The sequence below is a fragment of the Polynucleobacter sp. AP-Jannik-300A-C4 genome, from assembly GCF_018688335.1.
Lineage (GTDB): Bacteria > Pseudomonadota > Gammaproteobacteria > Burkholderiales > Burkholderiaceae > Polynucleobacter.
On record NZ_CP061316.1, the window covers coordinates 1025579 to 1256264 of the forward strand.

247 protein-coding genes, 1 tRNA gene, 1 other RNA gene and 1 pseudogene (2 of these 250 cut by a window edge) are annotated in these 230686 nt (G+C 45.5%); 85 read left to right on the forward strand and 165 right to left on the reverse strand.

Going from position 1 to position 230686, the window contains the following annotated elements; genetic code table 11:
- From FD975_RS05385 to FD975_RS05405, 5 genes are all read right to left on the reverse strand, one after another.
- On the reverse strand, positions 1 to 477 hold the 5' portion of the coding sequence (locus FD975_RS05385; RefSeq protein ID WP_215300819.1) for a hypothetical protein. 147 nt of this gene lie to the left of the window's left edge; the window shows 477 of its 624 coding nt (coding positions 1–477); its start codon is at positions 475 to 477; its stop codon lies off the left edge, out of view.
- A gap of 9 nt (positions 478 to 486) precedes the next feature.
- Positions 487 to 720, reverse strand: a complete 234-nt coding sequence (locus tag FD975_RS05390) for a hypothetical protein (protein WP_215300820.1) — start codon at positions 718 to 720, stop codon at positions 487 to 489.
- Positions 721 to 740: 20 nt separating this feature from the next.
- The gene (locus FD975_RS05395) at positions 741 to 1310 is read right to left on the reverse strand and encodes a YeeE/YedE thiosulfate transporter family protein (protein ID WP_215300823.1); all 570 of its coding nucleotides are present in this window, start codon (positions 1308 to 1310) and stop codon (positions 741 to 743) included.
- Position 1311: 1 nt separating this feature from the next.
- Positions 1312 to 1836 carry a YeeE/YedE thiosulfate transporter family protein gene (locus tag FD975_RS05400; RefSeq protein WP_215300824.1) on the reverse strand — a complete coding sequence of 175 codons (525 nt, stop codon included), beginning with the start codon at positions 1834 to 1836 and terminating at the stop codon, positions 1312 to 1314.
- Positions 1837 to 1993: 157 nt separating this feature from the next.
- Positions 1994 to 2578 carry a rhodanese-like domain-containing protein gene (locus tag FD975_RS05405; protein ID WP_215300826.1) on the reverse strand — a complete coding sequence of 195 codons (585 nt, stop codon included), beginning with the start codon at positions 2576 to 2578 and terminating at the stop codon, positions 1994 to 1996.
- 201 nt (positions 2579 to 2779) lie between these two features.
- On the opposite strand from FD975_RS05405, the gene FD975_RS05410 reads away from it, so the two are divergent.
- Positions 2780 to 3088 carry a high-potential iron-sulfur protein gene (locus FD975_RS05410; protein ID WP_215300828.1) on the forward strand — a complete coding sequence of 103 codons (309 nt, stop codon included), beginning with the start codon at positions 2780 to 2782 and terminating at the stop codon, positions 3086 to 3088.
- A gap of 59 nt (positions 3089 to 3147) precedes the next feature.
- On the opposite strand, the gene FD975_RS05415 is transcribed toward FD975_RS05410, so the two are convergent.
- From FD975_RS05415 to FD975_RS05535, 25 genes are all read right to left on the reverse strand, one after another.
- Entirely contained in the window at positions 3148 to 3864 is a 717-nt protein-coding gene (locus tag FD975_RS05415; protein WP_215300830.1) for a Crp/Fnr family transcriptional regulator, read from the reverse strand.
- Complete coding sequence (locus FD975_RS05420) at positions 3861 to 4484, reverse strand: class I SAM-dependent methyltransferase (RefSeq protein WP_215300832.1); 624 nt, start codon at positions 4482 to 4484, stop codon at positions 3861 to 3863. The genes FD975_RS05415 and FD975_RS05420 overlap by 4 nt, the downstream gene beginning before the upstream one ends.
- 34 nt (positions 4485 to 4518) lie before the next feature.
- Positions 4519 to 5727 (reverse strand): O-succinylhomoserine sulfhydrylase, encoded by a 1209-nt coding sequence (locus FD975_RS05425; RefSeq protein WP_215300834.1) that lies wholly within the window; start codon positions 5725 to 5727, stop codon positions 4519 to 4521.
- Between the two features lie 69 nt (positions 5728 to 5796).
- Entirely contained in the window at positions 5797 to 7335 is a 1539-nt protein-coding gene (purF, locus tag FD975_RS05430) for an amidophosphoribosyltransferase (protein ID WP_215300836.1), read from the reverse strand.
- 4 nt (positions 7336 to 7339) lie between these two features.
- Positions 7340 to 7906 (reverse strand): CvpA family protein, encoded by a 567-nt coding sequence (locus tag FD975_RS05435; protein ID WP_215300838.1) that lies wholly within the window; start codon positions 7904 to 7906, stop codon positions 7340 to 7342.
- Positions 7906 to 8700 (reverse strand): SPOR domain-containing protein, encoded by a 795-nt coding sequence (locus tag FD975_RS05440; protein ID WP_215300840.1) that lies wholly within the window; start codon positions 8698 to 8700, stop codon positions 7906 to 7908. The genes FD975_RS05435 and FD975_RS05440 overlap by 1 nt, the downstream gene beginning before the upstream one ends.
- A gap of 3 nt (positions 8701 to 8703) precedes the next feature.
- Positions 8704 to 10029: a bifunctional tetrahydrofolate synthase/dihydrofolate synthase gene (folC, locus tag FD975_RS05445; protein WP_215300842.1), complete on the reverse strand. Its 1326-nt coding sequence runs from the start codon at positions 10027 to 10029 to the stop codon at positions 8704 to 8706.
- Positions 10030 to 10034: 5 nt separating this feature from the next.
- Entirely contained in the window at positions 10035 to 10922 is an 888-nt protein-coding gene (accD, locus tag FD975_RS05450; RefSeq protein WP_215300844.1) for an acetyl-CoA carboxylase, carboxyltransferase subunit beta, read from the reverse strand.
- Positions 10923 to 10944: 22 nt separating this feature from the next.
- Positions 10945 to 11742, reverse strand: a complete 798-nt coding sequence (gene trpA / locus FD975_RS05455; RefSeq protein WP_215300846.1) for a tryptophan synthase subunit alpha — start codon at positions 11740 to 11742, stop codon at positions 10945 to 10947.
- Positions 11743 to 11789: 47 nt separating this feature from the next.
- A complete protein-coding gene (gene trpB, locus FD975_RS05460; protein WP_215300847.1) occupies positions 11790 to 12983 on the reverse strand; it encodes a tryptophan synthase subunit beta in 1194 nt (397 codons plus the stop codon).
- A gap of 32 nt (positions 12984 to 13015) precedes the next feature.
- Complete coding sequence (locus FD975_RS05465) at positions 13016 to 13690, reverse strand: phosphoribosylanthranilate isomerase (protein WP_215300849.1); 675 nt, start codon at positions 13688 to 13690, stop codon at positions 13016 to 13018.
- Positions 13691 to 13728: 38 nt separating this feature from the next.
- On the reverse strand, positions 13729 to 14559 hold the full coding sequence (gene truA / locus FD975_RS05470) for a tRNA pseudouridine(38-40) synthase TruA (RefSeq protein ID WP_215300851.1): 831 nt from the start codon (positions 14557 to 14559) through the stop codon (positions 13729 to 13731).
- 5 nt (positions 14560 to 14564) lie between these two features.
- On the reverse strand, positions 14565 to 15935 hold the full coding sequence (locus tag FD975_RS05475; protein ID WP_251371135.1) for a FimV/HubP family polar landmark protein: 1371 nt from the start codon (positions 15933 to 15935) through the stop codon (positions 14565 to 14567).
- Positions 15936 to 15942: 7 nt separating this feature from the next.
- The gene (gene asd / locus FD975_RS05480; protein ID WP_215300857.1) at positions 15943 to 17106 is read right to left on the reverse strand and encodes an aspartate-semialdehyde dehydrogenase; all 1164 of its coding nucleotides are present in this window, start codon (positions 17104 to 17106) and stop codon (positions 15943 to 15945) included.
- Positions 17107 to 17146: 40 nt separating this feature from the next.
- Positions 17147 to 18217: a 3-isopropylmalate dehydrogenase gene (leuB, locus tag FD975_RS05485; protein WP_215300859.1), complete on the reverse strand. Its 1071-nt coding sequence runs from the start codon at positions 18215 to 18217 to the stop codon at positions 17147 to 17149.
- Between the two features lie 24 nt (positions 18218 to 18241).
- Positions 18242 to 18889, reverse strand: a complete 648-nt coding sequence (gene leuD / locus FD975_RS05490) for a 3-isopropylmalate dehydratase small subunit (protein ID WP_215300861.1) — start codon at positions 18887 to 18889, stop codon at positions 18242 to 18244.
- 31 nt (positions 18890 to 18920) lie between these two features.
- On the reverse strand, positions 18921 to 19130 hold the full coding sequence (locus FD975_RS05495) for a hypothetical protein (RefSeq protein ID WP_215300863.1): 210 nt from the start codon (positions 19128 to 19130) through the stop codon (positions 18921 to 18923).
- Positions 19131 to 19139: 9 nt separating this feature from the next.
- On the reverse strand, positions 19140 to 20549 hold the full coding sequence (leuC, locus tag FD975_RS05500; RefSeq protein WP_215300865.1) for a 3-isopropylmalate dehydratase large subunit: 1410 nt from the start codon (positions 20547 to 20549) through the stop codon (positions 19140 to 19142).
- Positions 20550 to 20567: 18 nt separating this feature from the next.
- Positions 20568 to 21881 (reverse strand): citrate synthase, encoded by a 1314-nt coding sequence (gene gltA, locus FD975_RS05505; RefSeq protein WP_215300867.1) that lies wholly within the window; start codon positions 21879 to 21881, stop codon positions 20568 to 20570.
- A gap of 83 nt (positions 21882 to 21964) precedes the next feature.
- Positions 21965 to 22234, reverse strand: coding sequence for a succinate dehydrogenase assembly factor 2 (locus FD975_RS05510; protein ID WP_215300868.1), 270 nt, complete (start codon positions 22232 to 22234; stop codon positions 21965 to 21967).
- Positions 22231 to 22935: a succinate dehydrogenase iron-sulfur subunit gene (locus FD975_RS05515; protein ID WP_215300870.1), complete on the reverse strand. Its 705-nt coding sequence runs from the start codon at positions 22933 to 22935 to the stop codon at positions 22231 to 22233. The genes FD975_RS05510 and FD975_RS05515 overlap by 4 nt, the downstream gene beginning before the upstream one ends.
- A 17-nt stretch (positions 22936 to 22952) precedes the next feature.
- Complete coding sequence (sdhA, locus tag FD975_RS05520) at positions 22953 to 24731, reverse strand: succinate dehydrogenase flavoprotein subunit (protein ID WP_215300872.1); 1779 nt, start codon at positions 24729 to 24731, stop codon at positions 22953 to 22955.
- Between the two features lie 4 nt (positions 24732 to 24735).
- Positions 24736 to 25101 (reverse strand): succinate dehydrogenase, hydrophobic membrane anchor protein, encoded by a 366-nt coding sequence (gene sdhD, locus FD975_RS05525; RefSeq protein ID WP_215300874.1) that lies wholly within the window; start codon positions 25099 to 25101, stop codon positions 24736 to 24738.
- A gap of 24 nt (positions 25102 to 25125) precedes the next feature.
- On the reverse strand, positions 25126 to 25545 hold the full coding sequence (gene sdhC, locus FD975_RS05530; protein WP_215300876.1) for a succinate dehydrogenase, cytochrome b556 subunit: 420 nt from the start codon (positions 25543 to 25545) through the stop codon (positions 25126 to 25128).
- Positions 25546 to 25688: 143 nt separating this feature from the next.
- The gene (locus FD975_RS05535) at positions 25689 to 26426 is read right to left on the reverse strand and encodes a GntR family transcriptional regulator (RefSeq protein ID WP_215300878.1); all 738 of its coding nucleotides are present in this window, start codon (positions 26424 to 26426) and stop codon (positions 25689 to 25691) included.
- 150 nt (positions 26427 to 26576) lie between these two features.
- On the opposite strand from FD975_RS05535, the gene FD975_RS05540 reads away from it, so the two are divergent.
- Both FD975_RS05540 and FD975_RS05545 read left to right on the forward strand, forming a co-directional pair.
- Positions 26577 to 27566, forward strand: coding sequence for a malate dehydrogenase (locus FD975_RS05540; RefSeq protein WP_215300881.1), 990 nt, complete (start codon positions 26577 to 26579; stop codon positions 27564 to 27566).
- A 12-nt stretch (positions 27567 to 27578) separates the two neighbouring features.
- Positions 27579 to 27947, forward strand: a complete 369-nt coding sequence (locus FD975_RS05545) for a hypothetical protein (protein WP_215300883.1) — start codon at positions 27579 to 27581, stop codon at positions 27945 to 27947.
- 81 nt (positions 27948 to 28028) lie between these two features.
- Here FD975_RS05545 and FD975_RS05550 read toward each other — a convergent pair whose 3' ends face one another.
- Complete coding sequence (locus FD975_RS05550) at positions 28029 to 29240, reverse strand: DUF2863 family protein (protein ID WP_215300888.1); 1212 nt, start codon at positions 29238 to 29240, stop codon at positions 28029 to 28031.
- Positions 29241 to 29251: 11 nt separating this feature from the next.
- Positions 29252 to 30028: a peroxide stress protein YaaA gene (gene yaaA / locus FD975_RS05555; protein ID WP_215300890.1), complete on the reverse strand. Its 777-nt coding sequence runs from the start codon at positions 30026 to 30028 to the stop codon at positions 29252 to 29254.
- 68 nt (positions 30029 to 30096) lie between these two features.
- Between yaaA and FD975_RS05560 the strand changes: the two genes are divergently transcribed.
- The 13 genes from FD975_RS05560 to FD975_RS05620 all read left to right on the forward strand — a co-directional run bounded on the left by FD975_RS05560 (position 30097) and on the right by FD975_RS05620 (position 41899).
- The gene (locus tag FD975_RS05560) at positions 30097 to 31299 is read left to right on the forward strand and encodes a methionine aminotransferase (RefSeq protein ID WP_215300892.1); all 1203 of its coding nucleotides are present in this window, start codon (positions 30097 to 30099) and stop codon (positions 31297 to 31299) included.
- Positions 31300 to 31340: 41 nt separating this feature from the next.
- Positions 31341 to 32048, forward strand: a complete 708-nt coding sequence (locus FD975_RS05565; RefSeq protein ID WP_215303882.1) for a glutathione binding-like protein — start codon at positions 31341 to 31343, stop codon at positions 32046 to 32048.
- Position 32049: 1 nt separating this feature from the next.
- Entirely contained in the window at positions 32050 to 32904 is an 855-nt protein-coding gene (locus tag FD975_RS05570) for a 3-hydroxybutyryl-CoA dehydrogenase (RefSeq protein WP_215300894.1), read from the forward strand.
- Positions 32905 to 32946: 42 nt separating this feature from the next.
- Positions 32947 to 33426 carry a DUF3429 domain-containing protein gene (locus FD975_RS05575; protein WP_215300895.1) on the forward strand — a complete coding sequence of 160 codons (480 nt, stop codon included), beginning with the start codon at positions 32947 to 32949 and terminating at the stop codon, positions 33424 to 33426.
- A gap of 10 nt (positions 33427 to 33436) precedes the next feature.
- Complete coding sequence (locus FD975_RS05580) at positions 33437 to 34750, forward strand: replication-associated recombination protein A (RefSeq protein ID WP_215300897.1); 1314 nt, start codon at positions 33437 to 33439, stop codon at positions 34748 to 34750.
- Positions 34747 to 35388 carry a 2-hydroxychromene-2-carboxylate isomerase gene (locus FD975_RS05585; RefSeq protein ID WP_215300899.1) on the forward strand — a complete coding sequence of 214 codons (642 nt, stop codon included), beginning with the start codon at positions 34747 to 34749 and terminating at the stop codon, positions 35386 to 35388. Before FD975_RS05580 ends, FD975_RS05585 begins: the two co-directional genes overlap by 4 nt.
- Positions 35389 to 35469: 81 nt before the next feature.
- The gene (locus FD975_RS05590) at positions 35470 to 36018 is read left to right on the forward strand and encodes a peptidylprolyl isomerase (protein WP_371743403.1); all 549 of its coding nucleotides are present in this window, start codon (positions 35470 to 35472) and stop codon (positions 36016 to 36018) included.
- 36 nt (positions 36019 to 36054) lie between these two features.
- Positions 36055 to 37881 carry a bifunctional chorismate-binding protein/class IV aminotransferase gene (locus tag FD975_RS05595; RefSeq protein WP_215300903.1) on the forward strand — a complete coding sequence of 609 codons (1827 nt, stop codon included), beginning with the start codon at positions 36055 to 36057 and terminating at the stop codon, positions 37879 to 37881.
- 9 nt (positions 37882 to 37890) lie between these two features.
- On the forward strand, positions 37891 to 38451 hold the full coding sequence (locus FD975_RS05600) for an NUDIX hydrolase (protein ID WP_215300905.1): 561 nt from the start codon (positions 37891 to 37893) through the stop codon (positions 38449 to 38451).
- A gap of 13 nt (positions 38452 to 38464) precedes the next feature.
- Positions 38465 to 39202: a leucyl/phenylalanyl-tRNA--protein transferase gene (aat, locus tag FD975_RS05605; protein WP_215300907.1), complete on the forward strand. Its 738-nt coding sequence runs from the start codon at positions 38465 to 38467 to the stop codon at positions 39200 to 39202.
- Positions 39199 to 39954, forward strand: coding sequence for an arginyltransferase (locus tag FD975_RS05610; RefSeq protein WP_215300909.1), 756 nt, complete (start codon positions 39199 to 39201; stop codon positions 39952 to 39954). The genes aat and FD975_RS05610 overlap by 4 nt, the downstream gene beginning before the upstream one ends.
- A gap of 9 nt (positions 39955 to 39963) precedes the next feature.
- A complete protein-coding gene (locus FD975_RS05615; RefSeq protein ID WP_215300914.1) occupies positions 39964 to 40995 on the forward strand; it encodes a quinone-dependent dihydroorotate dehydrogenase in 1032 nt (343 codons plus the stop codon).
- A gap of 85 nt (positions 40996 to 41080) precedes the next feature.
- A complete protein-coding gene (locus FD975_RS05620; RefSeq protein ID WP_371743367.1) occupies positions 41081 to 41899 on the forward strand; it encodes an IclR family transcriptional regulator in 819 nt (272 codons plus the stop codon).
- Between the two features lie 25 nt (positions 41900 to 41924).
- Here the strand turns inward: FD975_RS05620 and FD975_RS05625 are convergent, their stop codons facing one another.
- Entirely contained in the window at positions 41925 to 42953 is a 1029-nt protein-coding gene (locus tag FD975_RS05625; RefSeq protein ID WP_215300916.1) for a serine hydrolase, read from the reverse strand.
- 107 nt (positions 42954 to 43060) lie between these two features.
- Entirely contained in the window at positions 43061 to 43948 is an 888-nt protein-coding gene (locus FD975_RS05630) for a DMT family transporter (protein WP_215300918.1), read from the reverse strand.
- 206 nt (positions 43949 to 44154) lie between these two features.
- On the opposite strand from FD975_RS05630, the gene FD975_RS05635 reads away from it, so the two are divergent.
- The gene (locus FD975_RS05635; RefSeq protein WP_215300919.1) at positions 44155 to 44721 is read left to right on the forward strand and encodes a phasin family protein; all 567 of its coding nucleotides are present in this window, start codon (positions 44155 to 44157) and stop codon (positions 44719 to 44721) included.
- 95 nt (positions 44722 to 44816) lie between these two features.
- Here the strand turns inward: FD975_RS05635 and lpdA are convergent, their stop codons facing one another.
- The 3 genes from lpdA to aceE are packed head-to-tail and all read right to left on the reverse strand — an operon-like array spanning position 44817 to position 50637.
- Positions 44817 to 46607 carry a dihydrolipoyl dehydrogenase gene (gene lpdA, locus FD975_RS05640; protein WP_215300921.1) on the reverse strand — a complete coding sequence of 597 codons (1791 nt, stop codon included), beginning with the start codon at positions 46605 to 46607 and terminating at the stop codon, positions 44817 to 44819.
- Between the two features lie 9 nt (positions 46608 to 46616).
- Entirely contained in the window at positions 46617 to 47927 is a 1311-nt protein-coding gene (gene aceF, locus FD975_RS05645) for a dihydrolipoyllysine-residue acetyltransferase (protein ID WP_215300923.1), read from the reverse strand.
- A 13-nt stretch (positions 47928 to 47940) separates the two neighbouring features.
- Positions 47941 to 50637, reverse strand: coding sequence for a pyruvate dehydrogenase (acetyl-transferring), homodimeric type (gene aceE, locus FD975_RS05650; RefSeq protein ID WP_215300925.1), 2697 nt, complete (start codon positions 50635 to 50637; stop codon positions 47941 to 47943).
- 204 nt (positions 50638 to 50841) lie between these two features.
- On the opposite strand from aceE, the gene FD975_RS05655 reads away from it, so the two are divergent.
- Genes FD975_RS05655 through FD975_RS05670 form a run of 4 tightly spaced genes read left to right on the forward strand, consistent with a single transcriptional unit; the run spans position 50842 to position 57079 of the window.
- Positions 50842 to 53352 carry a PAS domain S-box protein gene (locus FD975_RS05655; RefSeq protein WP_215300927.1) on the forward strand — a complete coding sequence of 837 codons (2511 nt, stop codon included), beginning with the start codon at positions 50842 to 50844 and terminating at the stop codon, positions 53350 to 53352.
- A gap of 35 nt (positions 53353 to 53387) precedes the next feature.
- On the forward strand, positions 53388 to 54035 hold the full coding sequence (locus FD975_RS05660) for a response regulator transcription factor (RefSeq protein WP_215300928.1): 648 nt from the start codon (positions 53388 to 53390) through the stop codon (positions 54033 to 54035).
- A gap of 6 nt (positions 54036 to 54041) precedes the next feature.
- Positions 54042 to 54896, forward strand: a complete 855-nt coding sequence (gene folD, locus FD975_RS05665) for a bifunctional methylenetetrahydrofolate dehydrogenase/methenyltetrahydrofolate cyclohydrolase FolD (protein WP_215300931.1) — start codon at positions 54042 to 54044, stop codon at positions 54894 to 54896.
- 53 nt (positions 54897 to 54949) lie between these two features.
- A complete protein-coding gene (locus FD975_RS05670) occupies positions 54950 to 57079 on the forward strand; it encodes a M3 family metallopeptidase (RefSeq protein ID WP_215300933.1) in 2130 nt (709 codons plus the stop codon).
- An 11-nt stretch (positions 57080 to 57090) separates the two neighbouring features.
- Here FD975_RS05670 and xth read toward each other — a convergent pair whose 3' ends face one another.
- From xth to hrpA, 10 genes are all read right to left on the reverse strand, one after another.
- Positions 57091 to 57936: an exodeoxyribonuclease III gene (gene xth, locus FD975_RS05675; RefSeq protein WP_215300935.1), complete on the reverse strand. Its 846-nt coding sequence runs from the start codon at positions 57934 to 57936 to the stop codon at positions 57091 to 57093.
- On the reverse strand, positions 57929 to 59380 hold the full coding sequence (gene ntrC, locus FD975_RS05680; protein ID WP_215300937.1) for a nitrogen regulation protein NR(I): 1452 nt from the start codon (positions 59378 to 59380) through the stop codon (positions 57929 to 57931). The genes xth and ntrC overlap by 8 nt, the downstream gene beginning before the upstream one ends.
- Complete coding sequence (glnL, locus tag FD975_RS05685) at positions 59377 to 60513, reverse strand: nitrogen regulation protein NR(II) (protein WP_215300939.1); 1137 nt, start codon at positions 60511 to 60513, stop codon at positions 59377 to 59379. Before glnL ends, ntrC begins: the two co-directional genes overlap by 4 nt.
- An 11-nt stretch (positions 60514 to 60524) precedes the next feature.
- A complete protein-coding gene (gene glnA / locus FD975_RS05690) occupies positions 60525 to 61940 on the reverse strand; it encodes a type I glutamate--ammonia ligase (protein WP_215300941.1) in 1416 nt (471 codons plus the stop codon).
- Between the two features lie 197 nt (positions 61941 to 62137).
- Positions 62138 to 63001 carry a molybdopterin-binding protein gene (locus FD975_RS05695; protein ID WP_251371139.1) on the reverse strand — a complete coding sequence of 288 codons (864 nt, stop codon included), beginning with the start codon at positions 62999 to 63001 and terminating at the stop codon, positions 62138 to 62140.
- Positions 62994 to 63863, reverse strand: coding sequence for an EI24 domain-containing protein (locus FD975_RS05700; protein WP_215300943.1), 870 nt, complete (start codon positions 63861 to 63863; stop codon positions 62994 to 62996). Before FD975_RS05700 ends, FD975_RS05695 begins: the two co-directional genes overlap by 8 nt.
- A 30-nt stretch (positions 63864 to 63893) precedes the next feature.
- Positions 63894 to 64871: a sterol desaturase family protein gene (locus FD975_RS05705; RefSeq protein ID WP_215300945.1), complete on the reverse strand. Its 978-nt coding sequence runs from the start codon at positions 64869 to 64871 to the stop codon at positions 63894 to 63896.
- A gap of 15 nt (positions 64872 to 64886) precedes the next feature.
- Positions 64887 to 65657 (reverse strand): polysaccharide deacetylase family protein, encoded by a 771-nt coding sequence (locus FD975_RS05710; RefSeq protein WP_215300947.1) that lies wholly within the window; start codon positions 65655 to 65657, stop codon positions 64887 to 64889.
- 9 nt (positions 65658 to 65666) lie between these two features.
- Positions 65667 to 66695 (reverse strand): cytochrome D1 domain-containing protein, encoded by a 1029-nt coding sequence (locus FD975_RS05715; RefSeq protein ID WP_215300949.1) that lies wholly within the window; start codon positions 66693 to 66695, stop codon positions 65667 to 65669.
- A gap of 60 nt (positions 66696 to 66755) precedes the next feature.
- Positions 66756 to 70838: an ATP-dependent RNA helicase HrpA gene (hrpA, locus tag FD975_RS05720; RefSeq protein WP_371743368.1), complete on the reverse strand. Its 4083-nt coding sequence runs from the start codon at positions 70836 to 70838 to the stop codon at positions 66756 to 66758.
- Positions 70839 to 70855: 17 nt separating this feature from the next.
- Between hrpA and argA the strand changes: the two genes are divergently transcribed.
- Both argA and FD975_RS05730 read left to right on the forward strand, forming a co-directional pair.
- On the forward strand, positions 70856 to 72220 hold the full coding sequence (argA, locus tag FD975_RS05725) for an amino-acid N-acetyltransferase (protein ID WP_215300950.1): 1365 nt from the start codon (positions 70856 to 70858) through the stop codon (positions 72218 to 72220).
- A gap of 65 nt (positions 72221 to 72285) precedes the next feature.
- Positions 72286 to 72567, forward strand: coding sequence for an oxidative damage protection protein (locus FD975_RS05730; protein ID WP_215300952.1), 282 nt, complete (start codon positions 72286 to 72288; stop codon positions 72565 to 72567).
- Positions 72568 to 72577: 10 nt separating this feature from the next.
- Here the strand turns inward: FD975_RS05730 and rpiA are convergent, their stop codons facing one another.
- A complete protein-coding gene (gene rpiA, locus FD975_RS05735) occupies positions 72578 to 73288 on the reverse strand; it encodes a ribose-5-phosphate isomerase RpiA (RefSeq protein WP_215300953.1) in 711 nt (236 codons plus the stop codon).
- A gap of 109 nt (positions 73289 to 73397) precedes the next feature.
- Between rpiA and tal the strand changes: the two genes are divergently transcribed.
- Entirely contained in the window at positions 73398 to 74366 is a 969-nt protein-coding gene (gene tal, locus FD975_RS05740; RefSeq protein WP_215300955.1) for a transaldolase, read from the forward strand.
- A 30-nt stretch (positions 74367 to 74396) separates the two neighbouring features.
- The gene (gene trxC, locus FD975_RS05745) at positions 74397 to 74819 is read left to right on the forward strand and encodes a thioredoxin TrxC (protein ID WP_215300956.1); all 423 of its coding nucleotides are present in this window, start codon (positions 74397 to 74399) and stop codon (positions 74817 to 74819) included.
- 23 nt (positions 74820 to 74842) lie between these two features.
- Here the strand turns inward: trxC and FD975_RS05750 are convergent, their stop codons facing one another.
- From FD975_RS05750 to rnr, 3 genes are read right to left on the reverse strand one after another with little or no spacing between them, the layout of a single operon-like run.
- A complete protein-coding gene (locus FD975_RS05750; protein WP_114653186.1) occupies positions 74843 to 75028 on the reverse strand; it encodes a DUF2892 domain-containing protein in 186 nt (61 codons plus the stop codon).
- A 34-nt stretch (positions 75029 to 75062) separates the two neighbouring features.
- Positions 75063 to 75818 (reverse strand): 23S rRNA (guanosine(2251)-2'-O)-methyltransferase RlmB, encoded by a 756-nt coding sequence (gene rlmB / locus FD975_RS05755; protein ID WP_215300959.1) that lies wholly within the window; start codon positions 75816 to 75818, stop codon positions 75063 to 75065.
- A 28-nt stretch (positions 75819 to 75846) separates the two neighbouring features.
- Positions 75847 to 78258: a ribonuclease R gene (gene rnr, locus FD975_RS05760; protein WP_215300961.1), complete on the reverse strand. Its 2412-nt coding sequence runs from the start codon at positions 78256 to 78258 to the stop codon at positions 75847 to 75849.
- Between the two features lie 143 nt (positions 78259 to 78401).
- Between rnr and FD975_RS05765 the strand changes: the two genes are divergently transcribed.
- A tRNA-Leu gene (locus FD975_RS05765) sits at positions 78402 to 78488 on the forward strand.
- Between the two features lie 54 nt (positions 78489 to 78542).
- Here FD975_RS05765 and FD975_RS05770 read toward each other — a convergent pair.
- The 4 genes from FD975_RS05770 to FD975_RS10475 are packed head-to-tail and all read right to left on the reverse strand — an operon-like array spanning position 78543 to position 81037.
- Complete coding sequence (locus tag FD975_RS05770) at positions 78543 to 79040, reverse strand: hypothetical protein (protein ID WP_215300963.1); 498 nt, start codon at positions 79038 to 79040, stop codon at positions 78543 to 78545.
- A 48-nt stretch (positions 79041 to 79088) separates the two neighbouring features.
- On the reverse strand, positions 79089 to 79775 hold the full coding sequence (locus tag FD975_RS05775; protein WP_215300965.1) for a dienelactone hydrolase family protein: 687 nt from the start codon (positions 79773 to 79775) through the stop codon (positions 79089 to 79091).
- 37 nt (positions 79776 to 79812) lie between these two features.
- Positions 79813 to 80772 (reverse strand): MFS transporter, encoded by a 960-nt coding sequence (locus tag FD975_RS05780; RefSeq protein WP_251371450.1) that lies wholly within the window; start codon positions 80770 to 80772, stop codon positions 79813 to 79815.
- Positions 80654 to 81037 (reverse strand): hypothetical protein, encoded by a 384-nt coding sequence (locus FD975_RS10475; RefSeq protein WP_251371532.1) that lies wholly within the window; start codon positions 81035 to 81037, stop codon positions 80654 to 80656. The genes FD975_RS05780 and FD975_RS10475 overlap by 119 nt, the downstream gene beginning before the upstream one ends.
- Before the next feature lie 90 nt (positions 81038 to 81127).
- On the opposite strand from FD975_RS10475, the gene FD975_RS05785 reads away from it, so the two are divergent.
- Positions 81128 to 81613, forward strand: coding sequence for a hypothetical protein (locus FD975_RS05785; RefSeq protein WP_215300967.1), 486 nt, complete (start codon positions 81128 to 81130; stop codon positions 81611 to 81613).
- A gap of 69 nt (positions 81614 to 81682) precedes the next feature.
- Positions 81683 to 81838, forward strand: coding sequence for a hypothetical protein (locus FD975_RS05790; protein ID WP_215300969.1), 156 nt, complete (start codon positions 81683 to 81685; stop codon positions 81836 to 81838).
- A gap of 98 nt (positions 81839 to 81936) precedes the next feature.
- On the opposite strand, the gene FD975_RS05795 is transcribed toward FD975_RS05790, so the two are convergent.
- The 15 genes from FD975_RS05795 to ndk all read right to left on the reverse strand — a co-directional run bounded on the left by FD975_RS05795 (position 81937) and on the right by ndk (position 99069).
- Positions 81937 to 82440 (reverse strand): hypothetical protein, encoded by a 504-nt coding sequence (locus FD975_RS05795; RefSeq protein WP_215300971.1) that lies wholly within the window; start codon positions 82438 to 82440, stop codon positions 81937 to 81939.
- 95 nt (positions 82441 to 82535) lie between these two features.
- On the reverse strand, positions 82536 to 84749 hold the full coding sequence (locus FD975_RS05800; RefSeq protein ID WP_215300973.1) for a malate synthase G: 2214 nt from the start codon (positions 84747 to 84749) through the stop codon (positions 82536 to 82538).
- A gap of 59 nt (positions 84750 to 84808) precedes the next feature.
- Entirely contained in the window at positions 84809 to 86149 is a 1341-nt protein-coding gene (locus FD975_RS05805; RefSeq protein ID WP_215300975.1) for an adenylosuccinate synthase, read from the reverse strand.
- A 60-nt stretch (positions 86150 to 86209) separates the two neighbouring features.
- Positions 86210 to 87373: an ATP phosphoribosyltransferase regulatory subunit gene (locus FD975_RS05810; RefSeq protein ID WP_215300976.1), complete on the reverse strand. Its 1164-nt coding sequence runs from the start codon at positions 87371 to 87373 to the stop codon at positions 86210 to 86212.
- Between the two features lie 18 nt (positions 87374 to 87391).
- The gene (gene hflC, locus FD975_RS05815; protein ID WP_215300979.1) at positions 87392 to 88264 is read right to left on the reverse strand and encodes a protease modulator HflC; all 873 of its coding nucleotides are present in this window, start codon (positions 88262 to 88264) and stop codon (positions 87392 to 87394) included.
- The gene (hflK, locus tag FD975_RS05820) at positions 88264 to 89766 is read right to left on the reverse strand and encodes an FtsH protease activity modulator HflK (RefSeq protein ID WP_215300981.1); all 1503 of its coding nucleotides are present in this window, start codon (positions 89764 to 89766) and stop codon (positions 88264 to 88266) included. The genes hflC and hflK overlap by 1 nt, the downstream gene beginning before the upstream one ends.
- The gene (hflX, locus tag FD975_RS05825) at positions 89759 to 91033 is read right to left on the reverse strand and encodes a GTPase HflX (protein WP_256443810.1); all 1275 of its coding nucleotides are present in this window, start codon (positions 91031 to 91033) and stop codon (positions 89759 to 89761) included. The genes hflK and hflX overlap by 8 nt, the downstream gene beginning before the upstream one ends.
- A complete protein-coding gene (gene hfq / locus FD975_RS05830) occupies positions 90993 to 91235 on the reverse strand; it encodes an RNA chaperone Hfq (RefSeq protein WP_114653200.1) in 243 nt (80 codons plus the stop codon). The genes hflX and hfq overlap by 41 nt, the downstream gene beginning before the upstream one ends.
- 220 nt (positions 91236 to 91455) lie before the next feature.
- Positions 91456 to 92820, reverse strand: a complete 1365-nt coding sequence (der, locus tag FD975_RS05835) for a ribosome biogenesis GTPase Der (RefSeq protein WP_215300983.1) — start codon at positions 92818 to 92820, stop codon at positions 91456 to 91458.
- A complete protein-coding gene (gene bamB / locus FD975_RS05840; protein ID WP_215300985.1) occupies positions 92817 to 93971 on the reverse strand; it encodes an outer membrane protein assembly factor BamB in 1155 nt (384 codons plus the stop codon). Before bamB ends, der begins: the two co-directional genes overlap by 4 nt.
- Entirely contained in the window at positions 93971 to 94630 is a 660-nt protein-coding gene (locus FD975_RS05845; RefSeq protein ID WP_215300987.1) for a tetratricopeptide repeat protein, read from the reverse strand. Before FD975_RS05845 ends, bamB begins: the two co-directional genes overlap by 1 nt.
- A 47-nt stretch (positions 94631 to 94677) precedes the next feature.
- Positions 94678 to 96006: a histidine--tRNA ligase gene (gene hisS / locus FD975_RS05850; protein ID WP_215300989.1), complete on the reverse strand. Its 1329-nt coding sequence runs from the start codon at positions 96004 to 96006 to the stop codon at positions 94678 to 94680.
- 62 nt (positions 96007 to 96068) lie between these two features.
- Positions 96069 to 97337: a flavodoxin-dependent (E)-4-hydroxy-3-methylbut-2-enyl-diphosphate synthase gene (ispG, locus tag FD975_RS05855; protein ID WP_215300991.1), complete on the reverse strand. Its 1269-nt coding sequence runs from the start codon at positions 97335 to 97337 to the stop codon at positions 96069 to 96071.
- Between the two features lie 18 nt (positions 97338 to 97355).
- Positions 97356 to 98552, reverse strand: coding sequence for a 23S rRNA (adenine(2503)-C(2))-methyltransferase RlmN (rlmN, locus tag FD975_RS05860; protein ID WP_251371452.1), 1197 nt, complete (start codon positions 98550 to 98552; stop codon positions 97356 to 97358).
- 91 nt (positions 98553 to 98643) lie between these two features.
- Positions 98644 to 99069 carry a nucleoside-diphosphate kinase gene (gene ndk / locus FD975_RS05865; RefSeq protein ID WP_046330292.1) on the reverse strand — a complete coding sequence of 142 codons (426 nt, stop codon included), beginning with the start codon at positions 99067 to 99069 and terminating at the stop codon, positions 98644 to 98646.
- A 293-nt stretch (positions 99070 to 99362) separates the two neighbouring features.
- On the opposite strand from ndk, the gene FD975_RS05870 reads away from it, so the two are divergent.
- Complete coding sequence (locus tag FD975_RS05870; protein WP_215300994.1) at positions 99363 to 100064, forward strand: Bax inhibitor-1 family protein; 702 nt, start codon at positions 99363 to 99365, stop codon at positions 100062 to 100064.
- Between the two features lie 96 nt (positions 100065 to 100160).
- Here FD975_RS05870 and rlmD read toward each other — a convergent pair whose 3' ends face one another.
- From rlmD to dnaX, 14 genes and pseudogenes are all read right to left on the reverse strand, one after another.
- The gene (rlmD, locus tag FD975_RS05875; RefSeq protein WP_215300996.1) at positions 100161 to 101600 is read right to left on the reverse strand and encodes a 23S rRNA (uracil(1939)-C(5))-methyltransferase RlmD; all 1440 of its coding nucleotides are present in this window, start codon (positions 101598 to 101600) and stop codon (positions 100161 to 100163) included.
- Positions 101593 to 102414 carry a 3'-5' exonuclease gene (locus FD975_RS05880; RefSeq protein ID WP_215300998.1) on the reverse strand — a complete coding sequence of 274 codons (822 nt, stop codon included), beginning with the start codon at positions 102412 to 102414 and terminating at the stop codon, positions 101593 to 101595. Before FD975_RS05880 ends, rlmD begins: the two co-directional genes overlap by 8 nt.
- A 31-nt stretch (positions 102415 to 102445) precedes the next feature.
- Positions 102446 to 103216: a peptidoglycan DD-metalloendopeptidase family protein gene (locus tag FD975_RS05885; RefSeq protein ID WP_215301000.1), complete on the reverse strand. Its 771-nt coding sequence runs from the start codon at positions 103214 to 103216 to the stop codon at positions 102446 to 102448.
- Positions 103213 to 103836: pseudogene (locus FD975_RS05890) on the reverse strand (protein-L-isoaspartate(D-aspartate) O-methyltransferase); the annotation flags it as partial. The pseudogene FD975_RS05890 and the gene FD975_RS05885, both read right to left, overlap by 4 nt.
- A gap of 29 nt (positions 103837 to 103865) precedes the next feature.
- Positions 103866 to 104660 (reverse strand): 5'/3'-nucleotidase SurE, encoded by a 795-nt coding sequence (gene surE / locus FD975_RS05895; RefSeq protein WP_215301004.1) that lies wholly within the window; start codon positions 104658 to 104660, stop codon positions 103866 to 103868.
- Positions 104661 to 104685: 25 nt separating this feature from the next.
- Positions 104686 to 107763, reverse strand: coding sequence for an efflux RND transporter permease subunit (locus tag FD975_RS05900; RefSeq protein WP_215301006.1), 3078 nt, complete (start codon positions 107761 to 107763; stop codon positions 104686 to 104688).
- Between the two features lie 4 nt (positions 107764 to 107767).
- Complete coding sequence (locus FD975_RS05905) at positions 107768 to 109039, reverse strand: efflux RND transporter periplasmic adaptor subunit (RefSeq protein ID WP_215301007.1); 1272 nt, start codon at positions 109037 to 109039, stop codon at positions 107768 to 107770.
- A 9-nt stretch (positions 109040 to 109048) separates the two neighbouring features.
- The gene (locus tag FD975_RS05910; protein ID WP_251371145.1) at positions 109049 to 110605 is read right to left on the reverse strand and encodes a TolC family protein; all 1557 of its coding nucleotides are present in this window, start codon (positions 110603 to 110605) and stop codon (positions 109049 to 109051) included.
- A gap of 174 nt (positions 110606 to 110779) precedes the next feature.
- Positions 110780 to 112198: a carbohydrate porin gene (locus FD975_RS05915; protein ID WP_215301009.1), complete on the reverse strand. Its 1419-nt coding sequence runs from the start codon at positions 112196 to 112198 to the stop codon at positions 110780 to 110782.
- A 215-nt stretch (positions 112199 to 112413) separates the two neighbouring features.
- The gene (locus FD975_RS05920; protein ID WP_215301011.1) at positions 112414 to 112686 is read right to left on the reverse strand and encodes a type II toxin-antitoxin system RelE/ParE family toxin; all 273 of its coding nucleotides are present in this window, start codon (positions 112684 to 112686) and stop codon (positions 112414 to 112416) included.
- Entirely contained in the window at positions 112683 to 112901 is a 219-nt protein-coding gene (locus FD975_RS05925; RefSeq protein ID WP_215301013.1) for a ParD-like family protein, read from the reverse strand. Before FD975_RS05925 ends, FD975_RS05920 begins: the two co-directional genes overlap by 4 nt.
- Before the next feature lie 112 nt (positions 112902 to 113013).
- Complete coding sequence (gene recR / locus FD975_RS05930) at positions 113014 to 113628, reverse strand: recombination mediator RecR (RefSeq protein WP_215301015.1); 615 nt, start codon at positions 113626 to 113628, stop codon at positions 113014 to 113016.
- A gap of 25 nt (positions 113629 to 113653) precedes the next feature.
- Positions 113654 to 113977 carry a YbaB/EbfC family nucleoid-associated protein gene (locus tag FD975_RS05935; protein WP_215301017.1) on the reverse strand — a complete coding sequence of 108 codons (324 nt, stop codon included), beginning with the start codon at positions 113975 to 113977 and terminating at the stop codon, positions 113654 to 113656.
- A gap of 50 nt (positions 113978 to 114027) precedes the next feature.
- On the reverse strand, positions 114028 to 115695 hold the full coding sequence (gene dnaX, locus FD975_RS05940; RefSeq protein WP_215301019.1) for a DNA polymerase III subunit gamma/tau: 1668 nt from the start codon (positions 115693 to 115695) through the stop codon (positions 114028 to 114030).
- A gap of 32 nt (positions 115696 to 115727) precedes the next feature.
- On the opposite strand from dnaX, the gene ffs reads away from it, so the two are divergent.
- Together ffs and FD975_RS05950 are read left to right on the forward strand one after the other, a co-directional pair.
- Positions 115728 to 115825, forward strand: an RNA gene (ffs, locus tag FD975_RS05945) — signal recognition particle sRNA small type.
- Between the two features lie 72 nt (positions 115826 to 115897).
- Positions 115898 to 116107 (forward strand): hypothetical protein, encoded by a 210-nt coding sequence (locus tag FD975_RS05950; protein WP_215301021.1) that lies wholly within the window; start codon positions 115898 to 115900, stop codon positions 116105 to 116107.
- Here the strand turns inward: FD975_RS05950 and FD975_RS05955 are convergent, their stop codons facing one another.
- From FD975_RS05955 to FD975_RS05990, 8 genes are all read right to left on the reverse strand, one after another.
- Entirely contained in the window at positions 116108 to 116257 is a 150-nt protein-coding gene (locus FD975_RS05955; protein WP_215301022.1) for a hypothetical protein, read from the reverse strand. It abuts the gene before it with no gap.
- 42 nt (positions 116258 to 116299) lie between these two features.
- Positions 116300 to 116677: a hypothetical protein gene (locus FD975_RS05960; RefSeq protein ID WP_215301024.1), complete on the reverse strand. Its 378-nt coding sequence runs from the start codon at positions 116675 to 116677 to the stop codon at positions 116300 to 116302.
- A gap of 69 nt (positions 116678 to 116746) precedes the next feature.
- Positions 116747 to 117106, reverse strand: a complete 360-nt coding sequence (locus tag FD975_RS05965; RefSeq protein ID WP_215301026.1) for a hypothetical protein — start codon at positions 117104 to 117106, stop codon at positions 116747 to 116749.
- Between the two features lie 491 nt (positions 117107 to 117597).
- Positions 117598 to 117906, reverse strand: coding sequence for a hypothetical protein (locus FD975_RS05970; RefSeq protein ID WP_215301028.1), 309 nt, complete (start codon positions 117904 to 117906; stop codon positions 117598 to 117600).
- A 30-nt stretch (positions 117907 to 117936) separates the two neighbouring features.
- Positions 117937 to 118170 (reverse strand): hypothetical protein, encoded by a 234-nt coding sequence (locus FD975_RS05975; RefSeq protein ID WP_215301030.1) that lies wholly within the window; start codon positions 118168 to 118170, stop codon positions 117937 to 117939.
- A gap of 447 nt (positions 118171 to 118617) precedes the next feature.
- Entirely contained in the window at positions 118618 to 119103 is a 486-nt protein-coding gene (locus FD975_RS05980; RefSeq protein WP_215301031.1) for a hypothetical protein, read from the reverse strand.
- A 160-nt stretch (positions 119104 to 119263) separates the two neighbouring features.
- A complete protein-coding gene (locus FD975_RS05985) occupies positions 119264 to 120928 on the reverse strand; it encodes an ion transporter (protein ID WP_215301033.1) in 1665 nt (554 codons plus the stop codon).
- Positions 120925 to 121488 carry a hypothetical protein gene (locus FD975_RS05990; protein ID WP_215301035.1) on the reverse strand — a complete coding sequence of 188 codons (564 nt, stop codon included), beginning with the start codon at positions 121486 to 121488 and terminating at the stop codon, positions 120925 to 120927. Before FD975_RS05990 ends, FD975_RS05985 begins: the two co-directional genes overlap by 4 nt.
- A 349-nt stretch (positions 121489 to 121837) precedes the next feature.
- Between FD975_RS05990 and FD975_RS05995 the strand changes: the two genes are divergently transcribed.
- Positions 121838 to 122494 carry a putative quorum-sensing-regulated virulence factor gene (locus FD975_RS05995; protein WP_215301037.1) on the forward strand — a complete coding sequence of 219 codons (657 nt, stop codon included), beginning with the start codon at positions 121838 to 121840 and terminating at the stop codon, positions 122492 to 122494.
- 21 nt (positions 122495 to 122515) lie between these two features.
- On the opposite strand, the gene FD975_RS06000 is transcribed toward FD975_RS05995, so the two are convergent.
- From FD975_RS06000 to FD975_RS06030, 8 genes are all read right to left on the reverse strand, one after another.
- Positions 122516 to 123058 (reverse strand): TIGR00645 family protein, encoded by a 543-nt coding sequence (locus FD975_RS06000; RefSeq protein ID WP_215301039.1) that lies wholly within the window; start codon positions 123056 to 123058, stop codon positions 122516 to 122518.
- Between the two features lie 213 nt (positions 123059 to 123271).
- Entirely contained in the window at positions 123272 to 123403 is a 132-nt protein-coding gene (locus FD975_RS10500; protein ID WP_256443812.1) for a hypothetical protein, read from the reverse strand.
- Positions 123404 to 123589: 186 nt separating this feature from the next.
- Positions 123590 to 124900: a Y-family DNA polymerase gene (locus FD975_RS06005; RefSeq protein ID WP_215301041.1), complete on the reverse strand. Its 1311-nt coding sequence runs from the start codon at positions 124898 to 124900 to the stop codon at positions 123590 to 123592.
- A complete protein-coding gene (locus tag FD975_RS06010) occupies positions 124897 to 125394 on the reverse strand; it encodes a LexA family transcriptional regulator (protein WP_215301043.1) in 498 nt (165 codons plus the stop codon). Before FD975_RS06010 ends, FD975_RS06005 begins: the two co-directional genes overlap by 4 nt.
- 178 nt (positions 125395 to 125572) lie before the next feature.
- The gene (locus FD975_RS06015) at positions 125573 to 125890 is read right to left on the reverse strand and encodes a hypothetical protein (protein ID WP_215301045.1); all 318 of its coding nucleotides are present in this window, start codon (positions 125888 to 125890) and stop codon (positions 125573 to 125575) included.
- Positions 125891 to 126019: 129 nt separating this feature from the next.
- Entirely contained in the window at positions 126020 to 126556 is a 537-nt protein-coding gene (locus FD975_RS06020; protein WP_215301046.1) for a hypothetical protein, read from the reverse strand.
- A gap of 129 nt (positions 126557 to 126685) precedes the next feature.
- On the reverse strand, positions 126686 to 130210 hold the full coding sequence (locus tag FD975_RS06025; protein ID WP_251371146.1) for an exodeoxyribonuclease V subunit beta: 3525 nt from the start codon (positions 130208 to 130210) through the stop codon (positions 126686 to 126688).
- Positions 130207 to 133197 (reverse strand): PD-(D/E)XK nuclease family protein, encoded by a 2991-nt coding sequence (locus FD975_RS06030; RefSeq protein ID WP_215301048.1) that lies wholly within the window; start codon positions 133195 to 133197, stop codon positions 130207 to 130209. The genes FD975_RS06025 and FD975_RS06030 overlap by 4 nt, the downstream gene beginning before the upstream one ends.
- A gap of 150 nt (positions 133198 to 133347) precedes the next feature.
- Here FD975_RS06030 and trxA point away from each other — a divergent pair, with 150 nt between their 5' ends.
- From trxA to FD975_RS06055, 5 genes are all read left to right on the forward strand, one after another.
- A complete protein-coding gene (trxA, locus tag FD975_RS06035; protein ID WP_062309025.1) occupies positions 133348 to 133674 on the forward strand; it encodes a thioredoxin TrxA in 327 nt (108 codons plus the stop codon).
- A 235-nt stretch (positions 133675 to 133909) separates the two neighbouring features.
- Entirely contained in the window at positions 133910 to 135172 is a 1263-nt protein-coding gene (rho, locus tag FD975_RS06040) for a transcription termination factor Rho (RefSeq protein WP_015421283.1), read from the forward strand.
- 145 nt (positions 135173 to 135317) lie between these two features.
- The gene (locus tag FD975_RS06045; RefSeq protein WP_015421284.1) at positions 135318 to 135662 is read left to right on the forward strand and encodes a type B 50S ribosomal protein L31; all 345 of its coding nucleotides are present in this window, start codon (positions 135318 to 135320) and stop codon (positions 135660 to 135662) included.
- Positions 135663 to 135766: 104 nt separating this feature from the next.
- Positions 135767 to 137494: a glycosyltransferase family 39 protein gene (locus FD975_RS06050; protein ID WP_215301049.1), complete on the forward strand. Its 1728-nt coding sequence runs from the start codon at positions 135767 to 135769 to the stop codon at positions 137492 to 137494.
- A 3-nt stretch (positions 137495 to 137497) separates the two neighbouring features.
- Positions 137498 to 138889: an MATE family efflux transporter gene (locus tag FD975_RS06055; protein WP_215301051.1), complete on the forward strand. Its 1392-nt coding sequence runs from the start codon at positions 137498 to 137500 to the stop codon at positions 138887 to 138889.
- Positions 138890 to 138931: 42 nt separating this feature from the next.
- On the opposite strand, the gene FD975_RS06060 is transcribed toward FD975_RS06055, so the two are convergent.
- The 5 genes from FD975_RS06060 to FD975_RS06080 all read right to left on the reverse strand — a co-directional run bounded on the left by FD975_RS06060 (position 138932) and on the right by FD975_RS06080 (position 141838).
- Entirely contained in the window at positions 138932 to 139444 is a 513-nt protein-coding gene (locus FD975_RS06060) for a hypothetical protein (protein WP_215301053.1), read from the reverse strand.
- Between the two features lie 36 nt (positions 139445 to 139480).
- Entirely contained in the window at positions 139481 to 139972 is a 492-nt protein-coding gene (locus tag FD975_RS06065; protein ID WP_251371147.1) for a hypothetical protein, read from the reverse strand.
- Between the two features lie 109 nt (positions 139973 to 140081).
- Entirely contained in the window at positions 140082 to 141083 is a 1002-nt protein-coding gene (locus tag FD975_RS06070; protein WP_371743369.1) for a Bug family tripartite tricarboxylate transporter substrate binding protein, read from the reverse strand.
- Positions 141084 to 141101: 18 nt separating this feature from the next.
- A complete protein-coding gene (locus tag FD975_RS06075; RefSeq protein WP_215301054.1) occupies positions 141102 to 141674 on the reverse strand; it encodes a disulfide bond formation protein B in 573 nt (190 codons plus the stop codon).
- A 5-nt stretch (positions 141675 to 141679) separates the two neighbouring features.
- Positions 141680 to 141838 carry a DUF5993 family protein gene (locus FD975_RS06080; RefSeq protein ID WP_215301056.1) on the reverse strand — a complete coding sequence of 53 codons (159 nt, stop codon included), beginning with the start codon at positions 141836 to 141838 and terminating at the stop codon, positions 141680 to 141682.
- A gap of 75 nt (positions 141839 to 141913) precedes the next feature.
- On the opposite strand from FD975_RS06080, the gene FD975_RS06085 reads away from it, so the two are divergent.
- The gene (locus tag FD975_RS06085) at positions 141914 to 142687 is read left to right on the forward strand and encodes an enoyl-CoA hydratase/isomerase family protein (protein ID WP_215301058.1); all 774 of its coding nucleotides are present in this window, start codon (positions 141914 to 141916) and stop codon (positions 142685 to 142687) included.
- A gap of 23 nt (positions 142688 to 142710) precedes the next feature.
- Here the strand turns inward: FD975_RS06085 and FD975_RS06090 are convergent, their stop codons facing one another.
- The 4 genes from FD975_RS06090 to FD975_RS06105 form a co-directional block, all read right to left on the reverse strand.
- A complete protein-coding gene (locus FD975_RS06090) occupies positions 142711 to 143403 on the reverse strand; it encodes a fumarylacetoacetate hydrolase family protein (protein ID WP_215301060.1) in 693 nt (230 codons plus the stop codon).
- 74 nt (positions 143404 to 143477) lie between these two features.
- Positions 143478 to 143753: a SemiSWEET transporter gene (locus FD975_RS06095; protein WP_215301061.1), complete on the reverse strand. Its 276-nt coding sequence runs from the start codon at positions 143751 to 143753 to the stop codon at positions 143478 to 143480.
- A 16-nt stretch (positions 143754 to 143769) separates the two neighbouring features.
- On the reverse strand, positions 143770 to 144159 hold the full coding sequence (locus tag FD975_RS06100; protein WP_215301063.1) for a cytochrome c5 family protein: 390 nt from the start codon (positions 144157 to 144159) through the stop codon (positions 143770 to 143772).
- A 128-nt stretch (positions 144160 to 144287) separates the two neighbouring features.
- Entirely contained in the window at positions 144288 to 145313 is a 1026-nt protein-coding gene (locus tag FD975_RS06105; RefSeq protein WP_215301064.1) for a substrate-binding domain-containing protein, read from the reverse strand.
- A 75-nt stretch (positions 145314 to 145388) separates the two neighbouring features.
- Between FD975_RS06105 and FD975_RS06110 the strand changes: the two genes are divergently transcribed.
- Positions 145389 to 146210 (forward strand): substrate-binding domain-containing protein, encoded by an 822-nt coding sequence (locus FD975_RS06110; RefSeq protein ID WP_215301066.1) that lies wholly within the window; start codon positions 145389 to 145391, stop codon positions 146208 to 146210.
- Between the two features lie 19 nt (positions 146211 to 146229).
- Entirely contained in the window at positions 146230 to 146454 is a 225-nt protein-coding gene (locus tag FD975_RS06115; protein ID WP_114654363.1) for a molybdopterin-binding protein, read from the forward strand.
- Between the two features lie 99 nt (positions 146455 to 146553).
- Here FD975_RS06115 and FD975_RS06120 read toward each other — a convergent pair whose 3' ends face one another.
- The gene (locus FD975_RS06120; RefSeq protein ID WP_251371148.1) at positions 146554 to 147135 is read right to left on the reverse strand and encodes a hypothetical protein; all 582 of its coding nucleotides are present in this window, start codon (positions 147133 to 147135) and stop codon (positions 146554 to 146556) included.
- 183 nt (positions 147136 to 147318) lie between these two features.
- Here FD975_RS06120 and FD975_RS06125 point away from each other — a divergent pair, with 183 nt between their 5' ends.
- The 6 genes from FD975_RS06125 to FD975_RS06150 all read left to right on the forward strand — a co-directional run bounded on the left by FD975_RS06125 (position 147319) and on the right by FD975_RS06150 (position 151608).
- Entirely contained in the window at positions 147319 to 147741 is a 423-nt protein-coding gene (locus FD975_RS06125) for a GNAT family N-acetyltransferase (protein ID WP_251371151.1), read from the forward strand.
- Positions 147742 to 147757: 16 nt separating this feature from the next.
- Positions 147758 to 148186, forward strand: a complete 429-nt coding sequence (locus tag FD975_RS06130) for a YbgC/FadM family acyl-CoA thioesterase (RefSeq protein ID WP_215301070.1) — start codon at positions 147758 to 147760, stop codon at positions 148184 to 148186.
- A gap of 22 nt (positions 148187 to 148208) precedes the next feature.
- Positions 148209 to 148799: a hypothetical protein gene (locus FD975_RS06135; RefSeq protein ID WP_215301072.1), complete on the forward strand. Its 591-nt coding sequence runs from the start codon at positions 148209 to 148211 to the stop codon at positions 148797 to 148799.
- A 107-nt stretch (positions 148800 to 148906) separates the two neighbouring features.
- Complete coding sequence (locus FD975_RS06140; RefSeq protein ID WP_215301074.1) at positions 148907 to 150178, forward strand: DEAD/DEAH box helicase; 1272 nt, start codon at positions 148907 to 148909, stop codon at positions 150176 to 150178.
- Between the two features lie 44 nt (positions 150179 to 150222).
- The gene (selD, locus tag FD975_RS06145) at positions 150223 to 151284 is read left to right on the forward strand and encodes a selenide, water dikinase SelD (RefSeq protein WP_215301076.1); all 1062 of its coding nucleotides are present in this window, start codon (positions 150223 to 150225) and stop codon (positions 151282 to 151284) included.
- Positions 151285 to 151314: 30 nt separating this feature from the next.
- Complete coding sequence (locus FD975_RS06150; protein WP_215301078.1) at positions 151315 to 151608, forward strand: DUF1330 domain-containing protein; 294 nt, start codon at positions 151315 to 151317, stop codon at positions 151606 to 151608.
- Between the two features lie 57 nt (positions 151609 to 151665).
- Here FD975_RS06150 and FD975_RS06155 read toward each other — a convergent pair whose 3' ends face one another.
- On the reverse strand, positions 151666 to 151854 hold the full coding sequence (locus FD975_RS06155) for a hypothetical protein (protein ID WP_173942993.1): 189 nt from the start codon (positions 151852 to 151854) through the stop codon (positions 151666 to 151668).
- A 330-nt stretch (positions 151855 to 152184) separates the two neighbouring features.
- Between FD975_RS06155 and FD975_RS06160 the strand changes: the two genes are divergently transcribed.
- From FD975_RS06160 to FD975_RS06170, 3 genes are read left to right on the forward strand one after another with little or no spacing between them, the layout of a single operon-like run.
- On the forward strand, positions 152185 to 153768 hold the full coding sequence (locus FD975_RS06160) for a rhodanese homology domain-containing protein (protein WP_215301080.1): 1584 nt from the start codon (positions 152185 to 152187) through the stop codon (positions 153766 to 153768).
- Positions 153769 to 153814: 46 nt separating this feature from the next.
- Positions 153815 to 154108: a hypothetical protein gene (locus FD975_RS06165; RefSeq protein WP_215301082.1), complete on the forward strand. Its 294-nt coding sequence runs from the start codon at positions 153815 to 153817 to the stop codon at positions 154106 to 154108.
- Positions 154098 to 154334, forward strand: a complete 237-nt coding sequence (locus FD975_RS06170; RefSeq protein ID WP_215301084.1) for a TIGR02450 family Trp-rich protein — start codon at positions 154098 to 154100, stop codon at positions 154332 to 154334. Before FD975_RS06165 ends, FD975_RS06170 begins: the two co-directional genes overlap by 11 nt.
- A gap of 52 nt (positions 154335 to 154386) precedes the next feature.
- Here FD975_RS06170 and FD975_RS06175 read toward each other — a convergent pair whose 3' ends face one another.
- A complete protein-coding gene (locus tag FD975_RS06175; protein WP_215301086.1) occupies positions 154387 to 154911 on the reverse strand; it encodes a phasin family protein in 525 nt (174 codons plus the stop codon).
- Between the two features lie 127 nt (positions 154912 to 155038).
- Here FD975_RS06175 and FD975_RS06180 point away from each other — a divergent pair, with 127 nt between their 5' ends.
- Entirely contained in the window at positions 155039 to 155428 is a 390-nt protein-coding gene (locus tag FD975_RS06180) for a group II truncated hemoglobin (RefSeq protein ID WP_215301089.1), read from the forward strand.
- 21 nt (positions 155429 to 155449) lie between these two features.
- On the opposite strand, the gene FD975_RS06185 is transcribed toward FD975_RS06180, so the two are convergent.
- From FD975_RS06185 to FD975_RS06195, 3 genes are read right to left on the reverse strand one after another with little or no spacing between them, the layout of a single operon-like run.
- On the reverse strand, positions 155450 to 156667 hold the full coding sequence (locus FD975_RS06185) for an aminoacetone oxidase family FAD-binding enzyme (protein ID WP_215301092.1): 1218 nt from the start codon (positions 156665 to 156667) through the stop codon (positions 155450 to 155452).
- 3 nt (positions 156668 to 156670) lie between these two features.
- Positions 156671 to 157186 carry a hypothetical protein gene (locus tag FD975_RS06190; protein ID WP_215301094.1) on the reverse strand — a complete coding sequence of 172 codons (516 nt, stop codon included), beginning with the start codon at positions 157184 to 157186 and terminating at the stop codon, positions 156671 to 156673.
- Positions 157187 to 157224: 38 nt separating this feature from the next.
- Positions 157225 to 158082, reverse strand: a complete 858-nt coding sequence (locus tag FD975_RS06195; protein ID WP_215301096.1) for an LOG family protein — start codon at positions 158080 to 158082, stop codon at positions 157225 to 157227.
- Positions 158083 to 158251: 169 nt separating this feature from the next.
- Between FD975_RS06195 and FD975_RS06200 the strand changes: the two genes are divergently transcribed.
- On the forward strand, positions 158252 to 158989 hold the full coding sequence (locus FD975_RS06200; protein ID WP_215301098.1) for an ABC transporter substrate-binding protein: 738 nt from the start codon (positions 158252 to 158254) through the stop codon (positions 158987 to 158989).
- Between the two features lie 3 nt (positions 158990 to 158992).
- On the opposite strand, the gene FD975_RS06205 is transcribed toward FD975_RS06200, so the two are convergent.
- Complete coding sequence (locus tag FD975_RS06205) at positions 158993 to 160408, reverse strand: MBL fold metallo-hydrolase RNA specificity domain-containing protein (protein WP_215301100.1); 1416 nt, start codon at positions 160406 to 160408, stop codon at positions 158993 to 158995.
- Positions 160409 to 160470: 62 nt separating this feature from the next.
- Here FD975_RS06205 and FD975_RS06210 point away from each other — a divergent pair, with 62 nt between their 5' ends.
- Complete coding sequence (locus FD975_RS06210) at positions 160471 to 161352, forward strand: NAD(P)H-hydrate dehydratase (protein WP_215301101.1); 882 nt, start codon at positions 160471 to 160473, stop codon at positions 161350 to 161352.
- Between the two features lie 6 nt (positions 161353 to 161358).
- Positions 161359 to 162339 (forward strand): DMT family transporter, encoded by a 981-nt coding sequence (locus tag FD975_RS06215; RefSeq protein ID WP_215301103.1) that lies wholly within the window; start codon positions 161359 to 161361, stop codon positions 162337 to 162339.
- Between the two features lie 22 nt (positions 162340 to 162361).
- Here the strand turns inward: FD975_RS06215 and FD975_RS06220 are convergent, their stop codons facing one another.
- Positions 162362 to 162643, reverse strand: coding sequence for a protein tyrosine phosphatase (locus tag FD975_RS06220; protein WP_215301105.1), 282 nt, complete (start codon positions 162641 to 162643; stop codon positions 162362 to 162364).
- Between the two features lie 80 nt (positions 162644 to 162723).
- On the opposite strand from FD975_RS06220, the gene FD975_RS06225 reads away from it, so the two are divergent.
- Positions 162724 to 163374 carry an FABP family protein gene (locus FD975_RS06225; protein WP_215301107.1) on the forward strand — a complete coding sequence of 217 codons (651 nt, stop codon included), beginning with the start codon at positions 162724 to 162726 and terminating at the stop codon, positions 163372 to 163374.
- Positions 163375 to 163403: 29 nt separating this feature from the next.
- Here the strand turns inward: FD975_RS06225 and FD975_RS06230 are convergent, their stop codons facing one another.
- Together FD975_RS06230 and FD975_RS06235 are read right to left on the reverse strand one after the other, a co-directional pair.
- Positions 163404 to 164552 carry an aminotransferase class V-fold PLP-dependent enzyme gene (locus FD975_RS06230; RefSeq protein WP_215301109.1) on the reverse strand — a complete coding sequence of 383 codons (1149 nt, stop codon included), beginning with the start codon at positions 164550 to 164552 and terminating at the stop codon, positions 163404 to 163406.
- Positions 164553 to 164656: 104 nt separating this feature from the next.
- Positions 164657 to 165565 carry a DMT family transporter gene (locus FD975_RS06235; protein WP_215301111.1) on the reverse strand — a complete coding sequence of 303 codons (909 nt, stop codon included), beginning with the start codon at positions 165563 to 165565 and terminating at the stop codon, positions 164657 to 164659.
- 148 nt (positions 165566 to 165713) lie between these two features.
- Between FD975_RS06235 and FD975_RS06240 the strand changes: the two genes are divergently transcribed.
- The 3 genes from FD975_RS06240 (at position 165714) to FD975_RS06250 (ending at position 167344) form a co-directional block, all read left to right on the forward strand.
- Positions 165714 to 166859, forward strand: a complete 1146-nt coding sequence (locus FD975_RS06240; protein WP_215301113.1) for an alpha-hydroxy acid oxidase — start codon at positions 165714 to 165716, stop codon at positions 166857 to 166859.
- Positions 166860 to 166954: 95 nt separating this feature from the next.
- On the forward strand, positions 166955 to 167146 hold the full coding sequence (locus tag FD975_RS06245; RefSeq protein ID WP_215301115.1) for a hypothetical protein: 192 nt from the start codon (positions 166955 to 166957) through the stop codon (positions 167144 to 167146).
- 21 nt (positions 167147 to 167167) lie between these two features.
- The gene (locus FD975_RS06250; protein ID WP_215301116.1) at positions 167168 to 167344 is read left to right on the forward strand and encodes a hypothetical protein; all 177 of its coding nucleotides are present in this window, start codon (positions 167168 to 167170) and stop codon (positions 167342 to 167344) included.
- 43 nt (positions 167345 to 167387) lie between these two features.
- On the opposite strand, the gene FD975_RS06255 is transcribed toward FD975_RS06250, so the two are convergent.
- Both FD975_RS06255 and FD975_RS06260 read right to left on the reverse strand, forming a co-directional pair.
- Positions 167388 to 168488, reverse strand: a complete 1101-nt coding sequence (locus FD975_RS06255; RefSeq protein ID WP_215301118.1) for an alkene reductase — start codon at positions 168486 to 168488, stop codon at positions 167388 to 167390.
- Between the two features lie 79 nt (positions 168489 to 168567).
- On the reverse strand, positions 168568 to 169515 hold the full coding sequence (locus FD975_RS06260; protein WP_215301120.1) for a hydrogen peroxide-inducible genes activator: 948 nt from the start codon (positions 169513 to 169515) through the stop codon (positions 168568 to 168570).
- A 140-nt stretch (positions 169516 to 169655) separates the two neighbouring features.
- Here FD975_RS06260 and FD975_RS06265 point away from each other — a divergent pair, with 140 nt between their 5' ends.
- The 3 genes from FD975_RS06265 (at position 169656) to FD975_RS06275 (ending at position 171589) form a co-directional block, all read left to right on the forward strand.
- A complete protein-coding gene (locus FD975_RS06265; protein WP_215301121.1) occupies positions 169656 to 170141 on the forward strand; it encodes a rubrerythrin family protein in 486 nt (161 codons plus the stop codon).
- A gap of 62 nt (positions 170142 to 170203) precedes the next feature.
- A complete protein-coding gene (locus FD975_RS06270) occupies positions 170204 to 170371 on the forward strand; it encodes a rubredoxin (RefSeq protein WP_215301123.1) in 168 nt (55 codons plus the stop codon).
- 48 nt (positions 170372 to 170419) lie between these two features.
- Positions 170420 to 171589, forward strand: a complete 1170-nt coding sequence (locus tag FD975_RS06275) for an NAD(P)/FAD-dependent oxidoreductase (protein ID WP_215301125.1) — start codon at positions 170420 to 170422, stop codon at positions 171587 to 171589.
- 105 nt (positions 171590 to 171694) lie between these two features.
- Here the strand turns inward: FD975_RS06275 and FD975_RS06280 are convergent, their stop codons facing one another.
- The 7 genes from FD975_RS06280 to FD975_RS06310 all read right to left on the reverse strand — a co-directional run bounded on the left by FD975_RS06280 (position 171695) and on the right by FD975_RS06310 (position 178275).
- Positions 171695 to 172288 carry a urate hydroxylase PuuD gene (locus FD975_RS06280; RefSeq protein ID WP_215301127.1) on the reverse strand — a complete coding sequence of 198 codons (594 nt, stop codon included), beginning with the start codon at positions 172286 to 172288 and terminating at the stop codon, positions 171695 to 171697.
- A 33-nt stretch (positions 172289 to 172321) separates the two neighbouring features.
- Complete coding sequence (gene sodB / locus FD975_RS06285) at positions 172322 to 172900, reverse strand: superoxide dismutase (RefSeq protein WP_215303899.1); 579 nt, start codon at positions 172898 to 172900, stop codon at positions 172322 to 172324.
- A 127-nt stretch (positions 172901 to 173027) separates the two neighbouring features.
- Positions 173028 to 173804, reverse strand: coding sequence for a 3-hydroxybutyrate dehydrogenase (locus FD975_RS06290; RefSeq protein WP_215301129.1), 777 nt, complete (start codon positions 173802 to 173804; stop codon positions 173028 to 173030).
- Positions 173805 to 173934: 130 nt separating this feature from the next.
- Positions 173935 to 176331 (reverse strand): xanthine dehydrogenase family protein molybdopterin-binding subunit, encoded by a 2397-nt coding sequence (locus tag FD975_RS06295; RefSeq protein WP_215301131.1) that lies wholly within the window; start codon positions 176329 to 176331, stop codon positions 173935 to 173937.
- A 20-nt stretch (positions 176332 to 176351) separates the two neighbouring features.
- Positions 176352 to 176861, reverse strand: coding sequence for a (2Fe-2S)-binding protein (locus tag FD975_RS06300; protein ID WP_215301133.1), 510 nt, complete (start codon positions 176859 to 176861; stop codon positions 176352 to 176354).
- A gap of 42 nt (positions 176862 to 176903) precedes the next feature.
- A complete protein-coding gene (locus FD975_RS06305) occupies positions 176904 to 177758 on the reverse strand; it encodes a xanthine dehydrogenase family protein subunit M (protein ID WP_215301135.1) in 855 nt (284 codons plus the stop codon).
- Between the two features lie 40 nt (positions 177759 to 177798).
- Complete coding sequence (locus FD975_RS06310; RefSeq protein ID WP_215301136.1) at positions 177799 to 178275, reverse strand: CoxG family protein; 477 nt, start codon at positions 178273 to 178275, stop codon at positions 177799 to 177801.
- 111 nt (positions 178276 to 178386) lie between these two features.
- On the opposite strand from FD975_RS06310, the gene FD975_RS06315 reads away from it, so the two are divergent.
- The 8 genes from FD975_RS06315 (at position 178387) to FD975_RS06350 (ending at position 185564) form a co-directional block, all read left to right on the forward strand.
- Positions 178387 to 179091, forward strand: coding sequence for a TetR/AcrR family transcriptional regulator (locus FD975_RS06315; RefSeq protein WP_215301140.1), 705 nt, complete (start codon positions 178387 to 178389; stop codon positions 179089 to 179091).
- A gap of 1 nt (position 179092) precedes the next feature.
- Positions 179093 to 179551: a VOC family protein gene (locus tag FD975_RS06320; protein WP_215301141.1), complete on the forward strand. Its 459-nt coding sequence runs from the start codon at positions 179093 to 179095 to the stop codon at positions 179549 to 179551.
- Positions 179552 to 179557: 6 nt separating this feature from the next.
- The gene (locus FD975_RS06325) at positions 179558 to 180796 is read left to right on the forward strand and encodes an FAD binding domain-containing protein (protein WP_215301143.1); all 1239 of its coding nucleotides are present in this window, start codon (positions 179558 to 179560) and stop codon (positions 180794 to 180796) included.
- A gap of 102 nt (positions 180797 to 180898) precedes the next feature.
- The gene (locus tag FD975_RS06330) at positions 180899 to 182134 is read left to right on the forward strand and encodes an ABC transporter substrate-binding protein (RefSeq protein WP_251371153.1); all 1236 of its coding nucleotides are present in this window, start codon (positions 180899 to 180901) and stop codon (positions 182132 to 182134) included.
- A gap of 86 nt (positions 182135 to 182220) precedes the next feature.
- Positions 182221 to 183105 carry a branched-chain amino acid ABC transporter permease gene (locus FD975_RS06335; RefSeq protein ID WP_215301148.1) on the forward strand — a complete coding sequence of 295 codons (885 nt, stop codon included), beginning with the start codon at positions 182221 to 182223 and terminating at the stop codon, positions 183103 to 183105.
- Between the two features lie 15 nt (positions 183106 to 183120).
- Entirely contained in the window at positions 183121 to 184080 is a 960-nt protein-coding gene (locus tag FD975_RS06340; protein ID WP_215301150.1) for a branched-chain amino acid ABC transporter permease, read from the forward strand.
- Entirely contained in the window at positions 184080 to 184835 is a 756-nt protein-coding gene (locus FD975_RS06345; RefSeq protein WP_215301152.1) for an ABC transporter ATP-binding protein, read from the forward strand. Before FD975_RS06340 ends, FD975_RS06345 begins: the two co-directional genes overlap by 1 nt.
- Positions 184836 to 184859: 24 nt before the next feature.
- Positions 184860 to 185564, forward strand: a complete 705-nt coding sequence (locus FD975_RS06350; RefSeq protein WP_215301153.1) for an ABC transporter ATP-binding protein — start codon at positions 184860 to 184862, stop codon at positions 185562 to 185564.
- 15 nt (positions 185565 to 185579) lie between these two features.
- On the opposite strand, the gene FD975_RS06355 is transcribed toward FD975_RS06350, so the two are convergent.
- A complete protein-coding gene (locus FD975_RS06355) occupies positions 185580 to 186083 on the reverse strand; it encodes a YqaA family protein (RefSeq protein WP_215301155.1) in 504 nt (167 codons plus the stop codon).
- A 188-nt stretch (positions 186084 to 186271) separates the two neighbouring features.
- Here FD975_RS06355 and FD975_RS06360 point away from each other — a divergent pair, with 188 nt between their 5' ends.
- Positions 186272 to 187441, forward strand: coding sequence for an acyl-CoA dehydrogenase family protein (locus FD975_RS06360; RefSeq protein ID WP_215301157.1), 1170 nt, complete (start codon positions 186272 to 186274; stop codon positions 187439 to 187441).
- A 45-nt stretch (positions 187442 to 187486) separates the two neighbouring features.
- Positions 187487 to 188671 carry a CaiB/BaiF CoA-transferase family protein gene (locus tag FD975_RS06365; protein WP_215301159.1) on the forward strand — a complete coding sequence of 395 codons (1185 nt, stop codon included), beginning with the start codon at positions 187487 to 187489 and terminating at the stop codon, positions 188669 to 188671.
- On the opposite strand, the gene cls is transcribed toward FD975_RS06365, so the two are convergent.
- Genes cls through FD975_RS06380 form a run of 3 tightly spaced genes read right to left on the reverse strand, consistent with a single transcriptional unit; the run spans position 188668 to position 191092 of the window.
- Complete coding sequence (gene cls / locus FD975_RS06370) at positions 188668 to 190143, reverse strand: cardiolipin synthase (RefSeq protein ID WP_215301161.1); 1476 nt, start codon at positions 190141 to 190143, stop codon at positions 188668 to 188670. The genes FD975_RS06365 and cls overlap by 4 nt on opposite strands.
- Positions 190140 to 190892: an endonuclease/exonuclease/phosphatase family protein gene (locus FD975_RS06375; protein ID WP_215301162.1), complete on the reverse strand. Its 753-nt coding sequence runs from the start codon at positions 190890 to 190892 to the stop codon at positions 190140 to 190142. The genes cls and FD975_RS06375 overlap by 4 nt, the downstream gene beginning before the upstream one ends.
- Positions 190892 to 191092 carry a hypothetical protein gene (locus FD975_RS06380; RefSeq protein ID WP_215301164.1) on the reverse strand — a complete coding sequence of 67 codons (201 nt, stop codon included), beginning with the start codon at positions 191090 to 191092 and terminating at the stop codon, positions 190892 to 190894. The genes FD975_RS06375 and FD975_RS06380 overlap by 1 nt, the downstream gene beginning before the upstream one ends.
- Before the next feature lie 66 nt (positions 191093 to 191158).
- Here FD975_RS06380 and FD975_RS06385 point away from each other — a divergent pair, with 66 nt between their 5' ends.
- Entirely contained in the window at positions 191159 to 191854 is a 696-nt protein-coding gene (locus FD975_RS06385) for an ABC transporter permease (protein WP_215301166.1), read from the forward strand.
- Positions 191847 to 192557, forward strand: a complete 711-nt coding sequence (locus FD975_RS06390; RefSeq protein WP_215301168.1) for an ATP-binding cassette domain-containing protein — start codon at positions 191847 to 191849, stop codon at positions 192555 to 192557. Before FD975_RS06385 ends, FD975_RS06390 begins: the two co-directional genes overlap by 8 nt.
- Here FD975_RS06390 and FD975_RS06395 read toward each other — a convergent pair whose 3' ends face one another.
- The 14 genes from FD975_RS06395 to FD975_RS06460 all read right to left on the reverse strand — a co-directional run bounded on the left by FD975_RS06395 (position 192558) and on the right by FD975_RS06460 (position 205290).
- Positions 192558 to 192830 carry a hypothetical protein gene (locus tag FD975_RS06395; RefSeq protein WP_215301170.1) on the reverse strand — a complete coding sequence of 91 codons (273 nt, stop codon included), beginning with the start codon at positions 192828 to 192830 and terminating at the stop codon, positions 192558 to 192560. It lies immediately after the preceding gene.
- A 10-nt stretch (positions 192831 to 192840) separates the two neighbouring features.
- Positions 192841 to 193896, reverse strand: coding sequence for a formate dehydrogenase subunit gamma (locus FD975_RS06400; protein ID WP_215301171.1), 1056 nt, complete (start codon positions 193894 to 193896; stop codon positions 192841 to 192843).
- Positions 193897 to 193938: 42 nt separating this feature from the next.
- Positions 193939 to 194175, reverse strand: a complete 237-nt coding sequence (locus FD975_RS06405; RefSeq protein WP_215301173.1) for a hypothetical protein — start codon at positions 194173 to 194175, stop codon at positions 193939 to 193941.
- A complete protein-coding gene (gene fdh3B / locus FD975_RS06410) occupies positions 194175 to 194831 on the reverse strand; it encodes a formate dehydrogenase FDH3 subunit beta (protein ID WP_215301175.1) in 657 nt (218 codons plus the stop codon). The genes FD975_RS06405 and fdh3B overlap by 1 nt, the downstream gene beginning before the upstream one ends.
- A 33-nt stretch (positions 194832 to 194864) precedes the next feature.
- The gene (locus FD975_RS06415; protein WP_215301177.1) at positions 194865 to 197852 is read right to left on the reverse strand and encodes a formate dehydrogenase subunit alpha; all 2988 of its coding nucleotides are present in this window, start codon (positions 197850 to 197852) and stop codon (positions 194865 to 194867) included.
- Between the two features lie 59 nt (positions 197853 to 197911).
- Positions 197912 to 198133: a formate dehydrogenase gene (locus tag FD975_RS06420; protein ID WP_215301179.1), complete on the reverse strand. Its 222-nt coding sequence runs from the start codon at positions 198131 to 198133 to the stop codon at positions 197912 to 197914.
- Positions 198134 to 198258: 125 nt separating this feature from the next.
- Positions 198259 to 198900 carry a molecular chaperone gene (locus FD975_RS06425; protein ID WP_215301180.1) on the reverse strand — a complete coding sequence of 214 codons (642 nt, stop codon included), beginning with the start codon at positions 198898 to 198900 and terminating at the stop codon, positions 198259 to 198261.
- The gene (locus tag FD975_RS06430; RefSeq protein WP_215301182.1) at positions 198897 to 200987 is read right to left on the reverse strand and encodes a 4Fe-4S dicluster domain-containing protein; all 2091 of its coding nucleotides are present in this window, start codon (positions 200985 to 200987) and stop codon (positions 198897 to 198899) included. Before FD975_RS06430 ends, FD975_RS06425 begins: the two co-directional genes overlap by 4 nt.
- 11 nt (positions 200988 to 200998) lie before the next feature.
- The gene (locus FD975_RS06435) at positions 200999 to 201574 is read right to left on the reverse strand and encodes a DUF3306 domain-containing protein (protein WP_215301184.1); all 576 of its coding nucleotides are present in this window, start codon (positions 201572 to 201574) and stop codon (positions 200999 to 201001) included.
- Positions 201574 to 202092, reverse strand: a complete 519-nt coding sequence (locus tag FD975_RS06440; protein ID WP_251371156.1) for a DUF3305 domain-containing protein — start codon at positions 202090 to 202092, stop codon at positions 201574 to 201576. Before FD975_RS06440 ends, FD975_RS06435 begins: the two co-directional genes overlap by 1 nt.
- 24 nt (positions 202093 to 202116) lie before the next feature.
- Positions 202117 to 203205, reverse strand: coding sequence for an iron-sulfur cluster carrier protein ApbC (gene apbC, locus FD975_RS06445; RefSeq protein WP_215301188.1), 1089 nt, complete (start codon positions 203203 to 203205; stop codon positions 202117 to 202119).
- Positions 203206 to 203348: 143 nt separating this feature from the next.
- The gene (locus FD975_RS06450; protein WP_215301190.1) at positions 203349 to 204359 is read right to left on the reverse strand and encodes an inorganic phosphate transporter; all 1011 of its coding nucleotides are present in this window, start codon (positions 204357 to 204359) and stop codon (positions 203349 to 203351) included.
- 11 nt (positions 204360 to 204370) lie between these two features.
- Positions 204371 to 205018 (reverse strand): DUF47 domain-containing protein, encoded by a 648-nt coding sequence (locus FD975_RS06455; RefSeq protein ID WP_215301192.1) that lies wholly within the window; start codon positions 205016 to 205018, stop codon positions 204371 to 204373.
- A 77-nt stretch (positions 205019 to 205095) separates the two neighbouring features.
- Positions 205096 to 205290, reverse strand: coding sequence for a heavy-metal-associated domain-containing protein (locus FD975_RS06460; RefSeq protein ID WP_215301194.1), 195 nt, complete (start codon positions 205288 to 205290; stop codon positions 205096 to 205098).
- Positions 205291 to 205363: 73 nt separating this feature from the next.
- On the opposite strand from FD975_RS06460, the gene FD975_RS06465 reads away from it, so the two are divergent.
- Complete coding sequence (locus FD975_RS06465) at positions 205364 to 207661, forward strand: cation-translocating P-type ATPase (RefSeq protein ID WP_215301196.1); 2298 nt, start codon at positions 205364 to 205366, stop codon at positions 207659 to 207661.
- Here the strand turns inward: FD975_RS06465 and FD975_RS06470 are convergent.
- Positions 207654 to 208460 (reverse strand): DUF3047 domain-containing protein, encoded by an 807-nt coding sequence (locus tag FD975_RS06470; RefSeq protein ID WP_215301199.1) that lies wholly within the window; start codon positions 208458 to 208460, stop codon positions 207654 to 207656. The two genes, FD975_RS06465 and FD975_RS06470, sit on opposite strands and share 8 nt — an antisense overlap.
- A gap of 47 nt (positions 208461 to 208507) precedes the next feature.
- Between FD975_RS06470 and FD975_RS06475 the strand changes: the two genes are divergently transcribed.
- Genes FD975_RS06475 through FD975_RS06495 form a run of 5 tightly spaced genes read left to right on the forward strand, consistent with a single transcriptional unit; the run spans position 208508 to position 214045 of the window.
- Complete coding sequence (locus FD975_RS06475; protein WP_215301200.1) at positions 208508 to 210004, forward strand: glycosyltransferase family 39 protein; 1497 nt, start codon at positions 208508 to 208510, stop codon at positions 210002 to 210004.
- Positions 210005 to 210052: 48 nt separating this feature from the next.
- Entirely contained in the window at positions 210053 to 211096 is a 1044-nt protein-coding gene (locus tag FD975_RS06480; protein WP_215301202.1) for a lysylphosphatidylglycerol synthase transmembrane domain-containing protein, read from the forward strand.
- Between the two features lie 17 nt (positions 211097 to 211113).
- The gene (locus FD975_RS06485) at positions 211114 to 212373 is read left to right on the forward strand and encodes a glycosyltransferase family 9 protein (RefSeq protein ID WP_215301204.1); all 1260 of its coding nucleotides are present in this window, start codon (positions 211114 to 211116) and stop codon (positions 212371 to 212373) included.
- A gap of 5 nt (positions 212374 to 212378) precedes the next feature.
- Positions 212379 to 213176, forward strand: a complete 798-nt coding sequence (locus FD975_RS06490) for a phosphatase PAP2 family protein (protein ID WP_215301206.1) — start codon at positions 212379 to 212381, stop codon at positions 213174 to 213176.
- 2 nt (positions 213177 to 213178) lie between these two features.
- Positions 213179 to 214045, forward strand: a complete 867-nt coding sequence (locus FD975_RS06495; RefSeq protein ID WP_215301208.1) for a 23S rRNA (adenine(2030)-N(6))-methyltransferase RlmJ — start codon at positions 213179 to 213181, stop codon at positions 214043 to 214045.
- Between the two features lie 18 nt (positions 214046 to 214063).
- Here the strand turns inward: FD975_RS06495 and FD975_RS06500 are convergent, their stop codons facing one another.
- From FD975_RS06500 to FD975_RS06565, 14 genes are all read right to left on the reverse strand, one after another.
- Entirely contained in the window at positions 214064 to 214699 is a 636-nt protein-coding gene (locus FD975_RS06500) for a heme-binding protein (protein ID WP_251371161.1), read from the reverse strand.
- A 24-nt stretch (positions 214700 to 214723) separates the two neighbouring features.
- Positions 214724 to 215662, reverse strand: coding sequence for an LD-carboxypeptidase (locus tag FD975_RS06505; RefSeq protein WP_215301210.1), 939 nt, complete (start codon positions 215660 to 215662; stop codon positions 214724 to 214726).
- Positions 215659 to 216114 carry a tRNA adenosine(34) deaminase TadA gene (tadA, locus tag FD975_RS06510; RefSeq protein WP_215301211.1) on the reverse strand — a complete coding sequence of 152 codons (456 nt, stop codon included), beginning with the start codon at positions 216112 to 216114 and terminating at the stop codon, positions 215659 to 215661. Before tadA ends, FD975_RS06505 begins: the two co-directional genes overlap by 4 nt.
- Positions 216115 to 216122: 8 nt before the next feature.
- Complete coding sequence (gene queD, locus FD975_RS06515) at positions 216123 to 216587, reverse strand: 6-carboxytetrahydropterin synthase QueD (RefSeq protein WP_215301213.1); 465 nt, start codon at positions 216585 to 216587, stop codon at positions 216123 to 216125.
- Positions 216588 to 216628: 41 nt separating this feature from the next.
- On the reverse strand, positions 216629 to 217282 hold the full coding sequence (gene queE / locus FD975_RS06520; RefSeq protein WP_215301215.1) for a 7-carboxy-7-deazaguanine synthase: 654 nt from the start codon (positions 217280 to 217282) through the stop codon (positions 216629 to 216631).
- A gap of 28 nt (positions 217283 to 217310) precedes the next feature.
- Positions 217311 to 218039, reverse strand: a complete 729-nt coding sequence (locus FD975_RS06525; protein WP_215301217.1) for a hypothetical protein — start codon at positions 218037 to 218039, stop codon at positions 217311 to 217313.
- Positions 218015 to 218713, reverse strand: a complete 699-nt coding sequence (locus FD975_RS06530) for a hypothetical protein (RefSeq protein WP_215301219.1) — start codon at positions 218711 to 218713, stop codon at positions 218015 to 218017. Before FD975_RS06530 ends, FD975_RS06525 begins: the two co-directional genes overlap by 25 nt.
- A gap of 56 nt (positions 218714 to 218769) precedes the next feature.
- Positions 218770 to 220665 (reverse strand): radical SAM protein, encoded by a 1896-nt coding sequence (locus FD975_RS06535; protein ID WP_215301221.1) that lies wholly within the window; start codon positions 220663 to 220665, stop codon positions 218770 to 218772.
- Positions 220662 to 221486, reverse strand: a complete 825-nt coding sequence (locus tag FD975_RS06540; protein ID WP_215301223.1) for a ferritin-like domain-containing protein — start codon at positions 221484 to 221486, stop codon at positions 220662 to 220664. Before FD975_RS06540 ends, FD975_RS06535 begins: the two co-directional genes overlap by 4 nt.
- A gap of 21 nt (positions 221487 to 221507) precedes the next feature.
- The gene (locus FD975_RS06545) at positions 221508 to 221885 is read right to left on the reverse strand and encodes a hypothetical protein (protein WP_215301225.1); all 378 of its coding nucleotides are present in this window, start codon (positions 221883 to 221885) and stop codon (positions 221508 to 221510) included.
- A gap of 199 nt (positions 221886 to 222084) precedes the next feature.
- Entirely contained in the window at positions 222085 to 222474 is a 390-nt protein-coding gene (locus tag FD975_RS06550; RefSeq protein ID WP_112203611.1) for a hypothetical protein, read from the reverse strand.
- 21 nt (positions 222475 to 222495) lie between these two features.
- The gene (locus FD975_RS06555) at positions 222496 to 222978 is read right to left on the reverse strand and encodes a hypothetical protein (RefSeq protein ID WP_215301227.1); all 483 of its coding nucleotides are present in this window, start codon (positions 222976 to 222978) and stop codon (positions 222496 to 222498) included.
- Between the two features lie 248 nt (positions 222979 to 223226).
- Entirely contained in the window at positions 223227 to 223577 is a 351-nt protein-coding gene (locus FD975_RS06560) for an SHOCT domain-containing protein (protein ID WP_215301228.1), read from the reverse strand.
- Between the two features lie 24 nt (positions 223578 to 223601).
- Positions 223602 to 224075 (reverse strand): hypothetical protein, encoded by a 474-nt coding sequence (locus FD975_RS06565; protein ID WP_215301230.1) that lies wholly within the window; start codon positions 224073 to 224075, stop codon positions 223602 to 223604.
- A 135-nt stretch (positions 224076 to 224210) separates the two neighbouring features.
- Between FD975_RS06565 and FD975_RS06570 the strand changes: the two genes are divergently transcribed.
- The 3 genes from FD975_RS06570 to FD975_RS06580 are packed head-to-tail and all read left to right on the forward strand — an operon-like array spanning position 224211 to position 225428.
- Positions 224211 to 224495: a hypothetical protein gene (locus tag FD975_RS06570; protein WP_215301232.1), complete on the forward strand. Its 285-nt coding sequence runs from the start codon at positions 224211 to 224213 to the stop codon at positions 224493 to 224495.
- Between the two features lie 2 nt (positions 224496 to 224497).
- Positions 224498 to 224869, forward strand: coding sequence for a hypothetical protein (locus FD975_RS06575; RefSeq protein ID WP_215301234.1), 372 nt, complete (start codon positions 224498 to 224500; stop codon positions 224867 to 224869).
- Between the two features lies 1 nt (position 224870).
- Positions 224871 to 225428: a hypothetical protein gene (locus tag FD975_RS06580; RefSeq protein WP_215301236.1), complete on the forward strand. Its 558-nt coding sequence runs from the start codon at positions 224871 to 224873 to the stop codon at positions 225426 to 225428.
- Between the two features lie 2 nt (positions 225429 to 225430).
- On the opposite strand, the gene FD975_RS06585 is transcribed toward FD975_RS06580, so the two are convergent.
- Positions 225431 to 226099, reverse strand: a complete 669-nt coding sequence (locus FD975_RS06585) for a tyrosine-type recombinase/integrase (protein WP_371743370.1) — start codon at positions 226097 to 226099, stop codon at positions 225431 to 225433.
- Between the two features lie 239 nt (positions 226100 to 226338).
- Here FD975_RS06585 and FD975_RS10480 point away from each other — a divergent pair, with 239 nt between their 5' ends.
- The gene (locus tag FD975_RS10480; protein ID WP_251371162.1) at positions 226339 to 226542 is read left to right on the forward strand and encodes a GDCCVxC domain-containing (seleno)protein; all 204 of its coding nucleotides are present in this window, start codon (positions 226339 to 226341) and stop codon (positions 226540 to 226542) included.
- 75 nt (positions 226543 to 226617) lie between these two features.
- Here the strand turns inward: FD975_RS10480 and FD975_RS06590 are convergent, their stop codons facing one another.
- Positions 226618 to 227247 carry a hypothetical protein gene (locus FD975_RS06590; protein WP_215301238.1) on the reverse strand — a complete coding sequence of 210 codons (630 nt, stop codon included), beginning with the start codon at positions 227245 to 227247 and terminating at the stop codon, positions 226618 to 226620.
- A gap of 147 nt (positions 227248 to 227394) precedes the next feature.
- Between FD975_RS06590 and FD975_RS06595 the strand changes: the two genes are divergently transcribed.
- From FD975_RS06595 to FD975_RS06605, 3 genes are all read left to right on the forward strand, one after another.
- Positions 227395 to 227838 (forward strand): DUF6641 family protein, encoded by a 444-nt coding sequence (locus FD975_RS06595; RefSeq protein ID WP_215301240.1) that lies wholly within the window; start codon positions 227395 to 227397, stop codon positions 227836 to 227838.
- 67 nt (positions 227839 to 227905) lie between these two features.
- Positions 227906 to 228049 carry a hypothetical protein gene (locus tag FD975_RS06600; RefSeq protein ID WP_215301242.1) on the forward strand — a complete coding sequence of 48 codons (144 nt, stop codon included), beginning with the start codon at positions 227906 to 227908 and terminating at the stop codon, positions 228047 to 228049.
- Positions 228050 to 228053: 4 nt separating this feature from the next.
- Positions 228054 to 228215, forward strand: a complete 162-nt coding sequence (locus FD975_RS06605; protein WP_215301245.1) for a hypothetical protein — start codon at positions 228054 to 228056, stop codon at positions 228213 to 228215.
- Here the strand turns inward: FD975_RS06605 and FD975_RS06610 are convergent.
- Together FD975_RS06610 and guaA are read right to left on the reverse strand one after the other, a co-directional pair.
- A complete protein-coding gene (locus FD975_RS06610) occupies positions 228202 to 229485 on the reverse strand; it encodes an integrase (protein ID WP_215301246.1) in 1284 nt (427 codons plus the stop codon). The two genes, FD975_RS06605 and FD975_RS06610, sit on opposite strands and share 14 nt — an antisense overlap.
- A 161-nt stretch (positions 229486 to 229646) precedes the next feature.
- On the reverse strand, positions 229647 to 230686 hold the 3' portion of the coding sequence (guaA, locus tag FD975_RS06615; RefSeq protein ID WP_215301248.1) for a glutamine-hydrolyzing GMP synthase. It continues 568 nt past the right edge of the window; only the last 1040 of its 1608 coding nucleotides appear in the window; its start codon lies off the right edge, out of view; the stop codon is at positions 229647 to 229649.

Consider the following 230686-nt stretch of genomic DNA (forward strand, 5'->3'; position numbering starts at 1 on the left):
TATTAATACTTTCATGTCGGTAAAAAATAGTTTAGTAAGCGCACTAACCCAGCGGGATACTGGACCCAAGCGACCCTTAGTTGCCATATCAAAGTTGCGCAATTCATCAATCACCAGATCCGCAGAGATTAACTTCTCCCCCGTAACCCACTGATTTGTAGTAAATAAACGAACTGGCAAGCCTTGCTGATTTAATGCGATACCAATGAGGTGATGGAATTCCGCTTCATTGCGCTTGAATAAATGGAAGTGACCATGCTCACCATCTTGCATCTCATCGGCTGTATGTGCATGGTAGTAAAACTCATAGCCACTCTCGGGATCTGAGAGATCATTTTTGGGATAGTGACTCCACTCAATAAACTCTCGTGCGCCACACAGTGCTGCTTCGCTTAGGGTCAAGCCCTTTTTTGCGTAGCGCGTTTGGATGCTAGCAATTTCTTGAGCAGCTAAACAGAGAGTAGATTGAATTAGCACGATTTAAGATTAATCAGCAGATTTACGTTTTTTTGGACCACAAGGATTTGATGGGCCACAAGGGTTGGCTGCTTTTTTCTTAGCCGGGCCACACGGATTCCCTGACTCCTTTTTAGGTCCACATGGGTTCTTTTGTTCGGCACCAGCTGGAGTTGCTGGAGCATCTGCTGCATTAGCCATAGGGGCCGCTGCCAATCCAGCTAAAGCTAAAGCAAGCGCAGCTACTGTTGATTTTTTAGACATTGTTTTTTCCTTTTGAAGTATTAGATTTCTTGAGAACTAACAGGGCCTGTGGATTTCTTCTCCATCCATGCGCCCAAAATAAATACACCAATTGCAGCAAGCACCATGATGAGGTCTATGGCAATGCTTGAAACGTTAAATAGTTCTGGCAATGAATCTGCATTTGCAAGTTCACCTAAAGTCGTAAGAGATTCAATGCTTGGATAGATGCCTGCAAATAGGATGGTTCCCAGCAACAAACCAATTAAAAAGATTCCTGCATCAATCCGACCTGACATCAGACCAACTACTGATGTTCCAGGGCAATAGCCGCCGATAGCAAAACCGGCACCGACAAATGCACCGCCTAAAGCTGCCGCACCTAAGAATGATGGTGGAACAAAAAGGCTTCCGCTCTCTACAAATCCAGTCCTTTCTAGAATGAAGAGTCCGACTGCAGCAAACACGATTGCAGTAAACATCACTTTAAATACGGACCAATCTGTTAAGCGAAATTGACCCGTTAATTTATTGGGATTACCAAAACCAGCCCGCTCAAGCACAAAGCCGAAGGCACCACCAATCAATAAACCCGAAAGAATTGTTCCCATCTTATTTCTCCTCTTTCATTAGGCGGCTGGCAAGCAATCCAACCGCGAAGAATGTACCTAAAAATGTAAATCCAGCCAAACTCAGAACAGCCGCGCCAGATAAACCGAGACCACTGGTACAACCCGCAGCAATGCGAGCACCAAAGCCAGCTAAGATTCCACCAAATAATGCGGTTAAGGGTCGCTTGGAGCCCCCTAAGAATTTTTGGCCATCCAGCTTAATTGCAATTCTTCCAGCAAAAAATGCTGAAATGAGAGCGCCTAGAGCAACACCAATCACCTGCCATGTGATCCATGCATCCAAGGGCTTGCCCTCTTCAACCATTCCACCAAGATATTCATTGGCATTAGTAGCCGCTGGTAGTAGGTACATTCCAAACCATGCTGTTAGGCGGGTTGTAAATCCTGTAGCACCCAAGCCATGACCGGTAAAAGCAAATGTAGATAACAGAACAATCCCGAGCAGGATGCCCGCAAGCAAAGGATTCCAATACGGAGCTGGTTGACCCTGTTTTTCGTTTTTCATTTCTGATCGCCTCAATTACGGTATTAATAATATATTTATTTATATAATATTACCAAGAATAATCATAGTCAAGAAGATTCAAGCAAAATATTTGACATAGATCATAAAAAAAAAGGGGGCAAAAGCCCCCAGGAAAGGAAGGAACAAAAAGAAAATCTTAGAATTCATCCTTGACCGTAGTTAAACCTAAAGCATCCCAGTCCAGCATGCCGCCCCGGTAGTAATAAATTTTGGTAGCAGGAAAACCATCACGAGTCATTGCGGCCATAGCCATAGGGCTTTGCGGGCAAACTGGGCCATTGCAAAAAGCATAGACCTTTTTAGCCTTTGAGCAATCCCATTTGGTAGAGCCAGCGGCAGGCTTCTTGCAGCCCAATTCATCCATACGCATTGCTACTTCGGTATACGGTATACCAACGGAGCCAGGAATTGTCCCCTTTACGCGATCGTCAACTACACGCATATCAACAACAATCGAATCTTTGTCATTCAAGGCATTCAAGACATCAATCTCATCAACTGGTACAACACCTTTAATCGGAATTAATGGCTGTAACCAGCCTTTATTCTTAGCGCATGAGGTCATTACACGGGTAATTTCAACTGGCCCCTTGGGTGTATTAACAACAAACTTGGTGGATTTATCAATAATTTGAAGTAATTCTGGATTGGTAGATGGTGCGGACTGCGCAAAAACAAGGCCTGAAACAAATGTCAGGCAGCAAACTAGTACTTTCTTCATAAAGCCTCTTCTTAGTAAATTGATGCAAAAATAGCGTTCTTAATGCATATATACGCATTTATGCATAGATTCGTAGTTTCACCCTAAGGCGCGGGTAAATTAATACAGAGAAACCCCTATTGATGGGCGATTTATCAGTATTATCATGGCAGGAAGCTAGCGGTAATTGCTACCCAAAATCCCCTTAATAATGGAGTTTTAATGAAAAATAGTCGCCGTCAATTTATGATTTTGTCTGCAGCTGGTGCTTGTACATTGGCTTTGAACGGTAAAGTTCAAGCTCAAGCAATGGTTGCCGAAACTGATCCACAAGCTGCTGCTTTAGGCTACAAGGCTGATGCCTCTAAAGTGGATAAAGCAAAATATCCAAAGTATGCTGCTGGCCAAAAGTGTGACAGCTGCGCCCTGTATCAAGGTAAACCTGGTTCTGCTGCTGGTGGTTGCTCTTTGTTTGGTGCTAAGCAAGTAGCAGGTGCAGGCTGGTGCTCTGCTTACGCTAAAAAGGCTTAATGCTTAATTAGTTGAAGTTCTAAAAAGCTGCCTAGGCAGCTTTTTTCTTGCCTAAATATTTACATACTTGCCTGTGAGAACGCTTTTAGCTTCTCAAGACTAGGTATTTGAATGCTAAGACGAGTGACATTTGAAATAATCCCTTGATCAGCCATAGATGCAAGCGCCCTACTGATAGTCTCAAATTTCACATCCATCATTAAACCCATATCTTCCCTCTTAAATAATGGGGCGACTGCCATATCACCAGAAACTTTAGCGGTCCTGAGGAAGAAGCGCGCAAGACGTACTTCAATCCTACCCGTATTAATTTCAGAAAACCAAGATTCCGATTGGGCAAGTGCTTCTCCCCACTTCTTAACAATCTGACGATGCAAGCGTGGTGACTCTTCGCCCAAAGAAGAGATGATTTTTTTAGGGATACGGCAGAGATGGATATTGGATAGCGCGGCTGCTGAATGGGCATAACTGTCACCTAAGAGCGCCTCCATACCAAATAGATCTCCAGGAACTACTAAGCGGACAATTCTTCCAGATCCATCTGAATTAATATGAAGTAACTTGATATACCCATCCCTCAAGGTATAGAGGAAATCAGCAGCTTCGCCCTGGTTGTAAATTCCCGAATGCGCCTCAAATCGAAGGTCATCAATTGGCTCATGTATTTTGGAAAAATCATCTTCATTTAATTCAGCAAAGAGTGCAGAGCTTCTGATAGAGCAAGCATTACAGTCGCTGTTGCCTTGCCAAGCACTTTTGATCTCGATGGTTTTCATGCGATTTTTTTGGCAACCATGCCGAGTAAAGCTGACATGCCAGTATGTCTAGCACCTTCAGATAATTCTTTTTCGTAGCACTGAAGATCTAGGATTTCAAAGTCGTGGCTAAGTTCACGAATCATCTCTTCGGTATAGAGGTGCTCGATTAGAGATGGTCCACCAGTCTTGTATTCCAACTGCTTGGGCGTGTAGCCCTGAAGAATAAATATACCGCCGGGTTTCAAAGCCTGATGTACTTGCTTAAAAATCCTAACTCGCATTTCTGGATCAGCAAATTGTATAAAGATCGCAATGATTGCATCATAGGAATTAGTCTTCCATTCAAACCCATCTGTATCACAAAGACTGTATTCAATATTGACTTCACTATCTTTCGCAAACTGTTTCGCCTTGACAAGTGCAACATCAGAAACATCAAAACCAGTAACACGCATCCCTTGCTTAGCGAGCCAAACGCCATTACGCCCTTCTCCATCGGCAATGCAGAGCACAGAAGCATTCGGTTTTAGGTATTGAGATGTTTGCTCAACAAGATATTCATTTGGCTCTTTGCCAAAGATAAACTCTTCTTTATTGAAACGTTCATTCCAGAACTGGGTAGCGCCTGTAAAGCTCATGGATTTCCTGGTCTTAGATTAATTAAATCTTCAATTACTTTTTTAATCCGCCAATAAGATCATTCTTTAAATCAATCACATTCTCAAGACCAACGGCAATTCGGACGAGTCCATCGGTTATACCTGCTGCTTTGCGAGCTTCTGGACTAACGCGGCAATGTGTCGTTGTTGCAGGGTGCGTAATGGTTGTACGCGTATCACCCAGGTTTGCGGTAATGGAGCAAAGCTTGGTTTGATTAATTAATTTGAAGGCGGCCTTTTTGCCACCCTTAAGAGTGAAGGACAATATAGCGCCACCCGCTTTTTGTTGACGCTTAGCCAGTACATGTTGCGGATGAGATTTCAGACCAGGGTGATAAACACGCTCTACCCCAGGCTGCTTTTCTAGCCATTGAGCAATTTCCAAGGCATTTTGACTTTGCTGCTTCATACGCAACTCTAGCGTCTCAAGACCCTTTAAAAACACCCAGGCATTAAACGCAGAGAGCGTTGGGCCAGCAGTTCTAACATACGGAAATACTTTACCCATAATGAAATCATTGCTGCCAACAATGGCGCCGCCCACTACGCGACCCTGACCATCCAAATACTTCGTTGCTGAATGGATGACTATATCGGCACCCAATGAGAGAGGCTTTTGTAATGCAGGCGTGCAGAAACAGTTATCTACTGCAAAGAGAGCTTTTGCCTTCTTGGCAATCTTAGAAATTGCCTTAATGTCCGCAATCTCAGTTAAAGGATTGGAAGGTGTTTCCAAATAAAAAAGTTTGGTGTTTTCTTGGACGGCATTTTGCCAAGCCTTGGTATCTGACAAATCCACATAAGTAGTTGTAATACCAAAACGACCCAAAATATTGCTAAACAATTGAATGGTTGCACCAAATACCGAGCGAGAGCAAACCACATGGTCGCCCGCTTGCAGATGGGACATGGCCATTGTCAAAATAGCAGCCATGCCAGAGGAAGTTGCAATGCAAGCCTCACCACCCTCTAATGCAGCCAATCGATCCTGGAACATGCTGACGGTGGGATTGGTAAATCGGGAGTAAATAAAGCCTTGGTCTGCATGCGCAAAACCATCTGCAGCCAACTCTGCACTATCGAAGCAAAAGCTGGAAGTGAGAAACATCGCCTCTGAATGCTCTTGGTACTCAGCTGTGCGGCGAGTACCGGCGCGAACCGCAAGGGTCTCTAGCGCAAGTTTTGAGAAATCGGGTTTTTTGCGGGTAGTTTTGCTCTTCATACCGCTATTTTGACACCGAATTGCAGAATTGCCTCAGACAGTAGTATCTGAGGAATTCTGTCGTTGTTTTTAGTCTTCGGTAGCCAAATGCAGGTGAAGTTGTGATCGCGCAAAATCACTGGAGTCGCGTTGACGATCTGCCTTAGCCTCAGAGGTATTGCGAGCTGCCTCTAGGGCATCCAAATAAGATTCATTGATGTCGCCAGTAATATAGTGCCCATCAAAACAAGAGGCTTCAAAGTGTTGGATATTGGGATTGATATCTTTAACTGCCTGCTTCATATCCTCAACACTTTGGTAAATCAGTTGATCTGCGCCAATCATCTTATTAATCTCTTCGTCGGTGCGACCGTAGGCAACTAGCTCACTCCGAGTTGGCATATCAATTCCGTAGACATTCGGGAAGCGGACAGGAGGCGCGGCAGAAGCAAAGATCACTTTCTTGGCACCAGACTCGCGCGCCATCTGCACTATTTCAAAAGAGGTGGTGCCGCGAACGATTGAGTCATCCACAATCAACACGGTTTTATCTTTGAATTCAATTCGCATTGCGTTCAGTTTCTGGCGAACCGATTTCTTGCGAACCGCTTGACCTGGCATGATGAAGGTTCTACCAATATAACGATTCTTAAAGAATCCTTCGCGGTAATCAACGCCAAGGCGTTTAGCAACTTGCATTGCCGCCGGACGACTGGAGTCCGGAATCGGCATAACAACATCGATCTCACCTGGAATAGTTTCTTTGCGAATCTTTTCGGCAAGGTAGTCGCCCATCCGCATACGTACGTTATAAACAGTAACGCCATCAATCGTTGAGTCTGGACGAGCCATGTAGACATACTCGAAAATACAAGGCGTTAGAACTGCGTCAGCAACACATTGACGGGAATAGAAATTGCCATCTAAATCAATATAGATTGCTTCACCCGGATTGACGTCACGTACAAAAGTAAAGCCAAGTCCATCAAGCGCAACAGACTCAGAAGCAATCATCCACTCTGGACCCTTAGGTGTATCAATGCGACCAATACACAATGGACGAATGCCAAATGGATCCCGAAACGCTAATAAACCATAGCCAGCAATCAAAGAGACCACAGCATAAGAGCCCTTAACGCGCTTAGTTACCTCAGTAACTGCATTAAACATTGCACCCTCGTCCAGTGCTACGCTATTAGTCTCTTTTTGAAGTTCGTCAGCCAAAACGTTTAACAGCACCTCTGTATCAGAGCTGGTATTGATATGACGACGATCACGATAAGCCATCTCTACACGAAGACTAGCCGCATTGGTGAGATTGCCGTTGTGAGCCAAGATAATTCCATATGGGGCACTAACGTAAAAAGGCTGCGCCTCTTCTTCGCTACTAGCTGAGCCAGCGGTTGGATAGCGCACTTGGCCGATGCCAGCATTACCAACTAAGCTACGCATATTGCGGGTTCTAAATACATCTCGAACTAAACCGTTTGCTTTATGCATTGTGAATGAATTGCCATTCATCGTTGCCATACCTGCAGCATCTTGACCGCGATGTTGCAAAAGCAACAAAGCATCGTATATCAGCTGATTAACTGGGGAGTGGGAAACTGTTCCAACAACGCCGCACATAAGCCTAGATCCCTATGGTTAATGAAGGTGTAACGGTGGGTGTAATTTTAGGCATAGAACTGCCCAATTGCTTTGCCCAATCAGCTGGTAACCAGCCTTTTATTAAACTGGTAGCCATATCGATAGCTGGTCGTGTTATTGCTTTCTGCCAAGCTACGCTTTGAGGTATTGGTGTTAAAGCGGCTAAGGTAGCCATCACAACCACAACCACAGCGCCACGCGCTAAACCAAATACCAGCCCAAGAAAACGGTCCGTCATGCTTAATCCAGCAGACAAGATAATCTTTTGAATCACATTGCCGACTAAGCCACACGCAATCAAAGTCAGAATAAATAAAATAAGGAAACTCACGCCTAAACTCAGCAGTTCATCCATATGAAAAGTGGATAACCATTCAACAGAAAGATAATTGGTGTAGTGATAAGCAACCCAGGCAGCTATAAACCAAGATGCCAGAGCCAAAACCTCTTTAAATAGACCTCTTGAAATCCCCACCAATGCAGAGACTAGTAGCACAACCAGGGTGAAGTAATCCACCGTAGTTAACTTTAAGGTGGATAAATATTCCATTAAGGTGCTCCGACCTCAACTAGCCTTGGAGACAGGCCCATAGATTTAACTTTCTTCTCTGCAGCTTCAGCTACATCCTTATCAGTAAAAGGACCTGCTCTGAGAACATAAAGTTTCACGCCATCTGTACCGGTTTTATTAATGACGTAATTGGGGATCTTTTGATCTTTCATTTTAGTAATCCAGCCATTTGCACGCTCTTCAGAAGCAAAAGCGCCAATCTGAATAACGTATTTACCGGCCCCAGCTTTTTTTGGTAATTCTTCGGCTTTTGACTTGGTAGCGGGACTTGGTGCAACAACCACCTCTTCCCCAGCAGCCAAACCAATTGAGTTCGCCTTGCTCGGGGGTGGTGATTTGGCATCTGTCTTCACTTGAGGTGAAGTTGTTGCTACAGGCTCTTTAACTGGAATAACTTCTTTTTCTTTTACTGGTGCATCAATCGCTGGTACTAATGCCTTTGCCTTTTCATCGCTGGCAGGCATTACAGCATTTGGGGCAGGCAAACTAGTCACGATATTCACGGCAATATCGTTATTCACAGACTTGGGTTTGTTATCCAAGATGCGAGGCAGACCAACCACTGCGATCAGGACTAGAACGGTTGCACCAATCAGGCGATGGCGGGCACGCTGTTGTTCTGGATCTTCGGTGAGGGCAAGCTCTTCATTTTCTTGAGCACGCTGAAAACTACGGGGGGCTGATGTATTGATGGTGCGGCGACCCCTTGCTGAACCTCGATCAAGGTCTTCAGTCTCAGGGTTTCGCTTAAAAAGCTTCGGTAAACGAATCATGGATCAATGGGCCTGGTTATTTCGATATGCCATTACTCCGGCAACAGTATAGAAGGATCCGAAGATGACAATTCTATCACCCTCACCTGCCTTGGAAAGCGCTTTTTGATACGCTGCAGCAGGATCTGGGAAGCACTCAATTCCGCCATCTGCCCCATTTTTAACTGCTACACCCAGTTCAATCAGCTTCTCAGATAAGGCTGTAGCGCTAGCAGCACGAGGGGTCGGTAAATCCGTGCAGAACCAGAAGTCCACACTGCTGAGCAAAGGCTTGATCACGCCGGCAATATCTTTATCTGCCATAGCACCAAAAATGGCATAGGTGTAGGGGTGATAGCCCATCTTATCGAGGCCTTGCCCCAAAGTGGCTGCCGCATGAGGATTATGAGCGACATCCAAAACTACAGTTGGCTGGCCTGGAAGCACCTGGAAACGACCAGGCAGTTCTACTAAAGCAAATCCATTCCGGATATCTTGAGCGCTTACCGGTAAACGTAGATGTAAGGCCATCAAGGCGGCAATCACAGCAGAGGCATTGAGGATTTGATTAGCGCCTCGCAAAGCGGGATAGCCTAAACCGCTAAAGCGTTTTTGACGCCCTGCCCAACCCCACTGCTGCTTATCGCCCTGAAAATTGTAATCACGGCCTTGAAGCCATAAATCACAACCCAGTTTTTCAGCATGATCAATTAAGGATTGGGGGGGTACAGGATCGCCACAGACTGCAATTGCACCTGCGCGGAAAATACCAGCCTTCTCAAGACCAATTGCCTCACGTGTACCGCCTAAAAAATCAGCGTGATCAATATCAATACTAGTGACGATCGCGCAATCTGCATCAACAATATTTACGGCATCTAAACGACCACCCATGCCAACCTCAAGGACAACAGCATCTAAATTTGCCTTAGAAAATAAATGCATGATTGCCAAGGTAGTGAATTCAAAATACGTTAGCGTTGGAGCATCCACTATGCTGACGCGCGCTTTCTCAACGGCGGCAAAATGCTCTAGTAAGAGATCATCTTTTACTTCCTCACCATTGACTCGAGCACGCTCGTTAAAGACCAGTAAGTGAGGAGACATATGACAACCCACTCTATAGCCAGAGGCCAGCAAGATACTCTCAAGATAAGCGCAAGTTGAGCCCTTGCCGTTCGTCCCAGCAACAGTGATCACCGGGCAATCAAAGTGCAAGCCTAGAGCTGCTTTAACTCGATTAATCCGATCTAGACCCATGTCGATACCGACTGGGTGGGCTGTTTCGAGGTGACTAAGCCAAGCCGTTAGGCTAGAAAACAGAATGGGAGATTGGTGTGCGGAACTCAAGCGCTTTATACAGCTGCGCTACCCGCAATCGCAGGCTCAGGAAGCTGCTGGAGCAATGCCAAGAGACGAGCGATTTCACCGCGCATTTGGCGACGATCCACAATCATGTCAATGCCACCCTTTTGCAATAAGAACTCAGAACGCTGAAAGCCTTCTGGTAATTTTTCACGAACAGTTTGTTCAATGACACGCGGACCTGCAAAGCCAATCAAGGCTTTAGGCTCAGCCATTACTACGTCACCCATAAAGGCGAAGCTAGCAGAGATTCCGCCCATAGTTGGGTCAGTCAAAACGCTGATGTAAGGCAAACCTTTTTTAGAGAGTAAGGTCAACATGGAGTTGGTCTTAGCCATCTGGAAAAGAGAGAGCAAACTTTCCTGCATACGCGCACCGCCGGTAGCTGTTACGCAGATAAATGCACACTTTTTGGCGATGGCTTCTTGCACACCACGGGCAAAACGCTCACCAACAACTGAACCCATCGAGCCACCCATATATTGAAACTCAAAGCATGCAGCTACAACTGGAATACTTTCAATTTTGCCGCCAAGCACAATCAAGGCCTCGGACTCACCGGAGGCGTCGCTTGCCTCTTTTAGGCGATCTGGATATTTTTTAGAATCTTTAAATTTAAGCGGATCAGTCGGGTAAATGTCAGCGCCAATCTCATAACGCCCTTTTGGATCCAAAAGACTATCAAGTCGCTGACGAGCGCCGATGCGCATGTGATGACTACATTTTGGGCAAACCGATAAATTAGCCTCAATATCTGTGCTGTAAAGGACAGTTTCGCAGCTGGGGCACTTAACCCAAAGTCCTTCAGGAACAGATTTGCGATTCGCAGGATCCGTATGTTGGATTTGTGGAGGTAGTAATTTATCGATCCAGCTCATCAGTTTTTAACTATCCAGTGCATTAACTATCTAAAGCGACGCGAATTTCACGTATGAATGTTTCGAGTGATTGTACCGCTTGGCCGGGGGCAGAATCCTCTAAAAGCCGAATAATTCGACTTCCAATAACCACTGCATCTGCTGTTTTTGACACTGCGCGGGCACTTTCAGCGTCATTGATACCAAAACCTACCGCAATCGGAATGGAAGTGGCTTCACGGATTTTGGGAATAATGCTGGCCACATCTTGGGTATTGAGGTGGGACGCGCCTGTAACACCCCGCATGGATACGTAATAGATATAACCAGAAGCTATTTTGGCGGCATCCTTTATTCGTTCTGGTGATGATGTTGGAGCCAATAGAAAGATGGGGTCAACTCCTGCTACTTTCATGCTGGCAGCAAAATCAACGCACTCTTCAGGTGGGTAATCTACAACCAAGACACCATCAACACCAGCAGATTTCGCCTCCGCTGCAAATCGCTCCGAACCCATTTGCTCCACTGGATTGGCATAACCCATTAAGACCACTGGAGTATTGGGATCAAGCTTACGAAATTCTTTCACCATTTCTAGGCAACCATGCAAAGTGACGCCTTGAGTAAGAGCCCTCTCAGACGAGCGCTGAATCACTGGACCATCCGCCATTGGATCGGAAAAAGGGACGCCGAGCTCAATCACATCAGCACCACCACGAACCAATGCATGCATCAAGTCAACAGTAAGTTTTGGGTCAGGGTCGCCTGCCGTAATAAAAGGAATCAGCCCTTTTTTTCCAGTAGCTTTTAGTTCATTAAAGAGAGCGGTAATTTTAGACATGGCAATTCGTGTTTATTATTTTTATAGGTGATCGTGATGGGTTTGTACTAACCCTCTGAGCCGGTAGCTTGTGCAACGGTATGCATGTCTTTATCGCCACGACCAGATAAGTTCACTAGGATCGTTTTATCTTTGGATAAAGTTGGCGCCATTTTGCATGCATAAGCAATAGCATGAGAAGACTCTAAAGCAGGAATGATGCCTTCGATACGGCAGCAATCATGAAATGCTTTCAAGGCTTCTTCATCGGTCACTGCCACATAGTCAGCACGACCAGAATCTTTCAACCAAGCATGCTCTGGACCAACGCCGGGATAATCCATACCAGCAGAAACTGAATGGGTTTCAGAAATCTGACCATTCTCATCTTGCAGTAGGTATGTACGATTACCATGCAATACGCCTGGCTTACCGACGCAAAGTGCTGCAGAGTGAAGGCCGCTATTTAAGCCATGGCCCGCCGCTTCTACACCAACTAGCTTCACTTCTGGGTAGTCAATATAGGGATAGAAAATACCCATGGCATTGGAGCCACCACCAACACATGCCATGACATAGTCAGGCTGACGCCCAGTCATTTCAGGCATCTGCACCTTGCACTCTTCACCAATTACACTCTGAAAATCTCTGACCATCATCGGATAAGGATGAGGCCCAGCAACAGTACCAATGATGTAGAAGGTATCTTCTACATTTGTCACCCAATCTCGCATTGCTTCATTCAGCGCATCTTTGAGAGTCTTTGTTCCAGATTCAACAGGCACAACTTTTGCACCAAGCAACTTCATACGAAAGACGTTTTGAGCTTGACGAGCGACGTCCACAGAACCTTGATATACAGTGCAATCCAAACCAAAGCGCGCACAAATCGTTGCAGTTGCAACACCGTGTTGCCCCGCTCCAGTTTCCGCAATAATGCGCGGCTTACCCATACGCTTTGCTAGCATGGCTTGGCCAATCACATTATTAATTTTGTGAGCGCCAGTGTGATTAAGATCTTCGCGCTTCAGATAAATCTGCGCACCACCCAACATCTCGCTCCAACGCTTAGCGTGATAGACCGGTGAAGGACGCCCTACAAAATGCTTGAGCTCGTAATGAAACTCTTCTAAGAATTCAGGATCGTTTTGATATTTAGCATATGCCGCCTTAAGTTCATCCAAAGCGAACATGAGCGTCTCAGAAACAAATACGCCACCATAAGGACCGAAGTGTCCACGTGCATCTGGCTTATCGTACATAAATACCTCTTTTGATTAGTTACAGCAAATAGTTAGGGCAATGTGCTTGCGTCTGCCGCTCGCACTGCCTCAATAAACTCTTTCATCAAGGCGTGATCTTTTACACCCTTGCTGATTTCAACGCCGCTAGAGACGTCAACCGCGCAAGGATGAAGACGAGCAATAGCTTCGCCCACGTTGTGAACGTTCAATCCACCACTCAAAACGACCTGAGGCGCGTTTGCGCTTATCCATGCTTGCGGAATTCCTGACCAATCAAAAGGAACACCCCCTCCTCCATAGCCCTCAACGAGCGCATCGAGCAAAAAGGCGTTTGCTTGCCTATATTGTAGGGAAAAATTATCAAATGCGAAGCCAGCTCCAACGCGCGCAGCTTTCATCCAGGGTTGGCCTGCCGCTAGGCGCTGACAATCCTGGGGAGACTCATCCCCATGAAACTGCCATAAAGTGATGGGGGCAGTGGCCCTAATAGCCTCAAATTCAGCATCTGAGGCATTTACGACTAATCCAACAGCATCAACCCCAGCTGGAAGCCTAGAAATCAATGCGGCAGCAATATTGGGGGTAACCGCTCTTGGACTGGGCGGATAAAAAACAAAGCCAACAGCGTCCACACCAGCAACAACAGCAGCATCGACATCCGAAGACGTCTTTAAACCGCAGATTTTGACTCTAGTATGTCCAGGAGAGTTGGTAAGTAAGCCCATATGGGAAATGATAAAGCCTTGAGCAAATAAAGACCTGCTTAAGCGTAAACCGCCTTAGGCAACCAAGAATTAGCCAGCCAAGGCTTGGGAATCTGAAACTCATCAGGATAGGCAATTTGAGCCAAATAGAGTCCAGCTGGAGAAAACGTAGGCGCTGCAATACTGCGGTCTTTTGCCTCTAGAACTTCTGCCATCCACCCTGCTTTTTGCTTACCAACGCCGATTTGAACAAAGCTACCAACTAAATTACGCACCATGTGATGCAAGAAAGCATTTCCTTTGATCTTGAAATAGAGCCAAGGCTCATTCGAAAAGATTTCGATGGAATACATGGTCTTTACTGGAGTCTTACTTTGGCACTCTGAAGAACGAAATGAGGTGAAGTCATGCTCACCTATTAAACACTCACAAGCCAGCTTCATGGCCTCAACATCAAACCAGCGATCCGGGGGCAACATGACATAACCAGCGCGATCTGCCGCCATTGGAGATCGACATGGTCCAGCATGTAATGCATAAATATAGGTTCGTTCATGTGCAGAATAACGAGCACTGAATTCTTCAGTAACAACTTGAGCCCAATTGACCACAATCGATTCAGGCAGGAAGGTATTTACCCCCCTCACCCACGACCAGTTTTCTCGCTCCACCTCAACATCAAAGTGCACCACTTGACCTAAGGCATGAACGCCAGCATCTGTTCTGCCCGCTGTGATTACACGAATAGGATTGGATTTCGATGCATCTATCCCAACAAATGCAGAAATCGCCTTTTCCAATTCATCTTGAATCGTATTCTGACCTACTTGCGACTGCCAACCTGAATAAGGGCTGCCGTCATACTGAAGTCCGAGGGCAATACGCATCAAAGAATTTAGCTACTACTATTTGAAATCTCGACCAACATACCCTTAGCTTCAACCACAATCTCAGGGTCGATTGAAGCGCCAATACGAACAATCTCTTCAAGAGATTTTTTGGCCGCAGAAAAATCCTCAATAGTGATATAAGCGCGGGCAAGATTTAAACGTACCCTCAGCTCATCTGGCGTTAAATCTGAGGTAGTGGGCTTAGCAACAGGTAGATCTAGGTTAATGCTTCCGAACAGTGCCTTAGCCTTATCAGACATGCCCTCATGATGATGCTCATGAGGGGTATGTTCGGTTTTATGATGAATTGGCGGCATGGATTCTGTCTGCTCGCTCTCATAGGGGTAGTCACGAGCTTGAGGACTAGGCAGGGAATTTTTACGTGACTGGCTCATAAAGAACCAAATTAAGAGAGCGGTAAGTAAAACAAGAGCAATCAAACCCAGAACAGATGCTTTGACATTAAACCCACTTTTTTTAAGCTCAACAACTTCGGAGATGCCCTGAGATTGATCTAATAATTTTTTTAAGTCAGCAATATTTTTCTCTAGCTCCACCACTCTGGCGTTAGTTTGTTCCAGAATTTTTTCTTGGGCTACTATTTCTTCTGTAATCCGCTTGGTGTCAGCATCGGCATCACCACTAGAACCAATCTTTAAGCGATTAGCGGGATTAACCGCTTCATCAGCACTCACTTCAACACTGGCTGAATTAGTCTTTTTCTCAGACCATTGTTGGGCAGCAGACTCAACAAACTTTTGAGCCTCCTTCGAATTAATTGCCTGTACTGTCTCAGGTTTAGGGATCAAGAGCTCGGAGCCTGCCAACAAACGATTAATATTTCCGCCAGCAAAAGCATCGGGATTGGCTTGATATAAAGCCATCATTTTTTGATCAAGCGTAAATTCCGGACGATCCGAATCCATCTGCGAAGCAATTGAAGACAGTGTTTGTCCAGGCTCCACAAGGAACTTAGGAATACTTCCATTTACAAAAGTAAATATTCTAGTAATCGATCCTGAAGACCAATTTAAGGTCAGCAACAAATCAACAAAGATGTCATCTGTAATGGGCACAGGTTTTACTGTCTCAACTAGCACCATCAATCGCTCATCTTTTGATCTATAGACCATAACTTGAGCATTAAAGTCTAAAATTTTGGATGAAATACCAAGTCGCTCATACTCACTTGAGGGCGGTATGGAGGCTGATAGAGTCGATAAAAGATTTTGCTCGTCGGCAGCTAACTCGATTGGCACCTCAATACGAAGAGTTTCACCGGGACTGGATACTAAATTTGCTTTACCCAATGAAATAGCAAAAGCACCAGTAGAAAGCGCTAAGCTAATAATTCCCGCAAAGAAAAGTTTGAGCATCTGAGCCTTAAGCATTGTCAGCCAATAAAATTCTTAACATCCGACGTAAAGGCTCAGCAGCGCCCCACAAGAGTTGATCGCCGACTGTAAATGCACCAAGATACTCTGGGCCCATCGCCATCTTATGCAAACGGCCAATAGGGACCGTCAAAGTACCGCTAATTGCTGCTGGAGATAATTCACGCTCAGTAGTCTCGCGGTCGTTTGGAATTACCTTAACCCATTGATTATCGTTAGCTAAGATTGTTTCGATTTCCTTTAAGGGAATATCTTTTTTCAGTTTGACAGTCAAGCCTTGGGAGTGGCAACGCATAGCGCCAACGCGAACACATAAACCGTCAATTGGAATACTTCCAGGAGATCTAAATGGAGGTCGGCCTAGGATCTTATTAAACTCAGCGCCGCCCTTCCACTCTTCTTTAGTTTGGCCATTCTCTACCGGGACATCAATCCAGGGTATCAAGCTACCAGCTAAAGGGGTATTACGAAAGTTTTTCTTCGGGAAATCTGGGGAACGTAAAGTATCGGTAACTTTTCGATCAATATCTAAGATCCATGAAGACGGATCGGCTAATTCAGTTGCCACGCTGTCACGTAATGCACCCATTTGCAACAACAACTCACGCATGTTTTGAGCGCCAGCTCCAGAGGCCGCCTGATATGTCATAGCGCTAATCCACTCAACCATATCGGCCTTCACCAAGCCACCCATCGCCATCATCATTAAGCTAACTGTGCAGTTGCTACCAATCCAATTTTTTCCGCCTGCAGCTAATGCTTTATCAATTACAGGTCGATTCACAGGATCTAAAATTAAGACTGCATCATCTTTCATGCGCAATGCGCTAGCTGCATCAATCCAGTGACCTTGCCAACCGGCAGCGCGTAGTTGAGGAAAAATCTCATTGGTGTAGTCACCGCCCTGGCAGGTCAAAATGATGTCACAACGGGAAAGCGCTTTGATGTCATTTGCGTTGAGCAACACATTCTCGCTCTTGGTCACCTTCTGACCATTCAAGAGCGGCACTTCACCGCCTGCCTGACTAGTACTGAAAAATACAGGTTCAATCAGATCAAAATCTTTTTCAGCCAGCATCCTCTCCATAAGGACGCTACCGACCATACCGCGCCAGCCTACTAAGCCTACTAATGGTGTTTTTGTATTTGCCATGATGAATGATCTATTGAATGTATATGTAATGTGACAATGGTTATGAAAGAGCGGCTACAACCGCATCACCCATTTCCACTGTAGATACCTTTTTTGTACCTTCTGTAAAAATGTCAGCAGTTCGCAATCCCAGTGATAAGACCTTTTGCACTGCCGCTTCGATACGATCAGCTTCAGATGGCATACCCAGGGAGTAGCGCAACATCATCGCAGCAGACAGAATTGTTGCTAATGGATTAGCAATGCCCTTGCCAGCGATATCTGGCGCTGATCCATGGCTTGGCTCATACAGGCCTTTATTATTTTTATCTAATGAAGCTGATGGCAACATCCCAATCGAGCCGGTCAACATCGAAGCTTCGTCAGAGAGAATATCGCCAAACAAGTTGCCCGTAACGACTACGTCAAACGCTTTGGGGGCCTTGACCAACTGCATTGCTGCGTTATCAACATACATATGTGATAACTCAACGTCTGGATATTCTTTGCCAACACGAATCATGACATCACGCCAAAGTTGCGATGTCTCAAGAACATTCGCCTTATCAACGCTACATACTTTTTTACCGCGTTTACGTGCAGCCTCAAAAGCAACTCGACCAATACGCTCCACTTCTGGCTCGCTGTAATGCATCATGTCGTAACCTTCACGTGCACCCTTAAATAAAGGAAGCTCAGATGCACGAATGCCGCGAGGCTGACCAAAGTAGATATCGCCATTAAGCTCGCGAATAATCAAGATATCGAGGCCACTCACAATTTCAGGCTTAAGACTGGAGGCAGCTGTTAGCTCCTTGTAACAAATTGCTGGCCTGAAATTGGCAAATAATTCCAAATGCTTGCGCAATCCTAAAATGGCTTGCTCGGGACGTAGTTTACGAGCCAATGTGTCGTATTTCCAGTCACCAACAGCACCGAACAAAATAGCGTCTGCTTTTTTAGCAAGCTCTAAGGTAGCTGGAGGGAGTGGATGACCGGCTAGATCATAAGCGGCGCCGCCAACGGGGGCTGTCTCAAGGTCGAATTTAGGACCAAGCGCGTTTAAAACCTTAACGGCTTCAGCAACAATTTCCGGGCCGATACCATCGCCCGGTAGGACTGCAATTTTCATGAAAGGCCTTTAACTGAATAAAAACTACGGCAGTTGCGTCGCAAGCCAAGGCATTTTCAGGATGCGCTCAGCCTCATAAGCCTTGATTTTATCTGCATGTTGAAGGGTTAAGCCAATATCGTCTAAGCCGTTCAGAAGGCAATGCTTCCTGAATGGGGCTACATCAAAGCTATAGGCTGTGCCATCGGGCGCAATTACTTGCTGAGCATCTAAATCAATAGTGAGCTGATAACCAGCAAAAGCAAGTGTTTCATTAAATAAATGGTCAACCTGGAGCTCTGTGAGAACTATTGGCAAAAGACCATTTTTAAAGCAATTATTGTAGAAAATATCTGCAAAACTAGGGGCAATCACCGCTCTGAAGCCATACTGATCCAAAGCCCAAGGTGCATGCTCGCGAGAGCTGCCACAGCCGAAATTCTTGCGGGCCAGCAAAATACCAGCATCTTTATAGCGCGGCTGGTTTAAAACAAAATCTGGATTAATCGGGCGGGTGCTGCAATCTTGACCAGGTTCACCATGGTCTAAATAGCGCCACTCGTCAAATAGGTTTTGACCAAAGCCCGTTTTCTTAATCGACTTTAAGAACTGCTTTGGGATGATGGCATCGGTATCGACATTCTCGCGATTGAGCGGGGCAACCAAGCCTTTATATACCTTAAATTTTTCCATAATGATCTTTTGCTAAATATCGACTGCACGCTTACTTGACTGGCGTCACAACAACATCTTTCCCCTGAGTTTGGGACTGATTGGATGTGTTGGAATTTTTGCTGCCACCCATGGAGTTGCCCATAGTTTGCAAATCTTTACCAACACCCTCCATCGTATTTGCACAAGCAGAAAGAATGATTCCCGCAATAGCAACGATAGTTAACTTTTTAATCATTGTGAAAGAAGACCATTTAAACACTGTATTTCCTTAAGAAATTTTACGAACATCAACGAAGTGGCCTTCAATCGCAGCAGCAGCAGCCATCGCAGGACTAACTAAATGGGTTCTACCGCCATTGCCCTGGCGACCTTCAAAATTTCGATTAGAAGTTGAAGCACAACGCTCACCTGGCTCTAAACGATCAGCATTCATTGCCAAGCACATAGAGCAACCTGGCTCACGCCACTCAAAGCCCGCAGCTTTAAAAACCCGATCTAAACCTTCACGCTCAGCCTGAGCCTTTACTAAGCCAGAACCAGGAACGACCAAGGCTAATTTGACATTGGCTGCTACCTTTTTACCCAGACGATCAACAACCTTGGCAGCGGCACGGATATCCTCAATACGACTGTTGGTGCAAGACCCGATAAAAACTTTATCAATTGAAATATTGCTAAGCGGAGTATTGGGAACAAGACCCATGTACTCCAGCGCACGTTCCATTGCAGAACGCTTGTTTGCGTCACGCTCTTTTTCCGGATCAGGAACTCGATCGCTAATAGCTAGAACCATTTCTGGAGAAGTACCCCAAGTGACTTGAGGGGCAATTTCTTCAGCGCGTAACTCCACTACTGCATCAAATTTGGCATCCACATCTGAATGTAAGGTACGCCAATATTGCAAGGCATGACGTAGAGCCTCTCCTTTAGGGGCATAAGGCCTACCTTGAATATATTCAATAGTAGTTTCATCTACTGCCACCAGTCCAGCACGAGCACCAGCCTCAATTGCCATATTGCAGAGGGTCATGCGACCTTCCATAGACAAATTGCGGATGGCTTCACCTGCAAACTCAATCGTGTAACCAGTGCCGCCAGCAGTGCCAATCTTGCCGATCACAGCAAGCACGATATCTTTCGCAGTGGAACCAGGTTGGAGGCGTCCATCCACCTTGACCAGCATGTTCTTACTCTTTTTCATGAGCAAGGTTTGCGTGGCTAATACATGCTCCACTTCTGATGTACCAATACCAAATGCCAATGCACCAAAGGCACCATGCGTACTTGTATGAGAATCACCGCAGACAACTGTCATGCCCGGCAAGGTTGCACCCTGCTCTGGTCCAATCACGTGAACAATTCCTTGGCGCAGATCATTCATCTTGTATTGAGTAATACCAAAGGCATCACAGTTTTGATCCAGCGTATCTACTTGTAACTTCGATATTGGATCTGTAATGCCCTCAGAGCGGTCCGTTGTTGGAACATTGTGATCTGAAACCGCCAGATTGGCGGAGATGCGCCACACTGGTCGGCCTGCAAGATTTAACCCCTCAAAAGCTTGAGGACTTGTCACCTCGTGCAATAACTGACGATCTATATAAATTGTGGCCGTGCCATCCTCTTCGGAATAGACGACATGGTCATCCCACAATTTGTCGTAAAGCGTACGTGACATGGAAACCCTCTAAAGCTTTTATTTACGCACAGTAATGTTAGGAACTTTACGTGAAGTTTCCCCAACATATAACTGACGTGGACGGCCAATCTTGTACTCAGGATCAGTAATCATTTCTTCCCACTGAGCAATCCAACCCACTGTTCTTGCTAAGGCAAAAATACAGGTAAACATTTCAGTTGGCACGCCTAGTGCGCGCTGAACAATTCCTGAGTAAAAGTCAACGTTTGGATAGAGCTTACGGCTTACGAAGTACTCGTCTTCCAATGCAATCTTCTCAAGCGTCATAGCCAATTTGAATAATGGATCATTCTCAAGACCCATTTCTTTTAATACCTCGTGGCAAGTTTCACGCATGAGTTTTGCACGTGGGTCAAAGTTTTTATAAACGCGATGACCAAAGCCCATGAGGCGAACGCTTGAGTTCTTATCTTTTACTTGAGCGATAAATTCATGAATATTATCTACGCCACCATTAGCCTGAATTTCATTCAACATCTGCAAGCAAGCTTCATTGGCTCCACCGTGGGCAGGACCCCACAAACAAGCGATACCTGCAGAGATAGCAGCAAATGGATTTGTGCCAGACGATCCACACAAGCGCACTGTTGATGTAGAAGCGTTTTGCTCATGGTCAGCATGCAATGTGAAGATGCGATCTAAAGCGCGCACCAAGACTGGATTGACTTTGTACTCTTCACACGGTGTTGCAAACATCATGCGCATGAAGTTTGCTGTGTAGGATAAGGAATTATCAGGATAGATAAAAGGTTGGCCTACAGAGTATTTATAAGCCATTGCAACCAGTGTTGGCATCTTCGCAATTAAGCGAATTTGAGCAACTTCACGGGCATGTGGATCGCTGTAATCAATCTCATCATGATAGAAGGCAGCCATTGCACCAACCAAGCCAGTTAAGACTGACATTGGATGGGCATCGCGACGGAAGCCGCGCAAGAAAAATTGCATTTGCTCATGAACCATCGTGTGATGCATGACCATCTCTTCAAAATCTTTTTTCTGCTTAGCGTTTGGTAACTCACCGTTCAACAGTAAATAGCAAACCTCTAAGAAGTCGCAGTTATGCGCAAGATCTTCGATTGGATAACCACGATAAAGCAGTTCACCCTTATCGCCATCGATATAAGTGATTTTGCTATTACAAGAAGCTGTGGATAAAAAACCTGAATCGTAGGTGAACTTACCGGTTTGACCGTAAAGCTTACGAATATCAATTACATCAGGACCAATCGTGCCTTTATAAATTGGCAAGTCGATATCTGGTGTACCGTCCGAAAAAGATAATTTTGCCTTGATGTCCGATTCAATCATTTCTAATCCTTAGTCATTCAAATTGATGATTAATACACTATTTGATCATGCGTCTGTACTGCTGTTGCAAGCAAAAGCCTAAATTACTTCTGTCTCAGCTTTTGTAAAACAGCCTTAAAGGCTGCTTCTTGCGATTCTTTTTCCAATGCCGCCACTGAATCCTTGCGACCGATCAACAAATCCATCAGGTCATTATCTTCTAAGGCTAGCAACTGGCTTAATACTTTTCCATCTTCCGCATTGAGTTGAGAGCCGTGGCGCTCAAAAAAACGCTGCAGAATTAGATCGTTTTCAAGCAAACCCCTGCGGGCATCACTCTTTAAGCGATATAACTCTGCATTAGTGAGGGTCATACCGCCCTACGCACCATCAATTCCTTAATCTTTCCAATTGCTTTGGTCGGATTCAAATGCTTAGGACAAACATCCACGCAGTTCATGATGGTGTGGCAACGGAACAGGCGATACGGATCTTCCAGGTTATCCAAACGCTGAGCAGTATCTTCATCACGACTATCCGCAATGAAACGATATGCCTGCAACAAACCTGCTGGACCAACGAACTTATCCGGATTCCACCAGAAAGATGGGCATGAGGTTGAGCATGATGCGCACAAGATGCACTCATATAAACCATTCAATTCTTCACGCTCTTCAGGACTCTGGAGACGCTCTTTCTCAGGGAATGGATTGTCATTGACCAAGTAAGGCTTGATAGATAGATACTGCTTGAAGAACAAGGTCATATCCACAATCAAATCACGCACGACTGGTAAGCCAGGTAATGGGCGCAGTGTAATGACTTTAGGCAAGGTCAACATATTAGTTAAGCAAGCCAAACCATTCTTACCGTTAATATTCATCGCATCAGAGCCACAAACACCTTCACGGCATGAACGACGATAAGAAATTGTTTCGTCTTGTTTCTTGAGAGAAATCAAAGCGTCTAACAACATACGCTCACCAGTCAATTCAAGCTCATAACGTTCCATGCGAGGAGCTGCATCGACATCAGGATCGTAGCGGTAAATTTCAAATATACGAATATCACTCATTTTTAATTTCTCTTCGCTTAGAAAGTACGTTCTTTAGGTGGGAAAGACTCAACGGTCAATGGCTTCAGAACAACCGGCTTGTAATCCAAGCGATTGCCCTCGCTATACCAAAGCGTGTGCTTCATCCAGTTGTCATCATCACGATGTTGATGATCATCATGTGAGTGTGCGCCACGACTTTCAGTACGCGCTGCTGCTGAAATCATGGTTGCGTTTGCAGCTTCGATCAAGTTAGCAACTTCCAAAGCCTCGATACGAGCAGTGTTGAAAATTTCAGACTTGTCTTTAAGCCATAAATGTTTAGCACGCTCAGTGAGCTTTGCCATCTGACGAACACCTTCATCCATCAACTCTTGGTTACGGAATACACCGGCGTATTTCTGCATGGTTTTGCGAATGTCATTTGCAACATCTTGTGCATACTCACCTGAAGTCGAGTTATCAAGAGCAGCAATACGAGCCATTGTTTGCTCGCCAGCATTAGCAGGCAATGGCTTGAACTCACGATTCTTGAGGTCCATTGCAACAATGTGATTGCCAGCCGCACGACCAAACACCAGCAAGTCCAGTAATGAGTTAGTACCCAAACGGTTTGCACCGTGAACTGATACGCAAGAGCACTCGCCGATTGCATAGAGACCGTTAACGATCTCGTTGTGTTTTCCATTGCCCGGCACAACAACTTGACCATTGATGTTGGTAGGAATACCGCCCATCTGATAGTGAATTGTTGGCACAACTGGAATAGGCTCTTTGGTAACGTCAACGTTAGCAAAATTAATACCGATTTCATAAACAGAAGGCAAACGCTTCATGATGGTCTCGGCACCGATGTGCGTTAAGTCGAGCACTACATAATCGCCATTCGGTCCACAGCCACGACCTTCTTTAATCTCTTGGTCCATACAGCGAGAAACGAAATCGCGTGGTGCTAAGTCTTTATAAGTTGGTGCATAACGCTCCATAAAGCGCTCGCCATCCTTGTTACGCAAGATGCCGCCTTCACCACGGCAACCCTCAGTCAACAACACACCTGCACCAGCTACGCCAGTTGGGTGGAATTGCCAGAATTCCATGTCTTCCAATGGAATACCTGCGCGTGCTGCTAGACCCATACCGTCGCCAGTATTAATAAAGGCGTTGGTAGATGCATCCCAAATACGACCTGCACCGCCAGTAGCCATCATGACCACTTTAGTTTCGAGAATGTAAACCTGGCCGGTTTCCATTTCAAGCGCAGTAACACCAACAACGTCACCAGCATCATCACGAATGAGATCTAAGGCTAACCACTCAACAAAGAAATTAGTCTTTGCACGCACGTTACGCTGATACAAAGTGTGCAACATGGCATGACCAGTGCGGTCAGCTGCTGCGCAAGCACGTTGAACAGCTTTTTCACCATAGTTGGCTGTATGACCACCAAATGGGCGCTGATAAATCGTACCGTCTGGGTTACGGTCAAAAGGCATACCAAAATGCTCTAACTCGTAAACGACTTTAGGAGCTTCGCGGCACATGAACTCGATCACGTCTTGGTCACCTAACCAGTCTGAACCTTTAATCGTGTCGTAAAAGTGATAGTGCCAGTTATCTTCATTCATATTACCGAGTGAAGCACCGATACCACCCTGCGCAGCCACTGTATGTGAGCGTGTTGGGAAAACTTTAGTTAATACCGCAACGTTCAGGCCAGCTTCCGCTAATTGCAAAGAAGCGCGCATACCTGAACCACCTGCACCAATAATTACCGCGTCGAAACGGCGGCGTGGCAATGCTTTTTTAATCGCGGTCATTGAATTACACTTTCCACAAAATTTGTACGGCATAAGCCGCACAGGCTACGAGATACAACACAGTTAACACTTGCAGTGTTAAACGAATACTGACGGGCTTGATGTAATCCATCCAGATATCGCGGATACCAATCCAAGCGTGATAGAACAAGCTAATAAAGAATAAAAGCGTCAATAGCTTCATGAGCTGATTGCTAAACAATCCAGCCCAACCTTCATATGTCGCGCTACCAGTAATGCAATAGTCAACCAGTAAAACGACTGTGAATACCACCATCACAATGGCAGTAGCACGCTGAATAATCCACTCTTTAAGGCCGTAATGGGCGCCAACAACTAAGCGCTTCGGTCCAATTTGATAAATAGGCATTCGATTTCCTTAATGAAGAAGTGCTTAGTACAAGCCAAATAATTTGAGGCCAACAAGCGCAGTCAAAGCGAGGCCCAGGAAAAATACAAAGATCGCTGAGCGATTAGCGTCAGCCTTTTCAACACCAATCTCTAAATCAAGCAAGAGGTAGCGGATACCAGCGCAGAAATGGTGCAAGAAAGACCAAATTAAGCCCAAAAGAACAAGTTTTACCAACACGTGGCCAGTGATTGCCTGGAATTTTTGGTAACTCATCTCTGAAGCTAGGCTTTGATCAAAAAGATAAAGCAAGAAAGGCAACATCAAAAACAGTGCCGCCCCGCTAATTCGATGAAGAATGGAGACTTTTCCAGCCCAAGGCAATCGGTATTTAATTAGCTGGGCAAGACCAATATTGCGATAAACCGGTCTATCTTTTTTTGTGTTTTGCTGTGCATCAACCATGGGCAATCTCAATCTTTAGGTGGAGGTTCAGTGTGGTTTTGTTGTGTTGCAACATATTCTATTTGAAACCTCAGGGGAGGTGGGGACTTTTTAGCGTTTAAAGGGGTTAAATAGTGGTTTTTACTGATTTTTGAGTGTACTACCTAGTTCAATTTATTGTCGTAGTGCTGATCAGAAGTGTCGTACCTTGCACGCCGAATTTCTACTGGTTTATTCCCGTAGGTAAATGCAACACGTTCAACCGACAACAAGGCAGAGCCCTCCTGAACCTGAAGATGCTTAGCAAGATCTGAATTCGCTAAAACTGCCTTAATTTTTTCTTCCGCCCTCACCATATGAGTGGCGTATTCACTTTCATAAAATGCATACATGGGACCAGGCCAAGCATTAAGGGCTTCAAGCGTCAGCCCTTCAAAGCGCCCTTCCGGCAACCAAATCTCCTCAAATACGATTGGGCGCCCCGCAGAGCTTTGCACGCGGTCAATTCGAATAATGGGGTCCCCTGCCTTTAATTTAAGCAATTTAGCTATATAGGCATCGGATTGTGCGATTTCACAGGCTAAAAACTGGTTTCTGAGGTGCAACTTCTCACCAGAATCAGGCTCTAAGCGTAAAAAACGATACTGAAAGTCTTCTTCTTGGTGGGTGGCTACGAAGGTACCCTTGCCTTGACGTCGCACCAGTAAATTTTGTGCGGCCAACTCATCAATTGCCTTGCGCACGGTTCCCTGGCTGACTGCATATCGAGCTGCAAGCTCCATCTCACTAGGGATGGCATCCCCAGGCAACCATTCTGAGGCCTGCAAACTTGCCAAAATCATGGCTTTAATTTGCTCATAAAGAGGACTAAATGAGGCAATTGGTTCAGATATTAGTGACAAATTAACTCCACAGCAGCTTCTATTGGATAAAATTCAAGCTTATCTCATATCTTATATAAGACATGATTGACAGTGTAAATGGAAAGTCCATACACTTGAATGGATAATAGAAAAGATTTCATTAATTAACCTCAACTGGAGTTATTAGTAATGGCAAAAGCCCCAATGCGTGTTGCAGTCACCGGTGCAGCCGGTCAAATCGGTTATTCCCTCCTTTTTCGCATCGCTAATGGCGATTTATTAGGCAAAGATCAGCCAGTAATCCTCCAGTTACTAGAGATTCCAGACGAAAAGGCTCAAAAAGCCTTAGCTGGCGTGATGATGGAATTAGATGATTGCGCATTCCCATTGTTGGCTGGTATGACAGCCCACTCTGACCCGATGACTGCATTCAAGGATATTGATGTTGCCTTGTTGGTTGGTGCACGTCCTCGTGGCCCTGGCATGGAGCGCAAAGATTTGCTCTCAGCCAATGCTCAGATTTTTACTGCCCAAGGTAAAGCTTTAAATGCAGTAGCTAAGAAAACTGTGAAAGTATTAGTTGTTGGTAACCCAGCAAATACCAATGCATACATCGCCATGAAGTCTGCTCCAGATATTCCTGCAAAGAATTTCACTGCAATGTTGCGCCTCGATCACAACCGCGCGCTCTCTCAATTGGCTAGCAAACTCAATAAGCCAGTTGCTGATATTGAGAAATTGGTTGTTTGGGGTAACCACAGCCCAACAATGTACCCAGACTATCGTTTTGCAACAGTTGATGGCAAGTCTGTCAAAGACAGCATTAATGACCCAGCTTGGAATAAAGACACATTCATTCCTACAGTTGGCAAACGTGGCGCCGCCATTATTGAGGCTCGCGGTCTCTCTTCTGCAGCATCTGCTGCGAATGCAGCAATCGATCACATGCATGACTGGGTTCTGGGCACAAATGGCAAGTGGGTCACCATGGGCATTCCTTCCAAAGGTGAATATGGCATTCCAGCTGAAGTGATTTACGGCTACCCAGTCATTTGCGAAAATGGTGAATACAAAATGGTTGAAGGCTTAGAAATCGATGAGTTCTCACGTGAGCGCATGAATCACACATTGAACGAATTGCTTGAAGAGCAAGCAGGCGTTAAACACCTTCTTTCTTAAGGACTTTCATATATGAAGCGTACCCTTCTCCTCGTAAGCATGATGGCTGCTGGCTTTGTTAGCACAGCCGGTGCAAACGAGGCAGTATCGACTTGGACTTGTAGCGAAAGCAAACAATTTAATACGACCGGGACAATGGAAAAGATTCGCCTAACATGGCAATCCAAAACTTTTGAACTGGTTCGTGAAAATTCTTTGCCTGGAAGTTTACGTTACAAAAATACTACTAGTGGGCATGATCTAGTGGTGCTTGGTAACAAGGCTATGCTTTTTAATATTAAGTCTGGAACTCGTCTTGCAGATTTCTGTCAAACCGCAGAAATGAAAAAGGGTGACCTTCCTCATTTATTCGCTGATGCGGAACCATTTACGCAGAACTAAATCTTAGCTCTGACTCCACAATAAAAAAGCCGAGAATCTCTCGGCTTTTTTACTTTATAAGATTCAAGGTAGACTGAAATGCTAATGAAATAAAGGCTGTTGGGTGGGCGCGTCATCAGGCAACTCTGCATGGACGGCGTCACCCGATCGATCTGGAAACAGAGGGGCTCCGCAATCATCACAGAGCTCTGGGTCAAATAGCATTGCATGACGGAAGACATCTTCAACACCCGCATCCCTAAGGGCGTCGGCGATTCGCTTCATCGGACTCTCATCGTCCGATAAATCATTCAGGGCATCATTAGCAACACTCTCTCGGTCGTATAAAGGCCAAATCACACCATACACAACCTCAGAGGAGCCCTTTAAGCTAAAGGAGATTCGATACTCATCAGCTTGATCTTCACCGAATGCACCAACGACACAGGATAATCCAGCCGGAAGAACTCCAAGCGTACTTTCAAGAAAGTTCACGGCAGCCCGAATGCTTAATGGACGTACCTGCTTATCTGCTAATCGGCAATTTGTAAAATATGCTTCAGGTAATAAGAGCTCAAACTCGCAACCAGGCAAAAGTGCCGCAATAGGTTCTTGCATCATGTTTTGCCAACCTATCAAGCTGACGCCACGCTCTTGACGTGTTGGCGCATCAGCTTGCCACCGGAAAAGTGGTGAGCCGGAAGGTGCGGCAACAGCTGCAATAATAAAACGTGGATCAGCCAAAACTGCAATGGTCTCCGACATCTCTCGCAACTCTAACTTGACCTCACTAGCGCTAATAGCAGCGCTTGCTAAGGCCTCAGTAAGCAGGCGTGTTTGGCAATGTGAGTGTGGCATCTGATCAATGCTGTAAAGCCAGGGAACGATGGATAAGCGTGCATCAGTGGAAGTGATTGAGCTATGTAATGCAGCGGCTGTAGATTCAATGACGCTCACTGAAAGAGCGCCAGAAGGAATCTGATAGCGGGTATGAGCAACAATAGGTAAAGCCAATAAAAGAACATCCCAGTTCTGGCCCTCATGCTCCATTAGCAAAGACTCAGCCAGGGTCTCAGCACAGTCTGCAAGTACCTCGAAGGCCACCGTATTAATTCGAAATGTTTGATCGAGAGCTGCATCAATCACATTTTGATTTTGGCTTTTGAGAAGACGCATTAGGCGAACATTTAAACGTTCCTCCCAAAACTGATCCTCAATGTGACTCCCGGAAGCTGCCAAGGAAATAGCGTCCGCAACTAGGCGCTCGACATCTGGTGAGGAGCGTTGCGAGGATTTAGTGCGATGAACAGCCATGAAGCACTCTCCTACCTTCTTTCGGGACGTCTAAATAGCGGCTTTTCTTCTGTAGATTCAGAGGCAACATATTTGTAACCATCTAAATTGAAGCCTTTTAGATCCACTGGATTAGATATACGGTTCTCGACCACATAGCGCGCCATCAAGCCCCTAGCCCGCTTGGCATAGAAGGAAATGATTTTGTATTTGCCGTCTTTGCCATCCTGAAATACGGGGGAGATGACTGGGCAATCCAAGTTCTTCGCCTGCAAGACCTTAAAGTACTCTTCAGAGGCTAAATTGAGGAGAAAAGGCTTCTTCTGCTTCTCCAGCACTGCCTTTAAGGAATTGGTAACACGCTCACCCCAAAACGCATATAAGTCTTTACCTCGAGCATTTTGAAAGGAGGTGCCCATTTCCAGGCGATAAGGCTGCATTAGATCCAGGGGGCGAAGAGCACCATACAAACCCGAAAGAATGCGAATATGGTCTTGCGCAAAATCAAGGGTCTTTTGATTTAGCGTCTTAACATCAAAACCATCATAGACGTCACCATTAAAGGCGTAAATCGCTGGCCTACTATTTTCTTCAGTAAATTTTTTAGACCAGTCACGGTAGCGCCCCACATTCAGCGCAGCCAATTGATCTGACAGCCCCATGAGATTAGCGACTTCCTGAGGCGAGAGCTTCTTGAGATCCGCTATCAACTTTGCAGATTCAGAGACGAATTCCGGGAGAGTCGGAGCCTTGACCTTGACCGGTGTTTTGTAATCTAAGGATTTAGCAGGTGAAAGGACGATCAGCATGGCACAATTTGAGAATGAATAACTACCATTCTAGCGACTACCTACCTTATTTGCCCTAAACCGCCCGCATGAACCAAAATCCCCTACTGACGCCAGCATTTCCGAGTCGCCTACCAAAAGTAGGAACAACGGTATTTACAGTCATGTCGGCTCTCGCTACAGAGCATCAAGCTATTAACCTAGGGCAAGGCTTTCCAGACTTTCCATGTGATCGAGAGCTCATATCTCAGGTCAACTCAGCAATGCTGTCTGATCAAAATCAATATCCACCAATGATCGGGGTAGCTGAGTTACGTCACGGTGTATCGAAAAAAATATCCACTTTGTATGGTCATGATTACGATCCCGATACAGAAATTACTATCACCGCTGGAGGTACTCAAGGAATCCTGACGGCCATCCTCTCATGCGTCAGCGCTGGCGACGAAGTTGTCATCATCGAGCCTGCTTACGATAGCTATCGCCCTTCGATTGAGATGGCTGGTGGAAAAGTAATCGCTGTATCTTTGATTGCCAATCGTGATGATCAAGGCCGTGTTAATTCTTACTCAATACCTTGGGATGATTTGACCAAAGCAGTTAATCCAAAGACACGACTCGTCATCATCAATACTCCCCATAATCCAACCGGGATGATTTGGCAGAAGACCGATCTAGACCGCCTGGCAAATTTAGTGAGAGATACCAATGCGCTGATCTTAAGTGATGAGGTCTACGAGCATATGGTGTACGACGGACATCAACACGCCAGCATAGCCAGCCATCCTGAATTAGCGGCGCGAAGTTTCTTGATATCAAGCTTCGGTAAAACCTACCATGTTACCGGCTGGAAAGTAGGTTATGTAGCTGCACCTGCAGCGATGATGGCGGAGTTTCGCAAGATACATCAATTCAATGTCTTCACAGTAAACACGCCAATGCAATATGGTTTGGCCAATTACCTTATGAATTCCGATCACTACTTAGGGCTGTCATCTTTTTATCAGGCTAAGCGGGATTTCTTTAGCAAAGGCTTAACTCAGACAGGCTTTGAATTATTGCCAGCACCAGCAACCTATTTTCAGTGCGTTAACTACACTAATTTGCAGATCCCTCAAGCCAAGATGGGCGAAGCGGATTTCTGCTCTTGGCTTACAACCAAGATTGGTGTCGCCGCTATTCCAGTATCGGCTTTCTATGCTCATCCGGTTGAGTCCGGCGTTATCCGTTTTTGTTTTGCTAAAAAAGAAGAAACGCTTTCAAAAGCATTAGAGCGTTTACAAACCCTGTAGAAGAGGAATCCATCATGGCAATAAGCAAACCCAAGAAAGACATCATTGATGTTTATAGCTGGCCGACACCAAACGGTCATAAAGTTCACATCATGCTTGAAGAGTGTGGCTATAAATTAGACAAAGACTGGATTGCCCATCCAATTGATATTGGTGCAGGCGATCAGTTCAAGCCAGAATTCTTGGCCATTAGCCCAAATAATAAGATTCCTGCCATCGTTGATCCGCAAGGGCCTGATGGCAAACCGATCCATCTTTTTGAGTCCGGAGCAATATTGCTCTACTTAGCTTCCAAAACAGGGAAGTTTTTACCCAAATCCACTCGGGGTAAATATGAAGTCTTGCAATGGCTCATGTTCCAAATGGGTGGCTTGGGACCCCTATTGGGACAAAACCACCACTTTCGAATCTATGCACCAGAAAAAATTGACTATGCAATCACTCGCTACACCAATGAAGCCAAGCGCCTATATGGCGTGATAGATCATCAACTGAAAGATAATCCTTATATTGCTGGTAAAAATTATTCGATAGCCGATATCGCTATTTTTCCATGGACAAGAAATTGGAAAAACCAAGGCATTGATATTAATGAGTACCCGCATTTTAAGCGGTGGTTTGAAATGGTTGGTGAGCGCCCTGCTGTCAAGCGTGGCGTTGAAGTATTAACTGCATTACGTAAGCCCTTGCATGATGACAAAGCAAGAGAGCAATTATTTGGTTCATCACAGTATCAAAAAAGGAAATAGCATGAAGATTGATTCGGTCGGAGTAATTGGCGCAGGCACGATGGGTAATGGCATTGCGCAAGTTTGTGCAGTTGCAGGTCTTGATGTTGTGATGGTTGATATTAATGACGCTGCTGTTGAACGTGGTTTGAGTCAAATAAGCAAGAGCTTGGATCGACTCGTCAAAAAGGAAACTCTCACAGCTAAAGATAAGGATGCAGCATTAAATCGGATCAAAGGAAGCACATCATATTCAGACTTTAAGGGTCTGCAATTAGTTATTGAAGCTGCTACAGAAAATCAAGCTGTTAAAGAGAAAATCTTGAAACAAGTTGACGAGATCGTCGGCAAAGAAACCATTATTGCCACGAATACTTCTTCACTATCTATTACAAAACTGGCCGCATTAGATTCCAACCCAAGCCGCTTCATTGGCATGCACTTTTTTAATCCTCCGCCGATGATGGCTTTGGTGGAGGTGATTCGAGGCTTACAAACATCTGATGCAACCCATGCAGCAATTATTGAAATGGCTAAGCGCATTGGTAAGGAACCCATTACAGTTAAGAACTCACCAGGCTTTGTGGTCAATCGGATTTTGTTGCCGATGATTAATGAGGCCTTTTTTGTTTTGTACGAAGGACTTGCTAGCCCAGAGGATATTGACGCTGGCATGAAGTTGGGCTGCAACCAACCGATTGGTCCACTTGCATTAGCTGACCTCATTGGTCTTGATACCTGCCTAGCGGTAATGGAAGTCTATTTTGAGAACTTCAGTGACTCTAAGTATCGCCCTTGCCCATTACTTCGTGAGATGGTTGCCGCAGGATATCTCGGTCGTAAGACTGGACGCGGCGTCTACACCTACGATCAATAATTTTCATATTCATCATCTATTAATCAAAATAAAGAAGTTTTTGTGAACCCATTACCCCCTCTCGTTCTTAAATTAGCTTACGCTGGCCTCATCCCTTTTGTGAGTCTCGCTTTAATGGTTCAACTGGCACCAACCCCGCTTAACTACTTAAGCGCCGAATCACTAGCTGGTTATGGGGCTGTGATTACTGCTTTCATGGGCGCATTACATTGGGGCGCTAATTTACATACCCTAGGCAAAGCCCCTCCTGGTGATCGCTGGGAGGATCGAAATGCCTGGATTTGGGGTGTGATACCAGCAGTAGTAGCGTGGGTTGCACTACATATTTATATTCCAGTTGGCCTAGTAATCTTGGCATCGGCTTTACTAATACAACGCAATATCGATAAAGAAACCTATCAGTACTATTTTTCTAGTGAAGAGGCTTGCGCAGCTTTTATGACCTTGCGCAATCGACTGACACTTGTTTCTGCTATCTGTTTAATTTGGTCTGCACTAGTGATTTTGTTTGTACAGAACTAAAACTATAGTAATGGGCAATCTATTTGATCAAGCGCCCCCGCCTCCTTTGGCAGAAGCATTGCGCCCAAAATGTATTGAAGAGGTCATTGGGCAAACCCATCTTTTAGCTTCAGGTAAACCACTCAATCTCACCTTTGCTTCTGGCAAGCCGCATTCAATGATTCTTTGGGGGCCACCAGGGGTGGGTAAAACTACCTTAGCAAGACTTTCAGCAAAAGCCTTTGATCGAGAATTTATAGCTATATCAGCCGTTCTTGCCGGTGTAAAAGAAATTCGCGAGGCTATTGAGCAGGCCCAACAAAGCATGTCGCAATATGGCAGACAAACCATTTTGTTTGTTGATGAAATTCATCGTTTTAATAAAAGCCAACAAGATGCCTTATTACCGCATGTTGAATCTGGATTATTTACCTTCATCGGCGCCACCACTGAAAACCCGTCCTTTGAAGTTAACTCTGCCCTGCTATCACGTGCACAAGTCTATGTACTTAAATCATTAAGCTCTGTAGAACTCAAGCAATTATTTGATAGAGCACGTGAATATACTCTGCCTAGTATTCAATTTGAATCAGCGGCAATCGATAGTCTGATTACCCATGCAGATGGTGACGCTAGGAGATTGCTTAATTTAGTAGAGCAAGTACGTAATGCGGTTACAACACCGAACTCGAATATCCAAAAGGTAGACCAGCAATTTATTGAAAATGCTTTGACCATTCAAGCACGTCGATTTGATAAAGGGGGCGACCACTTTTACGATCAGATTTCCGCTCTACATAAATCAGTGCGCGGTTCTAATCCGGATGCTGCACTGTATTGGTTTTGCCGAATGCTCGATGGCGGAGCAGATCCACGCTATCTTGCAAGAAGAATTATTCGCATGGCATGGGAAGATATCGGTCTTGCCGACCCTAGAGCAATGCAGCTAGCAAATGATGCAGCCCAGACTTTTGAGAGGCTCGGCTCACCGGAAGGAGAGCTAGCGCTTGGGCAAGCAGTGGTTTATTTAGCCGTTGCCGCTAAGAGCAATGCCAGCTATAAAGCTTTCAACGCGGCAAGGGCTTATGTTGCCAATGATCAAAGCAAGCCTGTACCTAACCATTTACGCAATGCCCCAACCAAGCTCATGAAAGAGCTAGGCCATGGTAAGGAATATCGCTATGCACATGATGAGCCACATGCCTATGCTGCTGGAGAGTCTTATCTTCCAGAAGGAATGGCAGAGCCTCATTGGTATGAGCCTGTTGATCGAGGCTTAGAAAGTCAGATTGCCGAAAAGATGGCCTTCTTACGCAAGTTAGACGAGGGATCGAATAAGAAATGAATCAAGACGAGAGTAGCGCCAAAGCGCTGAAAGGGACTTTTTATTACGACATCATTTCTCCGTTTTCATACTTTTACATCAAGCAGCGCCATCGACTTGATCAGCGCGTAGCTATTGAACCAGTTCCTATTTTGCTTGGCGGCCTTTTTCGAGCAACTGATAATCGTGGCCCTGGTGAAGTTGAGGCAAAGCGCCCGCATACCTACCAATATTGTGTGTGGCTGGCTGAAAAGCTGGGTTTGCCATTTTGCTTTCCGGAACACCACCCTTTTCTTACAGTGGCAGCACAGCGTTTACTAGTTCAGGAAAATGCGAATTGGGAAATGGTTGAGCGTGCATTTGAGTATGTTTGGGTTGAGGGCAAAGATCCCAATTTATCTTGGCCAGAATTTTGCCTACACCTTGGTTTATCGGCTGATACGCCTAAGCCAGATTCCCCAGAGATTAAAGCAAAGCTCATCAGCAATACCGAGCGTGCAAAATTGGACGGTGCCTTTGGGGTGCCAACCCTGATCGTAAATGGCCATGCTTTTTGGGGTGTAGATACCATTGATTGGGTGCTAGATTATCTTGATAGGCCAAACATGTTTGAAGAGACGGCATATCACTATGCCGCCCAAGTCCCATCTGGACTTTGAGCAATACAATCAGTTATTAGTTATTTTTTATTCGATTTTTAAGGACCTACTACTATGCGCAAAATAATTGCTTCTCTATTCATGATCACCAGCCTGATTGCTAGCGCTGCAAGCTTTGCAGGACCTAAGGTCGAATTCAAAACCACCATGGGTAACTTTGTTGTTGAGTTGGACTCTGTCAAGGCACCGAAGACCACAACCAATTTTTTAAACTATGTAAATAGCGGTTTTTATAACGGCACCATTTTTCACCGCGTGATTGACAGCTTCATGATTCAAGGTGGCGGCTTTACTCCTGACCTAGTTCAAAAACCAACCAATGCCCCAGTAGTTTCAGAAGCTCAAAATGGCCTTAAGAACCAAACTTATACGATTGCCATGGCGCGCACTTCAGATCCTGATTCTGCTACAGCTCAGTTCTTTATCAACGTTAAAGATAATGAAGGCCTGAATTATCCAAACGCGATGGGCAATGGCTACACAGTATTTGGCAAAGTCATTTCAGGAACTCAAACCATAGATGCTATTCGCAAGATTCCCACCATGGTTGCATCAGCGCCTAAGATGGGTCGTATGGCGGATGTACCTAGTAAGACTGTCACGATTGAATCAGCGACTGTATTGAAGTAATTTTCACCTCTTACTAGAGCCCTGAAGGTCAATAGCATGATATTGCTAGATGACGCTCAAAGCACTCAGACTGAGCCGAGCAGCCGCCTGTATGAACAGGCGCTGCATTGCTGGACTGTCTATCCCCAGCCCAGTCCTTCAGACACAATCACCGCAGTAGATGAATGTCTGCGGAGCATTAATGCAGCATTGACTCGCGGTGAATATGTTGTCGCAGCATTTGCTTATGAATTCGGTCTATATCTTCATAAAATTGAACGGCGCCGAGATGACGTAAAGCGTCAACATCCACTGGTTCAGGCATGGTCATTTAGATCCTATGAGAGCCTAAGCAAGCAGGATGTCGATGCATTCATTAAGGGAAAAGTTGAGATACTTGATTCCGACTCTCAAGTTGCGGGGGTTAGCAATCTTCATGTTTCTATTAATGAAGAGAAGTTCAAGTCTGATATTGAGGCTATTCAAGAATATATTCGTAGTGGTGATGCGTATCAAATTAATCACACCTTTAGAATTACGGGGGAGGCCTACGGTGACCCGCTCGCACTATATGCACGATTAAGAAATCGCCAGCCGGGAAGATTTGGGGCATTTATTAAAAGTGACTCGAACTACATTCTTTCCCAGTCCCCCGAATTATTTATACAGAAGCAAGGCAACACTCTGAAGGCTATGCCTATGAAAGGCACAGCAAGTGCCTTGAGTGATTCAGCAGAGCACTTGTCAGCAGATGCCAAAAATCAGGCAGAGAATGTCATGATCGTCGATTTACTGCGCAACGATCTAAGTCGCCTTGCCTTGCCGGGAACAGTCAGTGTTCCTCAACTTTTTGAAGTTGCCAGGTACGGTGATGTATTGCAAATGACATCAACGGTTCAGGCTCAGGTTAAACCTGGCATTGAATTACGGGATGTCATGAACGCAGTCTTTCCTTGTGGCTCCGTTACAGGTGCACCCAAGAAACGCAGCATGGAGATCATCCAAGAATTAGAGTATCAAGATCGCGGCTACTATTGCGGGGCTCTTGGTTGGATTGATCCTGATGGTGACTTTGCATTTAGCGTACCCATTCGTACACTGGAGATTGATCGGAATCCAGAGACCTTAGCCTCACCTTTTGCTCTAGGTATCGGCGCCGGCATTACGATTGATTCGGAAGCCAAACAAGAATGGGAAGAATGCGAAATTAAGGCAGCCTTCTTGAGTGAGATGCCAAGCGAAATAGGATTATTTGAAACTATCTTAGTTCACCAAGCCAAACCTCAAAATTTACAGCTCCACTTGAAGCGTTTGACTGATTCAGCGCTGGCACTAGGCATACCCTGTGACGTGAGTAACGTCCTCAAATCCATTGAAGATGTTTGCGCAAACTGTAGCAATGATGCTGACTATCGATTGCGAGTAGATTTGAACTCTGCTGGTAATCCCAGTTGCCAAGCCACCCCATTTCGGCCTCTACAAGGTCCAGTAAAGATCTTTTGGGCGAGTGACATTCTTCCCGATCCCAGTAAAGCCACCCTTCACTCAGGCAACATCTTATTAAGACATAAAGTCAACAGTCGGAATATTTATGACCAAGCCTGGAAATTAGCTGAGGATCTTGGTGGCTTTGATGCCTTATTTATTAATGAAAATGGCTTTGTGACCGAAGGGGGAAGAAGCAGTATTTTTATTAAGTCAGGAAGTCGCTGGCTTACACCCCCAGTCTCAGCAGGTCTTCTTCCAGGAGTGATGAGATCAATCATCTTAAATAATCCAAAATGGAATGCCCATGAAGCTAACCTGACTATTGAGGATGTTCTCAATGCAAAAGAGATTATGCTTAGCAACGCCTTACGCGGTCATATCTCCGCCCATTTTTAGAAAGCCTGCATGAAGTTTTGCTCTCAATGCGCATCACCAATTAGCATCAAGATTCCTGCAGATGATTCTCGGGAGCGTCATGTATGCGACTCTTGCGGATTCATTCATTATTTCAATCCACGCAATGTAGTGGGCTCTATTCCAGTTTATCGCGATCAAATTTTATTGTGCCGTCGCGCAATTGAACCGAGACATGGCTTTTGGACTCTTCCAGCTGGCTTTATGGAACTAGGAGAAAGCACTACAACCGGGGCAGCCCGAGAGACACAAGAGGAGGCAGGCGCCATTGTTCAAATTGGCCCACTTTACTCACTGCTCAATGTGCCGCATGCAGAGCAAGTACATCTTTTTTATCTCGCCACCATGAGTTCACCAGACTTTCATGCTGGAGAAGAAAGTCTAGAGGTTGCACTATTTGATGAAAAGGATATCCCTTGGAGTGAGATCGCCTTTCCGACAGTCAAACAGACGCTAGAGTGGTTCTTTGCTGATCGTGCCGCAGGGGTGTTTAATTCAAGCAAAGAGTTTAGCGTGCGCAGTAGAGATATTCTTCCAACAGAAAAGATCTAGACGCAGCAAGTTTATGAGCAATATCAACTGGCTAGGGTCTCAGGATGAATTTCCAAATCCACTGAATTGCCCAGACCCTGATCCAACAGTGCCAGGTTTAATTGCAGTCAGTGAGCGAATTTATCCAGGGCAACTGGAACGCGCCTATCACATGGGAATCTTTCCATGGTACTCGGATAACCAACCCGTGCTCTGGTGGTCGCCTAATCCCCGAATGATATTAAAGCCCACTCAATTTAAATGTCATGACTCTTTAAAAAAAACCATACGTCATTTTTTAGCGGATGTCAGAAAAGATATCTGGGTTGATCATGATTTTGGAGCAGTCGTTCGCTCCTGCGCAACTGCGAGTAGAAAAGATCAGGATGGAACTTGGATCACCCATGAAATCATGGACGCTTACACTGGCCTTCATGAACAAGGTCACGCCCACAGCATTGCTGTAATGGAGGATGGTCGCCTGATCGGCGGTCTGTATTGTGTTGCTTTTGGTGGGATGGTATTCGGAGAATCTATGTTTAGCCACCAAGCCGATGCTTCAAAAATTGCCTTAGCAGCTCTCACAGCCTGGTGCGAGCAACATCAGGTGGAAATGATTGATTGTCAGCAGGAGACTGCCCACCTGGATTCGCTAGGCGCGGCACCAATTTCTCGCGACCAATTTTTAGCCCATCTGCAAATTACTCTAAAGCAAACTAATATAGAGATTCCTTGGAAATTTGATAAAGAAATGCTGCGTCACTGGCTATGACACAATTAAAAGAGCTCCCTTTAACTGAGCTGCAGTTTTATGCAACAGCCCCCTACCCCTGCAGCTATCTGCCTGGTAGAACTGCTCGCTCACAGGTGGCGACCCCATCGCACTTAATACATGCTGATTTGTATAGTGAACTGGTCAACGCGGGATTTCGTAGAAGCGGTTTATATACCTATCGACCCTATTGCGATGAATGCAATGCTTGCACCGCTACCCGCATTCCGGTCAAACACTTCAAACCCAATCGCAGTCAAAAACGCACATTGAAAAAACATGCTGGACTGGAGATTCGTATTCTGAACTTGGGATACCAAGAAGAGCACCTTGACCTATATAACAACTACCAAAATGAACGTCATGCTGACGGCGACATGGGTCACAGCACTGAAGAGAGCCAAGATCAGTACATGCAATTTCTACTGCAAAGTCGAGTGAATTCTAGAATCGTTGAATTTCGGGATGGTCCAGAAGATAGCGAACCTGGACGTCTTCGCATGATCAGCATGATTGATATCCTAGATCAAGGCATCTCTTCTGTTTATACCTTCTACGACACCAGTAATCTATCAGCAAGCTATGGAAGCTTTAGCATCCTCTGGCAGGTTCAACAGGCTTTGAACTTAGAGCTTCCCTATCTTTACCTGGGCTACTACATAAAGGATAGTGAAAAAATGTCCTATAAGGCTAAATTTCAGCCTATTGAGGGTCTAATCAATGATCATTGGCAGCCAATCATTGGGCCATAATATCTACCCATGATCGATAGCTACCCCCTTTTACGCCCCTGGCTTTTTTCTTTAGATCCAGAGCAAGCTCACAATGTCACCCTTAGCAATTTAGATCGAGCGCAACGTTGGGGTTTATTGCGTTGTCTAGTTAATCAACCTGATCCGGATCCACGCACATTTTGTGGCATCACTTTTCCAAATCCTGTAGGGCTTGCTGCAGGCCTCGACAAAGATGGCAAGCATATTGATGCGCTAGGCTCTTTAGGTTTTGGATTCTTAGAGATTGGAACCGTCACACCCAAACCACAACCCGGCAATCCAAAGCCCCGCATGTTTCGCTTGCCTGAAGCACAAGCCATCATCAATCGTATGGGCTTTAATAACGATGGTGTCGATGCATGCGTCAAGCGTGTACGAGAGTCTGCATATTGGCAAAATGGTGGCATTGTTGGACTAAACATTGGCAAGAATGCAAGCACTCCAATAGAGAATGCTGCGAGTGATTACATCGCTGCTATGGAAGCGGTTTATGACCTTGCTTCGTATATTACTGTCAACATCTCCTCTCCTAACACCCAGAACTTACGCGCACTTCAGGGTGAAGATATGCTGCGCTCTCTCCTTAGCTCCCTGCACGTAGCGCGCGAAGCTCTAAGTGATCAGTACGGTGTTCGCAAGCCCCTATTTTTAAAAATTGCACCGGACTTAGATCAAAGTGATATCAAGCTCATCGCCGATCTCCTGCTGGAATTTAGGATTGACGCCGTTATCGCAACCAATACAACGATTGCCCGCGATGCAGTGAAAGGACTTGAGTTTGGCGAAGAACTTGGCGGCCTCTCCGGCGCACCAGTTCGAATTGCCTCTACAGAAGTAGTAAAAAACCTCAAACAATATTTGGGAGACGCCATTCCGATTATTGGTGTTGGTGGCATTCTCTCGGGCCAGGATGCACTAGAAAAAGTTCAGGCAGGTGCGAGCCTAGTGCAGATCTATAGTGGGCTGATTTACCGTGGCCCAAAACTCATTAGTGAGTGCGCAGCTGCTCTAAAAAAGTGATTAGCTAGCCCCTGGAATTGGGTTTAGATAGGCAATCTGCGTTTCATATTGTGCAATTTCAGCAAAAATCGCTACAATTGACAACATGAGTACGAGCAAAACCGAAAAAGTGTCAAAAGCACCTGGCGAGGCTGGTAAAACCGCAATCCAGGTGGTTGAGCGCATGATGAATCTTCTTGATGCCCTAGCCAATCATGAAGAATCCAGCAGCCTTAAAAATCTAGCTGAAGAGACTGACCTACACCCTTCCACCGCGCACCGCATCCTCAATGACTTAGTAGCCTGCCGATTAGTTGAGCGCGGAGACGGTGGGACTTACAGGCTAGGCCTTAAGCTGCTTGAGCTTGGCAACCTCGTTAAGGCCCGTTTATCTGTCCGCGAGGCTGCTCAAGCACCAATGCGTGCTCTACATAAGCTTACAGGTGAGACCATTAATCTCTCAGTTAGACAAGGTGATGAGATTGTCTACATTGATAGGGCCTATAGCGAGCGCTCTGGCATGCAAGTAGTCCGCGCCATTGGTGGGCGTGCACCACTTCACCTCACATCGGTTGGGAAATTATTTTTGGCGAGCGATGATCCGAATCAAGTACGCGCCTATGTCACGCGTACAGGTTTAGCGGGGCACACCAGAAATAGCATTACGGAGTTAAGTAAACTGGATTTAGAGCTAAATCAAGTGCGCAAATTAGGACATGCAAGCGACAATGAAGAATTAGAGTTAGGCGTAAGTTGCGTTGCGGCTGAGATTTATGATGACAGTGGCAAGTTAGTCGCAGGACTTTCGTTAAGCTCCCCTACTGATCGCATTCAGTCTGACTGGTTAAAGCTCTTGCAAGATACAGCCCTGCAGATTTCCAAAGGAATGGGCTACAAACCCAAAGTTAACGAAAATAATTACTGAGAATCAAACACGCTTCGAATTTGATTTACATTAAGCGACGAATAGCTTGAGGTTCACCTGAGGGCATATGCTCATACCAATCCCGAACCCTCACTGCATCAGCAAAACGCGATTGCGTACCAACCGAGTCCAAGAAAACCAGTAGCAAGGGTGTGTTATTCACTCTGGCTTGCATTACTAAACACCTTCCTGCCGCATTAATGAAACCTGTTTTTTGTAGGCCAATATTCATATCGCCAGCACGCACCAAACGATTAGTATTCAAGAATTTCTGTGGACGCTTTGCAATCACCATAGTGAGATCCGGCCAAGTAGAAAACTCACGAATCACTTTATATTGGTAAGCTGCACTCAACATGCGGGCGAGATCTTCGGCTGAAGCTACGTTCTCACTCTTAAGGCCGGTGGGATCAGCAAAAAAGGAATGTGTCATCCCAATTTCTCTAGCCTTAAGATTCATGGCATCGATAAAGGCTGGGATACCGCCTGGGTAATTTCTACCGAGAGTATATGCTGCCCGATTTTCAGATGCCATCAAGGACAATAATAGAGCCTCTTCTCTCGTTAAGACCGTACCGCCAGCAAGACGGGAGTTTCTATATATATTCACATCATCTGAGTTAATGACGAGTGTCTCATCCATTGGCAATTTAGAGTCAAGCACCACCATTGCAGTCATCAGTTTAGTGATGGATGCGATCGGCAGACTTACAGAGGAGTTTTTTTCAAAATAAACCTCTTTGGTATCTTGATTAACAACCATCGCAACACTGGACTTCAGATTAAGGTCATCATGTTGACCGCGTAACCCTAAGGCAGTTGCAAATGAAGGTCTTCCTGCCACCACAGGCTCGCTTGAACGGGTCACCGTGGTCCGAACTGTTTTGGGCTTCTTAGAAGATTTCACTTGCTTCTTTGCAGCCGATTTGGGCGGCGCCTTGGATGTCTTCGAAGCCTTGGGGTCATTATTGCTTGCACTTGCCTGAAAAGAAGTAATTAGGCCAAATGACATTAGCCCAACAAACGCAATAAGCCAAAATCGTTTCAAGTGCATCCCAAATAACCTTCCAAAACTTTTAACATACTGAATGATAAATAACTTTTTCTTCTCTACAGCCATTATTGCCTGCATTGACTAGAAAACTCTCTTGTGAGGCACTCTTACTCTGCAATCGTAGCAACTGCCTTTGCTTGCCCTCGATTAACCAATATGACTCCAGTCATGGTCAATATAAGGCCACCTGCCATCATCAGTGTGAAAGGCTCATCAAATAAAAACCAGGCCATTACTGCAGTAGTTGGTGGTGTTAGGTACAAGAGGCTTGTTACCTTGGTTGCCGCCCCCTTACGAATCATCATAAATAGTAGACTGATTGATCCGATTGATAAGGGGAAAATTGCCCATAGCAAAGCGCCAATAACCGAAGCATTCCAAACCATGACTCCAGACTCAAAGTAATACATACAGATGAAGCAAAGAACTGCTGATACGCCAAACTGAATTGATGACCCAGCGCGAAGATCAAAGACTGGGCAAAATTTCTTCTGATACAGAGTGCCGAATGTAATAGCAAGTAAAGCAGCGAAAGCAAGAACGTAGCTTAATAATGGGATTTGAGTAAAGCCAATTTTTTCAGCCACCACCAGAGCCACACCAGCAAACCCAAAACACAATCCAACCCACTGCCGTCCAGTCACCTTTTCAGAAATCCAAGCCGCAAACCATGCAGTCAGAATTGGTTGGAGACCGACAATAATTGCAACCAAGCCTGCAGCCATGCCCAAGCGTACGGCAAACCAAACTCCTAATAGGTAACCGAACTGTAGCAATACCCCAGCAATGGCAATATGCTTCATTTGATGCCAGCTTGGCCAGCTGATTCTCCAGACCAAACTCAGGCATGCCATGGCCATTAAAACACCCATGAAGCGCCAAAACAGAAATGTGGCTGGCTCGACATAAGGCATCGCTAGACGTGCAATCACAAAACCTGTACTCCATATCACCACAAAGAGTGGTGCAATTAGGTTATCTAGCTTCAAACTCATGTTTAACTTATTGAAAATAGGCGATTTTTTTATTCAATTAATGATTTTAGGCTTATTTATTCATAACTAGCCCCGTATGTCTGACAACACTCCTCTTAATATTGCAGCGCACCATTAATACGATAAAATGATAGCTAAATGAATTGACAATATTGAGATAAAGCTCATAGTGAAGAAATGAATCAGGCCCACAGGAAAGGGAAGAAATGAATCTAACGCCAGAACAAATTGCAGCAGCACAAAAAGCCAATCTAGAAACTTTGAGTGGACTAACTAATCAAGCACTTCAGAGCATTGAAAAACTAGTTGAGCTCAATATGCATATTGCCAAACAAAGCTTAGGCGACAGTATGAGCAGCGCCAAAAAGGCATTAGAAGTAAAAGATATTCAACAACTCCTCGCCCATCAAGCCGAGGCAGTTCAGCCGATGGCTGAAAAAATCATGGCTTATAGCCGTCATTTGTATGAATTAGCCCATGAAACTCAAGCAAGCTTTACAAAGTCTGCCGAGAAAGAGTTTCAAGCTGGACAGTTAAAAATTAATGCATTGGTTGAGGATTGGACTAAGAATGCGCCAGCAGGATCTGAGGCTGCTGTTGTCGCCATCAAACAAGCCATTGCCTCTGCTAAAAACGTATTTGAAACTAGCCAAAAAGCTGTCAAACATGCAGTTGAAGTTGCTCAAACCAATCTGAATAGCGCTAATAGCTCAGTTGAGAAAACAATTAAAGCAAGTAGCAAGCCTGCAAGCAAAGCTACTAAGAAAAAGTAGCCCTACCCTATCTCTGTTTTTTCCTTTGGTGAAAAGCAGAAAGAAAAAAAGCCCCATGTTCGGGGCTTTTTCTTAATCGGAAAATAGCAAGCGTTCTAATGTGCCTTCTTTTTTACTGGCGGTAAATCAGTGCAGTGACCATGTGCCGCCTCTGCAGCTAAACCAACTGACTCACCTAAGGTTGGATGCGGATGAATGGTTTTACCAATATCAACAGCATCAGCACCCATCTCAATCGCAAGACACACTTCACCGATTAAATCACCAGCATGAGTACCTACAATTCCTCCGCCAATGATGCGTTTGCTGGTAGCATCAAAAATCAACTTAGTGAATCCCTCATCTCGACCATTGGCTATAGCTCTACCACTGGCAGCCCATGGGAATAAACCCTTCTCATAAGCGATTCCCTGAGCCTTACATTGCTCTTCAGTCAAACCAGCCCAAGCTACTTCTGGATCGGTATAAGCAACAGACGGAATTTGCTTAGCATCGAAGTAAGATTTTTCACCAGCAGCAACTTCAGCAGCGACATGACCTTCATGCACAGCTTTATGAGCCAGCATGGGTTGACCAACAATGTCGCCAATCGCAAAGATATTGTTCACATTGGTACGCATTTGATTGTCGACCGGTATAAAACCTCTCTCATCAACAATGACGCCTGCAGCAGATGCATCAATTTTCTTGCCGTTGGGCGTGCGTCCCACCGCTACTAGTACTAAGTCATAAGTTTGGGGCTCTGCGGGAGCATTCTCGCCATCAAAACTGACCTGGATACCATCCGCTTTTACTTCAGCTTTTGACGCACGGGTCTTGAGCATGATCTTTTCAAAACGGCCAGAGTTAAATTTCTCCCAAACCTTTTCTAAATCACGATCGGCTCCGGCCATCAGACCATCCATCATCTCAGCAATATCTATACGGGAGCCTAAGGTGCTGTAGACAGTAGCCATCTCCAGACCAATAATGCCGCCGCCAATCACTAACATGCGCTTTGGAATACTCTTGAGCAATAAGGCACCAGTACTATCCACGATGCGCGGATCTTCCGGCAAAAATGGGAGCTTTACTGGCTGACTTCCAGCTGCAATGATTGCCTTTTGAAAACGCACTACTTCTTTTTGACCAGCTAGATCTTGACCATCGCCTTTAGTGAGCTCAACCTCAACATGATTCGCATCCAAGAAGCGTCCCAACCCACGCACCACAGTTACTTTGCGCGCTTTAGCCATACCAGCCAATCCGCCGGTTAACTTAGCAATGACAGAGTCTTTGTAGCCACGCAATTGATCAATCTCAATTTTGGGGGCGCCATAACTAATGCCATGCTTAGACATCGTTTTTACTTCATCCATCACTGCAGTCGTGTGGAGCAAAGCCTTTGATGGAATGCAGCCCACGTTCAAACAAACACCGCCTAATGTTGCATAACGCTCAATCAAAATCGTGTTCATGCCTAAATCTGCGCTACGGAATGCAGCGCTATATCCACCGGGACCAGCGCCCAATACAAGCACTTCACACTCGTGATCCACTTTGCCGCTGTACTGACCAGCGATAGGAGCAGTGATCACTGGAGCCGATACTGGGACTGGTGCAGGAGTTGGACTGGCTGCGGGTGAAGAAGCCTGAGGAGCGGATGCTGCTCCGACTTCAATCTCAGCAATCGCACTACCCTTGCTCACTTTGTCGCCAGCTTTTACAGAAATACTGAGAATGGTTCCTGCAGCATCCGCTGGAACTTCCATGGTTGCTTTGTCAGATTCAAGAACAAGTAATGGCTGTTCTTTTTCAATCACATCACCCACTTTAATGAGTACTTCAATTACCGGAACATCTGAGTAATCACCAATATCTGGCACGAGAATAATTTGCTTAGCCATATCTTTTCCTTATAGTACCGCGCGACGGAAGTCGGACATGAGCTGAGCGATATAGACGTTGAAGCGCGTTGCTAAAGCACCATCAATGACGCGATGATCAGCACTTAAGGACAACGGGCAAATTAAACGAGGAACAAATTGCTTGCCATCCCACACTGGTTTCATAGCAGCTTTACTTACCCCCAAAATTGCCACTTCGGGTGCATTGACGATAGGCGAGAAATACGTACCGCCAATACCACCTAAAGAAGAGATCGTAAAACTAGCACCCTGCATTTGTTCTGGCTTGAGTTTTCCGTCTCGCGCTAGAGCAGCCAATTCAGAGGTTTCACGCGCGAGCTCAAAGATGCCTTTTTTATCTGCATCACGAATCACTGGCACTACTAAGCCATTTGGAGTATCGGCAGCAAAGGCTATATTGAAGTATTTCTTCAACACCAAATCATCACCGTCAATAGAACTATTAAATTCAGGGAATTTCTTAAGTGCTGCAACAGCAGCTTTCATTAAGAAAGCCAACATCGTGATTTTGAGCCCCTGCTTTTCATTCTCTTTATTTGTGAGAACTCTAAATGCCTCTAAATCGGTGATGTCTGCATCCTCGTGATAAGTCACAGCAGGAATCATGACCCAGTTACGACCTAAGTTCGCAGCAGTCAATTTCTTTATACGATTTAATGGTTGGCGCTCTGTCTCACCAAACTTAGAGAAATCGACCTTAGGCCAAGGAATTAAATTCAGGCCGCCCAAGCTTCCGCCAGATGCACTAGATGGACTTCCAGCTCCGCCGCTCATGGCAGCTTTTACAAAGGCCTGGACATCTTCTTGAGTAATTCTGCCTTTAGGGCCAGATCCCTTAACTTGGTGAACGGTGACGCCAAGTTCACGAGCAAATTTACGCACTGACGGGCTGGCGTGACTTGCAGTGGGATCAATCTCAACTGGGGCTATAGTTATTGGCGGTGGCGCAGGTGCGCGCACAATCGGTGGCTCTACTTTTGGGGCCGCCGCCGCAACAGGCTCAGATTTCGCGGCTACTGGAGCTGAGGCAGTTTGAGTTGGTGCGGGAGCAATAGCGCCACTTTCTTCAAGCACCAGAACCACAGCGCCCTCTGAAATAGAGTCACCCACCTTCACCCTGACCTCTTTCACCACACCTGAATGGGATGAGGGAACGTCCATGGTTGCCTTATCTGATTCAAGAACAACAATCGACTGCTCTTTCTCAACACGATCACCGGCCTTTACCAATACCTCGATGACAGGCACATCTTTGTAATCCCCGATATCCGGGACTTTAATATCAATTAGTTGGCTCATAGTCTGTCTCTTATCAAACCGTCATTGGGTTTGGTTTGGTGATATCGATTTCGTATTTCTTAATCGCTTCAGCTAGCACTTGACGATCAATCTGGCCGGCATCCACCAAAGAACGTAAAGCTGTCAATACAACCCAGCGACGATCTACTTCGAAGAAATCGCGTAACTTTTCACGAGTATCTGAGCGGCCGAATCCATCAGTGCCTAAAACTTCATAACGACGGCCCATGTGCTGAATCGCAGGACGAATCTGCTCCGCAAAAAGACGCACATAGTCAGTGGCAGCAACAATTGGACCAACGGTATCTTTCAAGCACTTCTCAACATGTGACAGAGATGGCACTGCTGTTGGGTTTAATAGATTGCTACGATGAACTGCATTCCAATCACGACCTAACTCGGTAAAGCTTGGGCAACCCCACAAATCCGATGCAATACCCCAATCTTTATGCAAGATTTCAGCAGCCTCAATCACTTCACGGAAAATCGTGCCAGAGCCTAAAAGCTGAACGCGCAGTTTCGCATTAGCATCACCAACTGACTTGAGCTTGTACATGCCCTTAATGATGTCTTGTTCTGCACCCTTTGGCATTGCTGGATGAGCGTAATTCTCATTCATGAGAGTGATGTAGTAGTACACATCTTCTTGTTCAGCCAGCATGCGACGCATACCATCCTGAATCACCACAGCTACCTCAAATGCAAATGAAGGGTCATAGCTGATACAGTTTGGAATAGCAGCGCTCCAAACTTGACTGTGTCCATCTTCATGCTGAAGGCCTTCACCGTTCAGAGTAGTTCTTCCAGCAGTACCGCCAAGCAAGAAACCGCGGCTACGCATATCACCAGCAGCCCAACAGAGATCGCCAATGCGCTGGAAGCCAAACATGGAGTAGAAGATATAGAAAGGCAACATCGGTACGCCATGAGTTGAATATGAAGTTGCAGCGGCAATCCAATCGCACATACCGCCTGCTTCATTAATACCCTCTTGCAAAATCTGACCAGTTTTATCCTCTTTATAGAACATCAATTGATCATGATCTTCTGGGGTGTAGAGCTGACCTAACTGATTCCAAATACCGAGCTGGCGGAACATGCCTTCCATACCAAAAGTACGCGACTCGTCTGGAACAATCGGAACCACCCTCTTGCCTAAAACCTTGTCACGCACAATCGTATTGAGAATGCGAACAAAAGCCATGGTTGTGGAAATCTCACGACCTTCAGTAGTAGCTTCCAGCAAGGGCGCAAATACCTCAAGCGCAGGAACCGGCAAACTCTCAGCCTTCATGCGACGCTGCGGCAAGTAACCACCCAACTCTTGACGACGCGCCTTCATATATTCAAGTTCAGGGCTACCATCGGCGAACTTCACCAAAGGCATTTCATCCAATTGATCATCTTTTACGGGGATCTCAAAACGATCACGGAAACGACGCACGTCATCTGCATTCATCTTCTTGGCTTGGTGGGCAATATTCATAGCCTCACCTGATCCACCCATACCGTAACCCTTAATGGTGTGCGCCAAGATAACGGTTGGTTGATCTTTATGATTTACAGCTGAATGAAACGCTGCAAATACTTTATGGGGATCATGACCACCGCGATTGAGCTGCCAAATTTCTTCATCACTCCAATCGCTAACTAAAGACTTTAATTCAGGTGTGTTGAATACGATCTCACGCACATAAGCACCATTCTTAGCCTTCATGGTTTGGTACTCACCATCCACGATTTCACCAAGACGCTGCATCAAGATGCCTTTTTTATCTCGAGCAAATAAAGCATCCCAATGGCCACCCCAAACTACTTTAATGACATTCCAACCAGCACCACGGAATTCGCTTTCAAGCTCTTGAATAATCTTGCCGTTACCACGCACAGGACCATCAAGACGTTGCAAGTTGCAATTCACAACAAAAATCAGGTTGTCTAATTTTTCACGGCCGGCCATACCAATTGCGCCGAGTGATTCTGGCTCATCAGTTTCACCGTCACCAAGAAAGGCCCAAACTTTACGCCCCTCTGCCTTAATAAATCCGCGGTCCTGCATATAGCGCATAAAGCGCGCTTGATAAATAGCCATGATGGGACCAAGTCCCATAGACACTGTTGGGAACTGCCAGAAATCTGGCATTAACCAAGGATGAGGATAACTAGAGACACCCTTACCACCAACTTCTTGACGGAAATTATTGAGTTGTTCATCGGATAATCGGCCGAGCATGTAAGCCCGTGCATAAACACCCGGCGCTGAATGTCCTTGAACAAAAATTAGGTCGCCGCCATGCTCTGGGGATGGTGCGCGCCAAAAATGGTTAAAGCCAACGTCGTATAAGGTGGCTGCAGACTGGAAGGATGAAATATGTCCACCAACATTGGTGTCTTTGTTTGCGCGAAGAACCATGGCCATCGCATTCCAGCGAGTGTATGAACGAATCCGATGTTCGACATTTTGATCGCCAGGTAAGCGTGCTTGTTGCTCAACTGGAATCGTATTGATATAGGGAGTTTCAGCATGAAATGCTTGATTAACTCCATTAACCCGAGCATGAGAGATTTGCTGATCTATGAGATAAGCCGCGCGTTCAGGGCCCTCATTGCGAATCACGCCATCTAAGGCCTGCAACCATTCTTGAGTTTCACCTGGATCCGCATCTTGCTTTCCTGCGCTACCCAAAATTTGATCTGGAACTGCTGCCATAAACTGCCTCCATTAGTCACATCGGTCTGATTTATTCACTCTATAGGCAACATTCTAGGAAGGTCCATGGGTGTAAACAAGCAATTTTCCACATAATGATAATATTTATCACTATGTGATATTTTGTTGCATCGCAATCGAAAAATACAAAAAATGAAATCCAGAGTGAGAAAGGACTCTAGTAAGGCAAAATAGCCCAATTACATGAAAAAAATCGCATTTTCAATATGGCAACTCAAGCCTGTGAGGTGGATCCGCCGAATACGGGGATTTAAGCTTGTTTACACACCATTAATCGCGATTGTTTTGTTTACCGTGGTGATGGGCGTCATCATGGGCACACTTCAGCTTCAAGAAAAAAGTCAGCAAGAAGCGGCTCTATTTAGAGAACTCTCTTTTGCAAAGCAGCGTATTCAATTGCGCTTTGCAAACAATGCGGATGTATTGCAATCTATTGGGCGGGATTATGTTAGCGCTGGTGATTCTGTAAAGTTAAAAGATAACGTAATCATTCAGGCAGAAAATATTCTGCAAAGCAATCATGAAATTGCGAAGATCGTTTGGTTTGATGAAACATATCAGGGCCAATGGAAGGTTCCGCCGCATAATTTAAAAACAGATTGGTTTAATAAAATAAATAATGCAAGTGTCATCAACAAGGCACTGCAGAGAACACTTGAGCTCAGCGCTGCTACCAATAGACCAGCGTTTAGCAATTTCATCTCGCTCGAAGTCCCAAGTGACGAGGTGATCTCCAAAGAAATTCGCAATGTATTTTGGCAAACCGTGCCTCAAATTTCTGGCAATGAAATTAAAGGAATGGTTGCTGCCCTTTACACAACCCAGGGCATACTGGAAATGATTCCAGGGGAACTTAAAGCGCAATACCGATTCACATTAATTACAGATGATGATCAGGTCCTAGCAATCTCATCTGATAAAAATACCCCGAAGCGGGCATTTAGCAACCAAACTAGTCTGGATATTGGCGTTCTCAGCCCCAATCTCAGCCTCAGAATCGACACCTACCCACCAGAAACCAATTTAACTTTCAGGATGTTGATTGGCGTTGTTCTGGGTTTAAGTGCATTCGTCATTTGGAGTTTGTGGTCTGTTTTGAAACAAATGCAAGTTCGGCAAGAGGTAGAGGCAAATCTTCGGGCTGAGACTAATTTTCGTAGCGCGATGGAGAACTCCACGCCAGTTGGTATTCGTGCACATGATATGAATCGGGCGATAACCTATGTCAACCCCGCATTTTGCGAGATGACTGGTTGGTCAGCAGAAGAGCTAATAGGGCTGAGCCCCCCTTTTGCCTTCTGGCCCGAGGAGCAAAAAGAAGAGCTCACGGAAAAAATGAATCAGGCTCTCAAAATGACGCTCAATCAAGATAAAAAGATTGGTGTTGAGGGCTCAATTCTTCATCGGAATGGCTCAGTCATCCAGACTCGCACCTTTATTGCTCCACTAATTGATGAAAAAGGAAAGCAAACTGGCTGGATCACTTCATTAATTGATATTTCTGAGCCAAAGAAAATTCGTGAGGAATTGGCTGCTTCGCAGGAGCGATTCATTACCGTTTTGGAAGGTTTGGATGCTTCTGTTTCGGTAGTCTCCAATGAAACGGGTGAATTACTGTTTGCAAATCGCTTCTATCGGGAACGTTTTGGAAGCTGCGCTAAAGGCCATTGCGATTTAGCCGGAGGTGAGATCAAACAAAAAATATTTCAAGCTTCAATTGAATCTAGTTCAGCCTCCTCACTCCATCAAGAAACAGAGTCAGAAGAAATTCAATTACTGGATCCAGCAACAGGAACTTCAAAGTGGTATGAAGTACGTAGACGTTTTTTACCGTGGGTTGATGGACAGTTAGCTCAACTATTGATTGCAACAGATATTACGATTCGTATTGAAGCGGAAGATTTAGCCCGTCAACAAGAAGAGCGTATGCAATTCTCTAGCCGCTTAACAACTATGGGTGAAATGGCGTCATCACTTGCTCATGAGTTAAATCAACCGCTCGCCGCAATCTCCAACTACTGCATGGGTGTAGCTAAACGATTGCAAGGGCAACTTGAACCCGGCTTGCAAAAAGATATTCTTCCTGCGCTAGAAAAAGCCTCCGACCAAGCGCATAGGGCAGGAACCATCATTCAGCGCATTAAAGGTTTTGTGAAGCGTAGTGAACCACAACGAAAATCTTCTGACATCAGTGAAATTATTAATGATGCGGTTGGCTTAGTTGAGATCGAAGCACATCGACACCGCCTAAATATAGCTACGGAAATTGCTGAAAATATCCCACCAGTTGATGTGGATCCCGTGTTAATTTTGCAGGTCTTAGTAAACCTTCTTAAGAATTCCTTGGATAGTATGCGAGAGGTTTACCCTCTCTCATCTCGCTGGTCTGCCCCTCCAGTCAAAATTTCAGCCGATCTAGAAACCAGCACTTTTCCCGCAATGCTCCGGATCCAAGTGACTGATACTGGCGCTGGAATCGCTGATTCCGTTATCGAACGGATGTTTGAGCCCTTTTTTAGCACTAAAAACGATGGAATGGGCATGGGTCTCAATATTTGCCGGTCTGTGATCGAGTCCCACCAGGGTCGACTTTGGGCAAAAAATCAGATGGATGCAGAACAAACAAAGCTATCTGGCTGCACCTTTACAATATTATTACCCCTAGAGTCTCCGGGCTCAATGGTAAGTAGTTAATTTATGTATTTTTAGATTTATCTGTGAGAACTAATATGAATATCAGTGCAGCTGCCAAACCCAACCAAGCTGAAGTGGTTTATGTTGTAGATGACGATGAGGCAGTTCGTGACTCCCTCACCTGGCTACTAGAAAGCAATGGGTATGTTGTACGCTGCCATGCAAGCGCTGAGCGATTCTTGCAGTCGCTTCAAAGCACTGATAGATCTACGATCTCTTGCGCCATTTTAGATGTTCGAATGTCAGGCATGTCAGGCCTTGAATTACAAGAACGTTTGATAAGCGAAAATCTACCAATGCCAGTTGCATTTATCACTGGTCATGGCGATGTCTCAATGGCAGTTTCAACAATGAAACGTGGTGCAGTTGATTTTATTGAAAAGCCTTTTAAAGAAAACGATCTCTGCGGTTTGGTAGATCGTATGCTTGCAAAAGCACGCGTTGATTATTCTCAGGCAAGCCAACGCAAAATCACTCAGAGCCTCTTAAGTAAACTTACTGGGCGTGAGCGCCAAGTTCTCGAACGTATTGTGGCTGGCCGCTTGAACAAACAGATTGCAGATGATCTTAGTATTTCCATCAAAACTGTTGAGGCACACCGTGCCAATATTATGGAAAAGCTCAATGTGAATACCGTTGCAGACTTACTCCGCTTAGCGCTATCAGACCCACAACCTAACTAACTTCTTATGCCTGCACAGCTACTCGACGGCGTTGCCTTATCCAAAAAACTTCGCACTGAAATTGCTGCACGTGGCGCAATCGTCACCGCCAAAGGCGTTAGACCAGGCCTAGCAGTCATTGTTGTTGGAGAGAACCCAGCAAGCCAGGTTTATGTCCGCAATAAAGTAAAGGCTTGTGAAGATGTCGGCTTTCATTCTGTACTTGAGCGATATTCAGCTGATTTGGGTGAGGAAGAATTACTAGCTCGTATTGCCACTCTCAACGCTGACCCTTCCATTCATGGAATCTTGGTTCAACTTCCCCTGCCAGAACACATTGCAGCGGAACGTGTTCTTGAAGCTATTGCCCCAGAAAAAGATGTGGATGGTTTTCACGTAGCGAATGCTGGCGCCTTAATGGTGGGCCAACCTGAATTCAAACCATGTACGCCGTATGGCTGTATGAAGATTCTTGAAAGCATTGAATACCCAATCCGCGGAGCACGTGCAGTGATCGTGGGCGCCTCCAATATCGTTGGCAAGCCGATGGCAATGCTCTTGCTCCAAGCGGGAGCTACAGTCACGATTTGCAATAGCAAAACGCGTGACCTGGCGCATCACACTAAAGATGCTGACATCTTGGTAGTTGCTACCGGCAAACCCAAAATGATTACTGGCGATATGGTAAAAAATGGCGCTGTTGTAATCGATGTAGGTATCAATCGCATGCCTGATGGCAAGCTTTGTGGTGATGTCGATTTTGATGCAGCCCAGTACGTTGCTGGCTGGATCACGCCTGTACCTGGTGGCGTCGGCCCCATGACGATCACCATGCTCCTCATGAACACCTTAGAAGCGGCAGAAAAGGCAGCAAAACACTAAGGAATTGATTGAGACTTTTGGCAAAATTGCTCTCAGTCCATTAAGCTAGAGGGATGACTACATCTACCCCTCTACAAGCTTCTACTGTGCTACAACAGAATCCACTTATTTCATTCGGTCGCGGTATTTGCGACTACTCTCAGGTCAAGTCTTCTGACATTCAACCTGCAATAGATTTTCTACTGGCACAGGCGGAAAAAGCAGTAGCTCTAGCAATCGACCCAAAGACTCCAGCAAGTTGGAACGAACTTCTTGAGCCCCTCGAAGATGCTACCGAATCCCTCAGCAGATCTTGGGGGGTAATTTCGCACCTCAATAGTGTTGCAGACACCCCAGAACTGAGAGCAGCTTATGGTGAGATGATCCCCAAGGTGACTGCGTTCTTCTCCAGCCTAGGCCAAAACCTAGCGCTTTACCAAAGATTCAAAGAGCTTAGTCAAAGTGCTGACTATGCCAATTTGAGTGCTTCACAGAAAAAAGTGATTGAAAATTCTTTAAGGGATTTTCGTCTTGGTGGCGCTGAACTGAGTGATGCTGATAAGCCTCGCTTTTCTCAAATTCAGGATGAGCAAGCATTGTTAGGAAAAGCATTTTCCGACCATGTTTTAGATGCGACTGATAGCTTTGTCCATGTCATTACCGACAAATCTGAGTTAGCTGGATTGCCTGAAGATGCTATTGCTGCAGCAGCAGATACTGCCCAGCAAAAGGGTCTGCAAGGTTGGGCTTTTACCCTCCACTTCCCCTCTTACTACCCATTCATGCAGTATTCAGAGAATCGCGCACTCCGCCGCTTGATGTATGAAGCTTACGTCACGCGAGCATCGGAATTAGCACCCCAATTTTCAAAGGGGAAGCTAGATTGGGATAACACTGCAAATATGTTGGAGCAACTCAAATTGCGTGATGAAGAAGCACGCATGCTGGGATTTGAAAACTATGCAGCCCTGAGTTTAGCCCCCAAAATGGCTAGTAGTGTCAGTGAGGTAGATACTTTCCTAACTACCTTTGCACATAAAGCAAAACCATTTGCACAGAAAGATTGGCAAGAGCTTTCAGAGTTTGCAAAAACTGAATTGACTATTGATGGATTAGAGCCATGGGATATTGCTTTTGCCTCTGAAAGACTTAAACAAGAGCGCTACTCATTCTCTGAGAATGAGCTGAAGCAATACTTCCCGCTGCCCAAAGTGCTAGATGGACTCTTTCAAGTAATCCAGACTTTGTTTGGCGTGAATATTGAGAGCGCCAATCTACCAACATGGCATTCGGATGTTCAGTCCTTCTCGGTTAAGAATGCTGAAGACAAGGTTGTAGCCTACTTCTACCTTGACCCATATGCTCGCCCTGGTAAACGTGGTGGCGCTTGGATGGATGATGCGCGTGGTCGCAGAGAATTACCCAATGGTGAGATTCAAGTGCCAGTAGCGTATTTGGTTTGCAACTTTGCGCCGCCAGTAAAAGTTGATGGCGTACTGCGTCAACCCACTATTACTCATGATGATGTCATCACCCTATTCCATGAAAGTGGTCATGGCATGCACCACCTCTTAACTCAGGTAAGTGCCCTAGGCGTATCTGGCATTAATGGTGTTGAATGGGATGCAGTGGAGTTGCCAAGCCAGTTTATGGAAAATTTCTGCTGGGAATGGGAAGTCTTAGAGAAGATGACCGCACATGCAGAGACTGGAAAACCGCTCCCCAGAGAACTCTATGACAAGATTCTAGCGGCCAAGAATTTCCAAAATGGTTATATGACATTGCGTCAGGTGGTGATGTCTCTAACCGACTGGCGTCTGCACGCTAATTTTGATGTTGAAAATGCAAAAGGGCAGGCGGTGTTGGATCTATCTAAGAGCATTGCGGATCAATTCAATGTTATTCCTCAGCCTGCTATCTCTCGATGGATTAATACCTTTAGCCATATTTTTGCAGGCGGTTACGCCGCAGGCTATTACAGCTATAAATGGGCTGAAGTACTCTCTGCGGATGTGTACTCTGCTTTTGAAGAAGCAGCAAAACTCACCGGTAGTGTGCTAGATGAAAAAACTGGCACTCGTTATCGCCAAGAGATCTTAGAGGTAGGTGGCAGTCGTCCGGCAGCTGAGTCATTCAAGGCATTTAGAGGCAGAGAGCCAAGTATTGATGCCCTACTTCGTCACGGGGGCCTGGTCACCCAGTGAAGCTAAAAGTTCTAGGCTGAAATCTTTGCAATGACGGGGGCGTGATCCGAAGGCTGCTCCCAAGTACGGGGCTCTTTATCGATAATGCTTTCTGTGCATTTATCTTTAAGGGCCTCGCTTAATAGAATGTGATCAATCCGCATTCCTGCATTTCTTCTAAAACCCATCATGCGGTAATCCCACCAGCTAAAGGATTTAGGCGCCTGTTCAAACATCCGATAAGAATCAGTAAGCCCTAGATTGAGTAGCTGCTGAAACGCCTCTCTTTCTGGTGGAGAAACGAGATTTTGACCAATCCACTTAGAGGGATCATGTACATCATCATCTGTAGGCGCGATGTTGAAATCCCCTAAGAGTGCTAAGCGACTGTTTTGGGCCAACTCTTCACTTAACCAATTTTCTAAGGCTTTGAGCCAAGCTAATTTGTAGACAAACTTATCGCTATCGGGTGATTGACCATTAGGGAAATAAGCTGATACCAAGCGAATAGGCTGCATTCCTTTAAAGCAAACTGTAGCCGCCAAAATACGCTGCTGTTCATCCGTGTTGCCAGGGATATTTCGGATTGGCTTTAAAAATGTCGTTTCATGATTGCTTGCAATCGAGGCTAATGCGGCTTTACGAACGATGATGGCAACGCCGTTGTAAGTCTTTTGACCAGCAGCAATACTGAGGTAACCCGCCTCTTCAAGCCCTTGATGTGGATACTTATCATCAGTGAGCTTAAGCTCCTGAAGGCACAGCGCATCAATCGGCTTTTTTGCCTTCTCTTGATCCTGCAGCCATTTCAATACATGAGGTAAACGCACCTTCAATGAGTTGACATTCCACGCGGCAATCCTCACAGGCTCAGCCATCAATACCAAGCTCCTGTAATTTACGCGTGATCGTATTGCGGCCAATTCCAAGGCGCTGGGCAGCTTCGACGCGTCTTCCGCGAGTTACTTCAAGAGCTGCCTGCAATACTGCTTTTTCAAACTTGGAACACAGGACGTCGTATACCTCTGAGTCTCCATCCTGTAGCATTTTGACTGCCAAACGGCCTAAGCCGCCCTCCCAATCCGCTGAGCCAACTCTGCTCGCCACTTGCGCTGCAGGGTTAGATTCACCTTGCAATATGACTGGCTGTTCACCCGCCTCTGCCAAAATATCAGCAGGTAGATCGCTTACTCCAATAACATTAGACGGCGTCATTACTGTGAGCCAATGACAAAGATTTTCTAGTTGGCGCACGTTACCAGGAAATGGCATAACGCTAATTTCTTTTAAGACGTCATCTGACAGCTTTTTAACTTCAACACCGAGAGACTTGGCACAGGACAACATAAAATGCCTTGCCAGAACTGGAATATCTTCCGCGCGCTCACGTAAGGCTGGCATCCTTAAACGAATCACATTGAGGCGATGCAATAAATCTTCACGGAAAGCGCCAGCAGCAACCCTAGCCTCAAGATTTTGATGGGTTGATGCAATGATTCTCACATTGGCTTTGATGGGATCTTGTCCACCAACACGATAGAAATGACCATCGGTTAATGCGCGTAATAAGCGAGTTTGTAGATCAAAAGGAATATCGCCAATCTCATCCAAAAATAAAGTGCCACCGTCGGCCTGCTCAAAACGACCACGACGCAAGGTCAAGGCTCCTGGAAATGCGCCACGCTCATGACCGAATAATTCAGACTCCAATAAATCCTTTGGTACTGCGGCCGTACTAAAGGCAATTAATGGGCCTTTAGCGCGAGGGCTATGCTTATGCAGAGCTTGCGCAACCAATTCTTTACCAGTACCGGATTCACCAGTAATTAAAACGGTGGAGTGCGACTGGGCCAAGCGACCAATGGCTCTGAAGACTTCTTGCATTGCAGGAGCTTGACCAATAATTTCAGTTGAGTCTTGTCTCCAGCCATTCATCTCTTTATTGCCTGATTGATTGCGCTCGCTTTGCTCCATCGCACGACGAATCAACTCTACAGCCTTATCAATATCAAATGGTTTGGTGAGGTACTCAAATGCACCGCCCTGAAAAGACGAGACAGCCGAATCTAAATCCGAGTATGCAGTCATGATAATGACCGGTAGCATCGGGTGGCTTTCTTTTACATTTTGCAAAAGATCTAATCCGTTGCCACGCGGCATCCGAATATCAGAAATGAGTACTTGCGGAGCATCCTTCTCCAATGCATCGAGAACATCATTGGGATTAGAAAAGCTCTTATGAGGAATATTCTCGCGAGTCAGGGCCTTCTCTAGCACCCAACGAATAGATTGGTCATCATCCACGATCCAAACGGGTTTCATAATGCTTTCTCCTGCCTACGGTAAGGAATTTGAATATGGAAGTCGGTCCGTCCAGGACGACTGTCACAGGCTATGAAGCCTTGGTGCTGCTGAACAAAAGTTTGCGCGAGAGTGAGGCCAAGACCGCTACCACCATCTCTGCCAGAAACTAATGGAAAGAAAATACGCTCACGGATATCCTCTGGAATACCTGGGCCGTTATCAATCACGTGCAAGTCCATGGCCATTTTGTAACGTTGCTTAGAGATGGTGACCGAACGAGCAACCCTTGTCTTCAATTCAATTTGAGCAACACCTTGGGCAATTTCTTCTGAAAGTGCTTGTGCAGCGTTATGAGCAATATTGAGAACAGCCTGAATGAGCTGCTCGCGATCACCCAGAACTTCAGGAAGACTGGTGTCGTAATTACGGATAATGCGCAGACCCTTCGGAAATTCAGCCAAAACAAGACTGCGTACACGCTCTAAAGCTTCATGAACATTAAATGATTCCATGGCGTGCGCCTTACGATGAGGCGCAAGCAATCTATCGACCAAGTTTTGAAGTCGATCCGATTCTTTAATGATGACTTGGGTATATTCACGTAAGCCCTTCTCTGGAAGCTCAAATTCCAGCAATTGCGCAGCGCCTCGGATACCACCCAAAGGATTCTTAATTTCATGCGCTAAGTTACGCATCAACTGTTTATTTGCTTCTACCTGCTGCGTGACACGCTCATCACGCTCACTACGTAACTGTTGATCAATTGGAAACCACTCCATCATGATCAGAGTTGGATCTTCAAGACAAGCTACAACTACGTGGGCAGGAATCGACTCCTGATGAATACTGCCTGGTAAGGAATGCAAGACCATCTCTTGACGCTGAGCAGATACGTGTCCAGCCTTGACCTCCTCGATCATGCGCTTAATAGACTGGTTATCACCAAACAAGTTATGCACAGACTGACCCTCAAGGGATTTACGCGAAAGGTCCAGCGCAGACTCTGCGGCCGGATTTACGTAAACCAATTGTTGGTTCTCTGCCTCAAATACCACGATGGCATTGGGCATCTGATCAAGCAATGTCGGAAAAAAAGGAGCAGCCGAAGCTGCCCCTTTGAACGAATTGCGCAATAGACCTGCGCTCAACATTTCTCCTTCGCTTACAGGGAGTAGTACATATCGAATTCGATTGGATGAGTCGTCATACGGAAACGTGTGACATCTTCCATCTTCAAAGCGATATATGCGTCAATCATAGAGTCTGTAAAGACACCGCCACGAGTCAAGAACTCACGGTCTTTGTTCAAAGCTTCTAATGCCTCTTCCAAGCTTGCACAAACGGTTGGGATCTTTGCATCTTCTTCTGGTGGCAAGTCATACAAGTTCTTGTCAGCTGCTTCGCCTGGATGAATCTTGTTCTGGACACCATCCAAACCTGCCATCATCAATGCTGAGAAGCAGAGGTATGGATTGGCCAATGGATCAGGGAAACGAGTCTCAATACGACGACCCTTAGGGCTAGAAACGTGTGGAATACGAATAGAAGCAGAACGGTTACGTGCAGAGTAAGCCAACTTCACTGGCGCCTCAAAACCTGGAACCAAACGCTTGTATGAGTTTGTACCTGGATTGGTAATCGCATTCAATGCCTTAGCGTGCTTGATGATGCCGCCGATATAGAACAATGCGAACTCTGACAAGCCTGCATAGCCGTTACCAGCAAACAAGTTCTCACCGTTCTTCCAAATAGATTGGTGAACGTGCATACCAGAGCCATTGTCGCCAACGATAGGCTTAGGCATGAAAGTTGCAGTTTTGCCATAAGCATGTGCAACGTTTTGAACAACATACTTCTGCCAGATAGTCCAGTCAGCGCGCTGTACCAATGTGCTGAACTTCGTACCCAATTCGTTTTGGCCTTGACCAGCAACTTCATGGTGGTGCACTTCAACAGGAATACCTAAAGATTCAAGGATCAAACACATTTCAGAACGCATGTCTTGGAATGTATCTACTGGAGCAACTGGGAAGTAACCGCCTTTTTTACCTGGACGGTGACCAGTATTACCACCTTCGATTTCAGCAGCTGAAGACCATGGAGCCTCTTCAGAATCCACCTTAACGAAACAACCCTGCATGTCAGCACCCCAACGGACGCCGTCAAAAATAAAGAATTCTGGCTCTGGACCAAAGTAAGCTGTATCGCCTAGACCAGTGCTCTTCAAATAGGACTCAGCGCGCTTAGCGATAGAACGTGGGTCGCGGTCATAACCTTTGCCATCTGAAGGCTCGATCACATCACATGTGATTACTAATGTTGGCTCTTCATAGAATGGGTCGATATAGCAAGATGTTGGATCTGGCATCAACAACATGTCAGAAGCTTCAATACCCTTCCAACCAGCAATAGATGAACCGTCAAATGCATGACCGCTCTCAAATTTGTCTTCGTCAAATGCTGAAATAGGTACGGTTGTGTGTTGCTCTTTACCCTTTGTATCTACAAAGCGGAAATCAACGAAAGTACATTCTTTCTCTTTAACTAACTTCATCACATCAGCGACGGTCTTCGTCATGCAAATCTCCTCTATTAACTAAATTCGGAATACAAACTTAAGGTGTACACCCTTGTTCATTCCAGGCATCAAACATGCCCTTGGGATGTATCTAATTTACTGAAGCAAACAAATGGGAATGATCATTATTGCACTAATTAAGTGCTGAAATACCCCCAAAATCCTGAAAAAATAGTATATTTGCACCAAAGTAGTGCTTAATCCGCTTTAGAAATATCATGGATTGCATAACCCAAAGCTTCGGTACCGGCTCGCAAAGCAATCCAAGCGTTTTCTAGCAGATTTGCATTACCTTTGATCCCCAATTCGATATGGCGCTCAGAGTAAACACCACCCTTAGATGGGTCACCAACCGATGGGAGGCTAAAGACCTTTACACCAGGAAAAGAGGCTTCAATACGCTCCATTAATGGCGTAAGGGTTGACTCTACGCCCTTGGGAACGATGAAGCTCTGCTCAGCCCAGTTCTCACGATGAAAGAGACTTTGATAATAAGTATCAAGACACCAAGCCATCATAGGGGCAGCCATCACCGGGAAGCCAGGGACAAAGTAGTGCTCTCGAATAGAAAAACCTGGGATCTGGTTATAGGGATTCGGAATAATGTCACTGCCAAGCGGGAATTCCCCCATCTTGAAGCGATGTTGATTCTCCGGCGTGTTGAGATCCGCCTTCAAGGGATCACCCTCTGCCATAGCCTGAATACGCCCAGCAATCAACTCTTGCGCAGTCGGATGCAACTCGGTTTTAGTAGCCAATGCCAAAGCTGCACACTGCCTAGTATGGTCATCGGGAGTAGCACCAATACCACCAGTACTAAAAACTACATCGCCACTGGCAAAACTATCCTTAAGAGTGGCTGTAATTTGCTCAGGATCATCCGCTACATATTTAGCCCAGGACAAACTCAAGCCCCGCTCAGATAAGAGCTCGATCAACTTGCTCATATGTTTATCTTGACGGCGCCCAGACAAAATTTCATCACCAATGACGATTAAACCGAAGCGACGTGACTTAGGCTCTGACAGATTCATGTCAACTGTATTTAATGCATCAGCCATGGTACGGGAGCTCCATATCAATTACACGCGCTTCTATATTTAAAGATTGATCTAGTTCTTTACTGCGTAATTCCTTTAGCGCATCTAGCAAATAGTGTGTAAACCACAGCGCAGCAAACACGAAGATTAATGAGTAAATCCAAAGTGCAACAAAACTCACAATAGGAAACAAGACGAGAGCTAATGCAGAGGTTGCCCAAAAGAAAGTAGGGACAGCTCCGAGCATCCCTGACACAATGCCCATGGTTAACAGCGGCCACCGATGTTGGTGCAAAAGCGCATCGCGCTCTTCAGAAGTGGCATGTTGAGCCAACACATCGTAAGACATTAGTCGCATCGTCAACCAACCCCATAACAAAGGCGGCAAGACTGCGACGAGTGGCGGAATCCACCACACTGGTAAAGTCAACATCACCAAGGCTAGGCAGATCAAAGCAGACCATAGGGTGTATAAAAAGCTCCCAAATAAACCGCCACCTTTCTTTCGCTCAAGATCTTTGTAGGCATGCTGACGTGTGACTACCTTGACGATTGTTGGTACGGTAGTAAAAGCGATAAATACCAATAAGCTGATTGAGATTAATGGAATGAGCATCATGACAAAAAAGAGTGGCGCAATCCATGCGCGTGCATTTTCAAATCCAGCCCAAATCAGTCCATCCTGAATCCAACTAGTAAAGACAGATGTTGTTAAAAAAATGCTCAGCATCTCCAGGGCTGGAGTCCAAGTCAGCCAAATTAAGCAACCCCATAACACCGAGACAATCAAAAATGGTCGTAGACTTAACCACAGCATTCTGGGATGCATGGTGCCAACCATTGCCAAGCCAAAAGATTTGAATAATTGCTGGATACTATCCATATATCCTTATTGTTGGTCGAGTTAAAAACTTCATTTGGCCTTAGGCAATAACTCTACAAGGGCATGCTTCAAGGTTTGCCATTGTTGAATAAATATATTATGAGAAACAGCTAAGTCCCTCACTCCAGTTGGGTAAACTGCTTTCGGGAAAATAGCAGTATTAAATAACATATCCCACCAAGGAAACAGTACACCAAAATTGCAGCCACCTAATACGCCAGGCTTACCTTTTGCTTCGTGACCATAGCCTACCGCATGATGCATACGGTGATACATTGGTGAGACTAATACATATTTAAACAGTCCCAAGTTAACGTTGATATTGGCATGTTGCCAGCTCTGTATTAGCTGACTAAAAACAACTAGCAAAATAAATTGGCTTGGCGAAACGCCAAACAATAAAGCGAAGAAAGCAAAAACTACAGCATGCATGATGTCATCAAGAATATGATTTCGATCGTCCGACCAAGCAGTCATTACGGTTTGACTGTGATGTAGTGCATGGAGTTGCCACCACCAATGAATCGTATGTGAAGCACGGTGATATAAATACTCAACAAAATCTAGCAAGATAAAGTAAATAAAAAAACTGACTAATGGGATAGCCGTAATTGGGGGCCACCAAGATTCAACATTCATTCTTGCAAAACGAAAGTCATGAAGAATTGAATCAATCTCAAAAAAGAATCCGGAGAGAGCAATAAATATTAGACCGTGAAAAATACCCAGGCGATGAAAAAGCGTATAGAACACATCTGCTTTGCTTGACTGTGCAAAATGCTCTTGGGTTTCCGCAGGCGCTAACTTTTCCCAAGTGCGCAGCACAATCACAATGAGAAATATTTGCACACATCCAAACAGAAACCAATCAATACCGTCAAAAACATCTTCCGCCATCGACATGAGGTCAAGCTGATACAAAATTGGGCCAGCAACATTAGCAAACAAGAATTCTTGAAGGCTAGCGTAAGCTGAGGCAATTGTGGCTATGAAAGGATTGGAATCCATACCTCTAATTGTGACTTATTTATCATGTTTTGGCAGAGTAGCAAAGCAGAAGCCGCGACCCTTCAAATTGATAATCAATTGTTCTAAAACTGCTGGCGCCCAAGGGTCCTTGCGCGACCAAATGCCCAAATGGGCCATTGTGATATCGCCGTCCTGAAGCTGGCTACTTGCTTTGTCCAACAGCATCTTGTTTGGATGGGTTTGCGAGCTCAACTCATCCCCCAGAAATCCTGCAGGACTCCAGCCGATATGCTGATAGCCACACTGAGTGCCCATCCTAATAGAACGCGGTGAGGTTTTTCCACCAGGCGCTCGCCAGATTTTCTGAATACCGGCACCAGTTAACTCCCTGAAGCGATCATCGACTCGCCTAATTTCTCGGCAATAGCTTGCTTCGTTGTATAGGTTCATTACCCCCGCCTTGGAACCAAACTGTGGTCTAGCAAAAATCTCTCCACTGGGGCCATCTTTGACATAGTACACATGGTCATAGGTATGGCTGCCAAAGTGATGGCCCTCACGAAGAAGATCTTGCCAATAGGATTTCCATGATTCATCTAGAGAAAAATCACCGCGACTGGTTTTTTCATTTGCCAGAAAAAAAGTAGCTTTAACATTTTGACGGCTCAATATGTCGGCAACATTCGTCGCAACTGACATATTCCCAGTATCAAAAGTAAGGTAAATCGTTTTTTTGCAGTGATTGTCTTGAGAATATGCAAGTGAAGTACATGTCGCTAAAAAGATTAGCGACGTTAGACGAGCAAGAGCGGAAATCCAACCCATTGAATTGGGTTATTCCCAACCTGCGCGTGGAGTGAAGAAAACACCATGCGGAGATTTTCCAACTGGGATTACAGTGATTAGCTTCATTGAGGGAATATCAATTACTCCCGCTTTTTTAGAGAAGCGGAATGTAACCCACATTGTTTTGCCATCAGGCGTAATTTCCATATCGTCTGGGCCAGCAGGAAGACCGGTAATATCCCCAGTCTTTTCCAAAGTCTGCATATTGATTAGGCTGATAGTTGAAGCAATACGGTTGCTGACGAACACATGCTTCTTATCGCCTAATGGACGGAAGTTATGAGCACCCTTCCCTGTGAAGATGCGCTTCACTTCTTTACGGTTTTTCCAGTCGATAACTTGGACATTGTCCTCGCCGGTAATACCAACCAATAAATATTGATCGCCAGGCGTCATCCAAACTCCAGCAGGAACTTTACCCGTGGTCATTTTCCAAATGACAGTCTGCGTATCTAAATCGATTGCAGCCAATTCATTGGAATCTTGCAGAGTAATGAAGGCAATCTTGCTATCCGCAGTGAACGCAACGTGACTCGGCGTCTTTCCCAGCTTAATTGATTTGGCCAGCTTAAGGTCCGCTCCTTGAGCGTGATACACATCTACTCTATCTAAGCGATTGCCGTTTGCAACAAACCATTTGTGATTCGGCGAGTAACCAATTTGGTAGGGGTCAATAATATTCGAGATCTTACCGGTCAACTCTCCGCTAATGGGATTCATGAGCACCACGTCATTGCCGGCAGCATTCGCGATCAGGAGCGTCTTTTGGTCCGGAGTCATCATCAGGTGATGAGGCTCTTTTCCAACCGGGACAGTCTTAATTACTTTGCGGCTAGGCATGTCAATCAAGCTGACAGTTGCTTCACCAGAATTCAACACCACTGCCAACTTGGGCTCGGCCTTAGGGTCAACAGTCGTTGCGGTTTGGGCAAAAACGCCATTCTGAATACCAAAGAGGCCGAATATCACCAAGACTGAAATGGTGGCAGATTTGGCTTTATTAATAAATATGTACATAGCCGACATTGTAAGCAATAGATGCTCAGTGTGAGCTAGCTCGATAGCGATCGATTTGACTTAACGCAAGCTAGCTAAGACCTTTTCTAGGCGTTTTAGGGACATTGGTGTTGGAGTCTTTAATTCCTGGGCATAGAGGGCTACCCGTAATTCCTCTAGTTGCCAGCGGAAATCACTCAAAGCCTGATCCCCCGCCATGGCATAGTTAGTAGAACCACGGCTACCTTGAACCAGTTTTTGCCAAGGTCTGGCAACCGACTCCCAGTCTTTTTGACACTGGGCATCCCGACTGGGGTTGGCGCGCAACTTATCAATACGCATTGCAATTGCCTTGAGATATCGAGGGAAATGCACTAGCTGGCTATATGGCGTGTCAGATACAAATTTCGGGAATATTAAACCCTGAACCTGCGCTTGAATGTCTGTGTAAGCAGCAGCTGAAGCAGCCTTGGCTTGAGCCATCTTCTTTTGAAGATCTGCATGAGCCTGCAAAGCCGCTAAAGCATGTTTTGAAATCTCTTGAGCAATTAAGGCCAGTCTAGGCTTACCTGCCTGTAGGCGCTCAGCAAATTGATCCGCATTCACCGGCAATGGATCATTCATGAATGCACGCTCTAAGGCAAGATTGAGAATTTGCTCAATCAAATCATCCACTGAACCTACGTTGATAAATAGTAGGCCAATCTCACGCATTCCAGGCAACTGCTTCTGCAGTGCCTTAAGCGTGTCCTTATTTGACAAAGTAAATAGTCTACGAAGGCCTTGCCAATGATATTTCCTAGCTTCTAGTAAATCGTCAAATACCTCAAGATCACATGACTCAGCACGATCCACTAAGGCTGGGTAACCGAATAAAGTGCGATTACCTTTTTGAATCTCCAGTGTTTCAGGCAGCTCACCAAAGTCCCAAGTTCGATAACCACTCTGCTCTACTTTTTTTACTGCTGCAGTAGTTGTGGCTTGGTTTGTTTTAGCACTTGCATTTGGAGTGCTGACTGACACATCAGAAACCAGCTCCTCTTGAACCGCTTGCTGGGCAATCGCCTGGAATGCAGTTCGAGCCGTTTCACCGTACTCAGCACGCAATCGAGTTAAATTACGCTCCAACTCAAGTTGTCGACCATGTTCGTCCACCAGACGGAAGTTCATCGAAGAGTGCAAAGGCAGCGATTCAGGTCTGAAGTCTGTACGCTTAATTTCTAAACCACGTTCTTTGCGAATATCCGTAATGAGGCTATCTAAAAAGTCACCCACACCAAACTGTTTTTCTGCGAGCATGCGGTCTAAGAAAGACTTTGCATATTCCGGCAGCGGAATACAGTGACGACGTAACTTCTGGGGAAGTGATTTTAGGAGCAGATGGATTTTTTCCTCACACATACCTGGCACTAGCCATTCGCAACGACGACCATCTACCTGATTTAACAGAGTCAATGGAATAACTAGAGTGACTCCATCCTTAGGACTGCCAGGCTCAAAGTGATAAGTTAAGCTCAATTCAGTGCCACCAACAAGCATCTTTTTGGGATAGCGATCTACCGTAATTCCGGCAGCTTCATGGCGCATTAAATCAGCCTTAGCTAAACGCAAGAGAGTATCAGGCGGCTCGTGATTGTCACCCCCCGCTCTAGATGCTTTTTTCAGCCAGGCATTCATACCCTCTCTACTGAGGACATCTTTGGGAATGCGTGAATCATAAAAAGCAAACAGGAGGTCATCATCCACCAAAACATCGGGGCGACGTGAACGATGCTCTAGAGCCTCGATCTCTTTGATTAATCTGCGGTTATGCCAGAAGAATTCAAAACTTCCAGGATATTTCTTTTTAGCATCAGCCTCGGTCTCTCTCATTAATGCTGGAGTATCCATACGTCCGAACATCTCTTCCTGGACTAAGGCCTGCGTAATAAATATTGAACGTGCATCCTCAAGATTATGTGGTTCATAGCGAACTCGACGCCCGTGATAAATGGGGAGTCCATACAATGTGCCACGCTCAAAGGCCATGACCTCACCTTGACGACTATCCCAAAAAGGCTCACTTAGAGATTTGATGAGGCGATGGGCAGCAACCTTCTCAACCCACTGAGGCTCAATTTTGGCAATTGTGCGGGCATACATACGATTGGTTTCTTGGAGCTCACCAGCTAATATCCAAGCACCGGCCTTTTTACCAATGGTTGAACCCGGCCAGATAAAGGGGCGAATACCACGAGCGCCAATGTAACCACCGGTCTTGCTACCGCGCTCTTGAGATTTTTCATCCTCTTCTTTTTTGGCAACGTAACCTAATAAGCCAGTTAATAAAGACAGATGTACTTGTTCATAGGTAGCGGCCGAGGGATTCTCTTTCCAACCCTTTTCACCAAGCATGGTATGCAACTGCCCATGTACATCACGCCATTCTCGTAAACGCCTTGGAGATAAGAATTTACTGCGGCACAGATTTTCTAATTGGCGATTGCTGTGCTTGTGCTTCAGTGCATCTTGATACCAATCCCACAATTTAACAAAGTTTAGGAACTCAGATCGCTCATCAGCAAACTGTAGGTGCGCCTGATCAGCAGCAGCGGCCTGATCCATCGGTCGATCACGAGCATCTTGAGTGGCCAAAGCGGAAGCGATGATGGTAACTTCACGCAATGCGTTTTGTTCTTTAGCTGCTAAGAGCATACGACCGATACGTGGATCCAAGGGAAGATCTGCTAACTGCTTGCCTATAGGCGTTAGCTTGAAACTATTGTTAATGTCTTTGTCATCACTCCTAGAACTCTCGTCATAGACGATGGCACCCAACTCATCTAGCAACTGCACACCATCTGCAATAGCTCGACCTAGAGGCTTATCAATAAATGGGAATTCTTGAATACGGGGCAAGCGCAACGAACTCATACGCAGCAACACTGCCGCCAGTGAACTGCGGAGAATTTCTGGATCAGTAAATTTGGGTCGACTTAAATAATCTTGCTCGCTATATAGACGAATACAAATACCGTCAGATACACGACCGCAACGACCTGCCCTTTGATTGGCTGCCGCCTGAGATATTGGCTCAATTTGCAACTGCTCGACTTTATTGCGATAGGAATAGCGCTTCACCCGCGCCAGGCCGCTATCCACTACATAACGAATATTGGGAACTGTTAATGAGGTCTCGGCAACGTTGGTAGTAAGGATGATGCGTCGACCATTGCCGGGATTGAACACACGCTCTTGCTCTGCAACTGACTGGCGCGCAAACAGACTTAATATCTCCGGATGAAAGCGTTGCTGCAGGACATGATCTTTGCGAAGCGCTTCAGCGCAATCCCGAATCTCTCGCTCTCCAGGCAAGAAAACTAAAACATCGCCAGCACCTGAGGCGCCCTCTCGCCACACATTAGCAATCGCCTCCGCCACTGCATCTGGAATCTCCTTAGCCTCTTTGGACTCCCTCTTACCGTCTGGCTTGGCATCCGGCTCTAGGGATTCGTAACGCTGCTCTACAGGGAAAAGTCGTCCACTAACCTCAATCACCGGAGCTGACTTGCCATTCAAGGAGAAATGATCTGAAAAACGCTTGGCATCGATCGTGGCCGAGGTGATGATCAACTTGAGATCTGGGCGCTTCGGTAGTAGCTGGCGAAGGTAGCCTAGTAAAAAGTCGATATTGAGCCTGCGCTCATGAGCCTCATCGATGATGAGAGTGTCATAGGCACGAAGTTGGGGGTCCCTCTGAGTCTCGGCAAGCAAGATTCCATCAGTCATCAACTTGATTGAGGCGCCCTGACTGGTCTTATCGGCAAAACGAACTTGATAGCCAACGTCTTGACCAATTGGGGTGCCAAGCTCTTGGGCTATACGCTTCGCTGTAGCCGTTGCAGCAATACGTCGAGGCTGTGTATGGCCAATGAGACGCCCGCCGTTGATAGTGCCTCTTCCAAGATCTAAACAGATCTTGGGTAATTGGGTTGTTTTGCCTGAACCAGTCTCTCCACAGACAATCACTACCTGGTGAGAGCTCAAGGCATCCTTAATGATTTGGCGTTGGCCTGATACCGGCAGCTCCTCTGGGAAACGAATCTCTATCAGACGGGAGGTGTTGGAAGCAGGCACAGTCGCAGGGCTTGCTTTGGGTTTTTGTTGGTTTATAGGCTCTTGCACCCTATAATTTTCTCACTATGCCAACAAATGCACCAAACCCCGGCTCAAACGCCGAAGAATCAAGCTCCAACTTTCCTTTTGTAGGATGGCTGCGTGATGTTGCGCCCTATATCCATAGCTTCCGCGAGAAGACCTTTGTTATTGCTTTTGCTGGTGAACTTGCCCAAGAAATTGGCCTTGAGAATCTGATTGAAGATATCGCTATGTTGCATGCCATGGGTATGCGCATTGTTTTAGTTCACGGCATTCGCCCTCAAATTGAAGAGCAGCTTATGCTCCGCAATATCAAGAGTCAGTTTGGCAAGAGCACAATGCATAGCTATCGCATCACCGATGCCGCAGCCTTGGAATGCGTCAAAGAAGCTGCTGGTGAATTACGCCTCGATATTGAAGCGGCATTTAGTCGCGGCTTACCTAATACGCCGATGGCAGGATCACGCATTTCAGTGATCTCAGGAAACTTTATTACCGCCATGCCTGTGGGCGTGGTTGAAGGTACTGATTACATTCATACCGGACTGGTTCGTAAAGTGGACTCCACTTCAATCAAGCTATCACTTGATAGCAACAAAATTGTTTTGCTATCACCGCTGGGTTTCTCGCCAACCGGGCAAGCATTTAATCTTGCCTTTGAAGATGTAGCCGCTTCTACTGCTGCTGCACTCAAAGCAGATAAATTAATATTCCTCAGCCCCTACGCTGGTCTTAAAGATGCCGAAGGTGATTACATTACCGAACTCTCGATGCCACAGCTACAAGAATATGTAGCCGAGCATCCTAATCTTGATTTAGGCATGAAGAGCTTGCTCAATATCTCAGGTAGAGCCATTCGTGCTGGTGTGAGTCGTGTGCACTTCTTACCTTGCAATCGTGATGGCGCACTCTTGGAAGAACTCTTTACCCACGATGGTATTGGCATGATGTTGGCTTCATCCGATATTGAGAATTTACGCGAAGCGAATCAAGATGACGTTGGTGGCATATTGCAGCTTACTAGCCCGCTTGAAGAAGAAGGTATTTTGGCTGCCCGCGGACAAGATGTGATTGAGCGCGACATTCAGCGCTTCTCTGTGATTGAGCATGATCGCGTGCTCTTTGGATGTGCCGCCCTCTTCCCCTTCCCCAATGGCGTAGGCGAACTTGCTTGCCTCGCAGTCGATCCTGATGTTCAGGGCTCCGGTGATGGAGAGCGCTTACTAAAGCGCGTTGAGATGCGGGCAAAGCGGGAAGGAATTAAAAAATTGTTTGTTTTAACTACCAGAACAGAGCACTGGTTTTTAAAGCGCGGCTTTAAGCGCGCTTCTGTTGACGATCTTCCAGAAGAAAGAAAGCAAATTTACAACTGGGATCGCAAATCCATGGTTCTAACGAAAGATCTATAAGCTTTTATAGCTTTCCTTGGTATACATTTTTTTATTTAGTACATCGTATTTGAAAGGCATTACAAATGGCACGCATGGTTCAATGCATCAAACTCAACAAAGAAGCTGAAGGTATGGACTTTGCTCCACTGCCAGGCGAGCTAGGCAAAAAGATTTGGAACCAAGTTTCTAAAGAAGCTTGGGCGGCTTGGTTAAAGCAACAAACTATGCTGATTAATGAGAATCGCCTCAATATGGCCGATCCTCGTGCTCGTCAATATTTGCTCAAACAAGTTGAAAAATACTTCTTTGAGGGTGGTGCCGATACAGCTCAGGGCTATGTACCGCCTGCAGATGAGTCTAAATAATTCATTTAGGCTACAAAACTAGGCGGCTTACGCCTGACGCATTGCTCACCAATAAGATATCGGCTTTCTCTTTGGCAAACAGGCCCACAGTAATCACGCCAGCAATTTGATTGATTTGCGCTTCTAGCGCGAGTGGGTTAGTGATCTTTAAGCCAGCAATATCTAAAATCCAACCACCGTTATCTGTCACATAAGGCTGGCTAGGCGTCTGTCCCAAGTCGGCACGAGTTTCCTTTGACATTCTGAGCGAGACTGAACCCCCTAACTTAGCCAACTCCTGACTAACGATAGCTTTGGATAAAGGGATGATCTCGACCGGCAATGCGAAGCTTCCCAAGACTGGGACTTGTTTAGATGAATCGCAGATACAAATGAATTGCTTTGCCATCGAGGCAATAATCTTTTCGCGGGTCAAGGCACCGCCACCGCCCTTAATCATGTACCCAGCAGGATCGATCTCATCTGCGCCGTCAACATAGGCGGGCAACCGATCTACGTCATTCGGATCTAAGACCTTAAAACCGTGCTTTAACAAGCGCTCAGTTGTAGCATTAGAACTCGATACCGTTCCTGCAAAATGCCCCTTATGCGGCGCCAAAGCATCAATAAAACAATTAGCGGTGGAGCCAGTCCCAACACCTATGATCTGGCCGGCAGGCAGCTTTAATACCTCATCCCGCGCCGCTTCACCCACCAATTGCTTTAGTTGATCTTGATTCATGATCTTGCCCGATATCCTTATCTAAACTGGAACAGCCTTATTTATGCATCTATCATATGATATTCAATCTGCTTTACTGTTTAATTAAATAAGAACATTCAAGATCCTCATGACCTCCTCCCTTACCGCGCTGAGCCAACTAAAGCAACTGACTACAGTCGTAGCCGATACCGGCGACTTTGAGCGCATGCAGGAATACCAGCCCCAAGATGCAACAACCAATCCATCCCTGATACTCAAGGCGGCACAGCAAGCCAACTATCAGGCCTTGGTAAACCAAGTAAAATCAGCCCACCCCAGTATGAAACCAGTCGATTTAGTCGACCACATCCTAGTGGCTTTTGGCCTTGAAATTTTAAAGATTGTTCCAGGACGGGTTTCAACTGAAGTAGATGCCCGCCTCTCTTTTGATACTCAGGCAACCATTAACAAAGCGCAGCATCTTATCGCACTGTATGAATCTCACGGGATCGATCGTCAGCGTGTCTTAATCAAACTAGCAGGTACTTGGGAAGGCATTCAGGCGGCTAAAGCTTTGGAGGCTGAGGGCATTCACTGCAATATGACGCTGCTTTTTTCTTTGGTGCAAGCTGCCGCCTGTGGTGTAGTGAATGCTAAATTGATTTCACCATTTGTAGGGCGTATTACCGATTGGTACAAAGCCAAACTGGGTAGCAGCTGGAGTGATGTCAATAATGGCGGTGCGAATGATCCTGGCGTCACCTCGGTCAAGCGTATCTTCCACTATTACAAACATTTCGGCATTACCACTGAAATCATGGGGGCCAGCTTTCGCAACACCAGCCAAATCCTAGAGCTAGCAGGATGCGACTTGCTCACTATCAGTCCAGAACTTTTGAGTGATCTTCAGGACAGCACGACAGCGGTTGAGAAGAAGCTCAATTCCAGCAATGCAGCAAGCGCTCTAGCTAGCGAAAATATCTCAGCTCTCAAGTTAGATGAATCTCACTTTAGATTGCAGTTAAATAATGATGCTATGGCCACAGAAAAGCTTGCAGAAGGCATACGCAATTTCTGTATCGATACAGAAAAACTAGAAATTCTTTTAAGTAATTAAGTCACTAGACTAAACTTTTGAGGAGTAATCATGATTATCCATTGCCCACATTGCAATAAAGCAAATCGCGTCCCTGCTGAAAAACTCAATCAGACACCTGTTTGTGGAGCCTGCAAACAGGAGCTTCTTTCACTCCCCATCAATGCCACTGCATCAAACTTTAGCGAACTGGTGACTCAATCAACAATGCCGGTAATAGTCGACTTTTGGGCACCATGGTGCGGGCCATGCAAGATGTTTGGTCCTACCTTTCAGGCAAGCGCTATTACTCACGCAAATCAGGTCTTGTTTGTCAAAGTCAATACCGAGGCAGAAAAAATGCTCGGTTCGCAATGGAATATCCTCTCAATACCAACGCTAGCGGGATTTAGAAACGGCAAAGAAGTACATCGCATTAGTGGCGCACTACCGCCAGCTCAATTAGAGCAATTCATTCAGCAGCTAATTGCCTAATGTTTTGCTAATCAACTACCAAATTACTTCTTAGCGGTACTGATACCCAAAATACTATAGGCAGGGCAATTTCCCATCATCCCAGTCAGCAAAGGGATAATGCCGATCCACGCCCAGGGGCCAGTAATTCCAAAACCTGCAAGCCCCATCAGGGTGACGCCAACAGTCATTCGTAGAACGCGGTCAGTATGTCCAATATTGCATTTCATAGAAGCCCCTTGAGCAAATTGATGGATTTACTACTTATTTAGGCTCTTTAGCCAAGCGCTGTCTTAGTGCTTCGTACAAGCATACGCCACTCGCTACAGAAACATTCAAACTCTCAACAACACCCTTCATCGGAATACGCACCAACTCGTCACAAGTCTCGCGCGTTAAGCGTCTCATACCCTCACCCTCTGCGCCCATGACGATACCAATCGGACCAGTGAGATCCAGATCATAAATAGACTTTTCAGCTTCATCGTCAGTGCCAATTAACCAAACACCCGCTTCTTGCATTTCTTTCATGCTGCGTACTAAGTTGGTAACGGTAATCACTGGCATTACTTCAGAAGCGCCACTAGATACCTTGCTCACAGTCGCATTGATAGAGGCCGAGCGATCTTTAGGGATCACTACTGCATCAACACCAGCGCCATCAGCAACACGTAAACATGCACCGAAATTATGGGGATCTGTAACACCATCCAATACCAAGAACATTACTTTACTTTGATTACTCTCCGCATCTTCAACCACCTCGGTAATAGTTCGGGCGATGGTCATCTTCTCTGCTAAAGCGACTACACCTTGATGGCGATCATGGCCAGCGAGTTTATGAAGACGTTCAGCATCGGCTGCATGCAATCTTTCACCCAAAATCTCTTCAGCTTGCTTAAGAAAATCACCCATACGACGGTCACGCCGGCTAGGGTCAAAATAAACTGACTTCAGACTTGCGGCATCAACTCGCAAACGCGCTTGCACTGCATGAAAACCCACCAATATTTGCTTCATCTTTACTTATCTCATCCTGTATTGCTAATTATTTGCGACGCGCTTTAGTACTGCGGACAGGTGGTTTAGTGCCAGCAGGCTTACCAGCTGGTCTAGTTGGTTTACCGGACTTGCCTGACTTGGCAACTTTACTGGCCGTTCTTCCAGCCTGATTCTTAGACTGATTGGCACCCAAATTACCGTCAGACTTTGCGGCATTCACATTAACTCCAGAATGCTTCTGCGGCTCTTTACTGCCAGGGCGACCCTTCTTTGGAGATGCCTTTTTATTGGGTCTGCCAGTATCGCTAGCTAAAATAATTTGACGGCGATTCGTTGTACCACCTGGCTCTAGACCAACAGACTTCACCAAGCTAAATTCAATCTTGCGGGCGTCAAGATCAACGCGGCTGACTAAGACATGCACACGATCACCTAAGCGATAGCGAATACCTGTTCTCTCGCCACGCAACTCTTGTCGGGCTTCGTCATACTGAAAGTAATCGCCACCCAATTCTGTGACATGAATCATGCCCTCAACAAAGAGATTTTCTAGCTGCACAAATAAACCAAAAGAAGCTACACCAGTAACGGTGCCAGCATACTCTTGACCCAAATGATCTCGCATGTAATAACACTTGAGCCATGCTTCGACATCACGAGATGCTTCATCTGCACGACGCTCATTAGATGAGCAATGCACACCCAGCTGACCCCAAATAGGCAAAGCAGCATTCGCACCCTTTGGTAATTTAGGCAAGCGTGTACCTTTGGCAGCAGCTTCTTTCGCATCACTGTGAGACTTCTTAGCATTAACCGCATTTTCACGACCCTTACCCTTGCGTGGCAAAGTAAGGTTGAGCGGGACGGTTGGCGGCAATACAGGTGTATAGGGCTTCTTGGCCAGAATCGCTTTAATAACTCGATGAGTCAATAAATCGGGGTAGCGACGAATCGGGCTAGTGAAATGCGAATACGCTGGATAGGCAAGTCCAAAGTGGCCTTCGTTATCCGGCTGATACATCGCCTGCTGCATAGAACGTAAAACAACGGACTGAAGCATATTGGCATCAGGACGCTCTTTGATTTCGCGCATGAGCTTGGCATAGTCTTTTGGCTTTGGCTTTTCACCACCACCTAATGACAAACCAGAGGTGCGCAATACTTGGCGCAAGGTGACTAACTTTTCTTCAGAAGGTTCGCCGTGAACGCGATACAAGCTGAGATGCTTATTCTGATCGATAAAATCTGCTGCACAGACGTTAGCTGTCAACATGCACTCTTCAATGAGGCGATGCGCATCGTTGCGCAAACGCGGCTCGATTCGCAGAATCTTACCCAGCTCGTTACTGATAATTTGAGTTTCAGTAGTTTCAAATTCGATAGCGCCCCGTTTTTGACGTGCGTCTAATAAAATTTTGTACAGAGAATAGAGATTTGTCAGTAAAGGCCTGAAATCAGCAAAACGCGTTGCTTCAGGACCCTTGCTATTAGAAAGAATCTCCCACACTGTATCGTAGGTAAAACGTTGTGCAGAATGCATTACCGCTGGATAGAACTGGTATGCCAACACTACTCCGTTGTTATCCACAACTGAGTCACACACCATACAGAGACGATCAACACCAGGGTTCAAAGAACAAAGACCGTTAGAGATCTTCTCAGGCAGCATTGGTATTACCCGTCTCGGGAAATACACCGACGTTGCACGCAGCAGGCCTTCATCATCTAAGGGTTGGCCTGGCTTTACATAGTGGGATACGTCAGCAATGGCAACAATCAGGCGCCAAGCCTTGCTCTTGCCATACATCACCGGTTCGCAATATACCGCATCATCGAAGTCGCGAGCATCGGCACCATCGATGGTGACTAAAGGGACATCACGTAAATCAACTCGACCTTCAAGGTCGGATTGCTGAACTGTATCGGGCAAGGCAGCCGCTTCTTTTTTAACAGCCGCTGAAAACTCATGCGGGACGCCATACTTGCGAACGGCGATTTCAATTTCCATACCAGGGTCGTCAATTTCACCAAGCACTTCAACAACGCGGCCAACGGCTTGACGATAGCTATCTGGATAGTCAATGATCTCAACGCTCACTACTTGACCCAATTTGGCATTACCCTGACCCTTTGGTGGAATCAAGATATCGTGACCAATGCGTTTATCCTCTGGCGCAACAATCAAAACGCCATTCTCATTTAAGAGGCGGCCAATGACGACTTTATTTGCGTGCAGAATCACATCAACGATCTGACCCTCTGGTCGACCACGACGATCTGTTCCCAATACTCTGACATTGACCCTATCACCGTGCATAACGCGGGACATTTCTCTTTCAGAAAGAAAAATATCTTCTCCACCATCATCCGGTATTACAAATCCAAATCCATCTCGGTGACCTTGGACTGTACCTAAGCGGTCAGCCTCTCGTGGCACCAAGTTTTTTGCTTTACGCATTTAATTCCTTCGGCAATTCATGCCTTATATATCAATCATTATTCTTGCTTAGGCTACTGTATCAAACCACTAAGTCTGAAGGGAAAAAGCCAAAAGGGGTTAGAGGGTAGGCCACAAGGCACATACCTTTATAATAATGGCATGCCCAGGTGGCGAAATTGGTAGACGCACCAGCTTCAGGTGCTGGCGATCGTAAGGTTGTGGGGGTTCGAGTCCCTTCCTGGGCACCAAATACACCTACAAAGACCTATATGGGGACTAAACAGCCTCTTTTCAATAGGCGACTAAATTCCCATGGTCCTATGCAAGATCTTGGGCTTCATCTCTTCCCAAAGACTTTCAAACTCCTCCGCCCTATCTTCCGATAGTTCAATAGGCTCAAAGAGGCCACTGAAGAAGATAGTTTTTTTAGGTGCCAGGGTCTTCTCAAACTCACTAAGTCCAACCGGCTTATCGTCAATATCCCGCGTCAACTGAGCTGAACACACAATAGCCTCATTATCGTCTTGATCAATGACGGCAAACTCGATCAGCTGTTGATTTTTCTCCAGTATGACCAAGGTACCTCGGGCATAGCAGACTGCCTCATGCTCTTGGGCGATATAAGCCAAAAACTGATCCTCCTCAGCCTTCTCCATACGCAGATCATCTATAAAAAAGAGGTATTGATCCCCCGCTCCATTTACTAAGGTAAAAACCTTAGGGATGACGCCATGAGCCAGAGCGAGATTTCGGTAATAGGAAGAAATTTCAACAGCGAGGTTTTCAGCAAAAAGATGCATGGGCAATAAAAAGAGATGAGTTATTCAGTAAAGATGATGGGCGGCCAATTAATTGTCGAGCGTACGCTCTAGGAAAGTCATAGTCCGCTCCCATGCCAAATCAGCTGCAGCAGAGTTGTATTGCAAAGGTGGAAGATGTCTAGAGTCTGACTTAGGGTTAGCAAAGGCATGCTTAGCGTCATAACGCTGGAAATCATAATTAGCTCCAGCAGCTTTAAGCTTTTCTTCAAGTTGATCAACGCCAGCAATCGAGAAAAATTCATCATGAAGCGCCCAGTGCGCCAACATTGGTTTTTTAATAGCCGACGCATCAACATACTCTAGTGGCGGATAACCATACCAAACTACAGTTCCATCAGATTCTGGAACGAGGCCGGCAGATAATACGGTGAGGGCTCCGCCCATACAAAAACCCGTAACAGCCACTTTGGCACTGCCAGTTGCTTTGAGATATTGAACGGCACCACGGATATCTTGACTGGCGGCATCGCCAAAATTCAAATCATTCATGAGGTGCTCTGCCTCATTCGCCTCTAAAGCCAACTTGCCACGATAGAGATCCGGAACCAAGGCGCGATAACCTGCTTTCGCCAAACGATTAGCAACATTCTTAATTTCATCATCTAAACCCCACCACTCCTGAATCACTACTACACCAGGGGCAATTTTTGGATTGGCAGGCTCAACTACATATGCCTCCACTGAAGCGCCATCAGGTCTTTGAAATGTAATCATGACTATCTCCAATCTTTCTTTTAAAAATGAATTAGGCTTACTTCGACTGTTTATCGGTATGAATATATCCCACTAAGCAAAAGGTAAGCAAGCCGCACAGAGCTGCCCCGTAACCAACCAGGTTGTAATGCTCCATCTTCCCATCAGCACTAATAGTCACGACCATACCCGCAAGAACTGAGGCTAGCCCGGATGCAAGCATTTGTACCGAGCCCACCAAACTCATAAACGTACCTCGGACTTTGGCCTCTACTACTTGACTCACTATAGCCATCGCCGGAATCATGCGCCCAGAGACCAGGACAAAAAAGGCGGTGGAGTTAATCAATACCACCCAAAGTGGTACCGGCATGAGATTGGTTGTGATGACCAATGGAATTAAGCTAATCACAGCGAGTACTCTAAAGACCTTGACCTTGCCGTAATGGTCGGCCATATGGCCAATCACGCGAGAACTCATGAGTGTTGCAATCCCACCGCAAAGATAAATTAAGGAAATGTAAGAGTTATCAATGCCAACATTGGCAGTCAAGTAGAGAGCGATATAGGGGATGACGGAAAATCCGGTCAACATAATAAGCGCCATAAAAACAAATGCTCGCAAGTGCTGATGAGCAAAGAAGATATTCCAGATTTGACTAAGGCGACTTCCCTCGTGAGTCTGCCCAAGATGTCCGGTGATCTTAGGAATATTGCGATAGCCGACATACAAAATAAGGCTCGATATCAAAGCAATGAAGATAAACGGTGCACGCCAACCCAAAGATGGAATATTGTTAGCCAAAAATAAACTGAGCGGAACACCAGCCACTGTCGATATTGAGAATGCTGACATTACAGTGCCCAATGCCTTCCCCCTGCGCTCAAATGGAATGGAATCAGCAACGATCGTTTGCACCAATGAGCCTAGGATGCCTCCAAATGCTCCTGCGAAGGCTCGCGCAATAAAGAGTGAATGGTAATCGGGGGCCAGGCCACAAACTAAGGTCGCAATAATAAAACAGGCATACAAACTCAGTAGCAAAGACCCCTGCAATGGCAGCGGCAAATGTATAAGAGGAAAGCAATAAACCAAACTCATGGGTATTGATATTGAGCTCACGAATAAATTCAGGGCCCAAAGGCATCATGATCATGAAGTCCAGAATATGGGTGAACTGAATTCCGGCTAAGGAGAATAAGAAAAAACGTTCGTTTCTCTTTCCACCTGGCATGTGATACTCGGTCAAGGGTTTCTTTACATGATATTGAGGATGTGCCATTATCAAGGCTTACCGATAAAAATGCTGCCTAGTCTTAGCAAGCTTGTCTTAAATAATTTTGGCTAATGCTCACCCCTGATCTAGATATCTATGCTTGAAGCCCTCATTAATTTCCCCATACTCCCCCTTCTAAGGGACGCACTTTGGGGAATAGTCGGTTTAATTGTTATTTTGGTTTTTCATGGCAGCGCCATTAATCACATCTACATGCGATTTGACCGACGCACCAGTAAATGCTTAAAGCTTAGTCAATACAACCGTGTATTCGCTCATTTTTATGCCTCATTTGCCTTCATCGCACTCACACACGTTCTTGAAATTTTTCTGTGGGCAATCTTCATCTTTAGCTTCAGCCTCTTTAAAGAGCCCATCGAGGCAATTCTTTTTGCAGGCAGTTGCTACACGACCGTAGGATTTGAACCTGATGCATTGCCAGATGGTTGGAAAACGCTGGCTTTCTTTATTTCCTTTACTGGTCTTTTCTCTCTTGCATGGACTACCTCAATCATGTTTGGTATGACCAGCGTCTATAAGGAGGCCTGGAATTTAAAATACAAGAATAGGCTTGACCTTTAAGTAGCTCTAATTTTGTTGCATTGCAGTGTATTTGGAGTATCATTAGGGTTAACCCTTAAGGAGCTCATCATGGCAAATGCAAAAACAGTACAGTTTCATCAAGCACCCACCTTTAGTCTGAAGCCTTTAGTGGCAGTTAAGAACTTCTTTGCCATATTGGCAGCTGCTTTTGTAGAAGCTAAGGCAATGGAATACAAAACACGTAAAACTAGTGGAAACTGGTAATTTATTGCTGATTTAGCCTGTTTTTTGACCATTTTTGGTCTTTTTTGAGAAATAAGCCTTTGAATCTTCGAAGGCTTTTTTCTTTTTAACTCTAGAGATTAGACCTTAATGTAATAACCATAAACACATCTCGAGCCACCTCGAGACGGGTTGTGAGTATCTTGAATTACGCCTTCAATTACCGCACTTAAGTGTTTAGAAACCTTCACAATTAATCTACCTTCAGGTAGCTCACTGGCCACTAAATGCACTTGGCAGCCAGCCCCAATCTTCATGGTCGGAACCCATTTAAAGCCATGACCTAGGATGTAGTCGTGAAAGACATTGCGATGATTGCCATTGCGTGGCGAGGAACCCTTCGCAGAAAGTCTCCTAGCTAACTTATCATTTCGGAGTTCTGCATAGGCTGCATTAGCAATACGAAGGTCTTCATAGACCTGCATATAAGGCAACTCTGCAGCAATGGCGATGGCACGAACAACACAGTCACCAGCTCCACCTTTAAAGCCTGCTACCTCCCTACCCCCATCATTAAATTGAAACCCCAGCGCATGCCCACGTGCTGCAACACGCCTGGTAAAGGGATTTAGAAAGCTAAACATGATATGGCTAAAGACTTATATAGTTGGCTAGTAAAAAGAAAAATGGACTTGCCTCTCGACAAATCCATTTCGCTCATGAGAACAAGAAATAAAGATTAAGCGTGAGCCTTCTTCACCTCTAAGCGCCATGCATGAAGCAAAGGCTCGGTATAGCCATTAGGCTGCTCTAGGCCTTTGAAAATCAGATCACTTGCTGCTTTATAAGCATAAGAGTCTTTGTAATTTGGCATCATCGGCTGGTACAAAGGATCGCCAGCATTTTGACCGTCAACTACTTTAGCCATACGCTGCAAAGACTCATTCACCTGAGCTTCAGTAACAATGCCATGCAATAGCCAGTTGGCAATATGCTGACTAGAAATACGCAAAGTTGCACGATCTTCCATCAAACCTACGTTATGAATATCTGGCACCTTAGAGCAACCAACACCTTGGTCAATCCAGCGAACCACATAACCCAAGATACCTTGGCAGTTGTTATCCAACTCTTGCTGAATTTCTTCTTTAGACCAGTTAGCTTTTTCCACTACTGGAATAGTCAACAAATCATTAATCAAGGCTTCAGCTTCAGCAGCCGTATCTAACTGCTCCATCTCTTTTTGCAGTTGAGCGACATTCACCTGGTGGTAATGCAAGGCATGTAATGTTGCTGCAGTAGGTGAAGGCACCCAAGCAGTATTTGCACCTGCCTTTGGATGGACAATCTTTTGCTCAACCATAGCCTTCATCAGATCTGGCATTGCCCACATACCCTTACCGATTTGAGCGCGACCACGCAAGCCACAATCTAAACCAGCGAGAACGTTACGACGCTCATAAGCTGACAGCCACTTACTGGTCTTCATATCGCCCTTGCGCATCATTGGACCTGCATGCATTGCTGTATGCATTTCGTCACCAGTACGATCTAGGAAGCCAGTATTAATAAAGGCTACGCGAGCACCAGCAGCTGCAATTGCTGCCTTGATATTAGCGCTCATGCGACGCTCTTCATCCATGATGCCAAGCTTCACAGTATCCGCGGGCAAGCCCAGCAACTTCTCAACACGACCAAAGAGCTCACCAGCAAAAGCAACCTCTTCTGAACTGTGCATTTTTGGCTTAACAATATAAACAGAGCCTTTACGAGTATTGCCAATTGCCTGAGTTGCAGGACGATTAATGTCATACAAAGCAATCAATACCGTAACTACTGCATCCAAGATGCCTTCGTAAATCTCTTTACCTTCACCAGTGATGATCGCTGGGTTAGTCATCAAGTGACCAACGTTACGAAGGAACAATAAAGAACGGCCATGCAAAGTAACTACACCGTCTTTAGCATCCACTGCGCCAATGCCTGCTTTATATTGACGATCTGGATTGAGGGTGCGAGTAAAAGTTTTTCCACCTTTGCTCACTTCTTCAACCAAAGTGCCCTTGAGAATGCCTAACCAGTTTTCATAGGCAAGAACTTTGTCATCGCCATCAACCGCAGCAATCGAATCTTCTAAGTCCAAAATAGTAGAAAGAGCGGCTTCGAGCACAACATCGTTAACGCCAGCAGCGTCGCTTGCGCCAATCGTTTTAGTCTTATCAATCTCGATATCAATATGCACACCGTTATTACGCAGGAGCACTGAAGAAGGTGCAGCAGCATCACCTTGATAGCCAACAAATTGCTTCTCATCAGCAAGGCCTGTTTTGCTGCCATCCTTCAGGCTAACTACTAACTTGTTGCCATCAACCGCATACGCAGTAGCATCCGCATGTGAACCCTTAGCAAGAGGTGCTGATTGATCTAAAAACTTGCGGGCAAATGCAACAACCTTGGCACCACGAATCGCGTTATAGCCACCCGCCTTAGTTGCGCCATCTTCTTCAGAAATAACGTCAGTACCGTAGAGAGCGTCATACAAAGAGCCCCAACGTGCATTAGCGGCATTCAGTGCATAGCGGGCATTGAGCACTGGAACGACCAATTGCGGTCCAGCTTGAAGAGCCAACTCATCATCAACGTTCTTGGTAGTGCCAAGAACTTTTCCTGGCACGTCATCGAGATAGCCAATTTCTTGAAGATGTTTACGATAAGCGGGCATATCCTTAATCGGACCAGGATTGGCCTGATGCCATTTATCCAAGTCCACTTGCAAACGGTCACGCTTAGCCAATAAAGCTTCATTTTTAGGGCTTAGGTCTTTGACGATTTCGTCAAAACCTTTCCAAAAGTCTGCGCTTTTAATACCTGTACCAGGCAAGACTTTATCTTCAATAAAGCGATATAAGGGTGTAGCCACTTGAAGGCTATTACATTGTGTACGTGCAGTCATATCAAAACCTCAAAACAAATATGTAAATTAAATATACAAACGTTAATTAAAAACTCTTATTAACCCTTGAATGGATGTTGTAGAAGAATCGTTTCATCGCGTTCTGGTCCTGTTGAGACCATAGCGATCGGCTTTCCTGCAACTTCTTCGATACGACGCAGGAACTTCTGTGCCTCTATTGGGAGTTTGTCCCATTCACGAATACCAAAAGTAGTTCCCTTCCAGCCTGGGAAATCCTCATAAATTGGTTCACAGCGCGCAACGGCTTCAGCGCCACGCGGTAATACATCTAATGTTTGACCATCCAGCTTGTAACCTACACAAAGGCGAATAGTCTCAAAGCCATCCAATACGTCCAGCTTGGTAATACACAAGCCAGACAGACCATTAATCTGAATTGAGCGCTTAAGTGCGGCAGCATCTAACCAACCAGTGCGGCGTGGGCGACCAGTAACAGAACCAAACTCTTTGCCGACTTCAGCCAAACGAATGCCAACAGGATCTTGTTTAGCGGCATTATCAAAGTCATACAGCTCGCTTGGGAATGGACCAGCGCCAACACGAGTGCAATAAGCCTTAGTAATGCCCAAAATATATTGCAAAGAATCTGGACCAACACCAGAGCCAGCAGCCGCATTACCTGCCACGCAGTTGCTTGAAGTGACATATGGGTAAGTACCATGATCAATGTCGAGCAAAGTGCCTTGCGCACCTTCGAACAATAAATTTTGACCTGCCTGCTCTGCTGCATATAAAGCACTAGAGACATCAACTACCATGGGCTTAATGCGCTCGGCAAAAGACATGGCTTCTTCAAAAGTCTTTTGGTAGTCAACCGGTTCAGCACCGTAGTAGTTGGTGAGCATGAAGTTGTGATACTCCAAGTTCTCACGCAATTGCGCTGCAAACTTTTCTGGGTAAAACAAATCTTGAACTCGTAAGGCGCGACGAGCAACTTTATCTTCGTAAGCCGGCCCGATTCCACGACCGGTTGTACCAATCTTGGCATCGCCGCGCTTTTTCTCGCGAGCATGATCAATCGCTACGTGATACGGGAGAATCAATGTCGTTGCCTCAGAAATCTTCAAACGGGATTGAACATCCAGTCCAGCAGCCTCTAGCTCGCCGATTTCTTTAAAGAGCGCCTCTGGAGAGAGCACCACACCATTACCGATATAGCAAATGACATTTTTGTGCATGATTCCAGATGGAATCAAACGCAGAATGGTTTTCTTATCACCAATGATCAGGGTGTGACCAGCATTATGTCCACCCTGAAAACGCACAACCGCTTGAGCATGATCAGTTAACCAATCGACTACTTTGCCTTTGCCCTCGTCACCCCATTGGGTACCGATGACAACGACGTTACGACCATGAGCTTGTTGCTTTGAAGACATAATAAAATCCAAAAGGTAATTACAGAATTAGTACGTTATTAATGAAGCTTTATTTCTTTTTTATTTCTTTTTTATTTCCCATGAGCTGCCCTGCTTTACTAGCTCTCGATCACAAAGATACTCAGCAGTTTCCACAGCATCACCATTCATTTCCTGAATAACCACTTCACCGGCTTGACGCAGCTCAGCAAGCTTGCTAGCTAGGCTTGCATCGATAATCCAGGGCGCTAAGATGGCAGGCTTTCTTTGCGCAGCAGGCGCTAGATTAGCTAGGGTCAATAAATCCATTGAAAAACCAGTGGCAGGACGAGGACGTCCAAATGCTTGACCAACATGATCGTATCTACCACCACGAGCGATAGGCTGAGGCAACTTATCTACATAAGCCGCGAACATCACACCACTGTGATATTGATAACCACGTAAGTCTGCTAGATCAATACTAAGCTCAACATTATTGGGTAGTGCAGCAGTTGCAGCAACTAGCATTTCTAATTGAGCTAAGGCATCGTCAATGAGGGGGTGTTTCGGCAGTGAATTTTTAGCGCTCACCAATACTTGCGTGCAAGGGCCATTTAACTCAGTGAGCGCCATTAAGGCTTCGGCTGATTTAGCAGGTAAAGCTTTAGCCCAAATCGCTAAACGAGGACGATCCTTACTTTGTAGTAAACCATAAAGAGTTTCGACATCACTCTTATCTAAGTTTTGCCCATCCAGGATGCCTTCAAGGACACCCGCATGCGAAAGGTCTAGATACACTTTATTTAGACCAGCAAGAGCCAAAGTCTGCAGTAGCAAAGTGACCGCCTCAAAATCAGCTTCCCATCCTGCGCAGCCATAAATTTCAGCGCCAATTTGCAACTCTTCCCGAGCAGAACTACCGACGGGTGTACGAGCATGTGCAATTGATCCCGCATAGCAAAGACGGGTTACACCCTGGCGATTCAATAAATGCGCATCAATCCGCGCAACTTGTGGGGTCATGTCAGCGCGCAGACCCAAGGTACGACCAGACAATTGATCAACCAACTTAAAAGTTTGTAAGTTGAGATCTGAACCAGTGCCGGTTAGCAGTGAATCTAGAAACTCCAAAATCGGTGGCGCAACAAGCTCATAGCCATAGGACTGATACAAATCGAGGATGGCACGACGCAGAGACTCTACTTTTCGAGCCTCGGCTGGTAAAACATCAGCAATATCTTCAGGAAGCAACCAACGATTCATGATCCGAAATATTCACTCTTAATTTTTTTTGTGCAGGAACTTGAAGAATTCACCATTAGGCTCAACCACCATGACATCCTTCTTATCCTTGAAGGAGCTGCGGTAAGCCTGAAGACTTTGGTAGAACTGTGCGAACTGTGGATCGCGCCCAAATGCCTCTGCATATAGCGAAGTGGCTTTTGCATCACCAGAACCTTTAATCTTCTGCGCTTCACGATAAGCTTCAGCCAAAATAGTGTCACGCTGACGCTCAGCATTTGCTCGAATCTTGTCAGACTCTGCAGCACCAGTTGAACGTAACTCGTTAGCAACGCGTTTACGCTCAGCTTCCATACGTCTGTATACAGAGTCGCTAATTTCAGCCAAGAGGTCAACACGCTTGAGGCGAACATCGACGATTTCAACACCAATATCAGAAGCGTCATCAGCAACTTTTTTACGAATCCCCTGCATCACTTGTTCGCGTTGATCTGAGATGATTTCCCGGACTGTTCGCTTGGTGAACTCTTCGTTTAGTGCTGAACGCACTAATTGTGTAAGGCGATCTTGCGCTAAACGTTCATCACCTTTAAAGCTAACGAAGAATTTACGAGGATCAACAATGCGCCATTTAACGTAAGAGTCAACTAAGAGATTCTTCTTTTCAGAAGTAATAAAGCGCTCTGCTTCAGGAGTATCAATCGTCAAAATACGGCGATCGAAAAAGCGAACATTTTCAAACGGTGCTGGGTACTTCAATTGCAGACCAGGCTGTTCAATCACCCTGACAATTTGCCCGAAAGCAAATACCACCGCAAAGTTGCGCTGATCTACGACAAAAATACTAGAAGCCAGTACATACCCGAGAGTAATCAGACCAGCGATAGCAGCTAAGAGACGATTTGCGTTCATTATCTTGCATCCCCTCTATCACGACTTCTTAAGCCGTCGCGTTTTTCGGCAGCACCAATACTCGGAGCATTACTCGAGCTTGGGCTAGTTACATTGTTGCTAAATGGAGCGGCTGGGTTACCTGTCGCGCCACCCACTGTTACTGATCCGGTAGGTGTAGAAGCTGAGACCTGACCAGCAGCAACTTGTGCACTCTCAGCGCTAACTTGCGCAATGATCTTATCTAGCGGCAGATAGAGCATGCTGTTGCTCTTAGTAGTGTCTACCAAGACTTTGGAAACATTGTTGTACATCTCGCGCATGCTATCAATGTACATACGGTCACGAGTCACACCAGGTGCCTTTGCATACTCAGTCAAGACTTGCTTGAAGCGATTCGCATCACCCTCTGCAGTTGCAACCACTCTAGCCTTGTAACCTTCAGCCTCTTGAATCAGTCTATCAGCCGTACCTTTTGCACGAGGAATAATGTCGTTAGCGTATGCCTGCCCTTCACTCTTAAGGCGCTCCTGGTCTTGCCCTGCTTTTACAGCATCGTCAAATGCTGCTTGCACTTGCTCTGGAGGCTGAACGTTTTGAACAGTCACGCTCGTAACATAGATACCAGTTTTATAGCTATCTAGAATTTTCTGTATCGAGGCAGCTAAATCAATCGCAATCTTTTCACGACCTTCGTACAAAACAGTATCCATCTTGCTACGCGCAACGATTTCACGCACTGCAGTTTCTGCAGCCTGAACCACAGTCATATCGGGATCACGATTATTAAATAAATAATCTGTTGGATCTTTTAAACGATACTGAACTGCAAAACGCACATCAATGATGTTTTCATCTTCAGTCAGCATTGAAGTATCTTTTTGATTAGTTGCCTTAATCAAAATTGAACGCCCAACCTCTACAGAACGCACCCCTGAGACATTTACAGTTTGCTCTGCCTGGACAGGCCAAGGCATACGCCAGTTAATACCAGGGCCAGACGTGTAAGAGTACTTACCGAAGGTAGTCACTACCCCAGACTGACCCTCTTGGATCATATAAAAACCACTCAAAAGCCATATCAATCCTACGCCACCAGCAACCAGAATCACACTAGCTCTTGAACCAAAGGGATTGCTGAAATTGAAGTTAGGTGCACTCATGCCGCCACCACCGTTATTGCCACCGCCATTACCGCGCTGGGATGGAGGTGGAATGTCAGTGCTGTTTGGCTTATTTGCAGGCTTGCTTGAGCCGCCTGGCTTTTTCTTACCGCCAAATAAACTTCCTAGGCGGTCATTAAAGTCACGCCATAGCTCATCTAAATCTGGAGGACCGTCTGGTCGTGCAGGCCGATTCTGCGGTTGTGTTTCAACAGGCTTATCCGCATCTGGCTTGGCCGGATCAACTTTTGGGCTTTGGTCGGAGCTTTGACCCTCTTTCGCATCTTTAGATCCACTGCCTGGGTGACTATTACCCCAGCCTGGATCATTGACCGAGAACAGCTCAAGAAATTTACGCATCGTTTGGTGAATATTTTCGGTTAGGAATTGGGTTAAATTCGGAAGTCTCTGGTCGTTCGGGTAAAGGAGCTAAAAACTCGTCTGGATCCATTTGGACCTTAGCGCGATTCTGCTCGATCCTTATTCTATCAGTCATTTGAGAGCATTCAGCCAGCGCTAAGCGCAATAAATCAAGGCCAAGGCCAGTCTTGGCGGAAAGGAAAACCTGGCTCGGGATTCCCTCCGAATCGCGGACCAAAACAGCCCCTTCCGTAAAGGTCTGAGGCATCTGGTCAATCTTGTTCATTACCTCAATTCGAGGGATGTCATCAGCACCAATTTCTCGTAAAACCGCCTCTACTTCGGCCTTTTGCTCCCTAGCTACAGGGCTGCAGGCGTCGATAACATGCAAAATGAGGTCTGCATGGATCGTTTCATCCAAAGTAGCCCTGAAGGCCTCCACCAGCTGGTGGGGTAATTCCCGGATAAAACCTACTGTATCGGAAACCACAATAGAACCCACTTCATCTAAATGGACTTTTCGGGAGGTGGTGTCCAGGGTCGCAAACAGCTGATCTGCCGCATATGTCCCTGCTTTTGTAAGGGCATTAAATAGTGTGGATTTACCCGCATTGGTATAGCCAACCAGGGATACGGAAAAGACATCTTTACGATTGCGTGCCCTTCTTTGGGTTCTTTGCTGGCGCTGAAGCTTCTCAAGCTCTGTTTCTAGGCGCTTAGCCTTAGTTGCCAGCATCCGTCGATCAAGCTCCATCTGGGTTTCACCAGGGCCACCACGAACACCAATACCACCACGTTGGCGCTCTAGATGGCTCCAGGCTCGCACCAATCTAGACATGCGATAACGCACTTGGGCTAGCTCAACCTGAGTTTTACCAATATGGCTTTGTGCTCTTTGACTAAAAATATCCAAAATCAGGCCTGTACGGTCCATGACATGAAAACCAATATGGCGCTCTAGATTACGTTGCTGTGTTGGAGATAAGGGATGATTAAAAATGACTAATTCAGCACCTTGCTCTTCCATCACTTTTTTAACTTCATTCGCTTTACCAGAGCCAATAAATAAAGCGGGATCCGTTTTACCCTTACGGGCAATCACACTAGCAGTAGGTATGGAGCCGGCACTGTCTGCAAGAAGGCTGAGTTCGGCCATGCTGTCCGCAAAATCCTCGCGGCCCGTATCAACTCCAACCAAAACGGCGCGTGCCGCATCTACACCTGTTTTATACAGAGCTAACTTCTTCCGTGCGGAACTCCACTGCACGGGCAGGGACGATTGTAGAGATGGCATGCTTGTAGACCATCTGCGTTACGGTATTACGCAAGAGCACTACATACTGATCAAATGATTCAATATTGCCTTGCAGTTTGATTCCGTTAACAAGATAGATGGATACAGGGACATGCTCTTTGCGCAAGGCATTGAGAAACGGATCCTGTAGTAATTGGATTTTGCTGTTATTCATACTGCTCCTTATTGATTTTTATTCGTTGCTTCTTTTTTGGGAGTCTTGCTTTTTTTATTTATGCGCTACTTATTACTACTTAGTGCTACTAACTGCGACTGTCTACCTCCAACATAAGGGGTCTGATATTCAAAAATCAAGCCCCCTAACTAAAATCTGGCTAAAACTTAGCTAAAACATACTTAAACCATAACAAAACTGTACCGCTATTTTTAACTTTTTACTTCTTTTTGCCTTTTTTACCTTTGTCCGCATCAACATAGGGGTTTTTGGCAGTATTCATCTGAATACGTAATGGGGTGCCGCGTAACTTAAATACATCCCTAAAGCGGCCTTCTAAGTAACGCTTATAGCTATCAGTTACACCACTCAAAGATGTCCCATGAATCACCACAATAGGTGGATTCATACCACCCTGGTGGGCATAGCGTAATTTTGGACGACCCATGCCTACACGCTTAGGCTGCTGATGCTCAATTGCCTCTTGCAAAATACGGGTCAGTTTTGGTGTTGGCAGTTTCGCCATTGCTGCAGCATAGGCAAGATCAACGTCTTTAAATAACTCTTTAAGGCCAGTACCTTTTTTCGCAGAGATGGGATGCACGTTTGCAAAATCGAGGAAGCGCAGTTTTTGAGCAATCTCCAAACGGGCACGCTCTTTAACGTAAGCATCCAAACCATCCCATTTATTTACAGCAACAACCAATGCACGCCCTGCTTCCACGATAAATCCCGCGATATGCGCATCTTGCTCCGAGATATCTTGCTGAGCATCGAGCATCAGGATAACTACGTTGCAATCAGCAATAGCTTGCAAGGTTTTAACAACCGAGAACTTCTCAATCGCTTCAAATACTTTGCCACGACGGCGCAGGCCAGCGGTATCCACCAGGATGTATGGCTTGCCATTGCGCTCAAAAGGAACTTCAATCGCATCACGCGTTGTTCCTGGCATATCGAATGCAATCACGCGCTCTTCACCGATCAATTTATTGATCAAGGTGGATTTACCAACGTTAGGGCGACCCACTACCGCAATTTTCATTGGGCGATTAGGATCGTTTTCTTGCTCTTCTGGCTCAGGCTCTGGAACTCCCAAAGAATCCAAAGCATCGTCAATCAGACCACGCACACCATCACCATGTGCTGATGAAATCGGGAATGGCTCACCCAAACCTAATTCATGGAAGTCTGCAGTGACAACGCCAGCTTGCATGCCTTCCGTCTTATTGACTGCCAGAATGACTGGTCTACCTGTCTTGCGCAAGAAATCCGCAATCACACGGTCTTGTGGTGCCATACCCAAGCGACCATCGACTAAGAAAATTACGATGTCAGATTCAGCAACGGCTTGCTTGGTTTGCTTGGCCATCTCGGCAACAATGCCGGTCTTCGCTACCGGCTCGAAACCACCAGTGTCCACGCAAATAAATGCGCGATCGCCAATGCGACCTTTGCCATAGTGACGATCACGGGTCAAGCCCGAGAAATCTGCCACCAATGCATCGCGTGAGCGCGTTAAGCGATTAAAGAGTGTCGATTTACCAACGTTAGGACGACCGACAATAGTGATGACTGGATTCATTTTGGACTGTACGCCGCTAGTTTTCCACCTTGAGATTGAATCAAGATGAGGCCGTTCACCGCAATCGGTGCGGCTGAGATTGGACTACTGTCATGACGAATGCGTGACAGCATTTCACCATTCGCTTGTGAGAGTGCATGTACATATCCTTGCGCATCACCCAAGAGGAGAACCTTGCCAACGGCCAAGGGCTCACCAACATCTCTAAACGTCAGCTGGGTGTTCTCCCAAAGCTGGGAGCCATCCTTGACAGCAAATGCAGTGACATAGGATTTTTCATTTGAAGAAAAAACCAGATCAGGGCTTTGTGCTGTTCCGGTGTAGCTTGAATAATCCTTGAACCACAATAAATTGCCTGTACGCGCTTGGCCACAGCCCACACGACCCTGGTAAGAAACGGCGCAAATAATTTCGCCATCCATACTTGGCTTAGCAGTCACATCATTAAGGCGCTCAATTTCAGAAAATCCTTTTGGAAAGGAAACCGGGGTCTCCCAAACGAGGCCACCATTTGCAATCGCAATCATGCCGAAACGACCACCGGCAAATCCAGTCACAATCACCTCATTACCAATTGCGAGCATGCCATAGCCAACACGCAAAGATAAAGCAGATTGTTGGCGTTGATAGGTCCACTTACGCACGCCTGTTTGCGCATCTAGACCAACGAAACGATTATCCAATGTACGAATGATTGCTACGCCACCTGCAACTACGGGCTCTGAAAGCACTTCACTGCCTACACTGACATTCCATATCAGCTTACCAGTATCGTCATAAGCATAGACTGTGCCTTTAGTAGTCACGACTGCTGTAGTACGTCCGTCAGATCCAGGCCCAATAGATAGGCGATCTGGCACGGAGACTTCCCAGATTTTTTCACCGGTGCGCAAATCGATCTTAGTGAGATTGCCACGGTGTGATGCTGCATAGACTGCATCACCCACTACCGCAGGATGAAAGTTAAATGACTCCGATGAACCAACATTAGTTGACCAGATCGGCGCTAACTCAAACTGATTGTTAACTTGTACGAGCTCAGCGGGCTTGCGTACACGCGAACTGCCAGAGCACGCTACCAATGCAACTACTACAGAGCCTAATACGAGGGCTGTGCTTGCTAGTTTTGCTACGCGTTTGCAATCCATCATCACTGAGCAACCCCTCCGACGGCATCCAATTTAACCTTTAAAAGGCGGCGAGCCTCCTCAGGAAATTCTTTTGATTGATTTAACTGCACCCAAGCAGCCTCGTAACTCTTACGCGCATCGGTAGAATTATTTTGCGCCAAATACCAGTCGCCCCGTCGTTCTAACCACAATGCCTCAAAGCCTGCAACAGGCTTATCTTTGAGGATTACATCAGCTTCTGCAAAATCTTTTTCTGTACCAAGCTCAATTAATTGAGCGCTCAAGCGCAACTTAGCTAGAGCTAAATATCCCTGGTCGGATGAATTCTTAGCAGCCCAGCGCAAATATTCAATCGATTTTTGAATATCACCTGCATCAGAAGCAATCTTTGCAGCCACTAAACTCGACATTGCCGCGTAACTTGATCCGGAATACTGCTTTTGTAAATCATCAGCAGCACGTAGGGTTTGATCTTTATCGCCTTTACCAATTGCAGTGACCATTGTTTCGTATAGCTGAGATGCAGAGGCGGCCTGACTTGTGCGCCACCATTGGTATCCACTATAGGCTGCGTAGGCAAACAAGGCAGCAGTGATTACAGCAGTAATCAGGTTGCGATACTTTTGCCAAAATGCTTTAAGTTGATCTAATTGTTCTTGTTCTTCTAGGTCTAAAGGCATGTCAATCCAGGCTAATAAATACAGTATTAATAATGAATGTCTTAATTCTATTCGGTGGCGCCAACTATGGCATCAATTACCGCTTCCACCACGCTATCCAGGGCTACTGCCTTCTGCTCACCAGTAGCACGTAAATCCTTGAGCTGAGCCTCGTTCTTAGCTAGCTCATCTGGCCCAATAATGACAGCATAGGCTGCCCCACTGGCATCGGCCTTCTTCATTTGGGACTTAAAGCTAGCAGTTTGACCATCTGGAGGGCAAAAGAGGATTACGTCGATTCCGGCATTACGCAGGCGCTCAGCGATGATCATGGCCGCCGTCAAAGTCTCACCGCCTTGGTGAATCACAAAGGTATCGCATTGAGCCTGAGGTTCTGGCAAGGAACCAGAAACCTTCATTAATTCTAGAACTCGCTCCATACCCATTGCCCAACCACAAGCCGGGGCGGCTTTACCACCCATCCGTTCAATTAAAGGGTCATAGCGACCGCCACCAGCAATCGTGCCCTGAGCACCCAACTCTTCGGTAATCCACTCAAAAACCGTTAGGTTGTAGTAATCCAAGCCACGCACTAAGCGAGGATTGATCCTGCAAGGAATGTTGTTGGCCTTCAATAAGGTTTGCACAGCCTCAAAATGCTTAAGAGACTCTTCCCCTAAGAAATCCAGTAACTTTGGAGCACCCTCAATCAAATCTTGCATTGCTGGATTCTTAGAATCCAAGATACGTAAAGGGTTTGTTAATAAACGACGCTGAGAATCTTCATCGAGCTGCTCTTGATGTTTCTCAAAGTACGTTACCAAGGCAGCACGATGCTCAGCACGCTCTGGAGCTTGCCCAAGAGAATTGATCTCCAGACGCACACCCTTGAGTCCAAGTTCATCCCACAGACGTTGACCCATCAAAATAATTTCTGCATCAATATCTGGGCCAGCAAAGCCCATCGCTTCAATACCAAATTGATGGAACTGACGATAGCGACCACGCTGTGGACGCTCATGACGGAACATTGGTCCTGTATACCAAAGACGCTTTGGTCCTTCGTAGAGCAAATTGTTTTCAACTACGGAGCGAACTACGGCGGCAGTACCTTCTGGACGTAATGTGAGCTGCTCGCCATTGAGACGATCTTCGAAGGAATACATTTCTTTTTCAACGATATCGGTTACCTCACCAATGCCACGCTGAAACACTGCAGTTGCCTCGACAATCGGGGTGCGCAAGAACTCATAGCCATAGGCTCGAGTGAGATCACGCAAAACATGCTCTAAATGTGTCCACTGCACAGCATCAGCTGGCAAGAGATCATTCATGCCACGAACGCCATTAATTTTCTGAATCTTTTGAGCTTTAGAGGAGTTGATCTGGTCTGTCATGTTGTACGCTTGTTTTGTATTTCTTTATTGTTCTTGTTTTTTATTCTTACTGGCTTTAGCTCTTATTTAGGAGCGTAATGTTGGTTGACGTAATCGTCCACAATCACCTGAAACTCTTGGGCAATATTCTCGCCACGCAGAGTCTTGACTTTAACCCCATCCACAAACACTGGTGCAGCAGGAGTCTCGCCAGTACCCGGTAAAGAGATACCGATATTAGCGTGTTTACTCTCACCCGGACCATTGACGATGCAACCCATAACTGCAACATTCATTGCTTCAACACCAGGATGGGTTTTTTTCCAGACCGGCATTTGTTGACGCAGATAGGATTGAATATTGGCAGCCAACTCTTGAAAAGTGGTGCTGGTCGTTCTGCCGCAACCAGGGCATGCAATCACCATCGGCGTGAAATTACGCAAGCCCATGGTTTGCAAAATTTCTTGCGCCACAATAATTTCATTCTCACGTGGGGCACCTGGATCAGGAGTCAGGGAGACTCGAATCGTGTCACCAATGCCCTCTTGCAACAAAATACCCATGGCCGCTGTTGAAGACACAATACCTTTACTTCCCATACCCGCTTCCGTGAGACCTAAATGCAATGGGTAATCTGATCGCCGAGAGAGATCGCGATACACGGCCACCAAATCTTGCACATTGCTGACCTTACAAGACAGCAAAATTTGATTGGGGTTCATGCCGAACTCCACAGCCTTTTCTGCAGACTGCAATGCCGACTGAATTAATGCCTCAATCATGACTTCCTGCGCAGTCTTCGGTTCAGGCAATGCGGCATTGCTATCCATAATGCTAGCTAGCAAGTCTTGATCTAAGCTACCCCAGTTCACACCAATCCGAATGGGCTTGTCATACTTGCATGCCGCTTCGATCATTTGCGCAAATTGTGGATCGCGTTTAGCGCCCTTACCCACATTACCAGGATTAATGCGGTACTTGGATAAAGCTTTGGCGCACTCTGGATAGTCATTCAATAAGGTGTGGCCGTTGTAATGAAAGTCGCCAATTAATGGCACCAAGACATCCATCTTGTCTAACTGCTCACGAATATAGGGCACCGCTTCAGCTGCAGCTGGTGTGTCTACCGTAATACGCACCATCTCCGATCCTGCGCGAGCTAACTCTTTCACCTGTATTGCGGTAGCAAGCGCATCAGCAGTATCGGTGTTGGTCATGGATTGGACGCGTACTGGCGCATCGCCACCAACAGTAATGATGTTGGTTTTCCAAGCAACCGTTGCTTGACGTGTAGCTCTTTTAGGCGATGGGCCTAAAGGTAACTTAGGAAGATTGCTAGATGGATTACTCATTGGACTTGTTTTATGAAATCAGTCGTCTAATCTTTTGAGCCACTGCACTGAGTGCTCGGACTGATACTCTTGCTCGATTTCTTCATCATCAAGACTATCAACATCATCTTCTTGATCGAGATTGATCTGCTTGTCATGCACGGCACGCTCTCGTACTCGGGTACGATCGACCACATCACCTGCTAACTGACCACAGGCTGCTGCAATATCATCACCACGGGTCTTACGCACTGTGGCTACCATGCCAGCGTCCAACAGAATGCTGGCAAAGGCGTGAACGCGCTGGGCTGGTGAGCGCTTCAATCCAGACTCTGGGAAAGGATTAAATGGAATGAGGTTGATCTTGCACTTGATGTTCGCTAATAAGCGCACCAACTCTTTCGCCTGAATATCAGAGTCATTCACACCATCAAGCATGCAGTATTCAAAGGTCAAGAAATCCCTCGGGGCAAACGGCAAATACCGTTCGCACGCAGCAAGTAACTCCCTTAAAGGATATTTTTGATTGAGCGGAACAAGCTGATCGCGCAACTTGTCATTCGGGGCATGCAAAGACACCGCTAATGCTACCGGGCAATCCTGAGCCAAGCGATCAATCATTGGCACAACGCCAGAAGTGGATACGGTTACACGACGACGCGATAAACCATAGGCTCGGTCATCAAGCATTAAACGCAAAGCAGTAACTACGTTGTCATAGTTAAGCAAAGGTTCGCCCATACCCATCAAGACCACATTCGAGATCACGCGACCGGTGTGTTCCCAACCTGGGGTTGGGTATTTCTCAATACGACGTACTGCATTTGGATCCGTGCGGAGTAAATGCTCTGCAAACCAGAGTTGCCCAATGATTTCACCGGCGGTGAGATTGCGTGAGAAGCCCTGATGCCCGGTTGAGCAAAAACGGCAATTGACCGCACAACCAGCCTGAGATGAAATGCACAAGGTGCCACGATCATCTTCAGGAATAAATACAGACTCCACGGCATTGCCAGCTCCAACATCGAGCAACCACTTGCGGGTGCCGTCAGCTGCATGCTCGTCTTTAATGACTGGGAGAGAAAGAACTTGCGCTTTATCGAGCAGTGTTGCTCTAAAGCTTTTTGCCAAATCACTCATGTCGTTGATGTCGGATACTCCACGTTGGTGTATCCACTGCATGAGTTGCTTAGCCCTAAAGGGCTTTTCATTCAACCCCGCGACATACGCTGCCATTTGGTCAGCGTCAAAATCTAAGAGATTTACGCGCGGGGAGGTCAATGCGCCTACTTATGTATTAAATAGGTTGTTCGTTAGCAATCGTGAATTAACGATTGAAAACGTTCATGCCAGCGAAGAAGAATGCAACTTCGACAGCAGCAGTTTCAGGAGCATCAGAGCCATGAACAGCATTTGCATCAATGCTGTCAGCAAAGTCAGCACGGATAGTACCTTTGTCGGCTTTCTTAGGATCAGTAGCGCCCATCAAGTCACGGTTCTTAGCAATTGCGCCTTCGCCTTCCAATACCTGAATCATGACAGGACCAGAAATCATGAAGCTCACCAAATCTTTAAAGAAAGGACGGGCAGCATGCACAGCGTAGAACTGCTCAGCTTCAGCTTGTGACAAATGCGCCATTCTGGACGCAACAATCTTCAAACCAGCAGATTCGAAACGGTCGTAGATCTTGCCGATCACGTTTTTTGCAACAGCATCAGGTTTGATAATAGAAAGGGTGCGTTCGATAGCCATGTAAAACTCCAATAGTGATTTCAAAGATTTTGCTGATTTGGCGCCAATTTGGACCCAGAAAGATGCCTCTCTCGATTTCCCACAAGGCGCTAGGAATTCAGCGACCCCCGAATTATACATCGGCTGACCGTATTTACCCTGATCTGAGCGTAGCTAAGCTATTGAATTTACAGGGCATAACCCTATGATTTGTAGTCTTTTTCATAGGGGGCTTGAAATTACCCCATTTTGTCTATACTTACTGTCAACAGCCCCTTGTGGGCTCGTGTATTAACTATGAAAAAGGAGTCAATATGAGTGATCTTAACTCTTACGGCTTTGGGCAAACAGGCTCGATTAGCACCCCACAAATACGCAACCGCGTACTGCGCAATACCTATGCCCTTTTGGCGCTCTCAATGATTCCAACTGTCATTGGCGCATGGCTTGGCGTTGCCTTTGGACTGAACTTCATGGCGGGTAGCCCTTTTATGGGTTTCATCGTCTTTATGGCAATCGCTTTTGGTTTCTTCTGGGCGATTGAGAAAAACAAGGATACCGGAGCTGGTGTCCTGCTATTGCTAGGCTTCACCTTCTTTATGGGCATCATGATGTCTGGCCTAGTAGGTTACACACTCAATAGCTACAGCAATGGTGCTACCTTGATCATGTTGGCCTTTGGCGGTACTGCAGCGATTTTTGCTGTGATGGCCTCAATTGCCACAGTGAGCAAGAACGACTTCTCAGGCATGGGTAAATGGTTGATGGTAGGTGTACTGCTCCTGATCGTGGCTTCTTTAGCCAACATCTGGTTACAGTTACCAGCCTTGATGTTGACTGTCATGGTCTTGGCCATCGCAATCTTTTCAGCCTTTATCTTGGTTGATGTACAACGCATCATCAACGGCGGTGAGACCAACTACGTAATGGCTACTTTGGCTATTTACCTGGATGTGTACAACATCTTCACCAACTTGCTCGCCCTCTTAGGCATTATGGGCGGTGACAGAGACTAAGCAATGAGTTTTAAGATTTAATTAAAAAGGCACCCGCGGGTGCCTTTTTCTTTGCTTCAATATTGCGAGCAACTGATCTTTTAAAGCAATGAATTACTAGAATCTTTCAAATACTGCCATTGACTCCACATGGGATGTGTGGGGGAACATATTAACGATCCCCGCACTCTTGAGAACATAAGCAGCCTGATGACAGAGAATGTCCGTATCTCTAGCTAAGGTCTTGGGATTGCAGGACACATACACAATGCGTTGTGGCGGTAGATCACTGCCTTGCTCATGGAGTTGAGCTAAGGCCTGGCAAATTTCCATGGCACCCTCACGCGGGGGATCCATCAACCAACGCTCAGCTTTGCCCCACGAGGCGATTGTCTCTGCGCCCACTTCAAATAAATTGCTTTGCATAAAACTGACTTTATCTGCGAGCCGGTTATGCTCTGCATTGGCTTTGGCTCTGGTAGTAAGACTTTCTAAACCCTCAATACCCAGAACTTTGCTTGCCCTTCTTGCCAGCGGTAGAGTGAAATTACCAATGCCACAAAACAAATCAAGCACCCGATCATTTGCTTGAACCTCTAGGAGACGAATCGCCCTACTCACCAAGGCACGGTTCATCATATGATTGACCTGTGTGAAATCGGCCGGCTTAAATGGCATTTCGATTTCGAACTCAGGTAAACGGTAGCATAGCTTGCCTGTTAGAGGATAGAACGGTGCAACGGTTTCTATACCTTTGGGTTGCAACCATATCCAAACTTGATGCTTATCTGCAAAATCTCGGAGCAACTGTTCATCTGCTGACGTTAGTGGCAAGAGGTTTCTGAATACCAGTGCAGTGACTGGCTTTGTTTTTTTGGGGTCATCTGAATTGGGATCCTCAGGTTCACCTACTGCGATTTCAATTTGCGGCATACGATCGACGATAGAAAGAGCCATAACCAATTTACGCATCTCGGGCAACAGATCAGAAACATGCTTTGGCAAAATCTCACAAGCCGTCATATCCGCGACATAGCCACTCTTGCCCTCATGAAATCCAATCAACACCGTTCCTTTTTTAATGGAACGATTGACAGCACTTAAGCGTGCGCGATGACGATATTCCCAAGCAGGACCCCCCATCGGCCGAAGAATTTCTTCAGGGGAAACTTTTGCTATGTGCTTTAGATCATCCTCAAGAACGCGCTGTTTCATGGCTACTTGAGCCCGAATATCCAAGTGCTGCATGGTGCAGCCACCGCAAACACCAAAGGCTTTGCATTTAGGTTCCGCTCTGAATACTGCAGGCTTGAGAATGTTCAGCACCTTAGCTTTACTAAAGCGAGCTTTGTCTTGCGTCACAACATAGGTGACTAGCTCGGTGGGTAGCGCGCCTTTGATAAAAATGACTTTACCGCTTTGACCAGAATCTAGCTCATGCCCAGCCTCTTCTTCAGTGAGCGCTAAGCGCGCAATGCCTTGTGCATCGAGATCAAGGGAATCTACTCGTACCGGCTCAGTCACAACAATGTGAACTGGCTTTTCTCCTCTACGCATCGGGAGCAAAATCCTGGAGATATTCTTGCCACTGCTCGCCATGCGGCTCTTGAGATTCTTTTTCTAAGTAGGCTTTTACGAAAGTGATTTCTTCTTTGTATTCTTCCAATGAGAAGCCACCACGCATCAACTGAAAGCGGCAGTACATCAGATAAGTGTTAACCACATCGGTTTCGCAATAGCGACGAATCTCATCAATCCTACCCTCTTGATAGGCAGGCCACACTTGACTGCCATCCATTCCCATCTTGCCGGGGAAGCCACAAAGTTTTGCCAGACCATCCAAGGGGGCATTCGCGCGACCATTAAATTTAGCCAAGAGATCCATCAAGTCCAGATGACGCATGTGATAACGACTGATGTAGTTGTTCCACTTAAATTCACGGCTATCGTTTTCTTGGCTCTCCCCCATTTCCCAATAGCGTGGTGCTTGCACATGATTTGCTAGCGCACGGTAGTGCAGAACTGGCAGGTCAAAACCACTGCCATTCCAGGAAACCAACTGCGGGGTATATTTCTCTACTAACTCAAAGAAGGTTTGTATCAATACCTTCTCATCATCTTGCGCTGTGCCTAGGGTGCCTACTTTAATTTGGGGTGAGCCATCTTTAGTTGTTCTACGAATAACGCAGGAAATAGCACAAATCCGTTGTAGATACAGTGGCAGAAACTCACTACCGGTTTTCTCCGCCCGCTCTGCCATTGCTTTGGCAGCAAGCTCGCTATCTGAGAGTGCATCCGGATATTCATTGAGACGACGTAATCCTGCTACATCCGGAATAGTTTCAATATCGAAAACGAGAACTGTTGCCATACTTAAATCGCTAGCAAGTTATTGAGAGCAATTACTGCAAGTATGGCGTTGGGTTTACTGGCTTGCCATTCACACGGAGTTCGAAATGGAGTTTTACAGAATTTGTATCAGTGTCTCCCATCTCAGCAATTTTCTGATCCTTCTTCACCGCATCACCCTCTTTTACTGAGAGCATACGGTTATGGGCATAAGCTGTGAGATATGTGTTGTCGTGTTTGATAATGACAAGGTTGCCATAGCCACGCAAGCTATTACCAGCGTAAACCACTTTACCATCCGATGCTGCGGTAATAGGTTCTCCTAACTTACCAGCGATATCAATGCCTTTAGTTTTCTCACTGAATTCTTCAGTGACCTTGCCTTTAGCTGGCCATGACAAACGAATCCCCGGCTCTGCAACGACTTCTTTAGGGGCTTCTTTGGCAGCATCCATCTTTGGTACATCCGCTTTCGGAGTATCACTAGCCGTTTTTGGAATTGGCTTAACAGTTAATTTGCTGCTAGCTGGAGGCCTTACCAAAATGAGGTCACCCACTTCAATTAAGTTTGGGTTGGATAAATTATTCCACTGCGCTAAATCTCGCGGAGATTGTCCATTATCTAAAGCAATCCGAGCCAGAGTATCGCCACGTTTGACGCGATAGTATCCAGGCGGTGTAGGCTCACTAGCTCCACCACTTCGATCAACCACATTCGCTGGCTTAGCCCTAGGTGTGGTCGAGCAACCGACATTGAATGCCAAAGTAGCAATTGCCAGAAGCAATAGAAGATATCTAAACATAGGGTTTATTGGGTTTTTCATACTACCCCTGATTGTAAGGGGACAAAAAAGACCTCGTCTAGAACGGTTCTTTGATAGCGCTGAGAGCTCATCCGCTCAACCATAATCAACTGCTGCTCTTTCTCATTTTTAGCCACAGGAGCCACAAGACGGCCGCCAATAGCCAATTGATCCAATAAGGCATCCGGAATACCCAATCCAGCAGCTGCCAAAATAATTCCATCAAATGGAGCTGCTTGGGGAAGTCCCAAAATACCATCACCATAGATCAGACGCAGGTTTTTGATCCGAAATGGACGTAGCTTCTCTCTAGCCATGTCGTGCAAAGGACGAATGCGTTCAATTGAATACACCTCATCCGACAACAAACTCAGTACCGCTGCTTGATATCCGCAACCAGTGCCGATTTCTAATACTTTGCCCAACTGCTGTTTAGGCTTATGCAAGAGCTCAATCATGCGAGCAACTACTGATGGCTTAGAAATCGTTTGAGAATGACCGATGGGCAAAGCAGTATCTTCATAGGCTTGAGGATGCATGCCCGCATCCATAAATGCATGACGAGGGACCGTAGCAATCGCTTCTAATGTTTTGCCGTGCTTAACCCCGGCAGCGAGCACTTTCGCAGCCAAGGCTTGCCGGTGACCGGCATTACGTTCCGCAGCTGGCCTCAACCGCGGGTCCAGCCATTGGCACGCATCGCAGCTAAACGCGCATGATGAGTCAAATCCAACTGCATAGGTGTGATCGAGATACACCCTTCAGCAATTGCATGGAAGTCGGTACCCTCAGAACTATCTTTTGCATGTCCAGCAGCACCAATCCAGTAAATATCATCACCACGCGGACTCTTCTGAAGTACCACTGGTTGAGAGTGATGGCGATTACCTAAGCGGGTTACCCGCCAGCGATTGAGATCAGCATATGGACGATTTGGAATATTCACATTCAGCAAGGTAGCTGCGCCATCGGTGCGAGTCAACTGAGATGCCAACATTTGCGCGACGATATCGTGAGCCGCTTTAGCAGCATCATCAATCCGGTTCCAGCCTTTATCAATCTGTGAGAAAGCAATGCCAGGGACACCAAACATGACGCCTTCAATTGCGGCAGCTACAGTGCCTGAGTACAGGGTATCTTCACCCATGTTCTCGCCTTGATTAATACCGGAGACTACGAGATCCGGTTTTTCATCTAAGAATCCTGTCATGGCGATATGCACGCAATCCGTTGGAGTACCGTTGATGAATAGAAATCCATCACGCTCACCGCCAGCTAATCGATGAATGGATAGTGGTCGTGAAAGCGTTAAAGAATTAGATGCACCACTATGATTTTGTTCGGGAGCAATCACGGTGACTCGTCCCAACGGGCGAATGGCATTAACCAAGGCCAACAGACCGGGAGCAAGATAGCCATCATCATTCGAAATCAGAATGTGCGGCTGCTTTGTGTTTTCACTCATGAATATCAATACCTTCTTTGTAACCCTAGGCTTTTGCCATCTGGGTTAATGCGCGTCCTCTAAACCATCCATATATTACTGGTAATACCAAGAGGGTCAAAATAGTCGTTGTCACCATACCCCCCACAATCACTAGGGCTAGAGGGCGCTGGGCTTCAGAGCCAATTGAGTGAGATAAAGCGGCTGGCAATAGCCCTAAGCCAGAAAGTGCTGCTGTCATCAGTACTGGGCGCACTCGCAAGGAGGCACCCTCCACCATGACATCCTTCATCTCACCATGCTCGGTAGCAGCGGTCTTATTAATAAAGGAGATCAGAATCACTCCGTCCTGAATCGCAATCCCAAATAAGGATAAGAATCCAAAGAAGGCAGAAATACTGAGAGTCTCTCCAGCAAGATGCAAAGCAATGACGCCGCCAATGGCTGCAAACGGCACGTTAATCATCACAATGACTGCGTCTCGGAAATTACCAAAAGCACTAACAAGCAATAAGAAGATGCCTAGCAAGGCTAATGGCACGATCAGCATGAGCTTCTTCTGTGCCTGCTTCATTTGATTAAATTGACCATCCCAACTAATGGAATAGTTTGGCGGCAAGGTGATGTTCTTCTCGACTAAGAATTGCGCATCCTCTACAGCGCTACCCAAGTCACGGTTACGTACACTGAACTTAATCGCGATGTAACGCTTACCAGCTTCACGATAGATGAAGAATGGGCCATCACTTAATTGAACCGTTGCAACCATCGACAAAGGAATAGCTGCGCCGTTAGGTGAATCTACTAATAGGTGGCCAATATCAGCAATGTCATTACGACTCCCTTCATTTAAGCGAATCGCTATACCAAAAGTCTTTTCATCCTCCAGGAGATTTGTCACCGCTGCACCACCAATGGCATTGGCCACTAACGTTTGAATGTCATTGACGTTAATACCGTAACGTGCAGAGCGCTCACGATCAATCTGAATGTTTAAAGTTGGTTGACCCAATTCCTTGAGGATACCCTCGTCAGCAACACCGCGAATTTTCTTAAGTTGCTCAATTACCTCATGGGCTTTTTGATCTAGAACCTCAAGGTCTGTGCCGTAAATCTTGACCGAGTTCTCTCCCTTCACTCCAGAGAGCGCCTCATTCACGTTGTCTTGAATGTATTGCGAGAAACTATAAGTAACGCCCGGAATCTTATTAAGCTCAGCTTCTAGATGGATAATCAAGTCTTTCTTACTTGACCCGCTTGGCATCTTGTCAGGGCTCTTTAAATACAGGCCGTACTCTTGATTGAATACGCCAGTGGAGTCGGTACCATCATCTGGACGACCAATTTGAGCAGCAACCTTTTCAATCTCAGGCTGCCTTAAGAACGTCTCGCGTAATTGATTAGCAATTTTGACAGAGTAATCGAGATCAACTGTATTGGGCAAAGTAACGCGTAGCCAAATATTGTTCTCTTCTAGCGTCGGTAAGAAGGCAGTACCTAAACGAGTAATGCTTAATAAAGTCAGACCCAATACAAACACTGCAACTGACACAACAGTTAATGGGCGATCCATCCACTTTCTAAGCAAAGGCTTATAACCGTCAAGTAAGCGAGTAATAAATCCAGGTGGCTTGTGATGCAAGCTCTCACCGAAGACCAAAGAGATCATGGCTGGCAAGAATGTCAGACTTAAGATCATTGCCGCGATCAAGGCAAAGCCCATGGTAAATGCCATTGGCTTAAAGATGATGCCCTCTACTCCGCCCATAAAGAACAATGGAGAGTAGGCAACAATAATGATGCCGGTGGAATAAATCATGGCGCGCTGTACTTCGCTTGTTGCCAAGATAATGCTTTGATTAAGGCGCTTACCACCTTCCTCTAGATGGCGCATCACGTTCTCCGTCAGGATGACCGCAGAGTCGACAATTACACCAAAGTCAATTGCGCCAAGAGAAATCAAGTTAGCCGGAACGCTCCATAAATGCATCTGAATAAACGATACGCACAGAGCCAATGGAATTACTGCAGCCACAACTGCTGCTGCACGTAAATTACCCAAAAAGAAAAACAGCACCGCGAGTACTAAGGAGATTCCGAAGAACAGCGTGTGCTTCACCGTGCCGATGGTGATATCCAAGAGCACTTGGCGGTCGTAGAAAGGCTTTACTTCAATTCCGGGTGGCAAGATTTGTTTGTTGATGTTCTCAACCGTATTACGAACTCGGGCCAGTACTTCAGTGGCATTCTCACCACGACGCAAGTAAACGATCCCTTCAACAGAGTCTGGGTTGTCATTAAACTGAAACATCCCCAAACGTGGTGCATTGCCAATTTCTACACGCGCCACATCACCAATCCGAATTGGCACCCCGTTGTGAATGGAGACTACCACCCGCTTAATGTCATCGATACTTTTTAAAAGCCCCACTCCACGCACTACAAACTGTTGTTCACCGCTAGGCAGTAGTCCGCCACCGGTATTGCTATTCGCATTGGTTAAGGCGGTAATCAATTCATTAACAGTGATGCCCTTCGATTGCAGGCTTTCTGGACTAACAATCACTTGATATTGGCGAACCTTGCCACCAAATGAAGAAACATCCGCAACCCCAGGGGTTTGCTTTAGCTCTTTATAAATCTCGTAGTTCTGCAGTGTCTTGAGATGGGATGATGAGGCGTAATCAGACTTCACCTCATAGCGCATGATCTCACCAGTGGCATCGGAGTCCGGGCTAACGCTGGAAGTAACCCCATCTGGAAAGTTCACATTAGACAAGCTGCTCATAAAACGTTGACGCGCTTGAAATGGGTCCGTCGTGTCGTTGAATTTCAGAGTTACAACTGATAGGCCAAATAAAGACACTGAACGGAAAGCCTGAAGACCAGGTATACCTGCCAAAGCATTTTCTACCGGAATGGTTACCTGCTGCTCTACCTCAGTCGTACTTCGACCAGGCCATTGAGAAATCGCCTGAATCGTTAATGGCGCTACACCCGGGTATGGCTGTATTGGCAACTTAGATAGGCTATACATTCCCAAACCGAGAAGCACAATTGAACCGACGATGACAAGCACCCGTTTTTCAAGTACACCTCGAATGAAAGAAGTAAAGGCGCTCACTTAACTAATCTTCCTGCTTTGCAAATCGATCGTTTAGTAGCACTGCACCTTCTGCCAGTATGCGCGAACCAGGTTCAATGCCACTGGTAATCGCAAAGGCCTTGCTATTTAAGTCGTAACCTTTAACAGGAATGCGACGATACACTTCGTCTCCAGCCCGAATAATTACATAACGCATCTCGCGTATGCGGACCACGGCTGTTTGTGGCACAACGATAGCATCAGCCATGCCGGTGGTGAGCTTGGCAGAGGCGTACATATCAGGACGCAAAAGGTCATCATGATTATCTATATCCGCACGAATCAATAAAGCGCGAGTTTGCGGATCAATCGTGGGAGCAATATAGTTTGCGTAAGCTACGAACTCTTTATCCGGATAGGCTTCTACCTGCAAAACTATTTTCTGACCAGACTTAATTAAGCGCAAGTCTTGTTCAAACACATTGCCCAAGAACCAGAGTTGCTTTGGATCTGCTAAGGTAGCAATCACATCACCTGAGTCCACAGCAGAACCAGGCTCCACATTCCGCTTAACCACCACACCCTTTAGGGGTGATCGCATCACTAAATTGCTTTGAGTTTTACCGGTAGCTTCAATTGTCCTGATATCACCATCGCCAGCACCAAGATTACGCATACGATTTGCGGCCGCTTGTTGGGTAATGCGAGCATCCCCAAGTAAATCACCCATGGTCTTGCTAGATTCCAATACCCTAGCTGTTTTTGATGAGAGCAAATATTCTTGCTGAGCTGAAATAAATTCTGGGCTATAGAGCTCTACTATTGGAGAACCAATATTGATCTCGGCACCATCAAAAGCGTAAATACGTTCTACCCGCCCAGGTGCGCGTGCTGATAGCACCTTAGACTTTTCAGCATTAAACGCTAGGCGACCTGGTACTTTGATATCCACGGGTACCTGTACTTTTTCTGCCGTTTGGAAGATATAGATTTCTGGGTTCAGCTTGACGCCAGGAAGCCTTAACTCCAAGACGCCACTCTTCTCTATTTTGAGGGCCTTATCAGAAGCCTCAATCTTCACATTGCGATTGACATTGGTAATCCGGCCTAAAACAATACCCATCGATAGGATGGCAAAAGCAAAAGCGGCTAAGCGGACACGGTAGCGATTTGGGGGGCTGAGATTCCAGTACAGACCAGCAATACTAGCGAGTGCCACATGTAATCTCCGCCCACCAAAGTGCATAGCCTTTTCAGCAATGGGCTTAGCTTTATCACCAAGCTGTTTTAGAACAGAAAGAATTTTGTCTTTCAATACCACTCCTTAAAAAGGTTCTTTGCCAGATGTAGCTAGCAACACGGCTTGCGCTTGAAGTAGATTGCTCTCTGCTAAGGCTAATTGAACTTCGAGGCTACGCAATTGGGTTTGTGCTGTCAGCAAATCGTTAAATCCCTGACCATTATTTGAGTACTGAGTTAAGCCAACTTTATAAGCAGCATCTGCCTGCGGAACTTGGCGCTCTTTGAGAAATTGCGCCTGATTCTTGGCTTGCTCGTATGTGGCATACGCACCATTAACCGCCAACACAATTTGTTGTCGATTAGAAATATTGCCAGCTTCAGCTGCCGCTTGATTGCGCTGCGCCTGCTCTACCCCATACTTTTCTTTGGTAAAGAAATACAGTGGAATAATCAAATCCAATTCAAACTGGTAGTACATCGCGCCATTATTTGCCGAGAACGGCCCCCTTGGCGTGAATGAAGAACCAATTACTTGAAAGTCAGGTAGGTAGGCTTTCTTGGCGAGATCAACGCCTTTGCGAGCAGCCTCAAGCTGTAATGCTGAGCTCTTCAATGAGGGGTGACTGGTTTCGGCATAGTCTTCCAACTCCAGCAACGTTGGAACGCTGCTGATGGCACGACGGACGTCACCGCGCAAGATCAACTTTTCTCTTGAGTGGCGGCCTATCAAGGTATTAATGTTGTGCAATGAGACCGATAGCTGGCGCTCTACAATAAATTGATCTGCTTGAGCAGCACTTTGCGCCACTTGTGCGTTGAGATATTCAACATAAGCAGCGGCATTATTAGAGTAGCGCGCTTTGGCAACATTCTTAATCATCTCCAAACGCATTACCGATTCCTTGAGAACCTGCAACTGTTTCTGGGATGCTAACGCTCCGTAATACAGAGTAGATAGTTGAGCACCCAACTGCAGGTAGGTGGATTCGCTTTGAGCTAAAAGTGCTTCCGCATTGGTATTGGCAATATCGGATGCCAAGCTTTTCTTACCTGGAAACTGAAATGGTTGGGCAAGCGTAATGGCATTATTACTGCTGATCCCATTTGGGTATTGTGATGTCGGCGCATTTGCGCCACCCAATGCAAATGGGGAGTTCACTGGCATGCCAGACCACACCAACCCGACTTGTGGATTAGCTGGGGCATTAATCTGCGGCACAGTAGCCTTGGCAGACAAATAGGACTCGCGCAAAGAAGACAATTGCGGGTTGTTTAATTTAAGTTCATTCCAAAGCTGGCGCAAATCCATTTCTGCGGGGCCAGATGTTGCACCCATGGTGTAGATCTTCGGCGTATTACTTTGCGTTACTGGCGCAAATAAGCTTGCGGCTTTGGCAGGATTGGGAGCATTGGGGGTGCTACTGACATTGCTAACTAGTGGAGGTGCAGATAAGCTCTCTTGAGATTCATTGAGCTGTACAGTGACACTAGCTGGAGTGGCAGTATTTGCAGGCGATGTTTGCGCAAAAACAGATGTCACTAAGAACAGGGATGCAAAAGAACAAACACCAGCAAGCCACTTTGAGGGCTTGGCTTTTGCATGCATCTGTTTCTGAGTTGTAATCTGGCCGTGAATCAAATCGGCTGCCTCTAAATCTCTTCGAATGCTGTTTTTATAGTCTTGAATGTAGATTTCCCTACATATCAAGGGGTTTTACTGATTATAGGGGTATAGAGGCAAAAGTCCATCAAATACAAATTCTTATCTTATTGATTCTAAGGACAATAATGAATTTAGCCCTACTGACAACAGCTAGAATTCAGCATGAACCCTGAAAGATAGGATCTTGACTGGTCCGCGGGCAGAGTTATAGGCTGGATTGATGATGTGCTGGAAGTTCAAACCAGCGAGCACGTTCTTAATCATCGTGACGTTGTAATACACCTCACCAATCCGTTCTGGTGAGTAAGAAATCGTTTGACTTGGGCTAGCGTAGTCACCAATGAAGTAAGACACGCCACCAGCTTGTAAGTAACCACGGCGATAGCTCGACAAACCATTTTGCATGGCAGAGATACCAATGCTGTCATTGGGACGCTTCCAACTGGTGCCATTCATGCCCATACCAATGGAGAGTGAATTGTCCGCTTCTGTAAACGACATCGTTTCGGTATGACCATCAGATGTGAAGGCGCGGCCATAAATACCAAGATCCTTGGTTAGAGCTTGTTCACCATGCAAACCAATACCAGTTTTGATCTGCATATTGTTGCGGACATTGTTAATAGCTTGTGTGCCTTGGCGAGCATTGGGGTCTTGATCAATGTAATTGGTAGCGTCTGAGAATCGCGCCAACATCATTTTGTTGCGATAGGCCAAGACACTCACCTTGCCAGGAAGATCGGCAATATTGTGCTGGCGCTCAACTTCTACTTGATCGCCATAGGTATTAAAGATTTGCCAATTAAGGTCACGGCCATTGGGTGATTTGGGGGCGAGCATTCTGGAAGCGCGCATCACCCAGTTATCGAGATACCACTCACCCGCCAATCCCCAGCTATAGCCTCTGGCGTCAGCTGCATAGTCATAAGCCAGATAGGTCATATTGCCCCAGTTCATAAACTGAATGCGTGGGTCTTTGGCATAACGGCTGTCATCAAAAATATCGAGCGTAGAGAACTGACCGCCAGTGAGCACCACGCGATTACTACTCACGGTTTGCGTAATTTGATTAGCCTCATTCTCCAGAACGACTTTATCGCCCTCTTGATTAATCGTTTGACGCACAAAGGCGCGAGCAGAATAAAACTTGGCTTGCGCACCAGTAGCTTTACTACCCTCGCCGTTAGGAAAACCACCAAGACCAACTAATCCAGAAAAGGGCACACCAGAAATCACTTCCGGATTGAAGTAGACATCGGTATTGGGTGCTAGGCGTGCACCCATGAATAAGGTGCCCGACCAGGTATAGCTCATGGATTTTTGAGCATTCAAACTATTCTGCCCAGAATAAGATGAATTGAAATTGTTATAACGCTGATTAATGTAAGTCGTTTGCCCATGCAGATTTACAGGCAACCCAAAGAGCTCTCCCTCAGTTGGAACACCCTCAATTGGAGAAGCGAAACTTGCAATCTGATCCGAACCAGATCCCGCCTTCTGGGCGATAGCGGTTGTGCTGCAAAAGGCAGCAAGCAAGCAAGGCAGAAGTCGAAGGGATTTGTGGGTCATTCACAATTTCACAATACTTAGCATCAATGCCCAATGAATCGCTAAAAGAAACTAGAAGCAACTAATGGCCAGATCTACCGGGGTAAAAACCAGACAACTCGGATAGGCACTGCGTGGGATTGAAGCTCGTCAGGAGTGCAGGCCAAATTATCCCTAAAAAGAGCTAATTTACCTAAAATTTATGTCGCTTTAGTGACTATTGAGCCTATTGCGCCCTATCGCTTAAGGTCTCGATAAAAATTTTCATGAACTCCATAGCCAATTAATGCGATTTGAGTTCCATCCAGACTTACCGAGTATGCCAACAACATTTGTTGATGGAGATAGCGAAACTTATAAACCTGCACACCCAACAAATCACCCTTCTTCATATCCCCAACAAATGGCTTGGAGGTAATATCTTTAACCGCTGAATCAAGGGCCTTCTTTTCGGCGGGAGAAATTTTCTTAATAGCTCGATCAAATCGAGGGGTTGTTAATACCCTCATCCGAATTTATATGGGGAAAGATTGCCAGCTTTTACCTCTTCAATACTTACGAGCATATCTTGAAGCATGTTGATGGGTAGATCAGGATTCTCTTCAGCGACCTTACCCAAGCGAGCCCAGTACTCAATTTGCTTAGGTACTGATCTATGCATTGCCTGAGCATAGGGCTTGGCGTCTTCCACCAATATATCCGATAACTTGATTGCTATAGCCATAATGAGCTCCTTATTAAACTAGTATCAATTTAATACAAAAGGTTGCAAAAAGCAACTTTTTACTAAGCACCTTATTAATGGGGATTTAGGATATAACTTAGATATACCAAACTTAGCGCCGATCCATCAGCGCTCTGGCTAATGTGCCTGCATCCACATACTCAAGCTCACCACCCACCGGAATACCTCTGGCAATTCTGGTGACCTTAATGCCTTTGGATTTGAGTACTTCGCCAATGTAATGGGCTGTGGCCTCACCTTCACTCGTGAAATTCGTTGCCAGAACTACTTCTCGCACTGGCACTCCAGTATCTGGCGCTTCAATACGACTTAGCAATCGATCGAAATGAATTTCATTAGGGCCCATGCCATCAAGTGGTGAGATGCGACCCATTAATACAAAGTAATTACCTTTGAAACTCAAAGTCTGCTCGACCATCACTTGATCAGCTGGCGTTTCCACAATGCATAGCAAAGATGGATCACGACGGTCATCATTACAAGTAGCGCAGATCTGGGTTTCGGAGAAAGTATTGCAACGGGCACAGTGACCTACAGTCTCTACTGCTTCACCCAATGACTGAGCAAGCACTGCAGCACCATTGCGATCATGCTGAAGCAAATAAAAAGCCATGCGCTGAGCAGACTTGGGGCCTACGCCAGGCAATACACGCAATGCCTCGATCAAACGACCAAGGGCATCTTGCGGAGCTTCTTGACGTGCCATTAAATAAAAATATTTCTCAGAATGATTAAAACGGCAGCTTAAATCCAGGAGGCATCGGCATACCAGCAGTAGCACCAGACATCACTTGTGCATTAGCAGCCTCTACTTGTTTGAATGCATCTGTATAGGCGGTAACCAATAAGTCTTCGAGCATTTCGCGATCATCCATAGCACCTGGATCGATCTGCACGCGCTTCATCTCATATTTGCCAGAGATGCACACTTTGACTAAGCCACCAGCCGCTTGGCCAGTGACTTCAAGCGCAGCCAATTGCTCTTGCGCTACTTTCATCTTCTCTTGCATCTGCTGGGCTTGTTTCATCAAACCCGCAAGGCCGCCTTTCATCATCGCTTATTTCCTTTGCTTACTTATATGTCTATCAATATTGAACTGGGCAATCAAAGAGGCTTCACAGAGCCGCCAACTACTTTGGCTCCAAACTCTTTTTCTAATTGCTGAATAAATGGATCTTGCGCAATCATCTGCTCTGCGTTTTGTCTTTTCTCTTGATGAATCTGAGCATCTACTTTGGCTACTGTCTTACCCTCAACTTCACCCTTCTCAATAATGACTTTGATGGGTTTGCCAAAGTGAGCTGTTAATGCATCTGCAAGACGACCAATAGAAGCTTCGGATGCCAATTGCGGCATCGGTGTCACAACAGTAGCGCGTACACCTACCGGTGAATCTTCCCAATCTTGCAACTCTGTCTGAAATGCTAACTGCTGAACTAAGCCTTTAACCGGTAACTGGCGCATTAAGGAATGCCAGTCTGGACGATTGGCTGCAGATGCAGTAGCGACTGGTGCAGAAACTGCTGGGGCTGGGGCAGCAGATTTAGCAGCGGCCGAAGCAGATGCTGCAGGCGCAGACCTGACTAGCGCAGCAGTTTGATTTGCTGGTGCAGACGGTCTTGGTGCTGCCGCTACTGGTGGAGCTGAATTAGCTACCCTGCTTGGAGTTTCATTTCCGGGACGAAAGGCTAACATCCTTAAAAGCGTCATTGCAAAGCCAGTTTGCTCATCGGGTGCAAGTGATAAATCGGGACGGCTAGTAATACTGATTTGGTAGAAGAGTTGCGCCTCTTCTCTTGTCAGTGCGATAGCTAAGCGACGAATCTCAGCCGCTTCTGGCCAGTCTTCTAATACAGATTCAGGAACAATTTGTGCGGCTGCGATTTTCTGGATGAGGCTGGATAAATCGGCCAGCGCTAATGAGAAAGACATACTGCGCTCACCCATCTCATTGGAGATGGCTAACAATGTCGCACCATCTTTAGCAATCAATGAATCCAAAATTCTGATGAGGTATGCATCATCAAGTGTGCCGAGCATGCCACGTACTGCCTCTTCAGATACTTTGCCAGCGGCATAAGCAATCGCTTGATCAGTCAGTGATAAAGCATCGCGCATAGAGCCTTGCGCTGCTTTTGCTAAAACACGCAGAGCATTAGTCTCACACTCAACGTTTTCTGCGGCGAGTACTTTTTCTAAATGCTCAACGATGAGCGGTACTGGCATTTGCTTGAGGTTGAACTGCAAGCAACGGGACAGAATGGTGACTGGGATCTTTTGGGGATCAGTCGTTGCCAGGATGAATTTCACATGTTCTGGCGGCTCTTCAAGCGTTTTGAGCATGGCATTAAAGGCATGATTGGTGAGCATGTGCACCTCGTCAATCATGTAGACCTTGTACCGTGCATTACTAGGGGCGTAGGCTGCTTTTTCTAATAGAGCGGCAATGTCGTCTACCCCGCGATTACTCGCAGCATCCATCTCAATATAGTCAACAAAGCGACCGGCATCGATCTCTAAGCAAGCTGGGCATTTTCCGCAAGGCTCTGAGGTCATGCGACCTTGACCATCTTCCCCGGTGCAATTGAGGGCTTTGGCCATAATTCGGGCAATGGTGGTCTTTCCGACCCCGCGAGTGCCTGTAAAGAGCCAAGCGTGGTGTAGTCGACCTTGGTCTAAAGCATGGGTTAATGCCTTAACCACATGGTCTTGTCCTACCAATTGGGAGAAAGTTTTAGGGCGCCACGAACGGGCTAAAGCCAATGCTGTCATGTACTCCATTCTAACAAGCTAAAATGGAATTGGACGGGCCTCCCCGCATGGCGGTTTGGATAACCTGGTCAGGTCGGGAACGAAGCAGCCAAACCCAATTCTGTCAGTGCCGGGGGTCGGGCTCGTCCACCCTATTGATAAGTCCTTGTTTAGTTTGATATTTGTATTTCTAGACAAGGATTTGCACTAAGCTAAGGTCTCAATGTCACAACCAGACATGAACAAATACGTAGTCATCTCTATCGAACCGACTGATCTAAGCAACCACTGGGTCATTACCTACCAAACCCCTAGAGGCGTAACCGAACAAGAATCTGTAGAGGCTTTTGATTCCAATGACGCATTCATTAAATTTCGCAATCAGCGGATTCAAGAATTAAAAGCAAAAAACATTCGAAAAGCGCAAAAATAATTACGGCTTCCAAAAGCAGGATAAGCGCCGGTCAATTCCAGCAGCAAAGTCGTGATAAATCCACTTGTTGCAAATGAACTGATCCACCACGATCAATACTAGGATGACTGCCACCAGAAATATCAGCACCCATTTAAGAGAAGTGTTCATACGGCAAGATCCAGTGAGGTGGTTGCGATTCGATTCAAGTTATTAGGGCTCAATCTTGATTTTCTTGAACTTACCAAGCAGAGCCAGGCTAGCCAATATTTGATTAGCCATATCCGCACTCAGATCCCCTTTAGCCAAGGCATACAGAATTTGATCCGCTCGCTCCGATTCTGGGGCAGCTAGCAAGGCTTTAAAGATTTGCGCCTCAGTCATCACGCTATTGATTTGTATTGATGTCAGATTAATCTGAACCTTGCTGCCCTTGATCCCATAGCGCACTTGGGCCATTTCAATGAGTTCACTGCGTTGCTTTTCTTGCAAGCTTTCAAGTGTAGGTAATGATGAATCAACACTAGGTGCTAGAGCCGAACCTATATTAGGACCCTGACGGGGCTTTTTATATACGAGATCATCATCCACAAAAGCCTCCAATCCCTTGATGAATGCAATTCATTTTGGGGAATGCAAGTGCCATATCTAAGCGATTACTTATTTTGGTGCGAGCAAAATTCGCATTAAGGCAGTACGCGCTTCTGGCACCTTGAGTTGGTCAGCTAAATTGAGTAACTCCGTAGCCTTGGGGATATTTTTTAAATATTCCATCACGAGGCCATAGTTATAAATTGCTACCCCGTTTTTGCGTTTGACTTCAGTATCGAGTTCATAAAAGAGTCGGTCAATTTGACGCTCTTGCAATTGATCGCTCCAAGCCATCTCGCAGCATTTACGAAAGGTGCGCTCATAGCCCGCGCTTTCAATCGTGATGAAAGCATCAAATGCTTGGGGATATAGACCCAGGTTCTGGAAACGTAAACCTTCAGCAAAATCAGCGTTATTTAACTCGGACATAGTGGGGGCTCGATGCAATATAAAGACATGAAGCCCATATATTACCTTGGATTTCTATAAATAAGCCCCTAATTACAGCCCCATTTGGACCCTTAGAATTGAGGGTTCTGAGATTGATACCCCCTTCCCCAGAAAACCCCTGAGTAACCTAAATTAAATAATACGAAGCATTCTGAGGATTTGCCAGATCATAAAAATAATCAATAAGACGGCAACAGTACGTGCGTCCATGACCAATCTGAATAAACGTAATTGCTTATGAGTGCATTCCAAGGAAACCTGCATTACAAACCCCTATTAGCTAGAAAAGTTCAGCGTAGAGGTTTGGGATAGGAAATCACAGGGATTAGAGTTGATTTAGATGTAGGAAAGCATTTAGCCTTCCTACGCCTAATTAGGAATGATTACTTTTGTGAATCTGAGTTTTAGCCTTGGAAAGAAAAACCACCCGAAGGTGGTTTTGGTATTGCTTGAAAGCCAAGTAAAACAAGTTATGCGGCGATTGCCTTCTGTTTTTTTGGTGCAGCCTTTTTGCTCGGCGCATATTGATCTTGAAATAAGTTCATTGTGCTTTCAATTGTTTTCTCAAAACTTGTGTAAGTATCTTTTGATGCAGCATAGGCTTGATCAAAACTCTGGAGAGTTGAATCAAATACATAATCAAATGTATTGATAACTGGTGCTGAACCAGCAGGAGCTCCACCAGAAATCTCTTTAACCATCTTTTTTAGCTCAAGCTTAGACTCATCGATTGCGGACTCAATCATGCCAATAACTTCTTTGTGGCTATGACTAATCACTTTAGATACCTTGCACTGAATAGCTGATACCTAAGAGACGGCTGCCTGGGCTTCTTCAGCAGTAAATAACCCCAAGACTTCTTTGACATCTCGAATAGCTAGGATTTGAGCAGCCTTAACTTGTGTCGCAAGTACCGCATCTTTAGTTGCATCATAGTGAATATCGGCTATGGCTTTTGCGTTCTCAATAGCCAGTTGGGCCAATACTTGAGCAGACTCAATCGCTTTGGCTTGGGTTGCAATGAATTTCTCAGTTTGAAACATGGTGACTCTCCATAAGAATAGGCCAGAAGAAATAACATCAAATGCTGTATCTCAAAAGCTTAAATCAGATATGTGAAGTTTTTATGGCTAAACCAGACCCAGCTTAAGAATGGGTAAATTGTGGTTTTGTATGATTGCTAGCGTTAGCTCAACTAATAATTGGTGACTTAAATCGATGCTATTGATTCTTGGTGACTTTGGGTTGAAAGCCCAGGCAGGCTATGTTGGTATTTGCCAAAACTTGAGCGTCCGGAGTTGTCTTGGACTTAATTTCATATAGCTTACAGCCATAGGGGAACTTCTTGTCCCAGGTAATGTAGAAAAATTGACATTTTTTACAGTTCATCACTCAACATTAACATTAAGCTTTGGAAGTCTGTGATGACTGCATTCCAAACAAACCACCCGAAGGTGGTTTATACATTCTGAGCTTGCTTTTGGGTTCCTCTAGTTGTTGGCCACAATCGTCCCGTCTGAAGCCCTTATTTTGCGGTAAGTGCGCATCATATCCATCATTACAGCGGTACTCCAAGCAAAACAAAAAAGGCTACTCATTGATAGAACCACAGCAAGAATGCGATATCTACTTGGCAGATTTGATACAGCCTGCTCGGATCCAATCGTTGTGTATATGCCACCAATCACAACAATAGCGTGATCAATACTTGTTGCCACTCCGTGCATCAAGCCTAAGATAGACAGTATGCCAATCTCACTTAAATGGATTAGCGCTAGTGCGGATAAGCCCATAAAGAAAAAAATTTCCATTCGGAAATACTGCTTTTTAGCAATCAATGTACTGGCGTGTCGGTGGTATATGGATTGAGCGGCCCACAAACATAAACCGTGATACACAATCAATACAAAAAACACGACAATAAAGCCTATCAATAAGCCAAAAGAAGATAAGTCACCAATTGAAATGTCTTTCATTTTTGAGCACCTCACTAATACTGTCTAATTAAATTTTCCAAGCTAATGGATAGATTGTATCTAGCACCGAAACTAACTGTGTAGCTCGGAACGGAATCGACCAGGGCTTCAGGAGATTTTTAATGCTCTACTGGCAAAGTCCTAATCACCGATAGAAGGCTTAGCTTTTATTCTTCAGTTTTTCCCCATTATTTTGCAATAGGATCTGGAGCATGCTGCTCTGTAGTGCCGTCACATTATCCGGATTATCAATGTACTGACGCAATTGCTCAAGATCAGACACGCTGACAATTTGCTGCAGTTTAGAGATAGTGATTTTCAATTGTTCCGCAGCAAGCTCAGGGTGTTTAGATAAAAACTCCAGACTCATCTCCCCTGCACCCGCTTTTGTAGCCTTACCATCCCAGCTTACTTTGGCGTGGCTATCATGCGCATGATCTACGCCCATCTCGACCTTGGCTTTTTCGAGTAAGCGCGTCAGCTCTCCCTGGGACAGATGTAGACGCTTAGCCTCCGCCTCAATGAGCTCTTGCTCATCAGCCGAAATCACACCGTCCTCTAACATGGTGTAGAGCTCAGTCATCATGCTTTCACGCTCAATACGCAATTGGTCACTGAGAGCTGATGAAAGAATCGCCGCCGGAATCGCAAAAATACCAATACCCAATAGCGCTAAGACAATCGTGATTGCTCTACCCGCTGGAGTAACCGGAGAGATGTCACCATAACCCACGCTGGCTAAAGTGACAACAGACCAATAGATGGCTTGGGGAATATTTTCAAATTTATCTGGTTGGGCTTCATGCTCAAACAAGTAACCCAAACAGGCTGCCAGCATCACTAGCAAGAGCATGATGAAAACAGCCGCTTTCATGACCGGCCACTCTCGCTTAATGACAATAAATAGGGATTGCGTTGCTCCGGAGTAACGCGCTAACTTGAGCAATCGCATTAAACGGAAGACTCGCAAGAAGCGCAAGTCGAAGAGGTGATGAAGGACTGCCTCTAAGTAGAAAGGCAGAATCGCCAGAAGATCAATGATGCTCGTCGGTCTAGCTGCGCTGCGAAGACGCCCTAGTAACCACCCCTTGTATTTGGGATCCTCTGGACTGCTATAGATCCGCATTAAATATTCGGTTGAGAATATGGCAACTGCGATTCCATCCAAAATAATAAATTCGGAGTGAAGGTAATAGTTAATACTGTGAACAGACTCAAAGATGACTGCTAGGACTGACAAAATCACCCAGGTCACAATAAACATATCGAAGATGTGATGCAGATTGCCACTGGTCGGCGTTTCATTTACTAGCGCGTAAATCTTGTAACGATAAGATTTATCTTTATTGAGCTCTAAGAACTCATTGACCGCCGGCGCCAAAGCGCGGAAGAGCTTGAATAAACGCAGTAAACGCAAGGCCCTAAGAACGCGTAAGTCCGCATCAAAGAAGGCGCCTAAATAGAATGGCAATATCGAGACCAAGTCAATAATCGCAAATGGACTCTTGAAATAGGCCAGTCGAGGATATTTAGCGGAGCTAAAGGCAGGGTCTTCTGGCGCAACATAAAGCCGTAATGCATATTCAATAGAGAAGATCGCTAGCGAAACGACATCAAAAATATGAAACAGATGTTCTCTAGTCTCATAAATAACGGGGATCTGCTCAAGCACCAGACCGGCCATATTGAGCACGATCATATAAGTAATAAAGCGCTCAAATTGATTGCAGTAATTCTTCTTGATCTGATGATTAAAAAATAGATCAAATACCCGCTTACGGATTCGTAAGTTCAGACTAGCAAACGAAAGTGCTTGGAGACTCATAACTTAAACTCCCCAATTTTGATTAGGTAATATCCAGTATCGCAAAGACTTAAACGAATCTGTAAGCCACTGACGATTTTTTCACTCGGTTCCAAAGGTGACAGGCTCGGAGCTCCTGCAGGATTGATGGTGAGCTTCTCAAAGATAAAAGATCCACTCGTTAAAAGTTCATGCTTATTACACTTGCTTGAATATGCCGGCCCATTTGGCTTTAAGAGATTGGTATAGCTCTCAAATGGGCCTTTGGCTGCAAAGAGTGCCTCAACGCAATTTTTCCATTGATTTACTTTGATATCTTTAGCAAATTTATTCTCTTCATCAGTAGGCTTACAGGCTTCTGGATGTATTGGCTCATTGGCCTCTAGCTTGCTAGCGAGATTACCAAACCACGCTACGATTTCTTCACCATTATCTTGTGATGTTGCAACTTTAATTCCGTTCTGATAATTCCCAATTCCTAGGTAGGTTACTAAAAGTAAGTTGGCAAATAAAACCCCAAGAAAGAAAAAATCCGAAACGCGCATGCCTCTAAATAGACTGTGGATATTCTTGCCCAACATGCTCTCCCTGATCTCTCTTAACCCAAGCGACTATCTTGCCGCTTTCAATTACTGTATATTCAAATTTCGACTTACAAAGACGGCCATACGGGGGTTACCAATGCTATTTCAAGCGGTACTGCAAAGTTTGTTAATGAAAAAGAAGGTAAAGAAGAAACCTGAACCTTCCCAAGATTTGTCCCCAATGGCTCAAAGCATAATGCAAAAGCTAGCGGAACTTGATAAAACCAAGGGTTTAGACCAAGATTCTCCTGCAAATTCAGACGGCTCCTCGTCTAAAAATAGCTGAGTTGACACCCCCAATTTGATGCATTCGCTAACCCCTAGCCCTCCCTTCTAAAGACTGTTTATGCCCCAAGCGATTATTTTCGATGTTGAAGCAACCGATAAGAAGGATGCTGTCATTATTGAAGCAGCCTCTTTAGATGTCACCTCCATTAATCCGCTTGCAGTTGGCAATCCTTGGGTACAACGCTACAACCCTGGTAAACCGATTAGCTTAGGCGCACTAGCGACACACCACATCATGGATGAGGAATTAGTGAACTGCCCTTCTAGCAGCTCATTTAGATTGCCAGCGGGCACCAAATACATCATTGGTCATAGCGTGGATTTTGATTGGGAGGCCATTGGTTGCCCTGAAGTCAAACGCATTTGCACGCTTGCACTTGCTCGTAGCCTTTGGCCTGACTTAGACAGTCACACCCAGAGTGCCCTGCTCTATCACTTTGAGCGCCCTACTGCTAGAGAACAATTACGTGATGCTCATAGTGCATTAGCGGATGTCTGGATTTGCTCCAAGATTTTGGGGCAAATTATTGAAAAACTTAAACCCACCTCTCTTGATGCTTTATGGGAAATGTCTGAGAATGCCCGCATTCCAAAGATCATGCCTTTTGGAAAACACAAAGGTGAATTGATTAGCCAAGTACCCTCTGACTATAAGCAGTGGATGCTTCGTCAAGACAACGTCTCTGAATACTTGCGCAAAGCTTTGCAAGCCTAAGCTTTTTTAGTCCCAATCAATTTAGTGCTTCTGATGCGCTGAGGCTACGAGCTTTTCTGTATAGGCAATCGCGAGAGCTGAAAATACAAAGGTCATGTGAATGACGGTTTGCCACAGCAAGGTTTTTTCATCGTGTGAGGACGCATTAATAAAGGTTTTGAGCAAATGGATCGATGAGATACCAATAATGGCAGTTGCCAACTTCACCTTGAGTACACCTGCATTGACATGCGATAACCACTCAGGTTGATCTGGATGGTTCTCCAACTCCAAACGCGACACAAAGGTTTCCCAACCGCCAACGATGACCATCACCAGTAAATTCGAGATCATCACCACATCAATCAGACCCAACACAATGAGCATGAGTGCGGTTTCTGTCACATTCCTCTCTGACATCATGCTAATGAGATGGGCCAACTCTATCCAGAACTGCCACACATAAACACCCTGGGCTACGATTAAACCAATATAGAGCGGCGCCTGTAACCAACGGGACATGAATATCCAGCGCGGTAGAGGGCGTAATTTTTTATCTAAAAAGGTTTGTTTGTCTTCAATCATGGCGTCATTTTAACGATATTTAAGACATTTCTTTTACACGCAAATATCTTGTTGATTTGCGTCATTATGCTGAACTATTGAATTCTTAGTCTTAGCTTGCCTTTGACAGGGAATAAGGAATCCGTGATTTCCTTATTCCCCTTATTGGCCTACTGCTTACTGATTACTGCTGACTCATTACTGCTAACTGCTATTTTGTTACCACTCACCCTCTTACTGATAGTGACGGCTAAACATGTGTGACTTTTTCTGCTCACTGCGCTTGGTATTTTTCAGCACAGCCCAGTAAGACATCATCATGATGATTGCAAGTGAAGCACCGTTGAAGTTATTTAATAGTTCCATTTGATTTCTCCTGATTTGTATCTACGTTAATTTGGTTTTGTTGCTATTGCTCATTACTGTTTTGCTGCTATGTATTCAGAATATTTGCTTACAAGCTCACGAAATGAGCTAGTTAAATTCACTTCCTTATTTGTTGTTTTTCTTCATTTTTTTCATCGCTCTTTTGCTTATCATTTGTCTAGTTATTTAACGCACTACCGGTAGCTCATCCCACTGCGTGGTGTAGTTCGGTGATCGGTTACTGGATCTCATTTGCCAGTCTTGCTTAGTTCCAGATGCAGCAGTTTTGATAGCGGCATTACCAAAGCGACTATTAATTGAATCCATAGCCTTCATGAGTCCAGCAGACTTGCCTTTCACTTCCATGTCATCAAATAGCGATTGCTGCATCGTAGGTTTATCAGCCAGGAGATTAAGGATCACCCCTGCCTTTTTATACTTAAAGCCAGCTTTGTAGATTTGCTTTAAACCTTTTAATGCAGCGCTAGTGAGCGTTAAGGTGTTATCACTAGGATCACTCAAAACTACGGTGATACTTTGGTGGTGTTGTGGCTCAAATGGCTTATGTGGATTAGTTTGCACAAAGATGGTGAGCGCGCCCGTTACTGACTTCTGACTTCTCAGCTTCTCAGCACCTCTTGCGGCATGTGTAGCAACTGACTCAGCCAACTCTTCCATTAAAGTAACTGGCTTACCAAAACTTCTTGAAGAAATAATCTGTTGTTTAGCTGGTGCCACTTCCTCCAGTTGGAGGCAAGAGACTCCGCGCAACTCATAGCAAATGCGCTCGATCACAACACCAAACTGTTGACGCATAGCTTGCGGTGATATTTGCACCAAATCAAACACGCTGTTGATCTTGAGCTCTTTGAGTTTCTTGGCAGTCTTGCCACCAATACCCCACACCTCACCTACTGCTGTCTCGGCCATCCATTGATAGAGGACTTCTTTAGGCATGGAGCTGATGTCACATACGCCAGCAAACTGGGGATTCTTTTTCGCCAAATGATTGGCTAACTTGGCAAGCGTCTTACTAGCACCAATGCCGACACACACCGGCAGGCCAGTAGTATCTTTAACATCTTGCTTGATGATTTGGCCCAAGCTAGTCGGGTCAGCATATTGCTTAAGTACTGTCTCGATTTGCAGAAAGCTCTCGTCAATACTGTAGACCTCTAAATTGGGTGTGAACTTTCTTAAGACTTCCACTACCCTGCCGCTCATATCACCATACAAGGTGTAGTTAGATGAATACGCTTGAATACCGTGCTGCTTGGCTAGGTCTTTCATCTGAAACCAGGGCGTACCCATCTTTACGCCGAGTGCCTTGACTTCAGCGCTACGCGCTACGGCGCAACCATCATTATTTGAGAGAACGACCATCGGCACATCTTCCAGCTTGGGCGCAAATACACGCTCGCAAGATACATAGAAGTTGTTCACGTCGACCAGCGCGAAGAGTTGATTGGTTTTGCCGGCTTGATGAATGGCGCTCATATAGATTTACCATTTCTGCTACTAGCGTGGCTGTATTTGCGTACTACCCCAATCACTACACCCCAGATTTGGAGTTCGCTGTTCTCGTTAAATGTAATGGGCTCGTAATTGGAGTTCTCTGGCTGGAGCTCGGTCTTGCCACCCAATTGATAGAGCCGCTTGATGGTGTACTCGTCATCGACCACCGCAACCACGATGTCTTTGTGTTTTGGCTTGAGGGCTTTATCAACCACCACCTTATCGCCGTCACAAATACCTGCACCCATCATCGAATCACCCTTAACGGTGAACATGAAAGTGGCTGGTTTGTTTTGGACTAAATAGTGGTTTAAATCGAGGCCTTCCTCGGCATAATCGGCCGCTGGACTCGGAAATCCTGCTGAAATACGGTGACTCAGGAGCTTGAACTCATAGGCGCCATTTGCCGCCAAGGCTTGTGGAGCCTGGGTCAGAGTGCTTTCTGAGGAGCTTTGTGGAAGTGCGATTAGTGCCATAGGTTCTAATATACTGTATATCCATACAGTATTTCAATACCCAGGCCTTATTTTTCCAAAAACGTGGTTTTTACCCCTTTTAGGGGCATCAAGAATGCAAATTCATCCGCAACCTAGGAAAGCTAAGCAAATAAAAACCACCCGAAGGTGGTTTTTATATTTCTTGATAAGCCAAGATCTATTTGCAATTTTTCTTATCCATTAGATCAGCCAATCTTGACATTCTTGCATCGGCTGCCGCAATAGCTTCGTTGGCATTACTGTAGGTGGCAATAATGCCAATAGGGAAGAAAATTGCGGCTGCGGTATTTGTGCCTGTCACACCTTTTACATCCTCAGCTTCTTTTTTAGCTTCCTCAGCTCGCTTAAATTCGTCCTTTAAAGACTCGCAAGACAAATCTCTATCAGACAGTTTGGTTGTTTCAATTACCCGTGGTGTAGAGCAACCACCAAGCAAACCCAAAAGAAATACAGCAAGAATTAAACGATTTGTCATTTTTTAATATTTTGTATAAAAGTTGGGTTGAGCATAGCCCAGAAGAATATCAAAATTAATAGGGATCTACCCTTCGAGCAAAAGCGACGGCCTCTTTATGAGTCTACTTTTTTGAAGCCTGCAGCTTGACTACGACTCCTCGGTCTTTTCCATAAAGCGCTGCACATCTTCTTTTGAGGCCGGCAAATTGCTTAACTCCGCGTAATAGGCTGCAGAACCCGGAATGCTCTGGATATTTTTGGGGGTGATGCGGCCTACTGGTACCAAGTAGCCCCTCCATAAAACGCGCATATGCATACCAAAAACGGTGGCTGGAACCTTCATCTCTACTGCCCGCTCGACTAGGTGCTGACACAAAGTGCTCGGCTCTTCAATGCGCAGATGGTAAAGATGGGGGATTTCTGACTCAGCGCGCTTTTCATATTGTTCTACATGGTAGTCATGGTAGGTGCGCTGCCCAAAATCAAAGATATAGTCTGCGATGGCACGCGAGAACCAATATGCACCAGAACTATCACTTCTATGCTCTAGAGCGTCATGCAATTTAGATTGATAGCGCTCTTTGTATTTTTGGGTTTTATAGCGATAAAAGGGGTGCTTTTGCATATAGCGCACCACTAGGCCGCCCAATACCAACAGTGATCCTATTACTAAACCTTCTGTCATTGCGCCAAACTCTTCTAAGTAATGGTATTAATTTTAGTAAATATTTTATCGAAGGAGTAAGTCTAATTGAAGACAGCAAGATGCATGGGTAAAACTAGCAAAATCCAAAGATCAAAAGGTCTGGACACCCTAAGATATCTCGGCGATCTCACCCCAAGCAGAGATTAAGTAGGCCTTAGCCGGCTTATCCGGCCGAATTCTGCCCAACTCTTGTTTGTAGTTATTGAGTTGTACGCTGTACTTGTTATATGCCTCACTGCCCACCTCTGGGATTGTGAGCTTGTAATCGAGGATAGCTAAGTGATCATCAAACTCCACTAGGCGATCTAAGCGAAAGCTCTTTCCCTCTAGGCTAACAACATCAATTTCATTCCAAGCCTGTACCCACTGATTTTCTGTGAGGTAAGGTTTCAGTTTGGGTGCATCCATCACTATCTGCACACGCTCTGTCAGTTTTTTGGCGTGCTCTTGATCAATGCTTAACCAATTCATGAGCTCTTGCTCGCTTGGCATTGGGCTGGTTATTTGACTACCTGAGTGCGCAGTTAAGAATTCCAGCAGTTTATGGAAATGGGCACCCTCTTCCAAAATTTCTGGGTCGGGTTGCTCTACCGATTGCGCTTGCTCTCTTGCCTTTTCAGCTATAGCTAGTGCACCGCTTTCAATATTGGCAATGGTTTCTTGATGGGCTTGTTTAGCTGCATCCCATGACAATTGAAAATGATTTATTTGGAATGGTTCGCAACCGCTGGAATCAAGCTTCTCCTGACCGTGAAGCGGCAGCTCACCCAACTGGGTCATATCCAATGTCTCCATGCCTGCCGCAAGCGCTCTGCCATACCAAGATTTTTGGCTAATACCGTCTTTGATATGAGATTGAACACCACTAATCCATAAGCCTTGCTGTGCACGAGTCATCGCTACATAGAGGACGTTCCAATTTTCATTCTCACTGACTTCATTCTCTTTTTCATAGATTGCTGCACGCTTCTCCGTCAAAGACTTTGCGGTATATAAAGAAAGATGGCTTGGACTAGTCTCGTCTGGCGACCAATCGAGCAGTACGCCGCGATTAGGTGCCCTCCACTCCGTATGGTTAGCATCGAGCATGATGACAAATGGGGCCTCTAAGCCCTTAGCCCCATGAATTGTCATTAAGCGCACGCGCTTGTGCTGATCCTCCTCAGACATCTCACTGTCGAGATCTACTTCACCAATATCGTCATCAGCCTCAGCCTCTACATCACCCTCATCCGGAGTCTCGTCATCATCACCTCGTCGCATCGCATTAATCTCTTCGATAAAGCGACTCAAGCTCGGATAGCGACCACCGTCTTGATTTAAGGCAAGCTCTAAGAATGCATCTAAATTAGCTAACACCTGTGCACGCGCGAGATTTTGAGAGGCCACTGCATAACTGACTCGTAAATCACTCTCTTGATATACGAGATCAAGCAAGTCATGTACGGGCAAGACTTCACCTAGACTCCTCCAACGCTCTAAATAGCGTGCTGCCCTTTGTATGGGCGCATCGACGCTACTCTGTAAGGCATCCCACCAAGATGATGAAATTTGAGCTTGGTGTTGACTTTGGATATCACCTACATGACTGCTAAGCGACTGCATTTGCTGCTCAGTAAAACTAAAGATGGGGCTACGTAGCACCTGCGCTAGTGGCAAGTCATGCCTTGGGGATACTAAGACAGTAAGTAAGGCAATTAAGTCATCGATCTCTAGCGTATTTAAGAGGCCACCCAAGCGGGAGCTGTCGTAAGCCAAGCCCGCTTCGCGCAGTGCTCGCTCAAATTGCGGCAAATAGGCTCGGCGTTTGACGAGCAATATAAAGTCACTAGCCCTTGCTGGACGCCAATACTCTTTGCCATCTGTTTTATCAATTACTTGGCGTGTTGCCAGAACATGATGAATCAAACGACTTACCTGTTGACCCTCCCAATAGCGCTGTTGCACTCCAACAGTCAGCCCCAAATCCTCAATCGGATTATCCAAAGCACTACCGGTGCGTTCAGCCTGATCCTCTTGTTTGCGCTCAATCAGTGGCAATAACATCGCCTCGCCTTTGACAGCATATTCTGGTTCAGCCATACCCTCCAATGGCGGCTTCCAATCTGTACTCTGCTTAGAGAATTGGTAACTTGCAGGAAGAGATTGGGATAAAAAGATGCTGTTGACGGCCTTGTTAATTGCGTCGGCATTTCTGCGGGTGGTGTTCTTCTCCAAATACCTAGCCTGCATGGTCGCTTCCAAAAACTTCTTGGCACTAGTAAATAGTCTGGGGTCAGCACGCCGGAAACGATAGATCGACTGCTTCGGATCCCCCACAATAAAGACGCTAGGTCGAGAGCCATCTTGTCCATAACCTTCGAGCCAGGATCGCAGAATCTGCCATTGCAGCGGATTAGTGTCTTGAAACTCATCAATCAGAATGTGGCTGTACTTGGCATCTAGTCTTGCTTGAAGATAAGCAGCATTAGACGGATCAGCCATTAACTGGCTCACACCAATCTCTAAATCATCAAAGTCACGCACACGCATGGACTCTTTTGCTTTTTGCATATGACCCAGCATAACTTCACTCATTGCAAACCAAGCAGTGTTGATTGCATCAGCATCTTGATCATTCTGCCAAGGAAACCATGCCTGATAGGCGTCTACCCAAGCATTTCGTATGGAGGTGATCTGCATCGGGTCGCCACCAGTCGCAGCCAGATACTTCTGCATGGGTGAGGACATATTGGCGATATCGTCTGCTGGAGTGCGCTTTTGGGTTAAGAAGCAGCTTTGCCATGTACCTGCAATTTCCATGACAGAGCCTTCTGCCGCGTGAAGCGAGATCGCCTTCTGAATCAGCGGCACCCTTTTCTTTTGAGTAGCAGTACCGTTACTGAAGCAATCGAGCATCACTTGTAAATCTTCTGCAGTGCCAGGGCGTCGCCAAAATTCTTCTAGCGGGTTTGGCAAAGATAAATGGGGTAAGCATTGCGCTAATGCATCGACTGGACTAATGCCCTTAGCCTTGCAAGAAACCAAGAAAAATGTCCAAGCGCCCCTTTGCTTAAAGAGACTGTAATTACCCATCAAAAACTTGTCAGTTTCAAAGGCTCCAAACTCTTTGAGTAACACGTCATAGTGTTTTTTAAGATCAGCAGGTAAATCGCCCCACCAATCTTGCATGCACTCTTCTTGCAAGCGCTTAGCATCTTCACGAAGATTAAATCCAGGCTGGACTTCTGCGGAGATTGGCGCCGCTCCGAGAAGTTTTCCAAACCATCCATGAAAGGTATCAATCACTATCGATTGAGGACTCATTAATACTTTGAGATATAGCGCTCTTGCTTGCGGTAATAATTTCTTTGCTTCCGCATCATCCAAACCCCTGATCTTGAGCTCATGAATAAGTTGCTCATCAGTCATATTGGAAAACTGTTCTAGCAATCCGTATAGACGGTCACGCATTTCTTGGGCGGCCTTACGGGTAAAGGTCAACGCCAAAATCTCTTGGGGCTTTGCACCAGCTAGCAATAAACGCACCATGCGAGCAACCAAGAGCCAGGTCTTGCCACTGCCTGCACAAGCAGAAACAATTACCGAGTGATTCGGATTGCAGGCTATGGCGTAATCAAACTGATCGCTCACCACATCCCCTTCCTGCAGATACCTCTGGCTTCGCAATACTGGCAAACGCTATCAGGCGCAAACGCTTTCATGGGCTTGCGTGCCCATAAGACTTGGAGATCATCGCTGAGTTGCTCTGAAAATTGCGCCATCATCTCTGGCATCTGCTCAACCGGATAGGATCTAACAATCTTGTCCTCGGCTTTCTTCAGATCTGCTTTTAAGGACACCCACTCGGCTTGCTCAATGTTACGACCAGGAAGATGCGCTGCGATGGCATTCTCATTAACAGCTCGGGCATAAATTAGTAATTGAGGATCATCTAAGAGATGATCTGCCCGCTTCTTGATTTTGTTAATGCCTTGGTTTTTGTAATCAATCACTGCTGCGACAGTGGAATTATTGGTATTGATGTCAAAGCGGTCAGCGCGCCCCGCAATCTCAATCTCTCTTTGCACGCCATCTGGATCAGTCAACGTCACCATGAATCCAACAGGCAACTCGGCATCGTGATACTGCCAACCCTCTGCCTCGCGCTGGAGTTGCCACTCTACAAAACTAGGAATCTGCTTTTGCCAATCACGCAAAGTACCCGTGACTCTGGCATCACCCTTGATCAAGCGCTCAAACTCTTTTTCTGAATACTTGGTGAGATGTTCACGCATCCACTCACGACGAGCATCTTCGCCTTGATGAATACTCGAATGGGGTTTTTGCTCTTCTGTTTTTAATGCCTGGAAGAAGTTCTTTAGTAAAGCATGTAAAACCTGCCCAGCCAATGAGGCATCAAAACCCTCTTCGAATTCTTTGGCCTTACGCAAACCCAAGATGCTACGCACGTAATAACGATAAGGACAATCTCTTAATGCTTTATAAGCACTAGGAGACATGCTGATCGGCAAAGCAATATCTGGGCTCACCGTTGTAACCGCTTCTTGCAGTGGGTCTGACAGGCTTGAATACGTATCAGGCTTCGCCTCTAATATCGGCCAATCTAGTAGTTGCGTGCGTAGGCGACTAATCCAAGCTGATGGTCTGAGTGGTTCACCGCTTTTGCTTTTACTTTGCCAAAGCAAATCGACTTGTGGGCAAGAAATCAGTAATTGCGAGAGATCTCTAGCCTGCTGAATATATTGCGCCGTAAGAGTTGAGGCTTTTAGTAAACGATTGAGCGTATCCGAGAAAAATAATGGCGGCTCAGAAAACGCTGGTAACTGTTGCTCATCGCAACCCACTAAGACAACGGCATCAAACTCACGTAAGCGTGTTGAGCTCAGAGGCAGAATGCTTAAAGTAGCCTCAGCTTGCTGACCCACCTCTTGATAGGAGGCCTCTTCAATAATCGTCTTGAGTAGGCTTAGCCATTCTGGCAAACGCATGCTGATCTGTCGGTAAGCTCCTGCGCCCAAATCAAAGGTCTTGAGTACTTCGAGTAATTGCTTACCAGCGGAGTCTTTTTCAAGTTCTTGTGCCATCCCCATGGATTGCAAATTAGATTGCAGGAGTGCATAAGCATTTTCACAATCAAGCTTGAGCTCCAACCACTGCGCATGATGTCTTTGCAATAACGTAAGTAACTCTAAGAGTGATTCATGGGGTACGGTGCCACGAGATGAATAGGCATTAGCTCGCTCAATCGCAATCCGAAAGGTTTCCCAACCTGACTTTGCTTGGCTTGCAATCAATATATCTTCAAGCTGAGCAACTAGACTGACACAAGCTTCTGATGGTTTATGTAAGGTATGAGCAAGATCAAAAAATGGGTTTTGCAAAAACTCCAGTAAGGCACTTGCACTAGGCCCCTCCTTAGGAGAGCGAATCAACTCCAACCAACTATTGAGCGATGCTGCGGCACGGGTGGTCGAGAGCTTCCAACCGGTCTCATCACGAATACGCAGACTTGGACCAAAGCGCGACAACAATGCTCGCGCCCTTCTTGCAGCTAAACGATCTTGTGCAACTAAAGCAATATTAGTTTTACCTGCAACTAAATGGGCTTCAATTGATTTGGCAGCCGCCCAAGCTAATTCTTCAAAACGTCTAGCGGCTAGCAACTTCCAACCATCATGAAAGCTTGCTTGAATGTTGCGATCAATAAGGGTCTGCTCTTCGCCATCTACTGCTTGAAGCTGCCCTTCAGCATCTTGCCCAGCTAAGGCCTCAGACCACAGCGCCACTGAATGCCAATCCATTCCAATATTGATAACGGGCGCACACTGTGAATACTCATGCAAATACCGAGACATCAACTCTTGATCAATTGGTTTGGGACCAGCCGTCTCCACCCAGATCAAAGGTCTTGCTACAGATTGATTAGTGCTTGCAGCTTGCAGATGAGCGGCTAATGCGAGATGCTTGCGCATGACAGGATCACCAGGACTACTAAGGTAACGCCAGAACGCCAATAAAACGGTGGATTCTTGATCAACGACCTGACGAGATAAACCAACATAGGCCTTAGCAATCGCTTGATCCAATAGTGTTTCTACTTTTTTAACCCACAACTCTGTATCCATAGCTTGGTTTTGCGCTAGGGAATTGATCTCACCTTGCATCAGTGGCACAACCGACTCTGACAATAAATCACATGCATCGATCACCGCTTGTGCCAAACCCCAAGCTCCAGCTTCACTCTCGGCCTTAAACCAGCTTTGCAATATTTTGTGTTTGCGTAGATTGATGTACACCGATAACCAACGCTCTAAATCGGTTTGCTTTTTAGGAAATCTCCATGCACCTGGCGCCGCTTCTAGCCAATCGTTAAAACTCATCACCTGGGGTAAGAAAGCAATATGACTCGGCAGGTCTTTAGGTCGATATTTTTCTAGGGCGGCTCTCACCCCCATTAATGGGCCCGCAGTACTCAGAACCACTAAGGGGCGCCGCTTTGTTTGCATCGCACAATCCCAAATACCCTCGGCAAGCGATTTCAGGGCACTGGCATTAGGCGCTATTGCCCAAGCATGTGGCTGCTTTTGCTCTTTTAGGGTTGGAAATGGGTGCGACATGCTGAGTGGGGTGGTGTGTCTAGGGCTGGCTTTTGGGTTATTTTGTGAGCGGATTATGAGAATTTAGGCAGAAAGTGTGGCTTATTGCTAATATAAGCGTTGTAGTGCAATAACTATATAAAACTAAATAAGACTAATTAAGGAATTTTCATGAGTGCCGGCATCAAATATGTAACTGACGCTTCTTTCGAGCAAGACGTTCTCAAGTCCGATAAACCTGTTCTCCTCGACTTCTGGGCTGAGTGGTGTGGTCCTTGCAAGATGATCGGCCCTATCCTTGAAGAGCTGGCTGGTGAGTATGGCGACAAGATCCAAATCGCAAAGATGAACGTAGATGAGAACCAAGGCGTTCCTGCCCAGTTCAATATTCGTGGCATCCCAACATTGATCCTCTTTAAGAACGGCACTGTTGCTGCTCAAAAAGTAGGCGCTTTGGCTAAATCCCAGCTGACTGCATTTATTGATAGTCATCTGTAAATAGTCCAAGATCACAGGTTCACTGGGTGAGCCTGTGGTTTTTAGCTGTTTTTAGTGTAGTATCTAATTCATCGCACTTTCAGTGCTCCGATTTCTAGCAAGATTCCCAGTAATTTCCCTCCCCCTTCTTTTTTAGCAAACTCCCCAAAATTCTGTTTTTCCAATCTGTCTGATGTTCGTCTAGACAGCGATACCTCAAAACACATTTACATCCTTATCTACACCCGAGAACCACATGCAATTATCTGAACTCAAAGTCCTCCACGTATCCGCTCTGCTTGAAATGGCAGCCAGCCTGGAGATTGAAAATACGCAACGTATGCGCAAACAAGAGTTGATGTTTGCCATCCTCAAGAAACGCGCCAAGGAAGGTGAATCCGTTTTCGGTGACGGCACTTTGGAAGTGTTGCCTGATGGCTTTGGTTTCTTGCGCTCCCCAGATGCCTCTTATATGGCTTCTCCGGACGATATCTACATCTCCCCTGCTCAGATCCGCCGCTTTAACCTGCATACGGGTGATAGCGTTGAAGGCGAGGTTCGTACCCCTAAAGATGGCGAGCGTTACTTTGCCCTGGTTAAGGTAGACAAGATCAACGGTTTGCCTCCAGAGGCTTTAAAGAACCGCATCATGTTCGAGAACTTAACGCCTTTGCATCCAAATCGCGTTGTTCAATTAGAGCGTGATATCAAGGCTGAAGAGAATTTAACTGGCCGCATCATCGATATGATCTCCCCGATTGGCTATGGCCAGCGTGGCTTGATCGTGTCTTCACCTAAATCCGGTAAGACCGTGATGATGCAGCACATTGCGCATGCGATCTCTGCAAACAACCCAGATGCGATCTTGATCGTATTGTTGGTAGATGAGCGTCCTGAAGAAGTTACTGAAATGCAGCGTTCTGTACGCGGTGAAGTGGTTGCCTCTACATTTGATGAACCAGCGGTGCGTCACGTACAAGTTGCTGAGATGGTGATTGAAAAAGCCAAGCGCTTAGTGGAGATGAAAAAAGACGTCATCATCCTGCTTGACTCGATTACCCGCCTTGCTCGTGCTTACAACACCGTGATTCCTTCATCTGGAAAAGTGCTCTCTGGTGGTGTGGATGCCAACGCATTACAACGTCCAAAGCGCTTCTTCGGTGCAGCGCGTAACGTGGAAGAAGGTGGCTCACTCACCATCATCGCTACTGCCTTGATTGAAACAGGTAGCCGTATGGATGACCTGATCTACGAAGAGTTCAAAGGTACCGGCAATATGGAAGTACACCTTGAGCGTCGTTTGGCTGAGCGCCGTGTTTACCCATCGATTAACCTCAACAAGTCCGGTACGCGCCGTGAAGAGTTGCTGGTTAAAGCTGAAAACCTCCAGAAAATCTGGGTTTTACGTAAATTGTTAGCCGATATGGACGATATCGAGGCAATGAACTTCATTGTTGATAAGCTCAAATCCACCAAAAATAACGGTGAATTCTTCGATTTAATGCGTAAGGGCGGTTAATTTAGGCTCTCAGAGTCGGTAAAAGTGGGCTTTGTTGTTGATTTCATGGCATAATTTCGCTTTTACCGCTTTAATAATTTGCATTTAACTGGGTAAGTATTTGGGTCTTTGGACCTAAACGGCTGCCTGCTAATAGGACTTAATAATGAAACCTGGCATTCACCCCGAATATCGTGAAATCGTCTTTGTAGACGTTTCTAATAACTTCAGCTTCAAGACTCGCTCCACTATGTCTACTAAAGAGACAATCAAGTGGGAAGATGGCAATGAGTATCCATTGGCCAAGATCGAGACTTCATCTGAGTCACACCCTTTCTACACTGGCACCCAGAAGATTATGGATACTGCCGGTCGTGTTGAGAAATTCCGTCAGAAATTCGGTACTAAAGCTGTTGCTAAAGCTACCGGTGATGGCGCTGCTAAAACGGCTGAGAAAAAAGCTGCCGCTGCAGAAGCTAAAGCTGCTGAAAAGCCAGCTAAGAAGAAGTAATAGACTTACTCTACAAAGGGGCTGGGGTTTGGATATTCAGTATTCACCCTCCCCTGCGAGATAATCAAGGCAGCGTTTGCTGCCTTTTTTATTGCTAGTTTTCTATGGTCAAACTCACTGCCGCTGCTACCACCTCTATTCCACGCATCATTATTTTTGCGTTGACTTTGGTCTATGGTTTTGCCGGTCTTTTTGCACGCGATCCTTGGAAGAATGAAGACGCCATCGGATTTGGTGGCATGTGGACTTTGCAAAGCGGCAAAGCACTCGATTGGATTGTTCCGCATCTTGCAGGACGCGATGTTTCCCTGGGCGCACCCTTTCCTTACTGGCTAGGTGCCACCCTCATGGATCTCTTTGGTCCTTTGATTGGAATGGCCAATGCTGCACGTCTCTATGCAGCAATCTGCTTCTTCGCTGCTGCTCTCGCTATTTGGTATGCGACTTACCTATTAGGTCGTCGTCAAGAAGTTCAGCCCATGGTCTTAGCGGTGGGCGGTCAGCCTGGTCGTAAAAACTATGGCATGACTCTGGCTGATGGCGCGCTATTGATATTCTTGGCTTGCGTCGGTCTTGCACAACGTGCACATGAGACTACACCAATGATGGCTCAACTGATGGGCATCAGCATTGTCTTGTATGGCACAGTGCGAGGTTTAGATAAGCCTTGGCAAGGTGGCTTATGGACTGGTCTTGGCATTGCGATTGTTGCACTCTCCAGCAATCTCACACTTAGCTTAATTGTTGTCAGCTCCACCATCATTGCGGTGATTGCGAGTAATGCGAAATTACGCTTTCGTTGGACTTTAACTAGTACAGTTTTAGGCTTGATTGGTTTTGCGATTTGGCCCGCGCTTTGGTACCTAGGTAACATCACTCCAGAGTGGCGTCATATAGCCGAAGAAGGCTGGCGCAATATGCCAGAGATGCGTGCAACGCCTTCCATTGAATCCCTCGGATTTTTGAGCGTTAACTTCTGGGCTTACGCTTGGCCAGTTTGGCCGCTAGCCATCATCTCTCTTGCCCACTGGGGTCGAGTCAAAGAAGCGGGTCAATGGCGTGCGCCGCATCTGTGCATTCCGCTAAGTGTATTTATTGGTTGCTTGATTTATGTTCTCTTCCGCCTTGAGGCGAATGAACATGACCTCATCATTTTGATTCCGAGCCTGTCGATCATCGCTGCATTTAGCCTGCCAATACTCAAGCGTAACCTCATCAGCTTTATCGATTGGTTTGCGATGTTTAGCTTCACCATGATCGCTTTGGCCATTTGGATTATTTGGCTTGCAAAAGTGACTGGCTTTCCAGAATCGACAGCCGCCAATTTAGCAAGACTGCTGCCAGGCTTTCAGGCGCAGTTTGATTACTTTGGTTTTGTGATTGCCCTCATCATTACTGGTGTGTGGTTAGCGATTGTGCGCTGGAGAACATCGCGCGCTCCAAAAGAAATCTGGCGCTGCCTGATTATCTCTGCGTCTGGAACCACCTTGATGTGGGTTTTATTGATGACGCTTTGGTTGCCAACAATTAACTATGCAAAGACCTATCGCGATGTATCTGATCGTCTGGTGCAAATGATTGCCAACACACCAGGGTGTATCGATACTAGCAATCTAGGTCCAGCACAGTTAGCTTCGTTTAGTTACTTCACCAAGCTTCCACTACGAGATGATCCTAGCTGCAATCTGATGCTGACACACAGCTCCTCAGAGGCTAAGGCTTACGCTAGCCTCAACAAAAAGAAAATAGAATTACTTTGGGAAGATCGCCGCGCATCTGACCGAGATGAGCGCCTGCGCCTCTATCAAATTACCCCTGCTGGTAAAGAATAAAACGTGCTGCACTTTAAATTATCGCGTTTGCGCGAGGATATTCCCTCTCTACTAAAACTCGCTGGTCCCCTACTGATTGGTCAGCTTGCAGTCATTACCTTTGGTGTTTTAGATACCGCTATGACTGCACGCTACTCCGCTGATGACTTGGCTGCCTTAGCAATGGCCTCCGCCATCTTTATCAGCATCTATGTTGGTCTAACTGGCGTCATCTCTGCCCTCGCCCCAATTGCAGGGCAACTCTTTGGTGCCAAGCGTTATGGCGAGATTGGTGAAGAAGTGCGTCAAGCCACTTGGCTAGCAGTAGGTCTGACTGTATTGGGTGGCGCCATTTTGCTCAATGCCGATCTTCTTCTGCAAATCTCCCAAGTCACACCAGATATTGAAGGTAAAGCGAAGCTGTATCTCAATATTCTTGCTATTGGCTTACCAGCAAGCATGGCAATGCGGGTTCTCATGGCATTACACAACGCTGTCTCCAGGCCAGCAGTGATTACCGTGGTGCAACTGATTGGCTTAGGCTTAAAGCTCCCGCTCAATCTCCTATTTATTTATGGTGGCCTGGGCATTGAAGGTATGGGCGGCCCAGGTTGCGCAGTAGCTACTGTCATCATCAATTGGTTTTGGCTCATCATCACTCTGGGCTTTGTGCTCTTTGATGGCTTTTACAGGCCATTTAAGATCTTTGCACGCTTTAGCTGGCCCGACTGGCATCGCATCTGGACACTCTTGAAATTGGGTGCGCCTATTGGCTTTAGTTATTTAATAGAAGTGACCTCATTTACTTTCATGTCACTCTTTATTGCGCGGCTAGGCACTACTGCTTTAGCTGGCCATCAAATTGTGGCTAATATGGGAACTGTAATTTATATGGTGCCACTATCTCTGTCGATTGCGACAATGACCTTAGTATCTCAATCGATTGGCGCCGATAAACAAGAACGTGCTGAGGAAATTGGGTGGTCCTCGGTATTCTTCACAACCACTTTGTGTGTTGTGATTGGTATCGCAGTCTGGATTTTTAGAGTGCAGCTTCTGGAGTTATACGATCCGCCAGAAGAAGTGAAATTATTTTCCATTCCACTCTTTTTGTTTATCGCCTTTTATCAAGTCTTTGATGCCCTGCAGATTACAGCAGCTTTCATACTGCGAGCCTATCGGATTGCCTTCTGGCCAATGGTCATTTATGCCGGCTCACTTTGGGGTGTGGGACTTGGGGGCGGCTACTTGATGGGCTTTAATGTTTTTGGCAATACACCAGAGTTCTTACAGGGTGCTAACGGCTTTTGGGCTGGTAACAGTATGAGCCTAGGATTAGCTGCACTCCTCTTGCTCTACCTCTTTAGAAGAACGGCGGCACGCTTTGAGAAAACGCATCCGCCAGTTGAGGTTTAGTCGAGATTCAATTCCAGTAAACAGGTTTACTGGATTGGTTTCTTACTGAATTGGCTTGAAACCATTCGGCGGCATTGATGGCTTGCCTTGTGGAATGTTGTATCCATTATTACTACTGCTTCCAAAGTTTTGAGTTGGATAGCTAGGAACCTGATTCCCTTTGGAATACATACACTGTTGGTAGGCAATGTTGTATTGAACTTGAGCTTGATTTTGTTTGCCAGAAGAATTCATGGCACCCATAGCGGCACCACCGAGCAAGCCAATGCCTGCACCAGTACCAATGTTCTGGCTACTTCCACCCTGAATCACTGCACCCGCTGCTGCACCTAAAGCCGCACCAATGGCTGCACTAGTCGCACCCTCTTTGAGCGCTGCATTACTAGTATCTTTAATTGCATTCGCAGCAAAATCACGACACTGTTGATCATCCTGCTGAAAGACTTCAAAAGGCTTCCCTTCGCGCGGCATGATTGCGATCGTTGGGCCAGTTGGTGCGGATACGCAAGCGGCTAAAGAGCTGATGATGGCTAAAGTCAGTACAGCACGTTTCATATGGATTCCTTAAATCAGTTAAAGCATTAAATTCTATTAATTTTGATTGCGCTGTCTTGTGTTCGTACTACTAGAAGGTGGCGCTGCTGGTCGAGTTTGCCAGCCCGATGCGCAACTTTGCACATACGGAAAGTATTGCGCGCTTGCTTCGCAGTAATACCAAATTGGAGCCTGCGGTTGAGAGGCCAAGACCATGGGTTGCTGAGGCGCTGCATAAGTGACCACCGGCGGAGCTGCGTAGACCACGGGTGGTGCATAGTAGCCAGCAGCATAAGGGTAACCATAGCCAGGGCCATAATATCCACCGCGCCAACCTGGACCCCAGCCACCACCCCAACCAGGGCCGTATGCTGCTGGACGCCAACCGCCGCCATAGCCACCTCCGTAACCACCGCCAACAGAGACTGCCCAGCCAACATTACCCGCTTGAGCTGAGACAGGAGCAAGAGCAAATAGACCTACTGCTGCAAAGAGCATCAGAACTACCTTAGACACAACTGAGTTGTATTGCTTATGGCTTGTTTTCATAGTGGACCCCATTAATTGGTCGCCTCCTACTACCTTTAACGCTTGATCCAAATCTAGGCTGACAGGATTTGGGCTTTTATTTGAATATTTGTTAATTACTTCTAGATACTCACTGCTCTAATTTTGCGCCTGATTTATAAATCACTCTACCCCATTTATTGGTCTCAGATTGAATCAATTTAGATAGCGCTTGTGGACTTCCAGGAGCAGGATCTAGCCCGCTTGCGAGCAACTTATTTCTGACTTCCGCTTGATTCAGGGTTTGGCGGGTTAAGGTATTTAAGCGTTTTTGCAGGTCAGATGGGAGATTAGCTGGTGCCATCAGCGAGAACCATGATGTTGCCTCAAATCCAGGCAAGCCTTGCTCTGCCATCGTCGGAATCTCTGGCGCTGCTGGAGAGCGTTTTAGTGAGGTAACCCCCAAAGCTTGAATCTCTCCTGCCTTTATTAAAGAAAGTGAGGAGGACAGATTATCAAAGAGCATCGAAATCCGGCCGCTAATGAGATCAGGTAAAGATTGCGCCCTTCCCTTGTATGGAATATGCCGAATCTGTACTCCAGTCATTTCTTTCAGTAGCTCACCTGACATATGCAAGGAGGTGCCAACACCAGAAGAACCAAAAGTGAGCTCATTGGGTTTTGATTTGGCCAACTCAATCAGTTCATGAAGATTACTCACGCCCAATTTTTTATTCACCACCAGCACGTTAGGTGTACTCGCTAAAAAGCTAATGGGCGTGAAATCATTGATCGGATGAAAAGACATCTTTTCATAGAGGGCGCCATTGATAGTATGGATACCCACCGTCCCAATCAGGAGTGTGTAGCCGTCTGGCTCACTCTTTGCCACTAGGTCAGCACCAATATTGCCACCATAGCCGGGACGATTTTCTACGAGGACTGGCACCCCTAGACTTTGTTGCCAACTCTCAGCAAGCACACGCGCCAAAATATCAGGCGCTCCACCAGGAGTAAATGTCACCACAATACGAATCGCTTGTTTAGGCCAAGCAGTATTGGATTTAGCTGTTTGAGATTGAGCGGCACTGGCAAAGCTCAGACAGGCCAAAACGATAGCTAGAGCCCTCACCACCGTAGAAGTAATCATCATCAATTTACTTGCGACTTTTTAAATGCCAAAACGCGAGCGCAACCAAATTAATCCATCGTATTTAACAGGATCATCAGCGCAAGGACCAATGCCACACTCCAGTAGCGTAGATACCAGATTAGCAAAGACCAGAAGAATGAATGTCATCACTAAAACATTTGCAAATAGGGATCGTGAGCGCACATCACGATTAGGTAGCATCAATAAAATAGCAAGACCTGCTAATAATCCAACGTAGCCTACATAAGCCCAAGTATAAAAATGCAACTCTAAGAAAGTTTTTCCAAATCCTGTATCGCCCGGCAAGATATGCAAAAGTACTTGGCGCAAAGACACCATCATCCCTACCAAACCACCAATGATTCCCCAGCCGTAATGAGAAGAATGAGCGCCGCAGCGGATATTCAATACCAAAGCGAAGCCGATGATGATAAAACCCATGCGCTGCATTAAGCAGAGCGGGCAAGGTAACTCGCCAAAATAGAGTTGATCAATAAAGGCATAGGACAGCATGCCAATAATGCCGGCCAAGGCTAATTGATTACCCAGCGCAGCTAGAGAGGGAAAAGAAGAGAAAGAGTGTTTACTCATTTTTCTCAGAGACTGATATTGAGATGATTAGTGGCATGAACTCGGAACCACAACATCAGGATACCGACGGTAATAGCCAGCATCACCAAACCTGCCAGACGCTTCTCAAACCATACAAGGGCAAGGCCGATCAAAGCTGTCAGGAAAGGTAGAAACATATACATAGAAGAATTCTATCGCAGGTGGGTTCAAGCTTGAAAAACAAGCGCTCCAAAGGGTCTTTTGTATAGAATGCACTCATGAACACCACCTCGCCCAGTGTCGACTTCCAGCTCGATGGCTCCATTGCCCGCATTACCTTTAACAATCCTGCGGCACGCAATGCCTTAAGCTGGCCAATGTACGAAGAGCTCAAGCGAATTTGCGATGACATAGCAAATAGACCAGAGATCAGGGTGGCTATTTTTCGAGGCGCTGGTGACAAGGCATTTGTATCTGGTAGCGATATTCAGCAATTTGTTGACCTAAAAGAAAACGAAGCTTACGAAGTTTCAGTGGATGCTATTTTTCATTCTTTGCAACACTTACCTATTCCAACCATTGCGCTGATCGAAGGATTGGCGGTTGGCAGTGGCTTACTGATTGCTACTGCTTGTGACTTCAGAATATCCACTCTTGATGCGCGCTTTGGAATTCCTGTAGCAAAAACTTTAGGTAATTGTTTGTCGCCGAGTAACCTATCCTGGATCGCCAATCACTTGGGCGTGCCCATGGTCAAACGCATGCTATTGACTGCAGAACTCATTAAGGCACCCGAGTTATTGAACTCAGGCTACCTTTATCAAACAACTTCACCAGAAGGGATTGCTGAGGCGACTGAAGCCCTGGCCAAAAAATTAGCTGCACTTGCGCCAATTACCCAAAAAGCGAGCAAAGTGACCTTAGCGCGTTTGATGGAAAGCAATTTACCGGACTGCACCGAACTGATGCGAGAAACTTACAACAGCGTCGACTTCAAAGAAGGGGTTAATGCCTTCCTTGAAGGACGCCCGCCAAGATGGCTTGGTAAGTAGTTTTTTAAGAGCGATTGCTTGAATTAAACAATCTTAATCTTGAGTGGAGTAAGTCCTTCGACGCTACCCTCAAGTACATCACCCTTTTTAACGGGGCCAACACCTGCAGGTGTACCAGACATAATTAAATCACCTGGTTCAAGAGTAAATAAGGTGGAGAGATAAGCGATAGTGTCGGGAACATTCCAGATCAGTTGATTGAGATCACCCTCTTGGCGCACTTCACCATTGACCAATAGCTTTACTGTGCCCTTACTCGGATGTCCGAACTGAGTAGCAGGAGTCAGCGCCGCACAAGGAGCGGATTGATCAAAGGCTTTACCAGTATCCCAAGGGCGCCCCATTTTCTTAGCCTCACCCTGTAGGTCACGACGTGTCATATCCAGACCAACACCGTAACCATATACATGCTCTAGCGCTTTATCCGCAGAAATATTGGCGCCACCCTTACCGATAGCAACAACCATCTCAATCTCATGATGAACATCATTCGACAGATTGGGATATTGCATATCCTTACCGTCTGTCACGATCGAATTGGCTGGCTTCATAAAAAAGAATGGGGGTTCCCGATCGGGATCATGACCCATCTCGCGCGCATGGTCAGCATAGTTACGGCCAACACAATAGATACGATTCACGGCAAACCGACGGGTGTCACCCACCACCGGAAGTGATGGGATGATTGGTGGGTCAATGACGTATGCAGTGCTCATAAAAGCCTTTCTAATGGGTGCCAAATTTTTTATAAATATTTTGTAAATGAATTATGACACTACTTAAAAGAAGGTCATTTTGGATCTTTGGTGCGTAGCTTGAGAAGCAAAATACTTAAAGCTAGAGCAAAAGTTAAGGCATTGGCCAAAATTAAAGGCCAGGTCTCAATCATGAGGCCATAAATGAGCCATAAACCTACCCCAGTAGTAAATAGGGTATACATTCCCACGGAGATCCCAGAGAGATCTCGAGTACGCCAGGATTGAATAGCCTGGGGAAGAAAGGCAATCGTAGTTAGAAATGCAGCGCAGTAACCAATAATCTCAATCTGATGTGGCTGTAAATTCATGCGCTGATAGGCCTTATTACGGCTTCTTATTTAAGCTAGCTTTGCGCGCTTCAATTTCTTTATTAATGGCGGCCAAAGTTTTTGCATCGGGCGTTTTCCAGTTACCCCCCGCTTTATTGGCCATGTATGCCACAGCATCAGAGAAGCCCTCTACTGTGAGGTTGGGATTACCGCCCTTAGCAGGCATACCCCTGACACCAACATATGCATGGGCTGTCAGAGTGGCTTGCCCCTCTGCAATCAATGGGGCCCACTTAGCCTTGTCACCCAATTTGGGGGCGTTTAAGACTCCAGAGCCATGGCAGGCAGCACAAACTTGTTTATAGGTATTCTCACCAGGCTCGGCAAAGGCAGAAAAGCTCAGAACACCAAGGGCAAGAATCCAGGGGCGAAGAGATAAATTCATATCAATAGAAATAGAGAATGTTGATCATTCCTACAATTTATCTCAATTTTTAAACCAATGTGCTATTCCAGCTAAAACCAAGATTGGATGGAGGTGTATTGGGTTGATTTACAGGGTTGATTCACAGGCTAAAGCCAGCCAGCAATCTGCTTCTTTAGTCCAATCGATTTATAGCCTGGGCTAGCACCCGAGAGGACTCGGATTTTCCGAATGAGTTTTGCAAGATCAGCGTTAAGACTTAATTCCTCGCTCATGGCCAGAAAAAAGATTTCGTCCTTGAGCTGAATAAAATCCAAACCATTCTCTAGGGCAATACTTTTAACCCCCATACCTACATCCGCCTTTTTAGCCAATATCGCCGTAGCAATTGCAGAGTGGGTAAATTCTTCGTTCTCGTAACCTTTAATGCCACGGACAAGCATGCCCTCTTTCGCCAAAATAGTATCTAGGAGCAGGCGCGTACCAGAACCCTTCTGTCGATTGATAAAGCGAATCTTTGGTCTCAGTAGATCTTTGATTGAAATAATGTTGTGGGGATTTCCTTTGGCAACCAATAATCCCTGAACACGTTTCATCACAGGAAATATTTGCATCCCCTCTTTTTGCAACCGTTTAGAAATAATTTGAGAGCTTTGTGGATCGGAGACATGGAAACCTGCAATATCCACCTCATAGTTGAGTAAGCGCTCCAAGGCCTCACCTGATCCAGCTGTAATGAGCTCAAATCCACCAATTTCGAAAACAGCCTTTTGAATAATAGGATCGCTACTACTAGCAAAGCGCAGCTGTTTTTTATCTTTAACCCGAAATTGAGAAAATCCTTCTTCTAAGTGCGAGAGACTAGATTGACCCAAACGCATTGTCTTTTGATCAAAGTCTTCAGTAAATTGAATCAAATAGCGAGCATATTCTGATAGCTGGGAGCCATGCCCCCTCACCCTATCGATGAGCTTAAAACCAAGCGCTTGTTCAACATCGTTTAGCCTTTGCCAGACATTTCTATAGGACAGCCCCATTTTCTTACAGGCAGACATCAGTGTTTTGCCATGCTCAATGTCTTTGAGCAAAGCAGTTAACCACACCAAATCAACGATAGCCGGATCTTTTGCGTTTTTGCTACCAAAAACTAGGGTCGGCCGAATCTGAATTCTCATATGTAATTTTTTTCATATTGATGTTTTGTAATATGACAAATCTTAACCGAACACACTCAATGAAAGTGAACTCAAATGAAATCCTCATTTAATAGATTACTGGCAACTGCCTTTACTACTCTAGCGCTGCTAGGCAGCTCAGCTTACGCGCAAGAGAAAATTATTGTTGTGTCATCCACAACCTCTACAGAGCAATCTGGTCTTTTTGGCTTTATGTTGCCTATCTTCAAAATGAAGACAGGCATTGATGTCAAAGTGGTTGCAGTTGGAACTGGTCAAGCATTAGATATCGGTCGTCGAGGTGATGCCGATGTAGTGTTTGTACACGACAAGCCTGCTGAAGAAAAGTTTGTGAACGAAGGTTTTGGTACAAAACGCATTGAAGTTATGTACAACGACTTTGTGTTGGTTGGGCCAAAGTCTGACCCAGCCAAAATTGCAGGCGGTAAAGATATTAAAGTTGCGTTTCAGAAAATTGCAACTGCTCAAGCACCATTTGTATCGCGCGGCGATAAGAGCGGTACACACGCTGCAGAATTACGCTATTGGAAAGATACCGGCATTACAGTAGCCCCAAGCGCTTGGTATAAAGAAACTGGTTCAGGTATGGGCCCAGCTCTTAATACTGCTTCAGCAATGAATGGCTACATCCTGACTGATCGCGCTACTTGGCTCTCTTTCAAGAACCGTGGTGATTTAACAATTTTGGCTCAAGGTGATCCAAAGTTATTTAATCAATATGGCGTGATGTTGGTTAACCCAGCAAAATTCCCACATGTGAAAAAAGCTGAAGGACAAGAATTTATTGACTGGATTACTTCCAAGAACGGACAAGATGTGATTGCAAGCTACAAAATCGGTGGCGAGCAACTCTTCTTCCCGAATGCCAATAAATAAGCCCCTCTAAGGAAAAATCATGGAACTGAAAGTCAAACTCAGCGCACGCAATACTCTTAGCGGCAAGGTGGTTGAGCTCAAAATGGGGCAAACCACCTCTCACGTAAAGATCGATATTGGTTCGGGTCATATCGTTACTGCCTCTATTACCAATGAGGCAGTAGATGAACTCAAACTTAAAGTTGGTGATCAAGCTTGGGCAGTCATTAAGGCATCCGATGTCATGATTGCGAAAGACGCTTAATCTTTTATTCGGTATGCAAAAGGCCCGCTAAGCGGGCCTTTTTCTTTACTGCTCCAGCATGACTCATGCTGGAGCAGTTTTTAATGCTTCTTTCTTTGCTTATTTCTTTGGCGTTACAAAGCCAATCGCTGTGTCATCAACGAACTCAACCATAACGTCATCGCCAGCCTTGAACTTCTCAAGACCCAAAACGCTTTGATCAACCTTCACTTTTTGCTTCTCACCTGATGGCAATGTGAAAGTGACAACACGGGTCTTTGCATCAATTGTGCTGATCTTCACTGTGGCATAAACAGTATCTGTAGTTTCTTCAAATGGCTTAGCAGAACCCTTACCTGCTACCACTACTGAGCGAACACCAGAAACGCCTGGCTTAGCACCCTTAGGGGCAGCAACCAAACCAACTGCAATCGCTTGAGCATGCTCAACAACAAACATATCGCCCTTTTTCACTTTATCTAAATCATTTACTTGTTTAGATACGTTCATTTGAGCCAAGTTCCCGTTTGCATCCTTGAGAACAACGATACGTTTCTTTACGTCCACTGAATCAACAGTAGCAGTCAATACAACCGCTTCAGCTGCCAAAGGCAACATTTTTGCAGGAGCTTGAGCAAATGCTGAACTTGCAACTACTAAACCGAGTGAGGCAACTAATGTAGCCAATAAAGATTTCTTCAAAATAACTCCTAGATAAAGGTTTGTGAGGGGCGCCAAGTGTCTAGCACCACCAATCCATTTTAACCATGAAGTGGCTTACTTATAAGCCTTAGAGCTAATATTTGAAGCTTAAATGGGTTCAATTTGCTACATTAGATGTTTAATGAGCTATTGACCTCCATATACATAGTAAAGAGACAGCAAGTGATCTTGATTAAACCTTGGCAAGAGGCTAAGAGTGAGGCCTATGCAATTAGGAAGCTCGTGTTTATTGAGGAGCAAGGGGTTCCAGAGGATATGGAGCTAGATGAATTTGATCCGCTTGCACAGCATGCCCTAGCCTACCTAGACTCGCAAGCCATTGGCACTGCACGCCTAGTCACGATGCCTGGGAACATTGGCAGAATTGGACGCATGGCGGTACTGGCTGCATACCGCAGGGGTGGAATTGGCACTCAATTACTTCGCACCTTACTTCAACAGGCGACCTCTCAAAACATGGTGAAAATTGAGCTCCATGCCCAGTTATCAGCTATTCCTTTTTATGAGCGGTTTGGGTTTATTGCACAAGGTGATATTTACGACGAGGCAGGCATCGCACATCGCGATATGATTCTCAATATCTAAAGACACTTCATTCATCATGACTCAATCCACTCAACCCACTAACCCGCCCTTCCTCTTTCGTGTTTGCTACTCAGATACTGATGCAGCTGGCTTTGTGTATCACGCTCGCTATTTAGAGATTTTTGAGAGAAGTCGCTCGGAGTGGCTCCAGCAAAGAGGCTTGAGCCCAACAAAACTGGTGAATGAGTTCGGCATTGTTCTCCCAGTTCGAGAAATCACCATGAATTTTCATCGGCCTGGACGCCTGGATGATCTTCTGAGCATTGATCAAGTTATTGAGAATCGCGGCAGAACCCAAATTGCTGTCAAGCAAACTGCAAAACGCATTGTTGAAGGCATGGAACCTGAGTTGATTGCCAGCGCAGTTCTACATATTGTCTGCGTTGATACCACTACCCTCAAACCCAAAGGTCTGCCTGATTGGCTATTTGCAGCCGATCAGTAATATCTCAATTTAGGAGCTGTATATGCAAGAAGGCAAGTTACTGACTTTCGTTAAAGAGTTGGCACTACTACTAGAGACCAAGCCCAGTGAAGAGCTCATTTTTTCTAAAGGGAAAGCTCTCCTAGAAAATTTAATTGCTGTGGATGACTGGTTACCGGAGGAATTTTGTAAAGTGCATCCCCAGTACTATCAACAGTACCTTCTCTACGCGGATCCACTCGATCGCTTTTCAGTGGTCAGCTTTGTTTGGGGTCCCGGTCAAAAAACACCACTGCATAACCATACTGTCTGGGGCATGGTTGGACAACTACGAGGGCAAGAGCGTAGTGCCGACTATCACCAGCAGGCTGATGGCAGCTATAAAGCTGATGAATTTACCTTGTGCAAGCCGGGCCAAGTAGCTACCGTATCACCCAATACACATGATATTCACGTGGTTGAGAATGCTTTAAGCGATCAAACCTCAATCAGTATTCATGTCTATGGCGGAAATATAGGACGTATTGAGCGAGCAGTATTTGACCCGACAACAGGCACGGAAAAATTATTTATCTCGGGGTATGCAAATTCTGTAACACCCAATCTTTGGAATACAGCAAGCAATAGGGTTTGATAGCTTAAAATAGGCTCTCTTTCTGCAAACACTGCAAGTGTGGCAGCTCACCCCATTGACCGGGATAGTCGTTTAATTGAATACGGGTCAATATTTATTTGGCCCCTATGTTATTTACAGATCTTGGTTTATCAGAATCCATCCTTCGCGCTATTAGCGAGGAAGGCTATACCAGCCCTACACCCATTCAAGAAAAATCTATTCCTGCCGTATTAAAGGGCGGAGATTTACTCGCAGCAGCTCAAACCGGCACTGGCAAAACTGCAGGCTTTACCCTGCCCATTTTGCAGCGCTTAAGCAGCACCCCCAAGGCAAGTGGCAAACGCCAATTACGCGTATTGATTTTGACTCCTACCCGCGAGTTAGCTGCTCAAGTTCAAGAGTCTGTTGTGACTTACGGCAAATACACTGGTCTGAAATCCACTGTCATCTTTGGTGGTGTCGGCGCAAATCCTCAAATCAAGGCTATTGCAGCTGGCTTAGATATTTTGGTAGCAACACCAGGTCGCTTACTCGATTTGATGTCACAAAACTGCGTTTCACTTGCCAATATTGAAATCCTCGTCCTAGATGAAGCTGATCGCATGCTGGATATGGGCTTCTTGCGTGATATTAAAAAGATTTTGGCTGCACTACCAAAGCAACGTCAGAATTTATTGTTTTCAGCCACCTTCTCTACCGAGATCAAAGCTTTGGCAGATGGCTTACTCAATTCACCAGCCTTGATTGAGGTGGCGCGTAGCAACAGCACTAATGAAGCAATTGCTCAACTCATTCACCCAGTAGATAGAAATCAAAAGCATCCTTTATTGGCGCATTTGATTAAGTCCAATCAGTGGCAACAAGTGCTCGTATTTACTCGCACCAAACATGGCGCCAATAAATTAGTGACCCAGTTGGAAAAAGATGGCATCACTGCCATGGCGATTCATGGTAATAAGAGTCAAAGCGCTCGCACTAAAGCTTTAGCAGAATTCAAAGATGGGAAAATCACCGTCTTAGTGGCTACTGATATTGCCGCGCGCGGTATCGATATTGATCAATTACCCCATGTTGTGAACTATGACTTACCGAATGTCTCCGAGGATTATGTTCATCGCATCGGTAGAACCGGTAGAGCTGGATCCAATGGCGTTGCAGTCTCCTTGGTCTGCGTTGATGAGCATCAGATGCTCCGCGATATTGAAAAACTCATCAAACAAAAACTACCGCAAGAAGTGATAGCTGGATTTGAGCCAGATCCTAATGCCGTGGCGCAACCAATCCAATTACGAAGCCAACAGCACCAACAATCTCGCAAGCCTAGACCGGGTAGTGCTGGTGGCGGCAAACCTGCGGCAAAACGGAGCAGCCCGCCAAAGCGAAGTTTTAATCGATAGATCTCCGTTAATATTGCAAGCATTAATACGTACAGTTAATTGATATGAATACCCAAAGCCCTCAAGAGCCCCGTTTAACCTCACTCTCCCATGGCGGTGGCTGTGGCTGCAAGATCGCCCCCGGAGTTCTCTCAGAGATTCTGAAAAGCGTTCCCCAACTACCTTTTCCTAAAGAGCTCTTGATTGGCATTGAGACCTCAGATGATGCCGCCGTATATCAAATCAATGAGTCGCAAGCGATTGTTGCCACAACGGATTTCTTTATGCCAATCGTGGATGATCCATTTGATTTTGGCAAGATTGCTGCCACGAATGCGATCAGCGATATTTATGCCATGGGCGGCACTCCAATATTTGCCTTAGCGCTTGTTGGCATGCCAATTAAGGTGCTATCAAATGCAACCATTGCCCGAATCTTAGAAGGCGGTGCTGAGGCTTGTAGATCTGCTGGTATTCCGATTGCTGGCGGTCACACGATTGATTCAGTTGAACCCATTTACGGCTTAGTTGCTATTGGTATTGTTGACCCCAAACTCGTGAAGAGTAATGCTGCTGCTGAGGCTGATGATGTACTCATTTTAGGCAAACCATTGGGAGTGGGCATTCTATCTGCCGCCCTCAAGAAAGATCTGCTCGATGGTGCGGGCTACCAAGAGATGATCGCCAACACAACTAAGTTAAATTCTGCTGGTCCAGACCTAGCCAAACTGGCTGGCGTTCATGCCTTAACCGATGTGACCGGTTTTGGCCTAGCAGGCCATACTTTGGAATTAGGTCGCGCTTCAAAACTGACTGCGCAAATTGACTGGCAACAAGTACCACTGCTTTCTCATGTTCAGGATCTAGCTGATCAGGGAGTCATTACGGGCGCATCTGATCGCAACTGGCAAAGCTACGGCTCACAAGTCCATTTACCAAAACAATTTAGCCCCGCACAACAAGCGCTTCTCACCGATCCTCAAACTAGTGGTGGTCTGCTGGTTTCTTGTAGCCCAGATGTCGCAAATGCAGTGATAGAGATCTTTAGACAACATGGCTTTGCTAGCGCCTGTGTCATTGGAAAAATGACCAGCAAGCAAAATCAATTTCTAGAGGTATTGCTTTAATGAGCTTGATATATTTTTTCTGGGGATATCATGGGGATTAAGGTGATTGGCCTCATTCAGGTAAATGACCCAGAGGCATTTGAGGAGTATCGGTCTCAAGTGGGGGCTACGGTAGCCCTATATCAAGGAAAAATTGCAAGCCGAGGATCATTTCATTCTTTCCTCTGGAATGAATTGGAGTGCGATTCGTTTAGTGCATTTGTGGAGCTAGAGTTTCCGAGCCTATCGGACTCCCAGGCATGGGCTAGCAGCCCAGAATATCTAGGCTTACTGCCAGTCAGAAGCAGAGCCATGAAGTTAACCTTATTTTCTGTCAGCGTATAAAAATAAAGCCCAGCTCCTTTTGGGGGCTAGGCTGAATTTAATTCGGAGAAAGAAGAATTACTTCTTCGCTTCCATCGCTTCTTTAGCGGCTGTAATTTCTTTACGACGCTCTTTGCAAGCCCCAGCAATTTCCTGCAAAGCCTTACGAGCACGCGCAGCGGATGCCTTAACACCCTTTTCAATAAACTTTTCGTTTTCTGCTTTATAAGTTTCGAAAGCAGCCAACAATGTATCGTGTTGTGACATCTTGTCTCCTATGTAACCGTTCAATGTGTGAGTAATCAGCTCAGAATTAGTATATCCCTATAAAAACCACAGGATTTGATCGGCGATATCAGGGATAACTCTTAGATGCTATAAATCCTACAAAATACAAAAAACAATAAAAAACTAACGGAGACACACGTGAAAATCATCAATAAGTCGTTTTTCAGGCTCAAAATCGTGCTTTCGGCACCCTCCCTCAGGGGTGGCTTCAAGATCTAAAAATAGAGCGCTGGAGTGAGGTAGCAATATGACCTCCTACTCCCCGCATCCAGTATCAGCCGGCATCAACAAAAATCAAGAGAGAAACCCATGTCCATCAAATATCAAGACTACGCATTTGTTCGAAATAAGCTCCTTAAAAAAGAAGAAGTTGCACTGCTAGATATTCGTGAAGAAGATCCCCATGCTCAAGAGCATCCTTTGTTTGCGGCTAACTTTCCGCTGTCACGTCTTGAAGTTGATGCGTTTAGTAAGCTCCCCAGAAAAGATGTCCCCATCGTCACACTCGATGATGGCGAGGGTGCTGCAGAGTTGGCAGCACAAAGACTCTTAGAGCTAGGCTACTTGGATGTTTCTGTTTTTAAAGGTGGCATTCCTGCTTGGAAAGCAGCTGGCGGTGAAGTATTTAAGGACGTCAATGTACCCAGCAAATCTTTTGGTGAATTCGTGGAATCCAAAAGACATACTCCCTCTTTGTCCGCCCAAGAAGTAAAGAAGTTAATTGATGATCAAGAAGATGTAGTGGTGGTAGACGTACGTCGCTTTGATGAATACAACACCATGAGCATCCCAACGGGTATTAGCGTACCGGGCGCTGAATTGGTATTGCGCGTTCCTGAAATTGCCCCTAATCCAAAGACCAAGATCATCGTGAACTGCGCCGGAAGAACACGCAGCATCATCGGCACTCAATCTCTGATTAATGCAGGCATTCCCAATGAGGTGAATGCTTTGCGCAATGGCACGATTGGCTGGACCTTAGCTGGGCAAGAATTAGATAAGGGGCAAAGTCGTAAATTCAAAGAGGTTAGCGAAAGCACTGCGAGTGAAGCCGCGAAACGTGCACGTAGCGTTGCGGATCAGGCTGGGGTAAAGCGAGTAAAGCTTGCAGATATTGCGCAATGGAAATCTCAAGCAGAACGCACCACCTATTTCTTTGATCCAAGAACCCCTGAAGAATATGAAGCAGGCCATCTTCCAGGATTCCGCTCCACACCAGGCGGGCAATTAGTACAAGAAACAGAAATGGTAGCGCCGGTTCGTGGCGCACGAATCGTACTATCGGACCCAGGTGGTGTTCGAGCCAATATGCCTGCCTCGTGGCTTGCCCAAATGGCTTGGGACGTCTACGTGATTGATGACATCAAAGCTGCCGACCTTACTGAGAAAGGGGCATGGACTCCCGCCCTACCAAGCACGCCTCAGATTCAAACAGTAGATGTCAAGACAGCTTCCTCATGGCTAGAGAGTGATAGCACAACCATCTGTATAGATCTGAGCACTCATGCAAATTATGTGAAGGGCCATATTCCTGGAAGTTGGTTTGCACTGCGATCACAGTTTTCAAACGCGATGAAAAATCTACCAACCTCAAATCGCCTCGTCCTCACGAGCACAACCGGTGAACTTGCCATCTTTGCTGCAAATGAAATACAGGCGCTAACAGGATCAGCGGTTTATGTTCTTGATGGTGGTAATAAAGCCTGGATTGATGCAGGCTTAACTCTTGAAAAAGGTGCCACACACCTAGCGTCCCCTCCGCTGGACCGTTACAAACGACCGTATGAAGGCACTAGCGTCGATCCAGCAGCAATGCAGGCCTACCTAGATTGGGAGTATGGCTTGGTTGAACAGCTAGGCAAGGATGGCACTCATCACTTCTGGGTTTTGTAGTTGATATTGGTAGCGCAGTTTTGGCGTTAGCAACTTAGAATGCCTTATGTATAAAACAACTGCAATGGTCATCTTATCTTTAGGTCTTTTAGCCTGCGAGAGGGAAACCTATACTACCTGGTCATGCATCGATAGCGCTGGAATCAAGTATCCGATGGTTCTCAAAAAAGCTCAGATGCAGTTTCAGGATCGTCAGTTTGATTACTGCGGCAGCTTGGGGCCTGTGAGCTATTTTGATGTCAAGTGCCCAGCTCAAATCCAAAGCTCTAGTAAAAGCTTCATACCCAGCTCTGGTCAATTAATTAGCAATGCCAATGAATTTCAGTGCAATGCCCTCTAAGAATCAAAACTCACTCAATCCAAAGAAGCTACTTCTGACTAAGTGGACGGCAGTTAAACCTATTAATAAACGCAAACACTTTCTCGTTAGCAAGGTCATTATTCCGGAGCCACCTGAAATGCCTATTGAGTTCATTGAGCTAGAAGCCGTCTTTGACAAGAGTGTGCAAATCATTCCTTGGCGAGACCTAAAAGTAACAGGGGTCTGGCTTCAGGGCTGGGTGTAAAAAAGCCGTCACTGATTGACGGCTTTTTTATTGGCAACAGACTTAAAAATACTTACTTCGTTTTCTTCTTGCTAGGAGATGAAGTTCTGAGATCCTCAATGTTTTTCTCAGCAGCATCAGCGACTTGGTTCACAATTTTTCGACCTTCTTTAAACATCTTTTGGCCTGCGGTCGACATGTCATGAACTACCTTAGATAACTTATCAGCGTGACCTGGAATCTTATCTTCAACATCTTCAAGCCAACTGACTAAAGAACTGCGAACTTTTTCAAGATGTTTCTCAGTTCCATCAGCTGCATCATCGCCAATCTCTTTCAGAACTGATTTCACTTTCTTCTGATAAACAGTTGCACGCTTAGCAGCTTCTTTTGCGGCAGATTCCTGGAGCTCTTTGAGCTTAACAAGATCGTTCTTAGCAGCTGACTTGGCACTCTCCATTGCATTTTTCATGCCCCACTGAATTTCCTCGAGATGGTGCGCACTGAGGTCCTTTGCGGCATCCAATAATTTATGGGAGTAATCAAATAACTCCTTTGCCTTCTCTTGTTGCCATGCTTGAATGTCTTTCTTGTCCATTACATTTCTCCTTTAGTTAAATTAGAGCAGTGAGCTATCAAAAACCCATACTTCCACTCTATACCCAAAATAAGAACTTGCCAATTCTCCCCCTTTATTGACATTAAATTGACATTAAAATTAAGGTATGAGCGAAAGAAAAAACCCTTACGAGATTATTGGTGGTGCGGCAAAGGTTGAGGAGCTAGTTGACCGTTTCTATGATTTGATGGCGCTAGAGGAACCTTTCGCCGAGTTGCGGGCTATGCACTCGGAGGACCTGTCGAGCTCTAGAGATAAGCTCAAACTATTTTTATCGGGCTGGCTAGGTGGTCCAGATGTTTACTCGCCGAAGTATGGTCACCCCATGCTACGTGCCAGACACCTACCCTTCAAGATTGGCCTAAAAGAGCGTAATCAATGGCTTGCCTGCATGTATCGAGCCATGGAAGACTGCGGTATTGATGGTCAGATTGGTGCCCAGCTTGAGGAATCTTTTTTCAATACCGCTGACTGGATGAGAAACCAAGCAAACTAATGCACTGCTTGGTAGCTTGATCTAGATGGAATGTGCGCAGGCAAAACCACTAGCCCAAGCCCATTGAAAGTTATGGCCGCCAAGATGTCCAGTCACATCAACGCACTCCCCTATGAAATACAAGCCTGGGTGCTTACGAGCCATTAGAGTCTGGCCATCTAACTCTTTAGTGTCTACACCACCCAACATCACTTCTGCTTTTTTCCAGCCCAGGGTTCCAGCTGGCTTTACCGACCAATTGGTAATCAATTCTTTGAGAGCTTGCCTATCCTTTTTAGAGACCTCAGCCCATTTTTTACCCAGGAGATTTTTTTGTTCTGAAAATGCCTTTGCTAAACGTAGTGGCATGACGGAGGCTAAGATATTTTCAGTCAACTTCAGTCGATTGTCTTCGTCATTAAATAATTTATCGCAACTGAAGCTCCCATCGACCTCGACTGCACCCAACCAATCAATATGAATCACCTCACCCTCAGTCCAGTAACTGCTAGCTTGCAGGACTGCTGGGCCTGAGAGGCCTTTGTGAGTCAAGAGTAAATCTTCGTTGAAGCGGCAAGCACCATAACGATTGCCTTTTGATCCTGCGGCAATTCGAACCGGCAAGCTAAGACCAGATAAGGCCGTTAGATGATCAAATTCTCCAGAGGTAAAGGAGAGTGGCACTAATGCGGGGCGTGGATGGACTACATTCAATCCAAACTGCTTGGCGATATCTAAAGAGTATGCCGTGGCCCCAATAGCAGGGACTGCTAGGCCCCCTGTTGCCATGACCACAGAACGCGCGCGCTCAGTGCCAGCATTGGTTGTAACACTCCATATCCCTGCCTCATGAGAAATGGACTGCACTGTAACTGGATGACGAATATCAACATATCCCTTGGCGCATTCACTCAATAGCATCTCAATAATCTGCTTAGCGGAGTCATCGCAAAATAATTGCCCCTGATGTTTCTCGTGATAAGCAATTCGGTATGACTGTACGAGCTGAATAAATTCTTTTGCGGGATAGCGAGATAAAGCACTTTTTACAAAGTGCGGATTTAAGGAGAGAAAATTAGCTGGACTGCTGTGGAGATTGGTAAAGTTGCATCGCCCTCCGCCGCTGATACGAATTTTTTCACATAAGACATCTGCATGGTCTAGTACTAAGACTTTTTTGCCTAACTGGCCAGCAACTCCCGCGCAGAATAGTCCGGCTGCACCACCACCGATGATGATGGCATCCCAAGATTTACTCATGACTTACTTAAAGCGCTCAATAACATCGGCTGGCAAGTTTAGTTTTTGCATATGCAAACGGGTATAGGCTTGGCGGAAGTTCTTGGTCATCGAGATCATGACGGAAGCAGTCCAGGCAAAAGCAAACATCCCAGAGAACGCAATGATGATCGCTAGCATCTTCCAACCTTTTGGCAGGAGGTCATCCATAAAACCCATTGCGGTATAGGTGCTACCACTAAATAAAATACTCTCACCCAAATTTGGCAAGAGATTAAAAGCTTTGAGGGCAATCCCCCAGAGAATGATTTCAAAGATGTGCGTGAGAAATAAACAGAGCACGCTGATATAAAACACGATAGCTACTGAAGAGTACTTATGCTCCGAAAGATATAAGAATGATTTCACCTCATAGCGTTTCGCAATTTGAAGTAAAGCAAGACCGTGTACCAACATCACCACTAAAAGCATGGCAATGCCAAACAAATAGGCCGGTAGGTCTAGTTCGGAGCTAAGGGATATGGTGTTGGAAATAGTCATGGTGTCTGTACGCCTATTTTACCGTTCTCATGAACCTACTAGGCCAACTGATACCAGTTACGAATGACGTCCCAAGCTTCTTGAGCGGTTTCAACAAAATGGATTAAATCCACATCTGCCTGCTCAATAACTCCATGCTCAAGCATCTGGTGGAAGTTAATCACCTCCTGCCAGAATGTCTTACCCACTAAGATGATCGGAAATCGATCCACCTTCTTCGTCTGCATTAAGGTGAGCACCTCAAAGAGTTCGTCAAAAGAACCAAAACCCCCTGGATAAGCCACAATCGCCCTCGCCCTGAGCATGAAGTGCATCTTACGAATAGCAAAATAATGAAAGCGGAAACTTAAACCAGGTGTGAGATAGGGATTGGGGTACTGCTCTCGCGGTAGGCTGATGTTAAAACCAATCGTCTCATCCCCCGCCTCAAAAGCACCACGATTAGCAGCCTCCATAATTCCAGGCCCACCACCAGTAGCGATGTGTAGCTTATTTCGATTCTCAGATTGCGTAGCGTTATAGCCAGCAACAATTGCCCCAAACTCCCTTGCCGAATCGTAGTATTTGCAATGCAGTAATGCTCTTTTAGCTTCTGCTACAGCCTCTGGAGTTTTGGCATTCTTCTCTAGCTCTCGTGCCGCTTCACAGCTAATAAAACGAGTGGAACCAAATACAGTAATCGTGTGCTCAATACCTCGCTCATGCAATAAGATCTCCGGCTTTAACAACTCCAACTGAAAGCGCAAGCCTAAAGTTTCTCGACGAGCTAAAAAGGCTTGGTCATCAAAAGCAAATCGATAGGAGTCTTCAGAACTCTTTTCCTCCAACTGGCTTTTCTGAAGATTCAGAAAATCAGTGATAGTTTGAGAATTATTGATCGGGAGACTTGGACTCATATTTGGACCTCTAGATACAGCAACAGAAAGGGTAATAGTACCTAGAATATTGCATTCATTCACTGATGGGGCTTATTCCAATTTACTAGCAGCCCTAGAAACCTTAATATGAGAGGAAATTGAGCTTGGTTTGCCACAGCTTTTTGTTTTCTTTTTATCCACTTTGCATATGAATACACTCAACCCTTCCCTACTGAGCTCTTTTGTTCCAACCGGCACCTTGCGAGTCGGTATTAATTTAGGCAACCCTCTTTTGGCTAGCTTGGATGGCAACTCAGGGGATCCCAAAGGGATTACTGTGGATATAGCAAATTACATTGCTACCAAGCTACAACTACCTATTACGTTTACCTGCTATCCAATGGCAGGAGCTACTGTTGAGGCAGTTAAATCAAATGAGGTGGACTTGGTATTTGTAGCAATCGACCCGGTTCGTGGGGCCGATATCAGCTACACCCCTGCCTATATTCAGATTGAAGGCGCCTATATGGTGAAAGACACTTCACCACTCACTAAAAATGAAGATGTAGATGCAGTAGGTAATGAAATTGTTGTTGGTAAAGGTAGCGCATATGATCTCCACCTTACTCGAGAAATCAAACACGCTAGTCTGCTACGTTCTGCTAATTCTCAAGCTGTGGTGGACGACTTTATGAAGGGCATTGGAAACCTTGCCGCTGGAGTTAAACAACAATTAGAAAGTGATGCCCTGCGCTACGATAGTTTACGCATGCTACCCGGACGATTTATGGTGATCAATCAAGCCATTGGCATTCCTAAGGCACGTGTTGATTTTGAAAAAACCAATGCCTACCTTAGTAGCGAGATTCAAGAACTCAAGGCCTCAGGATTTATCGCAGAGGCCATGTTACGTCACCAAGTACAGGGCGCTAAGGTAGCCGAATAAGCCTCAACAAGAATAGGTATGTAGACGCTCCGGAATAATCACGTTTCTCCACTCCAGTTCGTCACGAATGGTCTGAGCCAAGACGGCCGACGCCTCCGGTTCACCGTGCACAACAAATACGGATTTGGGTACCGACTCAAAGCCACGCAGCCAATCCAATAAGCCAGCCTGATCAGCATGAGCGGATAAACCGCCAATCGTATGAACAGATGCACGAACTTGAACCTCTTCGCCAAAGAGTCGCACTTTAGCTGCCTTATCTACCAAGCGACGACCTAAGCTACCATACGCCTGAAAGCCGGTGATCACGATCGCATTTTGTGCCCGTGGCAAATTATTCTGCAGATGATGAACAATACGACCTGCATCACACATGCCGCTTGCTGAAATAATGATCGCCCCACCCTTAATCTTATTGAGGGCTTTCGATTCCTCTACATCCGCAATGAATCTCAGATCAACCGCACCAGGATTTTTCTTAAACCATTCAAAGGTAGATTGAGACTCTTTATCTAATTGCGCAAAAAAGCGTTGGGTCAAATGAGTGGCCGCAGTTGCCATCGGTGAGTCCACCCAAATACTGAGATGGGGCAATAAATTGCGCCTGACTAGATCAATCAATAGAAACAGCATCTCCTGTGTACGACCTACTGCAAAGGCAGGAATAATAATATTTCCATGGGCACTCAGAGTGCTGGTGACCACTTCAATTAATTCAGACTCTGTATCAGCTAAAGTTTTATGCAAGCGGTCGCCATAAGTTGACTCCACCACTACTACATCGGCTTGAGCAATTCTGGCAGGATCGGGCATCAATAACTTACCCTTCATCCCAATATCCCCAGAAAACACACAGCGCTTTTTCTGGGCATGATCCTCGGTAATGTCGATTACAGCAATCGCCGATCCCAGAATATGTCCCGCATTTAGAAACTCTAAATGAATTCCCTTGCAAAGCTCGACATGTTCTCCGTAAGACAACACTTCACATTGCCCGAGCGCAAGCTCAGCCTCTTCCATTGAGTACAGCGCTACCGGTAAGTCCCCACGCCACTTACCCGCTTTTTTCCTACGCTCTGCCCGCTCGACATCAGAGCGCTGAAGGTGAGCACTATCTGGCAACAAAATCTTGAGTAACTCATAGGTGGCATCCGTACAGTAAATGGGGCCAGTAAATCCTTGGGCACACAGTCTTGGCAATAGGCCGCTATGGTCAATATGCGCATGAGTCAGCACTACAAAATCGATTTCTTTGGGAGAAAATGGCAAAGGCTCCAGATTCTTAAAGCTGGCCTCGCGCCCACCCTGGAACATACCAAAGTCCACAATGAACCGGACTTCACGTCCACCAACAGTAGCCTCTACAGAATGTCTTGAGCCTGTAACCTCACCAGCTGCACCGAGAAATTGTATTTTCATTACTTAAGCATACTCTCGATAAAATCGATTGTTAAGCCACCTTTAAGAGCGATACTATTTAAATGAGCATTCCTTCCGAACTGAGATCTCTCGAGCTTGTTACTCGACTCAAGCGAGCACCCTCAGAACATAAAGGGAATGCTGGCAAAGTCCTGCTGGTTGGTGGTGCACCCGGCATGGCTGGCGCACTGTTGCTCTCCGGTAGCGCAGCGCTTCACTTAGGGGCTGGCTGGACGATATTGGAGATGCTAGATCCAACGGCTGCTCATGCAATGCCAGAGCAGGCTGAGTTAATGGTGCGCTTAGCGAGCTTTAATGCCCAAGAACAACTCGAAGCTACTGCTCCCGATGTCATTGCGATTGGCCCAGGCCTTGGTTTTTCAGCGCTGGCAAGAGATTGGTTAGTTGCCACACTGCACTACCCAAATGCGCCTGTGGTGATTGATGCCGATGCACTCAATTTAATTGCCGATACCCCTGAGTACTTAGATCTTCTCAAGCAGCGTAATCAAGCCTACCCAGGCATGAGTGTTCTCACCCCGCACCCAGGAGAGGCTGCACACCTGCTCAATACGACAAGCGATGTCGTGCAAGCAAATCGTTTGGCCGCATTATCAGATCTCATCACACTCACCAACTCCATTGTTGCACTCAAGGGTCAACATACACTGATAGGCTCACCCCTTAATGCAGCCATGCAGTGCCAACAAGGCAATCCTGGTATGGCTGTCGGTGGCATGGGGGATGTATTAACGGGTAGCATTGCTGCTATTGCCGCTCAAGGCCTTCGCCATGATCTCAATTTATGGGAAGCGAGCTGTATTGGGGTTCAGCTTCATGCCTCTGCAGCAGATAGCTTGGTGGCCAAGGAAATTGGTCCTATTGGACTTACTCCAACAGAGGTTATTTTGGAGATGCGGAGCTTGCTCAATAAACTGTTATAAAACTGCATGCAATCCGCTAGCGAAACTCTTCAACACCGTCGTTACATTTACGGCCTCTTAATGGCCGGCTTAGGTTCTGTGCTTTTTTCCGGAAAAGCGATTCTCATTAAGCTCGCCTTTAGCTACGGTGCAAATGCAGAAACTTTGATTGCTTTACGCATGTTGATGGCTCTCCCTCTCTTCTGGGGGATTTTTTGGTGGCACTCACGTAAACAGTTCATGAGCCCCCTCACTTGGCGAGATCAAGTGAAGATATTTGTTCTGGGATTCATGGGTTACTTTCTATCTAGCTATCTCGATTTTCTGGGTCTTCAATACATCTCTGTTGGCTTGGAACGCATTGTTCTGTATCTCACGCCAACCATCGTGCTCTTGATTTCTTATTTTGTTCTCAATAAATCCATTAGTCGTTTGCAGTGGTACGCGCTTGCTGTTGGATATCTTGGTGTCATTGCGGTATTTATCCAGGATGCCAGTTCGACTGGCACCTTGGCAGTGCTCGGCATGTTACTGGTCTTTGCAAGTGCATGCTCCTATGCGATCTACATGATTGGCTCTGGAGAAATGGTGAAGCGTGTGGGTAGCGTACGCTTAGTGGTCTATGCCAGCTCTGCCTCTGCACTTCTCAGTGTGATTCAGATTCTGATTTACGAACCTTCGGCTGTATTTACGCAAGTGCAGCAGATCTATTGGCTCAGCCTTCTCAATGCAAGCCTTTGCACAGTCATTCCAATGCTCTTGATCATGATTGCAATCAACCGTATTGGCTCACCCTTAGTTGCTCAAGCCGGAATACTCGGCCCTGTCTCAACACTCTTTATGGGATGGCTTGTACTCTCCGAGCCGATTACCTGGATTCAGATTATTGGGATGAGCTTGGTGATGGGGGCAATGTGGTTGCTAGTACGTAACGATGGCACTAGCAAGCAAAAAGAGTCGAGCTCAACAAAGCCTTTGGACCTTGAGGGATCTGACCCCCTCAATTAGTCCCTGAGTTAAAACCGAGAATTTATTGTTGAGGAGCAGTAGGCTGAGGAGTTGCTGGTTGTTGAACTGCTTTTGCTTTTTTCTTCGATTTTTTCTTAGACTTCTTCTCTGCTTTCTTATCTTTCAGGGACTTCTTAGCACCCTTCTTGCTAGCTTTCTCTGCTTGAGCAGCAGGTGCTGCAGCAGGAGCAGCTAGTGGCGCTGGGGCTGTTACTGGGTCTGCCGCCATTACGCTCAGAGGTGATAAACCAATTGAGGCAGAAATGAGGGTAGCAAAAAACAGTTTTACAAAGCGGGCAGGCATTAAAACTCCAAAATGTTTGTGGATAATTTGATAATACTCAATTATTTACCATTCATTCCTCATTTACCCAGGACCTGCCCATGAACTCTTTTCCATCTGATATTTATACAGAACCGCAGGGATACTCAGTCAATACCCTGGAAAACTTAGGCCCCCTCACCCGCCTTGCTGGCATCTGGGAAGGCCAACGAGGATTGGATATCAAACCAAAAGCTGAGGGACCAAAGAAGCAGGTCTATACCGAACGTATTGAGATGCAGCCAATTGATCCGCAAACCAATGGGCCGCAGCTGTTTTATGGATTGCGCTATCACCTTCACATTACCAAACCAGACCAAGTAAAAACTTATCATGATCAAGTTGGGTATTGGCTTTGGGAGCCCGCAACCGGGCTGATCGTTCACACCCTTACCATCCCACGAGGCATGGTCACTATGGCAACAGGAAAAGCTTCCGCCAATGCAACTCAGTTTGAGTGTGTAGCCAAAATTGATGATCCAACTGCTGGTATCTCATCAAGTCCTTTTCTAGACTATGCCTTCAAAACAATTGAGTACCGCATCATGGTGACCATCTTGGAAGATGGCACTTGGTCTTATGAGCAAGACACAGTGATAATGATCAAAGGCCAAACCGAAGCCTTTCATCATCTAGACACCAATGTACTGACAAAGGTAGGCGAAGCGACACCCAACCCTCTAGCTTTAGACGCAATGAAAAAGCCGTCCTAAGACGGCCTTTCGGGTTGAATCTTTATTACTTAAGCTGGCTGTGCTTCAGTCTCAGTAATTTTTTCTAGAGCAGCAGCAAGATGACCAACTGTGCGATCAATATGTGCCAATTTTTCTAGGCCAAATAAACCAATTCGGAAAGTGCGGAAGTCTGGACGCTCATCACACTGCAGTGGCACGCCAGCAGCAGTTTGTAAACCCAGAGCAATAAACTTCTTACCAGACTGAATATCAGGGTCCTTGGTATAGCTCACTACTACGCCAGGAGACTGAAAGCCTTTTGCTGAAACTGAGTGGTAGCCGTTTGATACCAATAAGGCACGCACCTTCTCACCCAACTCTTGCTGCTTGGCTTTGAGTGCTGCGAAACCTAGAGACTGGGTTTCTTTCATCACATTACGCAAAATTTTGAGCGCATCAGTTGGCATGGTGGTGTGATACACGTGACCACCCTTTTCGTAGGCTTCCATAATTTGGAGCCACTTCTTCAAGTCCATTGAGAAGCTGCTACTTTGTGTAGCGTCAATACGCTCGCGCGCCCTGTCGCCCATAGCAATCAATGCACAGCAAGGCGAGCTACTCCAGCCTTTTTGTGGCGCCGTAATGACTACGTCAACATTACAAGCCTTCATATCTACCCACATTGCACCAGAGGCGATGCAATCGAGCACAAACAAACCATTCACTGAACGAACTGCTTCACCGACAGCCTTGAGATAGTCATCCGGCAAAATAATTCCGGCAGATGTTTCTACATGGGGAGCGAAAACCACTGCTGGCTTTTCTTTCTTAATGAAAGCAACCACCTCTTCAATAGGCGCTGGAGCAAACACACCCTGAGCGGTATCTTCTAATTGCTTACCTTTGATAACGGTAATGTCTTGGGTAATGTTGGCGAGATCAAAAATCTGCGTCCAACGATAGCTAAACCAACCATTGCGCAATACAAGGCACTTTTGATTATTGGCAAATTGGCGGGCAACTGCTTCCATACCAAAGGTACCGCTACCCGGAACAATCACTGCAGAGCTAGCGTTGTAAGCATCTTTCAAAACACTAGAGATATCCACCATGACTTTTTTGAACTCTTCAGACATGTGGTTTAGCGAACGATCGGTATAAACAACCGAAAACTCTAATAGTCCGTCTGGATCAACATTCGGGAGTAAGCCTGGCATAGTAATTTCCTAGTAAATCGTATGATTAGGACTAAATGATACTGATTTAGCACTCTTTAGGTGGCGAAGCTTTGAAAATCAGCTTTTTCGGCAAATAAAGGGGGTTATGCACTTTTCCGTGCCGTGGAGGAAACCAATATTCCGACCACAATCAGGACAAAAGCTAGGCCATGGAACAACTGAGGCGGATCCCCCAAAATTGCAGCCGAGAGCAGTGCTGTGAATAAGGGGATCAGGTTGGCAAAGAAAGCTGCCACCGTGGGTCCGGCACCATTGACCCCCAAACCCCAGCAGCGATAGGCAATTAATGATGGGCCGATTGCCACAAAAACGATTAATGCCCCAGTCCAGTAGTTGAGATCAATAAAGGCATGACCCGTGGCAATCTCGACCCCCTCAAATAACATCGTCCACATAAATCCAATGAAAACCTGGGCCATTAAAAACTCAGCCCACGGCCACTGACGCTCAGTACTCTCTCCTGGACGGCTAATCATCCAGCTATAAAACGCCCAAAGAATCGTTGCCAACATGATGAACAAATCACCCATCACCACTTCCACACTTAACAGGCTAGCAGGCTCACCACGGGTTAACACCACAGTGACGCCCACTAAAGAAACAAGCGCCCCTAGCATTTGTAATAGCGTTGGTTTCACTTGATATAAGACAGCGCCAATCAAAAGCATCCAGATGGGCATGCTGGCCCCAATCAGGGTGACATTAATAGCCGTCGAGGTCTGCAGGGCAAGGTACAGGAGCACGTTATAGCTACCGACCCCCAATAAACCCAAGACTAGGAAACGGCTTTTGTTTTGCCAAAGCGCGCTGCTTGGCTTAAAAACTTTCCAGCCAAAGGGTAACAAGATCAAAGCTGCCAAACCCCAACGAACCGTACTTAAAGCAATTGGGGAAATGCTCCCTACCAACGCCCGCCCAGCTATTGCATTACCCGCCCAAAAAATGGTGGCAAGCGTTAAATAAAAGACGGTCGACAGGCTTAATTGAGGCATTCAGAAGGATTTGACTAGGTAAGTGGGGCTTATTGAGCCCTAAGAGGGACTTTAACAAAGCATTGTAGAAACAAATGTCCGGTATTGCTAAGATAGAGCTTAGATTAGCATCGGCCATCTGGCATCAGCAACATACAAAGGGGTTTTAGTGGAAATCATCACCAATATTGAAGATTTGCGGGTTTTACATCAAAAGCGCACCCCCAAGATGTTCTATGACTACGCAGATTCTGGTTCATGGACTGAATCTACCTACCGATCTAACGAATCCGATTTTCAGAAAATCAAACTGCGTCAACGTGTTGCAGTGAATATGACTAACCGCACCACCAAAACCACGATGGTGGGTCAAGAGGTGGCAATGCCAGTTGCGCTGGCTCCAACTGGCTTAACTGGCATGCAATATGCCGATGGTGAAATTCTGGCTGCGCGTGCCGCAGAAAAATTTGGTGTTCCCTTCTGCTTATCCACTATGAGCATTTGCTCTATTGAAGATGTTGCAGAACGAACCACTAAACCTTTTTGGTTCCAGCTTTATGTCATGAAAGACCGCGGTTTTATTGAGCGTCTAATTGAACGTGCCAAAGCAGCAAAATGCTCTGCTCTCGTGCTCACTTTAGATTTACAAATTCTAGGACAACGTCACAAAGATTTAAAAAATGGTTTGTCCGCACCTCCAAAGCTGACGCTCAAAAACATCATGAACATGATGACCAAGCCCCGCTGGTGTATGGGCATGGCAATGACTCCTCGCAGAACCTTTCGCAATATTGTTGGTCATGCCACCGGTGTTGGCAATATGTCCTCCCTCTCCTCATGGACCGCTGAGCAGTTTGACCCAGGCCTTAGCTGGGATGATGTGGAATGGATTAAAAAACTCTGGGGTGGCAAGCTCATTATTAAAGGGATTTTGGACGAAGAAGATGCCCGCTTAGCGGTTAACTCCGGCGCAGATGCCTTGATTGTCTCCAATCATGGTGGACGTCAGTTAGACGGCGCTATCTCCAGCATTAAAGCTTTACCAGGGATCGTCAATGCAGTTGGCAATGACATCGAGGTTTGGATGGATGGTGGTATTCGATCAGGTCAAGATGTGTTGAAGGCTTGGGCACTCGGTGCACGTGGCACCATGATCGGTCGCCCCTTCCTCTATGGCTTGGGTGCCATGGGTGAGGCTGGTGTAACCAAGTGTCTTGAGATCATTCATAAGGAACTGGATATCACAATGGCCTTCACTGGGCATCGCGACATTCAAAATGTGACTAAAGATATTTTGTATCCAGGAACTTTTTAATATTCCACACCTCGCCAATTACCCCGAAATTTAATTGATTTGAAACGTAATCTGAATGCAGTGCATAACTCCGCACTCTCTATAGGTGGTAAAAAATGAAACGTGTTGTAGACGTATATAAAGATCGAGGTCGTGAACTGGTTTGGACTTATGTCATTCACCTTGGCAATGTTGATTTTCATCCAGCCCAAATTGACTTTGAACAAGAGGCTCTGAGACTTTCTCAGCTTGATAAGCGCGGAACTCTGAACGAACTCAGCGCCAAAGCGAGACTTTCCGTTCGATAAATTTCACACTGACTCTGATATATGAAACCCTTAAGTAAAAAAGCCAAGATGGCAGTTGGATGGACGATTTTGATGACTGTTATCGGCACTGCCATGCTGCATCAATGGGAATTCTTTGCCATGGGTTGCGCTTCCATTGCACTACTACTCCTTGCAAACCACTACGATCTATTGAAAGATCCTGAGGACAAAAAATAAGGCCCCCATCTTTCGATAGAGGCCTGTATCAATCTTTTTAGTTTTATAGCGTTGGGTAGTCCGTATATCCCGCTTCTGCCCCGCCATAAAACGTTGCACGGTTATAGGGATTCAGGGCAGCACCCTGCTGGAAACGCTCTGCTAAGTCCGGATTAGCAATATACAAACGACCATAAGCTACAGCGTCTGCCAAGCCAGCCTCTAAAACGGCCTCACCCATAGCTTGATCATATCCACCAGCACTAATGAATTGACCCTGATATGCAGCTCGGAATATCTCTGAAGTAATTGGTGCCTCAGAGTTCACTTGATCATTACCGCCAGCAGTAGTAGATCGAGGTTCAATCATATGAACATAGGACAAGTGATAGCCATTGAGCTTTTGAATCACTGCGTTGAATAAGGCAATCGGATCGCTATCAGCAATGTCATTAAAGCTGCCGTAAGGTGATAAACGCACGCCAATACAATCATTTGAAAAGACCTTGGCAACCGATTCAATCACTTCGCCTAGTAGACGAATACGATTTTCAATTGAGCCACCATACTCGTCAGTACGTTGATTGGTTTTATCTTGTAAAAACTGATCCAATAAATAACCATTAGCAGAATGAATTTCCACACCATCAAAACCTGCCGCTTTGGCATTGGCTGCAGCCAATTCAAAATCTTTTAATAGGCAAGCAATATCTTCAGTCGTCATTGCCTTAGGAGTTTCATAATCGTGCAACTTACAGTCAGCGCCATAAGTTTGACCTGCAGGTGCAATGGCAGAAGGCGCTTCGGGAGCGCCCTGCTCAGGATGTAAGGAAGAATGAGAGATGCGACCTACATGCCAAAGTTGGGCAACCATCTTGCCACCCTTGGCATGCACTGCATTCACAATCTCTTTCCAAGCAGCTGTTTGATCGGCAGAATAAATTCCAGGGGTTGCTGGATAGCCTTTTCCGATTGACGAAATTTGTGTTGCTTCGCTGATGATGAGACCAGCACTTGCCCTTTGTGCATAGTATGTTTTTGCCAAAGGGTTAGGCACATCGCCTTCAATAGCGCGCATTCTGGTAAGTGGAGCCATCACCAAGCGATTTTTTAATTCAATGGCGCCAAGTTTGACGGGGGTAAACATCATTTCTTTTCCAGACATGAACTACTTTCTTTTAAATTAGATACATTTATTAATGGGGCAACTTTAGCAGGGATAGCATAGTCCTGCAGACACCCCGCTAGACTCTTTGAAAACTCTTGCGACTTCCACGACTAATTCTTGGGCTAGATTTAAATCTAGCTTCAATACTTTCGGCGAGCGCCTGGAACTCTTCAAGATGTGCAGTAGAAGCGCGAGCCACAAGCGCGATCACCCTCTTAGGAGCGGGTGGAGCTAATGGCCGAGCAAGCAATGTCGTGCCATTTAAGAGCCCTCCCTTGACCGCCATCTCAGGCAGCAGTGCAATGCCCATGCCAGACTCCACCATTTGCAACAAAGTGAGCAGACTCGTTGCCTCCACACCATCTGCATTCCGAATATCAGAGCGCTTACAGGCTTGCATAGTGTGATCGCGAAGACAGTGCCCCTCCTCCAGCAGCAATAAGCGTTCAGCCATTTTTGCGGGTAGGTGAATGTCCTTGCCTTTAAGAGCTGGATCGTCTGCTCTGGCTACCACCCAAAATTCATCGATAAAGAGTTCTTTTACCAACAAGCCGGCCGTGTCATATGGCAAAGCAATTAATGCAAAGTCCAGCTGATGATCAACTAAGCGCGACAATAAATTAGCAGTTAAGTCTTCACGCAAGGCAACTTTTAGATTGGGGTAATACTCCCGAATATCTGGCAATACATTTGGCAATAGGAATGGTGCGATAGTCGGAATCACGCCAAGCCGAATGGTTCCAGACATCGGCTTGCCAGCTGCATCCGCATATTCCACCAAATCCTGAGATGAGGCCAAGATTGCCTTAGCTCTCTCCAGAATCTCCATACCAATTGGAGTAATGGCCACGTTTTGGCGATCTCGCTCTACCAAGCGCACGCCTAGACCATCCTCAAGCTCCTTTAAGCCTGCACTTAAGGTCGACTGACCAACGAAACAGGCCTCTGCAGCCCTAGTAAAGTTCAGCTCTTGAGCAATGGCTACAAAATAGCGCAACTGACGTAATGAAGGTAAAGCAGTCATATGTTGCAAAACTCCCTATAATCGATTTATTAGATAAATAATATCATTATTATTTATTGGACTGATTATCTTTTGAGGTTCAGAATTCATTCCATGGTGTTTAAGCACCGTTTACAAATCAATATGAAAAGGAATGAAAAATGGCACGTCCAGAAATTAAAACCATCCAAAACTTAGAGTCTGCTTTTGCAGGTGAATCCATGGCGCATATCAAGTATCGCTATTTTGCAAAATTAGCACGCGCTGCTGGCGATATTGAAACTGCTGAAATCTTTGAGGCAACTGCAGACCAAGAAGTCATGCATGCCTTTGGTCACCTCGATTTGCTCTACCCCGCGAATACGATTACCCCAACTCGTGCCTTAGAGATCGCAATCGAGGGTGAGACATATGAATACACCGAAATGTACCCAACTTTCCGAAAAACAGCGGTAGATGAAGGTAATACAGCAGCGGTAGTGGAGATTGATGAGCAAATTGCCGAATCAAAAGAGCATGCAGAGCAGTTTCAAGCCATGTTGGCAAAAGCAGCAAAACGCTTTGCAGCCTTGGCTAATGTAGAGGAACGCCATGCTAACCACTACAAAAAGGCCTTAGAAAAAGCAAAAGAATTTGCTGCAGTCTGAACGGCTTTAGAAATAAAACAGAATTAAATTTAAACTGATCAAATTATCTTAAAGGAAATATCATGAAATCTTGGCAATGTATCGTATGTGGCTTCATCTATGACGAAGCAAAAGGCTTACCGGATGACGGTATTCCTGCGGGCACGGCTTGGGCTGACATCCCAGAAGATTGGGAATGCCCAGACTGCGGTGTAGCAAAATCGGATTTTGAAATGGTGCAAGTTTCTTAATTCAAGCCTTACATCACTCATTTAACTGTATTACTAGGGAGTCCAGCTTTGGATCATCAGAATCAATCATCTCCATCAGGAATTGTCATCATCGGTAGCGGCTTAGCTGGATTTACAGTTATTCGCGAATTGCGCAAGCTCGATAAAGCAGTACCGATCACTCTGGTGACTCGCGAGCCGGGCTACTTTTACTCAAAGCCGATGCTCTCTACCGCACTAGCGAGTAATAAATCTGCAGAGCAATTGGTTTCAAGCAATGCAGAAGGTATGGCAACTCAATTGGAGATTACGATTTTGGATGACCTTGATGTCACTGAAATCAACACAGCTTCACAGACAATTGAAACCTCTAAAGGATCGATTCCATATGGAAAGCTGGTGCTAGGCTTGGGCGCAGATCAAATACGCCTGCCTTTGCAAGGTAACGCTGCTAAGGAAGTGATTACAGTAAATGATCTGGAAGAGTATGCCCAATTTCGCAAGGCAATCGCAGGCAAAAAACGCATTGTGATTTTAGGTGCTGGACTGATTGGGTGTGAATTTGCAAACGATTTAGTTTTGGGGTCTTATGAAGTGGATGTGATAGATCTAGCGCCCCAAGCCTTAGGTCGACTCCTTCCTGAAGCAGCTGCTCAAGCACTCCAAGCGAAGTTAAGCGAGGCGGGTGTTCGTTGGCACTTTGGAACTACCGTGCAATCAGTTGATCGCAATGGTGAATCCCTCACAGTGACCCTGGCTAATGGAACGGTAATCACCAGTGATGTATTTCTATCAGCAGTAGGATTGAAGCCTCGACTAGATTTGGCTAAAGCGAGCGGCATTGCAACAGGCACAGGAATTACAGTGAATCGCCAGTTGGAGACTAGCGCAAAGAATGTCTTTGCCATCGGTGACTGCGCTGAAGTAGATGGCCTAGTTCTACCCTATGTCATGCCAATCATGCAGGCAGCACGTGCTTTAGCGCCAAACCTCATCGGACAGCCGGCCACCCTCACCTATCCTGCTATGCCGGTGATGGTAAAGACGCCCGCCCTTCCAACAGTTGTTTCTCCACCAGCAAAAGGTGCGGTTGGCGATTGGAGAATCAATACCGTGGATGGCGGCCTTGAGGCACGTTTTGAGTCGAGTGATGGCAAGCTCCTAGGCTTTGCTCTCTTGGGAACAGCAACAGCACAACGCGGTGCTCTGACAAAAGAGTTGCCGCCAATATTGCAATAAGCGGTAGATTTATATCACCCATTCAAATTGTTTTTTGAAATAGCTTCATGGAATAAGTAAAAGGCCCGCAATTGCGGGCCTTTTTAATGAACTAATTCAGCTTACTTAAGCAAGCGCAACAAACCAAGTTGCATTGTGTGATTGAGCAACCATCAAAAACAACATAGGAATAGAAAGCATCGTATTAAAGCGTGAGACCAACATCGCAACACGCGCAGACTTGGCCTTGACATCAGACTCAACCGCCACAATACCCAGGGCTCGTTTCTGAAGTGGCCAAATAATGAACCAAACATTAAACGCCATTACCAAAGCGATCCACATACCTAAACCAATTGCACGAAATGGCGCTTGCAAAGTAAATGCTTGATGCGCATAGCCATTCAAAACGGCCAAAATCATGCCACTAATAACGGTAAATAAAGCTGCCCAACGAAACCAAAACAAAGCTGTTGGGGCGATGACTTTACCAATGGCTGGCTTTTGCTCATCCGGAATTTTAGGCATCGAAGGAATCTGCACAAAATTGAAGTACCAAAGCAAACCAACCCACATCACGCCAACCATCACGTGAATCCAGCGGAATAAAAATGGCAACTCAATAGAGCTTAGATTGGCACCTAAGCCCAAAACAATTAAAGCAAGGAGAACAAACCCAGCTAAAACTGTGCGGCCTAATGAGGTAAAGATAGATGCCATAGAAACCTTCTCAATAAAAATAGTTAAGCGAGATTAAGCAAAATTCTTGCTAGCAAAATCCCAGTTCACTACATTCCAGAAGTTTTCCAAATACTTAGGACGCGCATTGCGTGTATCAATGTAATAAGCATGCTCCCATACATCGCAAGTCATGAGCGGCTTTGCATCAGTAGTCAGCGGTGTAGCAGCATTGCTGGTTGAGGCTAAATCCAGTGAACCGTCAGCCTTCTTCACCAACCAAGCCCAACCAGATCCAAAAGTGCCTATTGCGCATTTTGCAAACTCTTCTTTGAATTTATCAAATGAGCCCCACTTAGCATTGATGGCATCGGCCAAAGCACCCGTTGGAGCACCGCCACCATTTGGCTTCATGCTGTTCCAGTAAAAGGTGTGGTTCCATACTTGAGCTGCATTATTAAAAACACCGCCAGCAGATTTTTTAACAATATCTTCTAAAGATGCATTTTCAAACTCAGTCCCTTTAATTAAGTTATTGAGATTGGTGACATAAGTTTGGTGATGCTTCCCGTAGTGAAACTCTAGCGTTTCTTTAGAAATGAATGGGGAAAGCGCATCCAATGCGTAAGGTAACTGAGGTAATGTGTGTTCCATCATTTTTTCCTTTAAAGACGTGTTAATAAATAGCTATAGGGCCATATTCGACCTAACTATAGTCGATTCTGGCGATTTTGTTTGAGCGTGAAAAAATGGGGCTGACTGTATCAACCCCACCCATGGATTACTGGGCTGTCCAGCCACCATCCATATTCCAAGCCACTCCACGCACCTCGGAGGCATCGGGACCGCAAAGGAAGATTGCTAATGCAGCCAATTGCTCGGGAGCCACGAATTCGCCGGAGGGCTGCTTCTCTGAAACCAAAGCTTTTTTAGCCTCTTCATTTGAGACCCCATCACGCTCTGCACGGGCATCCACTTGTTTTTGAACCAAAGGGGTAAGAACCCAGCCTGGGCAAATCGCATTGCAGGTAATTCCAGTTTTAGCATTCTCTAAAGCAGTGACTTTAGTTAAGCCGACAATGCCATGCTTTGCAGCTACGTAAGCAGACTTTTGTACTGAACCCACCAAACCATGCACAGAGGCAATATTGATAATGCGACCCCAGTTACGCTTCTTCATTCCAGGCAAGGCGTGATGAGAGGTATAGAAAGCTGAACTGAGATTAATGGCAATAATGGATTCCCATTTATCTGCCGGAAAATCTTCCACATTAGCTGTGTATTGAATACCTGCATTGTTCACTAAGATATCAAGTGATCCAAAACGTGTTTCAGTTTGTTTGATCAGATCTTCAATCTCGGCAGGCTTACTCATGTCAGCACCGTGATAATCCACCTCTACTCCGCATGCTTTGATCGCAGCGATAGCGGCATCTTTTTCTCCAAAACCGTTGACCATGATATTGGCGCCCTGCTTTGCCAATCCAATAGCCATTGCCAAACCAATGCCACTTGTAGAGCCAGTGACCAGAGCTGTTTTACCTTTTAAATGAGACATGTTCTTATTCGCTATATCAAGTTAATCGCAAACCCCCTCAGAGGGGATTTGCGGATGATCAAAACTTGATGTTACAGGAAGCGACAACCCGGTCGATATCGGGAATGCACTAAGTCAGGAGAGCTCCTGATTAGACCTTGCCAAGAGCCTTCAGAATCTTTTCACAAGTGATAGGCTGATCAAACACCGCAGTATTAAACGGCGCCAAAGCATCATTAATCGCATTCTGAACGGCTCCAGGGGCTCCAGCAGTACCAGCTTCACCTGCACCTTTTGCCCCCAACTTAGATGACTGAGTTGGCGTCTCCACGTGGGCTACTTCAATATCTGGCATTTCATTGGCCATCGGCACCAAATAATCAGCCATACTGCCATTGCGTAGCAACCCACTATCGTCATAGAGACACTCCTCAAAAAGAACGCCCCCAATTCCCTGAACAATAGCTCCACGTACCTGCTCATCCACCAGCATAGGATTTAATACGCGACCACAGTCCTCAACTGCCCAATGTTTCAAGAGCTTTACAAATCCGGTATCAGGATCCACTTCAACATAAGAAGCCTGAACGCCATTAGTAAAGATGAATGGATATTCTTTTTGGGTGTAATGACGTGTAACCATCAAATCAGCAGAGAAGCCCACAGGCAAGGTATCCGTACGGAAATAACCAATACGACCAATCTCGCTAAATGGCAGCAATTGCTCACCAGTGGCTTTATCTAAAACATGGCCACGTCGAACTGACAACTCTTCAGGCGATCTATTCAAGATGGCGCCAGCAAGCTTCAAGATATTTTCTTGGAGCGCCTGACATGCTAACAACACTGCCTCACCACCCACACCGGCGCCACGAGAAGCCCAAGTACCACCACCATAAGGTGTGACATCAGTATCGCCAGTAATGATGCGAACATCTTTAATAGAAAGTCCAACAGCATCAGCAGCAATTTGTGCATAGATACCTTCAGTGCCCTGACCCTGCTCACCAACGCCAATCAATATAGAAACAACTCCACTAGGATCAAGTCGCGCAGAAGCTCCATCCTGAGAGGCAATACGAGCACCACCCACACCATAGAAGGCTGGACTTGGATTAGTTAACTCAATTAATGTCGCAAAACCAATTCCGCGATAGATACCCTTTTTGCGCAACTCAGCCTGCTCCTTGCGCAAAGCAGAATAGTCCATCATTTTTTCAATCGTGCGCAAGCATTGCTCATGCGATAAGACTTCCAATTTAATCCCTGAAATCCCAGAGCATGGATAAGCATCATCAGGAATCACATTGCGTTTACGAAACTCCAATGGATCCATCTTTAACTTTTGCGCTGCCAAATCTACTAAACCTTCAGTCACAGCACAGGCAATTGGATGCCCCACTCCGCGATATTGGCATGTAGGCGTTTTATTCTGAAACACCACATTCAGCTTGGCTCTGTAATTTTGATGCTTATACGGGCCTCCAACCAAGTTCACCACTTGGTTACCTTCAATTGCACTCGTTCTTGGGAACATAGAATATGGACCAATCGCAGTGAGATCGTCGATCTCAAAAGCCAATATGTCACCTTCTTTATTGGCTGCAATACGCCCTTTAATGCGGTGCTCACGGGCATGAATATCACTCGTAAATGATTCGAGTCGATCCGCGACAAATTTAACTGGGCGCTCTAACATCATTGCCAAACCAACTGTTGCAAAATCATCGGGATATGCATGAACCTTGATACCAAAAGATCCACCAACGTCCTTGCAGATGACATGTACATCAGACTCAGATAAACCAAACTGACGGCAATATAAATCTTGCATCATGTGAGGTGCTTGCTGCGAGTGATAAACCGTCAAGCGACGATCGCCTGGGTTGTAGTCAGCAATTTGACAGCGAGGCTCCAAAGTCACGCCGGTATGACGACCAAAACCAAAGGTAGCTTCCGCAACTACATCTGCGTTTGCAAATACTTCATCAACCTGGCCAACATCCAAGCTGCGGGTAAAACAGAGGTTATCGCCGAGCTCCGGATGAATTACTGGCGTATCCGCATCCAGAGCTGTTTCCATAGAAACGACAGCAGGCAACTCCTCCCACTCAACCTCAATTAACTGCAAAGCATCTTCCGCCTGGGCACGTGTTTCGGCAACTACTGCAACTACAGGCTCACCTTGCCAGCAAGCCCTATCAATTGCCAATGCATATTGAGGAGCAGACTTCATGCCAGCTAGGTGGCCCAAAGTAGCAACCCAAGGCTTGCAAAGCTCTGCCATTTTGGCGCCATCAACTATGGCTAGAACCCCTGGCATCTTGCTTGCTTGTTCAGTATGAATTTTTCCAATCTTCATATGGGCTACTGGAGAACGCCAATACACCACATGCCCCATTCTGGGCAACTGAATATCGTCCACATAAGTGCCTTGACCCTCAATGAGTCGACGCGCCTTATGCCTAGGTTCACTATTACCAATGTAGCGTTGATCATTGGTTACCGGATCAAGCACCAATCCTTTGAGGTCTGCTGGCTTATTCATAATCAGTTTTCCCAGTCTACTTAAGCGAGAGCAACAACAGGTTTAATTTTTTCACCTTTGGCGCGAGCTTCAAGAACGGCCATGATGGCATCCACTATGGAATGGTAACCAGTGCAACGGCAATAATTGCCTGAGATCCATTCACGCACTTCTTCGCGCGTGGCTTTGGGTTGTTTTTCAACTAACTCGGCTGCGGCTAGCAACATTCCAGAAGAACAGAATCCACATTGCATTGCGTTGTGTCGCATAAAGGCTTCTTGCAAGTCTGCTAAGGCACCACTTTTCGTTAAGCCTTCAATTGTCTCTACAACACATCCATCAGCTTGAACAGCTAAGTACAAGCAACCACGGATGATTTGGCCGTTCACCTTGACGGTACAGGCACCGCAAGCACCCTGTTCACAGCCCAAGTGGGGGCCCTTCAAATGAAGATCTTCACGCAAAAAATCCACTAAATGGCGACGCGGCTCAATCTCAGCATTGACTTCAGTACCATTGACGGTCATCGTAATTTTTTTCTTTAAGCTCATCTCAATCTCCGAACTCGATTTATCTTTTATTAAATTTTTTTATTAAGCAATTAAATGCTTTAAGCCGCGCTCTAATAAAACACCAATTAAATGTTGTTTTGTTTCTGCACTATTAGTAATGTCTGCAATCGCCTCAATCTCTGCCCTTGCAGCAGTAACTGCGCTGGCAATTAACTCATCAGTCGCCGGCTTGCCGTCAACTATGGACTGAGCCTTCTTTGCCATTACCGGCGTAGCCCCAACAGAAAAGAAAGTAAAAGCGCAATCGCTCAGAATATCTCCCGCCTTATTTGCAACCAAGGCTGCTCCTGCAACCGCATAGTCTCCGTGACGACGTGCTAGCTCATGAAAATAAAAAACTTGATTACTGTTTGCAACTGGGATTTCAGTTGCCACCAGAATTTCATTAGGCTCTAAGGAGGTGGTGTACAGATCAATGAAAAAGTCTTGCGCTGAAACGCGACGCTCACCATTAGGACCTGCAATTAACATTGTTGCATTGAGTGCCAAGCTACAGGCCGGCCATTCAGCTGCTGGATCTCCGTAAGCCAAGGATCCTCCCCAGGTGCCTAGATTGCGAATCGCTCTGTGTGCGATATGAGGAACGGCGGCTTTTAGTAATGGTGCATGTTGCGCAATCAATTTTGAGTCTTCAATCTCAGTATGAGTAACTAAGGCCCCAATACGTAATTGATCGCCAGTTACAGCAATCCCTTTAAGTTCATGTAGATCAGTTATGTCAATCAAAATGCTAGGCTCAGAGAGGCGCAGATTGAGCGTAGCCAAGAGAGTCTGGCCACCAGCAATCAAACGGGCATCCTCACCAGCTTCAGCCAGCAAAGCTAGGGCCTCGCTGAGGACCTTCGGTTTTGCATAATCAAATGCTGCTGCTTTCATTGCGTCTCCTCCACAACTTTTATATTTATCTTGCCAAGCCTTATTCGGCCTGTGCGTCCGGCTCTAGGGGTAGCACTTCACCACCCAATTCTGTTGCAAATCGCAGAAAAAAATCATCTGCAATCTTTTTAGCAGAAGCGCTAATTAAACGCCCGCCAATTTGTCCTAACTTCCCCCCAATGGAGGCTTCAGTTGTATACGTAATCAAGGTACCACCTTCAGCAGCCTTTAACTCAACCCGTGAGCGGCCTTTAGCAAAACCTGCGGCGCCTCCCGACCCCTCAAATGTCATTGAACAGGATTGATCAGGAACAACATCGCTCAACAGAAGCTTTCCCGCGAATCTAGCCCTCACGGGGCCAATCTTGAACATCACCTTGGCATGAATCTCCTCTGGAGAGATCCGGCTAATTTCTTCACAGCCGGGAATGGACTTTGCAAGGACGTCAATATCATTCAAGCCCTTCCATACATCTGGGATTGGAGCCGCAATGAGTTGCTCGCCATTTAGTTCCATTACATCTCCTTGGGGTTTGTACGAATAGAGTCTTATCTACCAATTGTTCAACAATGTACCATTATTTAACTTTTGGTCAATAAGGCCAAATTCGGATAAACCCCGATGACAATGAGTTTCGATCGAGACCGCAGCACAAGAAACAGCGTCGCTTCAGAAATGACTGTCTCTGAGGTTCCTGCTCGTCGCAGAATGAGCACTGCAGACCGTAAACGGCAAATACTCGATCGCGCAATTCAGTATTTTGCTAAGCATGGGATTGATGGGCAACTCAGAAACTTAACTAAAGGACTGGGCGTTACCCATACCCTGCTCTATCACTACTTTCCCACAAAAGACGCCTTAATTAAGGCCGTCTACGAGGATGTCTTTGAATCACGCTGGAAGCCTGAATGGGAGCAGTTGCTAGACAATAAGGATCTTTCGCCAGAAGAGAAATTCAATGCTTTTTATATTGACTACTCAAATACAGTTCTCACCTACGATTTCGTGCGTATCTTGATTTTCTCTGGCTTAAGCGATCACTCGATTAGCGACCGATTCTTTGAGCTACTGCGGGATCGCCTATTGCCCCGTCTTATTCGTGAAACCCGCAAACACTGTGGCCGCACCACTCGTAGCAAGCCTTCGCAGCGGGAATTAGAATTTTTAATGGGCCTGCATGGTGGTATTTTTTACATCGGAATGCGCCGCTGGATTTATGGGCAAGCCATCTACGACTCCGGCAACCCCAATACTGAGCAAGAAATCATTCAAGATCGGATTAGCTCTTATCTCAGTTCAGCAAAAGCTTTATTTACTACTGGTAAAAAATAATATGACAAACCTCAGCCTAAATCATTTTTCTATCCGCAGCTTAGAGATTGAAAAGACCACTCAGTTTTATAGTGAGGTGCTTGGACTAACGGTTGGACCACGCCCAGAGTTTCCATTTCCAGGGGTCTGGCTTTACAACGGTGATGAAAACGATTGGGCCAATGCAGTACTACATTTAATTGCGATTGATAAAAATGATCCCAACGGTCTCAAGCAATACCTTGGCGAGCGTGATCCAAGCTCACTCTATGGCTCGGGAGCTGTGGATCACATTGCATTCTTTGCTAAAGGTTTGGAAGCTAAGCTTGCTCAACTAGATAAATTGGGCGTTCCTTGCAGACAACGTACTGTGCCTGTTTTACAGCTGCACCAACTTTTTTTGGACGATCCTAACGGCATCGTGATTGAATTAAATTACCCTGCTGCTGAAAAAGCAGCCTTAGATGCTAAGGCTACATAAGCAAAGATGGCAAAAATTCTCGTCATCGGCGGATCGCTTGGAGGCTTATTTGCAGCCAATATATTGCTGCGCCAAGGTCACGATGTCACCTTATTAGAAAAAGCGATTGGCTCCTTAGATGGTCGGGGTGCGGGGATCGTGACACATGATGCACTTGCAGATGCTTTGCGTGAAGCGGGTATTGCTGTTGATGACAGTCTAGGAGTTGCCGTATCGAAGCGAGTTACCTTAGGTGTCGATGGTGAGAGCCTGGGCGAAATGCCGCTTCCACAGATTCTGACTTCATGGAGTCGCCTGTATCACCTGCTTAAGGAGAATTTTCCGAACGAGCGTTATTTACAGGGCAAGAATGTAAAAACTGTTAGTCAAGATTCCAATACCGTTCAAGTAGTTTGTGAGGATGGCAGTAGTTATCAGGCTGAGCTACTAATAGCATCCGATGGCATTCGTTCCGCAGTGAGGGCTCAGGTAGCACCAAGTATTCAGCCTGAATATGCGGGATATATTGCATGGCGTGGTGTATGCGATGAAAGTCATTTATCGAATTACACCCTAGACACACTCTTTAATTATTTTGGCTTTTGCCTTCCCAACGGCGAACAGATGCTGGGCTACCCAGTCGCAGGCCCTGGAAATGACACTCGACCAGGTAAGCGCCGTTATAACTTTGTATGGTATCGCCCTGCATCCGAAGATGATGAGCTCGTAAAACTATTGACTGATGCGGATGGTCATCACTACCCAACTGGTATTCCACCACTAAAGGTATCGTGGAAGCATATTGCTGAAATGCGCAGTATTGCTCGGAAAATCCTGGCGCCTCAATATGCAGAAATTCTAGAGAAAACTGCTTCACCATTTTTACAGGCGATATACGATGTTCGTTCAGAGCAAATTGTCTTTGACAGAATTGCCTTAATGGGTGATGCAGCTTTTGTTGGTCGTCCTCATGTTGGGATGGGCGTTACTAAAGCAGGTGATGAGGCGATGGTGATTGCGCGTCACATCGCCCAATTGGGCGCAACCCCTGCAGCACTGGCAGCTTATAGCAGGGAACGACTTCAGTTGGGTCAACAGGTTGTTGCAAGAGCCCAATATTTAGGGCGCTATATGCAAGCACAAGGTAGTAAAGGTAGCAGGGACGGCAACAGCCTTCGCAGAAACGCAGATACGGTGATGGCTGAGACAGCAATTGATATCAGCACCTTACTGGCACAAGGAAAAGCAGTTCCAGAGTCGTATTAAAAAACTAGATGTAGATTTTCGCATTAACAGAAGCATTCAGTTAAGATTTACGAAGCAAAAAGTATTCTTATTAATTAACTGTTTTAAATGGAGGAGACAACCATGAAACAAAAAGTAACGAATCAAACCAGAAGAAAAATGTTAATCGGTGGAGCTGCTGCAGCAAGCACTCCACTTTGGATGAACATGGCAAGCGCCCAATCTGAAACAATTAAGATTGGCTTCCCCACCCCATTAACAGGCCCCTTCTCTGCCGAAGCACAGGATCAGGTAAGGGCTGCTGAGCTAGCTATTAAAGAATTTAATGATGCAGGTGGCTTTAACGGACGCAAAGCAGAGTTACTAGTAAGAGATACAAAACTCAATGCAGGTGAAGCCGCTACACGTACTCTTGAGTTGATTGAGAAGGATAAAGTGGGTTTTGTTGTGGGCTCACTTTCTGCTGCAACCCAGCTATCTATCAATGCCGTCTGCAAAGAGCGTAAGGTACTTTTTAACTCTATCAGCCAATCTGATGCGATTAACGAAGCAAAAGACTGGAGTGTCTACACATTCCACGAGGCATTAAATCCAACTATGACAGCAGGTGCAGTAGCTCGCTACTCCATTCCTCGCTTTGGTAAGAAGATTGTATTTTTGACTGCCGATTATGCTTATGGCCATGAAATGGTGCGCGCATTTGAGCGTGCCGGCAAGGAGATGGGAGCAACAACATTGGCGGATATCCGCCACCCACTTGGTACATCAGATTATTCAGCTTTTTTACCGCGGATTAAAGCATTGAATCCTGATATCTTGGTCTTATGCAACTTCGGCCGAGATTTAGTAAATTCTGCGAAACAATGTACGGATTTTGGCTTGAAATCCAGCATGAAAATTGTGGCACCTGTTTTGCTATATACATCCCGCATTGCAGGTGGTGCAGAAGCATTTGAAGGTATTGCTGGCGGAACCTCCTACTACTGGGGTCTAGAAGATAGAATTCCTCAGGCCAAGATTTTTAATGATGCCTACAGAAAGGCATATAACGGCTCGGTTCCATCCGATTACGGTGCACTTGGATATGCAGGTGTGAAAAGCGTTTTAGCCTCAATCAAGATTGCCAAGTCTACTGAGACCATGAAAGTAATCAGCGCAATGGAGAATCTCAAGTACGACTGGTATAAAGGCCCTGAGTACTACCGCAAATGCGATCATCAGGCAGTTCAATCCGTGATCATTATTGAGTCTAAATCAAAGAATATGAAGGATAAGTATGACGTCTTTAATATTCTGACAATTGAACCAACTACCGAGAAAAATATGCGTAGTTGTGCGGAGTTGGGCCACAAGGCTTAAATCTGAAATTCAGGGTGAATCATCTGATTTACCCTGAACCCCTCCCCCAACGCACAGGCTGAGGGGGAGTTTTTCTGAGTATATATATGACCGGCCTTACATTTGAACTTCTATGCATGCAACTACTGACAGGAATTGCTCTGGGTAGTATTTATGCACTTCTTGCCCTGGGCTTATGCCTTATTTTTGGCATGCTCAATGTCGTTAATTTTGCCCACGGCGCCTTCTTCATGGTTGGCGCGTTTTTGGGTGTCTATTTTCTTGGCGTAACAGGTAATTTTTGGTTTAGTTTAATTCTGACGCCAATTACTACCGGAGTCCTTGGATTGCTGACCGAGCGATTCTTAGTCCGCCCACTATACGGACGTGGGATTGACTATCCACTCCTACTGACTTTTGGATTGTCGTATGTCTTAATTGAAGCAGTTCGTGTCACTTTTGGCATTGAAGGCCTACCGTCTGTTACCCCTGATGGACTGAAAGGCTCTCTCGACGTCGGCATCGGCTTCTTTCCCAAGTATCGACTTTTCCTGATTGCCGCTACAGCTGTCATTATTTTTGCAGTTTGGTTTTTCATTCAAAAAACCCGATACGGCCTAATTATCAAAGCTGGTGCCGCTGACCAAGAGATCGTCAAAGTGCTTGGTGTAGATATCGCCAAAGTATGGCTCATGGTGTTTGGACTTGGTTGCGCAATTGCCGGCCTCTCCGGAATATTAGCCTCACCCACCCGCTCTGTTAATCCAGAAATGGGTATTCCAATTTTGGCGGAGTCGTTTGTTGTCACAGTAGTTGGCGGCATGGGCTCACCAGTGGGGGCTGTTGTTGCTGGTTTATTAGTTGGCGTGGTCTACAGCATGACTTCCCTGTTCTTCCCTGACCTATCAGAACTTTCTATCTTTGTATTGATGGCGGTAGTGCTCTTAATTCGACCACAAGGTTTATTTGGTAAAGCGGGGGCAATGGGTTAATCCCCCTGAATACTTATGAAATCATTCTTCCAACTCATTGCACGTCATCGCGTGCTAGCAAGCAGTCTCTTCTTGATGGTCTTTCCTTTCATCATGCCGTACGAGGCCCTTGCGATCAACATCTTGATCTTTGGCTTATTTGCCATGGGCTTCAATCTCCTATTTGGTTATATGGGCCTCCTATCATTTGGTCATGCAGCCTTCCTCGGTATTGGTAGCTACCTCACTGGCATCGGCATCGTCCACTACGGAATGTCCTGGGGGACTGCAATTCTGGTGGGTGTGATCGGTGCAGCTATCGGAGGACTCATTATGGGTTTTCTAGCAATTCGTACTAGAGGCATCTACTTCTCCATGGTTACGCTGGCATTAGGCCAAATTGTTTTTTATGGTTTTTATAAGGCTGAGAGTTTGACTGGTGGTGAGAATGGCTTAAGAGGCGTTCGTGTTGATTCCTTCAACATTTTTGGAATCCCAGTTGACTTCCTCAATCCATTAGTGAAGTACTACATCATTCTCTTTTTTGTAGTCATTGCCATCTGGCTCATCTCCCGGATCCTAAGCTCGCCTCTTGGCGCAGTAATGGAGGCGATTCGTGAGAATGAGAAGCGTGCAGCTGCATGCGGATTTGATGTAGCTCGCACAAAACTGTTGGTATTTGTATTGTCTGCTGCCATCTGTGGTTTAGCAGGATCATTGCGTGCCCTGCATCTTTCAATTGTTCCAATAGATTCACTTCACTATCTCCAATCCGGGCAGGCTGTCATGATGAGCATCTTGGGAGGTATGGGCACTTTCTTTGGTCCATTTATTGGTGCTGCAGTCATGCTGTATCTAGAGGATGTAGTTACCACCCTTACTAAACATTGGATGGCCGTCATTGGGCTCATCTTTATGTTCTTTGTACTATTCTTCCCCAAGGGGATCTGGGGAACTATCTTGAGCAAGCTAAACCTCAATCAGGATTCGAAATAATGAGTAGCTCAAACCAAACCCCCATCCTTGAGGCTCGTAATGTGAGTAAGAGCTTTGGGAAATTCAAAGCCTTGCAGAATGTATCGACCACCTTTATGCCTGGGTCGCTTACAGCAATCATTGGGCCAAATGGTGCTGGCAAGAGTACATTCTTTAACGTCCTAAGTGGCGCCTTCCCTCCTTCGAGCGGGCAAATCTTGTTTAATGGCAAAGATATTACCGGCATGCAGCAATACGAATTTGCCCGCATTGGTATCTCTAAGAGTTTTCAAATTACCAACGTGTTTAAGCAGTTAACGGTTCATGAAAATGTCCGCGTTGCTGCACAAATGGAAACAGCACGCTACAACTTTTTGCGTAATGCCCAAAGTTACCCGGGGCCAATTGAACTTGCAGACCAGCTTTTGCGTCGCGTGAACTTAGAGCATCTAAGAAATAAAAAAACGGGTGACTTAGCTCACGGTCAGCAACGTGCTTTAGAGATTGCTATGGCCCTTGCCTGCAACCCGAGTCTTCTATTATTGGATGAACCAACCGCGGGCATGTCTCCTGAAGAAACGCTCGTAATGATGGATCTCATTCGCACACTAGCAGATGAGAGAACGGTTATTTTAGTTGAGCATAAGATGAAACTCATCATGGGTTTATGTAAGCGAATCATTGTTTTACATCATGGTGAGTTTTTAGCTGAAGGCACTCCAGAAGAAATACAAAATAATGCAGAGGTACGACGCGTGTACCTAGGCCAAGGTTAACGAAGGTTCTTCGAAGGTTCTTATATGTTGCGTGTAGAAAATTTAAATGCCTGGTACGACCGTAGCCATGTTCTGCAAGGCGTATCTTTGGAAGTGAACAAAGGGGAAATCGTTACCTTAATGGGTCGCAATGGTGCCGGCAAAACTACTACCCTTCGGTCTTTAATGGGTCTTCTTTCAAAAAGAGAAGGCAAAGCCTTGATTGATGGTAGCTCCTTCTTGGATCTGGCGGCGCATGAGCGCTACCACTTAGGCTTGGCTTACGTTCCAGAAGATAGACGGATTGTTCCAGGATTAACTGTTAAAGAAAATTTAGAGTTGGGCGTTATTGCCAAGAAAAGCCGAGGAGATATGAGTGCCTTGGTCGATGAGATCGCTGAAACCTTTCCACGTCTTAAGGAGAGATTGCATCAAGATGGAACATCGATGTCGGGTGGCGAGCAGCAAATGCTAGCAATCGCACGAGCGATGATTGCTAAGCCTAAAGTCATACTGCTAGATGAGCCATCAGAGGGAATCATGCCAGTCTTGGTAGAGGAAATGTTTGAGCTGTTTGCCAAACTCAAACAACAGGGTTTAACCATTCTATTGGTTGAGCAAAATGTTCAACAAGCACTCAAGATTTCTGACCGAGCCTATATTCTTGATCAAGGTGAAATTGTTTTCCATGACACCGCTCAGAATCTCCTTAATAACGACGAGGTTCAACAAAAGTATTGCGCTGTTTAATGCTTTTGCAGCCTCTTAGATAATTCGAATCCAATGCCCCAATTGGTGCCAAAAGCTGGTAGGCACTAAAGTTAAAAGCCAGGTCATCGTGAGATAACGCAGCAGTTTGCCGATGCCCATATATATTAGACAGGGTAACCAAGGCAATCTAAGCCACCCGGCGGCTAAACAAAGGGGGTCACCAAACCCTGGCAGCCAAGACAGCAGGAGCATCTTAGGGCCCCGCTCTTCCAACCAGCGTTGCATTCGGTTATTAGAAGGGCCCTTCAAGGACTCAAAGCTATTTCGACTCAATAGCCCAAGCCACCAATCCAGCATACCCCCCAAAGTGTTACCAATTGTGGCAACAATAATGGCAGCCCAATATAAGTGCGGATTAACCGAAACATACCCAAACAAGATGGGCTCAGAACCTACAGGCAATAAAGTTGCAGAAATAAAGGCACTAATAAATACGGCTGGCAAACCAACCGATGGCATACCAAAGAAATCAAAGAACTGACCCAGCATTTGCTCCATTAGGCAAGCGCTCCGAGTCGGATGGAAATCAAGGATTTGGTCATACCCCAAGTATGCCCCAAGCCCCATCACACTCAATAATCAAGTAGACAAAGGCAAAATTTTGGATCGCCCACAATCTTGAATTCTTGCTTAAACTATGGGAATTCTCATATTTCATCAATTCTTAAATTTTTATAGATAGCTAAATGAACCACCCCATTCCTAAGCCAGATCAATATCAAGACATGCGTGAAGCCTTGCGCGACCTTTGCGGCAGTTTTGACTCCGCATACTGGCAAAAAGTAGATCATGAACGCGCCTACCCCGAAGCATTTGTAGACGCCATGGCACAAGCTGGTTGGTTAGCAGCATTAATTCCGGAAGAATATGGTGGCTCCGGCTTAGGTTTGGCAGAAGCCTCCGTCATCATGGAAGAAATTAATTTATCAGGCGGTAATGCGGGCTCATGTCATGGCCAGATGTACAACATGGGTACCTTACTACGCCATGGCTCAGATGCTCAAAAGAAGCTCTACCTCCCTAAGATTGCTACCGGAGAATTACGCCTCCAAAGCATGGCTGTAACGGAGCCGACTACAGGCACCGATACCACCAAACTCAAAACTACCGCCGTTAAAAAGGGTGACAAGTATGTAGTGAATGGTCAGAAGGTTTGGATCTCTCGGATTCAGCATTCCGATTTAATGATTCTTTTAGCGCGCACTACTCCGCTTGCAGAGGTAAAGAAAAAATCAGAAGGCATGTCAATATTTATCGTCAATCTCAAGGATGCGATTGGCAAAGGCATGGAGATTCAACCCATTGCCAATATGGTGAACCATGAAACGAATGAAGTCTTCTTTGATAACTTGGAAATTCCCGCCGAGAATTTAATTGGTGAAGAAGGCCAAGGGTTTAAATATATTCTTGACGGCCTCAATGCGGAGCGTGTCCTCATTGCTGCCGAGTGCATTGGAGATGCTTATTGGTTTGTAGATAAGGCTCGTCGCTACGCAAATGAACGCGTAGTATTTGATCGCCCGATTGGCAAGAACCAAGGGATTCAGTTTCCGATCGCAGATTCTTATATCGAAACAGAAGCCGCAAATTTGATGCGCTTTAAAGCGTGTGAATTATTTGATGCTAAACAAGCCTGCGGTGCCGAATCCAATATGGCCAAGTACTTAGCTGCCAAAGCCTCTTGGGAAGCCGCTAACGTTTGTCTGCAAACTCATGGTGGCTTTGGATTTGCCAATGAATATGATGTCGAGCGCAAGTTTAGAGAAACCCGCCTCTACCAGGTCGCGCCAATCTCCACAAACCTGATCTACTCCTATATAGCTGAGCATGTTTTAGGACTCCCCCGCTCTTTCTAATTCTGTAGACCCGTTAATTAATTTAGTGTTTGGATAAGCAATTTCATGAGTATTCGCCCTCTAGACGGCATCACTGTAGTTTCTTTGGAGCATGCCATTGCTGCTCCGTTTTGTACGCGTCAATTGGCTGACTTGGGAGCTCGTGTGATTAAGGTCGAGCGACCAGGCGCCGGAGACTTTGCCCGCGCCTATGATGAGCGAGTCAATGGCATGTCATCTCATTTCACTTGGGTAAATCGCTCTAAAGAAAGTCTCACACTGGATCTCAAACAGGAGTCTGCATTAGCAGCGCTAAAGACGCTGCTCAAGACAGCAGATGTACTGGTGCAAAACTTAGCCCCTGGTGCCGCAGCACGCATGGGATTGACCGCAGAACTATTGCAAAAAGACAATCCCGGCCTAATTTTGTGCGATATCTCAGGCTATGGAAATAATGGGCCTTATCGTGACAAGAAAGCCTATGACTTACTCATTCAGAGTGAGGCTGGATTCTTGTCGGTTACGGGTACGCCAGAGACACCCAGTAAAGCAGGTAACTCCATTGCAGACATTGCAGCAGGCATGTATGCCTACACCAATATTTTGGCCGCACTACTTCAAAGAGGTAAGACTGGCAAGGGTTCTTGTATTGACGTTTCTATGCTGGAGTCTTTGGGTGAATGGATGAGCTACCCACTCTATTACGCCTATGAGGGAGCTACGCCCCCTCCTCGCAATGGCGCATCCCATGCCACGATTTATCCCTACGGGCCATTTAAGGCGGGTGATGGCGGTACCGTCATGCTTGGCCTACAGAATGATCGTGAGTGGGTTTTATTCTGTGAGGTCGTACTTGAGAATCAAGCACTGGCTAAAGATGAGCGCTTTGATAAAAACTTCAAGCGTAATGAAAAGCGAGATGAACTCCTCTCCATTATTGATGCTTGTTTTAGCAAACTGACTACCCAGCAAGTGATTGCAAAGCTAGATGAAGCGCAAATCGCTAATGCCCGCCTAAATGATATGCAGGGTTTATGGAATCACGATCAACTCAAAGCAAGAGATCGCTGGGTACAAGTGGGATCACCTGTAGGCCCTATTCCAGCAATGCTTCCCCCGGGCAGTAATGACAGTTTTGACTACCGCATGGATGCGATACCTGCAGTAGGTCAACATACAGAAGCTATTCTGACTGAGCTTGGTATTGCTGCTGATGAGATTGCAAAGATGCGGAGTCAGGGCTCTATTTAAAGTAAGGGTGATGTCAGGTGAGCCGCATTCTCCAGCAGAATATGCCAATGCGGTCTCTTAGCCCAAGTTACTGGATTGACCATATCTGATTTAGCCAAGTAAGACTCGATCAAGGTTTCGAGCTTTGCGCAAAACTCGTCGTTATAGACGATTAAGCTAATCTCAAAATTGAGACGCAAGCTTCGCTGATCAAAGTTCACTGAACCAAAAATTGCAACTCGCTTGTCTATTAACAGGCTCTTCGTATGCAATAGGCCACCATGGAACTCAGCAATGTTCACACCAGCACTCATGAGATCAGAATAGAAGCTGCGACTGCTCCAAGCGACCAATGTGGAATCATTTAATTTAGGAACAATCAGAGTCACTTTCACACCACGACCAGCTGCTGCCATCAGCGCCTGAATCAAACCATCGTCAGGACCAAAGTAAGGTGTAGTAATAGTGAGCTCCTCACGAGCATCCATGATGGCTGAGAGCAATACCTGGTACAAGATATCGTCACGGTATACCGGTCCAGAAGAAAACTCTTGAGCCAATACCTTCCCTTCAAGTGGGCTAGCAGCTGGCACTACATTACTAAAGTGCTTAATCTTGGGATTATCAACACTCCAGTCAAACGAGAATGTCAGCTCAAACTGAGATGCTACAGGCCCTTCAATTCTGACCATCGCATCTACCCATTCGCCCACACCCGAATCTTGTTTAAAAGTACGTGGGTCGACCATATTCATACTGCCGGTCCAAACGATGGTGTTATCGATCACAAATATCTTGCGATGCAGTCTTAAATCAGCACGCCGAAATTGAAAGCGACCAACTTGAATCGGTAAGGCCTCAGTTACTTGAATACCAGCATTTCTGAAGCGCTTAGGCCAAGTCGATTTAAACCAGTCTTTACTACCCAAGGAATCTAATAGCACCTTACAAGTCACACCGCGCTTAGCTGCAGCGATTAAAGCCTCGCCGACGCGATCTGCATCGCCGCCTAGAGCCCATATATAGAATTCCAAATGCAATGTTTTCTTAGCCTGATTAATCTCGTCAATAAAGTACTGCAAGATTTCTAGAGAATTCGTAAAGAGTTCAATTTGGTTGCCAGCAATCACTGGCGAACCATTTTTAGCCTCAGCCAAGAGACTCAACGCCCTGCCTTCAGTTGGTAGTAGTTGTTTATCAGCCTGATAGCGCTTACGCATCGCTTCGGTGATGGCAGCGTACTCTTTATCCATACGAATAATTTTTCGGGTGAGTTTTCGACCAACGGGACGCTCACCAATGAGGATATATAAGCTAATACCAATTAAGGGAAATAGAACCACAATCAGAAACCAGGCCAGTACAACACCAACCGGTCTTCTCACTGAGATTAATCTAAATCCAAAAAGAATCACAATCAGGACGTGCGCGATTGGGACCCAAATAAAGGATTCGCCAAAAAGGGATCCTAGTAAAAAATTAATGATGTTCATATGATCTCAAGTTCTGCTGCAATGCCTAAGTGATCGGATAGTTTCAACCATTCATGCATCACTTCCGCAGAATGGATTTTTAAGCCCCGCACATAAATTCGATCCATTGGAAGCATAGGCTTCACACTAGGAAAGGTTTTTGCAGGGGCGCCAGTAAGCACCTCAAATACCTCATTAAAACCGGCAGCCTGCATCGGTGCACTCACGCGGTTGCGCCAATCGTTAAAGTCACCAGCCACAATAGTTGGACCACTATTTGCTAATGAATCTATGTAACGAATAATTTCACTTAATTGACGTTCTCGTCCGCGTTCAAATAAAGCCAGGTGTACACAGAAGCAGTGAATCGGTGTTGCTACACCCTCTAGCTGTGTGACGCTATGTAGCAAACCGCGCCGTTCAAATCGATAAGCAGAGATATCGTAATTTTCGCCCTTATGCAAAGGTCTTTTAGACAGAATTGCATTGCCATGATGCCCATCTGGATATTCGACGTTTTTACCGTAATGCCAATCATGCCAAAAGTCTTCGGATAAAAAATGGGTGAGCTCTGTTAAAGGCCATTGACCAAATCTTCTGAGTCGACCACGATGCTCCTGCTGGAGCTCTTGCAGAAAAAGCAAATCGGGATGATGGCTCCGCATTTTTTGGCGTAGCTCGTAAATGGTGGATTTACGGTGCAAGGGTGATAGCCCCTTATGCACATTCATAGTCATCACGCTAAAACGACCCAACTGTAATTGCGTCATCAAAACTGTCCTGCAGCACGCTGTCGTCGCACGCGTGCCAAATAGATTTCACCCTCAACTAAATCTTGGCATTGCATACATTTATTGCAAATAGAAGCTTGCTCGCGCAACTCATCAATCGAGTCGATTGGATGGGTATCAAGATATTCTCGAAGATCGACATCGAGCACCTCATTGCAGAGGCAAATCACTTCAGCCATGAGTTAAAAAAGGGGGAATTGTTTGCATTTATGCCATTTTGCCATCCCCTTGCTAGAATCAAGCCCATGTTGATGACCTTTCAGGATGCCTTTAAGCTACTCGCGCATTTAGATGCCGGGGTTGTGGGCATAGTACTGATCTCGCTACAGGTTAGCCTAACTGCATTACTGCTCGGCACTTTACTTGGTCTCCCTATCGGCGCCTTACTGGCTACCGAAGAATTCAGAGGTAAGAAGGCCATTACAGTCACCTTAAATACGCTCATGGGCGTCCCAACAGTCATTGTTGGCGTTGTGGTCTACCTTCTACTCTCGCGTTCTGGGCCTTTAGGGGTATGGGGGTGGCTATTTACACCCAAGGGCATGATTCTGGCTCAAACACTGCTCACAACGCCTCTAATTGCTGCTCTAAGCCGCCAAATTTTGGAAGACTCCTGGAGAATCCATCGGGATTCCTTCATGGCCCTTCGCTTACCCAGAATGGCCTCCCTCAAATGGCTGATTTGGGACTGTCGCTTCTCACTGACTATTGCCGTCCTAGCTGGACTAGCTAGAGCAATATCCGAGGTTGGAGCCGTCATGATCGTGGGCGGGAATATTGATCAATCCACTCGAACCATGACCACTGCGATTGCCCTAGAAACGAGTAAGGGCGATCTCCCTCTTGCGCTTGCCTTAGGGATTGTCCTGCTAGGTATTGTGTTGCTGGCCAACCTTTTCACATTTGTAGTTCGCCAAATTGCGGAGCGACGCTATGGTTAATCCCTCCGAACAATTTCAGCAATACATCGAGCTTCAGGACATCATTGTCAAAAGTGATGGTCGGACAATATTGGACATCCCCCACGCACTCATTCCTGCAGATCGAATTAGCGCCTGTATTGGGCCCAATGGCGCCGGAAAAACTACCTTCCTTAAGTTAATTGATGGTTTGATCAAACCGAATTCAGGCACGATCACCCACTCAAGAAGATCCATCAAATCATCCTTGGTATTGCACCATACGCCAATGATTAAGGCCTCCGCTAGAACCAATATTGCGATGGTCCAAGACTCCGATCCTTCTATTGAGTCGAGGGCTATTGATGCCGTCATAGAGCAGATCGGTTTAAGCCGTCTTGCGAATAGTCCTGCTCATAAACTCTCAGCAGGAGAAAGACAAAAGCTATGCTTAGGTCGAGTCATATTGCAAAAACCCAATTTGGTATTGCTAGATGAACCCACCGCCAATCTAGATCCAAATACTACAGAGCAAGTAGAAGAAATCATCCGCCAATTTAAGCTTCAAGGATCAGATGTCATCTTTACCTCTCACCAGCTGGCACAAGTACAAAGACTAGCTGAGTACATTATCTTCATTGATCAGGGCCAGATAAAAGAAAAAGGACCCGTAGGTCCTTTCTTTGCCAAACCTCAGACACAAGCAGCTAAGCGCTACTTACATCAAGAGTTGCTCTCCGACTAATTACTTTGCAGCTGGCGCTGCAGCAGCAACCGGTGCAACAAATGGAGGTGGCGCTACACAGGCTGCTGGTGCTGGAGTACCGGAAACCTTGTATTGATCTGCGATCTTATTTTGCACCTGGCAAAGCTTGAAAGCCCCAACCTTACCAGCATAGTCAGTTTTAGCCTTTTTTAAATCAGCAGCAGCCTGAGCTTCTGGTGATAGTGGCGGGAAAAAAGCAAAGGCAGAGCTTGCTACCAGAGCACCGATTGTGAAGGCAATGATTTTTTTCATGGCTTCGTCCTTATTTAACTTTGTTGTACCAAATTTCATGATGCTCTTTAGCCCAAGCAGCATCAACATAACCCGTTTTCATACCATCGATTGAGCCTTGCATACCAATGGTGCCGATGTAGATATGACCCATTGCCATTGCTGTCATCAATAAGGCAGCTGAAGCATGAATAATATCTGCCAACTGCATAGTGCCACGCCAATATTCAATTCCAGGCACAGGAACTATCATGTCAAGCACCCATCCAGAAGCTGAGATGATGAGTCCTAAAAAGACCATACCAAACCAGAACCAGAATTTCTCACCAAAATTAAAGAATCCTGATGGGACATGTTTGCCGGATAGGAGACCACCAAACGACTTAATCCAAGCCATGTCATCAGGTTCAAGCATATTCTTGCGCACAAACAGGAAGAAAAATACGATGATGCTCAGAGTGAATAATGGACCCACGAAATTATGGATATTCTTGCAAATAAACAAGAAGATTCCAAACAGGGTTCCACCCATCACAGGTAAAGCAAAAAACTTACCGTACAGAATTAATAGACCAGTAAACGCTAAAGCCACAAAGCTAAATGCCATAGTCCAATGGGTGTAACGCTCTAGATCTGTAAAACGCTTAATCTTAGTTCCAGAAAGTGGCTCGTGCAATTTGATTGGGCCACGCAAGACATACATCGCTAGGACACCAAAGAAAGCAAATGCCAATAACCAAGCCCCGAATACGGTAATAACGCCATTACGAATAAGGCGCCATTGCTGGCCAGACTTCTGAATAAGCACTCCACGCTCGGTGACGGGTCCATTCACAAAGTTTGGCGTATCGCTATTGACTGTTCGCCATATCGGAGCATTGTTGCCCGGCTGATTTTTTGCGGCCTCAATTTGCGCTTGCGGACTTGCATCAGCAGCACGCCCGATATCCATAATATTGGCTGATTCAACCTTAGGAAGTGCCGCAGCATTTGGTTGTTGCGCAAAACTGGCACCACTCATCAGTGAGAGTGAAATACCTGCTGCTAACACCCAAAGGCGTATGTCGCTGGTTGTAAATGATTTCATGCGAGTGTCCTCAAACGGCTAACTGTAGATAATCTCAACTGATTACTTAATACGGGTGTATTCAGTTTGCTGTTGGTTGCGCTTATTAATCGCCTCTTTCCAGCTCAGCTCATTACCAGGAGTCCAACCTTTTGTCATAAAGCCATCATTTGCACCCATATATGGCGCAACATCTGGGCGCTTAGCCGCGCTAATGCCTGCTTGGGGACGCTCGGAACAACCAGCCAAGATTCCGACAGCGGTAGCGCACAGAGCAAGGATCTTAAAATTGAATTTCATTATTTAGCTCCCGGAATTTTTGCAGCAGGCGTTGGAGTCGGTGTCTTCGCTCCAGGCTGACCATAGGCTGTTGTCCAACCAAATACATCGGCACCAACATTCTTACCGTGTTTTTGGCGAGCCACAACACGAGCGCGGAAAATATCTGCAATGACATCACCGTCACCACCAATTAAGGCCTTGGTTGAACACATCTCAGCGCATAGAGGCAACTTACCTTCAGCTAAGCGATTACGTCCATATTTCTCAAATTCCGCAACGCTACCATTTGCTTCTGGACCACCGCTACAGAATGTGCACTTATCCATTTTTCCGCGCATTCCAAATGTTCCTTGACTTGGGAACTGAGGCGCACCAAATGGGCATGCATAAGAACAGTAGCCACAACCAATACAAATATCTTTATCGTGCAGAACAACACCTTCGTCCGTACGATAAAAACAATCAACTGGGCAAACTGCCATACAAGGCGCATCAGAACAATGCATACAGGCTACTGAAATTGATTTTTCAGCACCAATAATTCCATCATTAATCGTCACAACACGGCGACGCTGAATACCCCAAGGAACTTCATTCTCGTTCTTACATGCTGTTACACAGCCGTTACATTCAATGCAACGCTCTGCATCACAGATAAATTTCATTCTTGCCATAGCTTATTCTCCTGACTTTATCTTTAGTTAGACTTAGGCAAATTTTTCGATTTGACACATCGTAGTTTTGGTCTCTTGCATCATGGTTACTTGATCGTAACCATAGGTAGTTGCAGTATTTACTGCCTCACCCTGAACAACAGGAGCCGCTCCAACTGGATAGTACTTACGAATGTCTGCGCCCTGCCACCAGCCAGCAAAGTGGAATGGGACAAATGCAGTCTTCGCATCAACACGCTCAGTCACCAAGGCTCGCACCTTAATTTTTGCGCCAGTTGGAGATTTAACCCAAACATAATCCCAGTTTTGAATGCCACGAACTGCTGCGGCTCTAGGATTAATCTCTACAAAGTTCTCTTGTTGTAACTCTGCCAACCATGGGTTGGATCGAGTCTCGTCTCCTCCACCTTCATATTCAACCAAACGGCCAGAAGTAAGAGTAATTGGGAACTTTTCATATAGCTTATCGGCAATATTCTTTTGCTGAACTGTCTTAAACAGCGTAGGCAAGCGCCAGAAATTCTTCAAGTCATCAGATGTAGGATATTTCTCCATCATTGGAAGATTGGTACTGTAAAGAGCTTCACGGTGGACTGGAATTGGATCAGGGAAGTTCCAAACTACTGCACGTGCCTTGGCGTTTCCAAAGGGATGGCAACCATTCTTCATCACAACGCGCTGAATACCACCTGACAAGTCTGTCTTCCAATTCTTTCCTTCGGCGAGTTTTTTCTCGTCGTCGGTCAATTGATCCCACCAGCCAAGTTTCTTCATAAAGACATGATCAAACTCAGGGTATCCAGTTTTGATCGCAGAGCCTTTGGAGTAAGAACCATCAGCAGCCAATAAGCTCTCGCCATCCTTCTCTACACCAAAGTTCGCACGGAAATTACCGCCGCCCTCCATTACAGACTTGCTAGTATCGTAAAGATTTGGTGATCCTGGATGCTTGATAGCGGCCGTGCCGTAACATGGCCATGGCAAGCCAAAATAATCGCCAGTAGTATCGTAGCCAGTCACTTTATCAACACCACCACGTGAACGCAATGTCTTCGGATCAAAGACGCTCATCATGCGCATGTGTGCCTTCAAGCGCTCTGGTGTCTGACCGGTATATCCAATAGTCCAAACGCCACGGTTGATTTCACGCAAGATAGATTCAATTTCTGGTTCTGGCCAATCTTTACCTGCATACTTCCCAGTAACCATCTTGAAGTTTTTGGAGAGTTCCTTACCAAAACCTAAACGATCAGCAAATGCTTGCATGATGGTGTGGTCTGGAACAGATTCAAACAAAGGATCAATAACCTTCTCACGCCACTGAATCGAACGATTTGAAGCAGTTACAGATCCCTGAGTTTCAAATTGGGTACAAGCTGGCAACAAATAGACGTTGCGATTCTTATTAACTTTTTGACCTTCTGCAGGAGGCATAGCAGCCATCGCAGCTGTTGCACTTGGATATGGATCAACCACAACCAAAAGATCTAACTTATCCATTGCGCGCTTCATATCTAAGCCGCGTGTTTGAGAGTTAGGCGCATGACCCCAGAAGAACAAACCTTTAACGTTGGTTTTTTGGTCGATCATGTCATCATTTTCAAGCACTGCGTCGACCCAACGGGAAACGGTAGTGCCTGATTTCTCCATCATGCCAGGAGCATAACGACCTTTAATCCATTCATAATCTACGCCCCAAACGGTCGCAAAATGCTTCCAAGAACCAGCAGCTAGGCCATAGTAACCAGGCAGTGAATTTGGATTTGGGCCAACGTCAGTTGCACCCTGAACGTTGTCATGGCCGCGGAAAATATTTGCGCCGCCACCAGACTTACCGATGTTACCTAATGCCAACTGCAATAAACAGGAAGCGCGAACCATCGCATTACCAATGGTGTGCTGAGTTTGTCCCATACACCAAACAATCGTGCTTGGACGATTTTTTGCCATGGTCTCGGCAACTTTATAAACCTGAGCCTCAGGAACGCCGCAAGCCTCTTCTACATTGGCTGGAGTCCATTTTTCCATCACTTCTTTGCGAACCTTGTCCATGCCATAGACGCGATCGTTGATGTATTTCTTATCTTCCCAACCGTTATTAAAGATGTGATAGAGAACACCAAACAAGAATGGAATATCAGTACCAGAACGAATGCGAACATACTGATCAGACTTCGCTGCAGTTCTTGTATAACGTGGATCAACCACAATTAATTTGCAACCATTTTCCTTGGCATGCAACATGCTCAGCATAGATACTGGATGCGCCTCAGCAGCATTAGAGCCAATATACAAAGCTGCTTTTGAATTCATCATGTCGTTGTAGCTATTTGTCATGGCGCCGTAGCCCCAAGTATTAGCTACACCAGCAACTGTAGTTGAGTGACAAATACGAGCTTGGTGGTCTGTGTTATTGGTTCCAAAGAAAGATACCCACTTACGTAACAAATACGCTTGCTCATTATTTTGTTTTGATGAACCAATGAAGTACATCGCATCAGGAGAGTATTTGGCGCGAATGTCTTTCATCTGCGCCGTGATCTCAGTTAAAGCTTGATCCCAGGAAATCTTTTGATATTTACCGTCAACCAATTTCATTGGTGTGCGTAAGCGGAAGTCGCCATGGCCATGCTCACGAAGTGCTGCGCCTTTCGCGCAATGAGCACCTAAATTGATTGGAGAATCAAAAACGGGGTCTTGACGAACCCAAACACCATTCTCCACAGTTGCATCAACCGCGCAACCCACTGAGCAGTGAGTACATACAGTTCGCTTCACTTCAATTTTTCCAGCTTTGCCATCTAGCATTGCTTTGCTTTGATCAGCCACTGCCTTTTGAACCATGGTCAATTGGCTTGCAGCAATTCCAGCACCAACGCCGACGCCTGAACGTTTTAGGAACTGGCGACGATCCATTGTTGGAACAGCTGCTTTAAGCCCGCGCGAAAGACTGCCGATTAGGCGTGATGCTGGGACTGAACGACTACTTTGAGGTGTATTAGATTTGCGAGTCAGGCTCATTTGTTGCCCCTGAAAAAATTTTGGTTTTATAAAAGGAGTGGCTAAAAAATTAGAACGGATTACAACAAAGTGGTTTCGTAGTACTTACGAATGTGAGCGGAGAGTTGATACCCTTCTTTGTCTCCTGAAACAGTACTGCCAATTTCTTGAATAACCGCATTGCCGATCGTAGTTTGTGAAGCAACCGCGACAGCGCCTACTGTGGCACCCGCTCCGATAAAAAACTTTCTGCGTGAAGGTTTATTTTCTTCATTTACTGCAGTTGCGGATTTGGTAGTCATCGCATGCTCCTAGTTAGTGCAAATTTGATATGGATCAAGTGTAATTGGTAATTGTATTTTTTGCATATATAGAAAAAGAAATATTTTTTAGCGCATTGGTCACCGAAAAATGATGCAACGCAATATCAAATCATATCGAAGCCCTGGGCTTCAATCGCTAGAAATTCACGTGTTAATGCAGCTACAGAATGGTAAAGATGCATGTCTGGGATCGCTTCTATTGCATCGCACAATTCGTCATACCAGGGACGAATGTGGTCATTGAAGAAAATGCGCTGATTCGTCAAATTAGAAATCTCCACATCATCACCAGCTATGAGGTAGCGCATAACCTCACACAAGGCTGATATGTGATCTTCAGTTTCAGTTATGTTCTCGGCAGCTTCGAGACCAAATGCGTCTAAGGACCGTCTAATTTCTACTAAAGGCTTTTCATTGAGATGTCCCGCCAAGTAAATAGACGCATTGAGAACAACATTTGGCTTACCAACGCTAATGAAGTTCGCATCAAATTCGTCTCTCCATGCTTGAGCGGGATTGTTCTTGGCTAACTCCACCAAACTATCCCATAGTTGAGCAAGTGGCGCTTCATCAGTACCGCTCTGGCCTTCAGGGATAGATGCTGCTATCTGGTCAAGCAGCTCTTGATCAGGGGGTGACAAAAAGAGGCGCGCTATCAAACCATATAGGTCAGCCCTGGCCAAATCCTCAGGCAAGCCAACATCACCGACCTCTGCAATCTTCTGATCTTTTTCTAATTCACTCATGTTTCATTCTTCATCATATCCACTACGCGACAATCACTGCACATCTTTAAGCGCTCCATTGCCGGCCCAGAGAAGGCGGCATGTGCGCCAAGCTTGGTCATCATCAGGTCAACCATTTTGAGAGTCCCAAAGGGCTTCCCGCAACTAATGCAGTGAAATGGCTTGGTCTCATTTAAATTGACTCGCTGCTTTCTTTGCTCAACGCTTAATAAACGTGGCTCCAAGCTCAAAGCATGCTCAGGGCAAGCGGTTACGCAAATACCGCACTGAACACATTGCTTCTCTATAAACGACAACTTAGGCTCGTCCGGATTGTCTAATAGAGCGCCTTCAGGACAGCTGCCAACACAGGACATGCATAAAGTACATGCATCCTTGTTGATATTTAAGCCGCCTAATAATGAAGAGGCTGGTAAAGGAGCTCCAGCTGCGGGCAAGACTGTTTTTGCTTGTTTTTCTAGATGTTCTAAAACTGCTTCTATCGTCTCTCTCTTCTGATTATTTAAACCAAAAGTAGCAGGAGTGCACACTGCCGCGAGGGGACCACGTTGACGCAACTGACCCATGACCAATGAAACCGGCGCAATGTCATCGGATGCGGCCGCATGGATCAAACTAATTCGTGCTTCAAAACCATATGCTGCCAAGATTGCATTGCAGAGCTCAGCCTGTGTCTGCAAAGCAGCTTGATAAGCGGGATCTTGCTCACCAGACAATAATAAGTAAACCTCACTAAAGCCATAACTCAATGCGCCCAACCATAAGTCTATTCCTGTTGAAGCAATATGCTCAACACCATAGGGGATTAAATAGGAAGGCAATCCTTCGTATCGACTTGGATTTAAATGGGCGGCGCGACCAACTGCATCAATTAAGTTTGTGCCGGCTTTCAGAGTATGCAAAAGAAGCGCAGGACTAACGGATTTTTTTTCCTTAGCGCACTCCTGAGTAAAAACATTTGCCAAAGTTTTGATTTCTTTACCCTGGTGCGAAACACTTGGATAGTTATATCGCATCGCACCTGATGGGCAAACAGTGGAGCAAGCACCGCATCCCATACATAAGTTTGGATTAACTTCGACAGTACCCTGCCCATTTTTAAAAAGGGAAGTAATGGCAGCAGTTGAACAAACATCAATACAAGCGTTGCAGCCAACCTTACCGTTGCGGCCATGTGCACAAACTTTTTCGTTATAAGCAAAGTATTTGGGCTTCTCAAACTCCCCTACCAGACTCAATAATTTATTAGCAGCGAATGATTGCTCAAGCGGATCAGTGCCTGGGGAGAAATACCCCTGGGGAGTTTGACTCATACGCATATGAGTTTTTGAGCGTAGATCTAAAATTAAATCGAATTGGGCAGTGCGATTTCGCTCAACCCGATCAAAATTGATCGCGCCAATACCGGCGCAGGCCGTGATGCATTTGCGATGTGATTTGCACTTATCCAAATCAATCTGGAATGAATCATTGATTGCGCCCGACGGACAAACTTCAACACAAGCACCACAGCGAGTACACATCTCTGGATCAATTGGGTTTTCCAACTCCCATTGGACGGTGAAATTTCCAAGATATCCTTCTATCGACTTTGTGGAGCCGGAATAGACAGGAAAGTCTCTCGATAAAGGTAGTGGACTTGGTTCAGTACAGAGAACGGAGACCTCTAATGCGTCGCTCAACTGCTCGGCCCAAGGAATTGCTTGCTCACCAGCGCCAATAATCAATGTGCGACCTTGGCTCTCATAATTAATGACCGGAACAGGATCGGCCTCAGGCATTTCAGCCAAAGCTAGCAACGCAGCAATTTTTGGAGAAGATGACACAGCCTCCTGCGTCCACCCAGCAACCTCACGAATATTTACGAAACGCAATGGAGCAATCAAAGGTTTTTCAGATTGCGCTGCCAATTCATTAAACAGGGCGCCTTCCTGTGTGCAGGCAATAATTAGAGAATCATCACCATTGAATGCACCCAAGACCGAATTAAGCTCTTGCCTGCACAAGGCTGTGTGTATCTTGACACCCAATTTACTTGGATCAAGAGGCATCGTTCCATTGCAGTTACAAACTAGTTTTTGGCTCATTAATAATCTTCTTAACTCGTTTTCTTATCCACAGGCATTGGTACGGGGCTCAATTGCACATCATTCGGAGTTGCAGTGGATGATGTTATACGATTCTCTACAGGGTTAGCTAAAGCTGCGGGATTTGAGTCTTGGTCTTTCAATTCAGCATGAGATGAATCCGCATGAGCAATTTCAGGAACAGCTTGATCTTCATTTTCACTAAAGATGCTCAGCATCTTAGATTGAGCCATACGCTTTAGCATGGCCAATGGAATAGGATTGGGCTTTGAATAATCATCAATATATTCATCAAGGCCATCCATGATGTTGAAGTGAGGATCAGAAAACATTTTTTTTAATGCTGCCTGTTGAACCTCTGGATCAACGCCTGGCTGCATAAACGTAGAGAAATCAGGCGCCAACTGATCAATCTTCTCAACATCATCAAGGGAAGGCAGTTTGACTTCTTCAGAGGAAATGGGAGGCTGAACATCAGTTGATGTTTTTGTGTCAGCTGTCTGAGACGATGGTGCGGGCCCTTCCTCGGATTGAACTGCTTTACCCGATTTAAGGCGGGACCATCGACTTAAAAATCGGCTCTCCATCAATCCTCCGAAGAACGATTAGCACCTTTAAAGGATGCGGGTTTGTGTCTCTTTTTTGGCTCAGGCCGGAAATGCTGGTTAACAAAATCCTGCAGCCAAGAAGCGTGCTCATCACTCATGGGAATATTGTCAACTGTTTCACCACTATCAATTAAGTGGGCAGCTTCGTTATAGCTCACATCCACACGATGAGGAATTGGAAAGCTAGATTCCGAGCTTATGAGCGCCTTAGATTGATCGTCAATATACTGCTCAAAATCCTCTTCCATGCGCCACATGACAAACCAGCAAGGAAAAGTTGCGGAAACATTGAGGTAGTAACCCTCAGCGTCATCGGGATACAAATCAAGTTCATATCCGGTAAACAACCAAGACTCTCCTTGATCATCCCTTCCTAAAAACTGACCCATGATTTTTTCAGGGGGATGAGAAGAAGAAAATTGGCCATAATCTGGCAGCACCTCTTTTGCCGCCCAACGGAAATCAATCCAAGGGTTATCGATTTTTTGCTTACGCATGACGACGGCAAACTTCATAATTAATTAAGTATTTTGAACAACAATGCTGGGAAATTTACTGCTCATATCTTTAGAAAGCGCCGCTACTTTAATGGCAACTCGTCTAGCAATTGTTTTATAAATTGCACTGATCGCACCATCCGGATCAGCCACTACAGTTGGACGACCTGCATCAGCCTGCTCACGAATAGATAAATTGAGTGGTAAGTCGCCCAAGAAATCAACTCCATATTCTTTACACATCTTTTGACCACCACCGGTACCAAACACATGCTCCTCATGACCACAGCTTGGGCAAACATAAGTGCTCATGTTTTCGATGATGCCTACTATGGGAACGCCAACCTTCTCAAACATCTTCAAGCCCTTACGCGCATCCAGTAAAGCAACATCTTGAGGAGTGGTCACGATGACTGCGCCGGTGACAGGCACCTTCTGAGCAAGCGTTAACTGAATATCACCAGTACCTGGCGGCATATCCACAATGAGGTAATCGAGATCACGCCAACGTGTCTGACGAAGTAATTGCTCAAGAGCTGAAGTCACCATTGGACCGCGCCACACCATGGGTGCATCATCATCGATTAAAAAGCCAATAGAGCTAGCTTGAAGGCCGTGGCCTTCCATAGGCTCCATGGTATTTTCTTCAATCGAAGTGGGTCTGCCAGTAATTCCTAGCATCATCGGTTGACTCGGTCCGTAGATGTCTGCATCCAACATGCCAACTTGCGCACCTTCCGCAGCCAAGGCTAAAGCTAGATTTACTGCTGTGGTGGATTTTCCTACCCCACCTTTACCGCTGGCTACAGCAATAATATTTTTTACATTAGGAAGTAACTTCACTCCACGCTGAACAGAATGTGCCACGATTTGACTGCTGACATTAACGCTGACATTCTTAACTTCAGGTAATTCGCGAAGAACAGATATGACCGATTTACGAATCGAATCAAACTGACTTTTTGCTGGATACCCGAGAACAATGTCTAAGCTAATATCGCCGCCGTCTACTTTTAGATTTTTGACGCTCTTTGCCGACACAAAATCAATTTGCGTATTTGGGTCAACCAGACCTTTTAATGCTGCTTGCACAGCCTCTACAGTAAGCGCCACCGACTTCTCCTAAGATAAACATTCCCACAAGGCAATCTCAATAGGGTTTATTGAGATGTATTACAAATAATGGAATAGTGTGTAGATTAACCGCACATGCAAAAAATTGCTTAAAACGAGATTAGCGTGCTCATTGAGCTAATTTAAAAAATGAAGAGGCTAATGTAATAAACCGCCATAGACATCAAAGCAGTTGCTGGAATAGTAAAGATCCAGGCCCAAACGATGTTGCCAGCTACGCCCCAGCGAACCGCGCTAGCCCGTTGAGTTGAGCCGACCCCAACAATAGCCCCAGTAATCGTATGGGTAGTGGAGACTGGAACACCAAGGGCTGTTGCCAAGAATAAAGTGATTGCCCCACCCGTCTCGGCACAAAAACCACCAACTGGTTTGAGTTTGGTGAGTTTCTGGCCCATCGTTTTAACAATGCGCCAACCACCAAACATCGTACCCATAGCAATGGCGATATAGCAAGAAACAATCGTCCAGGTGGGCGGCATGCTTGCGCCAGCCTCTGCGTAACCAGTAATAATTAGCAGCAACCAAATAATGCCGATGGTTTTCTGCGCATCATTACCGCCATGACCCAAACTGTATGCACCAGCAGAAACTAACTGTAGACGCCTAAACCAACGATCCGTTTTGGACAGATTTGCATTCCGGCAAACCCAGGCTACCAATAACATCATTAAGGAGCCTAATAAGAACCCCACCATTGGTGAAATAAGAATAAAATATACTGTCTTGATGATTCCTGACCATACCAAGCCATCCATACCCGCCTTTGGTAAGGCCGCTCCCACAAGGCCGCCAATCAAGGCATGAGAAGAACTTGAGGGGATGCCGTAATACCAAGTTACGACATTCCAAATGATGGCGCCAACCAAAGCTCCAAAGATGACATGTAAATCTACAGCGGCTGGAAGAACAATTCCCTTGCCCACCGTAGCAGCAACGCTTAGATGAAATACGAAAATAGCTACAAAGTTAAAAAATGCGGCAAAAACCACAGCTTGCTGAGGTTTCAGTACTCCGGTAGATACGACAGTGGCGATGGAATTGGCGGCATCATGAAATCCATTCATAAAATCGAATGCCAAAGCTAGCACTACTAATAGCGCCACTACCCAAAATGCGACTTCTATTGAGGCCAACTTATTTAACCTTAAGAATTTTCAAGGACAATGCCTTCAACCAAATTGGCAACGTCTTCACATTTATCGGTAACTTCCTCAAGCAACTCATAAATACGCTGCAATTTGATCAGCTCACGTACTTCAATATCTTCACGGAATAGCTTGGTGATCGCAGTTGAAAGCAAACGATCTGCCCCAGACTCTAAATGATCAATCTCATCGCAAGTCTTGAGAGCTGCTTTTGCAACTTCGGGATCGGATATGTCTTTGAGCATGCCCACAGCATTTTTCATACCAATACAGCATTGATTGCAAAGCTCAGCCATATGAAGCATCTCATCGGTCATCTGCTTGACGTTGTAAAGATGCATTGCTTCAGTACCGTTCTGTATTAGATCAGCAACATCATCCATGGTATTTATTAAATCGAAAATCTGATCACGATCAATCGGAGTAATAAAAGTCTTATGGAGGCGGCGATGAACCTCTTTCACCACGTCATCGCAAGCATGTTCTGCGCCATCTACCTCTTGCGTATATTTGGCACGTAATGCCTCATCGTTGTAATCCTCAATGAACTTTAAAAAGGATTCCGATGCTGCAACGATATGTGCAGCATGTTCATTAAACAATTCAAAGAAATTGCCATCGTGAGGCATTAACTTGCTGAAGAACATGATTCGCGATCCTTTAGAAACAAAAAGCTACAAGGTTGCTAACGATTGGCTAGCGTGTATACATTCTAAACAATGCCCTAATTTGTTATGGGAAATCCGGCATCTGTTATAAGCTCGGCAGCCAGCTCTGGAGTGAGGGTTGTTTCCAGCGTCACTATCTGAGTCGCCAAGTCCACCTGAACTTGGGCTTGAGGATCTTGAGCCTGCACAGCTCGAGTAACAGCATTAATACAGCCTCCACAAGTCATTCCTGATACCTTCAGCGTAAACATAGCTACCCCTTAAAAACTGTCAAAATACGGTTGTTGATGGCCTTTTTTCACCTTACGGTAGATTATCTTCTACATGCACTCCACAGAAACGAGTAATTCAGAGTTTTATACCCTCGACATAGGTGGGATGACCTGCGCCTCTTGCGTCAGTCGTGTAGAGAAGGCTTTGGACAAGATTCCTGGGGTTGAGGCGGCCACCGTCAATTTAGCGACTGAGCAGGCAAGGGTTCGGGTAAAACGCGGCTCCTCCACCCTCGCAGACATCATCGCGCTCGTTAAAAAAACAGGTTACGAGGCCAAAGAAAGCTCTCCACAAGGCAATTTAGATAAGAACGCAAGCAAGTCCTTTTGGGCCGATGATGGTTTAGGCCGGGTGATTCTGAGCTTCCTGCTTTCCGCCCCCCTCTTCTTACCCATGTTCTTCATGCCTTTTGGCATTCACTGGTCTTTATCAGGCTGGTGGCAGCTAGCTCTGGCTACACCAGTGCAGTTCATTCTAGGCTGGCGCTTCTACGTAGCAGGCTATAAATCTTTGATGGCTGGTGCTGGCAATATGGACTTACTGGTTGCCCTAGGCACCAGCGCCGCCTATGGACTTAGCCTGTACCTCTTGCTCGCCTCAAACCATACGCATGAACTCTACTTTGAAGGATCTGCGGTCATTATTTGCATGGTCTTATTAGGCAAATGGCTAGAGTCACGTGCCAAGCAACAAACCAGCGAAGCGATTCGCGCCCTGCAAAAACTTTGGCCCGAGCATGCGAAAGTTTTGAACATGGATTGTGAGCCCCAGAACGAACTAGGTATCGGTCCAGATCAATACCGGGACTTACCTTTGGACCAAGTACTCCCCGGCGATAGAGTCTTCATACTGCCAGGTGAACGCATTTCTGTTGATGGCACGATCATTTCTGGCGCTAGCCACGTTGATGAATCTCTACTTACGGGCGAGAGCGCGCCCGTTAAGAAATTAGTTGGATCGAAAGTCATTGGTGGAGCCTTAAATGGCGAGGGTGCACTTGTCGTCATAGCTCAAGCTGTTGGTGTTGAAAGCGTACTTTCACAAATCATTAACTTAGTAGAGGAAGCGCAAACCCAAAAGGCACCAATTCAAAAGTTGGTTGATCAGGTGAGCGCAATTTTTGTCCCCACAGTGATTGTTCTTGCGCTCATCACTGGCATCGGCAACTGGCTTTACTTAGACTCCATCTCCATCGCCATCTTACGTGCTGTCTCGGTCCTCGTTATCGCTTGCCCCTGTGCACTTGGTTTAGCTACACCTGCGGCAATCATGGCCGGCACTGGCATCGCCGCCCGCTTTGGCATTCTGATTAAAGACCCACAAGTATTAGAGCTTGCTCATAAACTCAATATTGTTGCCTTTGATAAGACCGGCACATTAACTATTGGTAAGCCACGTATGCTTGCCCTTATTCCATTTGATAATTCACCTGCCGATGCCAATCAAATCCTCGCTACCGCTGCGGGCTTGCAATTGGGAAGTGAGCATCCTTTAGCTAAAGCCTTGCTTGATACTGCAAAAGTAAAAGGTGTCGCACCAATTGCTACCTCATCGAGCAAAGGCTTGCCTGGTATTGGAATTGAAGGTGTACCCAGTGCAGGTCCTTTTATGGGTCAAACACTTCGCCTGCAAAGCGTAGCTTCTCTCGAGGGAAGCTCTCGGCACGATATTCTTTTGCAAAAAGCACAGGCTTGTTTTGAGCATGGTCAAACTGTTTCCGTTTTAATGAATGTAAGTGGTGAAGGTAGCGAAGTGTCATCACCAATTGCTGTGATTGCCTTTGGGGATGAGCTGAAGCCAAATGCTCAATTTGCAGTCACTGCACTTCACGCATTGCATATTCGAACAGTCATGCTATCTGGCGATAATTTGGCTGCGGCTACCCGCGTTGGAAAAACCATCGGCATTGATGAAGTCTTTGCACAAATCATGCCGAGCAATAAAGCAGAAATCATCCATAGCTTACAGATTGGCTCTGAAGGTCAGAAACAATTTGTGGCAATGGTTGGCGATGGTGTAAACGATGCACCAGCGCTCGCGATGGCGGATGTTGGTATGGCGATGTCCACTGGGACTGATGTCGCAATGCAAGCCGCTGGTATCACCTTAATGCGAGGTGATCCTGCTTTGGTAGCAGATGCAATTGACATCTCCAAAAAGACTTGGAATAAGATTCGTCAAAATTTATTTTGGGCATTTGCATTTAATACGATTGGTATACCGATGGCAGCTTTGGGTTACCTATCCCCCATGCTGGCTGGTAGTGCGATGGCGCTCTCCAGTTTCTGCGTCTTGAGTAATGCCCTACTGCTCAAGCGTTGGCACCCTATGCAGTCTAAAGTTATTTAAGATTCTTACGCACTAATTCAATATCGCCGTAGAGGGCGCGGGTTTCTGACTTAGTGTTATCGGTATCAGTCAGAAGCGCAATCCCAATGACATTACCTGGTGCCTCACCATAGGCTAGCTTGTAGTCTGCAGCTAAATCTCGCTCGTGCTTACGCCATTCACCCAAGTTATTCATACCTGAGTCAACCACAATCATCTTCACGCGAGAAGTGTGAGCGTTATTCAAAACCGTATTGACTGGATTCTTGCCCGACCAAACATACATCACTGTGGCGTATGGCATCTCTTGTCCACTAATTAAGCTAGCCATCTCAAAGGTGAGCTTTTCTTTTAAGGGAAGCTTGGATTTATTACCATCAAAGGCTACCAAAATGCGGAGTGGTGCATCATCATGTTGGCTTTCTGCATTGTCTGCTTGAGGAATTGCGCCTACCGCCTTCCACTCCCACTGCAACCATAAGTTTTGCGCTGAACGTGGCCGAAGCTTTACCGCAAGACCAGATGCTGATGTTTTAGAGTTAGCAGCGAGCACCGTGCGACCTTGATAATTCTCTAACCGGTAAATCGTGTTCTTTTTGTAAGGCGCTATGCGGTAAAAATGCCAACCATCTGGCATGCCATTTCTTGGTCTATCAGCAGAAAATTTCGGCAAGTCTTCTTGAGCTGGCAACTGATCTACGTTAAATGCTTGACCAGCCTCATTCTCAATGGAATTCCCAGTGAAGCCAGCACAGCCAAACAAAGAGATGGCTATAGCAGTCAACAGCAGCAGGGATCGAAAGCCGGTTTTTATAAACATCCCTAGAATTGTCCCAAAGAATGGGGTGCTAAGTCTAAAATTGCCTGATGCGCCATCAATCCCCCTCAAGCTGGGCCGCTATCAGCATCTGTATTGCTGCGGCGCTGCACTTTGCCCTTGGCTTCTCGATTGAGTTCTCTGTTGATGAAGCGCATTACGCTTTATATGCAAAACATCTTGCCTGGAGTTACTTTGATCATCCACCATTAGTTGGCTGGATCCAGTGGCCATTAGTTACCCTCACTTCATCCGAGGGAATCATTCGCCTCATTCCGGAATTGCTGTGGGTACTTTCTGCCTTCTTGGTATATCAGGTAACTATTGAAATTCATCACCTCATGCAAGGACGTAATGCGGGTTACCTAACCACCGCCCTACCTTCTGCCAATCTATGTGGATTGATGGCTGTGTTAGCAATCATTGCAGCCCCACTACCGCATGTTTTAGCAATCGGTCTTTTGCCTGACACCTTGCTCGCACCCTTAAGTCTGGGTTTAATGTTGATGGCTTTGCGCTGGATCCAAAATGATTACTTCACTGTTTCTGACTGGATTATTACTGGCTTGCTACTGGGCCTAGCAGGTCTGAGCAAATACACCGCCGCGTTTACTGCATTTGCCCTGCTCTTTGTTTTCTTGGCCTTACCAAAGAAACCTTGGATTACTAAAGCAGGTTTTTGGATAGCGGCAGCAATTGCCTTAATTGTGATTAGCCCAGTTCTGTATTGGAATTGGATCAATGATTGGATCTCGTTCAAGTACCAAATTGCCCATGGTAGTGGTGGCACTTGGGCATGGCGTAGAGTTGGCGCTTTCATTGGTATTCAGATTGCCTGCTTTGGGCCGCTATTACTTTTAGGCAGCTATACATATATTAAGCATTGCCTTCACTCCCACAAGCTCCTTATCTTTGCTTTGCTGAGCTTTTTCATGATCCCTTTCATGATTTTTGCTTCACTTTCTGGAGGCGGCAGTCTCCCCCACTGGACTACCCCGGCGTGGTTTTGTCTAGCGCCATTTGCTGGTATTGGTCTAGCCAAGGCATGGGCCATGCAACATCGCATGGCAATCCGCATCTTGTTTGTTGGGCAACTACTCATTTGCTTAATAGGCTTTGGTTACGTTCTATCGGGAGGCATGAATACGGCAGCCCTCAAGTCCAATCCAATTGCTGACCTCTACGGATGGAAGATTGCAGGCGAAAAAGCAGCTCAATTGGCACAAGCCACTAAAGCAAACGGCATTGCAGTACAAAACTGGACGTTGGGTAGTCGGGCTGCTTGGTATGCGCAACCAGTACCAGTCTTTGTATTGGACCAGCGTCAGGATCAGTTTGACCTCTGGTTTGGGCAATTACCAGCTGGTGCGAACGTCTTAGTAATCAATTGGTCGGGCATGACTTTTAAGCCGCCTGTTGGGGCAAACCTCGCCTTTGAGCTCTGCGAACCCCTGGACAGCCTAGAAATCATCCGGTTTGGGCAGGTTTTATCTAAATTTGACTACAGTCTTTGCCGCAACTGGCAGGACGCCGGTACAGCACGTTAATTCCCCAAATTCAAGACCTTAGGAGCCATAGGCATTATCCTTATGCCTATGAGTTCACAACCCCAAGCCACCCCAAAAGCCACATCTGGGTGGAAAGCAATTCTCAAACGGGCTTGGCCCACCATTCGCATTGTTTTATCAGTCGCACTCCTCTGGAAGGCCACGAGCGGAATTGATTGGCACGCCCTATTCAATTCTGAAATTCGGATGCAGCCTTGGTGGTTTTTAGCTGCGGTATTCACGATGCTCTCGGCATTTATTTGTGGTGGACTGCGCTGGGGATTTTTAATGCGCAAAGTTGGATTTCAAGGAAGTCTCCTTAACTTTGTAGCACTCTATTTTGCTGGCGGACTCATCAATCAGGGACTACCAAGTACTCTTGGTGGGGATAGTTATCGCGCTATTACAGCCACCCATTTAAGTAGCAGCGGTAAATTGACTGAAGAAAAAGGCTTAGATGAGGAGCTTCATCACTCGGTTGACTTAGAGCACGCAACACCTAAATTGCGTCTGAGTTTTTCTATGGTGCTAGTAGATCGCCTACTTGGCTTGGCAGGAAACAATTTACTGGGTGGACTGGGCCTCATTTTGGGTGGCGCTACTTTGGCCGCCTGGGGAACAGACTTGGGTTACGCCGTCACAGGCATCATGGTTTTTGCTGGTTTATTTATTGCTGCCGTTTTAGCCTGGGGTCCGAGCTGCAACTTGCTACAAAAATTATTAGACCGTCTAAAAATGAGCCATGCCCTCCCAGGAATTAAGTTTGCTTTTTCTTGGCCCATGAATATTGCTCAAGCCGTATTTGCAATTGGCATTCATGCTCTCACAATTTTGACGCTGCTCTTCTGTCTTAAAGCCTATGGAGTGGATGCGCCTATTGAAGCCCTTATGATTGGCTTGCCTGCACTCAGCCTTCTCTTGATGCTGCCAATCAGCATCTCTGGCTGGGGCTTACGTGAAGCCACACTCTCTTCAGTATTGGCATTGTGGGGTGTAAGCCCCTCTATGACCGTATTAGCATCCATTAGCTACGGCGCTATTACCGTGTTATCGGTATTACCCGGCGCTTACTTTTTATTAAAACGGAAGTAATTTTTTAGAGCCCTACTATGAGTATTAGTGTCAATACTATGCGCGCCATTGACCATTGGGTTGGCGTGCCACTTTGTGCAGTAGCAAGCCCAGTAGTCGCTCTGATGGATAGCATCAAGAATATATTTGGTCGGGGACCAGATGAGCCACGCAAACTGCTCTTTATTGAGTTATCAGAAATGGGTAGCGCTATCTTAGTAGACCCGGCTATGCGTAATGCACAGTCTCGTGGCGCTGAATTATTTTTCCTGATCTTCAAAAGCAATCGCGCTAGTCTCACTTTATTAAATACTGTTAAGCCTGAGAATATTTTTACGATTGATTCTTCAAGCTTGGGCGGCTTAATTAAAGACACACTCAAATTCTTACTACTAGCTCGCAAGCATCGTATCGACACCGTCATTGATTTGGAGCTGTTCTCTCGCTTTACCGCTCTACTCACCGGCCTCTGTGGTGCACGTCGTCGCGTGGGTTATCACATCTTTCATGGTGAAGGTTTATGGCGTGGCTTTATGCTGACTCGCAAAGTCCATTACAACCCGCACATCCACATTACCAAGAATTTTCTATCTCTAATTCATGCGGCATTTGCTAAAAAGATTGAAGTCCCGTTTAGCAAAATACATATTGCAGATTCTGAAGTGCGTTTAGAGCAAGCGGTAATTAATCCAACTGTATTGAATCAAATTCGCGAGCGTATTGAGAAACTGAGCGGGTCTTTTGGTATTCAATTTAAGCAAGGTGGCCAACGTCTGATTTTGGTCAATCCCAATGCCAGTGATTTATTGCCGCAACGACGTTGGGCGCAACAGCGCTTCTCAGAACTGATTCAAGGATTAAATCAACGTTATCCCAATGACCTTATTTTGATCACTGGCTCCCCCGCTGAATTTCAGTATGTTGAAAAAGTACGCTCAGTTGCTAATGTTAAAAATGCTCTGAACTTTGCCGGTCAAGTGAGCTTCGCAGAACTACCGGCGCTGTACACACTATCTGATGTTATGGTGACTAACGACTCTGGGCCCGGGCATTTTTCTGCGGTGACTCCGTTGCGCACAGTCGTCTTATTTGGACCAGAAACTCCAGCGCTCTATGGCTCGGTTGGCAAGTCAATTGCGATCACAGCCAATCTCGCATGCTCACCTTGTGTCAGTGCCGCCAATCATCGCAAGACACCGTGCCATGACAATGTCTGTATGCAGGCCATCACTGTCACTCAGGTGCTGGAGAAGATGGTGCATCAACTCAATGAAGCCGATCAAGAGCGAGCACGTTAATTCGCATGACTGAGCAGCGCAAGTCGATTTTTGCAATTGCCTCGATCTGGGTTTGGTGCATCCCATTTCTGCCGCTTGGCCTAGCAATTGCTATTTACTTTGGTGAACTTCAAACTCCAACGTTTTTATTCATTAATCGCTATACCCAGATTCTGCCCGATACCTTGTGGGCCTGGCTTACTTTTATTGGCAATGGTTGGGGCATCTTTGCTTTGTGCTTTCCACTCTTAGTACTGGCGCCTCGATTACTCTGCGCTGGACTATTGGCCTCTCTGATTGGTGGCGCTTTTAGTCAAATCATCAAACCTTTTTTAGCCCTTCCTCGCCCTGCTGGCGTCTTAGCTTTAGAAGATTTTTATCGCATAGGTGAGCCTTTACTGCATAGGGCAATGCCATCAGGCCATACGATTACTGCTTTTGCAGTGGTTTCTGGAATCTATTTTGCCAGCGATCGAAATAACAGAACTTCTTTGTGGTGGATTTTTATCATTGCTGGCTTTGCTGGTATCTCTCGTAACGCGCTGGGCGCTCACTGGCTTACCGATGTGTTGGCGGGTTGCGCTATTGGACTATGGTCTGGAATGCTTGGGGCCGGACTGGCTGGATTAATTCCAGAGGCGAAACTGGCCGCCAATCAGATCGGGCCGCGCTTACTTGCCCTAGGTGGGCTTGCTACGATCTATGTACTTCTCACTCAAACTCTAGACTCAGAGCTCAATCAATCTTTGCAATATGCTTGCGTGGCATTAATCAGCATTACTTTGGCTTTATTTATTAAAGCGCAAAAACCTAGGGCCATATAAAGATGTTTAGTTATCGCCATGCTTTTCATGCGGGTAGCCATGCCGATATTCTGAAACATCTTGTGATGATTCAGCTGATGGAATATCTCCAAGAAAAACCAGGTGCCCTTACTATTGTTGACACCCATGCTGGTGCTGGTATCTATAGTCTGATTGACGGTTTTGCGGCAGTCAGTAAAGAAGCAGATCAAGGCATTTATCGCTTAGCCAAATTTGCAGAGACCAATCCCGTAAGTCCAGGCATTGCCAATTATCTCGAGTACATTCGGGCTGAGAATGCTGCTGATGAGATCACGATCTATCCCGGTTCCCCATTTATTTTGGCGCGATTACTGAGAACGCAAGACCGCTTGAAGCTCTTTGAATTACACCCAAAAGAGATTGATATCTTGCGCCACAATATCAGCGAGCTCAAACAATCAAGGCAAATTGATATCTATGCAGAGGATAGCTTTGCAAGATTAAAGGGATTGATGCCGCCACCGAGCAGGCGCGGACTTGTTTTAATTGACCCTTCTTACGAAGATAAGCAAGACTACCGTTATCTCGAAACAGCGATGGAAGAAGCACTACAACGCTTCGCCACTGGGTGTTATGCCATCTGGTATCCATGCCTCTCTAGACGAGAATCAGCAGCCCTACCCGATCATATGAAAAAGATTGCGGCAGCCCATAAACGCTCTTGGTTGCATGTTGAGTTGCGGGTTGAGAATGCGCCTAAAGAGCGTCGACTTCAGGCAAGTGGCATGTTCATCATCAACCCACCCTGGACCCTAGAAAAGCAATTGGCTGAAAGTCTGCCTATTCTGATTAAAGCGCTGGGGCAAGATGGTGGCGCTGGATTTGTATTAAAGAGTTTTGAGGCTTAAGCTTTAAACCTAAGGACCTTAATCCTGGACCTGAATCATCACTTCATTGCGACGCATGAAGGGTAAAGTCCAAGGCGGGTTGTAGCGGGCAAACTGAGGTTCACCGCTTGGCTTTAAATTCTTCAACTTGATCCACTCTCGTAATGCGTGGGTTTTTTCTTCTACCTTTTCTTGATTATAAAAACCAGAGAAGATAATTACTGCCCTTTTTTCTGCGGGTACTTCTCTGATTTTGACTTGCGGATCCAATGGCTTTGGCAAGCTCGCTAAGGTGTACTCTGCAGGCATCACAAACGATACCGACCATTGATTGCCTGCATTTTCAGAAGACTTGCTGCTCTCAATTCCTACAGGAGCAGTCATGGCAATCTTGGCGCTCTTATTTTGATCGCTGGATTCAATACCAACAGGCGCAGTCATGGCAATTTTTTCAGATACCTGATTTTTTCCAAAGATATAGGCGGCAATTAAACGAAATCCTTGATTAGAGGCAGCATCTAAATCACCATCTACTTTGACCTCAGCCACAATCTGAGGTGCATAGGCGCGCAATTCAAATGGCTCAGATTTCTCGAGAAGAGTGTATTTTGGTTCTTCGGTTGCCATTGCAGCGCTCGCAATCAATATGCTGGTGAGAAATGCTAAAACTCGCAAGGAGATGTCCTTAATTTGAAATTACTACCACTGGGACTGAATAGTAAAGCCCGAACTATCGTATTGAATGTGTGCTTGCGCACCTACGGGCAAAGTCAGTTTTTCAGCTTGATGTCCGAAAGGTAAGTCGGTCAATATCGGGATATTTTCGGGTAGACGTTTACGAATAGCCTCAATCGCACTTTCCAGGGTGTAACCACGGTCATTATCGTAAAGACGGTATGCCGAGAATCCACCCAAGAGAATGGCGCTTTGATTGGCCAATATGCCTGCATCCAATAATTGCATCAACATGCGCTCAATCCGGTAGGGGTGCTCATTAACATCCTCTAGAAATAAAATACCACCTTGAGTTTGCTCTTTGCTTGGCAAGTATGGTGTTCCAACTAAGCCTGCGAGTACTGTTAGGTTACCACCCCAAAGCATTCCCGAAGCTTGGCCTGCGGCAGAATTTTTTAAGAAGGCTTGATTGGTTTTAATGGTGCAATCTAATTTACGCTCATGAATGGCTTTTTGGAAATGCGTCCACATCAATGCATTAGGAGTGACGCTCTGCTCACCCTGACAAGCAAAATCAAAATTGAGCATAGGGCCTGCCAATGTAACTGCGCCAGTCTTTGCTAATAAACCCAACTGGAAGACTGTGAAATCGCTATGTCCGCAAATCTGCAGACCATTCTTAATAGCTTTGGCAATCGCATCCCACTGAATATCTGGGAGCAGGCGATGCAATCCATAACCACCTCGCATGGCGACAACAGGAATCTCGGGAGAGAGCTTGGCGAGTTGATTGATTTCAGCCAAACGCTCAGCATCAGAGCCAGCAAAGCGTTGTTCGACCCGATCAACACAGGCAGTATTGAGAACTTCAATACCCTGCTTTTGTAGCCACTCGATTCCAGCCAATGGGCTGCGAGTATCTAGACTAGCCCCTGAAGGAGCAATCAAATGAATTTGCTTCAACGCCGCTCCTTAAAAAAATCCCGCAGTATCTGACCACACTCTTCACCCATGATGCCACCTTCAACCTGAGTCTGGTGATTAATCTGCTTTTCTGAGAATACATTGAGTACGCTGCCTGCAGCACCTGTTTTTGGATCTGTGGCACCAAATACAACACGATCAACCCGAGCATGGAGCATCGCTCCTGCGCACATAGTGCAGGGCTCTAATGTGACATACAGGGTTGTGCCAGGTAGGCGGTAATTAGACTCATCTGAGGCGGCAGCACGCAAGGCCATCATCTCAGCATGGGCGCTAGGATCGCTATTCGTAATTGGCTGATTAAAGCCTGTGGAAATCACTTCGCCATCACGAACTAAAACAGCGCCAACCGGCACTTCACCAGCTGCGGCAGCGAGCTTGGCTTGATCCAAAGCTTGCTGCATAAATTGGCGATCAAGCTCAACTTGCATATTACTTCTTAAGAATGAGAAACGTCAGCCCAACAATTGGGGGTTTCATAAAGACGAATAGATGCTAACTTGAGTCGGCCATCAAAGGCTTTTTCAAAAACAGGCTGTAATACTTTAAAGGCTGCGCTAGCCAAATTCTCAACAGTAGGCACATGCTCCATCACTACCGTCTTGTGATTCGGGATGGAGTTTAAATAATCTACTAATCCAGCATCTTCTTTGGCAACCAAAAATGCATGATCCCAAGGCTCCACTACATATTGATTCGTGAGGCGCTTAATATCTCCAAAATCTAAGACCATGCCATCGTCTGCCTTGCCTGGATGATCCGCGATCACACCAGTCAGCGTGACTTCAATGGCATAGCGATGGCCATGCAAATGACGGCACTGTCCATCATGATTTGGAATGCGATGACCCGAGTCAAACTCAAGTCGGCGGGTAATGGAGATGGCTTCTTGCTTGTTGGTCATGATTGCTTTTCTAAATACTTAAATATCACTTGGTAAAGCTACTATCGAATACCGATCATTTTATGGGTCTGAACACTCAAACGCCATAAAGGTCGCTTTTGACAGAGACGAACTGCCAATGCGAGGTTTTCTTGGAGGTTTGGACCATCCATGGCCTGCAAGAAGCGATTGCGATAATCCATCTTCTCAAATCGAGCCAATAAGGTCTCAATGGCAGCATGACCCTGCTGAGGAATCACCAGCTTAATTTCATCAGCTTGCAAAACAATCAGCTCGGAGCCAGCCTTAGGACTGACGCATACCCAATCAATGCCTTTAGGAACCTTGATCGTGCCGTTGGTCTCAATGGCGATAGTGAAACCCTTAGCATGTAAAGCATCGATTAAAGCAGTATCGAGTTGCAGTAGTGGCTCACCACCGGTGAAGACAACGTAACGTTGCTGCGGGCCTGCTGAGGTGCTGATCCACACCTCTTCTATAGTATCTGCCAATAAAGAGGCGGTTTCAAACTTGCCGCCGCCGACGCCATCGCTTCCAACAAAGTTGGTATCGCAAAATTGGCAAACTGCAGTAGCGCGATCTTCTTCACGTCCGCTCCACAAATTGCAACCAGCAAAGCGACAAAATACAGCTGCACGACCTGCGTGGGCACCCTCACCCTGAAGGGTTGGAAAAAGTTCTTTTACGGTATACATAGCTATGTGCTGATTTTAAGCGCTTTGCTTACTTCCAGGACACAAGCTCCCACTCTAAGTAATCTTCCCAGAGGGCATCATTCCAGAACATGCCTCCCCATAAATAGCGTCCATAGCCACGCCGGATAACCCATCTGCCAATTTCTGGGGCAAACCAAACATCTTCCTGACGATAGCTAGCCACTCGAGAAAAGTCGTTACTGGTGAAGAAAGGCGCCTCATTCTGATACTTCAAGACGGGGAATTGGCCAGCAGGCACGCTGACACCCTCCCACTGAAGAGCCGTTACATTTAATCCCCAGTAGTAGTCATTATCGGGATACCCGACTACTTGATAGCGGTCGCGATAGAAACCAGACCAGCCTGGTACGAGTTGCTCAGGCCACAAGGGAATCGGCTTCAAAAACTTTTGTGGAGGATTCCAATGGGGATCTTGCAAGACATAACCCCAAGGCTGCTGGATCTCATCGGGGAGTTGCCCTGCTTTTAATCCACTGCGCTCAATCCGAACCTGGGGCCCAACAGAAACCACTCTCTCGGTAACAATATCTACCAACTCTTGGTTAAAAACATTGCGCACGTTGTAGACCCACTGCTGCCCTACTTGCGGCGCCCTCACCTTGGGAGGATTAATAGGTTGGGGTAAAGGCGTGGAGGTCGGATAAGGTTGTGCAGCAATACAGGCCACCAGCAATGCTGGTGACAGCAATACAAGAAGCCTACGTACAGTATTTATTTGTAGGAGCTCAATTGCCATTGATAGCTACCTTCTAGAATCACTGCACCAATTTGCCCTTGAATTTGATAAGAGCCAGATGCCTCACGTGCAACCCAGCGACCAATCTGCGGTGCAAACCAAACTGTTTCTTTGCGAATGCAATCTACCTTGTTGGGATCGTCACTCTCATAATTAATCAGAGTCTGAAAACGCAATGCTACAAACTCTCCAGCAGGTACAGTAATTTTTTCCCAGCCCTGCACGCTCATATATTCTTGCCAGTTCATTTGCGAGCCTGAGTAGCCAGCAATGCTGTACTTGGTGTTGAACTGTTTTGCCCAGGTCGTCGATAGCTGCTCAGGCCAAAGCGGCAAAGATGGGCTGAAGTTCAACAAGCGCGACCACTGTGTGTCTGTAGAAACCATTCCCCAGGAAGTCTGAATCTCACTGGGCAAACGAGCACCATCAGCAGTCATGCGATCGAGCACAATCGTGGAGCCAATATTAGAAACGCGCTCAGTAATCACATCTAAAGTTTTGCCATCAAAAACATTCTTCTTGATATAGGTCCACTCCTGTCCAATTTGTGGGGGGCGAACGCTTGGCAATGGTTTTGGTTGAGCAACCGGAATGCCATGCTCATATGAAAGGCCACCACAAGCAACTGGAGCTAAAGCGGCAGAAACGATAAAGGTGCGACGAGATAAGTTCATATTGCTACCCACGGTAATTTAAATAAATGATTTGGATGAATAAAGTTTACGGGTATTTAATTATGCTTCAGTGCTTTTGCTATTTTATTGCGCCCCACTGAGGCTTTTGGAATGCCGGACATATCAAACCACTGATGGGCATCTTCTTCAAAGCCTACGCCATGCATAAAGTTATAAATCGCCTTTTTAAGACCTACACCGAGACGATCGTGATCGACACCTGTGGGGTCAATAAAGGCAATATCATTCTTGGCAAAGCTAATCGGGGGTAATGGCACAAGCTCAATGCCATAGGCTGCCGGATCAAGCCCAACTGGAGAGTGCACCGTACAAGTAAAGCGATGGAAGAAGCCACTCTGAATGCAACCATTTTCAAAAAGCTGACGAACGTATTCCAGTGAGTCAACTGTCTCTTGAACTGTTTGCGTTGGGAAACCATACATGAGATAAGCATGCACGAGGATTCCAGCATCTGAGAATCCTTTGGTGACTTGAGCCACTTGCTCGACAGATACCCCTTTTTTCATGAGATCAAGAAGTCTGTCAGAGGCCACCTCCAATCCGCCGGACATTGCTATACATCCACTTTGCGCTAACAACTCACATAGTTCAGGTGTAAAGGTCTTTTCAAAACGGATGTTGCCCCACCAAGAAATCACCACCTTACGACGTATTAATTCCTCAGCAAGGGCTTTTAATATTTTGGGTGGTGTAGCTTCATCTACAAAATGAAACCCCGTCTGCCCAGTCTCTGCAACGATAGCTTCAATACGATCAACCAAAAGACTTGCAGAAGCAGTTTCGTAACGAGAGATGTAATCCAAACTCACATCACAGAAGCTACATTTTTTCCAATAGCAACCATGAGCAACAGTGAGCTTATTCCAGCGACCATCACTCCATAGACGATGCATGGGGTTGAGCATATCCAGCAGCGATAAATAAGAATTGAGTGGCAAACCATCCCAAGTGGCAGTACCAACTTCTTCAAAAGGAATATCTGGCTCCTGCCAATTGATATAACGAACTTCATTACTAGCGGTTCGGATAAAGGTACGCACAAGTCTTTCAGCTGATCGTTTGCCATTCAAATGCTCGAGCAGAGCAAGCAAAGGTCGCTCACCAGAATCTAGGGTGATGAAGTCTACAAAATCAAATATGCGCGGATCGGTCAGCTCACGTAATTCAGTATTGACATAACCACCACCAAGAGCAATTTTAATAGCGGGGTAATCTTGCTTGATAGTTTGAGCAATTCGTAATGCGGCGTACATTGCCCCAGGGAATGGTACCGAGAGCAATACCAAACTAGGCCGATGCTTTTTGATCGAGGACCTTGTTAGATCTTGCAAATGCAAATCCATCAATGTTGGGCTTGCCGCTAGAGCATCCGCTAAAGGGGTAAAGGTAGGCTGACTACCTGCCAAAGATTCTGCATAGCGAACAAACTCAAACCGCTCATCTACCGCATCACGCAGGACATCGGATAAATCATTGAGATAGAGAGTGGCTAAATGACGCGCCCGATCTTGAGAACCCAGTGCGCCAAATGCCCACGCCAGAGAATCACCGCCCTCTTCTTCATCATAAGCGTCTAGGGATGCAAATCGCGGGCCCTCAGGCAGAAGAGCACGACTGTTGATACGGTGGGCAAGAGTGCTGTCACGCCCTTGCAAAAATGCAATAGCTAGAGAAATAGTGCTTTGATAATCTGCAAAGTAGTCTAGAAAGAAATTAACACTTGCACTGCGATTTTCTTCAGGAAGCTGCAATGCCTGCTCTTTAATTTCTTGCAAACCAGATGGAGTGAAAAAACCTAGGACCAAGGCTAATGCTAAATCCTCTTGAACTGCATCAAAACCTCTTGATCGTAGAAAGCCAGTGAGATAGGCGGTTGATGGATACGGCGTATTAAGCTGCGTCATCGGCGGAATGAGGCTAAGAATCTTCATGCCGCTTGGGTCCGCTTCTCACTCAGAGATTCCAATATCTCTAATTCCTCAGAAGTAAAGCCAGCCTGCTCACGCGCATCAAGATTAAATGGCCCCCGCAAAGTTGGCGCACGGTATTTTTCGGCCAACTCTCGATAAGTCGCAATTGGGGATAGGTTGTCATTGGCACACAAGAAGTTAAACCAGCGATTACCAACAAGCACATGCCCAATCTCATCATGGAGAATGATCTCCAGAATTTCTACTGCACGCTCATCTTTGATTTGTTTAAAACGATCCCGAATCTCCGGAACTGCATCAAGCCCTCTTGCTTCCATCGTCCTAGGAACTAAAGCCATGCGAGCAATCACTGAATCAGTCGTTCTTTCAACCATCTCCCACAAACTATTGTGAGCCGGGAAATCTCCATAACTAAATCCAAAGGACTGTAAATGGGCATTAATCAAGCTAAAGTGATATGACTCTTCTTTTGCAACCCTAAGCCAATCTTCGTAATAGGCCTGTGGCATATTTGAAAATCTCCAAATTGCATCTAAGGCTAAATTCATGGCATTAAATTCAATATGCGCCAAGGAGTGCCAAAGAATAGCTCTACCATCAACCGTATCCATTTTTCTTTTGGGAACAAATTTAGGTGCAACTAAATCAGGCTTGGTTGGTCGTCCAGGGAGGCAATGATTTTGACTAGTAAGGTTGCTAGAAGGATTTATAGCAATGCGTCCGGTCTCATGCTCAGCAAACAAGCTAGCCAACTGGCTAACCTTGGACTGCACATCGGTATTTGCCAGTATTGCGAGGGAGGTTTCTCGAAGCTCAGACATAGGTGACTTTAGAGAATCCTCTCAATCCAACAAAGCTTGAGAAGAAGCTTTATCCCGAATTGATCTTAGGATTAGCAGCAAGGTTACTAGATGCACCAGCGCAACCAGGATATTGCTAATGACTACCGGGTTTGTGAAGTTGCCTACAGTGAATGGGGTTGTGAGCTTATAAAGCACCTGAACCAGAAGCAAAGGCGCAACCAGCATTGGCAAGGGGTTGATTAGTAGGCCCAGCGAAACTAGCAATATAGAACCATAGATAGATAAAAGAATACCTCTAGCAGGGCTAGCCGGGCCATAGCCATGCTCAACCCAAGATGCATCCGAAATAAGGCCAATGCAGACGGGAATCAAGACCACCACATTAATGATGAGGGAGATATAAATCATCCTCTTCATTAACGTCATTCCCACTCAATAACTACGTAAGTATTTTTCTTTTTATAATCAAGCACTTACGTCTCCTAAAATAGTATTGTGTAACTAATGTGTAACTACGAACAGCAAATCCAGTAGTTACGTGCATCTTAATAGATATGCAATTTCAATAGTTTAATGAAATTATGGTTACACAATGTGTAAAGTTAAAAAATAACTATTAGCGTTTAGTCTTAGCTTTAGGTTGAGGTAACAATTGCTTAATAGTGTCATCAGTAGCGTTATTAATATTTTGCAAAGGATTTGCTCTGCAATAATTAAGAACAGACATATAAACTCCATCTATATCAGTTCTTGCAACAATATCTGAATTATCTTGCTTGTTTTCTACGTCTAACCACATATTAAATGAGGTTACATAACCAGCAATCCAAGCCTTAACAAGTGCTTCCGTATAGTTCTTTGCAATTTTGTCTTTTTCTGATGTTGAATCCACAGAGCTAACAAAATTACCACAACCTCTTGCACCATAACTGGTGTAAGCATATGCATTGATTGATATGAAGTATGTAAAAAATAACAATAGTAAAGTAACTAATTTAATTTTCATAAATTCTCCTATTAAATAATACTAAGCCTTATTCTGTAACACGACTTGTCCATTCCCAATAGCAATACAAGTTAGTAGCTCCATTTTCTTATCGTTAGCTAACTGTCCCTCAGTTAAATCTATAGGAATTGGCAAAGACTGACTTTCTTTATGTGCAGTTGTTACATCTTCTAAACGCTTAGCTATATATTCTCTGTATTCTTCGCTAAGTGTATCTGTTATCGTTAATGTGTAGTAGTAAGCTCTTAATGCTTGATAGGCAGCTTCACCAGTTAGCACGAAATAATCGCCAACCACAACAACGTTTTTGGGATAAGTTTTACTTAACTCCAACCTACGTTCTTTAATTCCACTATCCTCTGCATATGAACAATGATAGATGGCAAAGAAGTATTCATAAAATGTTTCATAGCTACCATCCAATCCTCGCTCTAAACTTGCAGTAGATACAAAACGTAAGTTACCTAAGCTACTTGCATTTGCTCTTTTAATATAGTCAGGCATAGGTAAGCTCTCTAAGTCACTTTACTGTTTAGCTGGACAAGTTTGCACACATACAGCGTAAGACTCTCTACAAGCTCGCAAAGTTTCAGTCTTAAAACCAATTTGGTTACCTTGTGAGACACAAGAAGAATAATTAGCAGAGCATTGTCTTACGCAAACTGGTTCAGATTTACTAATATCAATATCTGTAATGCTGTAAGCACAACCAACTACTATAAATAGGCTTAACGTTAATAAGATGTATGTTTTCATAAATTCTTAAGTATTTCAGCTTTCTTTTTATCGTAATCTTGTTGAGTAATTAAGCCTCTTTTAAGCAATATACTCAATTCCTCTAATTTATTGGCAGAATTATTTTGCTGTATTTGCTTACCTAAAGTATTAGTCTCTCTTGCTGGACAGCTACCAATACAGACATCATAGTTATCGTTACATTGCTTCTGAACAACTACAGGAAAAAACTTAAAGCCACTTGAGCAAGTCGCTAAATCTGTAGAGCAACGCTGAGCACAAGCAAGTTCAACTTTAGAAGGATCAGAACTTGGTGGTGTTGCACAGCTAACTAATAAAAGTGCAAATAAACTAAAAAGAATTTTCATATAAATTACGTTACCTAATAATAATTATTTGTCATAACCTAAAGAACGTCGTCTTGCTATTTCCTTAGCCTTAGCTTTACTTGAAGATTTAATAAGTGATTTGTAGTCATTCTTCATTAATATCTTTTTATCACTTAATTCTTTTGAATCAATTTCAGCTTGAAGTTCATCATCTTCAATTTTCTTAAGTTTTTCCTTTAAGTCAAATGGCTCATAACCCAAGTCTTCTCTATTTTTAATTTGCTTACGTAATGACTTTTTAAGATACCAGTTACATTGAAAAAACTTATTGAGAAGATAAAGGACTATGAAGAATGCTAACAATGATAGAACTACATAGAGAGTAATGGCTTCATATAAAAATATACCAATTACAGCTATCAATAAAACAATAGCAATCAAAATAATTGCACCAACACCAAGCACGAGTATCTCGCCAAAATAAGCAAGTAGCAATCCACCTAAAACAATTCCTATTGCAATTTGAATAATAAGCACTTGCAACCTCTTTGGGTGTGTGAAAAGTAAATTTTAAGGTAAAACACTATTGACTACTGACTGATTATCTCTATATTAATACAAATTGTAATAATTTTTAGAAGTTTTTTTGAAGTAAATGACAAGGAGATAAGAATGGCTACAAGAGCACCACGCAAATCACTCACAGCAGAAGACTTAAAGAAGAAATTAGCAGATGCTAAAGAAGCAATTAAGGTATTGGAAAGAAAAGCATTTGCAAGTGAAATTACAGAAGCTATTAAAAAATCAAACATTCCTGCTGACTTTAAGAAAATTAAAGATGGGGCTAAGGGAGTTACAGATATTGCAATACTTGAAACAATAGGTGAGATTGTGGGAATTAAACGTTTAGTTGTGTCACAAAGCGAGCCAGTTAAACGCAAACCTAAGTCTAAATAACTATGACACGCAAACCAAGCAAGACTATTGAAGAAAAGATTTACGAAGCAAAGTTAAAAGTAATAGAAATAGACGAAGAATATAGAACGCAGTTGTATTTTGAAACAATGCCAACTACTAATCCGTCATATCAATATTGCTATGCAACGTCTAACTTTACTATTCCAGCAGAGCAACAATCTGTTGATGCTTGGTTGCGTGCTGTAATTAAGCATATGGCTATGAGACGTCCTGGACACGGTGGTGAAGTTACTAAAGCACTACTAATATCAATACCAGAGGACTTAAAAGAAATTGGTATGGATGCTTGGATTGATTATGAAACACGTAAGCTAAGAAAACGAGCTACGAGTAGAGTTAAGAAAGCCAAATAAAATGCCAATTAAATGTGCTATTTTTATAGATAGTGACGAACAAGAGAAGCCAAGCTACAAAGAATTAGATGCTTATCTTGGCAAAGGCAGTAAAGTTTTATATGGTGGTGGAAAACGTAAGAATAAAAATTTGCCACATTTAGAAGAGTTGCATTTAATAACTCACGCTTACAGCACTTTTGAAAAGTTATTGTTCTCAAATAACAATAATAGGTATAGTTTTCCAGAGCTATACATATTTGAAAACGATGCTAACGCTACAGCTTTATTGCTTAAGTATCCACATAACATCATTGCTAATTTTATTGTAGATGCTACTCTTATTGATGAATTACATCATCTTAGCTGGTCACACTACCACTTAACAAGCTATGCAAATACATTAAAGAGCAACATAAGCTCGCTCAGTTTTTTTGAAGAAAAAGAAATTGGCGACAATAAGCTATATAAAAAATTTCCTGCCTATATTAAAAATACTGAAACATTTATAAAAGATATAGATGCTAATGCCGACAGGATTGTTAATATGGCTGGACTAATATTTAAGTCTGGTTGGTAATATTAATTTAACAAGTTTATCGCCTTGCGTTTCATATCATCGTTGCAATCTATGTAGCATTGCACACTACTAAGTGCTCTGTGTCCACTCAATCCCATAATTACCCTAACACCAACACCTTTATTAGCTAAGTTTGTAATAAAGCTACGTCTGCCTGAGTGTGAACTTGCACCAGCTATCCCTGCCCTATTAAACAAGTAATGGAAGAATTGGGCTAATGTATTGGGACTGTAGCCATCACTTGCACGTTTTTGACTGTAAAAAAACTTTACGTTAGTGTTAAGTGGCTTGTATAGCTTAACGTATCTTGTTAATTCTTTATGTAACTTGTCATTAACAAATACAATACGTGCTTCTTTAGTCTTAGTATCTTCAGCACTAAGTCTTATTTCACGTCTAACAGCACCATCGCTATCTACAACATCCTTAAATCTTAAATTAGCAACTTCGCTAACACGCATACCAGTATTAAAAATAGTGTAAATCATTGCTCTATTTCGTTCACTGTGCTTGCGTGTTGCTACGTAGTCTAAAACTTTACGTATTTCATCATTGTTTAATGTTTTTGCTTGCTTAGACATAGTTTCTTTCCCTAACCAAAGTTTTGCTATGTCTTTAATGTATTTTCTTTGTTTATTTTCTGCGACCTTTTTATTCCAAAAGTTTGTCATTAGTAAATTCTTCCTAAAATCAATGTGTTAGCTATGAGAACCACTGTTTTAATAGCCAAATGTAATACTTAATGTAAGAGATTACATATTGCTATTTAGTAATCTTGTCGTCTAATACCCACATTAATTTGCAGACTTGTTTAAAGCGTCACAGTAGCGTTTGTTAAGTTCTCAGCTACGATTGCATTCAGCTTGCTAAGTTCTTTGCTTACAGCGTTGATTTGAGCTACACTTTTGCTATGGAACTTAATTCTGTAATCACTTGCCCTATTTGTCAGCATAAACAAGCAGAAGTAATGCCCACTGATAGCTGTCAGTTTTTCTATAAATGTTTAGAGTGTGGGACTGTGCTTAAGCCAAAAGCTGGGGATTGCTGTGTATTCTGTAGCTACGGAACTGTTCCTTGCCCACCTATACAAGCAAATAAGTCTTGCTGTAAGTAAATTTTAGGCAAAGCTTCGCATTAAGCATTAAATACTATGCTCAATTTGTATTCCAAATTGTCCAAAACTACTTAATTACAAGCTGTTTTCTACGCTAATGTCACTTAAGTAGATTTGGGGTTGTTTAATGCTTTGTATGCGTAAAGCATCTACGTTTCCAACGTTTGCTTCTTTAGTAATGTAATCAAGCCAGCCATAAGTGTTGCTTAGTGGCTTTATGACTATGCTTTTATGTGCAAAGTCACAAGCCCACCAAGCTCGTTCTATAGTATTTCTAATATCAATATTTTTTGGTAGGTTACCAATTGCTAAGTGTGCGTGTATGCGTTTGTCGCTGTAAATGCCTTCTATGCTTGTAATCATTGTTGGTTGTGAATATGCCTTAGTTGTTGTCCTTTTTGTGTCTTTACCATATGCCATATATGCAAGTTTTGAGTAGAAATAACGCAATGTATCTTCTGCTACTTGCTCGTTTAACCACTTCCATTCACCCAAAACCTTTTTATCCCCCCAATTCCAGCTTTCTGGTTGGAATTTTTGGGCAGAAATAAACACGTTACTCTGGTTTTGGGTGCATTTTTGGTATGTTTTTGGTAGCACGTATGCACGTGTTTTGAACGTCACAGTTACAGCGTGTGTAAGACGTGGACTAAATTGGTTAATTGTTTCTACGTATGCTTGCTTAAGAGCTTGGTTATTAGACATACACATATTTATGCGTATGTAATAAAACCAATTATTTTTTAATGAATTATTTGGTTTTTGGTGAGAATTGGTGGCAGATTTAGGTAGGAATCGCTATTAATCAGCCATAAAGTAAGTATGCCCATTAACTTATAGGAGAACTTACAAATGAGCATAGTTACAAACTTAAAGCTAATTACAAGCACTAAAACAAATGCCACCTCACCACTAATGCAACGTAGGACAAAGTTACTTGCTAAAGTGCAGGAACAGATTGATATGTGTGAAGCCAAGCGTAATCAGCAAACTTTTGCACCTAAACGACTTAAGACTATTGTTAATAAAGAAACTGGTGAGCGTGTCACAGTTGAAACTATTAAGCGTATTAAGGAGTGGTTTTGGATTACAAGTGACAATAAGATTAATTTAGCAATTAAGTATGGTGCTAAAACACTTCCACTTAACAAGAAAGGTGCTAATGCAATTGAGATTACTAATGGAACTGAATTAATTGGAACATTGAACAAACTTAAGGAAGCTGTTATTGCTGGAGAATTTGATGATGCAATTGCAGAAGTTAGTAACGAAACACGCAAAGCATTTAAGAAGTAGTGTTACTTACGTGCCCCATCTAATATGTATTTGGGGCACGTAAACATAAGAAAAACTAAATAATGTAATGAGACGATATAAAGCTATTGTGAATGCAAGTGGAATGTGGGTTGAGACTATTTTGTATGCACAGAATCAAGCACAGGCATATAAGTTATTCCAAACAATATTTGGTAGTAGCAATGTGCCACATCAGCCAACACAACTGTAATGATATGAAGATACAAGAAGTAATTAAACCACCTACTCCACAACAACAACGTATTAAGTCTTTACAACTACAAAAGGATAATGCTAATAAAGCATTAAAGGCTGAACGTGATAGACAGAAGATTGCTAAGGCAAGACAGACAATATCTAATATTACGTTGGGATAAGTAATCCGTCTTTAAGTGTGTAACCAGCAAATGCATTCGCAATTAGCTTAGCATCTGTCGTGTGGTAGTAAGTATTCTCAATTTGTGTAGTGCTTGTTCCAGCAATTTCACTAACTGATGTTGGCACTAATCCACTATTAACTTTTTGCGTTATGTAATAGTGTCTAAAGCTATATGGAACTATATTACGCTTTTCTAAGTTATCAATCTCTGCTAATTTCATTACTTTATCGAAGTGATATGCAATTGCTCTATTGCTAATAGCTGTGTCACCATTAACGCTGAAGATTAAAGTATTCCCAAATTTCTTCTGCTCTTCTTTCGCTTTTGTTTTTTGATATGCTGTTATGCGTGGATACTGTAAGTTAAATAATTCTGCAAAATAACGTATATCTTTTTCAACAATTCTGCGTGTCTTATTAACTTTGCTTATCTCTGCTCTTACTGTTAGCTTAACTAAGTCGTAATTCTCATTGCCAACTCTATGTCTAAATTCTTCGTAATCACGCCACTCTAATTGTGTCTGCTCACCTCTACGCAATCCAAACATTAAGCTAATTACAAAGTAATAACCAGCAATCGCTTTAACTAAATTTCCAGTTGCATTAATGTTTTGCAATGCCTCTGTAATGTATGCATCCAATACATTACGTATATCCACAATCTCATCATCAGTAAAACTATTACGTCTTAAGCTCTCATCACCTCTATCAGCACGTTTTAGCTTAGTAAATTCAAATCCATTTATATATGTTTCATTATGCTTATGTAACCATTTCATCATTGCATTAATCGTTGCTTGCTCATTCTCAACAGTTGTAGTGCTTATTGATTGCTTTTTACCTAAGCCTTCTTGTCTTTTACTGTAATAGTCTTCGCAATCTGTTATTTGCAATTCCTTTAACTTAGTATCACGCTTAATAAAATTAAGCCAATGCTCTAAGTGTGTCTTTATTGTGCTAAACCTACCTTTAGTAATGTTTATATCTATGTCTTTTTTACGCTTTTCCAAATACATAGCAACACCATCTTTAGCTGTTTTGCTAAAGTAAGTTCTACCACCATATTCCATTGCCTTAAGCTCGTAGTAATGCTTCTTAGCAAGCTCTTTAGCTGTGTTTAAGTTATTTGTTTTTAAGCTAAATCGTGCGTATTTACGCTCTTTTGTTAGCCATAACCTAAAGTGCCAATACTCTCCACGCTTGTAAATTACAGCGTCTTCAAATATGACTACTTCTGTTCCATTTGTTTTAACTTTTTTAGTTGGCATTTAATTTACGTTGTAGCTATCTGTTTTCATAGCTACAAAGTTGTGTAACTATTTCAACAACTGTAAATTAAATTGCTAAGGAATACAACGACTTATTGTTTAGTGTGAAACTTTTGTGTAACTCGTAAATCCATATAAATCAAGGACTTACAAGCGTGTTTTCACTCCCACTCGATAGTTGCTGGAGGTTTTCCGCTAATGTCGTAGACCACGCGATTGATGCCGCGCACTTCGTTAATAATGCGATTAGATACCTTGCCAAGCAAATCATGAGGCAAGTGAGCCCAGTGCGCAGTCATAAAGTCTTGTGTTTGAACGGCTCTGAGCGCAACAACATACTCATAAGTTCTACCGTCACCCATGACGCCAACAGATTTCACTGGCAAGAACACTGCGAAGGCTTGACTGGTAAGGTCATACCAGGATTTTTGGCTTGCTTCATCAATCGTATTGCGCAACTCCTCAATGAAGATCGCGTCAGCACGCTGGAGCAAGTCGGCAAATTCTGATTTCACTTCACCTAAGATGCGCACTCCAAGGCCAGGACCTGGGAATGGATGGCGATACACCATCTCACGCGGCAGACCCAAAGCAACGCCAAGCTCACGCACTTCATCTTTAAACAATTCACGCAATGGCTCAAGCAGCTTGAGGTGCATATCTTCAGGCAAACCACCCACATTGTGGTGACTCTTAATCGTATGCGCGCCCTTCTTGCCCTTACCAGCAGACTCAATCACATCTGGATAAATAGTTCCTTGAGCAAGCCACTTGGCCTTTTCGATCTTTCCAGACTCAGCCTGGAAGATCTCAACAAATTCTTTACCAATAATTTTGCGCTTAGCTTCTGGGTCAGCAACACCAGCAAGCTCAGACATAAATTTGTCTTTAGCATCTACTCGAATCACTTTGACGCCAAGATTACGAGCAAACATCTCCATCACCATGTCGCCTTCGTTTAAACGAAGTAGGCCATGATCAACAAATACGCAAGTGAGTTGATCACCAATCGCACGATGGATTAATGCCGCAGCTACGCTAGAGTCGACGCCACCAGATAAACCAAGAATGACTTCTTCATTGCCAACTTGCTTGCGAATATGCTCAACCGCTTCACTGATGTAATCACCCATGACCCAGTCAGGTTTGCACTGGCAGATATCGTGCACAAAGCGAGCTAAGATGGCCTCACCTTGCAAGG

Coding starts and splice junctions, on each gene's coding strand:
- FD975_RS06065 (WP_251371147.1), bottom strand. CDS start 139,972: ATGAAAACAAGCCATAAGCAATACAACTCAGTTGTGTCTAAGGTAGTT.
- FD975_RS05540 (WP_215300881.1), top strand. CDS start 26,577: ATGGCAAAAGCCCCAATGCGTGTTGCAGTCACCGGTGCAGCCGGTCAA.
- FD975_RS05915 (WP_215301009.1), bottom strand. CDS start 112,198: ATGACCCACAAATCCCTTCGACTTCTGCCTTGCTTGCTTGCTGCCTTT.
- FD975_RS05515 (WP_215300870.1), bottom strand. CDS start 22,935: ATGAGTGATATTCGTATATTTGAAATTTACCGCTACGATCCTGATGTC.
- FD975_RS06280 (WP_215301127.1), bottom strand. CDS start 172,288: ATGGCATCTATCTTTACCTCATTAGGCCGCACAGTTTTAGCTGGGTTT.
- FD975_RS06115 (WP_114654363.1), top strand. CDS start 146,230: ATGGAACTGAAAGTCAAACTCAGCGCACGCAATACTCTTAGCGGCAAG.
- leuD (WP_215300861.1), bottom strand. CDS start 18,889: ATGGAAAAATTTAAGGTATATAAAGGCTTGGTTGCCCCGCTCAATCGC.
- FD975_RS05885 (WP_215301000.1), bottom strand. CDS start 103,216: ATGAAAAACCCAATAAACCCTATGTTTAGATATCTTCTATTGCTTCTG.
- argA (WP_215300950.1), top strand. CDS start 70,856: ATGCCAACAAATGCACCAAACCCCGGCTCAAACGCCGAAGAATCAAGC.
- FD975_RS06315 (WP_215301140.1), top strand. CDS start 178,387: ATGAGTTTCGATCGAGACCGCAGCACAAGAAACAGCGTCGCTTCAGAA.
- FD975_RS05980 (WP_215301031.1), bottom strand. CDS start 119,103: ATGAAAGACATTTCAATTGGTGACTTATCTTCTTTTGGCTTATTGATA.
- FD975_RS05390 (WP_215300820.1), bottom strand. CDS start 720: ATGTCTAAAAAATCAACAGTAGCTGCGCTTGCTTTAGCTTTAGCTGGA.
- FD975_RS05845 (WP_215300987.1), bottom strand. CDS start 94,630: ATGCCTTTAGACCTAGAAGAACAAGAACAATTAGATCAACTTAAAGCA.
- FD975_RS06255 (WP_215301118.1), bottom strand. CDS start 168,488: ATGTCTGGAAAAGAAATGATGTTTACCCCCGTCAAACTTGGCGCCATT.
- FD975_RS05790 (WP_215300969.1), top strand. CDS start 81,683: ATGGCAAATGCAAAAACAGTACAGTTTCATCAAGCACCCACCTTTAGT.
- FD975_RS06320 (WP_215301141.1), top strand. CDS start 179,093: ATGACAAACCTCAGCCTAAATCATTTTTCTATCCGCAGCTTAGAGATT.
- sodB (WP_215303899.1), bottom strand. CDS start 172,900: ATGGAACACACATTACCTCAGTTACCTTACGCATTGGATGCGCTTTCC.
- FD975_RS06030 (WP_215301048.1), bottom strand. CDS start 133,197: ATGTCGCACCCATTTCCAACCCTAAAAGAGCAAAAGCAGCCACATGCT.
- FD975_RS05660 (WP_215300928.1), top strand. CDS start 53,388: ATGAATATCAGTGCAGCTGCCAAACCCAACCAAGCTGAAGTGGTTTAT.
- FD975_RS06135 (WP_215301072.1), top strand. CDS start 148,209: ATGCAAGAAGGCAAGTTACTGACTTTCGTTAAAGAGTTGGCACTACTA.
- FD975_RS06100 (WP_215301063.1), bottom strand. CDS start 144,159: ATGAATTTATCTCTTCGCCCCTGGATTCTTGCCCTTGGTGTTCTGAGC.
- FD975_RS06230 (WP_215301109.1), bottom strand. CDS start 164,552: ATGCCAGGCTTACTCCCGAATGTTGATCCAGACGGACTATTAGAGTTT.
- hfq (WP_114653200.1), bottom strand. CDS start 91,235: ATGAATAACAGCAAAATCCAATTACTACAGGATCCGTTTCTCAATGCC.
- FD975_RS06095 (WP_215301061.1), bottom strand. CDS start 143,753: ATGAATTTACAGCCACATCAGATTGAGATTATTGGTTACTGCGCTGCA.
- FD975_RS05580 (WP_215300897.1), top strand. CDS start 33,437: ATGGGCAATCTATTTGATCAAGCGCCCCCGCCTCCTTTGGCAGAAGCA.
- FD975_RS06555 (WP_215301227.1), bottom strand. CDS start 222,978: ATGCCTGACTATATTAAAAGAGCAAATGCAAGTAGCTTAGGTAACTTA.
- FD975_RS05655 (WP_215300927.1), top strand. CDS start 50,842: ATGAAAAAAATCGCATTTTCAATATGGCAACTCAAGCCTGTGAGGTGG.
- FD975_RS06335 (WP_215301148.1), top strand. CDS start 182,221: ATGACCGGCCTTACATTTGAACTTCTATGCATGCAACTACTGACAGGA.
- FD975_RS06350 (WP_215301153.1), top strand. CDS start 184,860: ATGTTGCGTGTAGAAAATTTAAATGCCTGGTACGACCGTAGCCATGTT.
- FD975_RS06020 (WP_215301046.1), bottom strand. CDS start 126,556: ATGACAGAAGGTTTAGTAATAGGATCACTGTTGGTATTGGGCGGCCTA.
- FD975_RS06305 (WP_215301135.1), bottom strand. CDS start 177,758: ATGAAAGCAGCAGCATTTGATTATGCAAAACCGAAGGTCCTCAGCGAG.
- rnr (WP_215300961.1), bottom strand. CDS start 78,258: ATGCGTAAAGCAAAAAACTTGGTGCCACGAGAGGCTGACCGCTTAGGT.
- FD975_RS05590 (WP_371743403.1), top strand. CDS start 35,470: ATGATCACCAGCCTGATTGCTAGCGCTGCAAGCTTTGCAGGACCTAAG.
- FD975_RS06360 (WP_215301157.1), top strand. CDS start 186,272: ATGAACCACCCCATTCCTAAGCCAGATCAATATCAAGACATGCGTGAA.
- FD975_RS06380 (WP_215301164.1), bottom strand. CDS start 191,092: ATGGCTGAAGTGATTTGCCTCTGCAATGAGGTGCTCGATGTCGATCTT.
- FD975_RS05770 (WP_215300963.1), bottom strand. CDS start 79,040: ATGCATCTTTTTGCTGAAAACCTCGCTGTTGAAATTTCTTCCTATTAC.
- FD975_RS05795 (WP_215300971.1), bottom strand. CDS start 82,440: ATGTTTAGCTTTCTAAATCCCTTTACCAGGCGTGTTGCAGCACGTGGG.
- purF (WP_215300836.1), bottom strand. CDS start 7,335: ATGTGCGGCGTTGTTGGAACAGTTTCCCACTCCCCAGTTAATCAGCTG.
- FD975_RS10475 (WP_251371532.1), bottom strand. CDS start 81,037: ATGGCACATCCTCAATATCATGTAAAGAAACCCTTGACCGAGTATCAC.
- FD975_RS06485 (WP_215301204.1), top strand. CDS start 211,114: ATGAGTATTAGTGTCAATACTATGCGCGCCATTGACCATTGGGTTGGC.
- FD975_RS05400 (WP_215300824.1), bottom strand. CDS start 1,836: ATGAAAAACGAAAAACAGGGTCAACCAGCTCCGTATTGGAATCCTTTG.
- FD975_RS06180 (WP_215301089.1), top strand. CDS start 155,039: ATGAGCGAAAGAAAAAACCCTTACGAGATTATTGGTGGTGCGGCAAAG.
- FD975_RS06045 (WP_015421284.1), top strand. CDS start 135,318: ATGAAACCTGGCATTCACCCCGAATATCGTGAAATCGTCTTTGTAGAC.
- FD975_RS06340 (WP_215301150.1), top strand. CDS start 183,121: ATGAAATCATTCTTCCAACTCATTGCACGTCATCGCGTGCTAGCAAGC.
- queE (WP_215301215.1), bottom strand. CDS start 217,282: ATGTATACCGTAAAAGAACTTTTTCCAACCCTTCAGGGTGAGGGTGCC.
- FD975_RS05695 (WP_251371139.1), bottom strand. CDS start 63,001: ATGGCTGATGCATTAAATACAGTTGACATGAATCTGTCAGAGCCTAAG.
- fdh3B (WP_215301175.1), bottom strand. CDS start 194,831: ATGGCAAGAATGAAATTTATCTGTGATGCAGAGCGTTGCATTGAATGT.
- queD (WP_215301213.1), bottom strand. CDS start 216,587: ATGACCAACAAGCAAGAAGCCATCTCCATTACCCGCCGACTTGAGTTT.
- xth (WP_215300935.1), bottom strand. CDS start 57,936: ATGGCTGAGCCTGTGAGGATTGCCGCGTGGAATGTCAACTCATTGAAG.
- ntrC (WP_215300937.1), bottom strand. CDS start 59,380: ATGAAACCCGTTTGGATCGTGGATGATGACCAATCTATTCGTTGGGTG.
- FD975_RS06140 (WP_215301074.1), top strand. CDS start 148,907: ATGTTATTTACAGATCTTGGTTTATCAGAATCCATCCTTCGCGCTATT.
- FD975_RS05615 (WP_215300914.1), top strand. CDS start 39,964: ATGATCGATAGCTACCCCCTTTTACGCCCCTGGCTTTTTTCTTTAGAT.
- trxA (WP_062309025.1), top strand. CDS start 133,348: ATGAGTGCCGGCATCAAATATGTAACTGACGCTTCTTTCGAGCAAGAC.
- FD975_RS06225 (WP_215301107.1), top strand. CDS start 162,724: ATGAACTCTTTTCCATCTGATATTTATACAGAACCGCAGGGATACTCA.
- accD (WP_215300844.1), bottom strand. CDS start 10,922: ATGAGCTGGATCGATAAATTACTACCTCCACAAATCCAACATACGGAT.
- FD975_RS06475 (WP_215301200.1), top strand. CDS start 208,508: ATGCGCCATCAATCCCCCTCAAGCTGGGCCGCTATCAGCATCTGTATT.
- FD975_RS05610 (WP_215300909.1), top strand. CDS start 39,199: ATGACACAATTAAAAGAGCTCCCTTTAACTGAGCTGCAGTTTTATGCA.
- FD975_RS05625 (WP_215300916.1), bottom strand. CDS start 42,953: ATGCACTTGAAACGATTTTGGCTTATTGCGTTTGTTGGGCTAATGTCA.
- FD975_RS06295 (WP_215301131.1), bottom strand. CDS start 176,331: ATGAATAAGCCAGCAGACCTCAAAGGATTGGTGCTTGATCCGGTAACC.
- cls (WP_215301161.1), bottom strand. CDS start 190,143: ATGAACATCATTAATTTTTTACTAGGATCCCTTTTTGGCGAATCCTTT.
- tadA (WP_215301211.1), bottom strand. CDS start 216,114: ATGCAAGTTGAGCTTGATCGCCAATTTATGCAGCAAGCTTTGGATCAA.
- FD975_RS05585 (WP_215300899.1), top strand. CDS start 34,747: ATGAATCAAGACGAGAGTAGCGCCAAAGCGCTGAAAGGGACTTTTTAT.
- aceE (WP_215300925.1), bottom strand. CDS start 50,637: ATGGCAGCAGTTCCAGATCAAATTTTGGGTAGCGCAGGAAAGCAAGAT.
- FD975_RS06575 (WP_215301234.1), top strand. CDS start 224,498: ATGACACGCAAACCAAGCAAGACTATTGAAGAAAAGATTTACGAAGCA.
- FD975_RS05545 (WP_215300883.1), top strand. CDS start 27,579: ATGAAGCGTACCCTTCTCCTCGTAAGCATGATGGCTGCTGGCTTTGTT.
- FD975_RS06245 (WP_215301115.1), top strand. CDS start 166,955: ATGAAACGTGTTGTAGACGTATATAAAGATCGAGGTCGTGAACTGGTT.
- FD975_RS05670 (WP_215300933.1), top strand. CDS start 54,950: ATGACTACATCTACCCCTCTACAAGCTTCTACTGTGCTACAACAGAAT.
- FD975_RS10500 (WP_256443812.1), bottom strand. CDS start 123,403: ATGGAACTATTAAATAACTTCAACGGTGCTTCACTTGCAATCATCATG.
- rpiA (WP_215300953.1), bottom strand. CDS start 73,288: ATGAATCAAGATCAACTAAAGCAATTGGTGGGTGAAGCGGCGCGGGAT.
- FD975_RS06155 (WP_173942993.1), bottom strand. CDS start 151,854: ATGTCACAACACGATACATTGTTGGCTGCTTTCGAAACTTATAAAGCA.
- FD975_RS05595 (WP_215300903.1), top strand. CDS start 36,055: ATGATATTGCTAGATGACGCTCAAAGCACTCAGACTGAGCCGAGCAGC.
- FD975_RS06090 (WP_215301060.1), bottom strand. CDS start 143,403: ATGAGCACTGCATACGTCATTGACCCACCAATCATCCCATCACTTCCG.
- trpB (WP_215300847.1), bottom strand. CDS start 12,983: ATGTACGATAAGCCAGATGCACGTGGACACTTCGGTCCTTATGGTGGC.
- FD975_RS06060 (WP_215301053.1), bottom strand. CDS start 139,444: ATGAAACGTGCTGTACTGACTTTAGCCATCATCAGCTCTTTAGCCGCT.
- FD975_RS06610 (WP_215301246.1), bottom strand. CDS start 229,485: ATGCCAACTAAAAAAGTTAAAACAAATGGAACAGAAGTAGTCATATTT.
- FD975_RS06495 (WP_215301208.1), top strand. CDS start 213,179: ATGTTTAGTTATCGCCATGCTTTTCATGCGGGTAGCCATGCCGATATT.
- FD975_RS06580 (WP_215301236.1), top strand. CDS start 224,871: ATGCCAATTAAATGTGCTATTTTTATAGATAGTGACGAACAAGAGAAG.
- FD975_RS06210 (WP_215301101.1), top strand. CDS start 160,471: ATGAGCATTCCTTCCGAACTGAGATCTCTCGAGCTTGTTACTCGACTC.
- recR (WP_215301015.1), bottom strand. CDS start 113,628: ATGGCACGTCAAGAAGCTCCGCAAGATGCCCTTGGTCGTTTGATCGAG.
- FD975_RS06390 (WP_215301168.1), top strand. CDS start 191,847: ATGGTTAATCCCTCCGAACAATTTCAGCAATACATCGAGCTTCAGGAC.
- FD975_RS06130 (WP_215301070.1), top strand. CDS start 147,758: ATGACTCAATCCACTCAACCCACTAACCCGCCCTTCCTCTTTCGTGTT.
- FD975_RS05935 (WP_215301017.1), bottom strand. CDS start 113,977: ATGATGAAAGGCGGCCTTGCGGGTTTGATGAAACAAGCCCAGCAGATG.
- FD975_RS06265 (WP_215301121.1), top strand. CDS start 169,656: ATGGCACGTCCAGAAATTAAAACCATCCAAAACTTAGAGTCTGCTTTT.
- FD975_RS06200 (WP_215301098.1), top strand. CDS start 158,252: ATGAATACACTCAACCCTTCCCTACTGAGCTCTTTTGTTCCAACCGGC.
- FD975_RS05620 (WP_371743367.1), top strand. CDS start 41,081: ATGAGTACGAGCAAAACCGAAAAAGTGTCAAAAGCACCTGGCGAGGCT.
- FD975_RS06270 (WP_215301123.1), top strand. CDS start 170,204: ATGAAATCTTGGCAATGTATCGTATGTGGCTTCATCTATGACGAAGCA.
- FD975_RS05600 (WP_215300905.1), top strand. CDS start 37,891: ATGAAGTTTTGCTCTCAATGCGCATCACCAATTAGCATCAAGATTCCT.
- sdhD (WP_215300874.1), bottom strand. CDS start 25,101: ATGCCTATTTATCAAATTGGACCGAAGCGCTTAGTTGTTGGCGCCCAT.
- FD975_RS05805 (WP_215300975.1), bottom strand. CDS start 86,149: ATGTCTTCAAAGCAACAAGCTCATGGTCGTAACGTCGTTGTCATCGGT.
- hisS (WP_215300989.1), bottom strand. CDS start 96,006: ATGACAGACCAGATCAACTCCTCTAAAGCTCAAAAGATTCAGAAAATT.
- lpdA (WP_215300921.1), bottom strand. CDS start 46,607: ATGGCTAAGCAAATTATTCTCGTGCCAGATATTGGTGATTACTCAGAT.
- FD975_RS06165 (WP_215301082.1), top strand. CDS start 153,815: ATGTATAAAACAACTGCAATGGTCATCTTATCTTTAGGTCTTTTAGCC.
- FD975_RS05435 (WP_215300838.1), bottom strand. CDS start 7,906: ATGGAATATTTATCCACCTTAAAGTTAACTACGGTGGATTACTTCACC.
- FD975_RS06405 (WP_215301173.1), bottom strand. CDS start 194,175: ATGAAATTCAATTTTAAGATCCTTGCTCTGTGCGCTACCGCTGTCGGA.
- FD975_RS06175 (WP_215301086.1), bottom strand. CDS start 154,911: ATGGACAAGAAAGACATTCAAGCATGGCAACAAGAGAAGGCAAAGGAG.
- FD975_RS06440 (WP_251371156.1), bottom strand. CDS start 202,092: ATGCGTAAGCAAAAAATCGATAACCCTTGGATTGATTTCCGTTGGGCG.
- FD975_RS06560 (WP_215301228.1), bottom strand. CDS start 223,577: ATGAAAATTCTTTTTAGTTTATTTGCACTTTTATTAGTTAGCTGTGCA.
- FD975_RS06015 (WP_215301045.1), bottom strand. CDS start 125,890: ATGACAAATCGTTTAATTCTTGCTGTATTTCTTTTGGGTTTGCTTGGT.
- FD975_RS06480 (WP_215301202.1), top strand. CDS start 210,053: ATGAGTTCACAACCCCAAGCCACCCCAAAAGCCACATCTGGGTGGAAA.
- FD975_RS06605 (WP_215301245.1), top strand. CDS start 228,054: ATGAAGATACAAGAAGTAATTAAACCACCTACTCCACAACAACAACGT.
- FD975_RS06375 (WP_215301162.1), bottom strand. CDS start 190,892: ATGACGCAATTACAGTTGGGTCGTTTTAGCGTGATGACTATGAATGTG.
- FD975_RS05990 (WP_215301035.1), bottom strand. CDS start 121,488: ATGTTGGGCAAGAATATCCACAGTCTATTTAGAGGCATGCGCGTTTCG.
- FD975_RS06415 (WP_215301177.1), bottom strand. CDS start 197,852: ATGAGCCTGACTCGCAAATCTAATACACCTCAAAGTAGTCGTTCAGTC.
- FD975_RS05995 (WP_215301037.1), top strand. CDS start 121,838: ATGCCCCAAGCGATTATTTTCGATGTTGAAGCAACCGATAAGAAGGAT.
- FD975_RS05810 (WP_215300976.1), bottom strand. CDS start 87,373: ATGAATCGTTGGTTGCTTCCTGAAGATATTGCTGATGTTTTACCAGCC.
- FD975_RS06355 (WP_215301155.1), bottom strand. CDS start 186,083: ATGGAGCAAATGCTGGGTCAGTTCTTTGATTTCTTTGGTATGCCATCG.
- FD975_RS06595 (WP_215301240.1), top strand. CDS start 227,395: ATGAGCATAGTTACAAACTTAAAGCTAATTACAAGCACTAAAACAAAT.
- FD975_RS10480 (WP_251371162.1), top strand. CDS start 226,339: ATGGAACTTAATTCTGTAATCACTTGCCCTATTTGTCAGCATAAACAA.
- leuC (WP_215300865.1), bottom strand. CDS start 20,549: ATGTCACGTACGCTTTACGACAAATTGTGGGATGACCATGTCGTCTAT.
- FD975_RS05570 (WP_215300894.1), top strand. CDS start 32,050: ATGAAGATTGATTCGGTCGGAGTAATTGGCGCAGGCACGATGGGTAAT.
- rlmD (WP_215300996.1), bottom strand. CDS start 101,600: ATGCGTAGAGGAGAAAAGCCAGTTCACATTGTTGTGACTGAGCCGGTA.
- FD975_RS06205 (WP_215301100.1), bottom strand. CDS start 160,408: ATGAAAATACAATTTCTCGGTGCAGCTGGTGAGGTTACAGGCTCAAGA.
- FD975_RS06070 (WP_371743369.1), bottom strand. CDS start 141,083: ATGATGATTACTTCTACGGTGGTGAGGGCTCTAGCTATCGTTTTGGCC.
- FD975_RS06395 (WP_215301170.1), bottom strand. CDS start 192,830: ATGAAAAAAATCATTGCCTTCACAATCGGTGCTCTGGTAGCAAGCTCT.
- ispG (WP_215300991.1), bottom strand. CDS start 97,337: ATGAGTAATCCATCTAGCAATCTTCCTAAGTTACCTTTAGGCCCATCG.
- tal (WP_215300955.1), top strand. CDS start 73,398: ATGACCTCCTCCCTTACCGCGCTGAGCCAACTAAAGCAACTGACTACA.
- folD (WP_215300931.1), top strand. CDS start 54,042: ATGCCTGCACAGCTACTCGACGGCGTTGCCTTATCCAAAAAACTTCGC.
- FD975_RS06250 (WP_215301116.1), top strand. CDS start 167,168: ATGAAACCCTTAAGTAAAAAAGCCAAGATGGCAGTTGGATGGACGATT.
- FD975_RS06300 (WP_215301133.1), bottom strand. CDS start 176,861: ATGAGCTTAAAGAAAAAAATTACGATGACCGTCAATGGTACTGAAGTC.
- FD975_RS05750 (WP_114653186.1), bottom strand. CDS start 75,028: ATGAAATGCAATATTGGACATACTGACCGCGTTCTACGAATGACTGTT.
- FD975_RS06260 (WP_215301120.1), bottom strand. CDS start 169,515: ATGACTGCTTTACCTTCATTACGTCAGTTGCGCTATTTTGTAGCCATT.
- glnA (WP_215300941.1), bottom strand. CDS start 61,940: ATGACGAAGACCGTCGCTGATGTGATGAAGTTAGTTAAAGAGAAAGAA.
- FD975_RS06105 (WP_215301064.1), bottom strand. CDS start 145,313: ATGAGAATTCAGATTCGGCCGACCCTAGTTTTTGGTAGCAAAAACGCA.
- FD975_RS06530 (WP_215301219.1), bottom strand. CDS start 218,713: ATGAACTTATCTCGTCGCACCTTTATCGTTTCTGCCGCTTTAGCTCCA.
- FD975_RS06585 (WP_371743370.1), bottom strand. CDS start 226,099: ATGACAAACTTTTGGAATAAAAAGGTCGCAGAAAATAAACAAAGAAAA.
- FD975_RS05420 (WP_215300832.1), bottom strand. CDS start 4,484: ATGAGCTTTACAGGCGCTACCCAGTTCTGGAATGAACGTTTCAATAAA.
- glnL (WP_215300939.1), bottom strand. CDS start 60,513: ATGTTGAGCGCAGGTCTATTGCGCAATTCGTTCAAAGGGGCAGCTTCG.
- FD975_RS05510 (WP_215300868.1), bottom strand. CDS start 22,234: ATGACCCTCACTAATGCAGAGTTATATCGCTTAAAGAGTGATGCCCGC.
- bamB (WP_215300985.1), bottom strand. CDS start 93,971: ATGATGGATTGCAAACGCGTAGCAAAACTAGCAAGCACAGCCCTCGTA.
- FD975_RS06005 (WP_215301041.1), bottom strand. CDS start 124,900: ATGAGCGCCATTCATCAAGCCGGCAAAACCAATCAACTCTTCGCGCTG.
- FD975_RS06545 (WP_215301225.1), bottom strand. CDS start 221,885: ATGAAGAGGATGATTTATATCTCCCTCATCATTAATGTGGTGGTCTTG.
- rlmB (WP_215300959.1), bottom strand. CDS start 75,818: ATGAAGCAAATATTGGTGGGTTTTCATGCAGTGCAAGCGCGTTTGCGA.
- FD975_RS05965 (WP_215301026.1), bottom strand. CDS start 117,106: ATGTCCGAGTTAAATAACGCTGATTTTGCTGAAGGTTTACGTTTCCAG.
- FD975_RS05705 (WP_215300945.1), bottom strand. CDS start 64,871: ATGGATTCCAATCCTTTCATAGCCACAATTGCCTCAGCTTACGCTAGC.
- FD975_RS05870 (WP_215300994.1), top strand. CDS start 99,363: ATGAGTGATCTTAACTCTTACGGCTTTGGGCAAACAGGCTCGATTAGC.
- FD975_RS05395 (WP_215300823.1), bottom strand. CDS start 1,310: ATGGGAACAATTCTTTCGGGTTTATTGATTGGTGGTGCCTTCGGCTTT.
- FD975_RS05630 (WP_215300918.1), bottom strand. CDS start 43,948: ATGAGTTTGAAGCTAGATAACCTAATTGCACCACTCTTTGTGGTGATA.
- FD975_RS06400 (WP_215301171.1), bottom strand. CDS start 193,896: ATGAAATCATTTACAACCAGCGACATACGCCTTTGGGTGTTAGCAGCA.
- FD975_RS06430 (WP_215301182.1), bottom strand. CDS start 200,987: ATGAGCCAAAAACTAGTTTGTAACTGCAATGGAACGATGCCTCTTGAT.
- FD975_RS05475 (WP_251371135.1), bottom strand. CDS start 15,935: ATGCTCAAACTTTTCTTTGCGGGAATTATTAGCTTAGCGCTTTCTACT.
- FD975_RS05730 (WP_215300952.1), top strand. CDS start 72,286: ATGGCACGCATGGTTCAATGCATCAAACTCAACAAAGAAGCTGAAGGT.
- sdhA (WP_215300872.1), bottom strand. CDS start 24,731: ATGACCGCGATTAAAAAAGCATTGCCACGCCGCCGTTTCGACGCGGTA.
- trpA (WP_215300846.1), bottom strand. CDS start 11,742: ATGTCTAAAATTACCGCTCTCTTTAATGAACTAAAAGCTACTGGAAAA.
- leuB (WP_215300859.1), bottom strand. CDS start 18,217: ATGAAAATTGCAGTCCTACCGGGCGATGGTATCGGCCCGGAAATTGTT.
- FD975_RS05550 (WP_215300888.1), bottom strand. CDS start 29,240: ATGGCTGTTCATCGCACTAAATCCTCGCAACGCTCCTCACCAGATGTC.
- FD975_RS05440 (WP_215300840.1), bottom strand. CDS start 8,700: ATGATTCGTTTACCGAAGCTTTTTAAGCGAAACCCTGAGACTGAAGAC.
- der (WP_215300983.1), bottom strand. CDS start 92,820: ATGAATCCAGTCATCACTATTGTCGGTCGTCCTAACGTTGGTAAATCG.
- FD975_RS06535 (WP_215301221.1), bottom strand. CDS start 220,665: ATGAAGATTCTTAGCCTCATTCCGCCGATGACGCAGCTTAATACGCCG.
- FD975_RS05710 (WP_215300947.1), bottom strand. CDS start 65,657: ATGGGTTGGATTTCCGCTCTTGCTCGTCTAACGTCGCTAATCTTTTTA.
- FD975_RS06465 (WP_215301196.1), top strand. CDS start 205,364: ATGCACTCCACAGAAACGAGTAATTCAGAGTTTTATACCCTCGACATA.
- asd (WP_215300857.1), bottom strand. CDS start 17,106: ATGGCAAATACAAAAACACCATTAGTAGGCTTAGTAGGCTGGCGCGGT.
- dnaX (WP_215301019.1), bottom strand. CDS start 115,695: ATGACAGCATTGGCTTTAGCCCGTTCGTGGCGCCCTAAAACTTTCTCC.
- FD975_RS06365 (WP_215301159.1), top strand. CDS start 187,487: ATGAGTATTCGCCCTCTAGACGGCATCACTGTAGTTTCTTTGGAGCAT.
- hflK (WP_215300981.1), bottom strand. CDS start 89,766: ATGCGTAAATTTCTTGAGCTGTTCTCGGTCAATGATCCAGGCTGGGGT.
- FD975_RS05415 (WP_215300830.1), bottom strand. CDS start 3,864: ATGAAAACCATCGAGATCAAAAGTGCTTGGCAAGGCAACAGCGACTGT.
- FD975_RS06215 (WP_215301103.1), top strand. CDS start 161,359: ATGCAATCCGCTAGCGAAACTCTTCAACACCGTCGTTACATTTACGGC.
- selD (WP_215301076.1), top strand. CDS start 150,223: ATGAATACCCAAAGCCCTCAAGAGCCCCGTTTAACCTCACTCTCCCAT.
- FD975_RS06460 (WP_215301194.1), bottom strand. CDS start 205,290: ATGTTTACGCTGAAGGTATCAGGAATGACTTGTGGAGGCTGTATTAAT.
- FD975_RS06420 (WP_215301179.1), bottom strand. CDS start 198,133: ATGACTACCAAATCCGCAACTGCAGTAAATGAAGAAAATAAACCTTCA.
- FD975_RS06425 (WP_215301180.1), bottom strand. CDS start 198,900: ATGAGTGAATTAGAAAAAGATCAGAAGATTGCAGAGGTCGGTGATGTT.
- FD975_RS06550 (WP_112203611.1), bottom strand. CDS start 222,474: ATGAAAATTAAATTAGTTACTTTACTATTGTTATTTTTTACATACTTC.
- FD975_RS05950 (WP_215301021.1), top strand. CDS start 115,898: ATGTCACAACCAGACATGAACAAATACGTAGTCATCTCTATCGAACCG.
- FD975_RS06435 (WP_215301184.1), bottom strand. CDS start 201,574: ATGGAGAGCCGATTTTTAAGTCGATGGTCCCGCCTTAAATCGGGTAAA.
- FD975_RS05560 (WP_215300892.1), top strand. CDS start 30,097: ATGAACCAAAATCCCCTACTGACGCCAGCATTTCCGAGTCGCCTACCA.
- FD975_RS06600 (WP_215301242.1), top strand. CDS start 227,906: ATGAGACGATATAAAGCTATTGTGAATGCAAGTGGAATGTGGGTTGAG.
- FD975_RS05425 (WP_215300834.1), bottom strand. CDS start 5,727: ATGAAGAGCAAAACTACCCGCAAAAAACCCGATTTCTCAAAACTTGCG.
- FD975_RS06570 (WP_215301232.1), top strand. CDS start 224,211: ATGGCTACAAGAGCACCACGCAAATCACTCACAGCAGAAGACTTAAAG.
- aceF (WP_215300923.1), bottom strand. CDS start 47,927: ATGAGCCAACTAATTGATATTAAAGTCCCGGATATCGGGGATTACAAA.
- FD975_RS06110 (WP_215301066.1), top strand. CDS start 145,389: ATGAAATCCTCATTTAATAGATTACTGGCAACTGCCTTTACTACTCTA.
- FD975_RS06310 (WP_215301136.1), bottom strand. CDS start 178,275: ATGGAACTAAATGGCGAGCAACTCATTGCGGCTCCAATCCCAGATGTA.
- FD975_RS05800 (WP_215300973.1), bottom strand. CDS start 84,749: ATGACTGCACGTACACAATGTAATAGCCTTCAAGTGGCTACACCCTTA.
- FD975_RS06170 (WP_215301084.1), top strand. CDS start 154,098: ATGCCCTCTAAGAATCAAAACTCACTCAATCCAAAGAAGCTACTTCTG.
- FD975_RS05920 (WP_215301011.1), bottom strand. CDS start 112,686: ATGAGGGTATTAACAACCCCTCGATTTGATCGAGCTATTAAGAAAATT.
- surE (WP_215301004.1), bottom strand. CDS start 104,660: ATGAGTGAAAACACAAAGCAGCCGCACATTCTGATTTCGAATGATGAT.
- FD975_RS05410 (WP_215300828.1), top strand. CDS start 2,780: ATGAAAAATAGTCGCCGTCAATTTATGATTTTGTCTGCAGCTGGTGCT.
- FD975_RS06010 (WP_215301043.1), bottom strand. CDS start 125,394: ATGGCACTAATCGCACTTCCACAAAGCTCCTCAGAAAGCACTCTGACC.
- FD975_RS05880 (WP_215300998.1), bottom strand. CDS start 102,414: ATGGCAACAGTTCTCGTTTTCGATATTGAAACTATTCCGGATGTAGCA.
- FD975_RS06330 (WP_251371153.1), top strand. CDS start 180,899: ATGAAACAAAAAGTAACGAATCAAACCAGAAGAAAAATGTTAATCGGT.
- FD975_RS06590 (WP_215301238.1), bottom strand. CDS start 227,247: ATGTCTAATAACCAAGCTCTTAAGCAAGCATACGTAGAAACAATTAAC.
- hflC (WP_215300979.1), bottom strand. CDS start 88,264: ATGAACGCAAATCGTCTCTTAGCTGCTATCGCTGGTCTGATTACTCTC.
- FD975_RS06235 (WP_215301111.1), bottom strand. CDS start 165,565: ATGCCTCAATTAAGCCTGTCGACCGTCTTTTATTTAACGCTTGCCACC.
- FD975_RS05465 (WP_215300849.1), bottom strand. CDS start 13,690: ATGGGCTTACTTACCAACTCTCCTGGACATACTAGAGTCAAAATCTGC.
- FD975_RS06385 (WP_215301166.1), top strand. CDS start 191,159: ATGTTGATGACCTTTCAGGATGCCTTTAAGCTACTCGCGCATTTAGAT.
- FD975_RS06525 (WP_215301217.1), bottom strand. CDS start 218,039: ATGGCAATTGAGCTCCTACAAATAAATACTGTACGTAGGCTTCTTGTA.
- FD975_RS06220 (WP_215301105.1), bottom strand. CDS start 162,643: ATGCCTGCCCGCTTTGTAAAACTGTTTTTTGCTACCCTCATTTCTGCC.
- rlmN (WP_251371452.1), bottom strand. CDS start 98,552: ATGGCAGCGTATGTCGCGGGGTTGAATGAAAAGCCCTTTAGGGCTAAG.
- sdhC (WP_215300876.1), bottom strand. CDS start 25,545: ATGGTTGATGCACAGCAAAACACAAAAAAAGATAGACCGGTTTATCGC.
- trxC (WP_215300956.1), top strand. CDS start 74,397: ATGATTATCCATTGCCCACATTGCAATAAAGCAAATCGCGTCCCTGCT.
- FD975_RS05925 (WP_215301013.1), bottom strand. CDS start 112,901: ATGGCTATAGCAATCAAGTTATCGGATATATTGGTGGAAGACGCCAAG.
- FD975_RS06075 (WP_215301054.1), bottom strand. CDS start 141,674: ATGAGTAAACACTCTTTCTCTTCTTTTCCCTCTCTAGCTGCGCTGGGT.
- FD975_RS06050 (WP_215301049.1), top strand. CDS start 135,767: ATGGTCAAACTCACTGCCGCTGCTACCACCTCTATTCCACGCATCATT.
- FD975_RS06195 (WP_215301096.1), bottom strand. CDS start 158,082: ATGAGTCCAAGTCTCCCGATCAATAATTCTCAAACTATCACTGATTTT.
- FD975_RS06160 (WP_215301080.1), top strand. CDS start 152,185: ATGTCCATCAAATATCAAGACTACGCATTTGTTCGAAATAAGCTCCTT.
- FD975_RS05635 (WP_215300919.1), top strand. CDS start 44,155: ATGAATCTAACGCCAGAACAAATTGCAGCAGCACAAAAAGCCAATCTA.
- FD975_RS06470 (WP_215301199.1), bottom strand. CDS start 208,460: ATGTTTATAAAAACCGGCTTTCGATCCCTGCTGCTGTTGACTGCTATA.
- FD975_RS06540 (WP_215301223.1), bottom strand. CDS start 221,486: ATGTCTGAGCTTCGAGAAACCTCCCTCGCAATACTGGCAAATACCGAT.
- FD975_RS06080 (WP_215301056.1), bottom strand. CDS start 141,838: ATGTATATGTTTCTACCTTTCCTGACAGCTTTGATCGGCCTTGCCCTT.
- FD975_RS06290 (WP_215301129.1), bottom strand. CDS start 173,804: ATGTCTCATTTAAAAGGTAAAACAGCTCTGGTCACTGGCTCTACAAGT.
- FD975_RS05715 (WP_215300949.1), bottom strand. CDS start 66,695: ATGTACATATTTATTAATAAAGCCAAATCTGCCACCATTTCAGTCTTG.
- FD975_RS05785 (WP_215300967.1), top strand. CDS start 81,128: ATGCTTGAAGCCCTCATTAATTTCCCCATACTCCCCCTTCTAAGGGAC.
- FD975_RS05775 (WP_215300965.1), bottom strand. CDS start 79,775: ATGATTACATTTCAAAGACCTGATGGCGCTTCAGTGGAGGCATATGTA.
- FD975_RS05985 (WP_215301033.1), bottom strand. CDS start 120,928: ATGAGTCTCCAAGCACTTTCGTTTGCTAGTCTGAACTTACGAATCCGT.
- yaaA (WP_215300890.1), bottom strand. CDS start 30,028: ATGCTGATCGTCCTTTCACCTGCTAAATCCTTAGATTACAAAACACCG.
- FD975_RS06150 (WP_215301078.1), top strand. CDS start 151,315: ATGGGGATTAAGGTGATTGGCCTCATTCAGGTAAATGACCCAGAGGCA.
- gltA (WP_215300867.1), bottom strand. CDS start 21,881: ATGATTGAATCGGACATCAAGGCAAAATTATCTTTTTCGGACGGTACA.
- FD975_RS05975 (WP_215301030.1), bottom strand. CDS start 118,170: ATGTTTCAAACTGAGAAATTCATTGCAACCCAAGCCAAAGCGATTGAG.
- FD975_RS06325 (WP_215301143.1), top strand. CDS start 179,558: ATGGCAAAAATTCTCGTCATCGGCGGATCGCTTGGAGGCTTATTTGCA.
- FD975_RS06000 (WP_215301039.1), bottom strand. CDS start 123,058: ATGATTGAAGACAAACAAACCTTTTTAGATAAAAAATTACGCCCTCTA.
- rho (WP_015421283.1), top strand. CDS start 133,910: ATGCAATTATCTGAACTCAAAGTCCTCCACGTATCCGCTCTGCTTGAA.
- FD975_RS06190 (WP_215301094.1), bottom strand. CDS start 157,186: ATGACTATTTCCAACACCATATCCCTTAGCTCCGAACTAGACCTACCG.
- FD975_RS05405 (WP_215300826.1), bottom strand. CDS start 2,578: ATGAAGAAAGTACTAGTTTGCTGCCTGACATTTGTTTCAGGCCTTGTT.
- FD975_RS05955 (WP_215301022.1), bottom strand. CDS start 116,257: ATGAACACTTCTCTTAAATGGGTGCTGATATTTCTGGTGGCAGTCATC.
- FD975_RS06085 (WP_215301058.1), top strand. CDS start 141,914: ATGAACACCACCTCGCCCAGTGTCGACTTCCAGCTCGATGGCTCCATT.
- FD975_RS05700 (WP_215300943.1), bottom strand. CDS start 63,863: ATGGATAGTATCCAGCAATTATTCAAATCTTTTGGCTTGGCAATGGTT.
- FD975_RS06455 (WP_215301192.1), bottom strand. CDS start 205,018: ATGTTCTTCAGCAAGTTAATGCCTCACGATGGCAATTTCTTTGAATTG.
- FD975_RS06490 (WP_215301206.1), top strand. CDS start 212,379: ATGACTGAGCAGCGCAAGTCGATTTTTGCAATTGCCTCGATCTGGGTT.
- ndk (WP_046330292.1), bottom strand. CDS start 99,069: ATGGCTATCGAACGCACCCTTTCTATTATCAAACCTGATGCTGTTGCA.
- aat (WP_215300907.1), top strand. CDS start 38,465: ATGAGCAATATCAACTGGCTAGGGTCTCAGGATGAATTTCCAAATCCA.
- FD975_RS06185 (WP_215301092.1), bottom strand. CDS start 156,667: ATGAGTAAATCTTGGGATGCCATCATCATCGGTGGTGGTGCAGCCGGA.
- FD975_RS06345 (WP_215301152.1), top strand. CDS start 184,080: ATGAGTAGCTCAAACCAAACCCCCATCCTTGAGGCTCGTAATGTGAGT.